Origin of the sequence: Tardiphaga sp. 768_D3_N2_1, from assembly GCF_052076105.1 — a bacterium.
GTDB lineage: Bacteria > Pseudomonadota > Alphaproteobacteria > Rhizobiales > Xanthobacteraceae > Tardiphaga.
This window is the reverse complement of the sequence record NZ_CP197245.1, coordinates 168180-394117: the sequence shown is the minus strand read 5'-3', so window position 1 is coordinate 394117 and position 225938 is coordinate 168180. Positions and strand designations below refer to the sequence as shown.

Sequence of the window (225938 nt, the reverse complement as noted above, 5' to 3'; positions counted from 1 at the left end):
TCGACCGTGGTGGCCTTGGTGTTCGGCTCCGCGCGCGCACCGGAGCGTAGCGTCACCAGTGCATTCGGCTCTTCCGGGCCGGCGGAGAAGATGCCCCGCGGCCGATGATATTTGAATGAGCGGCCGACCAGCATTGTGCTGTTGGCGAGCAACGCTGAGGCCAGCGTATCGCCGGCATAGCCGCCATAGGTCTTGCCATCGAAGGTGAAATTGAGCGGCCTGGATCGATCGATCAATCCGCCGGAGGCGAGGCGACGCGAGATGCTCATAATGTCGCCTCGTCATGGGCGAGGACGGCCTCGATCACCTCATGGGTCGAGACATTGCGCGTGACCTTCAGCCAGGCGTGACAGCCGGCGGCGTGATACCAGTATTCCCTGTGCACGCCGGCGGGATTGTCGCGCAGATAGACATAGTCGAACATTGCATCGGCATTGTCGGGCGTGGGCCGCACCAGCGTGGCATCGCCGGAATAGGAAAATTCCGACGCATCGCGGGATCCGCAGTAAGGGCAGGGGATGCGCATGGGGCCTCAGTGCAGGTTCGGTTGGGCGCCCTGGCCCTTTTCATCGACGACATGGCCGGAGCGAAAGCGATCCAGCAGCAGGCGGTTGGCGGCGGGATGCGGTTCGTCCTTGGCCAGCAGATGCGCGAAGACGAAGCCGGAGCCGGGCGTCGCCTTGAAGCCGCCATAGCACCAGCCGGCATTGAGATAGAGCCCTTTGACGTGGGTGCGGTCGATGATCGGCGAGCCGTCCATCGACATGTCGACGAGACCGCCCCAGTTGCGCAGCATCCGCGCGCGGCCGATCGCCGGCATCAAGGCCATGCCGCCTTCGCAGACATCCTCGACCACGGGAAGATTGCCGCGCTGGGCATAGGAGTTGTAGCCGTCGATATCGCCGCCAAACACCAGGCCGCCCTTGTCCGACTGGCTGATATAGAAATGACCGGCGCCGAAGGTGATGACACCGGGAATGATCGGCTTCAGCCCTTCGGAGACGAAGGCTTGCAACACATGGCTCTCGATCGGCAGTCGCATTCCGGCCATCGCCGCCACGCGCGACGACGAGCCGGCGACGGCGATGCCGATTTTCTTCGCCTTGATCGTACCGCGCGAGGTCTGCACGCCTACCGCGCGTCCATCGATGATGTCGATCCCCGTGACCTCGCAATTCTGGATCACATCGACGCCGCGATCGGACGCGCCGCGGGCATAGCCCCAGGCCACGGCGTCATGGCGCACGGTGCCGCCGCGCTTCTGCAGCAATCCGCCCTGGATCGGAAACCGTGCCGCGTCGAAATTCAGGAACGGGTAGAGTTGCCGCACACCTTCCTTGTCCAGCAATTCGGAGTCCGCACCATTCAGCCGCATCATGTTGCCGCGCCGGGCATAGGCGTCGCGCTGGCCGTCGGAATGGTAGAGGTTGAGCACGCCGCGCTGGCTGACCATGGCATTGTAGTTGAAGTCCTGCTCGAGGCCTTCCCACAGTTTCAGCGACAACTCGTAGAGCGAGATATTTTCGGAGAACAGGTAGTTGGAACGGATGATCGTGGTGTTACGGCCGATATTGCCTGATCCGATCCAGCTCTTCTCGAGCACGGCGATGTTCCTGAGGCCGTATTCCTTTGCCAGATAATAGGCGGTTGCGAGCCCATGACCGCCGCCGCCGACAATGACGATGTCATATTCGGGTTTCGGCGCAGCATCGCGCCATTGCGGCGTCCAGCCTTTATGGCCGGTGAGGGTTTGCTTCAGCAAGGACGTTAGCGAATAGCGCATGAAAAATCCGGGTGGCGATCAGGCCCGGAGTGTCGCGTATTCTGGGGATCAGCACTAGCCCATAGGCGACATCAAGAAGCCTATTAGCGACATCATGAAATTGTGCCGTTTAGCGCGCCAGCCAGAAGCCCCCAAGCACCAGTGTCACGGACAGCAGACTGATCACCCCGAGGACCGCAGTGATGATGGCGAGCAGGCCGTGGGATTCGAGCCATCCGCGTAATGCCTTTTCCATGGTGCTGAAACTCTCCCGGTGATTTGAATTTATCGTTGCAGGCTGGCACCGTAGCAAACACTTCCGGCGCCGTCGTCTCGGACGGTTTCGCCATATTGAGGAATTGACATGCAAAATTTGAACACCCAGGGCATTCGCGTGCCGAAGCTCGGCCTCGGCACTTTCAAGCTCACCGGCGATGGCTGCGTCGCCGGCGTGGAAAGCGCCATCGGGCTCGGCTATCGCCACATCGACACCGCCGAAATGTATGGCAACGAGGCTGAGGTCGGCGCCGGCATCAAGGCCTCGGGCATTGCGCGTGGGGATCTCCATGTCACCACCAAGGTCTGGCACGAAAATCTCGCGCCGGATGCCATCAGGCGCGCCTTCGACACCAGCCTGAAGAAGCTCGGTCTCGACGTCATCGATCTCTATCTGGTGCACTGGCCCTCGAAGGGCATGAACCTGCCGGCGATCTTCGAGACGCTGCTGAAGCTGAAGGACGAGGGGCGCGTCCGCGCCATCGGCGTCGCGAATTTCCCGGTCAGACTGATGAAGCAGGCCGTGGAGGAGATCGGCGCGCCGGTCGCCTGCAATCAGGTCGAATATCACGCGCTGCTCGATCAGACGAAGCTGCTGACCTATCTGCGCGCGAAGTCGATCCCGCTGGTGGCCTATTGCCCGCTCGGTCAGGGGCGGCTTGCCGACAACGACGCGATGAAGACCATCGCTGCGAAACACGGCGTGTTGGCCGCGCAGGTCGCATTGAAATGGCTGCTCGATCAGGACGGCGTGGCAGCGATCCCGAAGGCCTCGCGCAAGGAGAGCCAGCAGGCCAATCTCGATGCGCTCAAACTGACGCTGGACGACGAGGACCGCAAGGCGATCGCGGCACTGCCGAAGACGCAGCGGCTGGTGAATCCGGCATTTGCGCCGGACTGGGATTGATCTTTCTTGCTTCCCCTCTCCCCCCGCGAAGCGAAGCTTCGCATTCTCCACGTGTCGTCCCCGCGCAGGCGGGGACCCATACACGCTGGCGACGTGAATAGAACGCTTTAGGCGTGGTTCTGCGTTTTGAGTCACGCTGACTGTGGTTATGGGTCCCCGCCTGCGCGGGGACGACAAGACGATAGATCAGCGCTCCCATCACCCGTGGCTGTGCCCCTTCTTCTTCCCCTCTGCTTTCTTCCCCGTCGGCATCATCACCACGCGGCCATATTTCACGCCGCGCTCCGCGATGATGTGATCGGCGAAATGCTGCACCTCGTTGCCCGAGCCGCGTAGCGCGGTGACCTCCATGCAGTTGTCGCCGTCGAGATGGACATGCAGCGTCGCCAGCGAGAGGTCGTGGTGATGATGATAGGTGTCGACCAGCCGGCGTGACAGGTCGCGCTGGGCGTGGTCATAGACATAGACCAGGGCGGCGACGCATTCGCCGGCCTTGCCCTTCTCCTGTGCGGCCTGCTGCATGCCGGCGCGGGTGAGATCGCGGATCGCTTCGGAGCGGTTCTGATAGCCCTGTTCGGCGATGACAGCATCCAGCTCTTCCATCAGGTCATCGTCGAGGGTGATCGTAATGCGCTGCATGCGTATCTCCGGATAAGTATGATGATTTATTGACAACATCATACTCGTCATGCCAGTTTTCAAATCATGTCGGGATGCAACATAGCCTGCCATTGATCTTGGCGGGACCCGTGATTTCACACGAGTCAGCACGCGTGTGGCCGCTGGGGGCAAGCCTGCGATGAAGCGAGTATCGCGCGATCTGTCTCTGGTTGTCGCGGCTGTCCTCACGGTGTCGACCGAAGCTGGGGCGCAGGGCTCCACGCCCACGACACTGTCGCCCGTTGTCGTCGTGGCACCGCAACCGCGCGCGAGCACGCCGGTCCGGAAGCGCAGCTCGACCGATCATGGTCGTTCGGCTGTGCGTCGCATCGCTGCACCGACGGCAGGGGCCGGCGGCGCAGGTGTCACGCCCGGCATCAGCGCTGCGCAGGCGCCGCTCGCAGCGGCCAGCGAAAAGACGATCGGTGGCGCCGAGGTCAATGCGCGGCCGCTGTCGCGTCCCGCCGAAGCGCTGGAAGTCACGCCCGGCCTGATCGTCACCCAGCATTCTGGCGACGGCAAAGCCAACCAGTACTTCCTGCGCGGCGTGAATCTCGATCACGGTACGGATCTCGCCATCTCCATCGACGGCATGCCGGTGAACATGCGCACCCATGGTCACGGCCAGGGCTATGCCGATACCAACTTTCTGATTCCGGAGCTGATCAGTTCAGTCCATGTGCGGAAGGGGCCGTATTTCGCTGACGAAGGCGACTTCTCCTCGGTGGGCGCCATTCATGTCAGCCTGATCGACAGCGTCACCCGCACCATGGCGTCGATCACATCGGGCAGTTTCGGTTACAACCGCGCCTTCGGCGTGACGTCGGGCAAGGTCGGCGAGGGCAACCTGCTCGTCGCCGCGGAGGCCAATCTCTATAACGGCCCGTGGGACAATCCCGACAAACTGCAGAAGCTCAATGGCGTGATCCGCTACAGCCAGGGAACGCTGGATAACGGCTTCTCGCTGACCGGCATGGCCTATGGCAACAAGTGGAATTCCACCGATCAGGTGCCGCTGCGCGCGATCGCCTCGGGCGAGATCGGCCGCTATGGCGCACTCGATCCCAGTGATGGGGGCAATTCGGAGCGTTTCTCGCTGTCAGGCCGCTATCGCGATACCGACCGCGATGGCGCAACGAAAGTCGATTTCTACGCGATCAAGAGCAAGCTCAATCTGTGGAACAACTTCACATTCTTCCTGAGCGATCCCGTCAATGGCGATCAGTTTCATCAGCATGACGACCGCGTGCTCGGCGGCATCAATGCATCGCACACATTCAAGTACACTGTCGCGGGCTTCCGGAACGAGACCGAAGTCGGCATCCAGAGTCGCTACGACGACATCAATGTCAGCCTCGGCAACACCATCAAGCGGCAATATCTCTCCACCACGCGCAGCGATGGCGTGAAGGAAGGCAGCGTCGGCATGTTCGTGCAGAACACGACGTTCTGGACCGACTGGCTGCGCACCAATATCGGCTGGCGCGGCGACTATTACGACACCACGGTCAATTCGTTCTTCAATCCGGTCAATTCCGGTAGCGCCACGGCCACCATCGGCAGCCCCAAGGCAGGTCTGGTGATTGGTCCCTTTGCGAAGACCGAACTGTTCCTGAATGCCGGCGAAGGCTTTCACAGCAACGACGCGCGCGGCGTGACCATCAAGGAGTCGCCGTCCGATGGATCGCCGGTGGATAGTTCGCCGTTTCTGGTGAAGACCAAGGGCGCCGAAGTCGGATTGCGCACCAAACTCATTCCGGGGCTGACCAGCTCGATCGCGTTCTTCATGCTGGATTCCGCCTCCGAGATCCTGTTCGTCGGTGATGCCGGCGATACCGAGGCGAGCCGCCCCAGCCGCCGTGTCGGTTTCGAATGGACCAATGACTACAAGCCGACATCGTGGCTGAGCCTCGAGGCCGATCTCGCGATGACGCGTGCGCGCTTTCGCGGCAGCAATGCCGATCAGGCGGCGGCCTATGCAGAGCTCGACGGTTATCCGGCCTCGCAGATCGGCAACGCACCCGGAAATTATATCCCCGGCGCCCCCAACATGATCGCCTCGGCGGGCATTCGTCTGGGTGAAGCCACCGGCTGGTTCGGCGCGCTGCGCTATCGTTATTTCGGTCCACGTCCGCTCACCGAAGACGCGGCCTTCATCTCGCCGGCGACAGGATTGCTGAACGGTCAGTTCGGCTATCGCTTCGAGAACGGCTGGCGCATCCAGCTCGATGCGTTCAACATGCTCGACAGCAAGTCGGACCAGATCACCTATGCCTATGGGTCACTGCTGAAGACGGACTCGCTGTTCGCCGCCTGCTTCCCGGCGGGCGGCGGCGCGCCGACAGCGCCTGCCGCCGTGTGCCAGACCGGCATCATGGATCGCGTGCTACATCCGGTCGAGCCGCTGGCCTTGCGGGTGACGCTGGCCGGCCGGTTCTGATCTACCGGTTCTGGCTTTGCCGCAGCGCAGCTTGCCTATTCCAGAAGGCGGTAGCATCATCCCTCCCAATGAAAAGAGGCAGGGAGGTGTTGATGCTCGCACGGGTTCGTTCCGTTTCGCGTCGTTGGCCGTTCACGCATGCGGGTGCTGGTTTGAAGGCGCTGCTGGCGATCGTGTCGCTCCCGTTAGCAATAGGATCCATCATGTCATCGGCCAGCGCCGCTACGATCGTCTATGTCGGCAATGCCGACAGCCAGAACATCAGCGTTTTCGAACTGAAGGCGAATGGCAATCTCGCTGCGATCGATACCGTGGCGGTGCCGGGACCGGCAAAGCCCGGCGGCTCGCTGCCGCTGGCCATCAGCCCCGAGAAGCATCGGCTCTATGCTGGTTTGCGCAACGAGCCATACACAGCGGTGACCTTCGATATCGATGCCAAAACCGGCAAGCTGAAACTGGTCGGCCCCGGGCCGCTGGCCGATTCCATGGCCTATATCGCGATTGATCGCACCGGCCGCTTTCTGCTCAGCGCGTCCTATGGCGGCAACAAGGTGGCGGTGAATGCCATCGGGCCAAATGGCGTGATCGCGCCGGCGCAGCAGGTGGTCGCTACCGAACCGAATGCGCATTGCATCATCGTCGATCCCACCAATCGCTATGTCCTGCATACGAGCCTCGGCGGCGACGTCATCTATCAGCAGAAATTCGACGCCAAGGCTGGCAAGCTGACGCCGAACGATCCGCCGACCGTCAGCGTGAAGGCCAAGGGCGGCCCGCGCCATCTGGTGTTCTCGCCGGACAAGAAGTTCGTCTATCTGCTCAACGAACTCGACGCGGCGATCTATGTATTTCCGTGGGACGCGGCGACCGGGACGCTGAAGAAGGAAACGCAGGTCGCCTCTGCCTTGCCCAAGGGCTTCGATGGCAAGCCATGGGCAGCGGATATCCACCTGACGCCGGACGGCAAGTTCCTCTATGCGTCGGAACGCACCAGCAACACGATCGCGGCGTTCCGCGTCGATCCCAAAACCGGCGCGCTGACATCGCTGGGCTCCACGGCCACGGAGAAGCAGCCGCGTGGCTTCAGCATCGATCCGTCTGGCCGCTATCTGCTGGCAGTCGGGCAGTTGTCGAACAGCATGACGGCCTATTCCATCGACAAGGCGACGGGGGCGCTGACCAAGCTGAGCGAAACCGCGGTGGGCAAGAATCCGAACTGGGTCGAGATCGTGAACCTGCCGTAAGGCTACGTTCAGACGCAGGCCTCTCGCTCCCTCTCCCCGCTCTGCGCGGGGAGAGGGGTGGGGTGAGGGGCGTGGCACGTCGATGTTGCAGAGTTTTTCTCACGGGTCGGTACGATCCGACAGTCGCTCGATTGTTGTGAGTGCGTGCAATGCCCCTCACCCGCCGCGAAGACGCGGCGACCTCTCCCCGCGTAGAGCGGGGAGAGGTTAAGAAGCCATCCGATAACTGCCTGATATCACCGGGTCGCCGTCCGTCAGAACCATGCCGCGGGCGACGAGATCTTCCAGATGCGCCAGCACCGAATAGCCGGCGGCGCCCGTGAGACGCGGATCGAGTCCGATATAGATCGCGCGCACGATGGTTGGGATATCCGCTTCGCCCTTGCCAAGGCGATGCAGGATCGAGGCTTCGCGGGCGCGGCGGTGGCGGATGAGAAAGCGCACATAGCGCTGTGCATCGGGAATGTCCGGGCCGTGGCCGGAGAAATACAGGTCCTCGTCGCGTGCCGCGAGTTTGTCCAGTGAGGCCATGTAGTCGATCATCGATCCATCGGGCGGCGCCACGATGGAGGTCGACCAGCCCATCACATGATCGGCGACGAACAGATATTTCTTTTCCCGCCAGGCAAACGCCATGTGATTGGCGGTGTGGCCCGGTGTCGTAACGCCTTCCAGCGCCCAGCCGTCGCCCTCGATCACGTCACCATCGGCCACCAGCACGTCGGGCCTGAAATCGCGGTCGGCGCCGGACTCCGGCGAATGTTTCTCGCTCTCGAAACGCGGCCGCGAGGCGCGGTGCGCGCCTTCGGCATAGACCGTGGCGCCGGTCGCGGCCTTGAGCGCCGCCGTATTCGGCGAATGATCGCTATGGGTGTGGGTGACGAGAATATGCGTCACCGTTTCGCCCTTCACGGCATCGAGCAGCGCCTGCAGATGGGCGTCGTTGGCCGGGCCCGGATCGATGATCGCGACCTTGCCGGTGCCGACGATGTAGCTGTTGGTGCCAGTGAAGGTGAAAGGCGAGGGGTTGTTGCAGAGAACGCGGCGCACGTTTGGGCGCACCTGATCGACGACGCCGGGCTTCAGCGAATAATCGCGATTGAACGGAACGTCGTCGTTGGCGTTGCTGTCGTTGTCGCTCATGGTCGGTCCTTCCCAGAATTCTTGATCGTGATGACTAGCAAGGTGGCGGAGGAAAGCAAACGGCGCGGAGACGCGCCTGATATGCGTATCTAAAGCACCGTCATGGCCGGGCTTGTCCCGGCCATCCACGTCTTTTCTCCGCGCCGCCAAGGCGTGGATGCCCGGGACAAGCCCGGGCATGACGAAAGGTGAGTGCGTCGAACAAGCAGCTATCCGTGCCCCGTTCCGAACATCAGCGATCGATGCGCACCGACTCCGGCCATGGCCCCGTCGCCCACCGCAAGCGCGACAGAGCCGGTGGCGCGCGCCATGTCACCGCAGGCGAACACGCCGGGAACCGTGGTCTCCTTGAACATGTCGGTCTGCAGGAACGGTCCCATCGGCCCGTCTTCCATGGCGCAGCCGAGCTGCGCGCCGAGCGGCGACGCCGGACTGGTACGCGTCAGCGTGAACATGCCATCGAGGGGAATGATACGGCCGTCGGTGAGTTCGACATCGACGGATGTGCCCGACAATTGTCTGATCGGTTCGCGCTCGACCGTGACGCCGCGCTGCTTCAGCTGCGCCATCTGGCCCGCGTCCGGTGTGAAGGCATCGTTCAGGAACAGCGTGGTCGATCCCCAATCGGGCAGCATCAACGCGTGATGCATCGACATTTCCGACGACGCCAGCACGCCGATGCGGCCCTGATCGAGTTCGTAGCCGTGGCAATACGGACAATGGAAAACGTATTTGCCCCAGCGCTCGGCGAGGCCGGGAACGTCGGGCAACGCATCGACCACACCGGCTGCGAGGATGATGCGCCGGGCCTCGTATTGCGCGCCGTTCCCCGCGCTGACGGTGAACTCATCGGCCTGGCCCTTGCCGGCGGTGGCCGTTGCATCGACCCATTGCACCGTGGGATAGGCCAGCAATTGCGCGCGGGCATCCGCGGCGATGTCGCCGGGCGCGCGGCCATCCTGACCGAGAAAACCATGGGAGTGTTCAGCGAAGCGATTGCGGCGCCGGCCGGAATCCATCACCAGGACCTTGCGGCGCGCCCGCGCCAATTGCAGCGCTGCGGAGAGGCCGGCATAGCTGCCGCCAATGATGATCGCATCGAAACTCATTTTGTCTTCCCGCGAATTTTGCTTTGAATCTTGCCGTGATGCTCGACCGCCCGCGCGTGAAAATCCGCGGCGAGCTGCGCCAGCGTGACATCCGCAAGGCGGCCGATGAGCACGGCTTCCGCTTCCGCGAAAGCCGATGTGAGCGAGTGATTGACCGCCTGTTCGACAAGGCAGGTCGGGCTTTCCAGATGAATGCCCATGGCCATCAGGCTGGGCTTGCCCAGCGCGTCATAGATGTCCTTCAGCGTGACGGTCGAAAGATCACGCGCGATCTCCCAGCCGCCGCCATGGCCCTTTTCGGAACGCACGAAGCCAGCCTCGCGCAGCCCCGCCATGGTGCGGCGAACGACCACCGCGTTGGTGGTCATGCACATGGCCAGTTCGGCCGAAGTCATCGGGCGGTTCTGCTCGGCCATGTGCAGCAAGGCATGCAACGTGGCGGAGAGGCGGTTGTCTCGTCTCATGTAACTTATGATGATGCATGAGAGGGGTGAGAGTCAAGAGAAGCAACACACGCGTCATTCCGGGGTGGGATCGACACCGCAGGCGGCGAGACCGAACCCGGAATCCCGATATGTTCATCGACTCTTCGGTGGGGGCGGAAAGAGGTGATGAACATGGCGAGGTTCCGGGTTCGCTCGCCTGCGGCGAACGCCCCGGAATGACGAGTGTGTTGGTGCCCTCAAACGAAAAATGCCCGGCACAAGGCCGGGCATTTCGAAGTTTTGAAACCTGAAGCGCAGGCGCTTAACCGAACGCCTGGATCCCGGTGATGGCACGGCCGAGGATCAGCGCATGCACGTCGTGGGTGCCTTCATAGGTGTTCACGGTCTCGAGGTTCTGCGCGTGGCGCATCACCTGATATTCGATCTGGATGCCGTTGCCGCCATGCATGTCGCGGGCGACGCGGGCGATGTCGAGGGCCTTGCCGCAATTGTTGCGCTTCACCACCGAGATCATGTCCGGGTGGAAATTGCCTTCGTCCATCAGGCGGCCGACGCGCAACGAGCCCTGCAGGCCGAGCGAAATTTCGGTCAGCATGTCGGCGAGCTTCTTCTGCACCAGTTGGGTGGCCGCGAGCGGCCGGTTGAACTGCTTGCGGTCCAGCGTGTACTGGCGGGCGCGGGCCATGCAGTCCTCGGCGGCGCCGAGCACGCCCCAGGAGATGCCGTAACGGGCGCGGTTGAGACAGCCGAACGGACCCTTCAGGCCCGACACGTTGGGCAGCAGGTTTTCTTCCGGCACGATCACGTTGTCCATGACGATTTCGCCGGTGATCGAGGCGCGCAGCGACAGCTTGCCGCCGATCTTCGGCGCCGACAGGCCCTTCATGCCCTTCTCGAGCACGAAGCCGCGGATCTGGTTGTCATGCGCGGCGGATTTCGCCCACACCACGAATACGTCGGCGATCGGCGCATTCGAGATCCACATCTTCGAGCCGGTCAGCTTGTAGCCATCCGATACCTTCTCGGCGCGGGTCTTCATGCCGCCGGGATCGGAACCGGCATCGGGCTCGGTGAGGCCGAAGCAACCGACCCACTCGCCGGTGGCGAGCTTGGGCAGGTACTTCTTGCGCTGCTCCTCGCTGCCGTAAGCGTAGATCGGATACATCACCAGCGATGACTGCACCGAGTTCATCGAGCGGTAGCCGCTGTCGACGCGCTCGATCTCGCGGTTGATCAGACCATAGGCGACATAGCTGGCATTGGCGCAGCCATAGTCTTCCGGCAGGGTGACGCCGATCAGGCCGAGCTCGCCCATCTCGTTGAAGATTTCGCGGTCGGTATGCTCGTTGAGGTAAGCATTGGTGACGCGCGGCAACAGCTTGTCCTGGGCGTAAGCGCGCGCGGTGTCGCGGATCATGCGCTCGTCTTCGGTGAGCTGGCTATCGAGCAGGAACGCATCGTCCCACTGGAAACTTGCAGCGGGCTTGTCCTTACCCTTGGGGGCAACGCTCATCGAAATCCCTTTCATATCGTGGCTGATTTGGCGCGCAGGCTTTTTGTTTCCTTGCCTGCGCATCTACGTCTCACATACGCAATCGCCGCCGGAGCGGCATTGGCTATGCGGAATGCGGCATTTTAGGTCTTTGAACTATCGCCATCAAGCTGTTCGTTGCAGGCGATCTCGATGCCGAAACCCGACAGTCCCTTGTAGTCATGGACCGACGAGGTCAGGTGGCGGATCGAGGTGACGCCGAGATCGCGCAGGATCTGCGCACCGACGCCGATTTCACGCCACTGCCGGTTGCGGTCGGCTTCCGCCGACTTCGGCGCATCGAGCGGTTCGACGGGCACACCCGCGGCGCCGTCGCGCAGATAGACCAGCACGCCGCTGCCGTTCTTCTTGAAGCGTTCCAGCACGATGTTCATCTTCGCCGGGCCGGTGAACATGTCGCGGACGATGTTCGGCTTGTGGAAGCGCGTCAGCACATTCTTGCCGTCGCCGACGCTGCCGTAAACGAAGGCAACATGGTGGATCGGATCGAAGGGAGAGCGATAGGAATAGCCGTGCAGCGGGCCGATCGGACTGTCGGTTGTGAAGGTCGAGACGCGCTCGATCAGTTTCTCGCGGGCCTGGCGATAGGCGATCATGTCAGCGATGGTGACATGCTTGAGCTTGTGCTTGGCCGCGAAGTCGACGACCTGCTGACCCTTCATCACCGAGCCATCGTCATTCATCAGTTCGCTGATGACGCCGACGGGCGGGAGATCGGCCAGCTTGCAGAGATCCACCGCGGCTTCGGTATGGCCCGAGCGCATCAGCACGCCGCCTTCGCGGGCGATCAGCGGAAAGATATGGCCGGGGCGCGCAAAGTCATTGGCGCCGGCATTCGGATTGGCCAGTGCGCGGCAGCAGGAGGCGCGCTCGTCGGCGGAAATGCCGGTGCCGCCATCGGGCTTGTAGTCGATGGAGACGGTAAAGGCGGTGGTGTGATTGCTATCGTTGTTGACCACCATCGGATCGAGCCGCAGCCGGCGGGCATCCTCGGTGGTGATCGGCGCGCAGACGATGCCGGACGTATGCCGGATGATGAAGGCCATCTTCTCGGCGGTACAGAACGATGCGGCGACGATAAGGTCGCCCTCGCCCTCGCGGTCGTCATCGTCGGTCACGACGACCATCTCGCCGGCGGCAAAGGCTTGCAGAACGTCTGAAATCGGGTCGGCCATCAGTCCACTCTCGCTCGTTATGGCAGTGATATGGCGCAGAGCGGGGGGCGGTGCAACCCGCGGAAATGGGGGGCGGTATGCGGGTTCGCAGTGCGGAATGCGGGCTTTTGCCTTCTCCCGCGGAAGCGGGGAGAGGTTAAGGCAGCACTTCCCGCCGTTCCGCCAGCTGCGCGTCCATGTCGGCGCGTTTGGCGTCCAGGAGGCCCTGATCGATGGCCTCGATCACCTCATACAGTGCGTGGGCGTCGCAGAGGCGGGGCACGGTGACGTAGTCCGCGCCGGCCGCGTAGATATCGTTAACGTCGCCGAGCACATCCGCCGTGGAAATGATCCTGGCCTTCGGGTTGATCGAGCGGACATGGCGGACCAGCTTTTCGTTATTCGCGCCCTTGAGCAGCGAGTCCGGCACGCTGAGAATGATGATCTCGGCATTGCCGACGCCGGCATGGACCAGCGTGTCGACATTGCTGATATCGCCATAGATCACATGCTGGCCGCGCCCGACCAGAGTACGGAAGACGTTGGGATTGAAGTCGACGACGCTGATCTGGTCGAGCAGCGACTCGTTCTGGCGCTCGATCTCGGCGAGCAGGGCGGACGCCGTGCGGAAGAAACCGAGAATGACGATGCGGCGGGCATCGCCATGGCCGGCGGCATGGTCGCCTTCATGCGTCTTCTGGCCGTGGTCGAGGTCGTGCAGCCCGATGCGCTTCATCGGGCCGATCAGGAGGCGCGTGATCTGGTCGCTGCGCATCATCGCGAAGGTCGAAAGTACCGCCAGGATCACGAAGGCAAAGGATGCCGCGCTGGCGGTCTGCGTGGTGATATGGCCGGCTGCAATGCCCGTTTGCAGCACCACCAGCGAGAATTCGCTGATCTGCGCCAGATTGAGCGCCGGCAGCAGGCTGGCGCGCAGCCCCTGCTTCATCAGATAGAGCGGCGTGAAGGTCGTGAGCATGCGGCTGACGACGGTGAACAAAGCGATGACCAGTGCAAGGCCGATGGTCGCGCCGTTCGGGATCGGGATGGTCATGCCGACGGCGACGAAGAACAACGTGATGAAGAAGTCCCGCAGCGTCGTCACCTTGGCGGTGACGTCGAGCGCATAGGGGAAGGTCGACAGCGACACGCCGGCGACCAGCGAGCCCATCTCGCGCGACAGATGCAGTCGCTCCGCGATCTCGCCGATCAGGAAGCACCAGGCCAGCGCGCCCAGCAGCACCAGTTCCGGGCGCCGTGCGATCTGGTGGAACAGCGGCGGCAGCACATAGCGGCTCAGGATCAGCGCGGTGGCAACCAGCACGCCGACGCGGGCGATCGACAGAGCGATGACGCCGACCTGCAGATCTGCGAGGCTCGGCTGTACCGCCAGAAACAGGATCGCGAAAATATCCTGCAGCACCAGGATGCCGAGCGTGATGCGGCCCGGCAGCGTGTCGAGCTCGCGCTTCTCATACAGCACCTTGACGATGACCACCGTCGAGGACAGTGCGCAGGCGACGCTGAGATACAGCGCGTCGAACCCGCCGCCGCCGAGCTTCAGCCCGAGCGCCATGAAGAAGATCGCGCCGAGAATGCAGCCTGCGATCAACTGGCCGCCCGCGGCGAACACAATGACCTTGCCGGCGCGGATGATCTTCTTCAGATCGATTTCGAGACCGATCATGAACAGCATGAAGATCAGGCCGAGTTCGGAGATCGTGCTGATGGATTCGTCCGACTTGACCAGTCCGATTCCGAATGGCCCAATGAAAAAGCCGGCGACCAGATAGGCCAGAATCAGCGGTTGCTTGAAAAAATGCGCGATGAGCCCGATGCCCCACGCAAACAGGATGCACAGCGTGATATCGCGGATTAAGTCGTGCATGCCCCTGCCGGAAAAGCCTTACATTTCGGCGGCACTCTAATGGTGCAGCGCGTGAGGGCAAAGGGGTAATATCCGGCATTCGGCGCAGGATACACGCGGAGGGCGGTCCAACGAGGCAGCCTTCGTCATAAAAAGCGGCCTTCGCTCCAAAAAGGCCTAAGGGAGACGACGTTCATGACTACCACCACACGGTTCGATTATGCGCCATTGCTGCCTCCGGGCCTGCCCGCGGCTGCGGCAAAATGGACCGGCCTCGCCAGATACAGTTTCGTCGGCGGCAACAACGATATGGACCAGGTGCCGGTGGAGGGCCTGACCGCTGCCGCCAATGCCGTCATGCTGCGCGAGGGGCGCACGCTGGCAACCTACGGTCTGGCGAGTGGCCCGCAGGGCTATCTGCCGCTGCGGGATTTCATCGCCGGCAAGCTGAAGCGCGACGCCAGCATCGATTGCAGCGCCGATGACATCCTCATTGTCTCCGGCTCGCTGCAGGCACTCGATCTCGTCAATCACAGTCTGCTGGCCAGGGGCGACACCGTCATCATCGAGCGCGACTGCTATCAAGGCTCCATCAACCGGCTCACCCGTCTCGGCGTCAATATCGTCGGCATTCCCCTGGATGACGACGGCATGCGGATGGATGCGCTGGCCACGGCATTGGAAGATCTGAAGGCGAAGGGCATCCGGCCGAAATATATCTATACGATCCCGACCGTGCAGAACCCGACCGCCACCATCATGCCGGAAAGCCATCGTCGCGAGCTGCTGGCGCTGTCGGCAAAGTATGGCGTCCCCATCTTCGAGGACGATTGCTATGCCGACCTGATCTGGACCGGCGAGCGTCCGCCGGCGATTCACGCGATGGATACAAGCGGCAGCGTGATCCATATCGGCTCGTTCTCCAAGTCGATCGCGCCTGCGCTCCGCGTCGGCTACATCGTCGCGCCCTGGGAGATCATGTCACGCATGCTGGCGCTGAAGACGGATGCCGGTTCAGGCGCGCTGGAGCAGATGGTCCTCGCCGAATATTGCGTGCCGCATTTCGCCACCCATGTGCCAAAGGCGACGCGCGGGCTCCGCGCCAAGCTGGAGACGCTGATGGATGCGCTCAACGAGCAGTTCGGCACGGCGGCGGAATTCGACGAACCCAAAGGCGGCATCTTCCTGTGGGTGAAACTGCCCGCCAATGTCGATGCGATGAAGCTCTATCAGGCTGCGCTCAAGGCCGGCGTGTCGATCAATCCCGGCCCGGAATGGTCTGTCGACAAGGCCTATGCGCACAGCCACATCCGCATCTGCTTCGCCAGTCCGACCCATCAGGAAATCCGCGAAGGGATCGCGGTGCTCGCTGATGTCTGCCGGCAGGAATTCGGTGTGCCCGAGCGGATCGCCAATGTGGAGAAACGTGCGCAGGGATAACTGCGTCGCTGCAATCTAACCTCTCCCCGCTCTGCGCGGGGAGAGGTCGCCGCGTCTTCGCGGCGGGTGAGGGGCAGATCACTGCAGTATCCATATTCTCGGACTGATGAATCGCATCCGTTCGACCCACCAACACTTCCCGCGATGAGAGAGTGTGCCTCGCCCATCACCCCGACCCTCTCCCCGCAAAGTGCGGGGCGAGGGAGCGAGAGGCCGACGTATCGGAGCCTACTTCTTCACGCCCTTCACCGCGGCTTTCGCCGGTGTCGCCGCCTTCTTTGGCGCCGGTGCGCTATCGACGGCGGTGTTGATATCGTCGATCAGCTTGGTGACGCGCGCCGCGTTGCTGCCGAGATCGCCTTCGAAATAGCGTGACGACGAGCGGATATCGACGCGCGAACCCTCCCCGTCCGGTGTCACGCGGATCGCGACGTCCTCACGGAAACCCATGATCGGTGTGCGCGCCACGGCCTCGATACGCCCGATGCGGCGCGGCGGCTGTGGCGGCCGCTCGTCAATGATCGTCCATTTGCGCTTCTCGACCAAAGCGCGCGTCACGTCATAGGCGCGCTGGACCGGCACCTCCAGTTCCACCGGCTCGATATCCGGATAGGCGGCGCGCTGCTGTTCGGCGGAGTAAAGGCCGGAATAGACGGCGGAGTTGGTGTCGTCGCCGATACGCAGCCGCGCCAGAGCCTCGAAGCGCGGCGGGTCGATCGGGTCGGTGGTGATGTCGTGGATCTTCGGCAGCTTGCGATACTGGTACGCAAGGTAGCCGGGATAGGCCAGAATCACCGCGTCGAGCATCAGCGCCACCAGGATCACGCTCATGCCGCGCGAGCCGTTCTGCCAGATCGCGGCAAAGCCGGCGAGCGCCACCAGGATCGAGAGGCCGGCGAATCCCAGCGCGCCGAAGAAGGTCATCAGCGCCGGTTTGACTTCGAGGAACCCGAAGCGGACGATGATGATCGAGGTGAGGGCGGCAATGGCGGCGAAAACCGCGAGGCGCCGCGCCCACAGTGCCAGGCTGGACACTGGTTCCGACTGGTAGGCGGCCGAAAACCTGCGTGCCATGAGGAATTTCTACCGGATTAAGCTTGCGAAGGCGCTGATGGCGCCGGGTTCCGAACAGGCTGCTTGAGACCATGCCGGGCCGGGAAATTCAAGGCACTTTGGCGGGCAGAACTCCTCGTTTAAGAATAGGGCTGCGGCCGTTCAGACTTCTCCCCTGGAATAACGAGAAGAAGCAAGCAAGGCCGCAGGGAGCCTGCCATGCTGGTCGAAACCACGGATTATGAGACGCTCGCCCGCAATTTCCGCTGGGATGTGCCGGAGCGATTCAATATCGCGACGGTGGCCTGCGACCGTCATGCCGACGGTAGCGGGCGGCTGGCGCTGATCTATGTGGACGAGGACCGCGGCACGCATCGTTTCTCCTTCGACGAGATGCAGGCTTTCTCGCGCAGCTTCGCCAATGTGCTGAAGGCGGATGGCCTGCAGCGCGGTGACCGCATTGCGGTGTTCTTGTCGCAATCGGTGGAATTGCCGATCGTGCATCTCGCCGCGTTCCGTTCGGGTCTGGTCTCGGTGCCGCTGTTCACGCTGTTCGGCGAGGACGCGCTGGAATTCCGCCTTGCTAATTCCGGGGCCAAGGCCATCGTCACCGACGCGAGTGGCTGGGACAAGTTGTCGAGAATCCGCGAGCGGCTGCCTCATTTACAGGATATCTACGTCACGGACAGTGCACCGCATGCCGGGGCCAAACCGTTCTGGTCGGCGATCGAGGCGGCGTCCGAAGACTTCACCACGGTCGATACGTCCTGCGACGATCCCGCGATCATCATCTACACATCGGGCACCACGGGAAATCCCAAGGGCGCGCTGCATGCGCATCGCGTGCTGCTCGGCCATCTGCCCAATGTGGAGATGGTGCACGGCTTCTTCCCCAAGCCCGGCGACGTCTACTGGACACCGGCCGACTGGGCGTGGATCGGCGGGCTGTTCGATGCGCTGTTTCCGGCCTGGTATCACGGCGTGCCGATCGTCGGCTATCGCGCCAGGAAATTTGAGCCTGACGCCGCGATGCAGCTGATGGCCGATCACGGGGTGCGCAATGTCTTCCTGCCGCCCACGGCGCTGAAGCTGATGCGGCAGGCCAATGTCAGGCATGATGGCGTGAAGCTGCGCAGCATGCTCACCGGCGGCGAGTCGCTCGGTTCGGAATTGCTCGACTGGGTGCGGAGTACGTTCGGCATCGATGCGCATGAGATCTATGGCCAGACCGAATGCAATCTCGTGGTCGGCAACAATGCCGATCTGTTTCCGATCCGGCCGGGCTCCATGGGCAAGCCGACGCCGGGCTTTGATGTCCGCATCGTCAATGAGCAGGGCGAGGAACTGCCGCGCGGCGAGCGTGGCATCGTTGGTGTCAGGCAGCCCAATCCTTGCACCATGCTCGGCTACTGGCAGAACCCCGAAGGCACCGCGAAGAAATTCGCGGGCGACTTCCTGCTCACCGGCGATCTCGGCATCCAGGATGACGACGGCTACTTCTGGTACGTCTCGCGCGAGGACGACGTCATCACCTCGGCAGGCTATCGCATCGGCCCGTCGGAGATCGAGCACACGCTGCTGAAACATCCGGCGGTGGCGCTGTCGGCTGTTGTCGGCATTCCCGATCCGATCCGCACCGAGGCCGTGAAGGCCTGGATCGTGCTGCGCCCGGGCTTTGAACCGAGCGATGCACTGGCGCGCGAGCTGCAGGATTTCGTCAAGTCGCAACTCGCCGCGCACGAATATCCGCGCCACGTGCAGTTCGCGGAGTCGCTGCCGATGACGGCGACAGGCAAGGTGCTGAGGCGGGAATTACGGGCGCTGGGGTAATTCTTAACCTCTCCCCGCCCCCCCCCGCGAAGCGAAGCTTCGCTAGGCGGGGAGAGGTCGCCGCGTCTTCGCGGCGGGTGAGGGGCATGGCACGCACTCACACAATCAAGCTCCTATCGGATCGCTCCGACCCGATAGAAAAACTCCGCGACGCCGACGTGCCTTTGCCCCTCACCCCACCCCTCTCCCCGCGCAGAGCGGGGAGAGGGAGCGACAGCGCTTCGCCTCACATCCCCGGCACCTTGATCCCCATCTCCTTCAACGCCGCCAGCAGCTTCAGCGGCGGTTCCATCTGGATCGCGGGGACCTTGCCCGTTTCCAGCAAACTCTTCAGGCTCGACAGGATCGCCGGCCAGCCTGCGCGTCCGCCAGACAGAATGTCGTCGCTGAGCTCGCGGTCATGGGATTGCGTCAGTGTTAGTTTCACCGTCTCGCCAGATGGCTCGATGTCGTAGGTCACCAGCGTGCTGCCGAGTGCCTCGATGAGACCGGGCCAGTTGACATCCCATGTGATGACAAGCTTGCGCGGTGGATCGCAGACAATCACGTCGCCTGAGATATGCAGCGATCCGTCCGGCATCAGTACCCTGAACGTGCCACCGACTTTCTGCTCAAGTTCGACTGCAAAACCGGAGAAATACTGCCGGCTGAATTCCGCCGAGGTCAGCGCCTGCCAGACCCTGTCCGGTGTGGAGGCAATGTAGATCGTGTAAACGAACGCAGGTTTGAATGTGCTGATATCCATCATGAGCTCTCAAGCCTCCGCGCTGCATGTGTCATCGAGCACAAGCGGTTGTCCGGTTTCGAGAATGCTCTTGAGGCTGCTCAAGACCATCGGCCATCCGTCAGAAATGCTCGGCAGCGTCGTGCTGCCGTTGGGGAAGCCTTCGTGGGTGACGGTGAGTTTGACCACATTGCTGCGAGGCTCAAGCACGAAGGTCACACGCGAGGGACCTTCCGCTTTCATTTTGTCGTCGAACACCGAAAGCCAGCTATAGACCAATCGTCGAGGCGGATCGGATTCGAGGACGACGCACTCGTTCATCACCTTGCCGCCCCTGTCCATATGCATGCGCGAGCCAACCTTCCAGTCAGAGGTGAGGCTGCACCCGTACCAGTAGCTTTCCGTGAATTCCTTGTCGGTCAGGGCATGCCAGAGCGTCTCCGGCGTGGTTCTGATGAAGGTCGTGTAGACGAATTCGGGCTTACTCATCACGCGTCTCCAGTTGACGTTTCAACTCGCTGAGCGCGGCGAGTTTGCCGCGCTCGAACTTTTTGATCCAGCGTTCGCCAATCTCATGGATCGGAACCGGATTGATGTAGTGCAGTTTCTCGCGACCATGTTTGATCGTCGCGACCAGATTGGCCGCTTCCAGAATCGCAAGATGTTTCGTCACGGCCTGCCGCGTCATGGCGAGGCCATCGCAGAGCTCGTTCAGCGTTTGGCCGTTGCGGGCGTGAAGCCGATCCAGCAATGAGCGTCGCGACGCGTCGGCCAGTGCCTTGAAGACCTCATCCATGGCAGCGATAATAGGCAACTAAATGGTTGCGTGTCAATGCGCCTTTGTTTGCCTGGCTGTGTGGGGTAGGCTCCGCCGCGATCGAACACGCCAAACGAAAAGAAACGCCGATGTCGCTTCAGGTCTATCTCGCCTTTGTCGCTGCTTGCGTCGCACTGGCGCTGCTGCCCGGCCCGAATGTCACGCTGGTGATCGCCAACGGCCTGCGTTACGGCACGCGCGCGGCGATGATCAGCATTGCCGGCACGCAGGCAGGGCTCGCGGTTGTCATCGGCATCGTCGCGCTGGGGCTTGCGACGCTGATGGCCACCATGGGCTATTGGTTCGACTGGGTGCGCTTTGCCGGCGCGGCCTATCTGGTGTGGCTCGGCATCAAGATGGTCCGTGCGCCTGTCGAGGGCATCGATGCGGATACGCCGCCTGCGCCGCCACGCGGCGGCTTCTTCCTGCAGGGCATGATGGTGTTGCTCAGCAATCCGAAGGTGCTGGTGTTCTTCGGCGCCTTCATTCCGCAATTCGTCGACATGGAGAAGAACCACATCCTGCAGGTCGGCATTCTCGGCGCCACCTTCATGGTGACGGCGGCGCTCACCGATATGGTCTATGCGGTGGTCGCGGGACGCGCGCGACAATTCTTCTCGGCGCGGCGGACGCGGCTGCTGTCGCGCATCTCCGGCGGCTTCATGATCGGCGGCGGCGTCTGGCTGGCGCTGACACGCGCCCGCTGATTCTCTGTCGCGCTGAACCTTTCGCCGCATCGTCACGTCAAACCTCGGGGCGCGCCGCGCCGTGCCATGAGGTCTCGCCGTGCCCGACATTCCCTGGTTCGTCTATGCGATGCTGCTGGCGCCGTTCGGCCTGATCCTGGTCGCCGCCGGCTATAAATATCTGCAGGTCCGCGCCGCCAGCGACTGGCCGTCCACATTCGGCAAGGTGATCGTCTCGACCTCCGAAGTGCGCGACGTCGAGGTGCTCGACGACACGCGGGAAGATCGTAAACGCACCGAAAAGCGCAATTTTGCGAATATCGTCTACGAATACACCGTGAGTGGACAGAAGCTCACCAACAATCGCGTCAGCATCGGGGAGGACCGCGGCAATTTCGAAGTCGCGGAAACAATTGCGCGCTATCCGGTCGGCACCTCCGTCATGGTCTACTACAACCCGCGGCACCCGCGCGACGCCGTGCTCGATCGCGAGATGCCGAAGGGCATCGGCGGCTGCCTTGGCATCGCCGCCGTTATCGTGCTGGTGATTGTGGTCGGCGGCATCTTTGGCGCCGCCCGCATCAACGAATTCATCGCAGATCACCTTGCCGATCCGAAACGGTCGCCGATTGTGACAGCGCTCTGCGGGTTCGGCTTCCTCGTTGCCTTATTCGGATGGGCGCTACACCGGCAGGCGTCTCTGGCCAAGAAGTGGCCGGTGGTGCCCGGCATCGTCAAGTTGGGCGCGCCCGAGACCTATGTGAGTCGGGACAGCGACACCGGTCGCAGCGGGCCCGTGATGCAGACCCGGAACGTGCAATACAACTATCACTTCAAGCACGTCGCCTATATCGGATCCGCCGGGAGCTTGAGCACGAGCAACCCGAACCCGCCGCAATGGCAGGTGCGGCTGTTCGGGATGGACTACAAGAACGGTGACGCCGTGAAGGTCTTCGTCAATCCGGACAACCCATCTGACTCGACGCTGAGCCCCGGTGGCGGCGCGGCCTATTTCCTGTGGGCAGTCGCCGCAGGATTTATGGTGGTGGCGTATTTAATCGGGACGCATGGCTAGGCACTTCATGCCGCGCAGATGCATTGGGCAGCTACGTCGGCGTCAGGGCCTAGAGATGCGAGGCGCGCGGCGTGATCAGCGTCGCCTCGATCTCGGTGAAGATGCGCGTGAGTCGTTCCGCCCATTCGGTCTGGCCGCTGACATCGGTGATCAGATCCTGCCGGATCTCGATGCCGGTATTCATCAGTCCGCGTTTCTCGCCATGGATGGGGATCGTGTAGTCGGTGGCATCGGAGACCGCATAGGGTTCGTTGTCGCCCACCACCAGATCGGCTTCGGCGCGCAGGTGATGCAGCAGCAGCGGCGGCAGTCTGGTGTCGTGCTGATACAGCGTCCCGATATGCCAGGGCCGCTGAATGCCGGCATAGACAGGCGTGAAACTGTGCAGCGACACCAGCACCGTCGGCTGGCCCTTCGCCAGCCTTGCATCGATCACCTCGCGGATGCGCCGGTGATACGGATCGAAGATCAGCTCGCGCCGCCGCGCCTTGATGTCCTGTGTGAGTCCATCATTGCCTGGCACCGTTGTGGCTTCGCTCATCAGCGGGATCGAGCTGACGGCCTCGGGCGGCCGGTTGCAGTCGATGACGAGCCGCGAATAGCGCTGCGCCACGAGATGCGCGTTGAGCGCCTCGGCCATCTGCTCGGCGACGCCGGCGATGCCGATGTCCCAGGCGATGTGGCGGACGAGCTCGCTCTCGGGCAGGCCGAGATCATCCAGCATCTCGGGAATCAGCCGGCCATAGTGATCGCAGGTCAGCAAAAAGGGCGACGTTCCCTGATTATTGAGCTCCAGCACCGGAGGAACCTCAGTCGATCCGAGGCGTAGAACTGTGTCCTGATGGCTGTCCAAGGGCTTTTCCCAATCTGCCTAACGATGCGGCATCCCGGCCCGTGATTGCCGGGTCTTCCGTAAAAACGTCTTCCGTATAAATTACACGGGACAAATCACCCATGAACGATCCATTGATGCCTCTGCTCACGATTCATCACAAGACCGAATATCGCTACGCCCATCCGGTCGAATTCGGTGAACACCGGATCATGCTGCGGCCGCGCGATGGCCACGATCTGCGCATGCTCAATGGCACGCTCGAGATCACGCCCGAGCCGGCATCGCTGCGCTGGATCCACGACGTGTTCGGCAATTCGGTCGCCATCGCCACCTTCGACGAGCGCGCACGCAAACTCACTTTCGTGTCGACCGCGACCATCGAACATCTGCCGTCAAACGAGTTCGCGCTGACCGCCGATGACCAGGCCTATTTCTATCCGTTCCTGTATGACGCCGAAGAACTGCCCGATCTGCAGGAATTCATCCGGCCGCAATATGGCGATCCCGACGGTGAGCTGGCGAGCTGGGCGCGCGGATTTCTCGATCCGCAGGGCCGCACGCCGACCTTCAATATTCTGTCCGGCATGACGCTCGGCATCCGCAAGCAGTTCGCCTACCGCAAACGCTACGAGCATGGCACCCAGCATCCGCTCGATACGCTGCAGACCAGATCCGGCACATGCCGCGACTTTACGCTGTTCATGATCGAGGCACTGCGCCGGCTCGGCATCGCCGCGCGTTTCGTGTCGGGCTATCTGTTCATCCCAGGCAACCGCGATCACAACTATGTCGGCGGCGGCTCGACGCATGCCTGGGTGCAGGTCTATCTGCCGGCCGCGGGCTGGATCGAATTCGATCCGACCAATGGCATCGTCGGCAGCCGCGATCTCATTCGTGTCGCGGTGGCGCGCGATCCGCGTCAGGCGATCCCGCTGCATGGCACCTATATGGGTTCGGCGGACGCATTTCTCGGCATGGATGTGAGTATCAATGTAGTCTCCGCCGGCGACGATGCCGCACTTGCCGAGAAAGTCTGACTGTCCCCATGCCCGATCGCGTTTTCGTCTATGGCACCCTGATGCGCGGCTTCGATCATCCGATGTCGAAGCTGCTCTCCGCCGGTGCGGACTTCCTTGGTGAAGCCTCGTGCCGCGGCAAGCTCTATATGATCGCGCATTATCCCGGCCTGCTGCATTCCGACGATGCCAGTGACATCGTGTTCGGCGAGCTGTTCCGGCTGCGGAATGTCGATGAGCTGATGGCTGCGCTCGACGATTATGAGAGCGTCGGCCCCGACCATCCGCAGCCGACGCTGTATCTGCGCGAGCGGATCGCTGTAACGCTCGCCGATGGCAGCGTGAGCGAAGCCTGGACCTATATCTACAACAGACCGGTCGATGAGACGAAGCGCATCATGTCGGGGCGTTTTCTGAGTAGGGCGGATTAGGCGAAGCCGTAATCCGCCGCATCGATGGCCGGCGGAATACGCTTCGCTATTCCGCCCTACGACTACTCGGGTTTGCGTCGGCTGGCGACCTCAAGGCCGAACAATGCCAGTGCGACCAATGACGCACCGATGCCGATGATGGCGATCATCGTCGTGCCACCCGATGCGACCGCAAAACCGCTGAAGCCCGAGCCGACAGCGCCGCCGAAGAAGGCGCAAGCGAGAAACAGCGCGTTGAGCCGGCTGCGGATATGGCCGGCAAGCGCATAGATCGCGCGTTGTCCGGCCACCACATTACCCTGTGTGCCGGCATCGATCAGGATTCCCGCGATCACGAACAGCGTCACGGCTGTCGCGCCGCCGGTATGGCCGCCGATCCATGTCAGCACGAAACTCGTCAGCACCAGCAGCATCGCGGTGACGGTGACGAGATCGCCGCGGCCGCGATCGGCGAGGCGTCCCGCAAGCGGTGCCACCAATGCGCCGCCGGCACCCGACAGCAGGAAAGCGGACATGGCGATATGGCCGAACGAGAATGGCGGCTGCTCCAGCACCAGCGGCATCGCCGTCCAGAACAGGCTGAACGATCCATAGAGCAGGCATTGATAGGCCGAACGCTGCTGCAGCACCCGCGTGGTCAGCATCAGGTCCCACAGCGAGTGGATCAGCGTCGCATAGGTCAGTTCATGCTTCGGTTGCCGGCGCGGCAGCGCGATCATCATCAGCGCGAATACGCCGCACATCAGCACTGCCGACATCACGAACACGGCGCGCCAGCCGAACGAGCCCGCCACCATGGTGGCCAGCGGCCGCGACAGCAGGATGCCGAACAGCAGCCCGCTCATCACGGTGCCGACGATCTGCCCGCGCCGTTGCTCCGGCGCCAGATGCGCCACCACAGGCAGGATCATCTGCGTGCCGACGGCGGCAACACCGAGCAGCAATGTCGAGGCGATGAAGACGGGCGCGGTGGGTGCCGCTGCGGCGATCAGCAGGCTGACGATGAGGGCGCCCAGCGTGATCAGGATCAGCCGCTTGTTCTCGACGAGATCGCCGAGCGGCACCAGGAACAGCAGGCCCAGCACATAGCCGAACATCACCATGGTGAGCATGATACCGGCCGACGACAGATCGAGCCCGAAGCTCTCGCTGATCGGCCCCACCAGCGGCTGCGCGTAATAGATATTGGCGACGGTGACGCCGCAGGCGACGGCAAAGGAAAAAATCAGCCAGCCGCCGGGACCGGAGTCGCGGGCGGGATGTTCGGCAGGTTGGGACATGCAGGCTTTCGGGCAGGCGGGGCGATTGCGGTCAGATATGGCGCATGTGATGCCATGCCAGAAGTGCGGCGTCTTGAATGGGAGCCATGCATAGGGCCTTTGTTTTGCGACGAACTCTCAGCTTGTCGTCCCCGCCTAGCACGCCAAAGGCGTGCGCGGGGCGGGGACCCATACACGCTAAAGAAGTAGCAAAGGCGCAGGCCGTTGTGATTTTGCCGTTTGAACCACGCCGACCGTGGTTATGGGTCCCCGCCTGCGCGGGGACGACCCGGGAGAACTATGCCCGTTTCTTGGTCTTCGGCTTGGCCTTCTGCAGCATGTAGGACCTCAGCACCGCATTCATCCGGCCCTGATAGCCATCGCCGCCGCTTTTGAAGAAGTCGAGCACGTCTTCGTCGATGCGGATCGAGATGGCTCTCTTCTTGGCGGGCATGACAACGACAGCGTCGGACCAGTCGATATCGAGTGGCACGGCATCAGGGTCGTTGCGAACGGCCGCTTCGATATCCTCGTCGGTCAAGGCATCCAGCGCAGCCCAGTCAGTTTTTCCACGTATCGCAGCGCTTCTAGAAACGGTTGTAATACTTTTCTCGTTCGTCTCTTCGCGCGCGCCGCGCCGAGATGACCCAGCAGATCGTGCCGCGGATCGTGCAGGCGACCGCGATTTCGAGGCCTTCGAGATAGCCGAAGATTTGGTATCTGACTTCGTCATGGCGATCCGATCGACGAACGAATGTGTATCCGTCAAAAATATTCTTCACATCGATGAAGTCGATATGGTGGTCCTGCAGATTGGTCTCGCGCTTGTGCGGGTTCCATTTGAAATCGCGAATGCCTGCGAACAACCGCGTCAGGTTCTCCGTCATAGCAATTGCCCCCAATCAATAACGGCAACTATAGGGTGCCGTGACGACGGTTTGCTACAACAGAGTTATATGCTTGTGTATATACATATGTATTCCGGATTCGTCAAGCCACCGCTCTCACCACCCGCACATCCACCTCGCGTTCCACATAGCTCCATTCTTCCGTCTCGCGCAGGCCGCCGACCAGATCCTCGAACTCCTGCGCGTGGTCCGGCGCATATTCGAACCAGGTGAGGAAGTCGAATGGCTCGCCGAGATCGCGGGAATGGTAGAGCTGCCGCGCGATGGCGGGCAGGTATTTCAGGCTGTCGGCGATGTGGCGGGATTTGTCCTCGAAGATGCGGCGGCGCTCGTTCTGGGTCATGTCCCACCAGGCCGCGTTCTTCCTGATCGGGATCAGCGCGCCATGGGTGGCCTCAGGTCGGCCGAGCCCGGCCTGCACGGCCACCAGCGCGATCTTTTCGCTGCGCTCGACATAGCGGACATGACTGGCGACGCCGGCGAGGCGCCAGGATGTCTGCGAGGGCAGCAGCGGCAGCGAGATGGCGTCGGCATGGGTGATGGACAGTGCCGCGACGGGTTTCAGCGTCTCGCCCTTGACGGGCGAGATCGAGATCACCTGCCATGCACCGGTATTTCCGCCGCGGAATGTCGTGAACATGGGATATGAGAACGTGGAACTCGGGCGAGTTCAAGCAAATTGAAGCAAGTTTGCTACACACACGTCATTCCGGGGCGTGCGAGCGAAGCTCGCGCGAACCCGGCGCTCCGCCGAAAACTCCGTCCTCATGGTGAGGAGGCGCTCTTGCGCCGTCTCGAACCATGAATGTGGGGTGCGCCTCCAGCGAATGGCCCGCCATCCTTCGAGACGCGCGCAAGGGCGCGCTCCTCAGGATGAGGTCGGAGTGTGGCGCAACCCAATCCGGCCCGGCTCGGCCCTGTGAATAGCGGGCGCAAGAACCGCAGGTTCAAATCTGCTCCCGGAAAACCTATATCCATGGTCGGCTGGGAACGTGACAGACGTTACAAACCTCACAGCTCCCACGGGCTCACGTCCGAGCCCGCAACACTTACCTAACCCGATCGACCCATAAACACCCCATGCGCTTCACGCCCCAATTCCTCGACGATCTGCGTGCCCGGCTTCCGGTTTCGGAAGTCGTGAGCAAGCGCGTCAAGCTGAAGAAGGCCGGGCGGGAGTGGAAGGGGCTGTCGCCGTTCCAGCAGGAGAAGTCGCCGTCGTTTTTCGTCAATGACGAGAAGGGATTTTATCACGACTTCTCCAGCGGCAAGCATGGCGACATCATCAAGTTCGTGATGGAGACCGACGGGGCGAGCTTCCCCGAGGCGGTGGAGCGGCTGGCGCAGATGGCCGGCATGGCGCTGCCGGCGGCGACGCCGGATGCCGCGCGCCACGAGCAGCGCCGCAAGACGCTCTATGACGTGATGGATCTCGCCGCAAAATTCTTCGCGGAGACGCTGGTGGGCCGCGAGGGTGCGCGGGCGCGCGGCTATCTCGCCGATCGCGGCATCACGCCTGCGGTGCAGTTGCAGTTCGGGATGGGTTTTGCGACTGAAAATCGTTTTGCGCTGAAGGAATATCTCGGCGCCGCCGGCATTCCCGTGCCCGATATGATCGAAGCCGGGTTGTTGATCGCAGGCGACGATATCCCGGTGCCCTATGACCGGTTTCGCGATCGCGTGATGTTCCCGATCGCGGACGCGCGCGGGCGCATCATCGCCTTCGGCGGCCGCGCGATGAAGAAGGATGCGCCGGCGAAATATCTGAACTCGCCGGAAACCCCGCTGTTTCACAAGGGCGACAATCTCTACAACCTGCCGATGGCCCGAAAGGCCGCGCATGACGGCGCGCCTTTGGTGGTGGTCGAAGGCTATGTCGACGTCATCGCCATGGTCGGTGTCGGCTTTCCCGGTGCGGTCGCGCCGCTCGGCACGGCGCTGACCGAGAACCAGCTGCAATTGCTCTGGCGCATGGCCGACGAGCCGATCCTGTGTTTCGACGGCGACAAGGCCGGGCAGAAAGCAGCGTGGCGCGCGGCGGAGCTGGCGCTGCCGCATCTCAAGCCCGGCAAGAGCCTGCGCTTTGCATTGCTGCCCGAGGGGCAGGACCCCGACGACCTCGCGCGCTCCGGCGGCCGTGCAGCCATCGAGGACGTGATGGCGGCGGCGGGCACGCTGTCGGATTTGATCTGGGCGCGGGAAGTCACCGGCGGCACTTTCGCGACGCCGGAGCGCCGTGCGGCGCTTGAGGCGCGGATCAACGAGCTCGCGAATGGCATCCGCGACGATGTCGTGAAGAAATACTATCGCCAGGACATGACCGAGCGGCTGCAGCGCGCCTTCGGTACCGGTCCAAAAAACTACGGCGGTAATTACGGCGGCGGTGGCCGGGGCGGCTTCCAGCAGGGCGGGGGAGGCGGCGGTTTTGCCCGTAGCCAGCGACCGTTCACGCCGGGCCCGGCGGGGCGAATCAGTGGCGGCGGGCGCGGCGGAGCGGGCTCCGGGCCGCAAACCATCCCGCGCGGGCCCTATCAGGTGGTCAGTCCACAGCTGGCGACCTCGTCGCTGATGCGCGGCCAGCGCAGCGCCATCTCGCGGCGCGAGGCGCTGATCGTACAGTCGCTGATCAACCACCCCTGGCTGCTGCATGACCGGCTGGAGGAGGTGGCGGCGCTGGAACTCGCCCATCCCGAGATGCACCGGCTGCGCGCCGGGATCATCGCCGCCTTCGCCCATGAGCATCATCATGGCGATGAGGCCGAGCAAAGTGCGGAAATGCGTTCAGATCTGGTTAAGGCCGGATATTCCGAGCAATTACAACATGTTGAGCAGGCAGTGACCACCCAGGCGGTATGGGCGGCGCAGCCCGGCGCGGCCCGCGAGGACGTTCTTTCGACCTGGACGCAGCTCGTTGCCTTGCATCGCCAGTGGCACTCATTACTTAGAGAACTTAAAGACGCGGAGCTTGCTCTGGGCGCAGAAGCGAGCGAAACGAATTACGGCTGGTTGCGCGATGTGAAAGCCCGGTTGGCTGAGGTCGACGGGATCGAGGCGCTGATCGAGGGGTTCGGAGAATCCTCGGGACGGTTCCAGCGCAGTTCGTGATGTGGGCCCAAGATGGGTTCGGTCAACTTTGCTGCGGATGGTGCCCGGGCAAACCGCGAAAAGACTCGCCAAACCCATGGTTTGGCTGCAAAAACAGGGTTAATCCGGGCTTAAGGCTCTCCCGTTAAGGGTCTCGGGCTTAAGTTGCGAACACCGTGAAGACGAGGTCGGGGTGGCGAACAATCTGCGCCGCCCTTTGTGCGTCAAACGGTGACAATGAATAAAGCGGGGCGGCGACGCCCCCGGCGTGAGCGCGTTTCAGGAGCATTGAATGGCCACCAAGGCAAAGACGCTGCAGACCAAGGACAAGGAAAAAGACGACAAGGCAGCTGATGCGCCGGAGAAGGACTCCGCTGAAGCGCCGTCGCCTTTGCTCGACCTGTCCGACGCTGCCGTCAAGAAGATGATCAAGCAGGCCAAGAAGCGCGGCTTCGTGACCTTCGATCAGCTCAACGACGTCTTGCCGTCTGATACCACCTCTCCTGAACAGATCGAAGACATCATGTCGATGCTCTCCGACATGGGCATCAACGTCTCCGAGAACGAAGACTCGGACGGCGAGGAAGAGAACAAGGACGAGGACGACGATACCGACAACGAACTCGTCGAAGTCACCCAGAAGGCCGTCACCGAAGTTAAGAAGTCGGAGCCCGGCGAGCGCACCGACGATCCCGTCCGCATGTATCTGCGTGAGATGGGCACCGTCGAGCTGCTGTCGCGCGAAGGCGAAATCGCCATCGCGAAGCGCATCGAGGCAGGCCGCGAGGCGATGATCGCAGGCCTCTGCGAAAGCCCGCTGACCTTCCAGGCCATCATCATCTGGCGCGATGAACTCAACGAAGGCAAAATTTTTCTCCGCGACATCATCGATCTCGAAGCGACCTATGCTGGTCCCGACGCCAAGAACAACATGAATCCGGCGCTGATCGCGCCGCCGGCCCAGGATGGCGAGAGCGGCGAAGCCTCCGATGGCGCCGAAGCTGTCGCAGCCCCGCCGGCTGCGCCGCCGTCAGCGACCCCGTTCCGTCCGGCGCCGCCGCGCGCTGCGCCCGCCGCCCAGCCGGCCGGCGACAGCACGTCGGAAGGCGCTGCCGAAGGCGACATGGACGACGACGAGTTCGAGAACCAGATGTCGCTCGCCGCCATCGAGGCCGAGTTGAAGCCGAAGGTGGTCGAGACCTTCGACAAGATCGCCGACAGCTACAAGAAGCTGCGCAAGCTGCAGGAACAGGACATCGCGAACCAGCTCGAGAGCGCCTCGCAGGGGCCCTCGCTGTCGCCGTCGCAGGAGCGCAAGTACAAGAAGCTCAAGGACGAGATTATCGTCGAGGTGAAGTCGCTGCGTCTCAACCAGGCGCGTATCGATTCGCTCGTCGAGCAGCTCTACGACATCAACAAGCGCCTCGTCTCCTTCGAAGGCCGCCTGCTGCGCCTCGGCGACAGCCACGGCGTCGCGCGCGAGGACTTCCTGCGCAACTATCAGGGCTCGGAGCTCGATCCGCGCTGGCTCAACCGCGTCTCGAAACTCTCGGCCAAGGGCTGGAAGAACTTCGTCGCTGTCGAGAAGGACCGCATCAAGGAACTGCGCGGCGAAATCCAGCAGCTCGCAGCCCTCACGGGTCTCGAGATCGGCGAATTCCGCAAGATCGTGCACGGCGTGCAGAAGGGCGAGCGCGAAGCCCGTCAGGCCAAGAAGGAGATGGTGGAAGCCAACCTCCGTCTCGTGATCTCGATCGCCAAGAAATACACCAACCGCGGCCTGCAGTTCCTGGATCTGATCCAGGAAGGCAATATCGGCCTGATGAAGGCCGTCGATAAATTCGAATATCGCCGCGGCTACAAGTTCTCGACCTATGCGACCTGGTGGATCCGGCAGGCGATCACGCGTTCGATCGCCGACCAGGCCCGCACCATCCGCATTCCCGTGCACATGATCGAGACGATCAACAAGATCGTGCGCACCAGCCGCCAGATGCTCAACGAGATCGGCCGCGAACCGACCCCGGAAGAGCTCGCCGAAAAGCTCGGCATGCCGCTGGAGAAGGTGCGCAAGGTTCTCAAGATCGCCAAGGAGCCGCTGTCGCTCGAAACCCCGGTGGGTGACGAGGAAGACTCGCATCTCGGCGATTTCATCGAGGACAAGAACGCGATCCTGCCCATCGATGCGGCGATCCAGTCCAACCTGCGCGAAACCACCACGCGCGTTTTGGCCTCGCTCACCCCGCGCGAAGAGCGCGTGCTGCGCATGCGCTTCGGCATCGGCATGAACACCGACCACACGCTGGAAGAAGTCGGCCAGCAGTTCTCGGTGACTCGTGAGCGTATCCGCCAGATCGAAGCCAAGGCGCTGCGCAAGCTGAAGCACCCGTCGCGGTCGCGCAAGCTGCGGTCGTTCCTGGATAACTGATCCGATAAGTCGTTTCTGACTTACGTCATGCCCGGCCTCGCGCCGGGCATTTTCATTTGGGGCTGTCTTCCGCAGCCTGCGCCTTTCTTGTCCCTCCCCCGCACTTGCGTGGGGAGGGTGGCCGGCCGTCAGGCCGGTCGGGTGGGGTGGTGCGGCATATGCCGTCGCCCGTGGTACCCCACCCGTCGCGTTTGTTCGCTGCGCTCACAACGCGCCACCCATGGCGGACGAATTCGTCCGCCAGACCCCACTGCGCGCAGCTTCGCTGCGCTTGAGGGAGGGAAAGGTGCGCCATAGTCGCAGACCGTCACCACGTTGATAACCCCGCCACACCCTTTGATTGTGTAGCGTCCCGCGCTAGCGTCGGGCATTGCCGTTGCACATTTTCGAAAGGGGACATTGCCATGCCCGCCGAACCGATGCTGCTCAGCCAGCGCGTTGTCCAGGTCTGCCTGTTTCTGGTCGGCGCCATCGCCATCTTCGGCGGCTCGCTGCAGATGTATCTCGGCCAGCCCGAGACCGCGCCGCGGCTCGACAATGTGCATCGCTTCATGGGCGGCATCTATCTGATGTCGGGCGTCATGGGCCTGTGGGCGGCCTCGACCATTCGCGAGCACAACACGCTGGTCTTCCTGATGGCGGCGACGGTGTTCGTCGGCGGCCTCGGCCGCGTGCTGTCGATTGCGAAGGTCGGCCTGCCCGAACCGCACGCGCTGTGGATCACCTATCTGGTACCGGAGCTGGTGCTGCCGTGGATCATCATCGCGGCGCAGGTGATGACGAACAGGCAGATGGCGGGTGGGGCGGGGTGAGGGCCGTAGAGTGGGTTAGCCGAAGGCGCACCTAGCGCTAAAACGGCGGCAGATTACGCTCCGCGAGACTGCGTTATACTTGCTATAGTTGTCTTTCGAATCATTGCTCCTTTTATTTGAGGTTGTTCGTGAACAAACGCAGTGACGCTTCGGATCACACAACCAATACTCACGAATTTCGCAGCGCGGCCGAGGAGCTAAGTACGCTAGAAAAACTTGCTTCTGGCCTGTCCATAAAGCTCTCCGAACTGCTTCGTCTCCGGCCGAACTTTAGTCGCGAAAATTCTGCGGCGGAGTTCGCTATCCATGACGTGAGACAATCTTCGCGTAAAGGTTACGAGGAACTCGCCCAGAACTGCTATGGCAGAACGGTGATTGGTGAAGAAATTGATCAACTCGGAAATTCCCAGCGCAAGTTCAAGTATCGAATAACGCAAGCCAATGTCGGTTACTTGGAAGACGGCTGTAACGTATTGGCTCGAAATTCGCCGATCGCGTCGAAATTAGTGGCAGCAGAGCCTGGTGACGAGAGTGAGGTCAATGCGCCAGGAGGCGAGAGATTTCTCGTTGCTCAAGAAGTTCGAACGTTTGACGGTCCAACTAGTCTTCTTTCGTCGAATCAGAAACCAAATTTCCGGTCGATGCAGCTTTCGCTGCTTGGGCGTGAGGAGCAAACGGTTGTAACGAACCTTCGTGCTCTCGTCGTCGGTTTGCCCAGCGAAGTTGAAAGTTCAACGACGCCTGCGCTTACATCATCGTTTGCTAGATCGACTCCAAACGGGGCGAATCTTGAGGCTGAGGCAAATTCGCTCCCAGTTTCTGTCGATCCAATGTGGGTGGAAGACTGGAGTCGAGTCGTTCTGGGGGACTCTGAGACTGTTGCTCTTAGCCAACAATTCTTTACGAGAACTACAAGAAAGCAAGAGAACGCGCTTAGCAATCCGCGAGGATTGACATTCGTGGAGGGTGTAGCCGGCTCGGGTAAGACCTCAATTGCACTTGGGCGCCTTAAATTTTTCGCTAACTTTTCTACCGGTGAGTACCGCGATGAATACGGTTTAAAGAACGCGGCAGCGGCCGACTTATCTCCTGCCAATATGATTGGATTTGTTCTTAGTCATAGTCTTAAGCGCTACCTGAAGGAAGCTGCCTCGGCCTTGGGCGTAGGGCAGTTGCCTGTCCAAGATTTTCAGGAGTTTAGGGCTGACCTTTCAAATAGATTCGGTCTGACCAAGTATTTTCGACGGAATAGTGCGCAAGTTTCCCATTGTCGAAATCAAGTTCCATGGCTTGTGGCAATGGACGTCGCAGTAGCGCGCTCCATAGGGCGACGTTTGCAGGAGGTGGTCGCTAACGCGGCTAAAATGCCTGCGTTAGTTAAAACTGTTATTGTGCAACATGCTGATCGATTGCTCTCCACTCAACTAAATGACGAATTCAATTTGGCAGGTTTGGCAGAAGTTATTGTTGATGCCGTTATGGTTGCCGAATATCGAGCTCGAGAAGTCGCCATTAATGAGAGAATAGCAAGAGAGACAAATCGAAATATCAGGTACGATCTGCAGTTAGAAATCAATAGCATTAGGGAGGAGGAAGATAGGCGAACAATCTCTCCCTTGGCGAGGCAGTTGCTCGGAATTCTTGCCATCGGTGATCTTGCAAACACGGCCGTTCAGTCGGGCGATTTTTTGGATTTGGTGCGACAAGCATTTGGTATTCAAGGTCGCTCGAATTTTGCTGAAGTGGAAAAAGCCGTTGTCTCATTTCGCGAGATGATGTCCGGGGCGGATGATGGTTCTGAGAAGTTCAGGAGTCTGTCTGATGACGATATGTCAGTGCTCGTGACGTTGGCTGCGATGATTGCTGATGGTTTCTCGCGGGTAGATGCGCCGTCACACCTTTATCAAATCCGTCGTCGGACTGCAGTTTTTATAGATGAAGTCCAGGATTTCACGGAAGTCGAGATACTTCTGATGGGCATGGTGGTGACTTCAACTTACCAGCAAATCACTCTCTCGGGAGATCGGCAGCAACGCCTGCAGGAATGGGGGGCAGAGAGCTACGATCGACTATTTCCGTTTATCTCAAGAGGGCGACGAAATAGTTCTGTTTTTCTGGATCACAATTTTCGTCAACGCGAGAACCTCGGGCTTTTGAGCGCCGGTATTCGGTCGCTTTTCAAAGATGATAGTTCGGCGATTGGCAGCAAATATTTGGGGCCGGCTGCGCTTGCTCACACATTCGAGCATCAGCATCAAATGGCTCAGACCATTTTGGATCGCATCCTGACAGTAGATGCATACGCGACAATTGTCGTTGTCACTCCATCCGAAAGAGAAGCTCGTCAATGGCACGATCTGCTGAGAGACGGTCTGGCCGCATATCATAGGCCGGCGTTGCTCTCACACCGCGACGACTTAACTCGTCGAAATGACATCCATTTCACTGAGGTCCGCGAAACCAAGGGGTTAGAATTCGATGTCGTGATCGTTCCCGATATTTCGTTGTTCGATCTCGACGGTCTGATTGGTAAGAATCAACTGTATGTCGCGGTCAGCCGTCCACGGCAGGCGTTGCTACTTGGATGCCGTGAAAGTGAACTATCCAGAAGCGGGGTTGATGTGCTCTTGCAGCAAGGTTTGATCAAACCGCGCCCAATACCAAGGACAGAGCGTGAATAAGTGGAAGCTGACTACTTCTTCTTCGCGCCCACGCGCTCGACGCTCTTGATCTCCAGCGCCGGCTTGCCGGACTTCTCGGCGATCTCGCGGTCCTGCTCGGCGATGGCGGCTTTGGCCGGCTCGTCGCCGTCGAGGCCGCCCAGCAATTCGGCGGGCACGCGGCGGTTGGAGCGCTGCGAGCCGTCTTCATAGACGACGTTGAAGAAGGCGAATTCGCCTTTGGGATTGGTACCGGGTTTTTTGGCCATGGCGGTTAAGTGGGGGATGGCGCAGGCGAAGTCAAAGCCAATCGGCGCGGGGCATGCATGCGGTTGTGGGCAAAATCGGCCAGGGGTTACCGGCGGGTCGCGCCACCCGGTCTGCGACAAAATGTTCATGATTTGTTCTTGACGATTTCGGAATAAGGATTATTATCCCCTCCGTCCTGCCCCACCGAGAGGGGCGATCGCGATCGTCACGTTCGCGGGGCAGGGTGCGGTGGACGCCGGAGATGCGGCGTTACGCGGTTCATGGGTGACGTCTGTCTTCGGGCAGGACGGATCTGCGCCAGCACTGCCACTGGCAAGGACACGGCCGGTCTTGAGATGGAAAGATCCCTGGACAGTGTGACCGACGACCAAATCGAAACGCGTCCGGCTTACTCGCTTGAGGCACCCTGTCCCTCCGCCCTGGGACTGTAATTTTGGTGATCGGATCGTTCGCCATGGCAACGCGCAAGCAGGCTGAAAAAACACCGCAGGCGGAACGCTGGGCACTTGCCTGACGCTTCCGAAAGTCCTGATGCATTACACCATGCGGAAGACCGCATTCGCATCAGGCCCAAGGGTGCAACGGGCACCCGGCGTTCCGCACGCCCTCTCGCAAGAGGGCGGGAATGCAAAACACGACGGCGCCCCCGCGCCGCAAATAACAGGGGTGATGACGCATGTCTGAAGCGCAGTGGCTGTTTGACAATCAAATCCGGGATGGCCGTAGGATGGGTAGAGCGCAGGCGCAGCGCGCCGGAGCGAAACCCATCGAACCGACACCAGGATCGTGATGGGTTTCGCTGCGCTCTACCCATCCTACGTCTGCAACGACGCGTCGTGGACGCTCCACACACTGCCGTCATGCGCGGGCTTGTCCCGCGTATCCACGCCTTGGCCGCACACGAAGGAAGACGTGGATGGCCGGGACAAGCCCGGCCATGACGTGGTGATAGACCTGAGAGCATCGCGAAACTCGCTTCGCGCCATCCCGCCGTGACGCGTGAAACTGGACGGTGATCCCAGGGGGAGGGAGGAGAGGCGTGCCGTTGTTCGGACACACCGGTCATGCCACACTCCGGTATCGCCAACCCAGCAGGTTTTTCATGATCAATCGTATCACCGCCATTGCCATTGCCGCTGTGTCCTTTGCCTCGGTTGCGCTGACGGCCACGTCCTCCCAGGCCGCCAAATGCGGCGGCGACTTCCAGGGCTTCATCGCGCAAATGTCGCAGGAGGCGGCCGCCGCCGGCGTGTCGCAGGGCGTGATCTCGCAGGCCTTTGCCGGCGTGACGCAGGACCCAGCGGTGCTGTCCTTCGATCGCCGCCAGCGCGGCACCTTCAACAAGAGTTTCGAGCAATATGTCGCGACGCGCGTCGGCCAGGGCCGCATCTCCATGGGCCTGCAGATGATGCAGCGTCACGCCTCGCTGCTGTCGCGCATCGAGCAGCGCTTCGGCGTGCCGCCGCAGATCGTGGTGGCGATCTGGGGCCTCGAGTCGGATTTCGGCAAGGGCGATATCGGCAAGATGCCGGTGGTCCGCACGCTCACCACCATGGCGCATGACTGCCGCCGCACCGAACTGTTTCAGGGCGAGCTGATCGCGGCGCTGAAGATCCTGCAGCGCGGCGACCTGCCGCTGCGCGACCTGATCGGCGCCTATGCCGGCGAGCTCGGCCAGACGCAATTCCTGCCGTCGAGCTACATCAAATACGGCGTCGATTTCGACGGCAACGGCCATGTGGATCTCCGCCATTCGGTGCCGGACGTGCTGGCCTCGACCGCGAACCTGCTGAAGACCGCGGGCTTCCGGGGCGGCCAGCCTTACGGCGAGGGCACGGCGAATTTCGAGGCGATGCGCGAGTGGAACAGGGCCACGATCTATCGCAAGACCATCGGCTATTTCGCCGATCGCCTCGCGGCCGGACGCTAGGCGAAGGGGCGACAAGCGAGGAGCGCGCGGTTCTAAACCTTCGGTAGGCCGCGCGCCCGCTGGGCGAACTTCGGGAACCCTGATGGTGAAAGTCGGATTAATCTATTCCCTTTCACTCTTTCAAAACCACGCTGGGGATTATCCACTGCCAGTCAGATTCCGTTAAGGCTCAAAGTTGCATTTTGCCACCCAGCGGGAATCAGTGGTGAGCGAGATGGTGGGGATCGACAGCAGCGCGCAAATGCGCAGCACGCGATGCGGCGGAGTCGACCGATGTTGAATGTCGGCACGCTGTTCACGGTGTTCACCGTCAACTTTCTGGCCCTCGGCGTGGTCTGGGCCTATGTGGCCACCAGCTATCCCAACCTGCACGCCGCGCGTTACTGGACGGCCGCCGCCTTCGCCGCGGCGCTCGGCAACAGCATCTCTGTGCTGCGCGGCGTCGGCGTCGATCCGCTGATCGCCATCGTGCTGGGCAACGGCCTGCTGCTGTTGGCCACCAGCCTCGCCGCCATCGGCATGAACCAGTTCTACGGCCGCCCGGCCGGATGGCGCGCGCAAGCCGTCATCATCGCCGTCACCCTGGCCGGCCTGCTGCTGTTCACGCTGTGGCATGACAACATGGCGATGCGCGTGCTGATCTATTCCAGCGGCCAGTCGGTCACCGTTGCCATGACCGTGCCGCTGCTGATGTCGCGCAAGGATGGCGGCGGCAATGCCGGCGCCCGTCTCGCCGGCTGGCTCGCCATCACGCTCATCGTGGTGCATGCCGTGCGTTCGGCGGCCGCCTTGGCGAATATCGGCGGCAACATGACCTTCGCCGATTTCAACAGTCTCCAGGCCGCCATGGTGCTGGTGCTGGTGTTCCTGGCGATGTCGTGGAATTTCGGATTCCTGCTGATGGCCATCGACCGCCTGCGCGGCGAAGTCGCCGAACTCGCGCTGGTCGACGATCTCACCGGCGTCGCCAATCGCCGGCATCTGGTGCAGCGTCTCACCGAGGAATGCGCGCTGGCGCGCCGCACGCAAAAACCGTTCGCGCTGCTGGCGATCGATCTCGACGGCTTCAAGGAAATCAATGACGGCCACGGCCATGCCGCCGGCGACGATTGCCTGCGTCACTTCACGTTGATGACCCAGAGCAAGCTCCGCCCCGGCGATCTGCTCGCGCGTTCCGGCGGCGACGAGTTCAGCATCATCCTGCCGGCGACCACGCTCCTCGAAGCAGCCGCCATCGCGCGCCGCATTCTCGATGTGTGCCGTGCCGATGCCGCGGCCTGCGCGCCCGGCGAAATCCAGATCGCCGCGTCCATCGGCGTGGCGCAGTGGCATCCGCAGGTCGGGCAATATCCGGAGCGCCTGATCGCTGCTGCCGACCAGGCGCTCTATGTCGCCAAGAACGACGGCAAGAACCGCTTCGCCACCTGCGATCTCAAGGCGCCGTCGATGGTACCGGATCTCGACATGGACGAAGCCATCGAGCGCGCCCGCAAGCTCGCCTGATCGCTTCAGTTCATCGTCTTGTCGTGGGTGATGTCGATGAGCGCGCCGGGCAGGCGGACGGCGCGGCCATCCCTGTCCAGCGTGCAACTGCCGCGCGCGAGAACCCAGCTGATCCGGTCCTTCGTGATCAGCCGAAACTCGCACTCAAAGATGCCGCCTGATCGCATCGCGGCCCTGGCCGCCGCGCGCACCCGGTCAACATCATCGGGATGGACCGCCGCGAGATGGGCTGTGTTGGGCAGACCGCGCGCGGCCTTGTCGGGATCGATATTGAAGAAGCCGGCAGCCCCGGCATCAAGATAGTTGCGGTCGTTGCTGATGTCCCAATCCCAGAAACCGAGAATCAGTTCGCGGGCGGCGGGCCTGCGCGGCATCGGCATCTCGAACGCGTCATCCTCGGCCGTTGTCTTGTAGGCCTCTGCTGCCGCGAGCCGCAGGATGTAGGAGAGAAACTCGTGCTTTCGCTCCCGGGCGAAGCTAGCAATATCGAGGCATACGTCACCCAAGGGTCGTCGCATGGTCTATCCCCTGTCCGTTCCCGGCGGGGGAGAATACAGCGGGTTCCCCGCAATTCAACCGTCGGTTGGAGACTTTCTGCGCAGCAAATACGGGGGCGGTGGATAGCCCGAGGGGGCGTGACGCGATGCCGCTTGCAGAGTCTGCGCGTGTCCCCCATGTCTGGGCCATGGTGAGCACAGGTCAATCATATACTTACGACGCCGGCCGCCCGCGCAAGCCGGCGACCGCGCATGGTCCGATCATCGATCAGGATGGTTTTGAGGTTCGGCCCGATCAGCTGCGGCCGGATTTGCAGGGCTTTCGGTTCGACTTCGGAGCGGGCGCCAATCCATTCGCCAATCTCACGCGCGAGCAACGGCTGGCGCGGCTGGATGCGCTGGCGCAACTGCTCGACGTTGCCTTCATCGTGCCTGGCACGAAGATCCGCTACGGCATCGATGGTCTGATCGGTTTGATTCCGATCGTGGGCGACATCATCACCACGGCGATCTCGCTATGGGTGGTGCGCGAGGCACGGGCGCTCGGCGCGCCGTGGCATCTCACGGCGCGAATGCTGGGCAATGTTGCTGTCGACGGCGCTGTCGGCATCGTGCCGTTTGTCGGCGATGCGTTCGACGTGATGTTCCGGGCCAATGTCCGCAACGTCAGAATGCTGCGCAAGTGGCTCGAAAAACAGCCCAGACTCTAGTTCAGAGTCCGGGCTGCGATCGTCTCAATCCGTCAAGCTCAAGCCGCGTCGGCGTCGGCGTCGTCGGTCGCGGGCTCTTCAGCGCGCACGCGGCGCTCGAGCGGGAAGTCCTGGCTCTCATAGAGCGAGCGGATGCCGCTCTGGTCGAAACGGGCTTCCTCGACCTGCAGATAGGCGCCGTTCAGCGAGTCAGCCGGCAGCTCCTCGATCGCGAACTGGACGGCGGCGGCGGCCGTATCGAAACGACGATAGGCGAAACCGGCACGTTTTTTCTTGCGGATCGCGGCGGGGAAGAGTTCGGCTGCGGTGTTGTAGCTGAAAGCTGCCATGGTCGGGGACCTCATCTGAATACGCAACGAAACGACGCCTAATGCAGCCGATGCGGCAGCGCGCGGAACATCATTTCAGGACAGACCCCAATATAAGCACGTTTTGGCCGATTGCGACACCCGCGATACAGCATGATGAATCGCCGGCCGCTGGAGGTATGGTCGTAATAGTGTTGTGATTTTAATGGTTTAGCGCTCGCTCAAGGCATGGGCAGCGGTGCTCGCAGCCCAATATTTGCCTATTGTCCGGTGTTGTCCGGCAGCGGCACGATTTTCAGCGGCGTGGTGTATGGCTCGACCCGCAGGGCCTCAGTCGACATAAGCCCCACCTGCCGCAAAGGCGCCTGCTCCAGCGCCCCGGCTTCAGCCTTGCGCACGCCGTATTGCCAAGCCGTCAGCGTACCCTTCTGAACCAGATGCTTGGCGACGCCGCCAGCGTTCTTGGCTTCGAAAGTGGAGAGCTGATCATCGTTAATGCCGATGATGATTTCGTCCTTGGCCGTGATCACCTTGAACAGCGACACCTTGTCGGTCGCCAGTGCGGGGTGGGACACCAGGCTTTCGAGAATGAGACCCAAAAGGGCAATGCCAAGCAACAAACGGTTTGAACGGGTAGACATCTTGGTACTTTCTTATTCTTCTTCGCGAACGTGCATGCCGTTGAGGCATGTTCAAGTAACAGGCAATGAGCGAAGCCGCTTACGGACAAGTATTGGACAGAAATGCCCCGCGAGACTTCGATGAGTCGCACGGGGCATGGAAACAGTTCGATACGGGATACGTATTTATTTAGGCTGAAGTTTCAAGGCCGCAGAGTTGATGCAGTATCGCAATCCCGTGGGTCCCGGACCGTCGTCGAACACATGTCCGAGATGGCCATTGCACTTTGAACACAGCACTTCCGTGCGGATCATGCCGTGGCTCACATCGCGTTCTTCGTCGATATGACTTTCTCGTGAGGGCTGCGTGAAGCTCGGCCAGCCGCAGCCGGAATCGAACTTGGCGTCGGATTCGAACAGCGTCTGACCGCAGCCGGCGCAGACGAAGGTGCCCGGCGTATGGTCGTGCTCATACTCGCCGGTGAAGGGACGCTCCGTCGCCTTTTCGCGCAGCACCGCATATTGCATCGGGGTCAGTTCCCGGCGCCATTCGGCTTCGCTTTTTTCGACCTTGCCGGATGTCGTCTTGGTATCGGTCATTTGTTCTCCTTCCCGATCGGCCGTGGCTGCGAATGCTCAGGTCAGTTTGTGACCTTCGACGCACTCACCAGCGTCGGCTTCTCGATATAGTTCTGGGCAAAGATCTTCTTCAGGTTCTCGACCTTCGGAATATCGTTATAGGCAATATAGGGCTGGTTCGGGTGCAGCGTCAGGTAGTCCTGATGATAAGCTTCCGCCGGATAGAAGGCTTCAAGCATTCCGAGCTTGGTGACGATCGGCTTCTTGTAGACCTTCGCAGCGTTGAGCTGGGCGATATAGGCTTCCGCCACTTTCTTTTGCTCCGGCGTCGTCGCGAAAATTTCCGACCGATATTGCGTACCCGAATCCGGGCCCTGGCGATTCAGCTGGGTCGGGTCATGCGCCACCGAGAAATAGATCTGCAGGATCTTGCCGTAGCTGATCTTTTGCGGGTCGTATTTGATCTCAACCGCTTCGGCGTGTCCGGTCGAGCCGGTGCTGACCGCGGTGTAATTGGCGGAGCTCTTGGAGCCGCCGGCATAACCGGACACAGCGTTAACGACGCCTGCCGTGTGCTGAAACACGCCCTGGACGCCCCAGAAGCACCCACCCGCAATCACCGCAGTCTGAATGCCGGTCGCAGCCGGTGTGTCCGTTGCTGGTGCGGGAATGATGACAGCCTCTTCGGCAGCAAAAGTGGGGCAAACGAGGGCGGTCGAAATCGCCAAGGCGCCGACAACGGCGCAGAGAGAGAGGCGGCTGAACAGGGAGCGGCGCATAGCAGGTCCTCTTGATGATCGATGGCCGGATATCGGCAGTCTAGACCGGAGCCTATGGTTCGCAATCGGCATTTCCAGTCGGCACATCGGAGATACGGAAGAGGATGCCAGTTGTTACGCGATACCGCACACGAGTTCGTGAGACTGGATGGCACGAGAAAGCCGCGGAACAGCGTTCCGCGGCTTTCTGATTGACTATGACGTTAACCGCTTATGGGCAGGGATAACGATTGCCGTCGTTGTTCAGATAGGTGCCTGACGCCGGATCGTAGGAACGATAGCGCCGCGCGCAATAGGCTGCGTTCTGCTGGGCCGCTGCATTGGCCTGGCTGGCCGCAATCGCGCCGCCGATGATGGCACCCGCTGCGAGGCCGCCGATCACGACGCCGGCGTCAGGTCCCCGGCGATAGTAGCCGGGACCATAGCCGTAGCGCGGGCCATAACCGTAGCGGCGATAATACTGCACGTTCTCGGTGGCCGATGGTACGGCGCTGGCGAGGCCGGGCTGATTGACCAGTGGCGCAGATGTTGCCGGCGCCGAAAACGCCAGCGCACTCGCGCCGATCATCGTGGCCATCGTCAGGATTTTCGCGGGATGCATATCGAACTCCTTGTCATGCGTAAGTGGCCGAAACGCTCGGGTGGCCGGATGGTTCCACGTAATAGGCGGAGATGCGTCAGATCATCACAGTGCGAAGGTGATCGGGACGTCATGGCGCACTTGCGATCACGGGTTGGGTTAGCGCTCGCCGATCTTTGACGACGCCGATGGTCGTGCCCAATCGCCTGATCGCAACGATTTCTTTTCCGTCCAGAATGCGGTCGCAGTTCATATGCGTGGGAGCAATAAAGAAGTCAGCATGGTCCCACTGCTGCATCCTGATCCACTGCAGTCTTTGATGGGGGCGTTTTTCGAAGGCGATACGATCTCCGCAAACTGCGACAGTATAACGATGCGGTATGTGTTTGCTGTCGCTGTGTTCAGTTCGGGCCAGATATTCCTCAAGCTCGGCCACCGCCGCTGGCATGATGTTAACCCAGTAATCGGTCGCGTAGCGTCCCGATGCACCGTGCAGTCCGCCGACGGTCTGATTGTAGAACAGGTATTCGTACGGATGCAGCTCTGCTAGCAACTTCAAATTCCAGCATTGCCACCCCACTACGGTGGCAAGGGCGCCGGCGGCCAAGACGTGTTGCCGTTTTCTCAGGCTCGCGATCGTCAAATGCAGGCCGATACCCGCGAGGATGGCGATTGCCGGGATCACGAAGAGAAAGTGCCGCATGCCCGTGAAGGCAGGGCCATGGCAGATCACCTGACATCCCAGTGGAAACGCGACGGCCAGCCCGATTATTGCGATCTCCCGCCGGTCGACTTTCCCGAGGGCGAGCCAGCCGATGCGATGCGGGATACACATGAATGCGAATGCGAGAATCGCGCCAATCAATGTCACGAGTGGAACACGGACAAGAATGTAGATCGGGACGTAAAGTCGCGGCACGGTCGCCATTTCGTAGACCTGCCCCGCGAGTAGCGTGCGGATATGATACTGAAATTCTGAGAAATCGAGCAAGCCACGAATGGGATTCAGGGGGGCAAGAGCAGCCCAGGGCCACGCAGCAATCATGGCCACATAGGCAATGACGAGCGCCGGAAGAAGTGAGAGGCTGGATCGCATGATGAAGCCGCATCGCGCGCGGATGTGGCCGGCGATGGGGCGCGGAAGATAGAGCAGGATCGCAAAGCCGGCATAGATCACCAGTAACAGAGCCAGCACTCGCATCCCAAGCGCAGCTCCGGTTACCATGCCAAAAGCGAGTACGTGACGGAGCTTCGGTCTGGGCAGATCTCGTGTCATCAGGATCAAGAAATAGGTTGCGCCGGCCATCGCCGTCGCAAGCGGGATATCCTTGGTGTGGTTGAACATCCCACCGTACCATGCGCCACAGAGTGCAAGCGAGGCGCCGGCGAGAAATCCTGCGCGAGGGTCGGCGATCAGCCGCGCGGTGGCTGCGGTCGTGCCGATCCCGACAATGCCGATCAGGGCGCACAGGATGTGACGAAGATCGTAAGCATCCAGGGGCAAAAACTTGGCAAGCCAAACTGCGACGATGTCGAACAGTCCGCCATAGAGAAACAAGTTCTCAAAATGAAATACGCTGACGTCCTTAAAGCCGCTGCGATAGTAGTCGAGAATAAGCTCCCCGTAGCGGTGCTGGACTGCTTCGTCGTTAGAGATCGCATAGCTCTTGAATGTGTAGAACGCGAGGAAGAGCAGAGCGCCAAGCACGAGCAATGTGGCTATGTCGTAAATATCAACGCGCCGTAGGTGTGCGAGAAGGCGTCGCAGCTTTGGGCATGAGCGGTAGAATGAAGATGCGTTGGCGTCCGGACCATTTTGGTCCGCGAAGGTCTCATACATTTGCGGGCTGCATTCGTGAGGAGAGTGCTTTAATCTGAACTAGTCCACTTGGCGGTCAGTTTAGTTGCAGGCCGAAAGCCATGCAGCTTCCGCTGTAGGCGCAGCTGGCACATCCCCTCCCTCACGCAGACTACTGTCAAGGAACCGGCGCTGTAAATATATCTGTTCGAAAGCTGCCGGTCGCTTTTGTTGCAACTGCGAACGGCCTTGCGTCAGACCACGATGCTCAAGCGCTTCGCGGCGCGGGTGATGCCGGTGTAGAGCCAGCGGGCGCGGCTCTCCTGAAATGCAAAACTCTCGTCGAACAGGACGACATCATCCCATTGTGAGCCCTGGCTCTTGTGCACGGTCAGCACGTAGCCGTAGTCGAATTCATCGTAAGGCTTGCGCTGCTCCCATGGCAGCGTCTCAACACCGCCCGAGAAACAGTCCGCGCGCACCGAGACTTTGGTGACCTTGCCGCCGAAATCCTCATCCGGCGAAATGCGCATGGTGATGATCTGCGATTTCGAGGCAGCGCGCGCTTTCACGCGCCACAGACCGCCGTTGAACAGCACCTTCTTGCGGTTGTTGCGCAGGCAGACCAGCTTGTCATTGGCCACCGGCAACAGGTCCTCGATGCCGAGTTTCTGCCGCACGCGCATATTGTAGGCGCGTCGCGTGTTGTTGCGACCGACCAGCACCTGATCGGCGGCCATCACGCGGTCCGGATCGAGTGCCTTGCGCGACACGATTTCGCTGAGTCCGTATTGCCCGGGCTGCAGCGACCGACCCTCGCGGACATCCATCGACATGCGCACGATCGGATCGTGCTCGGCCTGACGATGCACTTCCGTCAGCATCACGTCGGGCTCGCTCTCGGTGAAGAAGCCACCGCCCTGGATCGGCGGCAACTGCGCGGGGTCGCCGAGCACCAGCAAAGGGCAATCGAAGGACAGGAGGTCGCGGCCGAGTTCGGCGTCCACCATGGAGCATTCGTCAATGACGATCAGCTTGGCCTTCGAGGCCGGTGCGTCGTCCCACAGTTCGAAATTAGGCTGCTCTTCGCCGCTCTCGCGGGCGCGGTAGATCAGCGAGTGAATCGTGGACGCGCCTTCGCAGCCCTTGTTGCGCATCACCAGCGCAGCCTTGCCGGTGAAGGCCGCGAATTTCACCTCGCCATCGACATTGTCGGCGATGTGCCGCGCCAATGTTGTCTTGCCGGTACCGGCAAAGCCGAACAGCCGGAACACCTGCGGTGTGCCGTTGCGGCCTGGCTTCGCCTTCAGCCAGTCGTCGACGGCTTTCAGCGCGGCATCCTGATGCGGGGTAAAGGTTGGCATTATGCTATGACTGGCATCTCGGGAAAGCGGTTCGCAGCCCAGTTTGCCGCGACTCACAGGGGCAAGCTAACCATTCGAGCGGTCGGTGCAAGCGGGCCGAAGCGGTAGATGGCCTGCGCCACCGTGGCCGGTTGCCCAATCTTGCCTCATGGCGCAGTTATAGGGGACCGCTTGGGCGACAGGAGACCGTTTTGGAACGCAGACTGCTTCAGATCGCACTGGCGATTGTCGGCCTCGTGGCCATCCTGTTCGGCCTGACCGGCGTGCTGTTCGGCACCAGCCTCTCGGGTGTCAGGCTCGGCGTGACGATGGAAGGCTATGTGCGTTTCATCAAGGGTGTGCTGGTGGCGGTCGGGCTGATCTACTGGTCCGCGATCCCACAGATCGAAAAGCGCTTTGAGCGGATTTCGATCTTGACCGTCATCCTCGTATTCGGCGCGGCTGCACGTCTGTTGGCGGTGCTCAGTCATGGCTTTCCGACCGTGGGACTCCTGATCAGCCTGATCGGCGAACTTGTGGTCGTGCCGATGATCTGGCTGTGGCACCGCCATTTCGTGCGGCGTGGTGCGGCCGCATGAAGCGGATCGGCACCTGGATCGTCTATGTGATCGGCGCGATTTCGATCGGTTATCTCGCGCTTTACGCCTATGCGATGTTCACGCGGCCCGATCTCACGCCGGGCGATCCGATCAAGATTTTTCGCAAGCAGGATGCGCCGAGCTATTCGTGATTTTACGCCGTCATGCGCGGGCTTGTCCTGCGTATCCACGTTTTGGCCAACCGTAGAGACGTGGATGGCCTGGACACCTAGCGAAGCCGCGCTTCGCGCTTTGCCCGGCCATGACGAGTTTGGTTGCGATGTCTGAGCGACGACGACAGCGCTTTACGCCGCTCCCATCATCCCGCGATAGTCGCCGGTACCCGCACCGGCCGGGGTGATCGGCAGGCCGCCATCGGCATATTCGTTCAGCTTGTTGCGCAGCGTGCGGATCGAGATGCCGAGAATGTTGGCGGCATGGGTCCGGTTGCCGAGGCAATGCTTCAGCGTCTCCAGGATCAGATCGCGTTCGACATCGGCCACGGTGCGACCGACGAGGGCGCGGGTCACTGTCTCCGCTGCCATGGTAGCATGCGCTACGGCTGGCGGCGTCTTGGCGAGATCGAGACGATCACCATCTGGCGTGAGGATCGCATCGGGGCCGATCTCGTCGCCCGACGCCATCAGCACCGAGCGGTGAATGGTGTTTTCCAGTTCGCGGACATTGCCTTGCCAGCGATTGGCGGTGAGCACGCGGCGCGCTTCAGCGGAGATCGGGCGCACCGGCACGCCGTTGGCGTCGGCATATTTCTTGGCGAAATGCTGCGCGAGCTCGAGAATGTCGGCCGGGCGATCGCGCAGCGCTGGAATTTTGAGGTTCACGACATTCAGGCGGAACAGCAGATCCTCGCGGAACGTACCGGCTCGCACGGCGTCGGAGAGATTGCGGTTCGAGGTTGCGATGATGCGAATGTCCACCGGCACCGGCTTGGTGCCGCCAACGCGGTCGATGACGCGTTCCTGAATGGCGCGCAGCAGCTTCGACTGCAGGCGAACATCCATTTCGGAGATTTCGTCCAGCAGGAGCGTGCCGCCGGTGGCTTCCTCGAATTTGCCGATGCGGCGTGCGATCGCGCCGGTGAAGGCGCCCTTCTCATGGCCGAACAATTCGGACTCCAGGAGATGCTCGGGGATTGCAGCGCAGTTGATGCTGATGAACGGCTTCTTGGCACGGTTGGAGCGGGTATGGACATAGCGCGCCAGCACCTCCTTGCCGGTGCCGGATTCGCCCGTGATCATCACCGACGCATCGGAGCCGGCGATCTGCTGCGCCAGCTTGACCACCTTGCCCATCATCTCGTCGCGATAGATCAGGTCGCGGCTGTCATTGGCAACGGCGGCGAGAACGGCGGCAATCAGTTCCGGGTCCGGCGGCAGCGGGATGTATTCTTTGGCGCCGGCATGGATCGCGGCCACCGCAGCGCGGGCATCGGTGGTGATGCCGCAGGCGACGATCGGCACGTGGATGTGCTCGGCTTCCAGCCGCATCACGAGGTCGCGGATGTCGAGGGCGACGTCGACCAGCAGCAGGTCCGCGCCCTTGCCGCCGCGCAACACGCCCATCGCCTGTTCGTGGCCTTCGGCATGAACGACGGAGGCGCCGTTATCCATGGCGATCTTGGTGGCGGTGGTAAGCTGACCCTTCAAGGTGCCGACGATGAGAAGCCGCATGGTGATCTCCTGTTATCTCGTAGTCGCGCCACGAAGGCGCCGTTTGTCCGGTGTTAGCTGCGTTCAGCCTTGATGATTTCGGTCATGGTGACGCCGAGTTTTTCCTCGACCAGCACGACTTCGCCGCGTGCGACGAGGCGGTTGTTCACATAGATGTCGATCGCTTCGCCGACGCGGCGGTCGAGTTCGAGCACGGTGCCGGGCCCGAGCTTCAGCAATTCACCGACCCCCATCTTGGAGCGGCCGAGCACGGCCGAGACCTGAACCGGAACGTCGAAGACCGCTTCGAGATCAGCGGCAATGCGCGTGACCTGTTCTTCGTCGGCATAGCCAACGTCTCCCATCGCGACGGGATCGGTGGCATTGAGATCGGGAAGCGGCACCTGTGGATCGCTCATGCTCTAGTCCTCACAGCCCTGTCAGGCCTGATTGCGCGACGCCATATAGCGTCCGACGAGTTCGTTGATCTTGGCGTCGATGGCCGCGCGCTCCAGCACGACACCGCCATCGGCCCATTCGATTTTGCAGTCGCCGTTCTCGATGTCCGGCTCGGCCAGAATGACGAGGCGGCCGGCGAAGCCGCTCTGCTTCGCCTGCTTCTCGATGCGCTCGCGTGCTTCGTCGTAGAGCTGGTCGTTGATGCGCACCACGAGATGCGGCGTCGACACCAGGTTCTTGAAACAGTCGTGAACCAGCGCCATGACTTCTGTCAGAGGCTCGCGCGCGATCAATTCGTCGCACAGCTTGCGTGCCACCGACACGGCGACATCGACAGCTTCGGTTTCCATCTTTTCTTCGATGGCCCCGAAGCGCGACGAGATCGAGGAGATCGCAACGCCGATCTGTTCCAGCGCCAATGCCGCGCGACGGTCGCTTTCGGCCTTGGCTTCGCGCTGCGCGGCATCGAAGCCGGCGCGATAGGCCTGGGCTTCGGCATTGGCGACCCTCTCCGCGATCTCCGCAGGCGTGATCGCGGGTGCACGCGCCTTGTCGGGCGCTGCGAAGTCCATATCGAACAGGAATTTTGCGGGGGCAGCCATCAATACACCAGCTCGTCGTCGGCGCGGTTCTTGGTCAGCACGATTTCGCCCTTGGCGGCGAGATCCTTGGCCAAATTCACCAGCAGCGCTTGTGCCTCGTCGACATCGCGCAGACGGACCGGGCCGAGCGCGGCCATATCGTCGGTCAACATCTTGGCGGCGCGGGACGACATGTTGCCCATGAAGAAAGCGCGAACTTCCTCGTTGGCGCTCTTCAGCGCGATACCCAGCTTGTCCTTGTCGATGCTGCGCATCAGGGTCTGTGCCGAGCCGGCATCCAGCTTGATCAGATCGTCGAAGGTGAACATCAGCGCCTTGATGCGTTCGGCGGCCTCACGATTGTCTTCTTCCAGCGAGGTGATGAAGCGCGTTTCGGTCTGGCGGTCGAAGTTATTGAAGATTTCCGCCATGACTTCGTGTGCGTCGCGACGACGGGTCTGCGAGAGGTTCGACATGAATTCTACGCGCAGCGTCTGTTCGACGCGCTCAATGACTTCCTTCTGCACCGCTTCCATCTTGAGCATGCGGTTGATGACGTCGAGCGCGAGATCCTCGGGCAGGATGCCGAGCACGCGCGCCGCATGCTCCGGCTTCAGCTTCGACAGCACCACGGCAACGGTCTGCGGATATTCATTCTTCAGGTAGTTCGCGAGAACCTCTTCCTGAACGTTGGAGAGCTTCTCCCACATGTTGCGGCCGGCGGGGCCACGGATTTCTTCCATAATGCCGGTGACACGATCGGACGGCAGATACTGCGTCAGCAACCGCTCGGTGGCATCGAAGGTGCCCATCAGGGCGCCGGAGGCGGACATCCGCGATACGAATTCGAGCAGCAGGTCTTCGACCGTCTCCGGCTCGATGGTGCCAAGCGAGGACATGTGAAGCGACAACTCGCGGACCTCGTCGTCATCGAGCAGCGCCCAGACCTTGCCGCCATATTGTTCGCCCAGCGCCAGCATCAGGATGGCTGCACGCTTCGGGCCGCTGAGCGGCTTCGCGGGCGCACGCCCACCCTGACGCTGTGCGAGCGATGCTACGACGCTGGCGATGTCGCTGCTGTTGTCGCCAGTGGTTTGCGGAACGGATGCCATTCAGATCACGCCGGTTCCTGCAGCCATGCGCGAACGATGGCTGCGGTTTCGTTGGGGTTACGATCGGCCAGTTCGCCCACGCGATGCACGGACTGTGCGTGAACCTGACCCTGGATGGTGGCGACGTCGATCATGTTGGGGCCGCCGGCGGGAACGACGGTCTGTCCGTCTGCGCTGAGGGCGACACCGTCGGGAAGAACGAGGGAGTTGGCAGCCGGGAGCGCCGGCGCGGGCTCGGAGGCGAGGACGCGGCGGACCAGCGGGCGGATGACCATGAACATCACGACCAGACCGAGCAGCATCATGACTGCGAGTTCGATGACGCGCATCACGTCATCCTTGGTGAACTGCATCATGCCGAGCAGACCTGTCGGCTCCGGCGTCGGAACGACCGTTGGGCCCTCGGCGAATTTCAGGTTGACGACCTCGACCTGATCGCCGCGCTTCTGGTCGAAGCCAATGGCCGAACGGACCAGCGCTGCGATGCGATCGAGTTCTTCCTTGGGACGTTGGGCGTAGACCTGCTCGCCCTTCTCGTTCTTGGTGTAGCTGCCGTCGACCAGTACCGCGACCGAGATACGATTGACGCGGCCCGCTTCGGTCACTTCGGTCTTGGTGACGCGGGAGATTTCGTAATTGTTGGTTTCTTCCGACTTCTTGCTTTGATCCTTCGCCGTCCCCGTATTGCCCGCCGCCTGATTGCCGGGCAGCTCGTTGTTGACGGTGACCTGGCCATCCCGCTCGCCGACTGCAGAGGATTCTTCGCGGCTCTGGCTGGAGCGCAAGACCCGGCCTTCCGGGTCGAATTTGTCGGAGGTCTGCGTGACCTTGTTGTAATCGAAATCGGCTGTGAGCTGGACCCGGGCGCGGCCTGCGCCCACCACCGAGGACACGATCGCTTCGACCTGGCTGCGCATCCGCTTCTCAAAGCCGGCGCGGCGCTCGTCGCCGGTGGCGCCTTCCATGGTCGGGTCTGCGGCGCCATCGGCGAGCAGCTGTCCCGCTTCGTCGACGATCGAAACCCGGGCCGGCTTCAGGCCGTTGACGGCCGAGGCAACGACATGGCGGATCGCCCGGACCTGCTGTGGGTCGAGGGCGCCGCGGACGCGAACCACGATCGAGGCCGAAGGCTCGGGCGCTTCGCGGGAGAACAGGGGGCGTTCCGGCAGGACGAGGTGGACGCGGGCAAACTGCACCCGGTCGATTGCCCGGATGGTTCGCGCCAATTCACCCTCGAGAGCGCGTAAGTGATTGATATTTTGGACAAAACTTGTTGTCCCGAGGGCGTCCGACTTGTCGAAGATTTCGTAGCCGACGCCGCCGCCCTTGGGCAGACCGCCCTCGGCCAGCTTCATGCGGAGCCGGGTGACCTTGTCCTTCGGCACCATGATGGCGGCGCCGTCGTTCTTCAGCTCATAGGGGATAGCCTGACGTTCCAGATCCTTGATGATCGCCGAGGAGTCCTCGACGCTTAGGTCCGTGAACAGGGTGGTCATCTGGGGGGTCGTGACCCGCATGATGACGAAGGCAAAGAAGCCGATGAGTGCGGCGGTGACCGCAACCATCGCCATGAGGCGCGCCGCGCCGAGACCTTTAAGGAAACTTAGAAGACTCTGCACGAACCAGCCCCTGAGATTCGGCCTCAGCGACCGACTGGGCAAATTTTGCCGAGGTATGGTTTCGATATGGTTAACGGCGGTTAACGGGTGGCAAAAATATGGCCAAATGGCGAAAGCCGGCTTCCCGTGAGGGAGCCGGTTTTCATCGAATTGGAGATGTTAAGGATTCGTTTACTGGCGATACTGCTGGATGCGGGTGGTCCGCAGGCCAGCCAGACCGTGCTGGTCGATCGAAAACTGCCAGGAGAGGAATTCGTCGACCGTCAGCGTATAGCGGCTGCAGGCCTCCTCAAGGGAGAGAAGGCCACCGCGCACAGCGGCGACGACCTCAGCTTTGCGGCGGATGACCCACCGTTTGGTTCCGGGCGCGGGCAAATCCGCAATTGTTAACGGACTGCCGTCAGGCCCGATGACGTATTTGACCCTCGGGCGATGGGGTTCTGTCATGGCGTACTCACAAACTCTCAACCACTGAACTCACTTCAATAACTTACGCCCAGCGACTTAAAATTTGCCTAAGCCTACAACTCCAATGCGAATAGAACTGGATTTGGTTCGAAATGTTGTCCCGAGGAGATGATGCGTCGCAGCGTCAGGTTGTCGGCGTCGTTGGGGTCGTCGGACGCACCACACGCTTGATCTTGTCGACCGTGTAGTTGCTGCCATTGATCGAGAGCAAAGCGGGGCTTGCCGATAGATCGACGGAATCGACAACGCCCTGAACTTCAGTGGAGATGGCAACATCGCGGCCGTTGTCGTCCTTGCCCGTTGCAGTCAGCTTATAAGCCCCTTCGGGGTACTGAATGCCGTCATTGCCTTTGCCATCCCATACGAAAGTGCCGTTGCCGGACTTCAACGTATACTTGCCGGTGTAGATAACGTTACCAGCAGAATTCGTAATGTTGACGGTCGCTGTAGCATCCTTGTCGGCGAGCAGATTCCATGTCGCCGACGTCTTGAATTGCGCCGTGCTGCCATCGACGGCGACGTTGTTGCCGACATAGATGAGCGCCTGCGTCGCTTCCGTAGCTTTGCCAAGATCGACCAAGGCTTTCAGTTGATCGTTCGACTTGAGCTGCTGTTCGACGCCCGCGAACTGCACCAGCTGCTGGGTGAACTGGTTGGTATCGAGCGGGTCGAGCGGGTTCTGGTTCTGCAGCTGCGTCGTCAGTAGCGTCAGGAACGTCTGGAAATTATCCGCAATGCCGGTGGTCGTCGAGCTGGAGTTGTTGCTCGAGTTCGAGTTCTGTGTGGTACCGGATACGACTGGGGGTGGAGTCGTTGCTTCAACTGCCATGGTTCACTCCTCAGATACTGATGTCGACGCCGCTGCTGGACCCCAGCATGCGGCCATAACCGCGGCCCGCAGCAATCGCAGGCACGGACTCGTCTTCGTGGATCACAAGGCGCTGGGCGTTGCGGCCCGAATTCTCGCCGCTGTTCTGCTGCTGGCCTTGCGATTGATCGCGCAGGCTGAATTGTAGTCCGCTGTCGTTGGTCTTGAGGCCGGCCTGTTCGAGCGCGCGTTGCAGTTGCGGTGCATCCTGGCGCAGCATGGTCAGTGTTTCCGGCTTCTCGACGGTGAGGTGCGAGGTCACATTGCCATGCTTGTCGACTTCGAGCCGGACATCGATACGGCCGAGTTCGGCAGGGTCGAGCCGGATGTCGAAGCTGCTCTTGCCCGATTTGGCGTTCTGCGCGATCTCGACGGCGACGCCATTCAAAGGCACCGGCGCGTTGGTCGCGACCGTCGCGGTCAGTTGCGGGGTTGCAGTTGCAATCGGCGTCGGTGCGGTCTGCAACGGCTGCTGCTGCAAGCTATTGGTGGTTGGCGTGGCCACATCCGGCACTACAGCCTGAGCAACGTGTTCGGTGCGACGCTCATGGGCAGCACCAGCCGCAGGCTTTGCAGCTTCCGGTGCAACGGCGGTCGGGTCAGTTGCCACGCCATCCACGGGTTTGTCGCCCGGCTTGGTATCTTTGCCGACGATCGCCGCTGCGGCCACTTCGACTGGCTGCGTGGACGTCGTCGTGGCCGCTTTCGTCTTGTCTTCTGATTTGACCTCAGCCGTTGATGCCGTCGTGGCTTCGGCTGCGCCGGTCTTCTTCGTGCCGGCTTTGCCGCCCGCTGGCGTCGCGGATGCGATAAGTGCCGCGAAATTTGCTTCGGCTTCCGGGGGCGTCGTTGCGGGCGCCGCTTCGGCGTCGGTCGTTGCAGCTTCAGTCGCTGCCGTCTGGGCCTTCAAAACGGCTGCAGCGATGGCGAGAGGCTGTGCAGCGCCAGTGGTTTCGGGCGCGGTCGGAGCTGCCGCAACATCGGTCGTGGGCGCCGGCACAGGGATCGCAACGGCGACGGCAGCGATCGCGACGGGCTTCTCGGTTGAAGCCGTTGCGTCGACATCGGTCGTTGCGGTCTTGTCGGTATCCTTGGACGAGGCGTCCTTGGTGTCGGTCTTGTCGCTTGTCTTCGCGTCAGCCTTGGAATCGGCCTTCGTGTCGCTCTGGTCGCTCTTCTTCGCCTTGCGGGAGTCCTGCGTGGCATCGGCTGGCTGGGTATCGCGGTCGCGCGTATTAGCAGCCGCGTTGTCAGCGCGATCGTCAGACTGCCGTGTGCGGTCATTGCTCGAGGAGCGCGTGTCGTCGCGCCGTGCGGGTGCTGGCAGATCAGGCTGGGCGGCTGCGGCGCGATCGGTCACGACGCTGGCATTGGTGTTGCTGTCAACCAGCGAGCCGAAACTGTCGGCATCCGACCGCTGATCGTCGCGGGACGAATTCGATCTTGCGTTCTGAAACGAGACGTTTGAGACGATGTCGGACGTGACGCTAACCACGGGCGGCCTTTCCAGAAGAGTTCTATCCTCCTTTCAGCAAGGACCGGGCCATGTCTCGTTTTGTGAAAATATCATTGTAAATCAGTGTGTTGTAATCCAGATGGAACCTCCTTGGAGACTGTCGCGGCATTATCTTTTCTGCCCGGCGGCAAGAATTGCCGTTCCGGGCGAAGCGCCGTGATTGATTGAGCGCAAGGCGGCCTATATTAAAGTGCCATATCCCAACCATCGTCGGACCGACCTTAAGTTCCGGGATTTGGCTCCGTTTTCCTGATCGCGACGGTTTGCAGCCAGCGCGGTCGCATCAGTGACCGAAACCATGCTCAACAGTCTCGATCTCGAAGGCCGTCCGGAGGACACCAGGGTCGTAGTCGCCATGTCCGGCGGCGTCGACTCCTCGGCGACGGCTGCGCTGTTGAAGTCGCAGGGCTACGACGTCGTCGGTATTACGCTACAACTCTACGATCACGGCGCCGCCACCCATCGCAAGGGCGCTTGCTGTGCCGGCCGTGACATCCATGATGCCCGCGACGTGGCCGAGCGGATCGGGATCCCGCATTACGTGCTGGATTACGAAAGCCGGTTCCGCGAGTCCGTCATCGACAATTTCGCCGCGAGCTATGCTTCCGGCGAAACGCCGGTGCCGTGCATCGAATGCAATCGTTCGGTCAAGTTCCGCGATCTGCTGGCGACCGCGCGCGATCTCGGCGCGCAGGCGCTGGCGACCGGCCATTATGTAGCCTCGCGCCGCCTTGCCGATGGCTCGCGCGCCATGGTCTGTGCGGCCGATGCCGATCGCGACCAGAGCTATTTCCTGTTCGCCACCACGCAGGAACAGCTCGATTATCTCCGCTTTCCGCTCGGCGACATGAGCAAGCCGCAGACCCGCGAACTGGCCCGGCAGTTCGATCTGTCGGTTGCCGACAAGCAGGACAGCCAGGACATCTGCTTCGTGCCGTCCGGCCGTTACACTGACGTGATCGAGCGCCTGAAGCCGAATGCGCTCGAACCGGGCGAGATCGTCGACATGGAAGGCCATGTCATCGGCCGCCACGACGGCATTATTCATTTCACTATCGGCCAGCGCCGCGGCCTTGGTATTGCAGCGAGTGCACCGCTTTATGTCGTCAAGCTCGACGCCGTCACCCGGCGCGTGGTTGTCGGCCCGCGCGAGGCCTTGCGGATGCACCGCATTGTGCTGCGCGACGTCAACTGGATTGGTGGCGGAACGCTCGATAGCGCTGTTGGCAATGGCATTGAGCTGTTCGTCAAGGTGCGCTCGACCCGTGGCCCACAGCCGGCCTGGCTGCGTGCTGTGAATGGTGGCTACGAGATCGAACTGGTCGGCGGCGAAGAGGGGGTGTCGCCGGGGCAAGCCTGTGTGTTCTACGACGCGCCGGACGGACAGGCCCGCGTGCTCGGCGGCGGCTTCATCAAGAGCGCTGCGGCGAAAAGCCCTGTCAGCACCTCCCCCCGCGATGCTAATGTCCCCGCCGTCGCAGCGATGCGTGTGTAAGAGTTCAGGGTAGGGGCATGGCTGGCGATATCGACCGCGCGGGGGTCGCGAAGGCTTACGGGCGCTGGGCGCCGATTTACGATCTCGTTTTTGGTAAGGTGTTCGATAGTGGTCGGCAATCGACCATCATCGAGGCTGATCGCATCGGTGGCCGCATCCTGGATGTCGGTGTCGGCACCGGATTGTCGCTGGTCGATTATGCCCGCACCACGAAGATTTGCGGCGTCGATATTTCCGAGCCGATGCTGCGCAAGGCGCATGAGCGCGTCCGCGCCCACAACCTCACGAATGTCGAAACGCTTGCGGTCATGGATGCGAAGAACCTCGCATTCCCCGATAATCATTTCGATGCTGTGGTGGCGCAATATGTCATCACCGCCGTACCCGATCCGGAAGCGACGCTGGACGATTTCATCCGCGTGTTGAAGCCAGGCGGCGAGCTTATTCTCGTCAATCACATCGGCGCCGAAAGCGGTCCGCGCAAGGCTTTCGAACTGGCCTTTGCGCCGCTGGCGCGCCGGCTCGGCTGGCGACCGGAATTTCCGTGGAAGCGTCTGGCGGATTGGGCAACGGTGCACGGTGGGATCACGCTGGCCGAGCGCCGGCCGATGCCGCCGATGGGGCATTTTTCGCTGATCCGCTACATTAAATCCTGACTGTTGGAGCGCGAGGCCGGAACCTCCATTGGCGCCCGCGGTTTGCTCCGGATGCAGATCAAACAGTCGCTCGTCATCGCAGGTCTTGTCATCGCCGGTTCCAGCACTGTTTTCGCGCAGGCGCCCCCGACGCCCGCCACACCTCCCGCACTGACCGCGCCGCCGGCGGCCGAACGTGCAAATGCCAATTGTGCACCGACACAAACGACTCCAAAGGGGACGATTGCTCCCAGCGGCACGACAACGGGCCAGAGTCCGGAACCGCTGGGCGATAGGCTTGCGAAGTCAGATGGCGTTCTGTGCCCGCCGAGCAATGTCGATCCCGCGATGCGGGCGCCCCCGCCGAATTCAGATAGCAGCAATACGCCGGTGATCCCGCCGCCCGGCAGTCCCGGTGGCGATCAAAGCGTTCGGCCGAAGTAAGCCTTAACGCGTTCGTCAGGCGCGCGGCACGGACACAGGCCGCGCGTCACGCGTTTGCGCGGCGAGCCGGATGCCTGCATTGGGCGCACCGAATCCCTGATAGTTGCGGCGCTCGACAATCTCGAAGAAGAAGCGCTCATCGAAGCTCGGCGTGTAGATCTGGAAGAATTCGCCGTCGCCTTCACGATCATACAGGATCTGGTTGTCGCGCAGCGCAGCCATCAGCTCGGCGTCGAGCCCGTATTTGGCTTCCACGTCATCGTAATAATTGTCGGGAATGCGCAGGAATTTGGCGCCGCGTTTGCGCATATCGGCCACAGCAGCAAAAATATCGTCGCACAGGAACGCGATATGTTGCACACCGGAACCGAAGAACTCCGAGATGAAGCGATTGGACAGCGTGCGCGTTGCGGATGATCCGTTCAGGATGATACGCAGCGACTGATTGGCCGATATCAGCGCCTGGCTTTGCACGAGGCCAACCGGGTCAGGAATTTCCATCTGCGGCAGGCGCTGCAGGTCGAGAATGCCGGTGTAAAATAGAAGCCACGACAGCATCTCGTCATAGGGCATCGATTGCGAGATGTGATCGACGACGGAGAGATGGTCTGTACCGGCATCGCTCTTGAGCGGCTCGAAATCCACGTCCCAGTTCTTGCCGGCCGCTTCCAGGAAATAGAGAAGACTGCCGCCGACGCCGTGGATCGCCGGGATTTCCAGTTCGCCCGGTCCGACCGGCTGATAGAATGTCCGCGCCTGCAATGCTTCGGCGCGCGCCATGGCCTGCTTGGTATTGCCGACGTCCAGTGCGATGGCGCACACGCCCGCGCCATGCGTCACGTAATGCGAATGCGCGAAACCGTCCGGCTCCGAATTGATCACGAGTTCGATCGCGCCCTGGGACCAGCGTTCGACGTCCTTGCTGCGATGAGCGCCGGTCCTGCGAAAGCCGAGTTGGCCAAGCAGCGTCGCAAGGTCCGCCGCCTTGGTCTCATTGACGGCAAATTCGACGAAGCCGACGCCGCGGGTGGATGTCTTTGGCTGCAGGGCATCGGCCGGTGTCTTTGCCAGTTGATCCTGCAACAGGATCAGTGAGCGCAATCCGTCGGTGGCGGTGCGAACGGCGGAGCCTGCGCGGAACTGGTCGTTGAAAATCTCGAGCGACCACGCGCCGCTATAGCCGGTAGCTTGCACGGCTTCCATGAACTTGGCCACAGGCAGGTCGCCCTGACCGGGGAAGCAGCGGAAATGCCGGCTCCAGGACAGGACATCGAGGCCCAGTTTCGGCGCGTCGGCGAGTTGCACCAGAAAGATCTTGTCGGCCGGGATCGATGCAATCGCGCTGACCGGAAAGCCCGGAGCCAGTGCATGAAAGCTATCGAGGATCACGCCGATGGACGGGTGATTGGCGCGGCGCACGATCTCCCAGGCATCGCGATAGTCGTTGACATGAGCGCCCCATGCGAGCGCCTCGAAGCCGACACGCATGCCATGCTTCGCGGCGAGGTCCCCAAGCTCATGAAAATCCGCCGCTGCGCGGTCGATGCCGCCGAGCGAGGCCGGCGAGATATTGCTGCAGATCAACATCAAATCCGTCTGCAATTCCTTCATCAGGTCAAACTTGCGTGCCGCGCGCGCGAAGTTGCGGCTGCGCTGCGGCCCCGGCATGCCCTCGAAGTCGCGGAAGGGTTGGAAAGCGCAGATTGTCAGGCCAAGGTCGCGGCACATCTGGCCGACATCCCTGGGGCTTCCATTGAAGGACAGAAGGTCCGCTTCAAAAATCTCGACCTCGTCAAAACCGGCAGCTGCGATGGCGCGGAGTTTCTCATCCAGCGCGCCTGATAGCGAGACGGTGGCGATCGAGAGCTTGTTCATGCTGCCGTCTCCGTCATCGCGCCGCCGAGGAACAATTGTCCGATGCGCGGATCGTTGAGCACACGGTCGGCCTTGTCCATCAAGCGGGTTTGGCCGAGTTCGAGCACGATGCCGAAATCCGAAATCTCCAGTGCCGAGCGCGCATTCTGCTCGATCATCAGGATCGAGACGCCGCGGTCACGCAATTCCTTCAGGATATTGAAGGTCTGCAGCACCATCAGCGGCGACAGCCCGATGGAGGGCTCGTCGATCAGCACCAGCTGCGGATTAAGCAACAGGCCGCGAGCGATTTCGAGCTGCTTCTGCTCACCACCGGACAGGGTCGAGGCCTGCTGCTTGGCTTTGGTGCGGAGCACCGGAAATTTGTCGAGAGCGGCCTCGATACGGGCCGGCAGATCGGTGATCTCGCGGCCGGCGGCGACGGCACCAAGCTCGATATTGTGACGGACCGTCAGTTCCGGGAAGATATTGCGGCCCTGCGGGACATAACAGATGCCCGCCGTCAGAAGCGCGCGCTGGCTGAGACCGGTGACGTCCTTGCCTTTGAACGTGACCTTGCCTTCGCGCAGTTTCAGCAGGCCAAAGATGGCCTTGAACACCGTAGACTTGCCGGCGCCGTTTGGCCCGATAACGGTGGTGATCGACCCAGCCGGCACCGAGAAGGTGGTGCCATTCAGGATCGTCATCTTGCCGTAGCCGCCGACAAGGTTCTGAACGTCCAGGATTGCATCGTTCATGGCACTATCCTCAATGTCCCAGATAGGCTTCGATCACGGCAGGATTGGCGCGGATTTCGTCCGGTCGCCCCACTGCAAGAACCTTGCCTTCGGCCATCACCATCACGCGCGTGCAGAGCGACATCACGAATTCCATGTTGTGCTCGATGACAACGAAAGTGGCGCGCTTCTCCCGGTTGATCGCCGCGAGGCGGTCCTTGAGATCCGCGAGCATGGTCAGGTTGACGCCGCCGGCAGGCTCGTCGAGCAGTACGAGGCGCGGTCCGCCCATGAAGGCCATTGCCGCATCGAGTAGCTTCTGTTGGCCGTAGGAGAGGCCACCTGCAGGCTCGTTGGCGAGATGGTCGAGCTTGAAGAAGCCGATCATCTGGTTGGCAGCCTCGGTCAGTCCGGCGTCGGACGGGCCGATCAGGCGTGACAGCATGTTGCCCTGATGCTCCTGCCCGGCAAGGATCAGGTTCTCGCGCACCGAAAGCTTTGGGAATACCTGCAGCAATTGAAACGTGCGGCTGACGCCGAGGCCGTTCAGCTCTGAAGGTCGCATACCGGTGACCACCTTGCCGTCGACCTTCACTTCCCCGGCGCTCGGCGTGAGCTGGCCGAGGATGCAATTGAACAGCGTGGATTTGCCGCAGCCATTGGGGCCGATCAGGCCAAGGATTTCACCTTCCTGCACATCGAACGACACTCCATTGACGGCGTTGATGCCGCCAAAGCTCTTGCGGATATTGCTGACTTCAAGAACCACGCTCATGGCGTCACCTCCAGCTTGGCCTTCGCAACGGCGCGCTGGGCCGAGGCCGCCTTTGTCCGGCGTTCAGAGATGAAGCGGTCGAGGATGCCGAGAATGCCGGTGGGTGAGTAGATCAGCAGTAGAATGACCGCGATGGCGTAAAGCATGAGATAGTAGCCCTGCGTGAAGCGCAGCCACTCAGGCAGCAACACGGCGATCATCGCGCCAAGGAACGGCCCGAAGAAGAAACCGGAGCCGCCGACGATCACCATCATCAGGAGATCCAGCGACAGCGACAGATGGAAAGGCACGGGATCGACATATTGCGTCAGTGGCGCATAGAGCGTGCCGGCGACACCGCCGAGTGCGGAACCGATCGCAAAGGCCATCAGCGTATAGCGCCGTGTGTCGATGCCGAGCGAGAGCGCGCGCACGGGATTCTCGCGCAGCGCAATGAAGGCGCGGCCCCAAGGCGAACGGATCAGCCACCAGACTGCCAGTGAAACCAGTCCGAGCGATCCCAGACAGACATAATAGAATGGCAACGGTCGCCGCGTTGGATAGCCGAAGATCTCCGGGCGAGGGATGTTACTGATGCCGTAAATGCCCTTGGTCAGCCAATCCTCGTTCCGAAATACGAGAAAAGCGAGCGTCGAAAAGGCGAGGGTGACGAAGGCCAGATAGTGGTGCTGCACGCGCAGGGCGGGATAGCCGAGAATCCAGCCGATGGCGAAGCACAGCAGGATGGCGACGCCGAGTGCTCCAATCAGCGGCAGACCATTCGATGTCATGATCGCAGCAGTATAGGCGCCGATCCCGACAAAGGCGCCCTGCGCCAGCGAGACCTGCCCTGCATAGCCCAGCGTCAGATTGAGCCCCATGGCGGCGATGGTCATCACGGCCCACTGGCTCAGGATGAACAGGCCGTAGCGGTTGAAATTCATCGGGACGACGATCAGCGCGGCAATGACAACGATGCCAAACCCGATCTTGAGATACTTCGCCGCAGTCATACGGTGCGCTCCTCAGGCCGGCCAAGCATGCCCTGCGGCCGAAACAGAATGATCGCGATCAGCAGAACCAATGGCACGGCAGCGCGATACTGGGTGGAGACATAGGCGGCTGACAGATTGTCGACGACGCCGATCAGCAGGCCGCCGGCAATGGCGCCGCGGACCTGATTGAAGCCGCCGACGATGGCGGCGATGAATGCGGCCTGGCCGAGCACTTCACCATTGGAGAACTTGGCGAGATAGATCGGCGTGATGAGGAGTGAGGCCAGTGCGACCAGAAACGCGTTGATCAGGAAGGTCAGCAGGATCATGCGCTCAACGGGCACGCCGATAATGCGCGCGACGGTTGGGTTTTGCGCGGCGGCCTGCATCTGGTGACCGATGGAGGTGCGGTTCAGCAGCGTTGTCAGGCCGAGCACGGCGAGGATCGCCAGCACCAGCACGCCAATGCTCTGCAGGGCGACGACGCGGCCGAAAATTGTGATGTCCCCGCCCGGGATGATCGATGGAAATGGCGAGGCTTCGGCGCTCCAGAATTGCTTGGCGGCTTCCTTGATGCCGATGGCCAGGGCCATGGTCGCAATCGCCAGCGGCAGCACGCCATGGCGCAGCATCGGATCGACCAGCAACATCTTGAAGCCGAGGCCCAGCAGCAGCAGCGACAGCGCGATGCCGATCAGGATCGCCAGCCAGAACGGTGCGCCAGCATGCATCACGGCGAGCATGAGGAAGGCCGGCAGCATGACGAATTCGCCCTGCGCGAAATTGATGGTCTGCGAGGTCTGCCACAGCAGCGTGAAGCCGACAGCGACGATGGCGTAGATCGCTCCGGTGGCAAGGCCTGCGATCAAGAGGTCGAGGAGATTGGACATGGCGTGTCTCCCACGCGTTGCGTGGATGTGAATGATCTATCGGTCGTCAGTGCGAGGTCAGGGAAAGCCTACGGCTTTCCCCTTAGCGAAGCGACGAAGCAATCCAGCCTTCGCTCCTGACATCTGGATTGCTTCGCCCAAACGAAACTGGCGTTGCCAATTTCGTCAGGGCTCGCAATGATGGCTGAGGGGTCGTCAGTTGTTCAGCTTTGGCAGCACCTGCTTGACGACCTGCTTGCCCTCGACGATCTCGACCAGGAAACCCTGGCGATCGATATCGCCATTGGCGTCGAAGGTCGCGTCCATCAGGATGCCTGGTTCCTTGGCGGCGGTGATGGTGAAGCCGTGCAGGGCGTCGGCGAAGCCCTTGGAATCGACCTTGCCCATCTTCTCGGTGGTGGCCTTGATCATGTAGATCGCGAGCCAGCCCTTGAGGCCGTTATGGTCCGGAACGTAGTTATACTTCTTCACGAACTTGTCGCGGAACGCCTTGATCAGTTCGACTGGCGCGTCGGTGGTGAGACCGACATGGCCACGGGCACCATTGGCTGCGTCGCCAGCGAGTTCGACCACCTTCTGTCCGACCAGCGTGGTTTCGCCGACCAGCGGCACGGTGATGCCCTGGCGCTTCAGCTCCTTGAGTATGCGCGCGCTCTCTTCTTCGTTAACATAGACGAAGACCGCATCCGGCGCCGCTGCCTTGATCTTGCTGACATCGGCCGCGAAATCGGCTTGACCGGCTTCAGTGGAGAGATCGGCCGCGACCTTGATATTGTACTTGGCGAATTCCTTGCTGATGGAATCACGCCCGCCTTTGCCGAAATCGTTATTGACCCAGACGATGGCGACAGACTTCGCTTTCAGTTCGTCATTGATGTATTTGGCGACCTTCGGCATCGACGACTGCTGGCCGAACGAGGTGCGGAACAGAAACTTGTTACCGGCCTGGGTCAGTTCGGCGGCTTCGCCGCCCATGATCTGCGCGATGCCGGCTTCGGCGGCGAGCGGTGCGGTGACCTTCACCGAACCGGAATAGCCCGGCCCGAGCAGCACATAAGGTTCGGCATCGAGTGCTTTCTGGACCTGCGCACGTGCGACGCCGGGGTTCGACTGCGAGTCTGCGTGGGTCACTTCCAGCTTGCGGCCGAGCACGCCGCCCTTGGAATTGATCTCCTCGATCGCGAGATCGATGCCGTTCTTCCAATTGGTGCCGACGGTGGCGCCGCCGCCGGACAATTCGGCGACATTGGCGAGTTTAATGGGGGCTCCGGACTGCGCGATGGCAGCGCCGGTCAATACAGTCGCGAGCAGGGCGCTCGCCAAAAATACTGGCTTCATTGAATCCTCCTGTTGCTATTGTGGTGTTTGTGGGCGCGGCCTTATGAGCGGCCGCTTCATTCAGGCTGCGTTTGGTGTCGGGTACCTTTTGACCATGACAGCGTCGAAAGCAATTCCCATTTCGGTCGTAGAAGGCGCAAATCCTGTAAACAACTCAAAGGCATCCGCGGCCTGGTAGATCGCCAGATCGCGGCCGGTCATGACCGGCGCTCCCTTCGCCTTCGCCGCGTTGAGCAGTGGCGTCCACAGCGGGGAATACACCGCATCCGCAACCCACGCTTCCGCATGCAGCAGCGCATCGGGCACCGGCGTGCCGCGATTGGGCAACATGCCGATGGGTGTGCCGTTGACGATGCCGACCGCACCGCGAACCGCGTCATCGACGCTGTCCGCCACGCGGATGCTTTGCCGGTTGTTGAGCAGGGAAACGAGATGCCGGGCCTTGGCCGTGTCCGTATCGAAAATCCGGATCTCCGAAACGCCGAGATCGGCCAGTGCAAAGGCGATGGCCTTGCCGACGCCGCCGGTGCCGATGACCGCGACCGGGCCGTGGTTGGAATTGGCGACCAGTTGCCTGGCGGCCCTTGCAAAGCCGGTGGTGTCGGTGTTGTGGCCAGTCAGCCTGCCGTCGCGGACCACGACGGTGTTGACGGCGCCGATGGCCTTGGCCCCGGGCGATAGATCATCCAGGAGGTCGACGACCGCTTCCTTATAGGGAAAAGTCACGTTGATACCGGCAAAGCCGAGGCGACGGACGCTGTCGAGAATGAGGCGTAATTCGCTGCGGTCGGCACCGGCGATCTCGATCAGCTGATAGTAGCCGTGCGCGCCCATCGCCTGGGCAGCTCGCTCATGCATCGCCGGTGACGCCGAATGCGCGATCGGCGCGCCAAGCAAGCCGGTGAGGAAGCGTTGGCCCGTTGCCGGGTGATGGGGCGTCGCGGAGGTCATGGATCGAAGGTCACTGTCAGTCGTTCATCGGAAAACTGGAAAGAAAGATAGCGCGGCGGCGATCTAACACAATTACCCTGTTATACAACAAACATAACATGATGTTATTTTTTACGGACGCGCGAGGCCGGCTTTGCAGCAGCAATTTTGTGAGAGCCGACCGCGCGCATCTCGGTGCGCAGGCAGTCGATGAAATGCTCGATATGCAGTGACAGCGGGGCACCGCGTTTCACGGCGACATAGGTATCGAACCGGGTGGGTTCGACGATGCGGATCACCTCGACGCCGGGATAGCCGCCATGGGCCACCGTGAACTGGTCGATGACCGCGATGCCCAACCCCGCCTTCACCAGGGCGCAGACCGTGGTGCCAAATCTCGCCCGGATGGTGATGTCGTATTTGAGTTTATTGCGGGCGAAGATCTCCGCCATGATCCGGCCGTACGGATCGTTGGGATCGATGCCGATGAGGGGATATCGGATGATCTCCTTGGCCGACACCTGCTTGCGCCCTGCGAGTTCGTGTCCCTCCGGCACGATGCAGAACAGTTCGCCGGATGCCAGCGGCATGAAGTCGAGCCCGGGATGTTCGAGCCGATAGCTCATGGCGACGCAGTCGCCGCGACCGAGCAGCAGATAGTCGATCGCCTCCTCAAGCTTGAGAATGTTGATGTCGATCCGCAGGCCGGGATAACGACGCCGCACCTGTTCGATGGCGCGCGGCACCATCACCTGCGAGATACTGGGAACCGATCCGATGCGTAGTTCCGACAGCGTTCCGTGGCCAATTTTGGAGATAATCTCGGTGAGATCGTCGACTTTCTTGTAGACACCGTTGATCTGCTCGAAAATATTCTGCGCTTCAGGCGTCGGGAAGTAGCGTCCGTTCTGGCGCTGGAAGAAGCGGATGCCAAGCGACTTCTCGGTGTATTTGACCAGGCGGCTGATGCCGGGCGCGGACACGTTCAGGAGTTTGGCAGCGCCGCCAATGGTGCCCGTCACCATGACGGCGCGGATCACTTCAACCTGGCGTAACGTCATCATGCGCAAAAACTCTCGTTATGCTGAACGGTGCGGATGATGCACCAGAACGCGCGCTGGTCTGCCCTGGATGGATATGGTGCCGACCACGTCCGGAAAACCGGGTAGCATCTTCCCAGAGGTTATCAGAACACATCTGAATTGATTCAATTTTTACCGACAGTTCGCAATCGAATTAACGCAAGTTGTAGGAGTGGATTGTAGAAGGGGCGCGTTGGTCTATTTTCAGGCCAGTCCACATTCGTCGTTTTCGCCGTTGAGGTCCTATGCGCGTCGCTGTCGTCCACGATTGGCTCTACACGCTGGGCGGTGCCGAACAGGTGCTGCGCGAGATATTGCAGTGCTATCCGGAAGCGGATGTGTTCACGCTGTTCGACGTGCTGACGCCGGAAGATCGCGCCAAGATTGGCTTCAAGAAGGCGCGTACCAGCTTCCTGCAAAAGATGCCGTTCATCCGCAAACGTCATCGGTCATATTTGCCACTCATGCCGATCGCGATCGAGCAGTTCGATCTGTCGGGCTACGACCTGGTTATTTCCAGCAGTTATGCGGTGGCCAAGGGCGTGATCACCGGCCCGAACCAGCTTCACGTGTCCTATGTGCATTCGCCGATGCGTTATGCGTGGGATTTGCAGCACGCTTATCTGAATGAAAGCGGCTATACCGCCGGCATCAAGAGCGCGCTGGCGCGGGCGCTGCTGCACCGGATCCGGATCTGGGACGTGCGCACGGCCCATGGACCGGATGCCATGCTGGCGAATTCCAATTTCGTCGCCAAGCGGATCAAGAAGGTCTATGGCCGTGACGCCAAGGTCATCTATCCGCCGGTGACCATGTCGAAGCTGCCGGCTGATCTGCCGATCGGGGACCACTTCCTCGCGGCAAGTCGTCTGGTGCCCTACAAGAAGATCGAAGCCGTGATCCAGGCCTTTGCCGAACTGCCGGATCAGAAGCTGATCGTCGCCGGTGATGGCCCGGATGCGGAGCGATTGAAGGCGATCGCCGGTCCGAACGTGACATTTGTCGGTTTCGTCAGCGATGAGAAGCTGCGCGAATTGATGGCGACGGCGCGTGCCTTCGTTTTTGCCGCCGAGGAAGACTTCGGGATCATCGTTGTCGAAGCGGAATCCGAGGGCGCGCCGGTTCTGGCATTCGGCCGTGGCGGTGCGCGCGAGACGGTCTCAGCCTCTCCCGAATTGCGTACCGGCATGTTTTTCGATTCCAATGAACCGAAAGCGATTGCGGAATGCGTCCGTGCCTTCGTGGCGAATGAAAGCTCGTTTTCGCGTGCCGACTGCCGGATGCAAGCCGAGAAATTCTCGGCTGAGCGTTTCCGCAACGAGCTGACGTCGTTCGTGAACGATCACATGCGGACATTCAGTGGTGAGCGGCGGCGCAATCGCGATGGTGGTTCGCCGGATCCGGCGGGCTTCAAGCGGCGCTGGAGCGATGCCAAGGATTCCGCCCGAAGCGAATAGGCGCCTGCCGTTACGATGGTGTCCGCGACGCGGGGGCCTTGTAATCCGGAAACCGCGACAGCATGGCGGTTCTCAGGAACTTGAAATGGGAGATGCTGACAGCAAGGTCGCGCAAACGGCGCTGGCCGTTTGAAATTTCGGTCTCGAACAGGTCGAGGTGATCGCTGTCGAGCTTCTCCCGCGTCAGATACTCGTCGTCCCCATTGCCGAAGGTCACAGCCGCGCGCGCCAGCACATCGTCGACGCGCCGGGTGAGGCCGGCCTGCTCGGCTTCGGCATTGCTGAGCGCGCTATCGAGGGCCGAAAGGACGAAATCCAGCCGCTCGCGATCAGTCTCGGCATCGCGCTCGGCGGAGCGCGCCCTGAATTCACGCTCGCCGACAAGGCTGCGAAGATAGTTCTGGGCACGGGCCCGCAGGAACATCTGGAACATGCCGTATCCGGTCCAAGCGCGCGCAGCGGCATGCCGCGCAATGGCGCAGCTTGGCCGACTATGGTGATCAATCGGTTAAGAAATCGGATGGGTTATCGGGCCTCCTGCGCCGTCGCGGGCGGCATGGTCATCGCGACGGCGCTCAGGCCGCGAGAAGGACGAAAATGGCCAGGCGCATGAGCACGGGATGGCATCGCCCGCGGAATAGCCGCGTCATGCCGGACATTCCGTCCGGCTCATAGCGGCCGCCGGAGAATTCCGGCTATCCTCCTGAAAAATGAGAGGGATGGAAACAGATGCCGCTGCCTTCGGGTGACCGCCGCGCGATCAACGACCCCAGTGGTAAAGCGAGTGCCGCGCGTTTTGCGGAAGCAATCCGGCCGCGGCTCTCGGTGCCTTTGGTCGCGGCGCCGATGTTTTGCGTGTCAGGCCCGGAACTTGTCATTGCCGCGTGCAAGGCTGGGGTGATCGGTTCGTTTCCAACGGCCAATTGCCGAACCGACGACGAGCTCTATGACTGGATAGCCCGCATTCTCGGCGTGCTCGGGCCGGACGACGCCCCGTTCTGCCCGAATCTCATCATGCGTCGCGAGACCTTGCAGGATGATCTGGCGACGGTGATCCGGCATGGCTGCGAGATGGTGATCACCAGCGTCGGACCGCCGGATGCGGTCGTCGGTCCGCTGCATGAGGCAGGCTGTATGGTGTTTGCCGATGTTGCCTCGATCCGTCATGCGAAGAAGGCCATTGCGGCGGGGGTCGACGGCCTCGTCTTGCTGACAGCGGGTGCTGGCGGGCAGACCGGCTGGGTCAACGGCTTTTCCTTCGTCCGCGCGGTTCGCTCGTTCTGGGAGGGGCCGGTCGTGCTGGCCGGCGGCGTGTCGGACGGGCGGGCGGTGTTTGCCGCCGAGGTGCTCGGCTGTGATCTCAGCTATATGGGCACCAAGTTCATTGCCACCGAGGAGAGCATGGCGGTGGACGAGTACAAGCAGATGCTCGTCACGTCCGAGCTCGACGATGTCCTGCTGTCACGGGCCTTCACCGGCCTGGAAACCAATACGCTGGTTCCTTCCATTGTCGCCGCGGGCCTTGATCCGAAAGATCTGCCGACGGACATGACCAAAGAACGCGCCGATGCGCTCTATGGCCGGCAAGCGACGTCCGGGGTCAAGCGATGGCGCGACGTCTGGAGCGCAGGCCACTCTGTCTCAGGCGTTGCTGCAATCGAGCCCGTAGCGACGCTGGTCGCCCGCACGCGCGATGAATATGAGACTGCGCGCTCGGCGCCGCGCCGTTCACTCGCGGGGCCGGGGCGCTAGGAGTGGAGCATCCGCGCCCGGCGCAAGGTTTCGGACGGCAATTCCGCAAAGTGGCGCTTGTAGTCGAGCGAGAACTGGCTGAAGTGCCAGAAACCCCATTTCACGGCGATATCATACACGCCGATCTGTTCATCGGTGCATTGCTTCAGCTCGCGGCGGACGCGGTTGAGCCGGACGGCGCGAAGATAGTGGATCGGATTGCTGCCGAGCACGTCCTGGAAACAGTAGTTGAGCTTGCGGCGGCTGGCGCCGACACCCTTGCAGACGTCGAGGATCGACATGGGCTCATCCGGCCGGGCGAGCATCAGGGCGCAGGCACGTTCGACCAGACGCTTGCGTGCATTGCCGCCGCGCAGGTCGTCGCAGGGCTGCAGCGTCGGCAACAGATCAATGATCTCCGACAGCAAATTGTCTTCGAGGTGCTGACGCGCGGCGATGTCGTCCAGAATCTGCGGTGTCTCGGCGACGATCTGATGCACATAGACCAGCAACTGCCGGACCCGGTCGATGGAATCGGGGTCCGTCTTCAGTTCTCTCAACTGGTGCCAGAGGCCGTCAGGCAATTCGATCTGCAAGGCCGCCAGCGTTTTTTCCATCAGCGCGGCGTCCATCACCACACCGCGCAATTCGAATTCCGGCGGCGTGCACATGTCGACTTCCGCGTCGAAGCACGCGATCACATTGCCCGGCGACATGCAGCCACCGTTGAAGTTGATATCGGTCTGGGTGTTCCACGGTAGCGCGATGCCGAAACTGTCGGTGCCGAGCAGCCCGTATTGCCGCACTTTCTGGCTCGTGGTTTCCCTGAACACCTGAAGTCCGGGGAGCCGTACCTCGGTGAAAGTGCCGCGAAAAGCGCCGCTGCTGATTTGATCGTAGTCCAGCCGCCAGCGGCCGAGATTGGCGCAATGCGTATCGACGTCATCGCTTGCGGCGTCGAATAGCCAGGAATCCGTAGCTATTGCAGCGCTTCCACCAGCGGAGACATCAGGAGACAACAGCATGCTGGACCCACTCTTGGCCGACCAATCGATGTGCAATCGTCAATTTAAGCAAAGCCTATGCCAGTCCAGCCGGAAAGGCATGTGCTGATTCTCCGAAGAATTGCCGATTCTTGATAACGGCCAAATTGACCTCCGCCGATGATCACGCATCCGAGCAGCCCGCAACAGCCGCTCGCCATCATGCTGCGGTGCCGTACGAGGTCGAGATGAAGCCAAGTGACGTCATGAAGGGGGCGCCTCCTGCGGCCGAAGCGCTGGTAACCCGGTTCAACTGGCGGAATTATCCGTACAGCCAGTGGAGCTTTCGCAATACGCGGCAGGTGCTGCCGACGGCGGATATCCGACGCTCCTCAAGGCCGAGCGTCTTGACCTCGTCGGTTCGCGATCTCGCCAAGGTGGCCTTTATCGCCGACGGAAAACAGACGACGGTCGCCGAAACGCTGGCGCAGACCTATGCCGACGGATTGCTGGTGATGCAGCACGGCAAGATCGTCAGCGAATGGTACGGCGAGGGCATGACCCCGCATACGCCTCATCTGGTGTGCTCGGTCAGCAAGTCGATTTGCGGCACATTGGGCGGCATTCTCGTCGAGCGCGGTCTGCTCGATCCCGATAAGCCGGTCACGCATTACGTTCCGGAAGTCGCGGCGTCAGTCTATGGCAGCTGCACGGTCCGCAACCTGCTCGACATGACGGTCGCGATCAAATTCGACGAGGACTACGACGATCCGGAAGGCGACGTCGTCAAGTATCGTCTCTGTAATGGCTGGGACGTGCTGCCGAACGGTACCGCGCAGGGCGATCAACGCAGCTTCCTCGCGACGCTGCGGCCGAATGGTGGACCGCATGGCAAGGTGTTTCACTATGTGTCGACCAATACCGACGTGCTGGGCTGGGTCTATGAGAAGGCCTGTGGCAAGCCCTATGCGCAAATCCTGTCCGATTACATCTGGGCGCCGATGGGCGCCGAGGACGACGCCTATATCACGCTCGATACCCATGGCGCGTCACGTTCTGCTGGCGGCGTTTGCGCGACAGTGCGTGATCTCGGGCGCTTCGGCGAGATGATCCGCAATCGCGGTCTCGCCAACGGCACGCAGGTGGTGCCCGGCAGTTGGATCGACGATATCCATCTCAACGGGGATACTCAGGCCTGGGCGAATGGCGATCTCGCCTTCGTCTTCCCGAGCGGCCGCTATCGCGCCTGCTGGTACACGGTCGATCCCGCGCGGCTCGATCTGGCCGCCGTCGGCATCCATGGCCAGTGGGTCTACATCGACCCCACCACCGATACGGTGATCGTCAAGGTCGCGGCACAACCAAAGCCGATGGATATCGCCATCGACCACCGCTGGCTTGCGGCGTTCCGCGCCATCGGCGAGGCGCTGTCCAAATCTTCCGTCTGACGTTTTCGCATCACCCTCATTGCCTGGAGACCGCCATGTTCAGTGATTTCAGCCGTCGCTCGTTGCTCAAGGCCGGTGCCGCGGGTCTTGCCGCAGGCATGATGCCGCGCATCGCGCGCGCACAATCAAGCAAGGTCATCCGCGCCGTCATGCACGCGCCGCTGCGTGCCACCGATCCCTTGATCAACACCGCATGGACCGGCCGCAACCACGGCCTGAACATCTATGACACGCTGTTCTCCACCGATTCGAAATTCCAGGTCCGGCCGCAGATGGTGGAGGCCTATGAGGTCTCTGCCGACAAGCTGACCTATACGTTCAGGCTGCGCTCGGGCTTGAAGTTTCATGATGGCGCGCCGGTGACGTCGGCCGACGTGATCCCGTCGCTGCAGCGCTGGGCCAAGCGCGACACCATGGGCTCGCGGATGATGGGTTTCGTCGCGGAGCTGAAGCCCGTCGACGAGCGAACATTCCAGATGGTGCTGAAGTCCCCCTACGGGCAGGTGCTGCAGACACTGGCCAAGCCGTCCAGCATCATGCCCTTCATCATGCCGGCCCGCCTTGCCGCGCAGGCGCCGGACCAGCCGGTCGCGGAATTCGTTGGCTCCGGGCCATTCCGCTTTATCGCGTCGGAGTTTCGTCCGGGGAGCCGCGCCGTCTATGAGCGCAATCCTGATTACGTTTCGCGCGACGAGCCATCCGATGGTCTCGCTGGCGGCAAGATAGTCAAGATCGATCGCTATGAATGGATCAGCATGCCGGACTTCCAGACGGCGGCGAATGCGCTGATCAACAAGGAGATCGATTTTCTCGAGGCTGCGCCGCACGACATCCTGCCGTCGCTGATTGCTGCAAAGGACGTGACCGTCGCCGACTACAATCCACTTGGCTTCATGTCGGTGGTGCGCATGAACTGGCTCACGGAGCCGTTCAACAAGCAGGAAATCCGGCAGGCCGTGATGTATGCGAGCGACCAGGCCGACTGGCTCGATGCGCAGGTCGGCAATCCCGAATATTATCAGGCTTCTGCCGCAATGTTCGGCGTCACCACGCCGCTGGCGAGTGAGGTTGGCTGGAACACCAAGCCGGATATCGCACGTGCCAAGGATCTCCTGAAGAAGGGCGGCTACAAGGGAGAGAAGGTCGTGATGCTGCAAGGCACGGACTCGCCGTTGCTGTCCGGCTCCAGCACCGTCACCGCGCAGAAGCTCCGTGCCATCGGCATGAATGTCGAAGTGCAGACCATGGACTGGGGCTCGGTGCTGGCGCGCCGCGTCAAGCAGGATTCGACCGCCAATGGCGGCTGGTCGATGACCCATTGGGTCACCACCACGACTGAGCTGATGAACCCGCTGGCCAGCACCGTACTCGACACCCGCGGGAAGAACGGCGGCTTCTTCGGCTGGCCGGAGGACGCCGAGATCGAAAGCCTGCGCAACAAATTCGCGCTGGAGCCTGAGGCCGACGCCCAGAAGACGGTCGCCGAAGCAATCCAGAAGCGCGCCTATGACGTGATGACGCATATACCGGGCGGCCAGTTTCGTCAGCCGGTGTCCCACAGCAAAGCGCTGAAGAACATCGTCCACGCTCCTGCGCCGCTGTTCTGGAACGTCGAGAAGACGGCATAACGTCATGGCAGTCGCCGGCGTCCTCCTGAAGCGCTCCATATCGGTCGTCCCCGTGCTCGCGGTGGTCGCGCTGATCGCGTTCCTGCTTTTGCGCTTCTCGTCCGGCGATCCCGCCGCGCAGCTCGCGGGTGACAATGCCGATCCGGCAGCCATTGCGGCGATCCGCGCGCGGCTCGGCCTGGATCAGCCCCTGCCGGTGCAGTTCCTGCACTGGCTGTGGCGACTGCTACAGGGCGATCTGGGGATATCGATTGTCTCCAACCAGCCGGTCTCGACGCTGATCGCGCAACGCATCGGGCCGACACTTTCGGTGTCGATCACCACGATCGTCTTCTCGGTGCTCGTCGGCGTGCCGATCGGCGTATTCGCGGCCTGGCGTCGTGGCGGCTGGCTCGACCGCTTTGCCATGTGGACCTCGGTCACCGGCTTCGCTGTGCCGACCTTCGCGATCGGCTATTTCTGGATCTATCTGCTGTCGATGCAGCTGGGATTGTTCCCCGTGCAGGGTTACGCACCGCTGTCCGCGGGCCTCGGCGTCTTCCTCTGGCACCTTGCACTGCCGACGCTGACACTGAGCCTTGTTTACGTCGCGCTGATCGCCCGCGTCGCGCGCACCAGCCTGCTTGAAGTCCTGAATGAAGATTTCGTCCGCACAGCGCGGGCCAAGGGTCTGCCAGAGCGCATCGTCGTGTTCAAACATGCGTTGCGCAACGCGGCAGTGCCGATCGTCTCCATCGTCGGTATCGGAGTGGCGCTGCTGATCGGTGGGGTTGTCGTCACCGAGAGCGTCTTCAATCTGCCCGGCCTCGGTCGTCTCACTGTCGACTCGGTTCTGGCGCGTGACTATCCGGTGATCCAGGGCATCATCATGGTGTTCGGCGGCGCCTATGTGGCGATCAATCTCCTGGTCGATATCAGCTATACCTTCTTCGACCCGAGGATCAGCGCACAATGACCGCCACGACCGTCATCGCGCCCGCATCTTCGCCCGTCGATGTGTGGAGCTCCGCCCGCAAGCTGTTGCGCAACCGAACTATCCTGTTCGGCCTCGGCGTTCTTGTCCTGCTTGCACTGGTCGCGATCTTTGCCAGCGTCTTGTGGACTGTGGATCCGGCTGCGCTCAAACCGCGATTGCGGCTGCGTCCGCCGAGCGCGGTCAACTGGCTCGGCACCGACAACCTCGGCCGCGATATCTGGAGCCGGCTAATCTATGGGAGCCGCGTGTCGCTGATCGTCGGCGCGGTAGTGGCTATCATTGCCGTCATTGCCGGCAGCGCGCTCGGCCTGATCGCCGGCATGGTGCGCTGGATCGATAATGTGCTGATGCGCATGATGGATGGCATGATGGCGATCCCCGCGATCCTGCTGGCCATCGCGCTGATCGGTGGGCTCGGCGCCAATCTCGTCACCATCTGCATCGCTATCGCTATTCCCGAAATTCCCCGCGTGGCGCGCATGGTGCGCAGCGTGGTGCTCACCGTACGCGAGGAGGCCTATGTCGAGGCTGCGGTCAGCATGGGCACACGGTTGCCGGTGCTGGTGATCAGGCACATCGTCCCAAACATTCTCGCCCCCCTGATCGTGCAGGCGACCTATATCGCCTCGTCCGCGATCCTGATCGAAGCCTCACTGTCTTTCCTCGGCATCGGCATGCCCGACGAGATTCCGAGCTGGGGTAACATGATGGCCGACGCGCGGCTATATTTTCAGGTCAGGCCAGGCCTGATGCTGTTCCCCGGTATCTGCATTGCGCTCACCGTGCTCGGCATCAATCGGCTCGGCGACGGGTTGCGTGACATGCTCGATCCCCGTCTGGCGCGTTCGGTGGGAGGCGTCAAATGAGCGAGTTGGTTCTCGATGTCTCGGGTCTCGCGGTCGGGTTGATGCATGATGCCGACGGTCGCGGCATCGTCAGGGATATCAACGTCACGGTGCCATCAGGCAAAATCGTCTGCGTTGTCGGTGAATCCGGTTCGGGCAAGTCCGTGACGGCCTTCAGTGTGATGGGCTTGCTTCCTGAAGGACTGAAGCCGGTGGCTGGTTCGATCAAGCTGCTCGGGGAGGAATTGATCGGCGCCACGGACGACCGGATGCGCGCATTGCGTGGCAGCCGCATCGGCATGATCTTCCAGGAGCCGATGACGGCGCTCAACCCGGTCATGACCGTGCGTGAGCAGCTTGCCGAGCTCATCGAATGGCATTCCGTAGAGCGACATCCGAAAGCCGAAGTCGATAGGCGCGTTCTGGCCGCGCTGGAGGATATGCTGCTGCCGAACGCCGCGCAGATGATGCAGGCCTATCCGCATCAGCTCTCCGGCGGTCAACGCCAGCGCGTGATGATCGCCATGGCGATGTTGCTTGAACCGATCCTTCTGATCGCCGACGAGCCGACTACGGCGCTCGACGTGACGACGCAGAAACAGATCCTGGTACTGATCAAGGACCTAGTGAAGCGCAAGAATATCGGCGTTCTGTTCATTACCCACGATTTCGGCGTCGTCGCCGATATCGCCGATCAGGTGGTGGTGATGCAGAAGGGCGTCGTTGTCGAAAGCGGGAGCGCCGATGCCGTTCTGAAGAATCCCGCGCAGCCCTATACGCGCCTGTTGATCGATTCCGTGCCCAAGGGCATTCGCAGGACTCCCGAGCTTCGCGAGCCATCGCCGGCAGTGCTGGAAGTGAAGGCGCTGAAGATGACCTATGGTCATCGCGGCTTCTTCGGCCGGGGCAGGGTGACACAAGCTGTCAGGGAAGCCGCGTTCACGCTCGGTCGCGGCGAAATCCTCGGCGTGGTCGGGGAATCCGGTTCCGGCAAGTCGACATTGGCGCGTTGCGTGTCGCGGTTGATGAAGCCGACATCAGGCCAGATCAGCCTGCTCGGCACCGATATCGCCCGCGCGTCCAACGAGACGCTGCGTCCCCATCGCCGCTACATTCAGGTCGTATTCCAGGATCCGTATCGGTCACTGAATCCGCGCCTGTCGGTCGGGCGGTCCCTGATTGAAGGCGTCGTCAATTTCGGTGCGACGCCCGAAACAGCGCGCGCCAGAGTGGCGACCTTGCTGGAGCTCGTCGGCATGGACTCCCAGATACTCGATCGCTTTCCGCATGAATTCTCCGGCGGCCAGCGCCAGCGCATCTGTATCGCGCGCGCATTGGCCTCGGAGCCGCAGATTCTGATCGCCGATGAAGCCGTCTCGGCGCTCGACGTCACCGTGCAGGCGCAGGTACTCAAACTGTTCGCCGATCTGCGCAGCCGGCTTGGCCTCGCCATGCTGTTCATCACCCACGACCTGCGCGTCGCCGGTGAACTCTGCGACCGCATCATGGTGATGAAATCCGGCGAGATCGTCGAAAACGGTCCGACCGCCGACATCTTCGACAACCCGCAACACCCTTACACGCAAGCCTTGTTCTCGGCGGCTCCCGGTCGCGAGCGTCTCCAATGAATGCCCTTAACCCTCGACGCTTTCCAATCCCTCGCGGCGCCAAGCGCCTTCAGGAGTTCTGCCTATGACGGTCATGACCAAGATCGAGAGCGATGCGACCGTCCAGCCGACGGCTGCGCCAGTGCCATTCCATCCGCTCAACCCGCTGTCGCTCGATGAAATCGGTGCGGCCTGCGATCTCGTGAAGAGTGATGCCAAGCTATCGGTGCGTGCGCGCTTTCCCATCGTGCGGCTGGAAGAGCCGAGCAAGGCCGATCTGCGCGCCTATGCCAGTGGCACGCCGCTTCCGCGCCTCGCCTTCATCGTGGTGCTGGACTCGGAAACCGGCGCATCGACCGAATACATCGTCGATCTGACCGCCAGCAAGATCGTCGGCACCAAGTTACTGCCGAATTCCGAAGCGCCTTACGGCCAGCCGCCGGTGATGATCGGCGAGTTCATGCTGTGCGAACAGATCGTCAAATCCGATGAGGGCTGGCGCAATGCGATGCGCCGCCGTGGCATGTCCGACAAGGACATGGAGATGGCGCAGGTCGATCCGTTCTCGTCGGGCTTTTTCGATCGCGATTTCGAGCGCGGCCGCCGCATCGTGCGCGCCGTCACGTTCTTCCGCGAGGATATCAAGGACAATGCCTATGCCCATCCAGTCGAGGGCGTGGTGGCGGTCGTCGATCTGATCCATCAAAAGGTGGTGGATCTGCTCGACGACGAAGTCGTCATTCCGATTCCGAAGAAGAAACGCAATTATGGCGCCCACGAGAACACCACTCCGCGCACCGACATCAAGCCGCTGAATATCGAGCAGCCGGAGGGGCCGAGTTTCAAGGTCGATGGCTGGAACGTGGAGTGGCAGAAGTGGAGTTTTCGCGTTGGTTTTACGCCGCGCGAAGGGCTGGTGCTGAACCAGCTTGCCTATCAGGACGGTGACAAGAAACGCTCCATCATCCACCGCGCCAGCGTCACCGAAATGGTGGTGCCTTACGCCGACCCGAGCGCGAACCATTACTGGAAGTCGGCCTTCGATGCTGGCGAATACGGTCTCGGCATGCTCACCAACGCACTGGAGCTGGGCTGCGACTGCCTCGGCAACATCCACTATTTCGATATCCCGGCAGCCGACGAGCAGGGCAAGCCGTTCACGATGAAGAACGCCGTGTGCATGCATGAAGAGGATTACGGCATCCTCTGGAAGCACTATGAGTTCCGCAACGGGCTGTTCGAAGTACGCCGCTCGCGACGTCTGGTCATCAGCTTCTTTGCTACGGTTGGAAACTACGACTACGGTTTCTACTGGTATCTCTATCAGGACGGCACGATCCAGCTTGAGGCCAAGCTCACCGGCATCATCCAGACGGCGGCAGTTGCGCCCGGCCAGAAATATGCCTGGGGCGGCATGGTCGACGAGAACTTGGGCGGCCCAACGCACCAACACTTTTTCAATGTCCGCATGCATATGGATCTCGACGGCGGCGGCAACACCGTGACCGAGCACGAATTTGCGCAGCGTCCGTGGGGTACCGACAATCCGCATGGCAATGCGTTCGACCTCAAGAGCCGCACGCTGTCCCGCGAGCGCGATGCGGCGGCGATCGCAGACGGACAGAGCGGCCGTTACTGGAAGGTCACCAACCCGAACAGCAAGAACGGCGTCGGCAATCCCACCGGTTACAAGCTCTCCGTGATGCCGAGTCCGCTGATGCTGGCGCAGGAAGGCAGCTTCGTGCGCAAGCGCGGCGGTTTCGCCACCAAGCATGTCTGGGTCACGGCCTATGATCCTGCCGAAAAATACGCCAGTGGCGATTACCCGAACGTCCATGCCGGCGGCGACGGCCTGCCGCGTTACATCGAGCAGAATCGCAATATCGAGAACACCGACATCGTGCTCTGGCACTCATTCGGTCACACCCATGTCTGCAAGCCCGAGGATTTCCCGGTGATGCCGGTGGAATATGCCGGCTTCATGCTGAAGCCGAACGGCTTCTTCGCGGCCAATCCGGCGCAGGATATCGCACCGGAGCGAAACGGCCGCAGCGTGCTGAGCGCCGATGCGCCGGCGAGAGCCGTCGCCAGCTCTTGCTGCCACAAGTCCTGAGGTCAGGGCCAGGAGGAACGCAACATGATCTGCTGTCTCCTGGCCCTGTTCGCTGCATTGCCCGGCGCCGCGCTGATCAGGCGGATGCGGGCAGGCCGCACACCCCACGGGCATTGTTCGTTGATGTGCACGGCTGGGTTGCGATGCGATATTGCGGTGGCGATGGCAACTGCCGGTATCATTATTGCGCTAACGGCTACCGCGCTGTCGATTCACACGCTAAACCACACAGCATCCCTGCGCGCCTGGGGGCCGATCTGCTCGGCGCTCGAGCGCATCTCTCCTGCCTCATCGCGCGATACGCGTGTGGCTGCTTCATACCGATAGAGGATTTTCATGCGTGATTTCATGGCCGTCGCCCGTTCCGTTGCCGTTGCCGAGCATGGGATGGCTGCAACCTCGCATCCGTTGGCGACGCTGGCGGCGGTGGAGATGCTGAAGTCGGGCGGTAATGCCATCGATGCAGCGCTGGCGGCGGTTGCTGTGCAATGTGTGGCCGATCCTGCGATGACCGGCATCGGCGGCGACTGTTTCGCCCTTTATTCGCCGAAGGGCGGCGCGCCGATCGCGCTGAACGGCTCAGGTCGCACCCCGGCCAAGATCGATTCCGAGAAATATGCGGCGTCCGGCGCCCGCGACATTCCCGAGACTTGCGTCGAAACCGTCACAGTGCCCGGCGCCATCGATGCATGGTGCACGCTCAGCAAGGATCATGGCTCGAAGCCGCTGGCCGATGTGTTTGCCGCGGCCATCGATGCCGCTGAGAACGGCTTCCTCATCACGCCGCGCGTGTCCGCCGACTGGGCCAAATGGCGCCGCAAGCTGGAACTGCATCCCGACGCGACCGCGCAGTACCTGCCGGGTGGTCATGCCCCCGCGGTCGGCGACAAGCGCGTCCAGCCGGCGCTTGCTGCCACGCTCCGCCGGGTCGCGCGCGAGGGTCGCAACGGTTTCTACCAGGGTCAGGTGGCCGACGACATCATCACCACGCTGCGCGCCGTCGGCGGCGCGCATGAGGCCGATGATTTCAACGAGCAGCGTTCCGATTATGTGACGCCGATTGCGACCAATTATCAGGGCTATGACGTCACCGAATGTCCGCCCAATGGACAGGGCCTCGCCGCGCTAATGATCCTGCGCATCCTTGCCGGCTACGACATCAAGAACCTGAGCGAGGCTGACCGTATCCACGTGCTGGCCGAAGCGACTAAGGCGGCCTATCGCACCCGCGATGCCTATTTCTGCGATCCGGCTGTTGCGAAGACCGATGTCGAGCGTTTCCTGTCCGACAAGTTCATCGGCGACCTCCGCGCCAAGATCGACATGAAGAAAGCGTCGCCGGAAGAGGAGTGGGATTCCGTCATCCATAAGGACACGGTGTATCTCACCGTGGTCGATCGCGACCTCAATGCGGTGTCGCTGATCAATTCGCTGTTCGGCCCCTTCGGCAGCGGCATCTATGCGAAGAAGTCGGGCGTGCTGCTGCATCACCGTGGCTGGAGCTTCCGCGCCAAGCCGGGCCATGTGAATTCGCTCGGTCCGCGCAAGCGGCCGATGCACACGATCATTCCGGGCATGCTGATGAAGGATGGCCGCGCGGTGATGCCGTTCGGCGTGATGGGCGGCCACTATCAGGCCACCGGCCATGCGCAGTATGTCTCCAATGTGCTCGATCTGAAGATGGACATCCAGGAAGCGGCCGAGGCGGCGCGCTCGTTTGCGACCAACAACGTACTGCAGGTCGAAAACACGATCCCGGAGGCGGTGCGCAACGAACTTGCGGCGCGTGGCCACAAGCTGCAGATGATGGATGCCGGCATCGGCGGCGCACAGGCGATCCAGATCGATTATCAGCGGGGCGTATTGCTCGGCGCCTCGGATCACCGCAAGGACGGCATGGCGCTCGGTTTCTGATCGATCACGACATGGCGCGATGGCGGGCTTCGGTCCCCGTCGCGCCACGACCGATCTGAAATTCGCGGGTCTTCGACGCCGGTGAGCCCGGGTTCTCGGGATCCAGCGGCAAGTCCAGTGTGAACCGTGTGCCTTGCCGCGGCTCACTTGCCAGATCGATTTGCCCCTTCAGGGTCGATACGACCAGATTGAAGACGATGTGCAGGCCGAGGCCGGTGCTGCCTTTGTCGCGCCGTGTCGTGAAAAACGGATCGAAAACTTTTGGCAGATCGTCAGGCTGAATGCCGTCGCCGTTGTCGGCCACGACGACGCGCATGTTGCCATCGTCCAGCCGCGAGACGGCAAGCTCGATCGCGCCGGCGCGGCCGTCGGGAAAGCCATGGACTGCTGCATTCAGCGCTAGATTTCGAATAACCTGCGCGAGGGCACCGGGATAGGTGTCCGCCACGATGCCGTCCTCGCATATCACGCGAATCGTGTGGCCTCTGCGGTCGAGCAGCGGCTGCAGCGTGCTCATGACTTCGCCAAGCCAGCCACGCATCTCGAATGCGCGGCGTTCCTGGCTGGCTTCGTCGGTTGCGACTTGTTTGAAACTATGGACCAGGTCCGCAGCCCGCCGATGATTGTCGAACAGCAGCTTCATGCCTTCGCTGAGCCGCGCAATGCTCCGCGTGAGCGTGGAGCGCCGTACCTGACCGGATTCGATCGTGGCGGTCAGCACCTTCAGCTCGCCTTCGAGGACTGTCGCCGTGGTCAAGGCGACGCCAAGCGGCGTGCTGACTTCATGCGAGACACCGGCGACCAGCTGACCGAGTGACGCCAGCTTCTCGGCTTGCACCAGCTGTCCCTGCGTATTCTGCAGTTCAACCAGCGCGGCAACGGAGCGCTCTTTCTCATCCTGCAGCGCTTGCGATGTCTGGAACTGACGCCGCGCCTGAAATTCCCGTGCACCGACCGCATAAAGCGAGAGCACATAGGCAAAGCCGATCTCGAAATTGTTGATGAAGCGCAGGCCGTCCGTCAGATAGGTCGCAAAGGTCTGGCAATAGATGAAGCACGCCCATGTGGTGATGCAGAAAACCGTCAGTGCGGGGAGGCGAAGCGGCAGCAGCGTCGAGACGAACAGGATCACGATGATCATTCCGGCCGTGGAATGTTCGAAGCCGCGATCGATGAACAGATAGATGATGCTGAGGACACAGCCTGGCACGACGCAATAGAGCAGATAGATCGGCTCGGCCCAGCGGTGTGCACGCGGCAGAAACAGCGCCGCGGTGAGGGGAAGCAGAACGATGGCAGCGACCGTGGCGCGGATCGCGAATGTCGTGGTCCATACGAGGGGGTCGAGAATCCGGTCCCAGATCGCGAAAGCGCAATAGACGATTGCACCGAGCACCATCGCCGCCTGGGCGCGGCGAAGCTCTCCGAGCGCAAAGCTTCGGACAAAGCTTGCTTCCTGTTCAGCGTTCTCGAAGCGCAGACCGAATTTGATCAACAGGTCGTTCATGAGGCCAGCTGTGCCCGGTCGTCTGCACTCAATCGGCGCCAGAGATCTGGCGGCGGGTCGCGTGGATATCTGGGGGAATGTCGTTCGGCTGGTCGCCGGGACGGCTTCATCTACCAGAAAGTGGGACGTTTGAAACGCCTAAGGACCGCTAATGGCGGCAGTAAAAGGACGCTGGGAGTGCAGGCGCCAAGGGATACAAGGGATGGTTGGCGTCGTCAGCGGGCAAACGAAACGGCCAGTTGGCGCGTTGTCGGGTCAGCCGTCTCGCCCGCAGGTTCGGTGAATGTGACGAGGCAAGCGGTGCGTTTGGTAACTACCGATTAACTCAGTTAGATTTTGAGCGAGTTCGCCGATGAAAATTTCAGACTTTGGCGGTATCGGGTGCTTCGGGGAGAGGCGACGTGGTCAGATTCTGGAAATCAATTTTCGTAGGCGTTCCGGACCATGTCCGGATTGAGCTCATTGACATGCTCTTCCAGACGCGTGTGCCACTCTCGATTGCCGGCTTCACGCTGGCCATCGTCTCGTGTCACGTCGCCATTAGTTCTGCAAATCCATGGTTCTACGGGTTGAGTGCAGCCGGAGCGATTGTCACGATCTTCCGCGTGGCCACCGAGGGCGTCTATCATCGCAGCAAAGGTCAACGCAGCTTCACCATCGTCGCGGCCGAGCGATGGGAGCGGATTTACGCGTGGAGCAGCTATGTCTTCGCGAGTTTGATCGGTCTGCTCGGTGCGGCGACTTTCTGGGCGAAGAATCCTGCGCATCAACTCCTCGCAACGGCGCTTGTCTTCGGCTATGCGGCCGGCATCGTCTGCCGGATTTCCGTCCGCCCCGGGATCGCGCTGCCGGCCTTGATGCTGGTTGCCTTGCCGACAGCATTCTCGGCGCTGGCCCGCGTCGATAGCAATCTGGCTTTCTATGCCGTGATCCTGATCGCGTTCCTGCTCGGCAGCTTCGAGACCGTGCGTTTCATCTATCGGCAGAATATCGAGCAGATCTCGCTCAAGCACGAATTCTCGACCCTCGCACGGCACGATGCGCTGACGGGTCTGGCCAATCGGCTTGGTTTTCAGGAACGTCTCGCGATCATCGCCGCACGCGCCAGGGCGACGGGCTGTCTCATTGCCGTTCACAGCGTTGACCTCGATCGGTTCAAGGAGGTCAACGACGTGCATGGCCATCCGGTGGGCGATGCGCTGCTACAGGCGGTCGCGAGCCGGCTCAGCGGAATTCTGCGCGACGGCGATTTCGCCGTGCGCATGGGCGGGGATGAATTCGTCGTGGTGCAATCCGTCGTCGGCAATCGCGAGGAAGCGATGTTACTGGGCCGCCGCATCATTCGGACGCTCTCGGAGCCGTTCGTCATTGACGATCTGGAACTGACGGTTGGTGCCAGCGTCGGCATAGCCATCGGCCGCGAGGGTGACGATCCGTGCGACCTCACACCTGCTGCCGACAGGGCTCTTTACGCATCGAAAGCCAGCGGTCGAAACCGTGTGACCTTTGCCAAACCGGCGGATACCGAGACGATGGCACGGGCAGGCTAGCGTCGATGCAATGAGCGTGGGCTGACCCGCGCCAGATGAGATTTCCTGCAGATCAGAAAAGCTGACAGCGCATCGACAGGATCGGCGCGAGCGGGTTGACAGACATCGCGTTTGTAATGTTATAACGTTACATATAAGAAGAGCCCCATGTCCGATACCCTCAAAAGACTGTTCGATCTCGATGCAAAAACTCCCCGTCACGGTCTTGTCCGGCTTCCTCGGGGCTGGAAAGACAACTTTGCTGAACCATGTGCTGAACAACCGTCACGGCCTGAAGGTGGCGGTGATTGTGAACGACATGAGCGAGGTGAACATCGATGCGGACCTGGTTCGCGATGGCGGTGCCAACCTGTCTCGGACGGATGAGAAGCTGGTCGAAATGACCAATGGCTGCATTTGCTGCACGCTACGCGACGATCTGCTTAAGGAAGTGAGGGCTCTCGCCGAGAGCCGGCGGTTCGATTACCTGCTGATCGAATCCACCGGAATTGCAGAGCCGCTGCCGGTGGCTGCGACCTTCGATTTCCGTGACGAGAATGGCGATAGCCTTTCCGATGTGGCGGAGCTCGACACCATGGTGACGGTGGTCGATGCGGTGAATCTGTTGAAGGACTATTCCTCCACCGACTTTCTGCAGGATCGCGGCGAGGCGCTCGACGGTGACAAGCGCACATTGGTGGACCTGCTGGTGGAGCAGATCGAATTCGCCGATGTCGTGGTGCTCAACAAGGTCAATGACGCCACGCCTGAGCAATGCAACAGCGCGCGCAAGATCATCTGTGCGCTCAATCCCGACGCCGATATCATCGAGGCGAATTTTGCCAATGTGCCGTTCGATCGCGTGCTCGATACCGGGCGCTTTGATTTTGAGAAGGCCCAGCAGCATCCGCTTTGGCACAAGGAGCTCTATGGCTTCGCCGAACACGTGCCGGAGACCGAGGAATACGGCGTGACGAACTTCGTCTATCGCGCGCGGCGGCCGTTCGATCCCGTGAAGTTTCAGGCCTTCCTGCGCGAGAGCTGGGCCGGCGTGATCCGCAGCAAGGGCCATTTCTGGCTGGCAACGCGGCCGCAATGGGTAGGCGAACTCAGCCAGGCCGGCGCCATCGTGCGTACCGAAGGGATGGGCTTCTGGTGGGCCAATGTTCCAGCCGATCGTTGGCCGGACGATCCGTATTGGCGGCAGTCGCTGAAGAAGAACTGGAACGAGATCTATGGCGACCGGCGACAGGAGATCGTTTTCATCGGTTCTGGCATGGACGAGAGTGACATCCGCCGCCGGCTCGACGCCTGCCTCGTGCCCGGCAAGCCCGGCATGGATATCGCCGGCTGGGCCAAGCTCGCCGATCCGTTTCCGGCTTGGAAACGCGCCGATGAAATAGCATCTGCGTGATGCGTCAAATCGCCGTCAGCGGCGCGTGGCGCAGCACCTGGAAGCGCGACGTGGCCGATGCCTGACGAAACAAGCCGATCCGGTCGATCTGCAGAGATGTGAGATCAAGTGTCGCGAACCGCTGCTGCAACATCGCCAGCACCGCTGTGCTGCGCTCGGGCGCAAGCCGGCCGGTCAGCGTCATGTGAAAGCGGAAATCGTCGCGCACATAGGGGTAGCCGAAGCGATCCAGGTGCTCGACCTGCCGCGGTGTCAGATTCTCCGGTTTGCGCCGTGCGCGATCTTCCGGTGTCATCGGTGCGCGGAACACCTCGAATTCTTCGACACAGGTCTGCGCCAATGCGGCGAGCTCAGTGGAGGGCGCATCCGGCACGACAGCTGTGAAGCCGCTGATGATACGAACCACCGGCGAGATTTTCGGGATGGTGCGGGGCATCCGGGCGAAGTCATCGAAAGCCGCGATCAGGTCGGCTTCGGTGCTGTCAGGCACCAGCGAGAACGGTGCCTTCAGCGTGGCGTGAAAGCCGTATTTGCGCGGGTCCTTGATGACAGCCGGCCAGTCAGGCGCCTGCATAATGAGATCGGCAGGCACCAGCATGTCATTGCCGGTGAAGGGATCGTAGCCGAGGATTTCAGCGCCGAAGCGGGAAAGGGCACTATTGGCATCGGGGGCGTAATAGATCGCGTAGCGCGGGAATTCAGTCATGGCCGCACCATAGAGCATGATCCCGAAAAGTGGAGGCCGGTTTTTCGGGAACGATCATGCTCAAGTAAGAGAGAGCCGCTTCACGCCGCGGCAATAGCTTTGCGGTGCATGGCGCGCGCCGGCTGAAGCCTTGTGGCATCGGTCAGATGCACGAGCTTGCCCTGCGCGATCACAGCGACGATGCGTGGGCGCACTGCGACGCTATCATCGACGAGCAGGAGATCCGCGCGGCGTCCATTGGCGATCTCGCCACGGTCGGTGAGACCGGCAGCTTTCGCCGGCGCGGACGAGATCAGCGCCCAGGCCTGCGGTAGCGACAGGATGCCGTCCTCGACCAGCCGGAAGGCCGCCAGCAATTGCGCGGGATAATAATAGTCGGAGGCGAGAATAGAGCAGAGGCCCTTGGCGATCATGTCGGATGCTTTGGTCCAGCCGGTATGGCTGCCGCCGCGCACCACATTGGGCGCGCCGAAGACGATGAAGTCGCCGGCCGCAGCCGCGGCCTTCGCGGTTTCTTCATTGATCGGGAATTCGGCGATTTTGACGCCGAGCTGACGGAAGTCGCCGCGCATGGCAGGGGTCGCGTCATCGTGCGAGAGCGTCGGCACACCCGCGGCATTCGCCGCCTTGGCCAGACGCGCGATCGAGGCCGGTACCTCATCAGTGCGCGACAGCACGCGATCGACCAGCTGGTCGAAGGCATCGCTGCTGAGCCCGGTGCGTTCCACCATCCGCGCGCGCTTCGCCGGCTTCGAGATCCCGGCGAGGTCCATGTGGTCGTTGAAGGCGAGGAGGTCGATGCGGCCGGCCTTCAGCCAGCCCATGATCTCGTCCTCCGCGTCGAGATTGAACGTCTCCTGACGCAGATGGAAGCGCGTGTCGGAAGCGAGCTTCGGCCGCAGCGTCTCGATGGCGTCCAGCAGCTTGCGGGCATTCTCCGCGCCGCGCAGGCCCGGCTCCCAGGACCATGTGGTGCCGTGAAACACCGTGGTGATGCCATTGGCGATGGCCTGCCGGTCGCTGTCGATCAAGGCGACATCGACCGGGAAGTCGACGCCGGGGCGCGGCATCAACTGCCGCTCGAAGGCATCGCCATGCAGGTCGACGATACCCGGCAGCACCAGCAGATCGGAGGCATCGAGGCCGAGCGCGCCATGGATTGCATCCGACCCGATGTCGGCAATCACGCCATCCGTAAGCTGCAGCGAAGTCTCGGTGATGTCCTGGCCGAGCAAAGTGCGTCCGCCATCGATGAAGATATCCGTCATGTCACTGCCATCTGCTTGGGCGCCTTGACGCCTTTATACTTGCTCAGGAAATCCTCGACCGGGAGCTTGCGGAAATCCGGCAGCGCCTGTCTTAGCATCTCGTGCTCCCAGTCCCACCAGGCGAGCTCCATCAGCCCGTCTTCCACAGTTTCCGAAAATCGCCGCCGCACCGGTCGCGCCGGATTGCCGGCGACGATCGTATAGGGGGCGACGTCCTTGGTCACGATGGCGCCGGCGGCGATCACCGCGCCAGTGCCGATCTTGCGGCCGGGCAGCACGATGGCGCCATGGCCGAGCCAGACATCGTGGCCGATGGTGCAGGGATGTTCGCGCCGCCAGGCAAAGAAGTCTGCGTCGTCGCTCTCGCCGGGGAAATAGGCGCTGGCGCGATAGGTGAAATGCGCCTGCGTCGCGCGGTGCATCGGGTGGTTGCCGGGATTGATCCGGATCATCGCCGCGATCGAGCAGAATTTACCGATCGTCGTGTAGGTGATCTGGCCGTCATTCACGACATATGAGTAGTCGCCCATTGTCACTTCCTGGAGGATCGTGCGCGCGCCGACTTCGGTGTAGGCGCCGAGCTTGGTATCGACGAGCTTGGCAGTGGGATCGACCGCTGGCGTGAGCGAGAGTTGTTTGCCGGCCATGTGACGCTCGTGCGACGGAAGAGGAATCGGTGGGTGATACATAAGTATATGCGCTGGCGCGCGGGCACCTCTTCGGTCGGCTTCGTGACGGTGTCGTGACGTCAGCATGAATTCGGGCGTGTTTTTCCCGCAACGACGATAACCCGTATGCGCAGGGCACATGTCACATCACTGTTAAACGCGGGCGTTACCGGTGGCGATGTCTATTGTCATTGGAGTGCCTCATGCTGGTGGTGGATAAGCTGACGTGCCGTTTCGGCGCCAAGGCTGCCGTCGATAACGCGTCGTTCGAGATCAAGCCCGGCGCATTCGTCGGCGTGATCGGTCGCTCCGGCGCCGGCAAGTCGACCATGCTGCGCATGATCAATCGTCTGGCTGAGCCGACCGATGGGCGCATCATGTTCGATGGCGTGGATGTCACTGCGCTCAAGGGGCGCGATCTGCGCAAGTGGCGCGCGCGCTCGGCGATGATCTTCCAGCAGTTCAATCTCGTCGGCCGTCTCGACGTACTGACCAATGTGCTGATGGGCCGTCTGGCCGAGATGCCGCAGTGGCGCTCGCTCACCCAGATGTGGCCCGAGAACGACCGTGCGCTGGCGATGTCGGCGCTGGAACAGTTCGACATGGCGCAATATGCCTCGCAGCGCGCCGACCAGCTTTCCGGCGGTCAGCAGCAGCGTGTCGCCATCGCCCGCGCTCTTGTGCAGCAGCCCGACATCATCCTCGCGGACGAGCCGATCGCATCACTGGATCCGCGCAACACCCGCATCGTCATGGATGCGCTGCTGCGTATCAACAAGCACTTCGGCATCACCGTGATGTGTAATCTGCACTCGCTCGATCTGGCGCGCACCTATTGCGATCGCCTGATCGGCATGTCCGCCGGCCGCGTCGTGTTCGATGGCGCGCCGTCCGCGCTCACCGAACATATTGCTCGCGAACTCTATGATCTCGAAGCCGACGAGGTGATGGGATCGGCGCATATGCCGACGCCCACCCGCGTTCCCGAATACGGTGTTGCTGCCGTCGCGTGATTGCCGTGCGTTGAAAGTATCGTGGTGACGTCATCGTACCGATGGCATCGCCGCGATAGATGCGCCTTCTGCCAAGAAAAAAGTTTCACCTCAGATCAAACAGGGACTGTCATGATCAACCGTCGCTCCATTCTGCTCAGCGCTGCCGCGCTGGCTTTCGCCGCTACCTCGGCTTCGGCTCAGGATTACAAGGCCAAGTATCCGGAACTGACCTTCGCCGTCGTTCCCGCCGAGAACGCCTCGGGCGTCACCGAGCGCTGGGCGCCGTTCGTCGCCTATCTGTCGAAAGAGCTCGGCATGAAGGTCAATCTGCGTATCGCCAATGACTACGCAGCCGTCATCGAAGGTCAGCGTTCCGGCAACATCCACATCGCAAGCTACGGCTCGGCCTCGTTCGCACGCGCCCGTCTCACCGGCGTCAAGACCGATGCCTTTGCCAACGACATCAACATCGATGGCTCGACCGGTTACTACTCGGTATTCTTCGTTAAGGCGTCGAGCCCCTACAAGTCGGTCGACAATCTGAAGGGCAAGAACCTCGGCCTGGTCGATCCGAACTCGACCTCGGGCAACAACGTGCCGCGCTTCGAGCTGGACAAGATGGGTATCTCCGATGCCGACACCTATTTCAGCAAGGTCGTGTTCACCGGCAGCCATGAAAACGCGATGCTCGCGCTGTCGCAGGGCACCGTCGATGTCGCCGCCAACCAGTGGACCAACGACAACGACTCGACGCTGCAGCAGATGCTGACCAAGGGCATGCTGAAGAATGCCGATGGTTCGGCGATGAAGAAGGAAGACTTCCGCATCATCCACAAGTCGGCCCCGATCATCAACGGCCCCTATGCCTATAGCTCCGACCTGCCGGAAGAGCTCAAGGTTGCCATCGCCAAGGCCTTCACCGACGCGCCGATCAAGGACAAGGCCGCATTCGACAAGCTGTCGGACGGCCAGAAGAAGGGCTTCCACGCCGCGACCACCAAGGATTGGGACGCCACCATCGACCTGATCAAGTTCGTCGACGCACTTCGCAAGAAGAAGGCGTCTTGATCGCCTGATCATTGAAGGGAGCCGGATCAGAAATGGTCCGGCTCCTTTTCTGTGTCTGATCCCAGATAGGCCCGCACATCATGTCCGCCACCGTTTCCATTCTTCCGGCTCCGCAGCTCGCTGCGCTGAACGACGCCTACCGCAAGGCGGTCGCGCGCCGGCGCTTGCGCACGATGCTCGTCGTGGTCGCTTGCTTCGCCGCGCTCTTCGTCGCGGCATTGGGTGCCGAGGTCAATGTCAGGACCTTCGTGGAGAAGATCGGAAACTTCGGCAGCTATTTCGATCGCATCTTCACGCTCGAAGCCGGCACCCGGGTCTGGACCGACGTCAATGAATGGTTCTGGGGCTGGAAGAAGTGGCTGTCGCTGCTCGGCGAGACCGTGCTGATCAGCTATGTCGGCACACTGATCGGTGCCGTGCTGGCTTTCGGGTTGAATTTTCTCGTGGCCGAGAACACAGCGCCCTCAGCGTCGCTGCGCTTTGTCGTGCGCCGCTTCATGGAATTCTGCCGCACCGTGCCGGATATCGTGTTCGCGCTGATCTTCGTCATCGCCTTCGGCCTTGGCCCGATGGCCGGCGTGCTGGCGATTGCGATCCATTGCGTTGGGGCGCTTGGCAAGCTCTATGGCGAGATCGTCGAGAATATCGACATGAAGCCGGTGGAAGGCATTCGTTCGACCGGCGCGGGCTGGATCGACTGCATGCGCTTTGCAGTGCTGCCGCAGGTCGTGGCAGGCTTTGCCAGCTACACGTTGCTGCGCTTCGAGATCAATGTGCGCGGCGCCTCCGTGATGGGGTTTGTCGGCGCCGGCGGCATCGGTCAGGAACTCGTCGTTGCTGTCAGAAAGTTTTATTATTCGGACGTCAGTGCGATCCTGCTGATGATCATCGTCACCGTGTTCATTATCGACATCGCCACTGGCTGGTTGCGCGGCCGTCTGTTCGGCAAGGAAGCCAGATCATGAGCAGGCAGCCTGATATCGATACTCAGGAGTTGCGCGGACGCTATCCTGACGTCTTCAACCGCCCGATGGCCTCGCGTGCTGGCGTGCCCGCGATTCTGGTCGCGGCGTTGGCATTGTTCGTCTTCGGGCTCAATGAACTCGATTTCTCGCCGGCGCGGATGTGGACCGGCCTGCGCGAACTCGGCTGGATCACCATGATGATGATCCCGCCGAATCCTGGCTCGTCACTGTCTGCTTATCTGCAGGCGATGGGCGAGACGCTGTCGATTGCGCTGCTCGGCACGACCCTCGCAGCCGTGTTCGCGCTGCCGGTCAGTCTGCTCGCCGCACGGAACGTCATTCCGTCGGCCTGGCTGCGCTTTCCGGTCCGGCGGTTTCTGGATTCTATCCGCGGGGTCGATACGCTGATCTGGGCACTGGTCTGGATCAATGTCGTCGGTCTCGGTCCGTTCGCCGGCGTGCTGGCGATCGCTATTTCGGATTTCGGCGCGTTCGGCAAATTGTTTTCGGAGGCTATTGAGGCCGCCGACAAGAAGCAGGTCGAAGGCATTCGGGCCTCCGGCGGCGGCGCGCTGCATGAGATTCGCTTCGGCCTGATGCCGCAGGTGCTGCCGGTGATTGCCGGTCAGGTGCTGTATTTCATTGAGTCCAACACCCGCTCGGCCACCATCATCGGCATCGTCGGCGCGGGTGGCATCGGATTGCAACTCGCGGAACAGATCCGCGTGCTGGAATGGCAGAAAGTGTCCTTCCTGATCCTGATGATCCTGGTCGCGGTGGCGGCAATCGACTGGATTTCCAGCCGACTGCGCTTTGCCATCATCGGCCGCCGCGCGGTGGCGTAATCACGCCGCCGCCTTGTGGCGCTCCTGCTCGGCCTTGAACAGCTCGAACTCTTCGGTGATCGCGCGCAGGATGCTGGGCCGCTCACGCAGGCGCTTGTGATAGGCCTTGATCGCCGGCCAATTGTTCAGATCGACCTCCGGCAACACCATCGTCCAGTTCAGCACTGTCACCAGATACGCATCGGCGACGCTGAACCTGTCGAGCAGGAACTCACGGCCGGTGAGATGGTTCTCGAGATAGGTCAGTCGCGACTGGCCGTTCTGCAGCGTATAGGCCTTCATCTCGGCCGGCGCTTTCTTGGCGAGCAGGGGGACGAAAAATCCCTTGTGCAGTTCGGTGCCGATGAAGCAGAGCCACTGCTGCAGCAGGCTGCGGTCGATGCCCGAGCCCGCCGCGATCGAAGAGTGTGGAAACCAGTCGGCGACATGCTGCAGGATCGCGGCATTCTCGGTGAGGATCACGCCATCGTCGGTACGCAGCGTCGGCACCAGCCCCAGCGGATTCACGCTGCGGAAATCCGAACCATCATTGCGGACCTCCTTGCTCAGCGGATCGACCTCGAGGAATTGCGCAGCACTGCCGGCCTCTGCCTCATACAGCGCGATACGTGTCGCCATCGAACAGGCCATCGGGGAGAAGTACAAATCCATGGAAGCCTCCTTGAGCTGACGGACCATTGCGGTCGATCCGTTGATTGATTTTCGTACTGTTTCGCATAATATAAATCCGGTCAAGGAATTTAGTGCGAAATGGTACAAAAAAAGAAGAGCGCCGTTGTGGAAGCAAAGCCGGAGCTACCTGCCGAGCCGAAGCGACGGGGGAGGCCGCGCGCCTATGAGCCGGACGTGGCGCTGGGGCAGGCGCTGGCGCTGTTTCGCAGGGATGGTTATGCCGCGACGTCGCTCGACGATCTCAGTGCTGTGACTGGTATGAACCGGCCGAGTCTCTATGGCGCCTTTGGCGACAAACGCGCGCTCTATATCAAGAGCTACCAGCGCTACCGCGAGGATTACACGGCGCCGATGGTCGATATCTTCAAGGCCGATATCGACATTCGCGAACGGTTACGGCGCTTCTTCACGGTCGCGCTCGATATTTATCTGTCGGGCGAACAGCCGCGCGGCTGCTTTACTGTTATGACGGTGGCGTCGGACGCCATCGCCGATCCCGAGATTCGTGCACTCGTCCATCAGGGCTTTGCGGATGTCGATGACGCTTTTGGCTGGTGCTTCCGCACTGCGGTGAAGCGTGGCGAGCTGCCTGAAGCGACCGATATCGCCGTGCTCTCGCAGATGGCGTCCGCGACGTTATATTCGCTGGCGGTTCGCGCCCGAGCTGGCGTTCCCCGCACCGAATTGCAGGCCATTGCCAACGGTGCGGTCAGCATCCTGTGTCGGGCTGTCGCTTGATCGGTTCTGCACGCTGACGCGTCTGCGGAACCTGCTCAGCATTCGCCGCGCTCCCAACAATAATTTCCGCTAACCTGTCGGCATCGCACCGTGCCGACCGTCTTTCATCCAAGGAGCCCCCATGCTGTACGCTATCCTCTGCTACCATGATGAAGCCGTTGTCGGCGGCTGGTCGAAGGACGAAGACGACGCCGTGATGGCGAAGCTCGCCGTCGTGCACGGCAAGCTCGCGCAGCAGGGCCGGCTCGGCCCCGTGGCGCGGCTGCTGCCGACGACTGCGGCGACCACGCTGCGCAAGGACGAGCCGCCGGTGGTGCTGGACGGCCCCTTCGCCGAAACCAAGGAACAGTTGCTCGGCTTCTATGTGGTCGAGGCGGAAAATCTCGATGGCGCGCTGGAGATTGCGCAGGACCTCGGCCGTGCCAATCCCGGCGGCGCCTATGAGATCCGGCCCATTGGCGTTTTCCACGGAGCGTTCCAGCCATGACCGATGTCGCCTGGATCGATGCGGCGCTGACCTCGGCGCGTCCCCAGGCGCTCGGCGCGCTGCTGCGCTATTTCCGCAATCTGGACACTGCGGAGGAGGCCTTCCAGAACGCCTGCCTGCGCGCGCTGAAGACCTGGCCGCAAAACGGTCCGCCGCGCGATGCAGCGGCCTGGCTCATCATGGTTGGCCGCAACGTCGCCATTGACGATATCCGCCGCGGCGCGAAGCAGCAGCCGCTGCCGGACGACGACCATGCGATCTCCGATCTGGATGATGCCGAGGCCGAACTGGCGGAGCGTCTCGACGGCTCGCATTATCGCGACGATATCCTGCGGCTGCTGTTCATCTGCTGCCACCCGCAGCTCCCGGCGACGCAACAGATCGCGCTGGCATTGCGGATCGTTTCGGGCCTGACGGTGAAGCAGATCGCCCGTGCCTTTCTGGTGTCGGATGCCGCGATGGAACAGCGCATCACCCGCGCCAAATCTGCCGTGGCCAAGGCCAATGTGCCGTTCGAGACGCCCGGCGCGCCGGAGCGCAGCGAACGTCTCGCTGCCGTGGCTGCCATGCTCTATCTGATCTTCAACGAGGGCTATTCGGCGTCAGGTGAAAGCATCGATCTGCGCTCCCCGTTGTGCGAGGAGGCGATCCGCCTGGGGAGGCTGCTGCTCAAGCTGTTTCCCGCCGAGCCGGAGATCATGGGCCTTGTCGCGTTGATGCTGTTGCAATACGCGCGCTCGGCGGCGCGCTTCGATGCCAATGGTGCGCTGGTGTTGCTCGACGATCAGGACCGCACACTGTGGAACGGCAAGATGATCGCCGAAGGCCTGGCGTTGATCGACAAGGCGATGCGCCATCGCCGCACCGGCGCCTATCAGATCCAGGCGGCCATTGCTGCGCTCCATGCCCGCGCGGCCAAGCCGGAAGATACCGACTGGGCGCAGATCGAACTGCTTTATGGGTCGCTGGAAATCCTGCAGCCGTCGCCGGTGATCACGCTCAATCGCTCGGTGGCGGTGTCGAAAGTGCGCGGCGCCGAAGCGGCACTGGAGATGATTGCGCCACTGGCCGCGAAACTTTCAAATTACTTCCACTTTTTCGGCGTGCAGGGGGCTTATCTCATGCAGCTCGGCCGCAATGACGAAGCCCGCGAGAGCTTCAACCGTGCCATCGCGCTGGCCAATACGTCGGCAGAGGCCGATCACATCCGGATGCATCTCGACCGGCTGATGCTGGAGAGCAAGGCGGAGGTTGCGATCAAGGCCAAGAACAAGGCAGCCGGTCCGAAATAATTCTGATGGCTGTGTCGGATTGTGCCCGCGCCGTTCGTCTTTGAGACAACACTGCCATTCGAACCGCAGGACCATTTCATGCCCAACTCCCGTGCCTCACTCTGGATAGGCCGCATTCTCAGTGCCCTCGTGATCCTCTTCCTGGTCATGGACGGCGGCATCAAGCTGGTGCCGATCAAGGAGGTCACCGAGACCATGCAGCTGCTCGGCTATAGCGGCAGCGTCAATCAGGCGCGTCTGCTGGGCATCATCACGCTGCTCTGCGCCTTGCTCTACGCGGTGCCGCAAACGTCGATCCTCGGCGCGATCCTGCTCACCGGGCTGCTCGGTGGCGCGATGGCGACGCATCTGCGCGTCGACAGCCCGTTGTTCACGCATCTGTTGTTTGGCTTTTACATCGGCGTGATGGCATGGGGCGGGCTGTACCTGCGCGATCCCCATTTGCGCGCGATGATCCCGATCCGCCCCCAAAGTCTTTAACCGGAGGAAAGAACGATGCAGGTCAATCCCTATCTTCACTACAACGGCAATTGCGAAGAGGCCCTCAATTTCTATGTGAAAGCGATCGGCGCCAAGATCGACGTCATCATGCATGTGGAAGGCTCGCCTGCGGCGGAACAGATGCCGCCGTCGATGGCCAAGAAGGTGCTGCATGGTCAGATCTCGGTCGATGGCGCGGTCATCATGGCTTCGGACGCGCCGCCGGATTATTTCGAGAAGATGCAGGGCATGTCGGTCTGTCTGCAGATCAAGGATGCTGCAGATGGCGCCAAGGTCTTCGCGGCATTGTCCGAGGGCGGCACCATCAAGATGCCGTTCGGCGCCACGTTCTGGTCAAAGGGATTTGGCATGTGTGTCGATAAATTCGGCGCGCCCTGGATGATCAATTGCGCGTTTGAATAAGCGTGGGCTTTCTTCCTTAACCTCTCCCCGCATCCCGCGAAGCGAAGCTTCGCTAGGCGGGGAGAGGTCGCCGCATCTTTGCCGCGGGTAAAGGGCAGGGCACAATGCCAACCGCTTGATTGGCGTCTGGGGTTCACTTCCGCTACAAGGCGCCCCGAGAGATCATTGGTGTTGTGAGAGGCCGTACCTTGCCCCTCATTCCAGCCGGCGTGTCACGATCAGCGATCAAAAGCTGCGCTACGGCCACGTTGAACAAGAAAAGAAAATCCCATGTCCGCCTTTACCCGCAACGCCGTCGTGCTCGGCCTGCTCTCTGCCGTCGGCCCCTTCGCCATCGACATGTATCTGCCGGCGCTGCCGGCGATCACGGCCGACCTGCACACCACGACGTCGGCGACGCAGATGACGCTGATCGCATTCTTCATCGCGTTCGGCCTGTGCCAGATCGCCTACGGTCCGCTATCCGACGTCTATGGCCGCAAGGCGCCGCTTTATGCGGGTCTCACGCTGTTCATCGCCGGCTCGATCGGCTGTGCACTGGCGTCGGGTGTGGCCTGGTTGATCGCGTTCCGCTTCGTGCAGGGTCTCGGTGCCGCCGCCATGGGCGTGATTCCGCGCGCCATCATTCGCGACCTCCACACCGGCGTCGAGGCGACGAAACTGATGTCGCTGGTGATGCTGGTCTTCTCGGTGTCGCCAATCCTCGCGCCGCTCGGCGGCAGCGCGCTGATCGCGCCGTTCGGCTGGCGCGCGGTGTTCGTCGCAACGACCATCGCGGCCGTCATTGCCCTTGTGTTGGTGGCCTCGTTGCTGCCGGAGACGCGCCCTGCGCATGAGCGCATCTCGGGCAGTGTGCGCAATGTGCTCGGCAGCTTCGGCGAACTCCTGCGCGACTGGCACTTTCTCGGGCTCACCTTCATCGGCGGCCTCGGCATGGCGAGCTTTTTCGCGTTCCTCGCGACATCGTCTTTTGTTTATATCGGGCACTACGGCCTGACGCCGACGGAATACAGCCTGGCCTTCTCGGTCAATGCCATTGGCTTCATCGGCGCCTCGCAATTTGCTGGTTTCCTCGGTGGGCGTTTCGGTATGGGCCGCGTTGTGATGGCGGCGGTGTCGGCCTATGCGTTTTTCGCAGTCGTGCTGCTGGCGCTGACACTGGCCGGCTTCACCAGCCTTGCCCTGCTGATTCCGCTGCTGTTTGTGTCCTTCGCTTTCCTTGGTCTCGTGATCCCGTCGACCATGGTGCTGTCGCTGGAGAACCATGGCCCTATCGCCGGCATCGCCTCCGCCCTGGGCGGCACGCTGCAGATGGTCAGTGGCGGCGTGATGATCGGCGTATCCGGGCTATTCTTCGACGGCACCTCGCTGCCGATGGTCGCGACCATTGCCTGCACGGCGGTCGGTGCGCTTGCCGTCAGTATCGCCACGCTACGCCCGCGCGAACTTTCGCCGCAGCTCGCGGAGTAGTAAAGCTGCTAGGCTGCGCGCCAACGTGGTCGAGGTGAGGATGGGACGAATGTCGTTCGGTCTGACATTTGCGGCGGCGATGGGTTCTGGCCTGATGGCCGGGTTGTTTTTCGTGTTCTCGGTCACGGTGATGACCGCGCTCGGCAAGCTGCCGGCGCCGGCCGGTATTGCTGCGATGCAGTCGATCAACAGCACAATTCTCAGTCCGCTGTTCCTCATCGCTTTCATGGGCACGGTGCTGCTCAGCGTCATCATCGCTGTGATTGCGGTGCTGAACTGGTCGCATCCGGCATCACCCTACCTCGTCACGGGGGCGATGCTCTATACCGTCGGCACCTTCCTCGTCACCGTTGTCTTCAACGTGCCGCTGAATGACGCGCTCGCAGTCGCGTCCGCCGACAGCGCCGAGGCCGCAAGTCTATGGACACGCTATCTGTCGGTCTGGACCGGCTGGAACCACGTGCGCACGGTGGCATCTATCGGCGCGCTGGCTTTTTTTATGCTGGGGCTGCGCGTTCTCTAGAGCGTTTTCGAGCGAAGTGGGTACCGGTTCGCCTCAGAACCGATACGTCGCGGTGCTCAGCAGCGTGCGGCCCATGCCGTAAAAGCAGTCGCCGAACGACAGACAGGTGGCGATATTGCGGGTGTCGGCAATATTGGTCGCATTGAACTGCAGACGCCACGGGCCATTGTCCCAGCGGATCATGGCATCGAACAGCGTGTAGTCGGGCGTGCGTAGCACGTCGATGCCGTCCCAGGATTCGCCGATATAGCGCACACCGGCGCCGACGGTGACGTCAGGCAGGCCGAGCGACGCCAGGCGATATTTTCCCCACAACGATGCCTGCTGCTGCGGCACGCTGGCGACGCGCTTGCCAGCATTGTCACCGGACTCGATGCGCGCGTCGGTGTAGGCGTAGGCGCCGATCAGGTCGAGATTGGGGGTGACGCTGGTCAGCACTTCCAGTTCGGCGCCCTTGATCCGCACCTGGCCGGTCTGGATCGAGAAGATCGGATTGGACGGGTCGCCCGACAGCCGGTTCTTCTCGGTGGTGTCGTAAAACGCGACATTGATCGCTGTGCCGGCGAACGGATTGTACTTGACGCCGACCTCATACTGCTCGCCGCGCACCGGTTTGCAGAATGTGGCGCAGGTGCCGGCACCGAAAATCGGATTGAACGACTGCGCCCAGGACACATAGGGTGTGATGCCGAACGGCAGTTCGTACATCAGCGCGGCGCGGCCGGTGGTGGCCCTGTCGTTCTGGGTGGGCAGTCCCTCGACACTGTAGCTGACATAGTCCTGCCGCACGCCGAGCAGCGCCAGCCATGGCCCCAGCCGCATCTGGTCCTGCGCATAGAAGCCGGTCTGGCCCTGCTTCGCCTGCGGATCGCCGGTCAGCGACGCCGAGAAGCTGGTATAGACCGGTGCATACAGGTCGAACGGCCGTGGATCGATGCCAGTGCCGGTGCGGGTTTTCTCGTGCAGGCCGAGATAGTCGATGCCCACCAGCACCTTGTGCGACACCGGTCCGGTCTGCAGCTTGATCTCGGCATTGCTGTCGGAGGTGAAGGCATCCTTCGCGGCCTGGCGGGCGTAGTAGATTCGCTGCACGGTACGCCGGCCGGCATCGAGGAATGGATTGGTCGGGTTGGAATACAGGTCCGGGTACATGATGGCGTAATCGCCGTCGGTGTGGCTGTAGCGGAAGCTCTGCTTGATCTTCAGCGCATCGCCGAAGCTCTGCTCGTAGAGGCTGGTGACGCCGCCGGTGGTGATGTTGTAGCGATCGTAATTCGGTTCGCCGGCGAAGCGGTTGACCGGGATGAAGCCGTTCGGGCCGGGCTTCAGCACGCCTTCGATGGGCAGGAAAGCGCTGAACGAGCTGGACTTGTCCTTCTGGTAGTTGCCAAGCACGGTCCAGGAGATGTCATTGGTCGGGCGCCAGGTCAGCGACGGCGCCAGCAGGATGCGGTCATTCGGCACATAGTCGACCTGCGAATTGGAGTCGCGCAGCACGCCGACGAAGCGATACAGCCACTCGCCATCCTTGGTCAGCTTGCCGGTGGAGTCCATCTGCAATTGCTTGCGGTCGAAGGAACCATACTGCACGCCGATCTCGTTGCGGGATTCGGCCTGCGGGCGCTTCGACACTTCGTTGAGCACGCCGCCGGTGGACGAGCCGCCGTACAACACGGATGATGGCCCGCGTAGCACTTCGATGCGCTCGAGCGCGTAGGGATCGCGGCGCCATTCCAGCACCTGGCTGAGCCGCGAGCCCTGCATGCCGTCGAGATAGCGGCTCGGCTCCTGGCCACGGACCAACGTGTAGTCGCCGCGGGCATCGCCGCCGAACGGATCGGCAGTCACGCCCGGCACATAGCGCAGGGTTTCCTGGACAGACAGGCCGCCCTGGTCGGTGATGCGATCGGCGGTCACGACCGAGATTGACTGCGGCGTCTCGCGGAGTGGCGTGTCGGTCTTGGTGCCGCCCATGCCGCGATTGGCGAGATAGCCCTGCACCGGGCCGGCGGCGGTTTCCGCGCGAGCGCCGGGAGCCGCGGTGGCAGCAGCAACCGGCGCATTGTTACGCGTCGCGGCTTGACGCGTTGCACGCGACCGCGCCGTGGATGTGCGGGTCGCTCGCGCACGCGCCGCCGGTCGAACGGGTTGATCCACCACCACGGCTGGCAATGCGGTGCTGCCTTGCGGCGATTGCGCCTGCGATGGCGTCGTGATCAGCGCCAGCATCGGCAGCGCCGTCCCGGCCAGCCATCCCAGATATGTGGAAGATTTGAATGTCATTGCCCGCACCCCATTACCAAGTGGTGCAGGCGACTTATCACGCAGCGACGTACCCGGAAGACGTCCGGCGCGTCATACATTTAGTCTGGAACTATTATTTCTCTAAGGTGGCGGATGTGCACGAAGGAGCCTGCAACCGTGCAATCCGGATGATGCTGCACGTCATCCGGGCGTTGATCTTCGCTAGCCGTTGATGCCCTCGCGCCGCAGCGTCGGCAGGCCGATGCCCGTGGCGTCGAAACCGCCGTCGACCGCCAGCATCTGGCCGGTGATGTAGCTCGACCGGTCGCTGCACAGGAAGAAGATCGCATCCGCGAGTTCGTCCTCGCCGCCATAACGATTCAGCGGAATCGCATCGTGATAATCGGCGCGGATCGCCGGCGTGTGCACGGCCTTGGCCATCGCGGTTTCCACCGGGCCCGGCGCCACCGCATTGACGCGGATGCCGAGCAGCGCCAGTTCGACCGCGGACTGCTTGGTGAAGTGAACGATGCCGGCCTTGCTGGTGCCGTAGGCGACGCGCAGCGTGGACGCGCGCAGCGCCGAGATCGAGGCGATGTTGACGATGGCGCCGCCCCCGTGCTCGCGCATCAAGGGTGCCGCGGCCTTGGTGCACAGGAACGGGCCGGTGAGATTCACCGCCATGATGCGTTCCCATTCCTCCAGCGTCGTCTCGAGCAGAGGCTTGAAATTCGCGATGCCGGCATTGTTGACCAGCGCATCGAGCCGGCCGAAGCGGGCCTGCGTGGCGGCAAAGGCTTGATCGACAGCCGCGGCGTCGGAGACATCCGTATGCAGCGCCAGCGTGTTGTCTGGATCGCTCAGCGCCTTGACGCTGGCGTCCAGCAGCTCGCGCTCGATATCCAGCAGCGCGACGCGATAGCCCTCGCCGAGAAAGCGCTTGGCCACGGCAAGGCCAATGCCGCGTGCGGCGCCGGTGACGAGTGCAACCTTGCGAATCTGTTCCTTGCCGTCAGCCTTGGTCATGTCCTGCCCTGTCGTCTTGATCATTGCAGGGCTGTTTAGAGAACGAGAACGGCCGGGACAAGCCCGACCGTTCTGCGATCAGGTGACGGCAGAGCTCAGAATCGATAGGTCGCGGAGCCCAGCACCGTACGCCCCATGCCCGGGAAGCAATCGCCGCGGGCAAGGCAGGTGGTCATGTGGCGCTTGTCGGCGAGGTTGGTGGCATTGATCTGCAGCCGCCACGGACCGGTCTCGTATTTGATCATCGCATCGAACAGCGTGTAATCCGGCGTCTGCAGCGTGTCGGTGCCGTCCCAGGAGACGCCGATGTAGCGCACGCCGCTGCCAATGGTGACCTCGCGCAGGCCGAGCGCGGTCAGCCGATAGGTGCCCCAGAGCGAAGCCTGTTGCTCCGGCACAGTCTCGATATGCTTGCCGGCATTGTCGCCGCTCTCGACCTTGGCATCGAGATAGGTATAGGCGCCGATCAGATTGAGATCCGGCGTGACCTTGGTGATGACTTCCAGCTCCGCGCCGCGGATACGGACCTGACCGGTCTGAATCGAGATCAGCGGATTGGTCGGGTCAGAGGCGAGACGGTTTTTCTCGACGGTGTCGAAGATCGCGCCGTTGATCGCGGTGCCAGGGAATGGATTGTACTTGAAGCCGACCTCATAGATCTCGCCGCGCTGCGCCTTGCAGATATCGGCACAGACGTTGGCGCCGAACACCGGATTGAACGAGGTCGCATAGGTCACATAGGGATTGAAGCCAACCGGCGTCTCATACATCAGGCTGGCGCGCCCGGTTGTCGCCCGCGTGTCCTCGTCAGGGCTGCCGGTGACACGGTTGCCGACGAAGTCCTGCCGGATGCCAAGCGTGGCGAGCCATGGACCGTAGCGGAGCTGATCCTGTGCATAGAGGCCGAGCTGGTTCTGGCGCACGCGGGGATCGTCGAACAGTTCGGGTGCGATGGTTGTGGTGTAAACCGGCGAATAGAGATCGAACGGTGTCGGATCAAAGCCGCCGCCGGTGCGACTGCGTTCGTTGATCTCGCGATAGTCGGCACCCACCAGCACCTTGTGGCTGACCGGACCGGTGAGGAACTTGAATTGGAGATTGTTGTCCATGGTGAGCTGGTCGCGGATCGTCTCCTGATTGGAGATGAAGCGCGCCACCGTCCGCCGCTCGGGATCCAGGAAGGGATCGGCGGGGTTCGAGAAGCTGTCCGAATAGCCGGTGCGGTAGATGCCTTCGACATGGGCGTAGCGCAGGTTCTGCGTGAATTTCACGGCGTCGTTGAAATAATGCTCGAAGATGCTGCCGATGGCGGCGGTTTCGGTCTGGTACAGATCGTAGCCGGGATAGCCGGCGAAACGGGTGATGGGGATCAAGCCGTTGGGGCCGGGATAGAGCATGCCTTCATGCGGAAGGAAGCTGGTCGCCGTGCTCGACTTGTCTTTCTGATAGAAGCCCTGAACGGTCCAGTTGGTGTTCGTGGTCGGCCGCCAGGTGAGCGATGGGGCGAGCAGGATGCGGTCGTCCGGCGCGAAGTCGGTCTGCAAGTGACCGTCCCGGAACACGCCGACAAAACGATAGAGCCATTCGCCGTCTTTGGTCAGTTTACCCGTTGTGTCCAACTGGATCTGCTTGCGTCCGAAATTGTCGAACTGCACGCCGATCTCATTGAAGCCGTCTGCCCGCGGCCGTTTCGAGATCAGGTTGATCAGGCCGGCGACCGAGGTGTCGCCATACAGCACGGAAGGCCCACGAAACACCTCGACGCGCTCCAGCATATAGGGGTCTTGCCGCCATTCGCTGAACTTGTAGCTGTTCACCACGCGGGTGCCGTCAAGGAAGATGTTGGGGTCCTGACCACGGATGCGCGGATAGTCGCCGCGTGAATCCATGCCATAGGCATCGGCGAACACGCCGGGCACATAGCGCAGCGCTTCCTGGATATTGGTCACGCCTTGATCGGTCATGCGGTCAGCGGTCACCACCGAGATCGATTGCGCGGTTTCGCGCAGCGGCGTGTCGGTCTTCATGCCGGTGGTGCTCTGCCCGGCGAGATAGCCTCGCACAGGGCCGGTGCCGGATTCAAAGACTGCGGCAGCCGGCGTGGTGGCGGGCGCTGTCGATCCCCGGGACGCAGTCCGACGGCTGGCCGATGACCGCGCCGCCTGCGAACGCTGCGGACGTGCCGGCGTGGCACGCGGTTTGGACTGCTCGACAACGACGGGCGGAAGCTGGCTCTGCGCCTGTGCCGGAGCTGCGATCGCGAAGGTCATAAGAACTGCGATAGACGCTCCGAAGAGTCGCTGTGAGGTTTGGGAAATGGCCACGCTTACGCTCCTTAGCTAATTTTCAGCTAAGTCGGTAACGCGCGCGTGAGCTGGTGTGAACGGTAAATGGCCGTTTCCACAGGGCCCCCGCTTAGTATCGTTCTACTTTTCAAATCTGTATGGTTCCGTCGGCCCTCCTGCATGAATTCTGCTTCCTCTGCATCGAGAAAGGGCCATGGCATGTCGGGAACTGCAAAGCCCATTCGTCCTTGAGTGACGGCATCGTCGGTGCCCATGCGCCGGCGATGCATCTTGCAGACCTGACAGGAGGAACCATGTCACTCACGCTCCACTATCATCCGCTGTCGTCCTATTGCTGGAAGACGCTGGTCGCTCTCTACGAGAACGACACGCCGTTTACGCCGCATATGGTCAATCTCGGCGACGAGGCCGAGCGCGCGGCGCTGTTGAAACTGTGGCCGATCGGCAAATTCCCGGTGCTGCAGGACGATGTGCGCGGCGCCGTCGTTCCGGAGTCCTCCATCGTCGTCGAATATCTCGACCGGCATTTCCCCGGCCGCACCCGTTTCATCCCGGATGGCGATGCTGGCTTGCAGATGCGGCTGCGCGATCGCTTTTACGATCTCTATGTGCACACGCCGACCCAGAAGATCGTCGGCGACCGTCTGGTGCCGGCGGACAAGAAGGATCCGCATGGGGTCGCCATGGCGCGAGCGCAGCTCACCACGTCCTATGGCATGATCGACAAGCAGATGGCGACGAACGCGTGGGCGATGGGCGCAGCGTTCACGCTCGCCGACTGTGCAGCCGCGCCGGCGCTCTATTACGCGAACAAGGTGCATCCGTTCGGAGACGCGCATCGCAACGTCTCGGCCTATCTTGGCAGGCTGCTGACGCGTCCATCATTCGCGCGGGTGGTGAAGGAGGCAGAGCCGTACGCACATATGTTTCCACAGGAGTGAGCATCATGAGTGCCGACAAGGCCGGGATCATCCGTGACCTGTTTGCAGCTTATCTGCGCAACGACCGCGCCGCCGTCGAAGACGCGTTCACCGATGATTTTACGTTCACGAGCCCGTTCGACGATGCCATCGACAAAACGACATACTTTGCGCGCTGCTGGCGTGTCGCCGACTGGATCGCGCAGCACGATCTCGAACGTATCGCCGCCGACGGCGATACGGCTTTCGTGACCTATCGCTGCGTCGCCAAGGACGGCAAGAGCTTTCGCAATACCGAGGTGTTCGGATTCGATGGCGATCGCATCAGGTCGATCGATGTGTATTTCGGCGCGAGTTACAAGAATGGGGTGTTTCAGAAGCAGGCGTCGTAATGCCACATGACCTCTGAAATAATTTCATATCCCTTGTCGGTCAGGCAAAGAGCCAATCGTCATATTTGCAGTCAAACCTTCAAACGGAGAACGACAAATGCGTTTCATGGTGATCGTGCATGCAAACAAGGACACCGAAGCCGGCGTGATGCCGTCGACGGAACTGCTGACCGCGATGGGCAAGTTCAATGAGGAGATGTGCAATGCCGGCGTGATGCAGGCCGGCGAGGGGTTGCACCCGACGTCGAAAGGCGCGCGGATCACCTTCACCGGCAGTGAGCCGACGGTGAAGCAGGGGCCATTCGATGTGACGCGCGATCTGATTGCCGGCTTCTGGCTGATCGACGTGGCCTCCAGGGACGAGGCGATCGCGTGGATGAAGCGCGCGCCGTTCGCGGCCGGCGACGAAATCGAGATCCGTCAGGTGTTCGCGGCCGAGGATTTCGGCGAAGCCCTCACGCCCGAGTTGCGCGAGAAGGAAGAGCGCCTGCGCGCGCAAGCCGCCAGGAAATAAGCGACGAGATCAAAGAGGATCGAGATCAACGAGGACCACAACCATGCGATTTATGATGCTGATGATCCCCGGCGGCTATGAAACTGCGGCGCCGGGCACCGTGCCGGAGGATGTCGAGCGCGTCGCCGCGATGATGGCCTATAACAAGGCGCTGATGGACGCCGGCGTGCTGATCACCTGCGACGGACTGCACCCGCCATCGATGGGCGCGCGGGTATCCTTTCCATCCGGCAAGCCGGTGGTGACCGATGGGCCGTTCGCGGAGTCCAAGGAAGTGCTCGGCGGCTACTGGATGATCGACGTTGCCTCGCGCGATGAGGCCATCGCCTGGGCTAGTCGCTGCCCGGCGACGCCCAACGAGGTGATCGAGATCCGCCAGGTGCAGGAAATGGCCGATTATCCGGAGGACGTGCAGGCCGTGGCCTCGGGATTCGAGGAGATGCAGACCACCGCGAAGCGGCTCGGCTGAGGCGAAATCACTGCGACGGGCATGAAACACTCGTATCGCAGGATGGCCGCATGCCTGCCGCAGGATTTCCGCATGCGGCGGGCGTTGATTTGCTGAGGGAATTTGCGCCGGTCACACCGTTTTGGTGTGACCTTTTGGCCCAGCTCATGTTAAAGCCATTCACATGAGCTGGCACAAGGACCGTCGCGGCGAGCGCGGCTATCACCACGGAAACTTGAAAGAGGCGCTGCTGCAGGCGGCGCTCGGGCTGATTGCGGAGAAGGGGCCGGCGGGCTTCACCTTCGCCGATGCCGCACGCACGGCCGGCGTCAGTGCCGCCGCACCGTACCGCCACTTTCGCGATCGCGACGATCTCCTTGCCAGCATTGCGCAGCGTGGCTTTGAGCAGTTCGAGCAGGTGCTGACCGCAGCCTGGGATGACGGGCGGCCGGATACAGTCACGGCCTTCGAGCGGATCGGCAAGGCGTATCTGAACTTCGCCCGCACCGAGCCGGCCTTCTATTCGGCGATGTTCGAGTCGGGAATCCCCGTAGATTCCAGCCCTGAACTGGCCGCCGCGGGCGAACGCGCCTTCGCCGTCATACGCGCCGCGGCCGAACGTCTGGCGGCGCTGACGCCGCCGGGTGTGACGCGTCCGCCGGCGATGATGATGGCGCTGCATATCTGGTCGCTGTCGCACGGCGTGGCCTCGTTGTTCGGCCGCGGCGATGCCGCGCGGCGCAAATTGCCGATGTCGCCGGACGACCTGCTGGAGGCCGGTGCGCTGATTTATTTGCGCGGACTGGGCTTTCCAACCGACCAAAACGTCCACAAGTCCGACACATCGACGGCGCCCAAATCAGGGCCCTGGGGAACCGCCCCAAAATAATTCGCGGCGCTCCCCTTGCGGGCGCCTTGACAAAATCTGGCTGTGGTTTACGTATGTAAATGTTATTTACATTCACAAGCGGCATCGTGCTGCTGATGGAGAGGAAAATGGCCAACGCTGCAGATTACAATCGATGGGGTCCGCCCGCCGATGATCGGGTGTCCTACCAGATGCGCTCACCATGGCACATCATACTGATCGTGCTCGGTTTTATCGTCTGGTGGCCGGTTGGCCTCGCACTTCTCTTCTTCACACTCGGGAGCAGAAAAATGGGTTGCTGGGATCGTAACGGCCGTTTCGAGAACAAGATGGAGCGGATGCAGTACAAGATGGAGCGCATGCGCAACCGCATGGAGCGTCATGGCTTCGGCTTCGGCCAGCCGACCTCCGGCAACCGCGCTTTCGACGAATACCGCGTCGAAACCCTGCGCCGCCTTGAGGAAGAGCAGCACGAATTCAAGAACTTCCTCGATCGCCTGCGTCACGCCAAGGACAAGGAAGAGTTCGACGCGTTCATGGCGCAGCACCGCCCGAAGCCGACCCCGCCGTCAGATAACAATCAGCCGCAGGGCTAACAGCCCGGAACTGATTGGCGTCAGGCGATAACGCCCCCTTCGCCCGATGCCGACATCGCCGCCCGCCTGATCGTTCAGGCGGGCGGTTTTGCTTTGTCACGGGCCCTTCACGAACAAGCGAATACCGCTTCATTTCTCGGCCAAAACACGCTTTGGTAACTCCGCATTAACCATGCCTGGCGTCTGGTAAAAGCCGCAGAAACGCGTGCAAGCCCTTGTTTTGACATGTTGGCAGGGAATTTAGGGCTCGGCTTCGGACAAGCCCTCCATGCGACACAACAAGAACATTGCACTGGCGTTCCGCGCCGCGCGCGATGCGTGGCCGCGACACCAGCGATGAGCAAGTCGCTGGCAAATTGAGGATTTTTGCGTTGAGAGGATACCGTTCATGAATCCGGCCGATGTGGCGCAGTCAGCCCTGCCGCTGGCTTCATCCGACGTTTCGCTGATCGCGCTGTTCCTGCAGGCGCACTGGATCGTGAAAGCGGTCATGCTGGGACTGCTGGGCTGTTCGGTGTGGGTCTGGGCGATCGCGATCGACAAGATTTTCCTGTATTCGCGCACCCGTCGCGCCATGGACCGGTTCGAGCAGGCCTTCTGGTCCGGCGAGTCCATCGAGGATCTGTATCGTGCGCTCTCCGCCAAGCCGACGCAGTCGATGGCGGCGTGTTTCGTCGCGGCCATGCGCGAGTGGAAGCGGTCGTTCGAAAGCCAGGCACGCTCCTTCACCGGTCTGCAGATGCGGATCGACAAGGTGATGAACGTCTCCATCGCCCGCGAGGTCGAACGCCTCGAGCGCCGGCTTCTGGTGCTGGCGACCGTCGGTTCGGCCGGCCCCTTCGTCGGTCTGTTCGGCACCGTCTGGGGCATTATGTCGAGCTTCCAGGCGATTGCCGCCTCGAAGAACACGTCGCTCGCGGTGGTCGCCCCGGGCATCGCGGAAGCGCTGTTTGCCACCGCCATCGGCCTTATCGCTGCCATCCCGGCGACTATTTTCTACAATAAATTCACGTCAGAAGTGAACAAACAGGCCCAGCGCCTGGAGGGGTTTGCGGACGAGTTTTCAGCGATCCTGTCGCGCCAGATCGACGAGCGCGCCTGATGGCTGATGCATTGAACCTTGAAGTGAGCATCCGGTCATGGGGATGAATATGGGCTCGGGCGGTGGTGGCGGAGGTCGGCGCGGGCGCCGGCGTGCTGCTGTCATGGCCGAGATCAACGTCACCCCGATGGTCGACGTCATGCTCGTGTTGATGATCATCTTCATGGTGTCGGCGCCGCTGATGACCTCGACCATCGATATCGATCTGCCGATCGCCAGCGGTGGCAAGTCGATGTCGCAGAATACGCCGCCGCTGACTGTTTCGGTGAAGCGCACCGGCGGCGGCTGCAATTCGGCAGTCGAGACCTATGTCGGCGACGCCCTGGTTCCGGCGAGCGAACTGGCGACCAAAATCACTGCGATCCGTGCCACGCGTTCGGAAACCGACAACACCGTGTTTCTCCGTGGCGACCGGGACGTTTGCTACACGGACATGATGAAATTGCTCGGCACGGTCCGCGCCGCCGGGTTCAAGGCCAATATCGTGATCCTGCCGGAGCAGGGGACGTAAGATCATGATGCAGGCACCAGCAGGGGCAGGACGGGAAATCTGATCGTGAAGGTCGACAAGACACTCATTGCATCGGTGGCCTTGCACGTGATCGTGATCGGGTGGGGACTTCTCACGTTCTCGTCCAAGGCGCTCGAAGTGATGCCGGAGGATTCCGTCGCCGTTGACGTGATCTCCGACGATCAGTTGGCAAAAGCCATGGCCGGCGCGAAGACCGGCAAGAAGGAAAATCCGAAGCCGAAGGTCGAGAAGGTCGCCGAGGCCAAGCCGCCGGTCGAAGATGCGGTCGGCAAGATCGACGACAAGAAGGCTCCGGTGATTACCGAGGTGGCGCCGAAGGAACAGCCGAAGACCGAGGACAAGGCAGCAGCCGAGGCCGCAGCGAAAGCCGAGGCGGCAGCGAAGGCGGCTGAAGCGAAAGCTGCGGCAGACGCGAAAGCCAAGGCAGCAGCCGAGGCCAAGGCGGTTGCCGATGCCAAAGCAGAAGCTATGGCAGACGCGAAGGCCGAGGCGGACGCCAAGGCCCAGGCGGATGCGAAGGCAAAAGCGGAAGCTCAGGCCAAGGCAAAAGCAGAGGCTAAAGCCAAAGCTGAGGCGAAAGCCAAGGCGGACGCTGAAGCGAAAGCCAAGGCCGAAGCAAAGGCTCAGGCGGAAGCCAAGAAAGCCGAGCGCGTGTTCGACCAGTCGAAGATCGCGGCGCTGATCGACAAGCGCGATCCGACGCGCCATTCGGTGACGGGATCCGACCTTAATCCGAACGAGGCGCTAGGCCTCTCGAAGGGTAATGCAAGCAACAACGTTGCTACCTGGGGCGCGATGTTCAAGTCGCAGGTCGAACGCTGCTGGAAGAAGCCCTATGGCGGCGTCGAGGCGCAGATGATCGAGTCGGTTTTCAGTATCAAGCTGAAGCGTGACGGTTCTCTGGAAACGACGCCGGTTGGCATTAGCAATCCATCAACGCCCTATTTCCGCGTCTATCAGGAGAGCGCCTTGCGCGCGATTATCGAATGCGCGCCGTATAAACTGCCTGCAGCGTTTTTCGAAGAGTGGAAGTTTTTTGAACCCGTTTTCACCGAACGACGGTCATGAGCACGTCAACCTCGAAGTTGACGATCACGAATACCGAGCAAAGTCCGCAATAATGACTGACAAGAATGGATTGCCCCCGATGTTGTTTCGCCCGAGCCGCCGACAGATCATCACCGGAATGGCATCGACAGGCCTCTTGATGGGCACCGGCGCGCGCACTGCATTCGGGCAGGCACGCGTGCAGATCACTGAAGGCAATGTGGCGCCGCTGCCGATCGCGATCCCCAATTTCTCGGCGGGCACCGGCGCAGACAATGAAGTGAGCGTTGGCGTCTCGCAGGTCATTACCAACAACCTGAAGCGCAGCGGCCTGTTCGCGCCGATCGATCCGGCGGCCTTCGTCGAGAAGTCGGTAAACATCGACGCGCCGCCGAACTTCGTGAACTGGAAGACCGTCAACGCGCAGGCGCTGGTTACCGGCCGCATGACCCGTCAGGGTGATGGCCGTCTCAAAGCCGAATTCCGGCTGTGGGACGTCGCCACCGGTCAGCAGCTCGCCGGCCAGCAGTATTTCACGTCGCCGGAATACTGGCGCCGCATCGCCCATATCATCTCGGACCAGATTTATGAGCGTCTGACCGGCGAAAAGGGCTATTTCGACAGCCGCGTGGTCTTCGTTGACGAGACCGGCTCCAAGGAGCGCCGCGTCAAGCGATTGGCTCTGATGGATCAGGACGGCGCCAATGTGCGCTACCTGACCCGCGGAGCGGATCTCGTGCTGACGCCGCGGTTCTCGCCGTCCACGCAAGAGATTACCTATATGGAATTCGGCCAGGGCGATCCCAAGGTTTATCTGTTCAACATCGAGACCGGTCAGCGCGAAATCGTTGGCAACTTCCCCGGCATGTCGTTCTCGCCGCGTTTCTCGCCGGATGGCCAGCGCGTCATCATGAGCCTGCAGCAGGGCGGCAATTCCAACCTGTTCGTCATGGACCTGCGCTCCAAGTCGACGACGCGCCTCACCGACACCCCGGCGATCGACACCTCGCCGTCCTATGCGCCGGATGGCTCGAAGATCTGCTTCGAGTCGGATCGCGGCGGCAAGCCGCAGATCTATGTGATGAGCGCCAATGGTGGCGGTGCCCAGCGCATCTCGTTCGGCGAAGGCAGCTACTCGACCCCGGTCTGGTCGCCGCGCGGCGACTACATCGCCTTCACCAAGCAGGGCGGCGGACAGTTCTCGATCGGCATCATGAAGCCGGACGGGTCCGGCGAGCGTCTGCTGACGTCGGGCTATCACAACGAAGGTCCGACCTTCGCGCCGAACGGTCGCGTGATCATGTTCTTCCGCGATACGGGAGCGGGGCCATCGCTCTTTACGGTCGACGTGTCCGGCCGCAATGAACTCAAGGTCCCGACACCGGGCTTTGCGTCCGACCCGGCCTGGTCGCCATTGTTATCGTAAACAAATGATTGGCGGCGATGGGCGGATTACGAGCTATTCCCGGCAAACTTTGCCCACCGCGCTGAAATCACGAGTAGATTTGCTGTTTATGCGAACGCGTAAACAGTTCGCTAACAATGTTCCCTCAGAAAGACTTCATCAGGACCCGGTACCAATGTGCGCCTGAACAGGACGCATTTACGCCCGATGCAGCTCGCCGATTACAACCGGACGAACAGCAAATCGATGTCGCCGTCGATCTATACGGCTCTCGTCGATTCATTGTTCGAGAATCCGATTCCGATGCTGGCCGGTGCGGTCTGCGCCGGAACAGGCGCAGTTATGACTGCGGTGAAGACCGGCAATCCCTTGCTGTGGCCATGCGCCGCCCTGATCATCGTCATTGGCGCTCTGCGGGCTCTTCAGCTGAGCCGCTATGAAAAGCGCGAGACCGCGCTGACGCCTGACGAGGCGATCCGCTGGGAATTCAATTACATGGTTGGCGGCTCGCTCTATGCAGCCGCGTTGGGCCTGTGGTGCTGGGTCGTTCTGCTCGGCAGCGATGATCCGGTCGCGCATATGCTGGGTACGGCAGTGACCGTCGCTTATATCGCGGCCGGCGCCGGCCGAACCTATGGCCGTCCGAAGATCGCGCAGTTGCAGGTGCTGCTGGCCTGCGGTCCCATGGCGCTGGCACTGATTATCCACGGTGACTTCTACTATATCGGCTTTGCGTTTCTGAACGTCCTGTTCTTTGTCGGCCTGCGCCGGATCACGCTTCGTCTGCATGACGTCTACGTCAAGGCTCTGCTCGCCACCGAGCGGGTCGGCTCCATCGCCGGCCAGTTCGATACGGCACTGAACAACATGCCCAACGGCCTGTGCATGTTCGGCGCTGACGGTCGGTTGGCGGTGCTCAACAATCGTTTCACCGCGATGATGGAAATTCCAGAGGATCTCGTGCAGCGCGGCGTGACCGCTCGGGAAGTCGTTTCGCTCTGCGTCAATGCGGGGACAGTGTCGTCGGCCAGCGCGATGACCATCATCACCGAGATTGAAAGCTCGAAGGCCGCCGAAATCACGACCCTTGACCATGCCCACGAGCGGGAACGCGCGTTGTCGTGGAAATTTCAGCCGATGATCGGCGGCGGCACGGTCGTTCTGCTTGAAGACATTACCGAGCGCCGTAATTCCGAAGCGCGTATCAGCCATATGGCGCGTTTCGACGAATTGACCGGGCTGCCGAACCGGGTCAGTTTCCGAAACGAAATCGGCCGCATGCTGAAGAGCTCGGATCAATCGACGCTGTCGGCCCTGCTGTTCGTCGATCTCGATCAGTTCAAGCAGGTCAACGATACGCTGGGTCATCCATGCGGCGATCAGCTGTTGTGCATGGTCGCCGACCGGCTGCGCGAAATGTTGCGCGCGGATGACTTCGTGGCTCGTTTTGGCGGTGACGAATTTGTCGTTTTCCAGCGTGCCATCAAGACAAATCATGATGCAGCGGATCTGGCGCGTCGTATCGTCGAGCGGCTCAGTGAGCGCTACGAGGTCGACAATCATCAGGTGGAGATCGGCGCCAGCGTCGGCATCGCTTTGACGGAACCCGATGTCAGCGCCGACCACCTTTTGAAGAACGCCGACATGGCGCTGTACCGTGCCAAGGCCTCGGGCCGTGGCACCTTCTGCTTCTTCCGCGACGAGATGGCCCAGACGGTCGAGGCGCGCCGCGTTCTCGAACTGGATCTGCGCCAGGCGCTCGCCAATGAAGAATTCGAGATTTATTACCAGCCTCTGGTCAATCTGAAGTCGGGGCGAATCTCGACCTGCGAAGCGCTGCTGCGCTGGAATCATCCTGTCCGCGGCACTGTGTCGCCGGTCGATATCATTCCCGTCGCGGAAGATATGGGCCTGATCGTCGATCTTGGCCGCTGGATTTTGCGCAAGGCCTGTATCGAATGCATGAAGTGGCCGGACGCGGTCAGCGTCGCCGTCAACTTCTCGTCACAGCAGTTTCATCAGCGCGACGTGTTGAGCGAGGTACGCTACGCCCTCGATGTGTCAGGCTTGCCGGCGCGTCGTCTCGAAATCGAAATCACGGAATCGTCGCTGCTGCGTAACACGCAGTGGACCCACGATGCCCTCGCGCAGCTTCATGCCGCAGGTTGCCGGATTTCGCTCGACGATTTCGGTACCGGCTATTCAAGCCTGAGCTATCTGCACAATTTCCCGCTGCAGAAGGTGAAGATCGATCGCTCATTCCTCGAAGGGATCGATACGGACCGTCCATTGACGCTGCTGCGCGGCGTGGCGCGCCTCAGTGCCGATCTGGGAATGACGGTCGTCGTCGAAGGCATCGAGACCAACGAGCAACTCGAACTGATCAGCGCCGACGGCACGATCAGCGAGGCGCAAGGCTATCTGTTCAGCCGGCCGGTGCCTGCGACCCGGATCAGGCAGCTCCTGGACGCGTCCCACGGACGCCGCGTGACCGAGCCCGACATCACGGTCGAGGCCACGCGCACGCCGGCCTGACCAGCCGCGGGCCACACTCTCGAATTTCCATTTCCATTCGTTTCGCGCGCCGAATAGGCCAAAAGGGTTAACCACTTTGTGGCAGAACCTTTGACAACTTTTAAGAAAGCTTTAACGTTTCCCTACTCGCGTAGTCATGGCGTTGGTGCGTAGGAGACGGAATGATGGCTTCGGCCGATCAAGCGACTGAAGTTTCGAAGCGCAGCAACGATATTCTTGACCGGGTTGACTACCGTCTTGCCGAAACCGAAGCTGAGAAAGAGGCGATCTATAGCCTGCGCTATAGAGCCTATCTCCATGAAGGGGCCATCGAGCCTCGCGCGGATCGCCGTCTCGCCGACCGTTTTGACGATTTGCCGAATTCATGGACTTTCGGGATATTTGTCGATGGCGAACTCGCCAGCTCGCTGCGGGTCAGCGTAGCTACGCCGGACAATCCGGAAACGCCCGCCGTTGATGCATTCGGTGACCTGCTCCGTCCCGAGCTGGACAAAGGCAAGGTCATCGTCGACCCGAACCGCTTCGTGGCCGACCCGAACAACCGCACCAGGTTTCCTGAACTGCCCTATATGACGGTTCGTCTGGGCTATGTCGCCTGCGGCTATTTCAAAGCCGATATCGGGACAGCGACCGTGCGCGCCGAGCATCGTGCGTTCTATCGCAAGGTTTTCCTGCAGACGCCGATGTGCGAGCCGCGGCCCTATCCGACGCTGACCAAGCCGCTATGCCTGATGGCGGCCGACTACGCCGTGGTGCGCGAACGTATTTTCATGCGCTACCCACATTTCCGCTCCAGTCTTTTCGAACAGCGGGCCTTGTTCGAGCGCAAGAGCGAACCTCTGGCGCCGGATCTTCATTCATCCGAGTTCCATATCGCCCAGACTGCGATATTGCCCCGCACCTGAGGGTGAGGGCTGGCGACGGCCCCGTCGCCGGTCATTGCTGACTATCCCAGCAGTCCCGCAGCGGGATTCTGCCTAAAACCAGCTGCTTTCTCGGAAGCTTCACCGTCGCGCCACATTTGCCAACCATTAACCACGTTGTTGCTTTTTCGCGGCCTGTGGCTTTTGATCAGTTTTGGCAACACCTTATCAAGGTTGACGGAACGTTCGCTTAACCAACGCCCTGTAGACCGAATGACAGTTGGGTAAAGCGTGAGCGTGGAGGCTCCGGGAATGAAGCATCAGATGCGTATCCTCCAGGGATTAAAACTGGCTGCAGTGCTGGCCGTGGCGCTGTCGATGGGCGCCTGCGCCAACAAGAACGGTTTGGGTGGTGATGGCGCGATGGCCAATGCCGCGACGCCGGGCAGCCAGCAGGACTTCGTCGTCAATGTCGGCGATCGCGTGTTCTTCGAGAGTGACCAGACCGAACTGTCGCCGCAGGCGATCGCGACCCTGGACAAGCAGGCGCAGTGGCTGCAGCAGTACAACCGCTACTCTTTCACCATTGAAGGTCATGCGGACGAACGCGGTACCCGCGAATACAACATTGCCCTCGGCGCCCGCCGTGCCCAGTCGGTTCGGACCTTCCTGGCCTCGCGCGGCATCGATCCGAGCCGTATGCGGACCATCTCCTACGGCAAGGAACGCCCGGTCGCCGTCTGTAACGACATCTCCTGCTGGTCGCAGAACCGCCGTGCGGTCACGGTGCTGAACGCCGGCGCGTAAGCGGGCGCTGCTATCAAATACGCTGCTATCAAAAAATGGCGTCTGCCCCTGGGGCAGGCGCCGTTTTTGTTTGGGGCAGGCGCCTTTGTCGCTGTCGAAAGTCACATTTTTGGCGTAGTGAAATCCTCATCGTGATGCGCGCCGATGGGGCGCGAAACCGGTCATTTTCAGGCTCAAATGTCATCCAGATCTCATTCGCTCAGATCTCGTTCGCTCACTGGCGCAGCGTTATTGTCCGTCCTGCTCGTGACGGCATCGCCCGTATCCGCGCAGTTGTTCGGTCAACCGGCTCCGCGTCAGCAGGGTTACGGCCAGCAGCAGTCGGGCGACGACGATGCCGATCAGGGCCTGCAGATCGAGCGGCTGCAGAACCAGCTGCGCCAGCTGACCGGCCAGAATGAAGAACTGCAGTTCCGCAATCGGCAGCTTGAGGATCAGCTCCGGCAGTTGCAGGCCGGCGGCGCCCCAGCAGGCGCAGGAGGCCGGCCCAATGTCGCTGCGGCTCCGGTGCAGCAGGCGCCTGCGGTTCAGCCCGGTTACAATCAGCAACAGCCGCAGATCGCGGCGCCTGCGCCCATTGCGCAAGATCCCGCGCCGGCACCGCGCGGTGGTCGCCGCAACGATGCGTTCGATCCCAATGCGAACCCGAACGCGCCTGGCGCGCCGCGTGCACTCGGCGGCGGCCAGCAGCCGATGCCGGCCAATGCGCCAGTGGGCGCACAGGGCGGCCGTGCGGCCGGCGAGCCGCTCCCGCTGGGCAATGCCGCCTCGGGTGGAGCGGCGCCAGCGCTGACGACCTTGCCGCCGGGGGCGACCCCGAAGGACGAGTTCGATCTCGGCATCGGCTATATGCAGCGTCGTGACTACGCGCTGGCCGAAGAGACCATGCGCAACTTCGCCCAGAAATATCCCGGCGATCCAATGATTGCGGATTCGCAGTATTGGCTCGGCGAGAGCTTCTTCCAGCGCCAGAAATATCGCGATGCCGCCGAGATATTTTTGGGCGTGACCACGAAATATGACACTTCCGCAAAGGCACCCGATGCCTTGTTGCGCCTCGGCCAGTCGTTGGCTGCGCTGAAGGAAAAGGAAGCGGCCTGTGCCGCCTTCGGTGAAGTGACACGGAAATATCCCCGTGCCTCGGCGGGCGTGAAACAGGGCGTGGACCGCGAGCAAAAACGCGTTAAGTGCTAAGGCGTGATCCCGAGAAGCGGTGCCCGGTTTTCGGATCTGATCACGCCCTGGCAGATCGACCCGGACAATGAGCCGGGTCGCAACCGGTTCTGACGCGCATGTCCGACGACGACCAGTCGCCGATTTCGGCCCAGATGGCGAAACAGCTATTCGCTGACTGGGCGTCCGCGCCAGCATTGGTCCTTGCCGTGTCCGGCGGTCCTGATTCCGTCGCCCTGATGTGGCTCGCCGCGCGCTGGCGGCGTGCGCTCAAACGCGGCCCGGACCTCATTGCCGTGACCATCGACCATGGCTTGCGGCCCGAAGCGGCCCGCGAGGCCCGCGACGTGAAGCGGCTCGCGGCATCTCTCGATATTCCTCACCGCACTCTTCGCTGGACTGGCGCCAAGCCGAAAACCGGACTGCCTGCCGCGGCCCGCGATGCGCGCTATCTGCTGCTGGCCAAGGCCGCGCGGAGTGCCGGTGCGTCCTACGTGCTCACGGCGCACACCCGCGACGATCAAGCCGAGACCTTGCTGATGCGGATGGCGCGCGGCAGCGGCATCGCCGGCCTCACCGGCATGGCACGGCTGACCGAGCGTGACGGCATCCAGCTCGCACGTCCCTTTTTGCACATCGCGAAAGTGCAACTTGTTGCTACGCTGACCAAAGCGAAAATCGACTTCGCGACCGATCCGAGTAACTCCGATCCGAGCTACACCCGTCCGCGGTTGCGGGCTCTGATGCCGGCGCTGGCGTCCGAGGGCTTCGATTCGCGCAACCTCGCCCGGTTGGCGACGCGGCTCCGGCGTGCCGATGTCGCGCTGGAACTGATGGTCGACGGGGCAGAGCGTTTTCTGGCGCTGCACAGCCCGGGTAAGCTGCCCGAAGCCATCGATGCGGGAGCATTTGCGGGGCTGGCGGAGGAAATTCGCGTCCGGTTGTTGCTGCGGATGATTGATCAGGTCGGGCACGAAGGGCCTGCCGAGCTCGGCAAGGTCGAAACGCTCGTATTCGCCATGGTTCAGGCCGCGCGATCGGGCGGAAAAGGTATTCTGCTGAAGCAGACGCTCGCCGGTGCCATGATCACGCTGACTCACGACCGTCTGAGAATCGTTCCAGCGCCGCCGAGGCGTCACCGCGTTGATTGAGTGCAAAGACGCGCCTGCCAGCCCACGGTACCTTAACCACCGTGGGAAAACCCAGTAAACACCGCCATTATTTGAACCGGAAATGCGCGTAGATGCGTTAAATAGTCCATCCAAGTTCCCTTGGCAGCGCCCCCGGTCGCACCTAGATTGTACTCGACCGACCCAGGGTGAACCCTTGTGGCGACTCACAAGGGAATAAGGCCGCGATTTCGCGCGGCGACGAAGGAAGATCGATGAACGCGAACCTGCGCAATTTCGCCCTCTGGGTCATTATCGTTTTGCTGCTGCTGGCGCTGTTCACGCTTTTCCAGAATCCTGGTCAGCGCACTGCGTCTCAGGACATCTCGTTCTCGCAGCTCCTCACCGAAGTTGATCAAAATCACGTCCGCGATGTCGTGATCCAGGGGCCTGAGATTCACGGCACCTTCACCAACGGCTCGACCTTCCAGACCTATGCGCCGAGCGATCCGACCCTGATCAAGCGTCTGTATGACGCCAAGGTCTCGATCACCGCGAAGGCCCCGGGCGATAACGTGCCGTGGTTCGTGTCGCTGCTCGTGTCATGGTTGCCCTTCATCGCGCTGATCGGCGTGTGGATCTTCCTGTCGCGCCAGATGCAGGGCGGGGCCGGCAAGGCGATGGGCTTCGGCAAGTCGCGCGCCAAGATGCTCACGGAAGCGCATGGCCGTGTCACGTTTGAAGACGTTGCTGGCGTGGACGAAGCCAAGCAGGACCTGCAGGAGATCGTCGAATTCCTGCGCGACCCCGGCAAGTTTCAGCGCCTGGGCGGACGCATTCCGCGCGGCGTGCTGCTGGTCGGCCCTCCCGGCACCGGTAAGACGCTGATCGCACGTGCGGTCGCGGGTGAAGCCAATGTGCCGTTCTTCACCATTTCGGGTTCGGACTTTGTCGAAATGTTCGTCGGCGTCGGCGCCAGCCGCGTGCGCGACATGTTCGAGCAGGCCAAGAAGAACGCGCCCTGCATCATCTTCATCGACGAAATCGACGCGGTCGGTCGTCATCGCGGCGCCGGTCTCGGCGGCGGCAATGACGAACGCGAACAGACCCTCAACCAGTTGCTGGTCGAGATGGACGGCTTCGAGGCCAATGAAGGCGTAATCCTGATCGCTGCCACCAACCGTCCGGACGTGCTGGATCCCGCGCTGCTGCGTCCGGGTCGCTTCGACCGTCAGGTCGTGGTGCCGAATCCGGACGTCGTCGGCCGCGAACAGATCCTCAAGGTCCATGTCCGCAAGGTGCCGCTGGCGCCGGATATCAACCTCAAGACTATCGCCCGCGGTACGCCCGGTTTCTCCGGTGCCGACCTGATGAACCTCGTCAACGAAGCCGCACTGACCGCCGCGCGCCGCAACAAGCGCATGGTCACGCAGAGCGAGTTCGAAGAGGCCAAGGACAAGGTGATGATGGGCGCCGAGCGCAAGTCGCTGGTGATGTCCGAGGAAGAGAAGATGCTGACGGCCTATCACGAAGGCGGTCACGCCATCGTTGGCCTCAACGTCCCCGCCACCGACCCGATCCACAAGGCGACGATCATTCCGCGCGGCCGTGCGCTGGGCATGGTCATGCAGCTGCCGGAACGCGACAAGATGTCGATGTCGCTGGAGCAGATGACCTCGCGCCTCGCCATCATGATGGGCGGCCGTGTTGCTGAAGAGCTTATCTTCGGCCGCAACAAGGTCACCTCCGGTGCGTCCTCCGACATCGAGCAGGCCACGCGCCTGGCCCGCATGATGGTGACGCGCTGGGGCCTCTCGGAAGAACTCGGCACGGTCTCCTATGGCGAGAACAACGACGAGGTGTTCCTCGGCATGCAGGTCAATCGCCAGCAGAACGTCTCGGAATCCACCGCGCAGAAGATCGACTCCGAGGTGAAGCGCCTGGTCGAGGAAGGCTACAACGAAGCTACGCGCATTCTCACCGAGAAGCGTGACGACCTCGAAACGCTCTCGAAGGGTCTGCTCGAATTCGAAACCCTGTCGGGTGACGAGATCGCGGACCTTCTGAATGGCAAGAAGCCGAACCGCGAGTCGGTGCTTGAGCCATCGGGCCCGCGCACCTCGGCGGTCCCTCCGGCAGGTAAGCCCCGGTCGCGTCCGGATGGTGGCCTGGAGCCTCAGCCTCAGGCGTAAAGGCCTGACACAGAAACATGCAAAACGCGGCCGAAAGGCCGCGTTTTTTGTTGGCTGTAGCGCGGATGAAGCGAGGCGCGATCCGGGGACGACGTCCCACTTAAACCTTCCTCAAACTTCCCTCGGCACTGTCGCCCGGCGCCCTTGATGCGCATTGGGGACTCTATGCCAGCGCCGCTCACCATGACTTCGACACCCGAGCGCGGCCCCGTTCCGCCGGCGCTGCTGATTGTCTGCGTCGTGTTGGCCGTGCTCAACATCGCCTTCTTTCCGACCTTCTACGGCCGCGGCTGGATCTATGAAAACGGTCTCGGCTCGCCCACCGATTTCGTCAATGTGTGGTCTGCCGGGCGATTGGTGCTCGATGGTCATCCGGCCTGGGCCTATGACTGGGATATTCAGAAGAAGGTCCAGATCGCCGTCCTCGGTCAGACCTATCCCGGCAATTTCGCTTGGCACTATCCGCCGCCGTTTTTGTTCATCGCGGCACTGCTCGCGAAACTGCCCTATGCCGTAGCTTTTGCCGGCTGGGCTGCCGTCAGCTTCGTGCCGTATCTGGCAGCGATGCGTGCGATCGTCGGTCGTCCCTTCGGCCTGTTATTGGCTGCGGCTTTTCCGGTGGTGATGACCAACGGTCTTGTCGGGCAGAATGGGTTTCTGACGGCAGCGCTGATCGGCGGCATGCTGGTGCTGCTGCCGACACGGCCGATCCTGTCTGGCATCTGTCTGGGCCTGCTCAGCTACAAGCCGCAATACGGCTTCCTGTTTCCGCTCGTGCTGATCGCGGCTTCCCAATGGAAAGCCTTCGTCAGCGCCGGCATCACCACAGTGCTACTGGCGGCGGTGTCGTGGCTCGCTTTCGGCACCGAGAGCTGGCAGGCTTTCGTTCACTGGATGCCGATGTTCTCGCAGGCTTTCCTCACCGAAGGCCGCGCGCCATGGGGCAAGATGCAGAGCATCTTCGCACTGGTGCGCTATCTCGATGGCAGCGAACCGCTGGCCTGGACGTTCCAGTGGATCATGATCGCAGCAGTCGTCGCGGTGCTCGTGCCACTGTGGCGCAGCAGTGTGCGCTATGAGCTGAAAGCCGCTGCGCTGGCAGTCGGCGCCTTGCTGACGACGCCATATCTTTTCCTGTACGACGTGATGGTACTTGCGATTGCCATCGGCTTCATCGCCCGGATCGGTCTCGCCGAAGGCTTCCGCCGTCACGAACTATCGGTGCTCGGCCTCGTTGCTGTGCTGCTGATCGCCTATCCGTTCCTCGGCGCTCCCACGGGCTTTGGCGCAACGCTGCTGGTGGCAGCGTTGATCGCCATGCGTATGCGGGATTCTATTCGCTCCACGCCGAATTCAGGATGATGCTGCAGAAATTCGCGCGCTTGTAGGTGGGGTCGCGGAGCTCCAGCACGTCAGCTTTGACGTTGCCAAAGGTCGTATCCGGCTTGTGGATCGTCCCCGCGGCGAATGCATCGATGATCCCGTTCTTGAAGTCATGGCCACGCGGATGGCACGCGCAGACTTCGTGGCGTTGATGTTCGGTGAAGGCCTCGTACTCAAGACCCAATACATCCATCTCGACACCAGCCGTCACGAGCGCTACCACCGGCCGCTTGTGCTTGGGAATGCCCGGTGTCGTGTGAAGCGCGATGGCGTCCCAGACATCGTCGATGTCGCGCTCATCGATACTGTGACTGCGTAGAAAGTCCGCCGCAGCATTCGCACCATCGACTTCGAAGCGTTCATCCTGGCTCGCATAGGGCGCCTGCAGGCCCATGTCGTGAAACATCGCGCCGACATAAAGTAACTCCGGATCGACCTTGAGACCCTTGCGCTGTCCGGCGAGTGCGCCGAACAGGAAAACGCGATTGGAGTGGTGATACAGAAGATCGCTCTCGGTATCGCGTACCAGTTGGTCGACCTGGCGGGCGAGGGCGCTGTCAGGCACTTTAATGCCGGCGATGATCTTGCTCATGGGATGCTCTTTCCGTTGTGGATCTGACGCATCCGTTGTCGTCCGGGGGCTGTGTCCTCGCAATCGCACAGCGCCCTGCAAAACTGCCATTCACCCGTGATTTCCTGCCGAAATGTGACTATCTAATCCGTAGCACTCTGGGCCTCCGCCATTGATGGAATGAAACATCACCATGAAGACTGTCGCTCTTGCGATTTTTCCGGGTGTCCAGTCGCTGGACGTTGCCGGTCCGCTCGATGTGTTCATGGAGGCCAATAGCTTTGTCGCTCCGGATGATCGATATGACATTACGCTTGTCGCAGCAGACTGTGCGCCGCTGCGCGCATCGAACGGTTTGCGGATATCCGCCGATCTGGCGTTCAGTGATGCGAACAAGCCCTGGGATCTGGTGCTGGTGGCCGGTGGGCCAGGGCTGCCGACGGCTGAAGCCGACCCGCAGCTCACAGAGTGGCTGGCCAATGCGGCGCTTCATGCGGGGCGGTATGGCTCGGTGTGCACCGGGGCATTCGCGCTCGGCCACGCAGGCTTGCTCGACGACAAGACGGTGACGACGCACTGGCAGAATGCGCCGCTATTGGCGCTGCGCTTTCCGAAAGCGCATGTGGAGTTCGATCGCATCTATAGTCGTGACGGCGCGCTGGTGACCTCGGCCGGCGTCACCGCAGGCATCGATCTGGGTCTTGCTCTGGTCCAGGAGGATCATGGCGCGGACGTCGCGCTGGCCGTGGCCAAGCGTCTGGTCGTGGTGGCGCAGCGCCAGGGTGGCCAGTCGCAGTTCAGTCCCTATCTGGTGCCGCCGGCCGAGCCGGACTCGCCGATCGCGCGAGGCCATGCCCATGTGATGGCCCATCTGCGCGATGCCCACAGTGTGGATGAACTGGCCGATGTGGCGGGCATGAGCGCGCGCACCTTCGCGCGGACATTCAAGCAGGAAACAAAGATGACTCCGGCGGATTTTGTCGAAGGCGCAAGGATCGACACGGCGCGTAACCGGCTCGAAGGCAGCGATATGCCGCTGAAGGTGGTGGCTTATGAATCCGGTTTCACCACCGCCGAACATATGCGTCAGGTCTTCGTGCGACGGCTGGGCCTTACGCCTAGCCAGTATCGCGTCAGCTTTCGCGCGGTCTGATTCTGCTCAGGCGAGTTGCAGCGAAGAGATCGGATCGCTCGCAGGAAAGCTGTCCATCAGCGCCTCGTTCAGCATCTCGTCGACGCGGCGGCGGGCGATCTGCTCCGTCGTCTCGAACGCTTGCATCGCGTCTACTGCCTCCACGAACGCGTTGAAGTCGGTTCTCTCAGTGCTCGTTGCCTGGTTCCGCATGTCATCCTCCATTGATTGATGGCCATCTTTTGCCCCTCACAGTGCTTGCGGACAACGAATCGCATCGTTCAGAAACCGCCAACGATCCCGCAGTTTCCGCCACGCAAGCGGTTGTCCACTGAACCAACAGCCGCGCCGGATTTGTTGTCGGGGATCGCAATGCTTGCTTGACACTTCGCCGCGGTTCACACCAAATGTAGACGTCATGGTCTGCCCTGTCGCAAGACTTGGTGGATAATAGGGAAGCCGGTGAAAGACGCTCTTGAGCGTCACATTCCGGCACTGCCCCCGCAACTGTAAGCAGAGAGTTTGTTTCGACCACGTCACTGGTGCCGCTGGCACTGGGAAGACCGAAACAAGCGTTGGATCTGCGAGTCAGGAGACCTGCCGTGACACCAGAACGTCCATGGGCGGGGTGTCCCAGCGGTCGCTTGCAGGCAATGCCGGCGGATCTCCGCCGTGTATTTTGCAGCGTCCTTTCGGCCCCAGCCCCCATTGCTTGATGCATCACACGGGGTCCTGCCGATGCCTACTTCATCTTCCGTTTTGTCCCAAGGCCGCGGCGCGGCCAATTCTACCAACACCCGCGATGCGGTCCATGCACCGCTCATTCAACTCCCGCCGGAGACGCTCGTTGCGCCTGCGCGCGAACCCTCGATGCAGATCATCCGCCGCAACGGCACGGTGTCGCCGTTCGACGGCAGCAAGATTTCTGTGGCCATGACCAAGGCGTTTCTCGCGGTCGAGGGCCACACGGCAGCGGCGTCGCGCCGCGTCCATGAGGCGGTGGAGCAGCTCACCGGCGAAGTCGTGGCTGCGCTGACGCGCCGCGTCGGTGAAGGCCGCACCTTCCATATCGAGGACGTGCAGGATCAGGTCGAACTGGCACTGATGCGCAGCGAGCACCACAAGGTCGCCCGCGCCTATGTGCTGTATCGTGAGGAACGCGCCCGTACCCGCGCCGAGGAACTGGCAGCGAAGCCGGCGCTCGTCTCCACCGCCCCGGTGCTGCATGTCACCCTCGCCGACGGCACCCGTGCACCGCTCGATTCGGCGCGTCTTGCGCTGATCGTCAACGAGGCCTGCGCCGGGCTCGACGGCGTCGATGCCGCGCCGGTGCTGGAGGAAACCCGCCGCAATCTCTATGACGGCATCACGGTGGATGAACTGGCGCTGGCCGGCATCATGGCCGCCCGTACGCTGGTGGAGCAGGAGCCAAACTACACCTTCGTCAGTGCCCGCCTGCTGCTCGACAAGCTGCGCACCGAAGTGTTGTCCTATGTCCACGGCAGCCCGACCCATGCGTCGCAGGCCGACATGACGACGCGCTATGCCGAATATTTCGGTGCCTATATCAAGACCGGAATCGCAGCCGAACTGCTCGATCCCGAGCTCGCGCGCTTCGATCTCAAGCGCATCGCGGCGGCGCTGAAGCCGGAAGGCGATCTGCAGTTTCAGTTCCTCGGCCTGCAGACGCTCTATGATCGCTACTTCCTGCACGTGCAGGGCAATCGCATCGAACTGCCGCAGGCCTTCTTCATGCGCGTTGCCATGGGTCTTGCGCTGCGCGAGATCGACCGCGAAGCCCGCGCCATCGAATTCTACAATCTGCTGTCGTCGTTCGACTTCATGGCCTCGACGCCGACTTTGTTCAATTCGGGTACGCAGCGGCCGCAGCTCTCGTCGTGCTTCCTCACCACGGTGGCCGACGATCTCGATGGCATCTTCAAGTCGGTGAAGGACAATGCGCTGCTGGCGAAATATTCCGGCGGTCTCGGCAATGACTGGACCCGCGTGCGCGGCCTCGGCGCCCACATCAAGGGCACCAATGGCGAGAGCCAGGGCGTGGTGCCATTCCTGAAGGTGGCCAACGATACGGCGATTGCGGTCAACCAGGGCGGCAAGCGCAAGGGCGCGGTCTGCGCCTATCTCGAGACCTGGCATATCGATATCGAGGAGTTCCTCGATCTGCGCAAGAACACCGGCGACGACCGCCGCCGCACCCATGACATGAACACCGCCAACTGGGTGCCGGATCTGTTCATGCAACGCGTCGAGCAGGACGGCGAATGGACGCTGTTCTCGCCGGACGAGACGCCGGATCTGCACGACCTCTATGGCAAGCCGTTCGCCGAGCGTTACGCAGCCTATGAAGCAAAGGCTGCGCGCGGCGAGATCCGCGTGTTCAAGACCGTGCGCGCCACCGACCTGTGGCGTCGCATGCTGACCATGGTGTTCGAGACCGGTCATCCCTGGATCACTTTCAAGGATCCCTGCAATCTGCGCTCGCCGCAGCAGCATGCCGGCGTGATCCACTCGTCGAATCTCTGCACCGAGATCACGCTGAACACGTCGGACGACGAAGTCGCCGTCTGCAATCTCGGCTCGGTGAACCTGCTCAATCACATCGGCAAGAATGGTCTCGACCATGCGCAGCTCAAGCGCACGGTGACCACAGCGATGCGGATGCTCGACAATGTCATCGACATCAATTTCTACACCATCCCGGAAGCGCGCCGCTCGAACCTCAAGCACCGTCCGGTCGGTCTCGGCCTGATGGGCTTCCAGGATGCGCTGCAGGTGCAGGGCATCGCCATGGCGTCGGACGCGGCGGTGGCGTTTGCCGATACCAGCATGGAAGCGATTGCTTTCCATTCCATCTCGGCCTCGGTCGATCTCGCCGCCGAGCGCGGCCGCTATCCGTCCTTCGACGGTTCGCTGTGGAGCCGCGGCATCCTGCCGATCGATTCCATCGAGATCCTTGCGGAGGCGCGCGGTGGCGTTGAGATGGACCGCTCCCAGACGCTCGACTGGAACGGCCTGCGCGATCGCGTGAAGACGACCGGCATGCGCAATTCCAACGTGATGGCGATCGCGCCGACGGCGACGATCTCCAATATCTGCGGCGTCGCGCAGTCGATCGAGCCGGCCTATCAGAACCTCTATGTCAAATCGAACATGTCGGGCGACTTCACGGTGGTGAATGCGTTCCTCGTCCGCGATCTGAAGAAGAGGGGGCTGTGGGACGAGGTGATGGTCTCCGACCTCAAATATTTCGACGGCAGCGTCGGATCGATCGATCGCGTACCTGATGATCTGAAGGCGCTGTATGCGACCTCGTTTGAAATCGACAGTGCATGGCTGATCGAGGCGGCCTCGCGCCGGCAGAAATGGATCGATCAGGCGCAGTCGCTCAATCTCTATATCGCCAATCCATCGGGGAAGAAGCTCGATCAGTTGTATCGCCTGGCCTGGACGCTGGGATTGAAGACGACCTACTACCTGCGCTCGCGCAGTGCCACGCATGTGGAGAAGTCAACGCTGAAGGGCACCGACGGCAAGCTCAATGCCGTGTCGGCAACGGTCGCTGCGGCGAAGACGGCAGGCGCGCCGATCCTTGTTCAGTCCTCCGCCGTCACAGCGCCGGAACTGAACGTCGCGATGGCCTGCTCGATCGATAATCCCGAATGCGAGGCGTGCCAGTAGGGCACGCCTCGCACCGTCGTCATTGCGAGGAGCGCAGCGACGAAGCAATCCAGACTTCCTTTGTAGCTTTCTGGATTGCTTCGCTGCGCTCGCAATGACGGTGCGAAACATTCTCTCCGCGCGTCGCGCGACAGCTATCTAGGAATCTCAATGCTCGATTGGTCCGACACTTCATCCGCCCCCAAGGCGCCCACCTTCATCCCGTTGCCGCAGGCGCCTGCCGATGCCACCGGCCTCGGCACCATCGATCGCTCCGGCGGCCGCGTCTCGGTCGACGAGAAGCGCATGATCAATTGCCGCGCCGACGTCAATCAGCTGCTGCCGCTGAAATACAAATGGGCGTGGGAGAAATATCTCGCCGGCTGCAACAATCACTGGATGCCCACCGAAGTCTCGATGCAGGCCGATATTGCGCTATGGAAGTCGCGCGACGGCCTCACCGAGGACGAGCGCCGCGCCATCAAGCGCAATCTCGGCTTCTTCGCGGCGTCCGAGAGCCTCGTCGCCAACAACATCGTGCTGGCGATCTACCGCCACCTCACCAATCCGGAATGCCGGCAGTATCTCTTGCGGCAAGCTTTCGAGGAGGCGGTGCACACCCACACCTTCCAGTACATCGTCGAGAGTCTCGGTCTCGACGAGGGCGAGCTGTTCAACATGTATCGCGAGGTGCCGTCGATCACCGAGAAGGCCGCCTGGGCGCTCAAACACACCCAGCATCTCGACGATCCCGATTTCAAAACGGGGACGCCGGAAAACGATCAGGCCTTCATGCGCGATCTCGTCGCCTTCTATGTGATCTTCGAAGGCATGTGGTTCTATACGGGCTTCGCACAGATCCTGTCGCTCGGTCGCCGCAACAAGATGGTCGGCATCGCCGAACAGTATCAGTACATCCTGCGCGATGAATCGATTCATCTGAATTTCGGCATCGACGTCATCAATCAGATCAAGATCGAGAACCCGCATCTCTGGACCAAGGCGTTCCAGGAGGAAATTCGCGACATGATCCGCACGGCCGCCGAGCTCGAGGCAGCCTATGGGCGGGACACCATGCCGCGTGGCTTCCTCGGGCTGAATGCAGCGCTGTGCGAAACCTATATGCACTTCATCGCCAACCGCCGCTGCGCCCAGATCGGTCTCGCGCCGGTATTCAATGAGACGGACAATCCATTCCCGTGGATGTCGGAAGCCATGGACCTGAAGAAGGAGAAGAACTTCTTCGAGACTCGCGTGATCGAATATCAGAACGGCGGCGCGCTGAACTGGGAGTAGGGCATCTATGGCTGAGTAAGGCCTTGGCCTTTGGTCGCATATCCGCCGCTGCATGGCGCATATGAGGCCGCATCGCTTGACCTCATCGCGTGAGACCCGCAGGCATGATCTCGCCCTTCGATCATGTTTGCGGGACGTCACGCGGATCAGCCGATGCACGCCACTCATATTCCCAAAGCGCGGGCCTATTGGTCGACGGCCGCCATCGTGCCCGGCATCATCGCCATCGGGCCGATGCTGCCCGGCACGCTCGCTTTCGGCATGGCATTCGGTGCGCTGTGTGCGCAGAAGAGCCTCACGCTTGCCGAAGTCGAAGTGATGATGGCGACGGTCTATGGGGGGCTGTCGCAATTTGTTGCATTGCAATCATGGCCTGACGTGCTGACGCCAGGTGCGATCGCGACGCTGGCGCTGCTCACACTCACCGTGAACATCCGCTTCTTTCTGATGAGTGCCACGCTGCGGCCATGGTTCGGCACGCTGCCGGCCTGGCAGGCCTATCCGTCCATGCTGCTGGTCACCGATGGCGGCTGGCTCGCAGCGATGCGCTACCGCGATCATGGCGGCGCCGATGCGTCGTTCTATCTCGGCGGCGGCATCGTGCTGTATTTCACCTGGCTGTTTTCGGCGATCCCGGGCTTCCTGCTGGCCGAGCAACTCACCGATCCCAGAAAATACGGCGTCGATCTGGTGATGCCGGCCTTCTATGCCGCCATGCTGGTTCCTGCATGGAAGGGCCCGCGCCGCGCTATCCCGTGGGTCGTCTCGGGCGTCGTGGCCCTGGTGGTGCATTGGTTGGTGCCGGGCTGGTGGTTCATCATCGCCGGAGCGCTGTCCGGTGCGGTGAGCGCCGGGCTGATGGATGAGCCCGAGCCGCAACGTCCGACGGATGTACCCGCATGACGGAATTTTTGCGCAGCGATGTCATGATCGCCTTTGCTGTCATGACAGCGATCACAGTGGCCTCGCGCCTCGGTGGCTACTGGCTCATGGGTTACGTCAATGTGACACCGCGGGTGCGGCGGATGCTCGACGCGTTGCCGGGCTCGATCATCGTCGCTGCCGCGCTGCCTGTGGCCGTCAACGGCGGGCCGGTGGTGGTATTCGCCATTCTGGCCGCGATGGTAGTCACCATCATCCGCCGCAACGACTTCATTGCCGTCGTCACCGGCATGGCCGTGGCGGCCGCCGCCCGCGCGCTCGGATTTGGCGGCTAGGGTCTACCCGAAAAGTTGAATCCCGCCATGCGCAAAACACCTTGTCAACGAGTCTGAACTAGTGTTCAGTTCTTATCGCGAGCACCTCGGAGTTCGCTCAAAACCTTGAAGTTACGCACCTTATTTGTGACAGCCGTCAGGTTGGCCAAGGGGTGCCGGGGACGAGAACGCTCATGGTTTACCGACGGACCCATCAAGTTGTGAAGCGGCTTGCAGCGCGGCGCAGCGCCATTCTGGCGGCAGCACGCGAAACATGCGCCGAAGGTGGCATGGCGGCCGTTCAGATCGCGCCGGTTGCGGTTCGCGCCAATGTCGCGGCGGGCACGGTCTACCGGTATTTTCCGTCTAAGGCGGACCTGATTTCCGAACTCATCGCTGACGTGTCGCGTGACGAACTCGCGGCGATCCGCCGTGCGGCGGATGCTGCGCCGGGACCTTCATCGGCGCTCGCCGCCGCGGTCACCACGGTTGCCGTGCATGTCGTGTCACACCGTAAATTGTCATGGGGCATCCTGGCCGAGCCGGTCGAGGTCGATGTGACGGAGTCGCGACTGGCCAGCCGCCGCGAGATCGCCGGCGAGATCGAATCCCGTATTGCGGCCGCCATTCGCGCGGGTCATTTGCCGGCGCAGGACACAGCGCTCGCAGCCGCCGCCTTGCTGGGCGCGCTGCATGAAGCGCTGGTCGGGCCGATGGCGCCCGACAATCTCGAAGATCAGGCCAAGCTGCGTGACGCGGTGCAGACTGTCACGCTACTGGCCTTGCGGGCTGTGGGCGTCATGGATGCCCGCGCCCGCGGCCTCGTGGTGCAGGCTGTGCTGCCGACCAAGATGGCGGCCGGCGCCTAGCGCGTTTTCAAGCGAAGCGGGTGCCGCTTCGCGTCTAGAAAACGCGCCAGAACAAAAAGCTTCAGCGCTTACGGCTTGATTTTGCCGTCCTTGTCGAACTGCGCGAGGAAGGCCCAGAGGTCGTTCACCTCGGATTCCTTCTTGATGCCGGCAAAGGCCATCTTGGTTCCCGGGATCTTGGCCTTCGGATCCTTGATGTATTCCTTGAACGTCGCTTCATCCCAGGTGATGCCGGAATTCTTGTTGGCGTCCGAATAGGAATAGCTCTCGGCGGTGCCGGATTTGCGGCCGTTCAACCCGTTGAGTTCCGGACCGACCTTGTTCTTGGCGTTTTCGCCGACGGCGTGGCAGGCAAGGCACTTGTTGAAGGAGGATTTCCCGGCGGCGACGTCCTGTGCAAGTGCGAAGGAGGAGGCGGTCGAGGCGGCGAGGACGATCAGGGCGCCGAAAGTGACAGACTTCATGGATGGCTCTTCTTGTTGTGGCTTTCCAGCTTAGTTTGTTGCACACGCTCCGAATAGTCCACAAGTGCGATGACGGTCGCCGCGCGTTCCGGCAACATGCGGCGAGTCATGCTTTGGTAAGCTACCCAAAGCCGCCCGGACGTGGTTGATTCATTGCAAAGCAGCCGAGTGATCGCTGCGATCTTCGGGAGTGCGCGTTCAATGACCATCATGATGCCTGCGGCGGATCAGGCTGTCCTCGCAAGGCGCGAAGCCATTATCGCTGCATTGCGAAAGCTGGTTCCGGGCGAGGGCGTGATTTCCAGTGCAGCGGAAATGCTGCCCTATGAGTCGGACGGGCTGATGGCCTATCGCCAGCCGCCGATGGTCGTCGTGTTGCCTGATACGACCGAGCAGGTCTCCAAAGTTCTCAAATATTGTCACGAGAACGGCATCAAGGTGGTGCCGCGCGGTTCGGGCACGTCACTATCCGGTGGCGCGCTCCCGCTGGCCGACGCAGTGCTGCTTGGTCTCGGCAAGTTCAAGCGCGTGCGCGAGATCGATTTCGACAACCGCGCCGTGGTCGTCGAGCCCGGCGTCACCAATCTCGCCATCAGCCAGGCGGTGGCGCATGCGGGCTTCTACTACGCGCCGGATCCGTCATCGCAGATCGCCTGTTCGATCGGCGGTAATGTCGCGGAGAATTCCGGCGGCGTGCACAGTCTCAAATACGGCATGACCACCAACAACCTGCTCGGCTGCGAGATCGTGCTGATGTCGGGCGAAGTCATTCGCGTTGGCGGCAAGACCGCGGAGACATCGGGCTACGATCTGATGGGGATCATTACCGGCTCCGAAGGTCTGCTGGGTGTCATCACCGAAATCACCGTGCGTATCCTGCAGAAGCCGGAGACGGCGCGTGCGCTGATGATCGGCTTTGCCGAGGTCGAGCACGCCGGCCAATGCGTTGCCGATGTCATCAGCGCCGGCATCATTCCCGGTGGCATGGAGATGATGGACAAGCCGGCGATCCATGCCGCGGAAGCCTTCGTTCATGCAGGCTATCCGCTCGATGTCGAGGCACTGCTGATCATCGAACTCGATGGTCCGGGCGTCGAGGTCGACGAACTCATCAAGCGCGTCGAGAAGATCGCACTGGGCTGCGGCTCGACCACCTGCCAGATCTCGACCTCCGAACAGGAACGCCTGCTGTTCTGGTCCGGCCGCAAGGCGGCTTTCCCTGCCGTGGGTCGTATCTCGCCGGATTATCTTTGCATGGACGGCACGATTCCGCGCGCGGCCTTGCCTCTGGTACTGCGCCGCATGAAGGAGATGTCTGCCAAATATGGCCTCGGCGTCGCCAATGTGTTTCATGCGGGCGACGGCAATCTGCATCCGTTGATCCTGTACGATGCCAACAAGCCCGGCGAGCTGCAGCTCGCGGAGGATTTCGGCGCAGATATTCTGAGGCTGTGCGTCGAGGTCGGCGGCGTGCTGACCGGCGAGCACGGCGTCGGCATCGAGAAGCGCGACCTGATGCCGGAGATGTTCAGTGAGGTCGATCTCAATCAGCAGCAACGCATCAAATGCGCGTTCGACGCGCAAGGTCTGCTCAATCCCGGCAAGGTGTTTCCGACATTGCACCGCTGTGCCGAACTCGGCCGTGTGCACGTGCATGGCGGCAAGCTCGCTTTCCCTGATTTGCCGCGATTTTAGTTGGACGCTTCCGTGGATATTTTGAAAGTACGAGACGCTCAGGACGTCGAACAGGCGGTGCGTGCGGCAATCGCCAGCGAGCAGCCGCTGGAGATCATCGGTCATGGCAGCAAGCGCATGGTCGGCCAGCCCGTTGCGACCAATGCGGTGCTCGATCTGTCGGCGCTGAATGCCGTGACGTCCTATGAGCCGAACGAATTGATCCTCACCGTACAGGCTGGCGCGCCGATGGCCGACGTGCTGTCGCTGATCGATTCCAAGAACCAGCAGTTCTCCTTTGAGCCGATGAACACGTCGCAGCTTCTGGGCACGCCTGACATCGGCACCATCGGGGGCATGATCTCCGCAGGCCTTGCCGGGCCACGGCGCATTCAGGCCGGCGGCGCGCGCGATCATCTGCTCGGCGTGCATGCGGTGTCGGGCTTCGGCGACAGCTACAAGGCCGGTGGCCGCGTGGTGAAGAATGTCACCGGCTACGATGTTTGTAAGCTGCTCGCCGGCGCGTGGGGCACGCTGTCCGTGATGACCGAAGTCACGCTGAAAGTAATGCCGCGGGCAGAGAGCGAGCGCACGCTGGTACTACACGGGCTCGATGACATTGCAGCCAACAAGGCGATGACCGCGGCGCTGGGATCGCCCTTCGATGTCTCGGGTGCCGCGCATCTGCCGGGCTCGGCCTTGCGCACCACGCAGGGGACGCTTGGCGAGATCGCGTCGCCCGACCAGTCGGTCACGCTGATCCGCCTTGAAGGCATCACCGCGTCCGCGTCGCAGCGCGCGGTGTCACTGAGTACGACGCTGAAGTCATTCGGCGTGGCCGAGATACTTGAAGACGCTGCATCCGCGGTACTGTGGGCGGCTGTCCGTGACGTGACGCCGTTTGCGGCCAGCGGTCCGCGTGCGATGTGGCCGGTGTGGCGCATCGTGACGCCGCCGGCATCCGGTGGTGCACTTGGCCAGGCCATCGCCAAGGGCTCGCAAGGCGAGGTCATCTATGACTGGGGCGGCGGCTTGATCTGGGCGGCACTCCCGCCATCGGCCGATGCGCAGGCAGCGCAACTCCGCAAGCTGGTCAATGCAGCCGGTGGCCATGCGACGCTGATCCGCGCGCCGGAAGATGTGCGCCGCGCCATCGATGTGTTTCACCCGCAGCCTCAGGGCATCGCTGCCCTCGGCGAGCGGGTGCGCAACAGTTTTGATCCAAAGAACATTCTCAATCGCGGCCGGATGTCGCGTGGACTTGGTACTTGAAAGACTTGCGACATGAAGACCGAATTCACCCCGACCCAGCTGGCTGATCCGGATATTGCCGAGGCCGACAAGATCCTGCGCAAATGCGTGCATTGCGGCTTCTGCACGGCGACCTGTCCGACCTATGTGCTGCTCGGCGACGAACTCGATAGTCCGCGCGGCCGCATCTATCTGATCAAGGAGATGCTGGAAAAGGACCAGAAGCCAACCCAGGAGGTGGTCAAGCATGTCGATCGCTGCCTGTCGTGTCTGGCCTGCATGACAACCTGCCCGTCCGGCGTGAACTACATGCATCTGGTCGATCAGGCGCGGGTCAAGATCGAGAAGGACTACACAAGGCCGCTCTCCGAGCGGTTGTTGCGTGACACGCTGGCCTGGGTGCTGCCACGCCCCGGTCTGTTTCGCCTGAGCATGACGATGGCCCGGCTGGTGCGACCGCTGGCGGCGCTGCTGCCCTCGACGAAGAAGCAATCCAACCCGAACCTGCTCAGCCGCGTGAGGGCGATGCTGACCATGGCGCCGGCACAGCTCCCTGCTGCCGGCCCGTCTGGTGGCAGCGTTTTTCCCGCTATCGGCGCTCGCCGGGGCCGGGTCGCATTGCTGCAGGGCTGTGCCCAGCAGGTGCTGGCGCCGCGGATCAATCAGGCCGCCATCAGCCTTTTGACCCGACACGGCGTCGAGGTCGTGCTGGTCCGGGACGAACAGTGCTGCGGTGCGCTGACCCATCATCTCGGCCGCGACGGGGATGCGCTGGCGCGGGCCAAGGCCAATATCGGCGTCTGGCTCGGGGAGGCAGACCGCGGCGGTCTCGATGCCATCCTGGTCACGGCGTCCGGCTGTGGAACCGTCATCAAGGACTATGGCTACATGCTGCGCGAGGATCCGGAGTTTGCCGCGCCGGCCGCGAAGGTCTCCGCGCTGGCGAAGGATATCAGTGAGTATGTCAGCGCCATGGATCTGCCGAAGCCCGACAAACAAAGCGACCTCGTCGTCGCCTATCACTCGGCGTGTTCGCTGCAGCATGGGCAGAAAATCACACAGGCTCCCAAAGAATTGCTTTCCAAGAATGGATTCGTGGTGAAAGATATCCCAGAGAGCCATTTGTGTTGCGGTTCGGCGGGGACGTACAACATTCTCCAGCCTGATATTGCGAATAGGTTGCGCGATCGAAAGGTCGCCAACATCGCGATGGTCAAGCCGGATATCATCGCTGCCGGCAACATCGGCTGCATGGTTCAGATCGCCGGAGGGACGTCAGTCCCGGTCGTACATACGATTGAGCTACTCGATTGGGCGACAGGCGGTCCCAGGCCAGGATTGAACTGATCTAATTGTGATAACGGCCCCGCGCTGGCGCGGAAGACTTGAAACGCTGGTCCCTTTTGGATCGGCGCCAACAGGAGGACCACGATGGCTAAAGGCAAGAAATCGAAGAAAGACAAGAAGGACAAGAAAAAGCAGAAGAAGCTTTTGACGGCGGCAAAGCCCGCGAAGAAGTCCTCCAAGAAGTCGGTCAAGAAATCCGCGAAGAAGGCTGTGAAGAAAGCGGCCAAGAAGGCTGCGAAGAAATCAGCCAAGAAGACGGTGAAGAAGGCGGCCAAGAAAGCCACCAAGAAGACCGTCAAGAAAGCCGCGAAGAAGGCGCCGAAGAAAGCTCCCGCCAAAAAAGCGGTGAAGAAGGCCGCGCCGAAAAAGGCTGCAAAGAAAGCAGCACCGAAGAAAGCGGCCAAGAAGGCCGTGAAGATTCCTGCGACGCTCCTGACAAGCACGGCGCCCGCGCCGGCCGTGGTCGAAGCCTCCGCGCCGGTTGCCATGCCGCCGAAGCCGCCGCGCAAGCCGCGTGTCCCCAAGCCGAAGCCGGTCGAACCGCCAGTCGCCGAGACACCGAGCTGGGCGACGCCGGAGCCCGATCCGTCACCGGTCGAAGGGCATTCTTCAGGCGAGACGACGGCGATCGAATCTCCTGGCGATACGTCGCCCGATCACGACGAAAACAGATAGTCGAACCGGATTCAGTCCGCGTTTCTGACGCACGAATAATCTCCGGAAAACCGCAGCGCTCGCCGCTGCGGTTTTTGCTTGGTGAAGGTCCATCCGCGAACGGCGCGTCTCAATCGATGGCGGGGGTGTCAAATGTGCAGGCGATTCGAATGACCCTGTTTAGAGCGCTCCAAAGGGGCGATCGACCTCCTGTCGGATCGCATTCCACAATTCCCGGCCACCGAGAATTCCTTGTCGCGGTAATTTTGGACTGGAATCTCTCCAAAAACGTTGTGCTTTTGCAACACCCCGCCACAACCTCTCACGGAAACGTCAGAACGCCTATTTAGGCGGCACTTGCTCGTTTTTTTTCCTTCACCGCTCCGGCTTTGCGCCTCAAAGTTGCGTTCAGTCGATGAATTTCGCGGTCTCGCCGTCTTTCGGACACGGAACTGCCTCTGGTTTCAAAAGTGATGGGGAATGTCATGAAGAAGATTGTTGTCGCCTCTGCTGCGGTGCTCGCCATGGGGATGAGCTCGGCTTCCGCAGCTGATCTGGGCGCGAAGATGTACAAGAAGGCGCCCCCGGTTGTGGCTGCCTACGATCCTTGGGATATCGCATTCGGCAGTGCGATCATGAGCAACTACGTCTTCCGCGGTATCACCCAGTCCAACGGCCAGAAGGGCTCGGTCGCCGCTTACTTCGAGCCGCGCTACAACATCACCAAGGACGTCCAGCTTTACGTCGGTGTTGCCGGTGAGAGCATCTCCTTCACCAACCGCGCTTCCATGGAACTCGACGGTTACTTCGGTATCCGGCCGACCTGGGGCGCTGCTGCGTTTGACTTCGGCTTCTGGTACTATGGTTATCCGGGTGGCCAGTGCATCGACTCCGTCGTTGGCGGCGGCGGCGTGTGCCCGGCCGGTTCGAACGTCGCTGGTCCTGCCTTCAACGTCATGAAGAAGGACGTCAGCTTCTACGAGGGTTATGCGAAGGTGAACTACACCTTCAACGACTACTTCTCGCTCGGCGGTAACGCGTTCTACTCGCCGAACTTCCTGAACACCGGCGCTGATGGCACCTACGCTTCGATCACCGGTAAGGTGATCGCACCGTCGACCTGGTTCGGTTCGACCGGTATCGGCTCCTACGTCTCGGGTGAGTTCGGTCGTCAGTGGCTGGGCACCTCGGATGCCTTCTACGGCACCGCTCAGTTCCCGAACGGCATCAAGTATGCCGACTACAACACCTGGAACATCGGCATTGGCTTCACCTACAAGGTCTTCACGCTGGACCTGCGCTACTCGGACACCAACCTGTCCAAGGGTGATTGCAACGCCTTCACCTCGGACTTCACGGCTTCGGGCACCAACAACGTCACCGCGATCAATCCGGGCGGCGCTGGCTCCAGCTGGTGCGGCGCGACCGGCATCGTCAAGCTGTCGGCTGACCTGACCGCGATGTCGAACCTGAAGTAATCGACTTCGACTGAGATCAAAGGGGCGGCAGAGTAATCTGCCGCCCTTTTCTTTTGGGATAGAGCTTCTATGAATCGGGACTGGTTGCGGCGCGCAGCGAAGACGATCCGTCGTAACAATCATCGCAATGCGTTGGCTGGTGCCGTTGCCGGGCTGGGGGCGGGGATCGCCATCGGTGTGATGGAGTTCTTCTCGGCCGTTGCGCATTATCCGCTGGTCATCATCCCTTTTGCGACCTCGATCGTCCTTGTGATCGGTTCACCTGAAGCCGAGCCGGCGCAGCCGCGCGCGCTGATCGGGGGGCACCTGATCGCGACGCTGGTGGGGCTGGCCGTGCTCAAACTGACAGGGCCGCATGCCTGGGCGGCGGCCATGGCCGTCGGCCTCGCCGTGCTGGCGATGTATGTCACCGGCACATTCCATCCGCCTGCCGGAATCAATCCGCTACTTGTTGTGTCTCACGGATTGCCGTGGACGTTCCTGCTCGCGCCGGTGCTGGTTGGCGCGCTGCTGCTCGCGAGCTTCACCTTCGTCTGGCATCGCTACGCCGCAGGCCGCGACTGGCCGCGGCACTGGCTTTAGAGCGTTTTCGAGCGAAGTGGGTACCGGTTCGCGTTTAGAAAACGCATCAAACAAGAAGCTGGAGCCCGTTTCGATTCCGTCGGACCGGAAAAGGCTCCAGCAGGGCGCGCCACTTCTCAGGCGGTTTCTGCCCCGGCCTTTGCATCTCTCAGCGCGAAGTGATCGCCGGACCGCGTCAGGGACACTTTGCGCTGGTGCAAGTCATCGAGCGTGTTGCGATGGCCGATCGATACGATGGTTGTGCCCGGCAGTTTGTCTTCGAGCAGCCGATAAAGTGCTTCTTCTGACGGCTCGTCGAGCGATGCGGTAGCCTCGTCAAGGAAGAGGTATTGCGGCTTTTGCAGCAACGCGCGGGCGACGCCGAGACGCTGTTGTTCACCGAGCGACAGCATGCGATTCCAGTGGGCATCTTCGTCAAGCCGGGTCGCCAGCGCAGGCAGACCTACGGCCCTGATGGCATCGGCGATTTCCTGTGGGCTGAACGCGTCGGTCTCGGCAGGATAGGCCACTGCATCCTGCAGCGTGCCGACCGGGAAATACGGCCGCTGCGGCAGCATCATGATCGCCGCATTCGCGGGGATGGAGATCTTGCCCTTGCCGAACGGCCATATGCCGGCGATGGCACGAAACAGCGTGGATTTTCCTGCGCCCGATGGACCGGTGAACAGCGTGCGTTCCCCGCGACGGAAGCTGAAGCCTGGCGTCTGCACCATGGCTGTGCCGTTGGGGAGCGCCAGTGTCAGATCGCTCAGCGCGATGTCGCCTCCGGCGGCCTCGCCGACGTGAACGATATCGGGCTTGGTCGTCAGCGCCTGTGCGTTGGCAATGGCTGTCTCGAAGCCATCAAGGCGCATCACGCCGGACTGCCATTCCGCCAGTGTGCGATAGGCCGTGACGAAGAATGAAAGTGCACCCTGTACGGTGCCGAAAGCATCCGCGGTTTGCATCACGGCGCCAAGCTGGACCTTCTCCGCAAAATAGGCAGGCGCGACCAGAACATAGGGCAGGATGATTGCGATCTGCTGATAGCTGACCGTGAAGGATGTCAGCTTCTTGGTGCGGCGCATGATGTCGATCCAGTTGCCGACCACCAGCTGGAAGCGGGTCGAGAGACGCTGGCGCTCGACCGGCTCGCCGCGCAGCAGAGCGATCTGCTCGGCATTCTCGCGCGCCCGCACCAGATTGAAGCGGAAGTCCGCTTCATAGCGCTGCTGCTGGAAATTCAGGGCCATCAACGGCGCACCGATATAGTGCGTCAGCGCAGTGCCGATCACGGCATAGATGAGCGCACCCCAGACGAGATAGCCGGGGATCGGGATTTCCCGACCGAACACATGCAGCGGCGCCGCGTCGGACAGGCCCCACAGGATGATCACGAAGGAGAACAGCGTGACGACTGAACTCAGCAGGCCGATGCCGATGTCGAGCGTCTTTTCGACGAACAGCCGGACGTCTTCCGCGATGCGCTGATCCGGGTTGTCGGCAGCGTCGCCCTGCAGCTGCATGCGATAGTGGTTGGCATCGGCGAGCCAGTTGCCGAGATAGCGCTCGGTCATCCAGCGCCGCCAGCGGATCTGGAGCCACTGGTTGAGATAGAGCTGATAGACCTTGAGTGCGATGTTGATCGCCGCAAGCACGCTGAAGTAAGCGAGCTGATAGGTGAAGACGTCGAGGTTTCTGTCCTGCAGTGCGTTGTAGAAGGTGTTGTTCCAGCGATTGAACAAGACGCTCAGGCCGACCACCGCCAGTTCGATCGCGATCACCGCCGTGAGGAGGCCAAGTCCCGCCCATTTGTCCTCGGAACGAAAATAAGGAACCGCGATCCGCCAGACGGTCGCGAGCGTGGAGCGGATGTTATTCACAGATCGTCTCCGGGAAGAGGGCCCTAAGCCCTTAAAATCAGAAATGAATTCCAGCGTTTAGACTAAAGTAGCTGGTTTGATGGCCTGCGACGCCTTGTCGCGAAACTGTGATTCACCCTAGCATGACACCAAGGCGAGGCATGGGGGCCTCCCATCGCGTAGCCAGATCTTGAAAGCCATGGGTATTATCGGCTTTGACCGATCCCGGATGCCCTCGCAAGTGAACAATCAGCAATTTGCCGATCGATAACGATCGAGCCGCTGCAATAATATAAAGGGGGAGAACGACCATGTGGAATCAGGTCTACAATCCATTCAATAACAGCGCGGTCTCGACGCTCGTCGCCGCGATACCGGTGGTCGTCCTGCTGGTGCTGATCGCCACCAACAAGGTCAAGGCGCATATCGCCGCGATCATCGCGCTGGTGCTGGCCAATCTTGTAGCGATCTACGCATTCACGATGCCCGCCAACATGTCGCTTCGCGCATCTGCGCTCGGCATCGTCACCGGCTTCTTCCCGATTGGCTGGATCGTTCTCAACGTCATCTTCATGTATCGCCTCACAGTGGACAGCGGCCGCTTCGAGGTGTTGCAACGCGCCATCGGCGGCGTGACCAATGACCGGCGACTGCAGATCCTGCTGATCGCGTTTTCGTTCGGTGCATTCTTCGAGGGCGCGTCGGGCTTCGGTACGCCGGTAGCTGTCACCGGCGCCGTGCTGATCGGTCTCGGCTTCTCGCCGCTGGCGGCGTCTGGCCTGTCGCTGATCGCAAACACCGCGCCCGTCGCCTATGGCGCGCTCGGCACCCCGATCCAGGGCCTAGCCACCGTCACCGGCTTCGATCCCTTCGTTCTCGGCGCGATGGTCGGCCGGCAATTGCCGATCTTCTCCATGATCGTTCCATTCTGGGTGGTCTGGGCCTTCGCCGGCTGGAGGGGCATGAAGGAAGTCTGGCCTGCCATCCTCGTGACCGCGTTGTCGTTTGCGATCCCGCAATTCGTGATCTCGAACTTCATCAATCCGTGGATCGTCGATATCGGCGCTTCGCTGATCTCCATGGGCGCGTTGATCCTGTTCCTGAAGGTCTGGCAGCCCAAGACGATCTGGACGTCGGCTGCGCTGCGCGTGCATGACGACTCGGCGTCGACCGTGCCGCCGGTGAAGCCGATGAGTACGGAGAAGCTGACCTCGGCTCAGGTCTGGAGCGCGCTGACCCCGTGGATCATCCTCTGCGTCATCCTGCTGATCTGGGGCACCAACTGGTTCAAGGGGATCGTCAACCCGATCTTCTCCTGGAATTTTCCGGTGCCTGAACTGCACAACATGATCAACAAGGTGCCGCCGGTGGCCGCCAAGCCAACGCCGGAAGGCGCGGTGTTTGCGTTCACCTATGTCTCCTATACCGGCAGTGGCATGTTGCTGGCTGCGATCATCTCCGGCTTCATCATGGGCTTCTCGCCTGCGAAGATGATTGTGGAATATGGCCGCACCATCAAGATCTGCGCGTACTCGCTGATCACCATCTCGGCGATGCTGGCGATCGGCACGCTCACGCGTTTGTCGGGTGTCGACGCGACGCTCGGTCTGGCCTTCGCTGCGACCGGCGTGTTGTACCCGTTCTTCGGCACGCTGCTTGGCTGGCTCGGCGTGGCGCTCACCGGTTCGGATACCGCGTCGAACGTGCTGTTTGGCAACCTGCAGAGGATCACATCCGAACAGCTCGGTCTGTCGCCGATCCTGATGAGCGCGGCGAACTCGTCCGGTGGCGTGATGGGCAAGATGATCGACGCGCAATCGATCGTTGTGGCCTCCACCGCGACCAACTGGTTCGGACATGAGGGCACGATCCTGCGCTTCGTGTTCTGGCACTCGATCGTACTGGCCTGCATGGTCGGCCTGTTCGTGATGCTGCAGGCCTATGTCTATCCGTTCACGCTGATGGTTCTGGCGCCCTAGGGCGTACGCAATAAATCAATGACGAATCCCCGTGGCTGCAAGGCCGCGGGGATTTTTCGTTGTCGCGCCATATTGTTTCCCGACGGTTCTGGTCAACCAGCGCCGCCGCGCGTAGAACCGCGGCCATTGTCGCCGATCCCATCACGCCGAGAATTCATATGACTGCCATGACCACTTTGCTGCGGGCCGCTCTTGTCGGTGCTGCGTTTCTGATTGCTGCCCCCGTGCATGCCGCCGACGAGTTTCCATTCGGCATGGAGATGACACTGGATGCGCAGCGTCAGCCCGGCTCGAAGCGAATTCCCAACCTGGAAATCGGCGAGGCTGGCGAGGTGCGGGTGGAGTTGTGGTGCAAGGGTGGAAAGGGCCAGTTCTCGGTTGCCGGCAACACGATTGTGTTTGTTGCGGGCGCAATGGAGCAACGCAGCTGCTCGGATGCGCAGGCCACGCTGGATGATCAGCTGCTGGCCGATCTCGGCGCGGCCACCAACTGGCAACGACGGGGTGACAGTGTGACATTCGTCGGTCCGAAGTCACTGCGGTTTCGGCTGAACACGAACTAGAGCGGCGCGCGTAGGATGGGTAGAGCGCAGCGAAACCCATCGCCTTCGACACATGTAGATTGATGGGTTTCGCGAAGGCGCTCTACCCATCCTACGCGTCCGCGTTGCCGGTGACGTCTGAGCAGACTGCTGTCACCTACTTCCAGTTCGAATTATCTGCATCCCAACGCTGGGCCTTGAACTCCGTCGCGACGGCTGCAACCGCGCCGTTGTCATCGCGCGGATCGCTTTCTTCATCGGCCGTCGGCGAATCCGCGAGAGCCAGCTTCGCACCCGAAGTCTCATCCGCGGTCGTCACCGATGGCGTGCTGATCCACAGGATGAGCTTATCCGTCGTGCCGGGCTTGTCGGGAGCGATGATCGCGCTGACCTCGACCGTCTCCGTCAATTCGAGCGCGGGCAGAACCTGACTCGGGCGCTTGAAGCTCAGCTTCAGCTTTCCGGTCTCGTCGTCCCATGATGTCGCGGCAGGTTTGCCCGACATGGTCTTCGCGAGCACATTCGCCAGCGCGGTCGCAATCTTGTCGCGATTGATCTTGTCGCCATCGCGCCAGCCGGCGGCCGCAAAGCGCACGGTCCGATCCATGTCGATGGCGCCTGTGGTCCAGCCGACATTGACGACGCCGGGATAGGTCTTGGTCTTGGCGACGAAAGCGGCCGCGCGTTCCGGATCGATGGCGAGGCTGATGACCTGCTCGCCGGCGCGCAGTGCATCGCACGACACCGCAAGACTGTTGAGCGCAACTTCAACGCTCTGCCCACGCAGTGTGCGCACGAAATCGAGCGCAGCTTCGAGCTTGATCTTGACCGCGATCGCTTCGGGCGACACTTCGGTGAAGTCCTTTGGCGCGGGCGCGATATTGTCGTCGGTGGACTGGTTATCCTGGAATTCCTTCTCGCTCTGATCGGAATTGTCCGAGGATGTCACGTTGTTTGTGGTCTGGCCGACCGAGATCTGTCCCTTGAATTCGAACGTGTCGCCGGTCGGCCGGCGGTTCAGCTTGATGGTCACCGGCAGCTTGTCGATCTGGGTCTGCGTCGCGCCGGTCAGCGTCGAGCCGCTGACTGTGAGATTGGCGACGAAGCGATCCTTGCGATCGCTGCCTTTCTCGGCGGGATAGCAGACATCAAGCGTCGCGGCGGTGACGGCCTTGCCCTGCCGTGTCTCACGCAAAATGACGTCGGCATTGCCGTTCATGACGCCGTCGATGGATGTGAAATAGCGCGTCTCGGGGCCGTTTACCTGGTTCTTCGGGGCTGCCTTCATCTGCGCCGAAGCGAGATTGATGGTGGCAACCGAGGCCGTGGCTGCAAGGCCGAGCAGGCAATAACGAAGCGCGCGCATTTCCAAATATCCCTGGACGTTCCTCGGGGGGCGACTGATTCCACCCGCAAGCTTAAAGCGCGATTGAATCAGAACCGCGACCGCCGCGAAAGACCGGAAGCCGGAGCCGTATTGGCCAAACGGCAAAAAAGAAGGCCGCCCGGAGGCGGCCTTCGATTACAAAGCGCTTGAGCGAGCAGGGCTTAGAAGCCCATGCCTCCCATTCCGCCCATGCCACCCATACCGCCGCCAGCGGGCATCGCCGGAGCGGCGTCGCGCGGCAGTTCGGCGACCATGGCTTCGGTCGTCACCAGCAGGCCGGCAACCGAAGCGGCGTCCTGCAGTGCGGTACGCACCACCTTGGCCGGGTCGATGATGCCCTTGGCGACCATGTCGACATAGGTCTCGGTCTGGGCGTCGAAGCCGAAGGTCTCGGACTTCTCTTCCAGGATCTTGCCAACCACGATCGAGCCTTCAACGCCGGCATTCTCGGCGATCTGGCGGATCGGAGCTTCGAGCGCCTTCAGCACGATATTGATGCCGGCCTGAACGTCCGAATTGGCGTTGGTGATCTTGCCGACGGCCTTCTTGGCGCGCAGCAGAGCGGTACCGCCGCCGGGGACGATGCCTTCCTGAACGGCCGCACGGGTCGCGTTCAGCGCGTCATCCACGCGGTCCTTCTTTTCCTTCACTTCGACTTCGGTCGCGCCGCCAACCTTGATCACCGCAACGCCGCCGGCCAGCTTGGCCAGACGTTCCTGCAGCTTTTCACGGTCGTAGTCCGAGGTGGTTTCCTCGATCTGCGCCTTGATCTGGTTGACGCGAGCCTCGATGGCGGGCTTCTTGCCGGCGCCATTGATGACGGTGGTGTTTTCCTTGTCGATCACCACCTTCTTGGCGCGGCCGAGCATCGCCAGCGTGACGCTTTCCAGCTTCATGCCGAGGTCTTCCGAGACGAGCTGACCGCCGGTCAGGATCGCGATGTCTTCCAGCATCGCCTTGCGGCGATCGCCGAAGCCCGGCGCCTTGACGGCCGCAACCTTGAGGCCGCCGCGCAGGCGGTTGACGACGAGGGTAGCGAGGGCTTCGCCTTCGACGTCCTCAGCGATGATCAACAGCGGCTTGCCCGACTGTACGACGGCTTCAAGCACCGGCAGCATAGCCTGCAGGCTGGAGATCTTCTTCTCGACGAGCAGGATGTAGGCATCTTCGAGCTCTGCCGTCATCTTCTCGGCATTGGTCACGAAATAGGGCGACAGATAGCCGCGGTCGAACTTCATGCCTTCGACGATGTCGACTTCGGTATCGAGCGACTTGTTCTCTTCGACCGTGATGACGCCTTCGTTGCCGACCTTCTGCATCGCCTGGGCGATCATCTTGCCGATGGCGCTGTCGCCGTTGGCCGAGATGGTGCCGACCTGGGCGACTTCAGCGGAGGAAGCAACCGGCTTGGCGCGCTTCTCGATGTCCTTGATGACGGCGGTGACGGCGATGTCGATGCCGCGCTTGAGGTCCATCGGGTTCATGCCGGCAGCGACCGACTTGGCGCCTTCACGCACGATCGCCTGGGCGAGCACGGTGGAGGTGGTGGTGCCGTCGCCGGCATTGTCGTTGGTCTTCGAGGCGACCTCGCGCAGCATCTGCGCGCCCATGTTCTCGAACTTGTCCTCGAGCTCGATCTCCTTGGCGACGGTGACGCCGTCCTTGGTGATGCGGGGAGCGCCGAAGCTCTTCTCGATCACGACATTGCGGCCCTTCGGACCGAGCGTGACCTTGACGGCGTTGGCGAGGATGTCGACGCCGCGCAGCATGCGATCGCGCGCGTCTCCGGAGAATTTAACGTCTTTGGCTGCCATGTGAGATGACTCCTTGTGAGAACCCTCATCCTGAGGAGCGGGCACTTGCCCGCGTCTCGAAGGATGAGCTGATGGGGTATAACTTGCGGCTCATCCTTCGAGACGGCGGCTGCGCCGCCTCCTCAGGATGAGGGAGAGTGTGTGGCGGCTTAGGCGATCACGCCCATGATGTCCGACTCCTTCATGATGAGGAGTTCTTCGCCGTCGAGCTTGATCTCGGTGCCCGACCACTTGCCGAACAGAACCTTGTCGCCGACCTTGATGTCGATCGGGATCAGCTTGCCGGCTTCGTCGCGGCCGCCAGGGCCGACGCCGACGACTTCGCCTTCAGACGGCTTTTCCTTGGCGCTGTCCGGGATGATGATGCCGCCCTTGGTCTTCTCGTCGGCGACGATGCGCTTGACGACGACGCGGTCGTGCAGCGGGCGGAATTTGGTCTTGGCCATGGGAGTGTCCCTTTGGGTTTGCGATCTGGGTGCCATCACGGAGGCGGGCAGGGATCCAGCCGGACCGCTCGGGGCGGCCGGCTCATTCCCTTAGCAATCGCGCTCCGGGAGTGCTAATTGAGCGTCCGGGAGATATGGCCAGACGCTTTTTGAGTCAAGCGAGGCCTTAAGGCCTTGGTGAGGCCAATATAGGATGATCTGGAAACCATAATGGAGAGTCGGCGTAATTCTGCCGACCTCATTGCGCTGTCAGGTGTTTTGCGCTTGGCTGCCGGGATGGGCAGCCGGGGAATTTGCTCTAGGGGATGATATGATCAGGTCACGCTACGCCCGCACGGTCGCCAATCTGGCGATCGCCTCATCTTTGGCGCTGTCGCTGGGCGGGTGCGGCTCGTATAGCGGCTTCAGCGGTTTCAGTCTGGGGAACTCGCAGCCGACACCACCGCCGGAGCCCCCGCCGGCGCCGGAGCTGCCAGCCTCGATCCGCTCGGAAGAACTCGTCGGTCGCTGGGGTCTGGCGTCCTACATGAACCCCAACGATCGCGTTCGCACCGAGAACGCCGCGCGCGGCCAGTGCAAGCAGCCCTATATCATCGGTCAGGGCGCCACCGGTGGCGTCATCATGCATCTCGCCGACGAAGCGACGCCGCAGGAATTGCGCCTCAAGGGCTCACAGAGCGGCAAGAACTATATCGGCCCGGCTGGTCCCGCTGGCGGCGAGAAGGATCGCGAGATCGTCTCCTTCGATGGCCGGATTCTCGTCACGCGCTTCATCGACAAGGACGCAGCGGTCCGCTACGGCAACATGGTCTATGTCCGCTGCGCACCGAAGGCGTAGGGCGGGTCCCGCTATTCTGCTGACAATGTGAGATCATGCACCGACTGCGCGACCTTGTTTTCGGACCGGGCCGCGCGGTCCTCGTGCTGGCATTCACCCAGATCCTGACCTGGGGCATCCTGATCTATCCACCGGTGCTGACCATGCCGCATGTCACGGCGGCACATGGCTGGTCGCTGGCCTTCGGCATGGCGGGCTTTTCGCTGGGGCTGATCGTATCGGGACTGCTGTCGCCGGTGGTTGGTGGGTTGATCGACCGTCACGGCGGCAATGTCGTCATGGCATCGGGCGCATTGGCCGGCGCCCTGGGTCTCGCTCTGTTTTCAATCGCCGATCATCCCGCGACCTATCTGGCCTGCTGGCTGTTGCTCGGCGCTGCAATGTCTGCGTCGCTCTACGATCCCGCCTTCGCGACGCTGACGCGGATCTTCGGGGCTTCGGCGCGGCGGCAGATCACCTTCGTGACCTTTGCCGGCGGCTTTGCCTCGACGGTCGGCTGGCCTGCCACGCATTTGCTTCTGGAGAATGTCGGCTGGCGCGGGACCTATCTGACCTTTGCAGCCGTCTTCGCCTTTGTCGTTGCGCCGCTTCATGCCTTTGCATTGCCGCGCCATGTCGCCGCCGCACCTCTGCCCGTGGCGGACGCCGTTGTCGTCCCCCAGCAGGCAACCCTGCGCCCGGAAGGCTGGCCATTCATCCTGCTGGCGGCGGCCTTCTCGCTTTACAGCTTCATTCTGTCGGGCGTGACGTCGAACCTGCTGGCGCTGCTGGAGCGCGGCGGGCTCAGTGCTGCAACGGCGGTGACCATCGGCGCGATGTTCGGCCCGGCGCAGGTGGCGTCGCGGCTGGCTGACTTCATGCTGGTGGGACGCACCCATCCGCTGTGGATCGCGCGCGGGGCGGTGGTGCTCGTGGTGTCGGCCTTCGCGATGCTGGCCTTTGCGGGGATCTCGTTTCCGCTGGCGGCCTTGTTCGCCATCGGCTTCGGCGCGGCCAATGGCGTCATGACCATTGCGCGGGGTGCGCTGCCGCTTCTGATGTTTGGTCCGGCGGGGTATGGCCGCGTCATCGGCCGTATCGCGCGGCCGGCTCTGTTCGTGCAGGCCTTTGCGCCATTCGTGGTGGCGTCCGCGGTCGAGACACTGTCCGACCGCATGGTGCTGCTGCTTGGGACTGTGCTGGCGCTGGCGGTGCTGCTCTGTTTCGTGATGATAAAAACGCCGGGCACTGCTGCCCGGCGTTAAGCGATCTCTAACTGTGGTCGAAAATTATCTTAGCCGAACATCGCGTCGATATCGTCCTGCGAGGCATGGCCGATATCGCCATCCAGCTTCGGACCGTTCAGCAGCTTGTCGTCTTCGCTGCGCTCATCGATCCTTGCCGGCGCGTGGGCCTTGATTTCGTCGACGCCGCCCCAGATGTCCATCATCGCGGTGATGCGATTTTCGATGAACTTCATCGTGGTCATCACCTTGCTGATGCGCTGTCCGGTGAGGTCCTGGAAGTTACAGGCTTCGAAGATCGCGACGACGTTGTCGCCGATCTCTTCCAGCATCTGCTTCTGCTGATCGGGCGAGGTCACCTTGCCGAGCGCTGTCGATGCATTATCGATGGCTTCAGCTGCGGCGAGAATCTGCTGCGTGGCTTCTTCGGTGCCGCCGACGACGGCGCCGAGTTCGCCGTTGACCTTCGCCATTTCGTCGCCTTCGAAGCTCTTGCCGTGAAGAACTGCGATTTCCATCTTGGTGCGGGTAATGGCGTCGTGGATCAGATCGAGTTCGATCTTCAGCTTCTCACACTGTTCGATCTGAGCGCGGTAGGTGGCGAGCAGCGCCTGAGCTTCCGCAACCTGCTGATCGGCAGCGGCACCGACCTGATCTGTCACGGCGTTGCGGGCCGGCGCTCCCATCTGCGCGCGGATCGCGCGGAGCTCAGCCATGATTTCGCGATGCATCGGCATCGGCTCGCTGGTGCCCACCACTTCATTGGGCATAGGTGCGGTACCGAAAACTTCTTCAATGCGAAATCGCTTGCGACGAACAGACATCAGGTCCCCCAACGTTCAATCAATCCCCCGTTCGTATACGCATGAGTTTAACGTGAAGTTCACGCGGGAACATCGCACCGATAGTCAATAGCTGCTGCGAGAACTGTTAGTTAACCATGGGGCTTTCGCGTTTATTCAAAATAAACGCTACTCGGCAGAACAACGCCGTTTGACGACGTGGTGAATCCAAACGGCGATTGTGTTTACCAAACCGAGGCAATTTTAACCTTAAGTCGGAGTGTGCAAGGCGCTTCTCAGGTGAGAATGCGCACGACGAAACAGTGCAGAGTACGTCGATGTTCAAAAAGTTCTCTCTCACACTTCTTGCCAGCGCATCTTTCATCGCCGCTGGATCGCATCAGACGCTGGCGGTGGAAGCCGCAGCGCCATTCGCAGAGCCTCCGGTGGTGTATGCGCAGCAGCCGCAGCGCCCGATGCAGCGCACGGCCTATGCCGAGCGCTCGCGCATGGGCGGCGGCTTCATCGAGTTTCTGTTCAGCGATGGTCCGGCACAGCAGGGCCAGCGCTATCAGCAGCAGCCTGACTACACTTACGAGCCGCGGCGTTCGCTGCTGCCGCCGATGGATCCGCAACAGCGAGTCTATCAGCAGGAGGAGACGGCAGATGCCGCGCGCCCTGCGATGGATCCCAAGTATCAGCCGCAGATGGTCGAGTATCACGGCAGCGAGGGCGCGGGCACCATCGTCGTCGATACGCCGAACAAGTTTCTGTTTCTCGTGCAGGGCGGCGGCAAGGCGATGCGCTATGGCATCGGCGTCGGCCGACCGGGCTTCACCTGGTCCGGCGTAAAGACGATCACGGCGAAAAAGGAATGGCCGTCGTGGACGCCGCCGAAGGAAATGCTGGCGCGCCGTCCCGATCTGCCGCGTTACATGGAAGGCGGTCCGGAAAATCCGCTCGGCGCACGCGCGATGTATCTCGGCTCGACCCTGTATCGTATTCACGGCTCCAACGAGCCATGGACGATCGGCACCAATGTTTCCTCAGGCTGTATCCGCATGCGCAACGAGGACGTCATCGATCTCTATGGCCGCGTCGGCGTTGGCGCCCGGGTGGTCGTGATCTGATCATGCTTAACCTCTCCCCGCTGTGCGGGGAGAGGTCGGCGCGCAGCGCCGGGTGAGGGGCGGGGCAGGCGCTCTCATCACGAAGGGACCGTCGGATCCCACCGTTATACGTCGTGCCATCTTGTGTGTGCTGTTAAAATCCGATCCGATAGTTGAACGACCGGGGCCTGTATTGCGCGATGCCCCTCACCCGTCCGGCTTCGCCGGCCGACCTCTCCCCGAAAAGAACGGGGAGAGGTTAAGGCAGCATCTCCCGGCGACTACGCGAAATCGCTGTCGTCGGAATCCATGTCCATCGCGTCGTAATCGCCGTCGTCCTGGTCTTGATCCTGGTCCTGATCGGCATCGGCTTGCGCCTGATCGAACGATCCGGCGCGGGAGCCGCTGGACGAGCCGATGTCATTGACGCCGGCCTGATTGCCGAGACTGCCGCCGGACGAATCCGAACCGGAGCTCCACGGGCTCCTGCTCTCGCTGGCATTGGCGGCATCGCCGAAACCTTGCTGGTGGCTGCCGCCCATCATCGAACGGATGCTGCCGAGCAGAAGCGAGCCGCCGACCACGCCGGCTGCGGCTGCCGCTGCGGTACCCAGAAACGAACCGCCGCCGCCACCAGCCTGAGGCTGCTGCTGGCCGAACTGGCCCGGTCCCGGACCTTGGCTATAGCCGCCCTGGCCGTATCCGCCCTGACCATAGCCACCCTGTGGCTGCGGCTGGCCGAGGACCTGCCCGGTGTTCCAGGCAGCACGGCTCGGTTCGGGCGGGCGAACACTTGGCACGGAGCCGCGCGGCTGGTTCGGGTTTTGACCCTGACCGAACAGGGCATCCCGCATCGAATCGAGGAAACCGCCCTGAGCGGCCTGTTCGGGGGCGCCGTTGCCTTCCAGTTGCTGGATGCGCTCATGGGCGCGCTTCAGCGCTTCGTCCTGCAGCAATACGGTCTGCACCAGCGCATAGAGCGCATTGGGTGCGCGCCGCTGGCCTTGCGCAATGGCGTCGAGCGCGTCCGGGTCGCGTGGCGCGCCTTCGACCTTGCTCAGTCGGTCAAAGAGATCGTCAACCAGTTGGCGTTCTTGCGGTGTCATGGCGTCCTCTGTCTTCTAAGCGCACTTGTTTTGCGCGCTGGAAATGTAGTGACGCTTTGTGTCGCAATAAGTGCCGCCCGGATTAAATTTAATTATGCGACAAAACGACCGGCGGGTCTTGTCGTGCATCCTCTTGTCATGCTTCCCGCGCGTAGCGCGCCAGATTGGCCTTCAGCATGTCGAGGAGCTGATCCCGTGCAGGATCCTGGGTGCCCCGCACCCAGGCGGCAGCGAGCGGCAGTTTGTTCGTCGCCGACGTGCCCAGTGGCATATAGCGAACGCCGCGCGCCGGCATGCGGGAGGTCCAGCGCGGCACGATCGCCAGCCCGATTTCGGCGGCGACGAGATTGACGATGGTCTGTTTCTCGTCGGCGATCTGCACCACATTCGCCTGCAGTCCGGCTTCCGCAAACAGCTTCATCGTGAGGTCGTGACTATGCGGCCGGGAACGCCGCTCCGGCACGATCAGCGGCTCGTCGGCGATATCGGCAATCTTCAGGCGCCTGCGAGATGCGAGCGGATGCCGTTCGGAAACGGCCACGACCGCTGTTTCGTGAAACAGGAACATGAATTCCAGTCGTTTGTCGGTGCTTTCAGGTGGCCGGACGAAAGCGAGATCGAGCCGGCCCGAGAGCAGGCGAGGCAGCAGTCGGATCGTCTTGTCCTCGACGAGCTTGATCGCAACATCCGGGGCGCGCTCGCGATGATCGTGAAGCAGCGCTGGAAGAAGCCCCGCGGCCGCGCTGTCGATGGCGCCGAGGCGGATCGTGGCAGCGCGGGCACGCACCCGCGCACGGAATGACGATGCGATCTCGTCGGCGCGGGCAAGGAGGTCGCGTGCCCGTTGCAGAAACTCGGTGCCATCGTCGGTCAGGGCAACGCTGCGTGTCGTGCGCGTCAGCAGGCGTGTGCCGAGATCGTCTTCCAGCATGCGGATGGTACGGCCGAGCGCCGACGGCATCATCTCGAGCCGTTGCGCGGCGCGGCCGAAATGCAGCTCGTCCGCCGCCGTCACGAAACAACGAAGCTGATGCAGATCCATGGGGGCTCCTCACACTCCCGTCATGGCCGGGCTTGTTCCGGCCATCCACGTTTCGCCCTGCACGCCAAAAGACGCGGATGCCCAGCATGCGTCGGGCATGACGACCGAGAGAACGATCATTATATCATTTATTTGTATAATTAAATGCGATTGAGCCGGGCGCTGCCCGCCTGCAGGGTGGGGATAGCTAACCCAACCCAGCAGAGACTCCAGCATGCGTGAATATTCCATCGCGGCCATTCCGGCCGACGGGATCGGTCCCGAAGTCATTGCCGCCGGCACCCGTGTGCTCGAAGCCCTGCAGAAGCGCGTCGGCGACATCGCCTTCAACGTCACAACGTTCGATTGGGGCTCGGACTATTATCGCAAGCACGGCGTGATGATGCCGGCCGACGGCCCGGCGCAGCTCAAGAAGTTTGACGCCATCTATTTCGGTGCCGTCGGCGCGCCTGATGTCCCCGACCACATCACGCTATGGGGCCTGCGGCTGCCGATCTGCCAGGGCTTCGATCAATACGCCAATGTCCGCCCGACCAAGATCCTGCCCGGGATCACCTCGCCGCTGCGCGGTGTCGAAACCGGCGATCTCGACTGGGTGATCGTGCGCGAAAATTCCGAAGGCGAATATGCCGGCTGCGGCGGCCGCGTGCATCGCGGGCTGCCGGAGGAAGTCGGCACCGAAGTGTCGGTGTTCACCCGCGTCGGCGTCCAGCGGATCATGCGCTACGCGTTCAAGCTCGCGCAGTCGCGTCCGCGCAAGCTGCTCACCGTCGTCACCAAGTCGAATGCCCAGCGCCACGGCATGGTGATGTGGGACGAGATCGCTGACGAAGTGTCGAAGGACTTCCCGGACGTCACCTGGGACAAGATGTTGGTCGACGCCATGACCGTGCGCATGACGCTGAAGCCGCAGAGCCTCGACACCATCGTGGCGACCAACCTTCACGCCGACATTCTCTCCGACCTCGCCGGCGCGCTGGCCGGCAGCCTTGGCGTTGCGCCGACGGCGAATATCGATCCGGAACGGCGCTTCCCGTCGATGTTCGAACCGATCCACGGCTCGGCCTTCGACATCACCGGCAAGGGCATCGCCAATCCTGTCGCCAGTTTCTGGACCGCCGCGCAGATGCTCGATCACCTTGGCGAACCCGATGCTTCGGCGCGGTTGATGCGCGCGGTGGAGAAGGTCTGCGAAGCCGGCATCATCACACCGGATGTCGGTGGCAAGGCCACGACGAAAGAAGTGACCGACGCTGTGGTGGACGCAATCCATAGCTCCAACGTCTGACGCGATTTCCGAACGCCCCGGCCTCACCGGGGCGTTCGCCTTCAATCAATCAAAACAATATTCAGGGAGGAACTCATGAAAGCCACAGCTACACTTGCGTTTGCGATTACGCTGGCAAGCTCCGCTGCCTTCGCGCAGGGCTATCCCAACAGGCCGATCACCATGCTCGTGCCGTTCGCGGCCGGCGGCGCCACCGACACCGTTGCGCGCGTCACTGCCGCGACAATGTCAAAGATCCTCGGCCAGACCATTATCATCGAAAACGCCACAGGCGCCGGCGGCACCATCGCCGCCGCACGCGCGGCCCGCGCCGAGCCGGACGGCTACACGATCCTGATCCATCACATCGGAATTTCCACGGCAGCGACGCTGTATCGCAAATTGCCTTACGACACCAAGACCGCTTTCGCTCCCATCGGTCTCGTCACCAATGCGCCGATGACCATCATCGCGCGGCCGAACCTGCCGCCGAATTCGCTCGCCGAGCTGATCACCTATATCAAGGCCAACGGCGACAAGATGACCTTCGGCAATGCGGGCCTTGGCGCTGCGTCGCAGCTGTGCGGGCTGATGTTCATGAATGCCGTCGACAAGCAGATCCTGTCGGTGCCCTACAAGGGCAATGGTCCGGTGATGAACGACCTGATCGCCGGCCAGATCGACCTTACCTGCGATCAGACCACCAACACCACCGGGCCGATCGGGTCCAAGCTGGTGAAGGCCTACGCCATCACCACCAAGACTCGTCTGTCGTCGATGCCGGATCTCCCCACGGCCGATGAGGCTGGTCTGAAAGGCTTCGAAGCCGGCGCCTGGCACGGCATCTACGCGCCGAAGGGAACGCCGGACGATGTCGTGCAGAAGCTGGCGAAGGTGCTGCAGGAATCGCTGCGAGATCCCGAACTGATCAAGCGCTTCAACGACATCAATACCGATCCGGTGCCACAGGATCAGGCGACGCCGCAGGCGCTGAAGAAGCAGCTCGACAGCGAGGTCGATCGCTGGGCGCCGATCATCAAGGCGAGCGGACAGTTTGCGGACTAACGCGCCAGCGTGACGTTACTCGCTGCTAGCAACTGCGCGAAGGCATCGCTTGCCAGATACTGATATTCGCGCTCGCGCTGGTCGGTGAACGGATCGAGATCGATCAGGACCTCGTCGACATGGCCGGGATGGCACATCACCAGTCCGCCATCCGGGAGGCTGTGAAGGAAACCGGCCATCAGCGCGCCGAAGTCGGCTTGCCTGGTGAAGTCATAGGCGCCGGCGAAGCCGGGATTGAACGTCACGCCGGCGCGCGTCGCGCGTCGACGGAACGTGGCGCTGAGCGTGTCGAGCAGCAGCGCTTTCGGATTATCGAGGCGTTGGCCTAGCGGCAGCACGCGGCCGGATTGGCGGACCCAAGCCTTCGGCGCATTTTTCTTCACTGCGGCGAGGAGCGCATCGCGCACCTGCGGGAACGTCTGAACATGCTGGTGCCCGTCGACATAGTCGGGTGCACGCCCGAACAGGGTCACGAATTTCGCGATCTGCGCTGTGAGCTCGGTCTCGATGGCCTCGCGATCAAGTTTTCGCAACAGGCTGAAGCGCAGCATCCTGCCGAGCGGCAGGAACAGTTCGTCGAGCAGCGGCCGGTAGTGCATCGTCAGCGGATGAAACGGGGCGGACAGCGTCGCGTGGAGCCCGATCTCGCAATTCGTATTCTTGGCAACGGCATCCTGCAACGAACTCACGTCATCACGCGAGATCGCAGGGCCGACCACCATCACGGATGTGGCGTTAAGGCGTCCAAGCGAGATGAGTTCGCGGATGCCCTGATTGACGCCGGGGCTGATGCCGTAGTCGTCGGCGCAGAGTGTGATGCGGCGCAGGGCTGCACCGGTCATTCGGCGGCGGTCCGGTCGGTGGTTTGCACGGCGCTATCGGGGGCATTGCGCTTCACGCTGTGCTCGGCGACGAAATAGATCGGCCGCGCCTTCAGTTCGGAGAGGATCTTGCCGATATATTCGCCGAGCACGCCGATCATGATCAGCTGCACGCCGCCGAGGGTCATCAGGCCCACGACCAGCGATGGATAGCCAGGCACCGACTTGCCGGAGACCCATGTCTCCCACAGGATCGACAGACCGAACAGGAACGCGCTGAAGGCGAGCAATAGTCCGAGCAGGCTGGCGAAACGCAGCGGCGCCACCGAGAACGAGGTCAGGCCTTCGATCGACAGGCCGATCAGCTGCTTCGGATTAAATGATGTGACACCGTGTTCGCGAGCCGCGGGTTCATAGTCGACGCGGAGCTGGCGGAAGCCGATCCAGGTCGCCAGTCCCTTGAAGAAGCGGTTACGCTCCGGCAGCTGGCGCAGCGCTGCCGCCGCGCGCGGCGACAGCAAACGGAAGTCGCCGGCGTCTTCCGGGATCTTCTGCCGCGCGCCCCAGTTGATCAGGGCATAGAAGCCGCGCACCGCCTGGCGGCGCAGGAAGGACTCGTTGTCGCGATGCGCCTTGGCGGTATAGACGACGTCATAGCCTTCGACGATCCAGTGGTGCACCAGCTGTTCGACCAGTGCCGGTGGATGCTGGCCGTCGCCATCCATGAACAGCACGGCGCCCTTGGTGACGTGATCGAGCCCCGCCATCAGGGCGGCTTCCTTGCCGAAATTGCGCGACAGCGATACGACCTGAACATCGAGCGATGTGGCCTGCAGGCTGCGCGCAACTGCCAGCGTACCGTCGGAGCTGCCGTCATCGACATAGACGACTTCGCAGGGGAGGTCGTGACGTTCCTTTAGCGTTGCCGCGAGCGCCACGAGGCGCTCGTGAAACAGCGCGAGGCCGGGCGCCTCGTTGTAAGCGGGCACGACGATCGACAGGCCTTGTGCGGCTGCATTCGAAGCATTGGTCGACAGGCTCGAAACGTCGCTGCCCAGCATCATCGATCAGATTCCGATATCCAAAATATGCCCATGAATCATATGGTACTCAGCCGGTGCGTCCGCCAGCAAGGCGAAACGCCGCGCTGCGCATTACCGCCGCAGGAAGGCCTCAAGTTTGGCGAACAGCGGATTCTCGCGGTCCATCACATAGTCGAGCGAGGCCACCGAGACAGTGTCGGCGCCGTTGGCTCGCAGGAAGCTGCTCAGCGCGTAAAGCTGCGCCGGCGGACAATGCAGCGTGATCATGCCCGACGAGGTCGGGCCGCCGAACGGCGACACCACGCCGAAACGGCTGTGCGCTTCGTCGAGGAGCGCCTGATTGCAGCCGGCGAAGCGGGTGCGCACTTCCTTGTATTTGCTGGCGCGGGCGCGCGCGGCAATGTGGTCGAGAATGATGCGCGCGGTTTCCAGAGACTGCGGCGACCAGTCCGCGGCGCGCGAGGCGACGAGATTGGCCTGGCTACGCAGGATGACGCCGTCATCGAGTACCTTGAGGCCGTTGGCGACGAGGGTCGCGCCGGTGGTGGTGATGTCGACGATAAGTTCGGCGGTGCCGGTGGCGGGCGCGCCTTCGGTGGCGCCGGCGCTTTCGACGATGCGATAGTCGACCACGCCATGGGACGCGAAGAAGTTGCGTGTCAGGTTGATATACTTCGTGGCGACGCGCATGCGGCGATTGTGCTGCGCGCGGAAGCCGGTGGTGACGTCATCGAGATCGGCCATGGTGCGGACGTCGATCCAGGCCTGCGGCACGGCAACGACCACATTGGCGCTGCCGAAGCCCAGGCCCTCGATCAAGGCGACCTTCTTGTCGGCATCGGGGATGCTCTCGCGCAGCAGATCTTCGCCGGTGATGCCGAGATGTACGGCGCCGCGCGCCAGGTTCGAGGCGATCTCGCTGGCCGAGAGATAGGCGATTTCGACATTGTCGAAGCCGGCGATGGTGCCGCGGTAATCGCGCACGCCGCCCGGTTTCGCCAGCGTCAGCCCGGCGCGGGTGAAGAAGGCTTCGGCGTTTTCCTGCAAACGGCCCTTGGAGGGAACGGCGAGAACGAATGGTGCGGTCATGACGCGCTCCCGGAAACGAGCGCCGAGGAGGCGTGTTGGGTCAATGTTTCGATCCAGACCGAGAAACCAACCGCGGGGATTGGCGTGGCAGAGCCGAGCTGCGTCAGCAGCCCGTCATAACGGCCGCCGGCCACCAGCGGTTCGGTGCCATTGCCCTTGCGGTGCAGTTCGAATTCGAAGCCGGTGTAGTAATCGACGCCGCGGCCGAACGACGTCGAGAAACGCGTCTTGGTGGTGTCGATGCCGCGCGCCGCCATGAAGCCGATGCGGCTTTCAAATTCGTCGATGGCGGCCGTGATGTTGAGTTTGGCATCCGAGGCGAGCTTGCGCAGTTGCTGCAGGGCATCGTCAGGATCGCCTGAGATGGCGAGGAAGCGCTTGATCAGCACCAGCGCATCCTTCGGCAGTGCGCCGCCTTTCAACGTCGACTGTTCGAGGAAGCGATCGGCGATTTCCGCCACCGAACGGCCGCCGACATTGGTGGCACCGGCGATCGACATCAGGTCGGTGACGAGCGCCAGCGCCGCCTTGCGGTCGGAGCCGGCGAGCGCTGCGAGCACGCCTTCATATTCGTTGCGCACCGGCGATTCCGCGAGGGTCAACCGGTCGAGATCGTGGGTCAGGCTGACCTTGCGGTTGAAGTCCTTCATCAGCCGGCGCTTCCACACCGGATACAGATTGAGCGCCTCGATCAGCGCCGCGAACAATGCGACGTCGCCGGTGCGGATCTCGATGTCAGAGAGACCGAAGGCTGCGGTGGCCTCGAGGCCGAGCGCCAGCATTTCGGCGTCAGCGGCGGCGCGGTCCTGACGGCCGAAGGATTCGATGCCGGCCTGCTGGAATTCGCTGGGCGTGCCATGCCGATAGCGGAACACGGGGCCGAGATAGCTGAAGCCGGCCGGCTGGCCGGCCTGCGGTGAGGCGAGATAATCGCGGGCCACGGGAATGGTCAGATCCGGCCGCAGGCACAGCTCTTCGCCGGAAGCGTCAGTCGTCAGATACAGGCTCTTGCGGATGTCTTCGCCGGACATGTCGAGGAACGGCTCGGCCGGCTGCAGGATCGCCGGTTCGGCATGGGCGTAGCCGGCCTCGGCAAACGACAATAGCAGCGCATCCGCCCAGGCGGCGGATCCGGTCGCGCGAGGGGCGGCGGGTTTGGTCATCTCGAAGTCCAGCAATCTCAAAGAGTGGTCGTTGGCGCAGCCCATAGCATGGCGGTTGCGACGTTTCGACCATCATCGCCCGGCGGGCTTAATGTTGGGTCATGGCAGCGGGTTATTTGCCTACTTGGTTACCATTCCAGTCACCAAGTCCCGTTTGCACCAGCGCCAGCGCCGCCACGGCCGCCGTATCGGCCCGCATGATCCGCGGACCCAGCGCCAGCCGCAGAATATTGGCCTGTTTCAACAGGAGTGCCCGTTCCTCGTCGGCAAAGCCACCCTCCGGGCCGATCAACACGTCGATTCCACTGGATGCGGCCTCCCGGGCGCCGGTCAGCGCGGCCACGGGATCGGCCACTTCGGCGGCCTCGTCGCAGAAGATCAGCAGCCGTTTGGCATCCCGCTGGTCGAGATATTTGGGCAGGTTCAGCGGCTCGGCGACCTCAGCGATGCTGAGAATCCCGCATTGTTCGGCGGCCTCGATCACATTGGCGCGCATCCGCTCGGTATTCACCCGGCTGGCCTGCGTGAATCGTGTCATCACCGGTTGTAGCGCCGCCGCGCCCATTTCGATGGCTTTCTGGACCATGTAATCCAGCCGGGCATGTTTCAGCGGTGCGAACACATAGGTCACGTCAGGCAGGCGGTCCTGCGGCCGGACCTGCGCCAGCAGGGTCAGGCGGTCCGCCCGCTTGCCACCGGAAATCGCCGCTTGCCATTCGCCATCACGGCCATTGAACACCAGCACCGAGGCGCCCGCGCCGAGCCGCAACACGTTGCCGAGGTAATTGCTCTGGTTGCGGTCGAGCGAAATGGTCGCGTCGGCTGTAAAAGGCGCATCGACAAACAGGCGGGGACTGCGGAAATCGGCTTGCGGCATCGTTCATGTTCCATTCAGAGGGCGAGCTTTAGCCCAACTGCGACGAATTATCATGCGAGAACGCGGGTTTGCGCCGTGCTGTCGCCCGAATCCAAGGGTTCTTGGTGGGTTGTTAAGGCTTGGCAGGAATCGTAGAAAGTCCTGAATCAGGATGGGCTTTGCTCCGACATATCGGGAGCATTGAGCTGCCGGAGGAATATCTGTGATCATCCGTCGTTTGTTTGTGCCGCTCTCCAGCGCTTTCTTTGGTGCTGCGGCCCTGTTCGCCATGCAGGCTGTCGAAGTTCACGCCCAGGGCGCGTTTCCCGCGCCGTTGCCGGGCAACAGCGCGGCTGCGCCTGCGAGTTCGTCGCCGTTCCCGCCGGTGAACGGCGCACCGGCAGCCTCGCCATTTCCGCCGGTCAATGGCGCAGCGGCTGCACCCAGCCCGTTTCCCTCGAATGGCGCTGCGCCGATCGGTGGTGGCGGCTTCGGTGCGCCTCCGCAGCAGCAGGCGGGCCCGCCCGGCGGCGAGGATTGCATGAAGGGCTTCCTGCCTCTGCGCCAGGACGCCGAAAAGAAGGGTGCTGCCATTAAGGCTGCAAGCGAGCGTCGCGCGCCTCCGGACGAGGCCTGCAAGCTAATCACCTCCTTCTCGCAGACCGAAGTGAAGATGATCAAATATATCGAGGCGAATGCGCAGAAGTGCGGCATCCCGCCCAATGTCGGCGAGCAGATGAAGACCGGCCACAAGAACACCGAAGGCATGCGCCAGAAGGTCTGCAGCGTCGCGCAGCAGCAACGGAACGGTGGCGGCGGTGGCCCGGCGGCTGCACCGCGTCTCAGCGACGTGCTGGGATCGTCTGCGGCATTGCCCGAGGCCAACGCCAAGCGCAGCGGCGGCACCACCTTCGATACGCTGAACGGCAACGTGCTCACCCGATGATCGGGTGGCAGACCATTCTGTTCCAATGAGCGACGCGGCAGCCCGCGTTGCGGATGCGACCGGCAACTGGGTCGATCGCTCGGCGCCGTTGTGGTCGCGGCCCTATCTGCGGCTGTCGCGCTTCGACCGTCCGATCGGCTCATGGCTATTGCTGATGCCGTGCTGGTGGTCGGCGGCACTCGCCTCCGGCATGGCGCATGACATTCATCAACTGCCCAAGATGATCGCGCTGTTCTTCATCGGCTCCTTCGTGATGCGCGGTGCCGGCTGTACCTGGAACGACATCACCGATCGCGATCTCGACGCCAAGGTGGAGCGCACGCGCTCGCGGCCGATCCCGGCCGGGCAGGTCACGGCCAAGAAAGCTTTTGCGTTTCTGGTGCTGCAGGCACTGATCGGTCTGGTGGTGTTGCTGCAGTTCAATAGCTTCGCCATCGCTACCGGCATTGCCTCGCTTGGTATCGTTGCCGCCTATCCCTTCATGAAGCGCATCACCTACTGGCCGCAGAGCGTGCTGGGACTTGCCTTCTCATGGGGCGCGCTGATGGGCTTCGCCGTGGTGTTCGGGCGCATCGATGCGACGGCGCTGGCTCTCTATGCCGGGTCGATCTGCTGGGTGATCGCCTATGACACGCTCTACGCCCATCAGGACACTGAGGACGATGCACTGATCGGCGTGAAATCGACCGCGCTGCTGTTCGGGGAACGCACGCGCCAGGCATTGATGGTGTTCTACGGCCTGGCCGTGGTGCTGATCGGAGCGGCGGTGTTGATGGCCGGTGCACGCTGGCCGGCATGGCTTGGCCTCGCGGCCTTCGCAGTACATCTGGCCTGGCAGATCACCCGCATCGACATCCGTGACTCCGCACTGTGTTTGCGGCTGTTCAAATCCAACCGCGACGCGGGGCTGCTGCTGTTTGCAGGATTGCTCGTGGATGCCATCATGCGGGCGGCGTAATCGCCTGGACCGTTAGCTCTGGTGAACCACGCCAATGGACGTCGCACAGCTCAAGACACTCATTCACGTGGCCGAATTGGGCAGCCTGAGCAAGGCAGCCGATCGCCTTCGCATCGCGCAGCCGGCCCTGAGCCGGCAGATCAGATTGCTTGAAAAGGAACTCGGCGCCGTGCTGTTCGAGCGGCACGGGCGCGGCATGGTCATCACCGAGATTGGCCGTGAGGTTCTCAACCACGCCACCCGCGTGATGACCGAGCTCGATGCCATCCGTAATGTCACATCGGAAGAGAGTGCCTCGTTCAAGGGCCTCGTCTCTATCGGTACCACGCCGACTGTAGCCGAGGTCGTCACCGTTCCCCTGGTCAAGAAGATCAAGGATGCGCATCCGCAGCTTTCGATCCGGCTGTCATCGGCTTTCACCGGGCATCTGCTGGACTGGCTGCAGCGTGGCGAGCTGGAGCTCGCCGTGTCCTACGATCCGCAGCCGTTGCGTTCACTGCGCATCGTGCCGGTCATGATGGAGAACCTGTTGTTCGTCGGCGCGGGCAGCAAGGGATTGCGCATGGATCGGCCTGTGCCGTTCGCCGCGCTGGCCCATGAAGAACTGGTTCTGCCGAGCCTGCGCCACGGCCTGCGCGGAATCATGGAAGAATGTGCGCGGCAGGCCGGCATTCAATTGCGCGGCAGCGTCGAGGCGGATTCCTTCGGCGCGATGATCGATCTGGTGCGCAACGGTGTCGGCTCTACGGCTTTGCCGCTCGCGCCGATCCATGCGCTGGTCGAAAGCGGCGTGCTCTGTGCGGCGCCGCTGGTCGATCCGACACCGGCGCGGAAACTGGTGCTGGCCTATCCGGCAGATCGTTCGGTCAGCCCGGCGGCGCGCTTCGTCGGCGATACATTCACGGAGATCGCGGCCGATCTCGTCGCCCGGAATATCTGGGTCGGCCACATGATCGATCCCGGGAAAGTATAGCTGCGTCGCACCATTCGCGCGCTGCAACGCCAGAGATCAAATCTCGGCATATCTCTTCGAGCAAATCGGTATGCGTCGGGCTGTCTGCTTTGGGCTAAGCGTGAGTCAGCGCTATGCTGCAAGCAACGGAGACTGGAATGTCAGATGCAGGGCCCACGCCCGGTTCACAGGTGGATTGGCGGCACGACGTGTTCCGCATCCTGAAGGAGGCCGACGTCAAGCACGTGGTCTATGTGCCCGATGCCGGGCATTCCACAGCGATCCGTCTCGCCGACGAAGACAACGCAATCAATTCCGTGGTGCTGACCACTGAGGAAGAAGGCATCGGCTATCTCGCCGGTGCCTGGCTCGGCGGCGAGCGCGGTGCATTGCTGATGCAGTCCAGCGGCGTCGGCAATTGTATCAACACGCTGGCGCTGCAGGCTTGCACGCGCTTTCCTTTGCTGATGGTCGTGACCATGCGTGGCGACTGGGCTGAATTCAACGCGTGGCAAAACCCGATGGGGCAGGCGACCGAGAAGGCGCTCAACCTGATGGGCGTGCTGACCTGGCGCGCCGATGAGCCGCAGGATGTTGCGCCGCTGTTGCATGGTGCTGCATCGATGGCATTCAATGGCGATGCAGCCTGTGCATTGCTCCTGGGGCAGCGTTTGATCGGAGAGAAGCAGTGGGTCAAGTAAACGCAACCGGCGCGCTCGACCGCCGCGAGGTCGTGCAGAAGCTGCTGGCGGGCCGCAAGGATCTGCTTGTCGTCACTGGCTTGGGCTCACCGTCCTATGACGTGATGGCCGCGGGCGATCACGACAACAATTACTATCTCTGGGCAGCGATGGGCAGTGCCGCCATGGTCGGCCTGGGACTCGCCACGGCGAAGCCCGATCATTCGGTGCTGGTGATCACCGGAGATGGCGAGATGCTGATGGGCATGGGTGGGCTCGCGACCATCGCGACGCGCAAGCCGGCCAATCTCACCATCGCGGTTCTCGATAACGGTCACTTCGGCGAAACCGGCATGCAGGTCAGTCACGCCGGGCTCGGCGTCAATCTCGATCGCGTGGCGCAGGCCTGCGGCTTCGGCTGGACACGCGAGATTCACGACATGGCCGGTGTTGAGGACCTGCGCGGTCGCCTGTCGTCGCGTGATGGCGTCAAGCTTGCGACCATCAAGGTGAAAGCGGAGAACCCGCCGCGCGTGCTGCCGCCACGCGACGGCGTTTATGTGAAAAATCGCTTCCGCGCGGCGCTCGGACACGCACCGCTCTGAACAAACGGAAGGGCGCTCGTCCCCATGGATGCGGCGCCCTTCTGACGATCGTTGGACGACCCAATGCTGGAAAACCAGTGTGGGAAACAAAAATCATCAAGGGTAGGGAAACAATGGCGAGCAAGATCACGCGCCGCACGTTCTGCCGCTCGGCAGCCGTTGCGGCGTCCGGCATGATGATTCCGCGGACGAGTGCCTGGGCGCAGGCCGAATTGCCGAAAGGTCCGATCACGCTGATCGTGCCTTTCGCTGCAGGCGGGGCAACGGACATCGTCAGCCGGCATGTCGCCAAGAAGGTTTCCGATCAGCTCGGACAATCCATCGTCATTGAAAATGTCGGCGGCGCCGGCGGTGTGGTCGGTGCGACGCGGGTGGCGCGCGCGAAGCCCGACGGGCTGACGCTGTTGATGGGCACGATCTCCACCCACACCATCAATCCGCTGATGGCGAAGGTGCCGCCTTACGATCCGGTCAAGGATTTCACCGCGATTTCGATGCTGGTCACGGTGCCCAATGTGCTGATGGTCTCCAAGCAAGTGCAGGCGACCACGGTCAAGGAACTCATCGCGCTGCTCAAGGCCGATCCGGCCAAATACAGCTATGGATCGTCCGGCGTGGGAACGCCGCCCAATCTCTCCGGCGAATTGTTCAAGGTGCAGGCGGGCGTGAAGATGGAGCACGTGCCCTATCGCGGCGGTGCGCCGGCCATGAACGACCTGATGGGCGGACAGATCCCGGTACTGTTCGACGTGTTGAGCGGCGCGGCACCGTTCATCAAGGCGGGCTCGATCCGCACGCTGGCCGTCACGACCAAGAAGCGATCGCCGTCCTTCCCGGATATTCCGACCATCGCGGAGTCCGGCCTGCCTGATTACGAGACCTATACGTGGAACGCGGTCTTCGCCCCGCCCGGCATGGCGCCGGCGCTGGCCGAGCGGTTGAGTTCGGAATTCCGCAAGGCTGTGGCGGATCCGGAGGTGGCGAAGAGCCTGCGCGAGTTGAGTGGCGATCCGGTGGGCTCGACCGGCGCCGAGCTTGAGGCACAGGTCAAGGCCGAGGGCGTGAAGTGGGCCCCGATCATCCAGGCCGCGGGTCTCAAGTCGGAATAGACAGTCGAAAGGATCGCCTCTTGCCTCTTACGGACTTTGAGCGCGCCGCATTTCTGCAGGCGCTGGCGGCAATCATTGGCGACAAATATGTGCGAACCGGCACGGATGCCGAGCCATATCAGCAGGACTGGCGTGCGCGCTATCGCGGCGTGGCTGTGGCCGTTGCCTTGCCTGCGAATACGGAGGAGGTGTCGGCGGTGGTTCGCCTGTGCGGCGCGCGCGGTGTCGCCATCGTGCCGCAGGCCGGCAATACCGGTCTGACCGGCGGCGCGATCGTTCCGGATGGCGTAACGGCGCTGATCGTCAATGTCTCGCGGCTCAACCGCGTGCGTCACCTCGATCCACTGAACAATGCGGTGACGCTGGAGGCCGGCTGCATTCTCGCGGATGTGCGGGCACTGGCAGACCAGCACGACCGGCAATTTCCCGTGCTGCTCGGCAGTGTCGGCAGTTGCGAGATCGGCGGCTTGATCTCCACCAATGCCGGCGGCACCGGTGTGCTGCGCTATGGCAATATGCGCGAGCAGGTGCTCGGGCTGGAAGTCGTGCTGGCCGACGGTCGCATCTGGAATGGCCTCAAGGCGCTGCGCAAGGACAATACCGGCTACGATCTCAAGCAGCTCTTCGTCGGCGCCGAAGGCACGCTAGGCATCGTCACTGCCGCTGTGCTGAAACTGTATCCGAAGCTCGCCGTCTCGGCGACGGCGATGGTGTCGATGGATGAGGTCAGCCAGGCGATCGGGCTATTGCAGTATCTGCAGCGCATCACCGGCGGCCGTGTCGAGACGTTCGAGCTGATGTCGCAGAGCCAATTGCAGATCGTGCTGCGCCATGGCGCGGCGAGCGGCAGTCCGATGGCGGGTGACGCGCCATGGTATGTGCTGCTCGAACTGGCCGACAGCGCCGCGGACTGGAATGCCGTGGAAAGCCTCGAGACCGCGCTGGCCGCAGCGATGGAGGACGGGCTCATCGGCGATGCGGTGATCGCCACCGATCAGGCCAAGGCTGACCGGATCTGGAACTTGCGTCACACGATTTCGGAATCCAACAAGCGTGAAGGCTTCACCGTGTCGAACGACACATCAGTGCCGATCTCGGCGCTGCCGGAATTCATCACCCGCGTCACGCGCCGGCTGCAGCGCGAGCTGCCGAATGCGCAGGTCGCGCATTGCGGGCATGTCGGCGATGGCAATGTGCATGTAATCGTCGTGTTTCCCTACGGCATCGGCGATGCACAGGTCCGCGAGGCTGCGGCGCACGAGGCCAACACCATCGTGCATCAGGAAAGCGTCGCCTGTGGCGGCAGTATCAGCGCCGAACACGGCATCGGCCGCATGCATATCGATCGGCTTCCGCTCTATACGTCGGAGGTCGAGCTCGATCTGATGCGACGCGTGAAACTCGCGCTCGATCCCGACCGGATCATGAATCCGGACAAGATCTTGCGGTTGCCTTGAGTGCAGCGGCAGGAGGCTCCTGCCGGCTCCCTTATACGCGGCGCCGGCTGCACCTAAAACGACGTTACCGACAGGGATATTGACGCCAAGGTCGCGCGCAGGTTCGCGGCCGATCCCGACCGGTCAGGTCACGACGAAGCAGCCGTTTGCATTTCCGCTGCTGCAGGCGCAGGATTGGCGTTGCTCAGCCGATGCATATGCGCCTGAGCGGACCTCGAACATGTCCGATGCCGCAATATTCGAATGCCATTTGCCACTCTGCGCATCGACCGACTGAAGAGTTGCGCTTTCCTTGGAATGTAGCTAGCCTTTTGTAATTGCTTTTAAATTTGAGCTATCCTTCCCAGTTTTCGTATTTTATTTTGGGGGATTGGCATGATGTTCTCGAAAATTACGTGCGCTTTGCACATTGCGACATTTTTCTTTTTAGCTTTGATTTGTCCCGCATCGGCGCAGATCGTTGCCATCGGTGGAAGTAACACTCAGGGGCGCGGGGTGAGTTCTTCCGAGTCTTATCCGGGGCAGCTCCAGACCATGCTGGAGGCCAAGGGCTCCAGAATGCGCGTTGTGAACGCCGGCATATCGGGCGACACGACGGCTGGAATGTTGGCTCGTCTGTCGAGTGACGTGCCCGAGGGCACAAAGATTGTGATCTTGCAATTTGGCACCAACGATTTTCGTCGCGCGAATTTCGATCCGGCCGTGCGTCAGGCGAATATGGCCAGCATAGAGCAGCAGTTGCGCGCGCGGGGAATCAAGATCGTTCACTCCGATCGTCTCGTATGGGCGGCGCTGGCGGCTGGCTTGAAACAGTCGGATGGCAGCCATTTGACAGTGGAGGGCCATCGACGGGTTGCCGCTCAACTGCTTCCGTCGATACGCTGATCGCCGTTGTGGTGCCCGTCCGGTCGGTAAAAGCCGCGACATCGAAAACGGCGCTGCCGAGGCAACGCACCGTTGCTTCAAAAAAGAACTTTCTGAAATCTCAACTGGAGAAACGCACGTTCGGCGAGCTGGTGATCGCCGTAAAGGCCATTGCTGTCGTTTTTATAACGGTCGTTCCTGCGGTGCTTGCGATAGTTGTCGTATCGAACGCGATACGCGATGCCGGCGTCGTGATGTCATACCTTCGCGTACCGCAGTCGTTCGAGGCGATCGGCTATTCTTCTGAAACGGCCACTCAGCAATTGCTTGATGAGATATCGATCCTGAATAAGAGTTCAACTGCGGCCAAACCGAAAACGCAAATAGGCGACGCGCATCTTCTGGAAGCTTTGTCCTCGATCGAAACGCCGACCGGCAACCTCGATATCAAGTCGGTTCAGTCATTGATACAACGTGTGCTGGGCAAGACTCTCATTCAGATCTCGGGAGAAATCACGACCCGCAAGGAAGACGGCCGCGAGCTGACGCGTTTGCGTTTGCGCCAGACTCCCGGTCGCGAGACTCTGATCGATGTCGAAACATCGCAAGGCCCTGACGGTCTGTTCAGAAAGGCTGCCTTGAACCTTCTTGAACATATCGATCCTGAGATCGCGGCCGGGATCTACTTGCGGGAGTATCGCGACGAAGAAAATGCGTTGCGGCTGATAGCCGTAGCCCTTGCGGGAGGATATCCCGACGCTGAAAAATACGCGATCAATCTGAAATCATTCATTCTGGCATCCCGCGGTCAGGCCGCTGAAGCCCTGCAGGCGTCGGATCAGGCAAGAGCGATGGACGCGGCTTTCGTCGGGGCTGAGTACTCCAGGACGTTTGCCCTGCTTGCCGCACGGCGATTTGACGAAGCTCTGGTGGCTGCCAAAGCGGGTGTGGAGCGCGCTCCGGGTTCCGTCAACAGCTTCACCACGCTGGGATTCGCGCTTCGGGCTCTCAACCAGAATGACGAGTCGATCCAGGCTTTCAAGGAGGGCCTGCGCCTCGACCGCTCCAACGTTTTTGCGTATCGCGCTCTGGCAAATATCTACAGCAGCCTGGGCCAATCCAAGGAAGCAAGCGACACGCTTTTTACTGGCGTGGCGACTGTGCCACGAAGTGCGGTCCTGCAATTCGATTACGGCGAGAATTTACGCAAGAATGGGCGTCAGCATGACGCTATTGGACCCTTGAGAAAAGCCTACGGGTTACAGCCCGATAATTTGATGTTTCTCATTGGACTGGCAGAAGTTGAACTGGGTGAAGGTCATGACGCCGAAGCGCTTCGGATGGCCTCCATCGTCAAGATGCGCGTCAACAGCGGCGAGAAGGTCGCGCAGAACTTCAAGCAGCGGGCTGACGCACTGATCTCACGCCTCGGAAATGCGCCGTAGTCGGGCCTGATCTATCGCAACAGCGCATTGGATTGATCAGGTCCGATCCGATCGTGCTCTAGTGACGCGCAATGATCTCGCGTTCGCCCTTATACATGCCGGCTTCGCCGAGCAGTCCGCCGGGACGACGGCGCACAAGGAATTTCGGGCGGCGTTCGCGGATCGCGTTGCGACGACGACGACGCTGCGATGGCTCATAGGTTTTCTCTTCCGGCAGCTGCGGAAGCGCGAAGATCTCGCTCCACATCTGCCAGGCCATGTCGATTTCCTCGCGATCGGAACTGACCAGCAATGGAATCGACAATGAGGGATCGCGATGCGCGAGCATCAGCATCTTGCCCTCGTCGAGACCGCGCAGGGTGACGCCGAGAAAATCGCTGACGCGCACATTGATCGCCATGCGCATGCCGCCGACGGCACGATGCAGGACGACGCGTTCACGGTGCAGTTCGATATGGCGGATCGCTCCGTCGGCGCGGGTATCATGCGCCTCGAAACGAACCGGAAGTGAATGGGGATCGAGCCGCAATGCGCTGCTCGATCCCGGGGCATGGGCCCCACCTGTCGCTGTTTGATGCCTCACGGCTTTTTATCTCCCCGCCGGAATTATGTTCCCGGTCGATGGGGAGACCTTGCCAGAGCGCGTTCGGAATCGGCTTAAAAAGGCTGGTTAATCGAATCCGACTGGCCTTCATGATTGACAGAAGCTTGGCAGGCATGATTGACGAACCGTTGCGAGAGCCCTGAAATTCTTTCCTTTTCGGCCCGGCAAATGCTTGAAGTCCCTGCGAAATAAGCACATCTCTAGCAGCGGCCATCGCCGCTTCGGACCTGTTGAAATCGTCTCTCAATGTTGGGATTTTGTTCGTGAACTCTTCACCAAACGCGTCGTCGTCTGTCTCCACGAAATCCGACAATTCCGATCTGCTCGATCAGTCAGTGTTGTCCACGCTGGCGCAGCGTCTCGTCGAGGCCGCGAAGAAGGCCGGTGCGGATGCCGCGGATGCGGTGGCGGTGCGTGGTGTGTCCCATGGCGTCGAAGTGCGCGACGGCAAGGTCGAAGCCTCCGAGCGTTCGGAAGGCGACGACATGGGATTGCGCGTGTTCGTCGGTCGCCGTCAGGCGGTGATCTCCACCAATGACATGTCCGGCGACAATGTCGCGCAACTGGCCGAACGTGCTGTCGCAATGGCCCGCGTTGCGCCCGATGATCAATATGTCGGCCTTGCCGATCCGGCGCTGCTCGCACGCGACTTTGCAAATCTCGATCTGCTCGATCCCGTCGTGCCGTCGGTGAGCGAACTCGAACGCCGCGCTGTCGAAGCCGAGGAAGCTGCGCTCGCAGTGAAGGGCGTGACCAAGTCCGGCGGCGCGTCGGCCTCGACCGGCATCGGCGGCATGGTGCTGGTCACCTCGACGGGCTTTCAAGGTTCCTATCTGCGTTCCAGCCACGGCGTGTCGATGACCGCCATTGTCGGCGATGGCACCAATATGGAGCGCGACTACGCCTTCACCTCGGCGCTGCATGCATCCGACCTGGAGTCGCCGGCCAGCGTCGGCAAACTCGCGGGCGAGCGCACGGTGGCGCGGGCCAATCCGCGCAAGGTGCCGACCTGCAAGGTGCCGGTCGTGTACGATCCACGCATCTCGAACTCGCTGGTCGGTCACGTCATCGGTGCCGCCAATGGCGCGTCGGTCGCGCGCAAGACCACCTTCCTCAAGGACAGTCTCGGCAAGCAGCTGTTCAGCAGCAATATCCGCATCATCGACGATCCCTTGCGCGTGCGCGGTTTGCGATCGCAGTCCTTCGATGCGGAAGGCGTCGCCACCAGCAGGCAGGCGATCATCGATGGCGGCGTACTCACGACCTGGCTGCTGGATTGCGCGACGGCGCGCGAACTCGGCATGACCACGACAGGCCATGCGCATCGCGGCGTCTCGTCGTCACCATCGCCCGGCGCCTACAACCTGCATATGGAAGCGGGTGACGTCAGCCCCGAAGACCTGATCGCCGATATCAAGGAAGGCTTCTATGTCACCGACCTGATCGGTTCCGGCGTCAACGGCGTGACCGGCGACTACAGCCGCGGCGCCGGCGGATTCTGGATCGAGAACGGCAAGCTGACCTACGCCGTCAGCGAGATCACCATCGCCGGTCATCTGTTCGAGATCTTCAAGTCGATGACACCGGCCAACGACCTCACTTTCAAATACGGCGTCAACGCGCCGACCGTGCGCGTCGAGGGGCTGACGATTGCCGGACGCTGATCTCGACACCGACAAACGGCTCGCGCACGATGTTGTCCTGATGGCGGACACGGTGCGGGCGGCCGGCGAGCTCGGCCTCGCAATGTTCGGCACAGAACTCAGGAAATGGACCAAGGGCGAATCCTCCCCCGTTTCCGAAGCGGATATCGCCCTCAACGATCTGATCGAGAAGCGGCTTCGCGCCGCGACGCCCGATTATGGCTGGCTCTCGGAAGAGAGCGCCGATGACGAATCTCGTCTCGGCAAGCGGCTGACATGGATCATCGATCCGATCGACGGTACCCGCAGCTATCTCGCCGGTCGCGAGGACTGGTGTGTCTGTGTCGCGCTGGTCGAGGACGCCCGGCCGGTGATGGCCGCGGTATTTGCGCCATCCACAGATGAATTTTTTCTGGCGATCCGCGGGCAGGGCACCACCTGCAACGGTGCTCCGGTTCGGGCCACGACCGGTTCCGCAATGGATTTTTCGCGCGTGGCGGGCCCGAAGCCGCTGGTCGAGCGGATGGTCCATCCCCGACAGGACATTACCCTCTATCCGCGAATCGGCTCGCTGGCGCTGCGCTTGTGCTGGATCGCCAATGGCCGGCTGGATGCGGCCTTTGCCGGAGGGCAGAGCCGGGACTGGGATCTGGCCGCTGCAGATTTGATCGTGCACGAAGCGAATGGTAGGATGACCGAGCTTTCGGGCGATCCCATCCTCTATAATCGCCGGGAAGTCACGCACGGGTTGCTGGTGGCAGCGGGGGCCGATCGCCATGCTTACATCGTCGAGCAATTCCAGAATCGCCGGGTTTAACCGGCTGCACCATTATCTTTGACTTATCGGATCGCAGCCGGCCGCTGCAGGAACAGGATTCATGTCGGACACACCACAGCAACTGCTTCATCTGGTCATCGGCGGCGAACTCACCGATCTGAAGAGCACCACGTTCAAGGATCTCAGCCAGGTCGAAGTCGTGGGCGTTTATCCGAATTACGCCTCGGCTTTCGTGGCCTGGAAGGCGAAGGCGCAGCAGACTGTCGACAACGCGCATATGCGTTACTTCATCGTCCATCTTCATCGGTTGCTCGATCCCGGCCAAGACGCGAAGCCGGCCGCTTGAAACGACTGCTCCGAAACACGCTGCGCAGCAGCTGGGTTCAGCGCGCCGCGGGTTTTCTCGCGGCCGAATTCTTGCGTCTGGTCTGGAAGACCAACAAGTTCACCTTCGATCCCGTCGATGTCTATGACATCGTCGAGCCGCAGATGCCGGTCATCCTGGCGTTCTGGCATGGCCAGCACTTCATGACGCCGTTCATCAAGCAAAAGGACTATCGCGGCGCGGTCTTGATCTCGAAGCATCGCGACGGTGAGTTCAATGCGCTGGCGGCCCAGCGGCTTGGCATCGCCACGGTTCGCGGCTCCGGCGATCACGGCGGCGCGTTTCACCGCAAGGGCGGTGTCGGTGCGTTCAAGGAGATGGTGCGGGTGCTTGAGAAGGGCATCAACATGGCGCTGACCGCCGACGTGCCGAAGCGCTCGCGCGTTGCCGGCATGGGCATCATCATGTTGGCGCGCGAGAGTGGCCGGCCGATCATGCCGTTCGCCATGGCCACCAGCCGCTATATCCAGCTCAACAACTGGGATCGCACCACGATCAATCTTCCGTTCGGCCGCGGCGTGCTGGTCGGCGGTGAACCGCTGAGCGTTCCCTCCGATGCCGACGCTGCCACGATGGAGGCGCTGCGCCTGCAGCTCGAGGCCACGCTGAACGATGCCACGCAGCGCGCTTATGCCGCGGTGGGGCGGCCGGAAGGTGCGGGTCGTGCCTGACGCGCTGCCGATCACGCTGCGCGCCTATCGCAGATTGTCGGCGGCGCTTGCGCCGCTTGCGCCGGTCCTGATCAAGCGGCGTCTGAAGAACAACAAGGAAGATCCCGCGCGCCTCGACGAGCGCCGCGGCATTTCGCGGATCGCGCGGCCCACCGGGCCGCTGGTCTGGATTCACGGCGCCAGCGTCGGTGAAGTGCTCGCGGCGGCGGCGCTGATCGAGCGGCTGCGCGCGGCGGGCATGCGCATCCTGCTGACCTCGGGCACGGTGACCTCGGCCGAGATCATCGCCAAGCGCTTTCCGCCCGATATCATCCACCAATACATTCCCTATGATTCACCGCGCTTCGTGGCGCGCTTCCTCGATCACTGGAAGCCGAGTCTTGCGCTGTTCATCGAGAGCGATCTCTGGCCGAACCTGATCATCTCCGCCGCCAAGCGGCGCGTGCCCATGGTGCAGATCAATGCTCGGATGTCACAGCGCTCATTTCCGCGCTGGCAGAAATTTTCGGCGACCATCGGCGCCTTGCTCGGCCGCTTCGAGATCTGCCTGGCGCAGTCCGAAACCGACGCCGAGCGCTTCAGCGCATTGGGGTCGCGCAGCGTCGTCGTCACAGGTAATCTCAAGCTCGACGTGCAGGCGCCCCCCGGCGACGCCGTGAAGCTGGACAAGCTCATGGCGGTGACGCGCGGTCGCCCCATCATCGTCGCATCGTCGACGCATCCCGGCGAAGAAGAGATCATCTTCGAGACCCACAAGACGCTGACCAGTTTCTTCCCGAAATTGCTGACGGTCATCGTGCCGCGCCACGCCCATCGCGGCGCGGATATCGCGCAGATGATCACGGCGACCGGTGCGCAGGTCGCCCTGCGCTCCCGCGAGGAATTGCCGCATGCAGGCGCCGATATTTACGTGGCCGATACCATGGGCGAACTCGGCCTGTTCTATCGGCTGTCGCCGGTGGTGTTCATGGGCGGCTCGCTGGTGCCGCATGGCGGGCAGAATCCGATCGAGGCCGTGAAGCTCGGCGCGTCCGTGGTGCATGGTCCGCATGTCTTCAATTTCACCGACGTCTATGAGGCGCTGGATGGCGCCGGCGGTGCGAAGCTCGCCGACTCCTCGGAGCAAATGGTGAAACAGCTCGGCCAGATGCTCGGCAACGAGGCGGCACGTGCTGCCGCGATCGAGGCCGGGCATCGCGTGGTTGAGCGGCTTGGCGGCGCGCTCGACCGCACGCTGCACGCGCTGGAGCCTTATCTGATGCAGCTCCGGATTGAGGCGGGAGCCTATGATGCGTGAGCCGGCATTCTGGCGGCCGCCATCGACATGGCTGTCGCGTCTGCTGATGCCGCTTGGCGCCATCTATGGCGAAGTCGCAGGTAGCCGCATGGCGCGCAAGGGCGTCGATGTCGGCATTCCCGTTCTCTGCGTCGGCAACTATCACGTCGGCGGCGCTGGCAAGACACCGACGACGCTGGCGCTCGTACAGGTGCTGCGCGATCTCGGCGAGACGCCGGTGGTGCTCAGTCGCGGCTATGGCGGCAGGCTGCGCGGGCCGGTGAAAGTCGACCCAATGAGGCACGTGGCGGCAGATGTTGGCGACGAGCCGCTGATGATGGCGCGGCGGGTGCCGGTCGTGATCTCCGGGGATCGCGTCGCCGGCGCAGCGCTGGCGCGCTCGACCGGCGCCAGCGTCATCGTGATGGATGACGGCTTCCAGAATCCGGCCATCGCCAAGGACGCCTCGTTCATCGTGATCGATAGCAATCGCGGTCTCGGCAATGGCCGTGTGCTGCCCGCGGGACCTTTGCGCGCGCCGCTCGATCTGCAGATCGCGCGCACCGATGCACTGGTCGTGATCGGCGATGGTGTTGCGGCGACGGGCGTTGCCGCGCTGGTCGCAGGCCAGGGCGGCCCGGTGTTGACGGCGCGCCTCGTGCCGGACGAGATGTCAGTGGCGGCCCTGCGCGGCAAGCGCGTGCTGGCCTTTGCGGGAATCGGCGATCCCGAGCGCTTCTTCCGTACGTTGCGTCATGCAGGTGTGGACGTGGCTGTGGAGAAGGCTTTCGCCGATCACCATCCGTATACGCCCGGCGAGATCGATGCGTTGGTCGCGCAAGCGAAGCATGGTGGGCTCACGCTGGCGACGACGGAGAAGGATGCCGTCAAGCTCAGCAGCATGCCGGCCGCGACGGAGATCGTCCCATTCGCCGTCACGCTGGCCTTCGAGGACAAGACGGCGCTGCAGGCTTTCGTGATCGAACGGCTCAATCAGGCGAGAGTGAAGACGCTGAGAACGTAGGATGGGTAGAGCGTAGCGAAACCCATCTCTTTGTGCCTATGAATGATGGGTTTCGCGAAGACGCTCTACCCATCCTACGGCCTTACTTCTGACCCTTCACTGCGTCCGGATAATGCCGCGCCAGCACCGCATTCGGCACTGCATAGGCTTCCTGCCGATCGACGCTCCAGTACTTCAATTCATCCAACGGAATGCGCTCGCCTGTGATGGCGCAAGTCACATAGGTGCCGGGCGACACCACGCGAAAATCGCCGTCGAGATATTGCAACTGGGCTTCGCCGTGGCCCGAGGGGCCAAATTTGTTCAGCACGGCTGGTCTCCTGGATCGTCACTAGGTCGTCTTGCCGGATCGGTCACCGGCCCTGAATGTCGTCATCTCGTAGCATAATAGGGCCGCAGCGTCGCCCAATAAAGGCGGCGCGCGCAACCTCTAGAACAGGCTGCCCTGATCGATTTTCGGCGCCTTTTTCGGCGCGGCCGGCGCCGCAGGCTTTGCGTCACGCGCTGCAGCGGCCGGGCGGTCGCCATCGGCGGTCACGCCGACGCGGCCATCGGCGAATTCGATGCTCAGGCGGGCGCCGGCTGCGATATTGGCGGCGGCATGCAGCGCTGCACCTTGCTCGTCGCGCACCAGCGCAAAGCCGCGGGCCAGCACGCTGCGATAGGAGAGGGCACCGAGCAACTGGCTCGATGCCTGCACGCGCGCCTGCTGGCGTTGCACCAGTGTCATCAATGCACGGCGCGCGCGCTCGGTGAGGCGCAATGTGCGCTCCCTGTCGCGTATGATGGCGTTGCGCTGGGCCTGCGCATTGGCGAGCTTGGAGGCCTTCAATCGGGCTTCAAGACCAGTGAAGCGATCGCGGCGCTGCCGCAGCAGCGCACGCGCGGAGAGGCTCAACCGTTCGCCCGATACCGTCAGCCGCTGTGTGGCATGGGCGATCTGTGCGCGCAGCACGCGCAGCGTGAGACCTGCGCTGGCTTCCGCGAAGCGCCGATGATGCGCGTGGGTATTGGCCTTCAGCGCACGCGGCAGCGATGCGGTTGCGCCATCGAGACGCTGGCGCGGAATGGCGAGCAATTCGCTGAGGTCGGGCAGGGCACGTGCTGCGGCGCGCAGCTCGTTGCGGCGGGATTCCTGTGCGCGCTGCCAGCACAGCATCATGCGGCGCTCGAAGCCGGAGATCTCTACCATCAGTTCGGCGCGCACCGGCACCGCCATTTCGGCAGCCGCTGTCGGCGTCGGCGCGCGCTTGTCGGCGGCGAAATCGATCAGCGTGATATCGGTCTCGTGGCCGACGGCCGAGATCAGCGGGATCATGCTGTCGGCAGCGGCACGCACCACGATCTCTTCGTTGAACGACCACAAGTCTTCCAGCGAGCCGCCGCCGCGTGCGACGATCAAGAGATCCGGCCGCGGAATTGAGCCGCCTTCCGGCAGCGCGTTGAAGCCGTCGATGGCGGCGGCGACCTGTTCGGCCGAGCCTTCGCCCTGAACCTTCACCGGCCATACCAGCACGCGGCGCGGGAAGCGGTCTTCGAGGCGATGCAGAATGTCGCGAATGACCGCGCCGGTCGGCGAGGTCACCACGCCGATCACCTCCGGCAGCCATGGCAACAGTTGCTTGCGCGCCTCGTCGAACAGGCCTTCGGCGCCAAGTTTGCGCTTGCGCTCTTCCATCAGCGCCATCAGCGCGCCGACGCCGGCGGGCTCGATGGCCTCGATGACAATCTGGTATTTCGACGAGCCCGGATAGGTGGTCAGCTTGCCGGTGGCGATGACCTCAAGGCCTTCCTGCGGCTTGAAGCGCATCCGGCCATGGACGCCCTTCCAGATCACCGCCTCGATCTTGGCGCTCTCGTCCTTGAGCGAGAAATAGCAGTGGCCGGAGGAATGCGGCCCGCGAAAGCCGGAGATCTCGCCGCGCACCCGCACGTTTCCATAGGCGTCCTCCACCGTCCGTTTCAGGGCTGAGGACAGCTCGGAGACGGTGAATTCGGTCGAGTTTGTCAGTGGGGCAGCGGCAGCTTTGGGCATCGAATCTCGGCTTTCAGGATCGTCGCAAAGTAGGGATGTCGGTCGCAAAACGCCAATCAGATATTGAATTGCAGATTACTCTGTTGTACAGAGTTATCTGTTCTCAGAGGGTGACGGTATTATGGCGCGGATATTGACCTTCACGGTTCGTGGCATTGTTTGGCTCCTCGCCGCAGCGGGCCTGGTGACCCTGGTTCTGGCCGGCATGATTGCGGTGCCGGTGTCCCGGCCCAAGGCGCTGGCCTCCATTGCAGACACGGCGCGCAGCGCAGATCGCAGCGGCACGCCGCCCCTTCAGTATTTCCAGGCCAGAGACGGTTCGAATCTGGCCTATCGGCGCTACGCGCCAGCGGGGCCATCCGTGGGCCGCGCCGCGCTGCTCATTCATGGCTCGTCGGGATCGAGCATGGCGATGCACGCTTTGGCGAAAGCGCTTGCCGCGCGGGGCGTCGACAGCATCGCGCCCGACATGCGTGGCCACGGCGCATCGGGGACCCGCGGCGATATCGCCTATCTCGGCCAGCTCGACGATGATCTCGCAGATCTTGTCGGCCATTTGCGCGGGCAGGGGCTGGCACTGCCACTGACGCTTGTTGGGCATTCGTCGGGCGGCGGGTTTGCGCTGCGCGTGGCGGGGTCCGTCAATCAGGGGCTGTTCACGCGCACCGTGCTGCTGTCACCCTATCTCGGCCTGAAGTCGCCATCCACGCGCGAGAACGCAGGCGGATGGGCCAGTCCGAGTGTACCGCGCATCATCGCGCTCAGCATGCTGCAGTCGGTCGGGGTCACATGCTGTTCGCAGCTCCCGGTGGTTGCCTTTGCCGTGCAACCGGGCATGACGCGCATTCTGACCTCCGAATATTCGTTCAGGTTGTTGCAGAACTTCGGCACGCATCGCGACTATCGCCTGGATCTCGATCCGGCGAATGGGCCTATATCGGTCATCGCCGGGCGCGATGACGAGCTGATGTTCGCGGACAAATATCGCGAGGCGATGCAGTCAAAGGCCAATATCGACGTGCGGGTTCTCGACAATGCCAATCACATGGACGTCGTCAGCACGGCAGGCGCCGTCGCCGTCGTCGCCGACGACATCGCAACGAGGTGAGACCGTGATCGACAGCAAGGAAGCCAGCGCGACACTGCTGGAGATCGACAGCCTGACGCGTGTGGTCCGGCAGTCGGTGTTCTACCGGCACGCCAGCACGATGCTCATTCTATGGGGCGTTGCGACCTTTATCGGTTATCTGCTCTCGTTCTTCGCGCCTGCTGCGGCTCCCGTCATCTGGTCGGTCGTCATCGTCGCGGGTGTGATCTGCGCGATCATCATCGGGGCACTCAACAAGAAGCACGAAGGTGTCAGCACTTTCGATGCCCGCGCAACGGCAGCATTCATCGCATTCGTGGCCTTCGGCTGTCTGTGGAGCATGGTCTTCGGAACGATGACGATCCGGCAGATCGCGGCGTTCTGGACGACTTACTTCATGTTGCCTTACGTGATGACAGGATTCTGGTTCGGCCGCGTCTTCGTCGTGATCGGCCTGAGCGTGATCGCCCTGACATTGCTCGGTTACTTCCTGGCCGGACCGTGGTTCACGCTCTGGATGGCGGTGGTCAATGGCGGCGGCCTGCTGCTGGGCGGCCTCTGGATGCGGCGCAGCTGACATGGCGGAACTCGACGACATCATCCATCAGCCACTGCGGCTCAAGATCATGGCAGCGCTGAATGTTCTGCAACCGGCGCAGGGACTGGATTTCCCGCGATTGAAGAAACTGACCGGCGCCACCGATGGCAATCTCGGCGCGCATATCGAGACACTGGCGAAGGCCGGCTATGTCAGCGTCGAAAAGGCCTTTGTCGGCAAGAAGCCGCAGACGACGGTGACGGCTACCGCGACCGGACGTGCCGCCTTCGCGCGGCACGTCGCCACCTTGCGTGAAATCATCGCGGCTGCGGAAGGCAAGTAGAGCAAAGCAAGTAACGTCAAGCTCGGGAGATTGTCATGGACATCGCGTGGCGCATTCTGACCAACACGCCGATCTGGGTATTCGCGTTGCTGGCGCTGCTGATCTGGCTCGGAAGTCTGTCGCTCCGGCCGCGCAAGACGCCGCTGCGCCGTTTGCTGATCGTTCCGATGGTGTTTCTCCTGATGGGGCTGTCGCGGCTGATCTTTGCCGGCGGCCAAGTGCATCTGATCGGGGCATGGCTGGCAGCGGCCATCGTGATGGCGGCTGTCGCTCTCTTGATCGGTCCCGGCGAGATGGTGGTCGATCGGCAGGACGGCACCATTCTGCGTCCCGGGAGCTGGCTGCCGCTGATCCGCAACCTGTCGGTCTTCCTGCTGCAATATGCGGTGGCGGTCGCGACCGCGATGAAGCTGGGTTCGAGTGCAGCCGTCCCGCTGATCGGTCAATTGGTGTCGGGGGCGTGCGCCGGCTATTTCCTTGGCTGGACGGTGGGTTTGATCCGCCGTTATCGCGAGGAAACGCGCGCCGACGCAGTTGTGGCGGGCAGCAACCTGACCGGTTGATTACTCAGACCACTGATTGCCGCGTCGACGCGTCGTGCTAAACGGTGGGCGTGTTTGATTGCAATTGGTCTGGCTGGTTATGAACATTCTCCTCATTGGTTCCGGTGGCCGCGAGCACGCGCTCGCCTGGAAGCTCGCCGCCTCTCCGCTGCTGACCAAGCTCTGGTGCGCACCCGGCAATGCCGGTATCGCCAAGGAGGCGGAATGTGTCGCGCTGGATGTCGCGGACCATGCCGCCGTGATTGCGTTCTGCAAGGAGAACAAGGTCGATTTCGTCGTGGTCGGCCCCGAGGCGCCGCTGGCGGCCGGCATCGTCGACGATCTGGCTGCCGCCGGTATCAAGTCGTTCGGGCCGAGCAAGGCCGCCGCCCGGCTCGAAGGCTCCAAGGGTTTCACCAAGGATCTCTGCAAGGCCAACAACATCCCGACCGCGGCCTATGAGCGCTTCAGCGATGCGGATGCCGCCAAGGCCTATATCCGCGCGCAGGGCGCGCCGATCGTGATCAAGGCCGATGGCCTTGCTGCCGGCAAGGGCGTCGTCGTCGCGATGACGCTGAAGGAAGCCGAAGACGCTATCGACATGATGCTGGGCGGCGGCTTCGGCGCAGCCGGTGCGGAAGCCGTGGTCGAGGAATTCATGACCGGCGAGGAAGCCTCGTTCTTCGTGCTGTGCGACGGTGAGCATGCGTTGCCGCTGGTTGCGGCGCAGGATCACAAACGCGCCTTCGATGGCGACAAGGGGCCGAACACCGGCGGCATGGGCGCCTATTCGCCGGCGCCTGTGTTTACCGATGCGATCCGCGATCGCACCATGAACGAGATCATTTATCCGACGCTGCGCGCCATGAGCGCGATGGGCTGTCCCTACAAAGGCGTGCTGTTCGCCGGCCTGATGATCACCGACGAAGGTCCGAAGCTGATCGAATACAATGCCCGTTTCGGCGATCCCGAGACCCAGGTGCTGATGGTCCGGCTGATGTCGGATCTGCTCCCGGCGCTGATCGCCTCCTGCGACGGGCAGCTCAACCATTTTGATCTGCGCTGGTTCCCGGATCCCGCGCTGACCGTGGTCATGGCCGCCAAGGGCTATCCCGGCGACTATGAGAAGGGCACGCGGATCGCGGGTCTCGACCGGGCCGAGAAGATCGAAGGCGTCGAGGTGTTTCATGCCGGGACCAAGGCATCCGGTGACTGGATTCTCGCCAATGGCGGCCGCGTTCTCAACGTGACGGCCTCGGCCAAGACCGTCGGCGAGGCTCAGCGTCGCGCCTATGAAGCGATCGGCCTGATCAACTGGCCCGAAGGCTTCTGCCGCCGCGATATCGGCTGGCAGGCGGTGGCGCGGGAGCGAAAAGGCAAGTAGTGGTAATCCGGGGTTCCCTTCGGGGAACCGAAGGTTGCGTGGCGCGTTGATGGGCCAGTGAGGTGCCCATGGCGCGTTACTATTTCGATCTCAAAAATGGCACGACACAGCGCGATCACGCTGGTCTGGAGTTCGGCAGCGATGCCGAGGCGATTGCGCGGGCTTATGCGATGGCCGATGAGGCCAGGATGCGCCCTGCGTCCCATCACAGTCATGAGCGCCATATCTGCATCATCCACGAAGACGGGCACGAAGTGACCCGCGTTCCCGTGGATGTGACGGCCAGCAAGGCCTCAACGCCGCGCTTTAAAAAACTCCCGTAACAGCGCTGCAGACTGGGTTTCCCCCACCGAGGAATAGACCTCCGGCACATGGTGGCAGGTCGGCGACGCAAAGAAGCGCACCCCGGAATCGACCCCGCCGCCCTTGGGATCGGCTGCCCCGTAATACAGCCGCCGGATCCGGGCGAATGAGATCGCCCCCGCGCACATCGTGCAGGGCTCCAGGGTCACATACAGGTCGCAGTCGATCAGCCGCTCGCTGCCGAGCTTGGCAGCGGCTTCCCGGATGGCCAGGACTTCGGCATGGGCGGTCGGGTCGCGGTCCCGGAGGGTGCGGTTGCCGGCCGTGGCGATCACCTCGTTATTCCCGACGATGACGCAGCCGATCGGCACTTCGCCGGCATTTCCGGCGCTTTCGGCCGCTTTCAGCGCCAAATCCATGAAAGAAGGTGCGGTCAACGGCTCGTTTCCTGCGCAAAACTCTGCTACGGAGTTGCATTCAGCAAAAGTGGATACTGGTTTTGCGTGAGAATGCGCCCCAATGAGCGCGCATTTTCGGCCCGCGAACCGTTCCGCACCGCTCAACCCAATTCAGCTTCCGCTGCAGTGAGACCCTTCATGCCCCGCGACAACAACAAAAACAACGGCCCCTCGCGCGGCCGGCCACCCGGTGGCAAAGGCGGAGCCGGCAAAGGCTTTTCAAAGGGCGGCCGTTCTGGCGCAGCGCGCGGACCGGAAAAGAAATTCGCCAAGCGCGACGGCACCTACACACCCAAATCTGCAGATTCGAGGCCGGCTCGTGCCGGCGGCGGCGAGAAGCGGTCCTTTGGCGAGAAGTCGTTCGGCGCCAAGTCTTTTGGAGCAAAGCCTTACGCCGGCAAGCGCGACGACACCCGCGCGCCGCGCCGCGACTACGGCGATGCTCCGCGTCGCGATCGTGACGATGCGCGTCCGGCTCGTTTCAACAGGGATGACCGTCCGGCGCGCAGCGGCGGCGATCGCCCGGACCGTGGCCCGCGCAAGGATTTCGGTGACCGCGAGAAGCGTCCCTATTCGCCGCGCGGCGAACGTCCGAATTTCAACCGCGATGACCGCGCCCCGCGGGGTGACCGCGGCGACGCGCGCCCGGCCGGACGTTTCTCCGACAAGAAGTTTGGCGACAAGAAGCCCTATGCGTCGCGTGGCGAAGGCGGTGAGAAGCGCTCCTATACGCCGCGCGGCGAAGGCTTTCGCGGCGATGGTGACCGTCCGCGTCCGCGCTTTGATCGCCCGCAGGCGGATCGCAACGATCGTCCGCGGGGGGATCGCAGTGATCGGCCGCAGGGCGATCGTCCGTTCAGTCCGCGTCCCTCGCGCGATGGCGATCGTCCGCGCAGTGACCGGCCGTTCAGCGCCGAGAAGAAGTTCGGCGGCGACAAGAAATTCTCGCGCGGCGCGCCAGATCGCGGCGGCCCGCGCAAGAGCTTTGGCGATCGTCCGGATCGTGGCGAACGCAATTTCGATCGCCCCGATCGCGGGGAGCGGAAGCCATGGCAGAACCGTGAGGATGGCGATCGTGGCGATCGCGGTGGTCGCGATTCCCGTCCGCCGCGCGACGGCGCGCGCAATTTCGATCGGCCGAAATTCGACAAGCCGCACTTTGAGCGTTCGCGCGATGATCGCCCCGAGCGTAGCGAGAGCGAGCGTCCGCGTTTCTCGCGTCCGCGCGAGGACCGTACGAGCTTCGATCGTCCGCGCGAGCCGCGTGGCCGCATGGACTGGCAGGAGCATGGACGCAGCGAGCGCCGCGATGGTGATGAGCGTCCGCGCCGTGACAATGAAGACGACAGCAAGATCTTCAGGAAGCGTCCTGCCTTCGGCGGCCGCGGCGAATATCGCGAACGCGATCCCGAAGCGCGCCGTCCGGCGCGTCTGCCCGCCGCAAAGAAATCGGGCGGCGAGCGCGTCGCCAAGGTCGTCGCGCGTGCCGGCCTGTGCTCGCGCCGCGATGCCGAGGAGTGGGTGACGCAGGGCCGCGTCGCGGTGAATGGCCGCGTGATCAATTCGCCCGCGCTCGATGTCTCGACCAACGATGTCGTCACCGTCGATGGCAAGCCGTTGCCGGCGCCGGAGCGCACGCGCCTGTTCCTGTATCACAAGCCGCGTGGCCTGATGACGACCCATGCCGATCCCGAAGGGCGGCCGACGGTGTTCGATCATCTGCCCGAAGGCCTGCCGCGCCTGATCTCCATCGGCCGGCTCGATTTCAACACCGAAGGTCTGCTGCTGCTGACCAATGACGGTGGTCTCGCGCGCACGCTCGAATTGCCGGAGACTGGCTGGCTGCGGCGCTATCGCGTCCGCGCCCATGGCGAAGTCACGCAGGCGCAGCTCAACGAGCTTAAGAACGGCGTCGAGGTCGATGGCGTCAAATACGGTTCGATCGATGCGACACTGGAGCGCGACAAGGGCGCCAATGTCTGGATCGTCTTTGCGATCCGCGAAGGCAAGAACCGCGAAGTGCGCAACGTGCTGGCGCATCTCGGCCTCGAAGTGAACCGCCTGATCCGCGTCTCCTACGGTCCGTTCCAACTCGGCGAAATCGAGGAAGGTGAGGTCGACGAGGTGAAGACCCGCGTGCTGCGCGAGCAGCTCGGCGAGAAGATCGCCGAAGCCTCTGGCGCCGATTTCGGCCGGCAACTGCCGAGCAAGGGTGACGTCTCGCTCGATCCGGTGGTCGTGAAGAAGCCGGTGCTGAAGCGCTCGACGGTGGAAGACCGCAAGGGCCGTCGCGTCCTGGTGCAGCGGTCTGGCTCGGAAGAGTCGCGCGCCCGCAACGAAGCCGAAGCCCTGTTCGGCGGCCCGCCGAAGAAGCCGAAGCGCGGCTATCACGGCAAGCGCGATCTGAAGCCGCGGGACGAGTAGGCCATGCGTGTCGTCGGTGGCCGGCTGAAGGGCCGCAACATCGCATCGCCCACGACGCAGGCGATCCGTCCCACGGCGGATCGGCTGCGCGAGTCGCTGTTCAACATCCTGATCCACGCTTACGAGAATCCGATCGAGGACGCGCGCGTGCTCGATCTGTTTGCCGGCACCGGCGCGCTTGGCATCGAGGCCGTATCGCGCGGCGCGAAGTTCACGCTGTTCGTCGACAACGGTTCCGAGGCGCGCGCACTGCTCCGCAACAATGTCGAGGCGCTCGGTCTTGGCGGCGTGACCAAAGTGTATCGCCGCGATGCCAGTGATCTCGGCCCCGCCCATCCGGTCGAGCCGTTCTCGCTGGTGTTTCTCGACCCGCCCTATCGCATGAAGCTCGCCGAAAAGGCGCTGGCCTCGCTGCGCGATGGTGGCTGGCTGACGCCGGGTGCGCTGCTGGTGGTGGAAGAGGCGAAGAATGCGGAATTTGCTGCGCCCGAGGGCTTTGAAGAGCTCGAGCGCCGCGCCTATGACGATACCGAATTTACGTTTCTGCGCGCGACGTAAGTAGGATGGGTAGAGAGAAGGCGCGTTAGCGCCGATCGAAACCCATCAGCCCAAGCACCGCAAATGATGGGTTTCGCTGCGCTCTACCCATCCTACAAGATGAGGACCATGCCGATGTCTGCGATCGAATATACTTGGGATCACGTCCATATCCGTACGCCGGACACCGAAGCGACCGCGCAGTGGTTTGCCGACATGCTTGGCGCCGAGATCCTGCGCGCGCCCGGTCGCATCGATATCAGGCTCGGCGGCGGCATGATCTTCCTCGCACCGGTGACGCCGGAGATGGGTGTCAATCCGCCGCCGGTCACGCCCTATCAGGGTCTCGACCATTTCGGCCTGAAGGTGAAGGATATCGACGCCGTGGCGGCGTCGCTGAAAGCCAAGGGCGTGGAGTTCACCAAGGAGCCGCATACGCTCAAGCCCGGCCTGCGCATCTGCTTCATCCGCGCACCGCAGGGCGTGTCGATCGAACTGCTGGAACGTGATCCGAAATATACGTGAGACGCGTCAGCGTCTGCCGAACAGCTTCTCGATATCGCTGAGCTTCAGCTCGACATAAGTCGGCCGGCCGTGGTTGCACTGGCCGGAATTCGGCGTGTCTTCCATCTCGCGCAGCAGCGCGTTCATTTCCTCGGGCCGCAGACGGCGGCCTGAGCGGACCGAGCCGTGGCAAGCCATGGTCGCCGCCACATGCAGCAGGCGGCGCTCCAGCGGCAGCGCCTCGTCCCATTCCGCCATATGTTCGGCGAGATCGCGCAGCAGCGACGCCGCATTGGTCTTGCCGAGCAGCGACGGCGTCTCGCGCACGGCAATGGCGCCGGGGCCGAAACTGTCGATGGCAAGGCCGTAGCTCGCCAGCTCCTCGGCGCGGTCGAACAGTTTCTCCACGATGGCCTCGTCCATTTCGACGATTTCCGGGATCAGCAGGATCTGCCGCTGCACGCCATTCGCGGCCAGCGACGCCTTCAGCCGCTCATAGACGATGCGCTCATGTGCGGCATGTTGATCGACCACGATCATGCCATCGCGGGTTTGCGCGATGATGTAGTTCTCATGCACCTGCGCCCGCGCCGCGCCGAGCGGGCGGTCGATCAGGTCGATTTGCGGCGCTTCCTCGAAGCGGACATCGGCGGTGGGCGTGCCGACATCGAAGGTGGCCTGGCTGGGCTCGGCAAGCGCAGCCGATCCATTAAATGCCGGCATGGGGCTGACCGGAAAGGCAGGCGAGCGCTTCCAGTCCCAATTGGCATTCGTGCGCGGCGCGAAATTCGGAGCGAAGTTGGGGCGGAACGAGTCCAGCACCGCGCCGTCGCTATTGGCCGCGGTGCGGCGTCCCTCGCGCGCGAGACCTTCCTTCAGCGCATGCACGATCAATCCGCGCACCAGCCCGGCATTGCGGAAACGCACTTCGGTCTTGGCCGGATGCACATTGGCATCGACCTCCGTTGGGTCGAGCGTGACGAACAGCGCGACGATCGGATGGCGATCGCGCGGCAGATAATCGGAATAGGCTGCGCGCACCGCACCGATGATCAGCTTGTCGCGGACAGGACGACCATTGACGAACAGATACTGTCCAAGCGCATTGGCGCGGGTCAGCGATGGTGCTGCGGCAAAGCCTTCGACCACGACACCTTCGCGTTCGCTGCGCACTTCGATGGCGCTGAGACGAAACTCAGGTCCGAGAATGTCGCCGAGCCGCGTCAACTGTCCGGCCGGACCGGGCAGCGCAGCCGCCCATGTCACCGGCGCGCGTTCCTCGCCGGCCATGGTGAAAGCGATGTCGGGGCGCGCCATCGCAAGGCGGCGCACGACTTCGCGGATCGCTTCGGCTTCGGTGCGGTCGGTCTTGAGAAATTTCAGCCGGGCAGGCGTCGCGTAGAACAGATCGCTGACTTCGACGCGGGTGCCCTGCGACAGCGCGGCCGGCGCGATCGGCGACTTCTCGCCGCCATCGACGGTGCGCGACCAGGCATGCGGCTCCGAGGCGTGTCGCGTGGTGATGCTCAGCCGCGCGACCGAGCCGATCGAGGGCAGCGCCTCGCCGCGAAAACCGAGGGTGCGGATCTGCAGCAGGTCTTCGTCATCGAGCTTCGAGGTGGCGTGGCGATCCACCGCCAGTTGCAGGTCGGCATGGGTCATGCCGCCGCCGTCGTCGGTGATGGCGATCTTTCGCCGTCCGCCGCCATCGGTGAAGATCTCGACCCTGGAGGCGCCGGCATCGATGGCGTTCTCCACCAGCTCCTTCACCACGCTGGCCGGCCGCTCCACCACCTCGCCGGCGGCGATGCGGTTGACGATGGTTTCTGGCAACTGGCGAACGGGCATGGATCTCGGGGCGCGGTGACGGGTCGGGGTTATGTAGGGAACCGGAAACGCCATTCTATGGCCCCGGGCGCCTGATGTCCCCGCCTCAGCCCCAGTTTCCCCCGGCCTTTAAGCGAATCGGCCACCCTTCTGGATCACCTCGATCTTGTAGCCATCGGGGTCGGTGGCGAAGAAGAACTGCGCCAGCGTGCGGCCCTCATGCTTGAAATCGCGCAGCGGCCCGGGCGCGAGCTTCTCGCCCTCGAAGCGGGCATGTTCGGCAGCGACGTCGTCCACCACGACAGCGAGATGGCCGTAACCGTCACCCAGCACATAGGGCTCCTTGCGGTCGAAATTCACCGTCAGTTCGAGCTCGAAGGGCGAGGAGGGGTGGCGCAGATAGATCAGCGCAAAATCAGAAAATGCGATGCGCTCGGCGATCTCGAGGCCAAAAGCGCGCTTGTAGAAATCCAGCGCGCGCGCCTCGTCCAGCACGCGGATCATGGAGTGAACGGGTTTGGCCATCGGGAAATTCCTTGAAGAGGGGTCTGGCTTGTTGTGCGGAGGCGCCGCTCAGTGATCGAAGCGACCGCTGCGGCCCGCCTTGACGTCGCTGCGGCGCTTCTTGCCGTCGAGGCGGCGCATCTTCGAGCCGAGCGTCGGTTTGGTCGGCCGCCGCGGGGGCTCGCGATAGGCGGCTTCCTTCACCAGCTCCACCAGCCGCTCGATGGCGTCGGCCTTGTTGCGCTCCTGGGTGCGGAAGCGCTGGGCGTGGATCACGATCACGCCATCCTTGGTCATGCGCTGGCCGGCGAGGGTGCGCAGCCGGATTTCCATGTCTTCGGGGATCGTCAGTCTCTTGCTGTCGAAGCGCAATTGCGCGGCGGTCGAGACCTTGTTGACGTTCTGTCCTCCCGGGCCGGACGCGCGCACATAGACGATCTCGATATCGTCTTCCTCGATGGCGATGGAGCGGGTGATCCGGAGCAGCATTCTGTCTCCGTAGCACAGGATACCGCGTTTTGCTCGGTGCCCCGTGCGCTTGATCGCAGATCGCAAAGATATGCCCGGGACATGGCGGCAATGCTGGAACTGGCGCCCTGCCGAGGCTTATCGTTGCACCATCAGTCAATCCGGACGTCTCATGACCAAGACCCCCCGCAATATTCTCACCATCGATATCGGCGGTACCCATGTGAAGGTGATGACCAGCCGTGAAGGGATCAAACGCGAATTCGAATCCGGTCCGGACCTGTCCGCGAAGGAAATGGTGCGCAAGGTCAAGGCACTGACCAAAGACTGGCGCTATGACGTCGTCTCTGCCGGCTATCCCGGTCCGGTGGCCGGCAATCGTCCGCTCAAGGAGCCACATAATCTCGGTGCGGGCTGGAAAGGGTTCGATTTCGAGCGGGCATTCCGTAAGCCCATCAAACTCGTAAACGACGCCATGATGCAGGCCGTCGGCAGCTACGATGGCGGGCGCATGCTGTTTCTCGGCCTCGGCACCGGGCTCGGTGGGGCCATGATCATCGATGGCGTGTTGGAGCCGATGGAGCTGGGCCACCTGCCGTATCGCAACAAGACATTCGAGGATTATGTCGGCGCCGCCGGCCTCAAGCGATTGGGCAAGAAGAAGTGGCGCGACCGCGTGGCCGAGGTTATTGCCGATCTCACGGCAGCGCTTGAGCCCGATTATACGGTGCTCGGCGGTGGCAATGTGGAGATGCTCGACAAACTCCCGCGCAAGACCCGACGCGGCGACAACGCGAATGCGTTCAAAGGCGGCTTCCGGCTCTGGGATCCAGCGAAGCCGGTGAAGCGCCGCTAGGCGCGGCGCGATCCACTGCGTTCGACCAGCTTCACCATGACCTGCAAGGCATGGTTGGTTGGCGTCGGGATGCCGTGTTCTGCGCCCTTGCGGACAATGAAGCCGTTGAGGAAGTCGATCTCCGACGGTTTGCCACGGCCGAGGTCCTGTGAGGTCGAGGATTGCTGGTGCGGCATGGTGGCGGCGAGGCCAAGCGTCTTGTCGAGCAAATCGTCCGGCAGCGCCACGCCGCAGGCGCGCGCCACCGCCAGGCACTCGGTCACGGCATTGGTCACGATGTCAGGCACGCCCTGGACCTTGAACATCTCGCCATAGGCGATCCCGGCCACCGCCGAGAGCGCGTTATAGGCGCAGTTGTTGATGAGCTTGGACCACTGTACGGCATCGATATTGTCGGCGACGGTGGTCGGCACGCCGGCGTCGCACAGCAGCTTCGCCAGCCTTTCGCTCTCGGGCGACGCGCCGATGATCAGTTCGCCGCGGCCATTGTGCTTCACATGACCGGCACCCGGCATCTCGGAGGCGACATAGACCGCTGCTGCGATCACCGGCTGGCTGAGAATGGCGCGCAGGCGCTGGGGATTGTCGACGCCGTTCTGCAGGCTCAGCACGATGGAGTTGGGCTTGAGCACAGGCTTCAGTGCTGTTGCCGAACCGTCGGTATCGCCAGACTTCACGGCGAACAGAACGAGGTCCGGCGGTGCGAGATCGGCGATCTGCGTCACCGCCTTCGCCGGAATGAAACCGTTGAACTCGGCGCTCTCGAACCGTAGGCCGTTTGCATTGATCGCATCGACATGGGTCTGGCGTCCGACCAATGTCACGTCATGGCCGGCGCGCAGCAGCTTGGCGCCATAGTAGCAGCCGACTGCGCCGGCCCCGATCACCGCAATCTGCATCGTACCCCCCGGAGATGTGGCCTCAGTTCGCCCTCGGCGCCGGGGCCACCGGCGCTGCGGCCGCCTGCGGCGCGCGGCCGACGACCACGGTCAGCAGCCCGTCCGCCCACAGCTTCTTCGCTGCCGCCTTGGCCTGGTCCAGCGTCACGGCATCGACGATGGCATTGCGCTTCTCGATGTAATCGATCGGCAGTTTGTCGAGCTGGTATTGCAGCAGCGCGCCGGCCAGTTTCGACGAGGTGTCGAGCGCCAGCATCTGCGACCCCTTGAGATAGGACTTCGCCTCATCCAGCTCGCGCTGGGTCGGACCCTGCTCGGCCATGCGTTTCACTTCGCTGGTCACGGTATCGACCGTCTCGGTGGCGCGGTCGGCGCGGGTTGCGGTGCTGCCGATATAGATGCCGGAATGCTGCATCCACAGCAGCGAGCCACTGACGGAATAGACCAGGCCGCGCTTCTCGCGCACTTCGTGATACAGCCGCGATGACAGCGTGCCGCCGCCGAGAATGTGATTGACGATATAGGCAGCCATGAAGTTCGGGTCGTCGCGTTTGACGCCGGGGCTGCCGAAGGTGATGACCGTCTGCGGCACGTCGAGCGTCACGGATTCTTTCTGCGGCGGCTTGGCCGCAGTGACTTCCGCGACCGGCGTCAGCGTGGCCTTGACGGGCAGGCCGCCGAAGGTCTTGTCCAGCAATGTCGCGAGCGTGTCGGGATCGACATCGCCGACCACGGCAATCTTCAGCGTGTCCTTGGCGACGATACGTTGCTTGTAGGCCTTGATGTCATCGACATTGATGGTCGGCACATCGGTCAGGCTGCCATTGGATGGCCGGCTATAGGGATGGTCGCCGAATGCCATCTGCAGAAACTTGCGCGTCGCCAGCGAATTCGGGTTCGAGGTTTCGCGGCGCAGGCCGGACATGATTTGCGCGCGGATGCGCTCGACGTCGGGTGCGTCGAAGCGTGGTGACGTCAAGGCGAGGCGGGCAAGGTCGAACGCCTCGTCACGATGTTCTTTCAGCATGCGCAGCGAGCCACGCAGGTAATCGCGCTGGGCGTTGAAGTTGAGCTCGATGGCGCGGCGTTCCATGCGATCGCGGAAGGCCGAGGAATCGAGATCTCCCGCACCTTCGTCCATCAGGCTGGCCACCATGTTGGCGGTGCCGGATTTGTCCTTCGGATCCTGTGCCGCACCGCCGCCGAACGCATATTCCATCGCGATCAGGGGAACGGTCGCATCCTGCACGAACCAGGCTTCGATGCCGCCTGGCGTCACGAGCCGCTGTACCTTGGCTGCGGCGAAGGATGGCGTCACGGTCAGGGTGACGAGTGAGAAGGCGGTGGCGACGGCAATGCCGAGACGGCCGGCGTTGAAGATGATGCTCACGACCGCTTCTCCTCGCGCTTCGGCGCAGATGTATCCTTGATCAGGTAGCCGGTGACCGAACGCTTCTTGTCGAGCCAGGTCTGTGCGGCTGCGCGCACCTGTTCGGCGGTAACCGCCTTGATGCGGTCAGGCCAGCTACGGATGTCCTCGACGCTGAGCCCCGTGGTGAGTGCCGCGCCGTACCAGCGCGCCAGCGAGGCCTGGCTGTCCTGCGCATAGGTGGCTTCGGCGACGAGCTGCGTCTTGACGCGTTCGAGGTCGGCAGCCGGCACCGGATTGGTCGCGAGGTCGGCGATCACGGCGTCGATGGTCTTTTCGATATCGGCGAATTCGGCGCCCGGCTTCGGCGAGGCCGAAATCATGAACTGTGCGCTGTCGAGTGCAGTGCCCTGGTAGCTGGCACCGGCATTGACCGCGAGCTGCTTGTCGACGACGAGAGCGCGGTAGAGATATGAATTCGCGCCGCCGCCGATCAGCTGGCCGAGCACATCGAGCGCCTGGCTCTCGCCGGCCGCAGCGGTGGTGGCCGACGGCACCTGATAATAGCGGCGCAGGCTTGTCTGTTCGACGCGCGGATCGGCCAGCGTCACCGTGCGCGGCGCAGCGGGCGTCGGCTCCTGTGGACGCATGCGCCGTTCGGGGATCGCCGGCTGCGCCGGGATCACGCCATAGGTACGCTCCACCATCGGGCGGATTTCCTGCGGGTCGACATCGCCCGCGATGATCAGCGTCGCATTGTTCGGAGCATAGAAGCGCTTGTAGAAGGCGAGTGCGTCCTCGCGGTCGAGCTTCTCGATCTCCTGATGCCAGCCGATGATCGGGCGGCCATAGGGATGGTTGAGATAGAGCGCGGCCATGATCTGCTCGGACAGCCTTGCATCGGGGCTGTTGGCGACGCGCATATTGTATTCTTCCAGCACGACGTCGCGCTCGGGCAGCACGTTCTCGTCCTTCAGCACGAGACCGGTCATGCGATCGGCCTCGAACTCCATCATCTTGCCGAGCTGGTCCTTGCTGATGCGCTGGTAGTAGCCGGTATAGTCGGTCGAGGTGAAAGCGTTCTCCTCGCCGCCGACGCGCTGCACGGTCTGCGAGAATTCACCGACCGGATGTTTTGCGGTGCCCTTGAACATCAGATGTTCGAGGAAATGCGCGAGGCCCGATTTGCCGGGCGTCTCGTCGGCGGACCCGACCTTGTACCAGATCATCTGCGTGACCACGGGCGTGCGGTGATCCTCGATCACCACGACCTGCATGCCGTTGTTGAGCTTGAACGTGGTTGGCGGCTTTGCTGTTACCGTCTGCGCGCGGGCGCCCGATATCGCAAAGGTGGGAGCCAGCAGTAAAGCGACGACTGCGACGGATCGTGCGGCAAGTCGGAATGATGAGGTCATGGCGGGGCTAACAGCTCCAAAGCATGGGGAAAGGCGTGACCAGGCAATCGCGCGGGACACATCCGCGCGTGCAGGCTGATCGCAGTGAAAGGACGTCTTTGAAATGGCGGCGCAACGCCAGCGCCGCGATCAGAACTTACCCGTCATCGGGTTGATGTTGTAATCGTTCTTCATGGTTTCCTTCGGCCCGGTGCCATAGGCATAGCCTGCGGCAGGCGTCTGGTAACCGGCAGGCGGCTGGGTCAGCGACTCACGCGTGGGCTCGCCCTTGAACTCGGCGGTCTCACCCTTGTTGCCGCCGAACATGTTCTTGAACAGGCCGCCTTCATAGCCGAGCTGTTTCGGGCTCAGCACGATGTTCTTGTTCGGGTCGCCCGGCGAGGAATTGTCCACGGCAGACGACGCGCCACGTGCGCGCTTCGGCGCCATCTCGCGCGGGGTCAGTGGCCGCGCGGCTTCCAGCACTTCTTCGGGGCGTCCGGTCTTCGCGGCAGCGGCAGCTGCGCGGCGCTGCTGCACGTCCGGATCCTTCGGCCAGTTTGCGACCGGCGCGGCACCGGCGGCGGCCGGCGGTGGCAGGTCGATTCGCGGCGGGACCACCAGCGGCGAACGCTCGCGGTAGTCGATGCCGGTGTTTTCCATGTTGGTGCCGCCGAGACCGGTCATGATCTGCTTGATGGCCTTCTGTTCGAAGGTCATGTCCTCTTCATCGGCATCCTGCGCGCGTGCGGCGCCTGCCGACATCACGAGGCCAACGCTAAGGGCAACGGCGGTAAGGCGCAGGGCGCGCGTCCAGGCGCCCGATGAAGTGTGCAGAGCCCAACCGGTTTCGGTCTCGCGCATCGTGTTCATCCTGTTCAAATATCTGGCGGATCGGCAAGAATCCGAGAATCCTGGTGCGGTTCCGCTGGTATCGCCCTTGCCTTGCGTATCGGCTGGGATCAGGGCGCTTTTGCGGCGGGTACCGTGAAGAAAGAGTCATACAGCAGGGCCGCTACACCGGCAACAATAGCGACATCAGCAAGGTTAAACACGTACCAGTTGTAGGTCTTGCCGGCGATTTCGACGTGCAGCAGGGCGAAATCGACCACGGCGCCATAGGCGAATCGGTCGATGGCATTGCCGATCGCGCCCCCGATGATCAGGCCCAGCCCGATCGTGGCCAGCCGGGTCTCCGATTTCGCCATCCAGACCGCCAGCGCCACCACCGCGATCGCCTTGATGGCCACTAGCAGGACCTGACCGGTCGGGCCGGAATCGGAGAACCAGCCGTAGCTGATGCCGGTATTCCAGGCCAGAACGAGATCGAAGAACGGCGTGATCCTGACCAGGCCGCGATGGCCGAGATCGAAGCCATAGAGCAGCCACAGCTTCGTCGCCTGATCGAGGATCAGGACGACGATGGCTGCGATCAGCCCGGAGCGGACGGCTGGTTTCAAACAGCCACTCCCAGCGCCTTCCACTCCCGCAGCGCCTGCGCATCGCGCGGGGTGACGTCGGGATAGTCCTTGTCCTCACCCACGGTCGGCAGGATCTTCCAGGAGCGGGCGCATTTGGTACCCACAGCCTTTTCGACCACCACGGCGACGCCCGGCACGTCGTGAAGCTTGAACGCATTGGCCGGCGCCTCGCCTTCACGCACTTCGTAGCTCGACGTGATGCACACTTCGGCGAGATCGACATCGAACAACGTGGCGATCAGCGCCCGGTCAGCAACATAGATCACCGGCGAGGCTTCCAGCGACGAGCCGATGTTCTTCGCAGCACGCTCGACTTCCAGCGCGCCGGTGACCACGCGGCGCACATTGCGGATGGTCTCCCACTTCGCCGCGAGCGCCTCGTTGCGCCATGCCGGCATCGTCTTCTGGAACGGTTCGAGATGCACCGACACGGCCGCGCTGCCATAGCGCGACAGCCACGCCTCCTCGGCAGTGAAGCTCAGAATGGGTGCGAACCAGGTCACGATCGCGCGGAACAGGTAATCGATCACGGTCAGCGACGCCTTGCGTGCCAATGACGACGGCGCGTCGCAATACAGCGTGTCCTTGCGGATGTCGAAGTAGAAGGCCGACAGTTCGGTGTTCATGAAGGCGGCGAGTGTAGCCACCACTGTCTTGTAGTCGAAATCGACATAGGCCTGCCGCACCACCGCATCGACTTCCGAGAGACGATGCAGCATCAGCCGCTCGAGCTCCGGCATGTCGTCTGCCCTGACGCGCTCCTCGTCGCGGAAATGCGCGAGGCTGCCAAGCATCCAGCGTACGCTGTTGCGCAGCTTGCGATAGGTCTCGATGGTGTTCTTGATGATCTCCGGGCCGATGCGCTGGTCGTCGGCATAATCGGTGGCGCAGACCCACAGGCGCAGGATGTCGGCGCCGGAATCCTTGATCACCTTCTGCGGCTCGATGGTGTTGCCGATCGATTTCGACATCTTGCGGCCGTTCTCGTCGAGCGTGAAACCATGGGTCAGCACGACATCGAAGGGCGCGCGGCCGCGCGTGCCGCAGCTTTCCAGCAGCGACGAGTGGAACCAGCCGCGATGCTGATCGGAGCCTTCGAGATACATCACGGTATCCTGGCCGCCATCGACCTTGCGCTTGATGCCCTTGAAGCCCGGGAAGTGCACGGGGTCTTCGAGGACGAAGGCATGTGTCGAGCCCGAGTCGAACCAGACGTCGCAGATATCGTCGACCTTCTTCCACTCTTCGTTGGAGAGCGAGCCGAGGAAACGCTCGCGCGCGCCTTCGGCATACCAGGCATCGGCGCCTTCCTTTTCGAAGGCATCGGCGATGCGGGCGTTGACGGCCTCGTCCTGCAGGATCTCGGCGGAGCCGTCGCCCGTTTCGCGCACGAACACGGCGATCGGCACGCCCCAGGCGCGCTGACGCGAGATCACCCAGTCCGGGCGGCCGGCGATCATGCCGGTGATGCGGTTCTGGCCCATCGCCGGCACCCATTGGGTGACCTTGATGGCTTCGAGCGCACGATGACGCAGCGTATCGCCGGACTTCGCGGTGCCATCGTCCGTGATGTCCTTGTCCATCGCGATGAACCATTGCGGCGTGTTGCGATAGATGACCGGCTTCTTGGAGCGCCAGGAATGCGGATACTGATGCTTCAGGCGCGCGCGCGCCACCAGCATGCCGCGCTCGACCAGTTCCTTGATCACGGCCTCGTTGGCGTCGCCCTTCTCGCCCTTGTCGTTGATCACGCGCTTGCCGGTGAAGCCCGGCGCCTGTTCGGTCAGCGCGCCGTTCTCGTCGACGGTGTAGGGGATCGTGGTGGCGATGCCGCGCTCGGTGAGCTGGCGGCCATTCGACATCCAGATGTCGAAGTCGTCCCGGCCATGGCTCGGCGCGGTATGCACGAAGCCGGTGCCGGCATCGTCGGTGACGTGATCGCCATTGAGCAGCGGCACGATGAAGTCATAGCCGCCGCCGAGACCCTTGAGCGGATGACGGCACTCGAGATCCTCGAGGATGTCGGACGACAACTCGCTGCTCTTTTTCCATGACGTCACGCGCGCCTGCTTGAACACGCTTTCGGCCAGCGCGTCGGCGAGGATCAGCAGGTCGCCGGTCTTCAGCCAGTTGTCCTCGGGCGCTTCGGTGACCTCATAGAGGCCGTAAGCGATCTTGCTGGAGAACGAGATGGCGCGGTTGGCCGGCAGCGTCCAGGGCGTGGTGGTCCAGATCACCACAGCGGCCTTGGCGAGACGGCCGAATTCGGCGGCGACCGGGAATTTCACCCACACCGCATCCGACGTGTAGTCCTCATATTCGACTTCGGCTTCGGCCAGCGCGGTCTTCTCGACCACGCTCCACATCACCGGCTTCGATCCGCGATACAGCGTGCCATTGGCGGCGAACTTCATCAGCTCGCGCGCGATCTGCGCTTCGGCGAAGAAGTCCATGGTGGCATAGCGGCCGGCCCAGTCGCCGATGATGCCGAGGCGCTTGAATTCCTCGCGCTGGATGTCGAGCCACTTGCTGGCATAGGCGCGGCATTCCTGGCGGAACGCGATCATCGCCGCGCCGTCCTTGAAGTTCGGCTTCACCCTGCCCTTGGAGCGGTAGTTCTCTTCCTCGATCTTCCACTCGATCGGCAGGCCGTGGCAGTCCCAGCCCGGCACGTAGTTGCTGTCGAAGCCCAGCATCTGCTGGCTCTTGGTCACGACGTCCTTGAGGATCTTGTTCAGCGCATGCCCGATATGGATCTGGCCGTTGGCATAGGGCGGGCCGTCATGCAGCACGAATTTCGGCTTGCCTTTCGCGGTTTCGCGGAGCTTGCCGTAGAGGTCGATCTCGTTCCACCGCGCCAGCATTTTCGGCTCGCTGGTCGGCAGGCCTGCGCGCATCGGAAATTCGGTCTGCGGCAGGTAGAGGGTCTTGGAATAGTCGTGCGTATCGGATTTGGCGGGCTTGTCGGACATAATGGCTCTGGCTTGCTCGAATGGCGCTGAAACGCGTGAAAACGCGATGAAAACTGGACGGTCCCGGTCTTGCGCCGAGCAAAGCTCAGGCGGAAGCCGGGCCGATAATGCTTATGATGGGGCGCCGTGCAGACATCCGGCACTCAATAGCAGCCGGGGAGACGATCGCAAAGCCCATCCGCGTCATTGCGAGCGAAGCGAAGCAATCCAGAAAGCCACAAGCAAGAACTGGATTGCTTCGTCGCCAAGAGGCTCCTCGCAATGACGCCCTAGGGGTTTGAACCTGAATTTCGTCCGTTTTAGCCCTTCGGCCGCATCATCCGGGCCGGATTGCCTGCCACGGTCTGGTTCGGGGCGACGTCCCGGGTCACCACGCTGCCAGCCCCGATCACGGCGCCGTCACCAATGGTGACGCCCGGCACGATGATGGCGCCGCCACCGATCCAGACATCGGCGCCGATTTTGACTGGCCGGCCGAATTCCAGTCCGTTGCGGCGGGTCTCGGCGTCCCGCGGATGGTCGGCAGCGTAGATCTGCACGGCCGGGCCGATTTGCGTCCGGTCACCGATGGTGACCGCGACGATGTCGAGAATCACGCAATTGAAATTCAGGAAGACGTTGTCGCCGAGATGGATGTTGTAGCCGTAGTCGCAGAAGAACGGCGGCCGGATCACGCAATCCTGGCCGACAGCTCCGAAATGAGCGGCGAGTAGTTCGCGCCGTTCGGCCACGGGCCGGTCGAGCTGCGCATTGTATTTCGCGAGCCAGGCCTTGTTGGCCTTCTCGTCGGCGACAAGCTCAGGGCTGCCGGGGCGGTAGAGTTCGCCAGCGAGCATCTTCTGCTTTTCGGTCCTGGTCAGTCGATGTCTCCCAGCTTCGGAAACGCATCCGGTGCAGCCGCCAGCGCGGCCCGCGCCTTGGCGCTATCGTCGTCCATCTGGCGGATCAGCGGTTCGATGCCCTCGAATTTCATTTCATCGCGGATGAAGGCAATGAAGGCGACGTCCAGTGTCTGGCCGTAGAGATCGCCCTTGAAGTCGAACAGGAAGACTTCGAGCAAAGGCGCGCCATTGTCGAAAGTGGGACGGCGGCCAAAGGATGCAACGCCGTCGAAGCGCTCGTTTCCGCGGCCAACCCGAACGGCGTAGATGCCGTGACGGAGGCCGCAATTGGGATGCAGGCGGATGTTGGCGGTGGGATAGCCGAGGTCGCGGCCGAGTTTCGCGCCGTGGATGACCTCTCCAGTGATGAACCACGGCCCGTTCAGCATCTCCGTGGCCTCGGTCACCTGGCCCTCGGCCAAGGCCATGCGGATGGCTGTCGATGACACCGGCCGCTCATCGATATCGACATGCGGCTGGATGTCGACTTCGATGCCGAGGCGCGGCGCTTCGTTGGCCAGCAGGCTGGGAGAGCCGACGCGGCCTTTGCCGAAATGAAAGTCATAGCCGACGGCGATGCCGCTGATGCCGAGGCGCTCGATGAGATCGTGGTGAATGAAATCTTGCGCCGTGGTGCTGGCGCGTCCCTTGTCGAAGGTCATGACGACGGCGCCGGCGAGGCCGGTTCCTGCCAGCAGGCGCAGCTTGGCGGCTTCGTCGGAGAGCCGGAACTGCGGCGTGTTCGGGCTAAAGAAACTGCGCGGATGCGGCTCGAAGGTCACCGCCAGAGCGCTTGTTTTATGCAATTCCGCCATGCGTAGCGCAGCACCGATGACCGCGCGGTGGCCGAGATGGACGCCGTCGAAATTACCCATGGCCACGACGCATCCGCGCGGGATGGCATTCGCAGGCGTTGTGTCGCGGATCACGGTGAAGGCAGTCGTCATGATTGGATTCGTTGATGGTTTTGGCGGGTAGGGGACCGTGGCGCGCCCGCCGCCTCGAAGTCAAGCGAAGGTAAAATCGGCCTTTTGCTCGAATTTGTCCAATTTCGCGCCACGAGGCGGTTAACTGGAAATTTAACCCACCCTGCTAATTCTCGCTCCAGGCCGCGGACAGCACACTAGCCAATCCCGGCTGGAACGGTTTGCCTGACGGCAGATATCGTTTTTTGCATTTGCGTATCGTGCCTCAGGGGGGAATGAAGATGGCGGTTGATTTGTCGATGACGGTGCTGGTGGTGGACGATTACAACACCATGATCCGCATCATTCGCAATCTTCTGAAGCAGCTGGGTTTCGAGCACATCGACGATGCCAGCGACGGTTCGATGGCGCTGGAAAAGATGCGCACCAAGAAATACGGCCTGGTGATTTCCGACTGGAACATGGAGCCGATGACGGGCTACGACCTGCTCAAGGAAGTCCGCGCCGACCCCAACCTGTCGCAGACCCCGTTCATCATGATCACGGCGGAATCCAAGACCGAGAACGTGATTGCCGCCAAGAAGGCCGGCGTGAACAACTACATCGTCAAGCCGTTCAATGCGGCGACGCTGAAGACCAAGATCGAAGCGGTGTTCCCGGACGCCGTGCCGGCGTAAGCCGCGCAGCTTCGTTCTTCAGAGCTTCCGAGTTTCGTAATGCCCGGCCTTGCGCCGGGCATTTTGCGTTTTCGGCCTCTACCGTCATTCCGGGGCGCACGAAAGCGGCGCAGCCGCTGAAGTGCGAACCTCAGCCACTCCACTTGGAGTGGCGGGGAATCCCGGAGTGTTTGGCGCTGACTAGAGACTCCCATGCTGAGATTCCGGGTTCGTCTGCGCGAAGGTGCGCAGCCGCCCCGGAATGACGAGTGTGGGGTCGCGCTGCCCTCTCCGCGTCATCCCCGCGCAGGCGGGGATCCATAGCCACGGTCAGTGTGGTTAGAGCGGCAGAGTTACAACGGACGGCGCTTTCACCAGTTCTCCAGCGTGTATGGGTCCCCGCCCCGCGCACGCCTTCGGCGTGCTAGGCGGGGACGACAGCGGAGAGGTCCGGACCAAACATTTTTTCCTATTTGCGATTGACAATATCCCTGACATGATTATATTCCCCATCGTCCTGCCCCACTGAGAGGGGCGATCGCGATCGTCACGTTCGCGGGGCAGGGTGCGGTGGACGCCGGAGATGCGGCGTTACGCGGTTCACGGGTGACGTCTGTCTTCGGGCAGGACGGATCTGCGCCAGCACTGCCACTGGCAAGGAGACGGCCGACCTTGAGATGGAAAGAGCCCTGGACAGTGTGACGGACGACCAAATCGAAACGCGTCCGGCCTAAGTGCTTGAGGCTCCCTTCCCATCGCCTTGGGACTTTAATTTGGTGATCGGATCGTTCGCTGAGGCAAAGTGCAAGCAAGTCGAAAAAACACCGCAGGCGGAACGTCGGGCACTTGCTCGGCGCGTCCGAAAGTCCTGATGCACATTACCCTTGCGGAAGACCGCATCGCATCAGGCCCAAGGGTGCAACGGGCACCCGGCGTTCCGCACGCCCTCTTTCCGGAGGGTGGGAATGCAAGAGACGACGGCGCCCCCGCGCCGCTAACAACAGGGGTGATGACGCATGTCTGAGGCGCAGTGGCTGTTTGACAGTTGAATCAGGAGAGACGTGGCTGAATCAGGAGAGACGTGGCGCTCCGTGGTCACGACATACTCAGTCGTCATGCGCGGGTTTGTCCCGCGTATCCACGTCTTGGCGACAAAGGAAGGCGTGGATGGCCGGAACAAGTCCGGCCATGACGACCGAGAGCGTTACGCCATCCTAAGCTTAGTCTACCACTTCAATTCACGCATCAGCGCCTTCGGTGGATGGCCGAACAGTTCCTTCACTTCGGCGGCGCCCATCTGTTCGATGCCTTCGAAGTCGCCGGCATGGATGCCGCGGGTGACGAATAGCAGGTCGATGCCAAAGCCATGCGCGCCGGTGAGATCGGTGCGCACGGAATCGCCGATCGCCAACACGCGATCCAGCGCCGTGTCCTTGCCGCGCTTCGCCTTGGCCAGCGCCATCGCCTGATCGTAGATCGGCCGATGCGGCTTGCCGTAGAAGATCACCTCGCCGCCCATCTCGCGATAGAGTTCGGCGACCGCGCCGGCGCAGTAAATCAAGCGGTCGCCGCGCTCGACGATAATGTCGGGATTGGCGCAGACGAGCGTCAGCTTGCGCGCCAGCGCCTGGTCCATCATGTCGCGATAGTCGTCGGCGGATTCGGTCTCGTCGTCGAACAATCCGCTGCAGACGATGTAGTCGGCCTGTTCGAGCTGGGTGAGCTTCACATCGAGGCCGCGATGGATCGAACTGTCGCGATCCGGCCCGATCAGATACATCGCCTGACCCGGCCTGCCGGCGACGAAATTGCGCGTGAGGTCGCCGGACGACACGATCGCATCATAGACGTCGTCGGCGACGCCCAGCTTGCGGAGCTGCCGCTGCACGGAGTCCGCCGGGCGCGGCGCGTTGGTGATCAGGATGACCGTGCCGCCTTGGGCGCGAAACGTATGCAGCGCCTCGCAGGCTTCGGGGAACGACTCGAGGCCGTTATGGACGACGCCCCAGATGTCGCTGAGGACGACGTCGACATTGCCGGTGAGATCGCGCAAGCGCTCGGCGAAACGTAGTGTGGTCATTGGATTGAAGGCCGTTCAGTTCGGGCCGGTGGCGCGGCGCGCCAGCGCGGCATTGCCGGTGGAGCGCGGCGGCTCAGGCCGCGGAGGCGTGGTTGGGGCAGATCTCACCGGGCCATTGGGGTCCGTGGCTGCCTTGGCGGATTCTTTGGCGGGTTCCTTGATAGCAGGATTTGGCGCACCGCCATTGGCCGGAACTTCCGGCCGGAGCGGACGTGGCGCCGCGAACAGAAAGCCTTGCCCGAACCGAACGTCGAAGTCGAGCAGGTCGACCACGGCCCGTTCGCCCTCGATCCGCTCGGCGATCAGGTCGATTCCGAACCGGCCGAGCAGATCGGAGAGATCGGCGGGGTGAATGTCGGAATTCGAGCTGTGTTTGGGGTCCAGCAACAGCGACGCCGGTACCTTGATATAGCGGACGCCGCGATCGGCGAGTTCGCGCGGCTCGATCCGCAAATCGGTCACGTGATCGATCGAGAAGCGATAGCCGCGCTGCGCGAGTGCGGCGAGGTGCTCGCTTTCGAGCGGGCCGAGATTGCGCAGCACGCTCTGCTTGAATTCCAGCACGAAAGACGGCGCCAGCGCACGATTGGCTTCGAGGAAGTCGATGCATTGCGCGAAGGTCTCGGCATTCGAGAGGGTCGCGCCAGCCATGTTGCAGAACACGCCGACATCCTTGTTGCGCACCATCAGGCGGCGCAGCACCTGCATGCAGCGCAGCAGCACGATGTGATCGATCTGGCCCATCAGGCCCGCGGCTTCTGCGGGGCCGATGAAATCGTCAGCGGCGATCACCTGGTCCTTGTCGTCGCGCAGCCGCGTCATCGCCTCGTAGAAGCGCACCTTGCGCTGCGGCAGTGTGACCACCGGCTGCAGATAGAGGTCGATACGATTGTCGACAATGGCATTCTTCACCATGACGATGAGCTGCGCATCGTCGCGTGCAGGCACAGGCTCCGGCCTCACGACGATCACAGGTGCCGTCGGTGTCGCGGTGTCCCTGGCGACGTCGGCAGCGGTCACGGGTTTGACCGGCGGCGATGGCGGCGCGATCGCTGCAGGAGCAGTCGCTGGCGCAGGCATCGCGGTCAGCATGTCCTCGTGGGCGGCGACCGAGGTGGCGAGTTGCTTCACCAGCGCGCCCAATTCGCCGATCTCGCCGGCGACGGTCTGGATACGGTCCTGATTGGCGGTGCCGGCGGAGGCGATCTTGCTCTCGACCACCGCGAGGCGGCGGCCGAATTCGGCGACCTGCCGGGCGAGGTCGGCGGTGCCGCGCGACAGATCGCTGATCTGGCCGGTGGATTCGGCGCGGTCTTTGATGCGCATCGACACCGCGTTGTAGAGGATCATCACGGTCAGCGCGGTCAGTGCGACGATGGCCGACTCATAGCCGCTGACGCCGGCGATCGCATAGAGCACCATGCCGAGCGACGCCGAGACAAGCACCATGCAGATGCCGACAAAAATCGTGGAGATGCGGATCATAACGCGCGCAACATCCTCACATCCAAACTCCTGAACAGCGCGGCGGAGGCACGGCCGCGAGCGCTCCCGCGCTAAGTGTCCGGGGAAGCTTAGCATTATTGTTGATTCGGAAAGCAGGGCCGGGACAACTTGCCCACCGGTGCTTTTGCACCTCAGGAGCTGGCGCGGCCCAGCGTATCGGCCATGGCAGCGCCGCGCATGCCCATCGGTCGGCCCGGCCCGACGGTGGTATCCACGGCGGTCTGATGCTCGATCTCGGAATTCAGTTCGGCCCCACACAGAACGATAATGGCGGACATCCACATCCACATCATCAGGCCGATGGCGGCACCGAGCGAGCCATAGGTGGCGTTGTAATTGCCGAAATTCGACAGGTACCAGGACAGCAGTGCCGAGCCGGCGAGCCAGAGCAGGGCAGCGGCGAGGGCGCCGATGCTGAGCCATTCCCAGCGCGCGCCGGGGCGGCTCGGCCCGAAGCGGTAGAGAATGCCAAGGGCCAGCACGACGACGAACAGCAGAAGCGGCCAGCGGGCGAGGCTGATGATGACCTTGCTGTCGGTGGCGAGGCCGATACGGTCCAGCGTCAGTGGCAAGGCAACGACGGCGCTGACCATCACGAGGAGGGCGGCGATGGCGCCGGTGGTGAAGGCGAGGGACAGAAGATTGAGCCTGATGAAGCTGCGCTTCTCGCGCTCGCCATAGACGACGTTCAGTGCGTCGATCACGGCCTTCACCCCGGCATTGGCGCTCCACACCGCCAGTGCGAGGCCGAACAGGAAAGTGAGGCCGAGCCTGGCCTGGCCCTTGGCCAGCACGCGCGTGATCTGGTCCTGCACGATCTGGAACGAGCCATCCGGCAACATCAGCGCCAGTGACTGCAGATTGCCGGAGATCGTCGAGGCATCGGCGAACAACCCGTAACTGGAGACCAGCGCGGTGATTGCCGGAAACACGGCGAGCAGGCCGAAGAACACGACGCCAGCCGCAATGGCCAGCAACCGGTCCTCATTGATCTGCTCATAGGTGCGCCACAACACGTCCTTCCAGCCCGTCCATGGAATCTGCAACGGGCTCGATGAATGGCGGCCGCGGCCGTGTTGTGCGAGTTCGCGGGTGAATGTCTGTGGCAGCGGGACATCCGTGTCGCCGATCGGTTGCGGCTCGGCAGCCACCGATCTTTCGGCATTGCGTGTCGGCAGGAAGCTCTGCAGCGCAAGCACTGCGAAGGTCGTTGCTGCGATGAGCAACAGGCTGTCCGTGTCGGATCGCCGGACGGCCATCAGGCGTTTGCTTTGCTCGCCGGTCTGCGGGCAGGAGCCGGCTGCGCGAGGCTGCGGCGCCGGGCGAAGGCCCAGCCGGCAAGCGTCGCGGCGAGCACCAGTCCAGCCTTAGCCGAGCCGCTGCTCTGCAGGGGCTGAACGGGACGCGTGCTCGGCCTGAATTCATTGGGCGCGGCCACGCGGTGGGGTGCTGCCGAGATCGTCTGCTCGTGCTTGCCGGGGCTCGCATTGATCGCGACGCGTAAGCGGCTGCCGAGACTGGGAAACTGTTTCGCCGGGCGCTTCAGCCGGCTCGCGGCGAGGACAGCGAAGAGCGCAGCGAGCACCAGCAGCAATCCGCCGGTTGCGCCAAATGCCTGAAACAGCCCGTAGCGCAGTTCGACCCAGCGAAACAGTGCGGCGGCGCCGACCAGCAAGGTGGCGATCAGAAAGACGCCTGCGGCCGCATAAAGTCCGGCAGCGACCGCATAGGACACCGCGATGCCCTGGGTCTGCTCGCTGCGGTCACGGATATAAGACGACGTGGCGCGCTTGACCTGATTGAGCTTGAGCGTCAGCCCTGTTCGCACGAGGGCGCTTGCGAGCGGTGGCATAGGGGAGCCTCGTTCTGCGACGGCCATCGGTGGCCGCCATATCCAGAGGAACGGGGAGGGCTGATGAAGGTTCCGCCGCAGCGGATTTGAAGGCCTCTCGCATGGCCGATCCTGCGTCATAGCGGCCCGAACGCTTGCCGGTTCCTGCCTGCGCTGGTACGACCCCGCTCATGACCGACAAACCCAAAAAACCGCAAAAATTGCGCGCGCGCCTGCCGCGCGGTCTTGGCGACCGCGGACCGGCAGATATCGCCGCGACCCGGCGCATGACCGACACCATCCGCGAGGTCTATGAGCGCTACGGCTTCGAGCCGGTCGAGACCCCGACCATGGAATTCACCGACGCGCTCGGCAAATTCCTGCCCGATCAGGATCGGCCGAACGAGGGCGTGTTCTCGTTCCAGGACGATGACGAGCAGTGGATCTCGCTGCGCTACGACCTGACCGCGCCGCTGGCGCGCTATGTCGCCGAGCATTGGGACGCGCTGCCGAAGCCGTATCGCAGCTACCGCGCCGGCTATGTCTATCGCAACGAGAAGCCGGGCCCCGGTCGCTTCCGCCAGTTCATGCAGTTCGATGCCGACACTGTCGGCTCCGGCTCGCCGGCGGCGGATGCCGAGATGTGCATGATGGCAGCCGACACGATGGAAGCGCTCGGCATTCCGCGCGGCAGCTATGTGGTGCGCGTCAACAATCGCAAGGTGCTCGACGGCGTGATGGAGAGCATCGGCCTCGGCGGCGACGACAATGCCGGACGCCGCCTCACGGTGCTGCGCGCCATCGACAAGATGGATAAGTTTCCAGAAGGCGAGATCAAGAAGCTGCTCGGTCCCGGACGTTGGGATGGCGGCGAGGAAGGCAAGGGCGACTTCACGAAGGGGGCCGGCCTCTCGGCGGAAGATTCCGAAACCGTGCTGCGCAGCCTCGATGCTGCGAGCGAAGCAAAGCCGAAGCTCAATAGCTCGGAAGCCTACAAGCAGGGTCGCGCCGAACTCGATGAGATCGCGAAGCTGATCACCGCAGCCGGCTACGGCGAAGATCGCATCAAGATCGATCCCTCCGTCGTGCGCGGCCTCGAATACTACACTGGCCCGGTCTACGAAGTTGAACTCACGCTCGAGACCAAAGACGAGAAGGGCCGCCCTGTGCGCTTCGGCTCGGTCGGAGGCGGCGGTCGCTATGACGGTCTCGTCTCGCGCTTCCGCGGCGAGCCGGTGCCGGCCACCGGCTTCTCCATCGGTGTCTCGCGTCTGCAGGCGGCGCTGACGCTGCTCGGCAAGATCGATACCAAGCCTGACTTTGGTCCGGTCGTCGTCACCGTGTTCGGCGGCGAGATCTCCGGCTATCAGGCGATGGTTGCGCAGCTCCGTCAGGCCGGCATCCGCGCCGAGCTTTATCTGGGCAATCCTAAGCATGCGCTTGGCCAGCAGATGAAATATGCCGACAAGCGCAATTCACCCTGCGCCATCATTCAGGGGTCGGACGAGAAGGCCAGCGGCAAGCTCTTGATCAAGGACCTGATTGCCGGCGCCGGTCTTACCGAGATCAAGGACCGCGAGGAATATCTCAGGAAGCAGGCCGAGGCGCAGATCGAGATCGCGGAAACCGATCTCGTCAGCGCAGTCCGCAAGATTCTCGACAAGCACGGCGTGAAGTGGAATTAATCCACGCGCCAAAAATTGGCAGAGCAATGGGAGACATCAATGCCTGAGATCACGATCAACCTGGCCGCCGGCCGCACCGACGAGCAGAAAAAGGGCATGATGCTCGACATCACCCAGGCGCTGGTGAAGAACCTCGGCGTCACCGCCGATGCCGTTGTCATCCAGATCAACGAAGCGCCGCTCAACAACAAGATGAAGGGTGGCCAGACCTTCGTCGAGCGCGCAGCCGCTGCGAAGAAGTAAGTTCTACCCGAACACTGCAACATTCTGACGGCTGGCCATGATTGGCTGGCCGTTTCGATTCCACAGGGTCATTGCCTGGCTCGAATAGCCGTCGGCGATCTGCTCGGCGACGTTGTGGATCAGCCACCAGCCATCATCCGTCGTGGTCTTGTCGGTGAGCATGTCGATCGACCATGTCATGGTCGAGATCGGCGAGGGCGCCTTGGAGCGCGCCGAGGCTGCCGGCGGCGGCGCATCGGCCAAAGCAAGCAGGGCGACCAGCGAAGGTTTGATCGCCGGCTCGCGGTGCCGCAGCCACAGCGTCATCTGCGGATCGTCGCTGCCGCTGAATGGCGGCGAGCCGCCGACGTAGCGGCCGTCGATATGTTGCACGAAGCTCAACGTCGCCGGGGCATTGCGGAAAAAATTCGGGCAGGTCTCGGGATCTTTCAGTTCCGGCGTCCCGATCGCAACATGCCTGAAAGCGGATTCCCGCGCAGCACCGAAACAGAACATGGCCCGCGTCGCGAGACCCGCTTCGCCGATCAGATCGACAGTCGCGAACAGCGTCGACTTGCCCTTGCGCAGCATGCTCGCCTTCAACTGCAACTGCCCCGATGCCGGGCCGATGAAGGCGATCTGTGCGGAGCGCAGCGGTGGCACATCGCCGAATTCATTCAGTGCGGCCTGCATGCATAGCGCAGAGGCCAGTCCGCCATAGACAGTGCGGCCCTGCAGCCAGTCGTCGCTGACATGGACGGTCCAGTCAGCGCCGGATTTGGCCATGCCGGCCATCAATGCGGTAAATTCGGTCATCGCGTGTTCCTGATGTTTCCTGTCGCCGGCGTCGTAATGCGCCATTGGGATGATTACCATCATCTATAGCGGGGAACGCAGCGGCGGGAAACATCGAGTCAGCAGGCGCGCGGCTCTATTGCGGCCGGTGCATGCCCTTCATCTTCTCCATGTCCTTGATATTCATCTTGATGCCGCCGGGCATCATGATGTCGCCGGGCTTCTGGTCCGGCTTGCAGGCGCCGAGCCATTTGGCCTCCAGCTGCGTGGTGCTGTCGCCTGCATTGGCCTTGGCGCCGCCCGAGCTCTGCGACGTGATCTTCATCGTATAGGCGGAGTTGAAATCGCCGGTGATCTCGGCATGCGACGTGCTCGTGGTGCCGCCGATCGTGCAGACCGAATCCGTGACATAGCCCGTCGCGGTCTTCTTCATCTCGTTCTTCGAACACATGTCCTTCGCCATCGGCGAGAAGGTGGTGTTCATGGACTTGTCGGTGGCTTCGTCAGTGCAGTGCTGCATCGTCATGCCGGGCATCCCGGCGCCGCCCTGCATCTTCATTTCCCAGAGCCCGGCCTTGCGTGCCGGTAACTCGATGGGATCGGCGATGGCGGGCATTGCCCATAACATCGCGGTCGCGCTCAAAACGGAAATATTCAACAATGAAACACAGCGTCGCATCATGCCTGGTTCTCCCCAAGCCGATGAGACGCTGCGTCGCGTGAAAAGGTTCAGTAACGAGCCAAAAAGGTTCAGTAGCGAACGCGGAGCGGCCGATCCGAGGCGCCATAGGGCACCCAGCGGCAGGCGAACGAGACGTAGGCGCCATATTCCTGCGGGGCGCTCAGGAATTTCACGACCTTGCCGTAACGTGCGCAATGGTCGATCGCCAGGGCGCGAATATCGGTCTGGCTGATCAGGGACGTGGAGATGATGCCGCCGGTGTCATTGCCCTTGAATGGCGGCACCCAGTCGGCCTTGGCCGCGCTGCTCATGATCGCACCGCTCAGACCTACAGCCAAAATCGCCAACCGAATCATTCGCATCACCGTCTCCATCGTCTTTGTGGGCACCTTAATGGGCATCGGCGACGCTGAAAAGAACGCCGGCCAGGTTCTGACGGAGTTGTGCGCTGGGTGTGGCCGCGGTGCACTTGACCCTGCACGGGCTTCGCGGCACGTTCCGGGAACAATCATCAGACGGCGGATTCCCCATGCGCGACCTCATTTCATCCTGGAAGAAAGCCGTCCTGGCTGCCGTTACCGGCGCCGTTCTCGGGCTTATGACCCTGGCTCCGGGCGCACAGGCCGCGAACCCGCTTGAGCTGAACTTCTGGCTGTCCGGACCGAACTACGAGGGCCGTCTGGCCGATTGCGAGGCTGGTCTCTCGACGATTTCGTCGCAGTTTCAGGACAAGGAAAGCACCTTCTGGAATTCGGCGCTGCAGATCACCGGCTTCAGCCGCGTCCACGAGACGGCCTTCCGCCCCTGGACCTCTGACAACATTCCGCGCCGCTATTGCACCGCCGATGCCATGCTGACCGACGGCAAGACGCGTCAGGTCCATTACTCGATCATCGAGGATGGCGGCTTTGCCGGTTACGGCCAGAGCGTCGAATGGTGCGTCGTCGGTCTCGACCGCAACTGGGCCTACAACCCGCGCTGCCGGGCGGCGAAGCACTAAGCTTCGTTTGCCGATCCAATCCATTTTGTTCTTGAATTGTTCTTGATGCCTGACTAGGCTTGCCCTTCTCAGGGGTGGGGCGCGTCATGGTTCAGGCATTTCGACTTGTCATTTCGCTTGGGGTCCTCGCGCTCGCGGCGCTGACTGCCTATCCGGCCTCGGCACAGGACCGCCGGCAGAATGCGCCGGGCGAATTCGACTTCTACGTATTGTCGCTGTCTTGGTCGCCGAGTTTCTGCGAGGCGGCCCAGGAGCGCGGCGGTAACAACCGCTCGGCCCAGATACAATGCGGCGGCCGTCCCTATTCTTTCGTGGTGCATGGCCTGTGGCCGCAATACGACCGCGGCTTCCCGAATTATTGCGAGCGCCCAGCGCCCCGGCTGGCGCGCAATATCATGACGTCCATGCTGGATCTGATGCCGGCGCCCGGCCTGATCTTCAATGAATGGGACAAGCACGGCACCTGCTCTGGCCTTGGCCAGCGCGGCTATTTTGAGGCCATCCGCAAGGCGCGCGCCGGCGTCAAAATTCCCGACGAATTTCTCGATCTGCAGCAGGCCAAGACGATTGCGCCGGACGCAATCGAGGAAGCTTTCATCAAGGTCAATCCGGGCCTCAGCAATTCGGCCATCGCCGTGACCTGCGATCGTAACCGCCTGACCGAGGTCCGGCTCTGCATGAGCAAGGATCTTCAGTTCCGCGCTTGCGAGGAGATCGATCGCCGTGCCTGCCGCCGCGACCAGGTGGTGATGCCGCCGATGCGGGGCGGCTAGCTCAAACCGCCATCGTAGCGTACTGCTGGCGCATGAATTATCGCCACGCCTTCCACGCCGGTAACTTTGCCGATGTCATCAAGCATCTCGTGCTGGTTCGTATCCTGACCCATCTGCATGAGAAGCCGTCGCCATTTCGTGTCATCGACAGTCATGCCGGCGCGGGCCTCTACGACCTGACCGGCGACGAGGCCACGCGCTCCGGCGAGTGGACCACGGGCATCGCCCGCGCGCTGCAGGCGCGGTTCACGGAATCCAGTGTGCCGCTGGTCGCGCCCTATCTCGACATCGTCCGTTCGTTCAATGCGCTGCGCGAGCTCAAGGCCTATCCCGGCTCGCCGCTGATCGCCCGCGCCTTGCTGCGGCCGCAGGACAGCATGGTGTGCTGCGAGGTCGAGCCGCAGGCACGCAAGAAGCTGATCTCGGCGCTGCGCAGGGACGAGCAGGCGCGCGTTGTCGATATCGATGGCTGGGTCGGCCTGCCGGCCTATGTGCCGCCGAAGGAACGTCGCGGCGTGGTGCTGATCGATCCGCCCTATGAAGACAAGAACGAGTTCGCGCGGATGGCTGCAGTGTTCGAGCAAGTCTATGCCAAATGGGCGACCGGCATTTACATGTTGTGGTATCCCGCTAAAAGCCGGCGCGCCACCGATGAGCTGGCGCAGCATGTTGCCGCGACGGCTGCTGCATCCGCGACACCCGGTAAGTGTCTGCGCGTCGAATTCAGCGTTGCACCGCAAACGGCGGATGGTCCGCTGACCTCGACCGGACTTTTGATCGTCAATCCGCCGTGGAAGCTTGCTGCCGAGCTCAGGGAAATTCTGCCGCAGCTGGAGAAGCCGCTCGGCCTTGGCGGCGCTGGACGCTTCCGGCTCGAGACGGCCAAGCCCTGACGCTTGCAGGTAGCAGGTCGAACTACGCAAACTCCAACTACCAAACGGCGCTGCCAAAAACGGTAGTCAATCCCGGCGGAACCGTATTAAGCTACGGTCATTATGACTGGCTTTACGTTCCGCTTCCGCGAATGGTTGCGGCGGAGTGACGTGGCCCAAATCGATCATTGAAACAAGGCCAAGCTTCCGTGGAGTGAATGTCCGGTCGGTCGCGGCGCGCATGCGCCGCGGCGGAGCATTGCGGGGAGGGACCCGATGGGCATGAGCGGTACGGTCAAGTTTTTCAATGGCGAGCGTGGCTACGGCTTCATCAAGCCGGACGATGGCGGACGGGACGTGTTTGTGCACATCACCGCAGTCGAGCGCGCCGGGCTGAAAGACCTGATCGAAGGACAGCGGATTACCTTCGAGGTCGAGCCCGACAAGAAGGGCAAGGGCCCCAAAGCGGTCAATCTGGTCATCACAGGATAGCGGCGGATCCAGCTTGGGAATGGGCCATAAAAAAAATCCCGACCGCAGCGCGGCCGGGAGTGGATGGCGATGGTTTCTTGTACCTGGAGCTGAAGTACTTGGAGTCGACGTATCTGGAGACGAAGTACTTGAAGCAGAGCTCCGGACGCGAAGCGTCCGGAGCCGGGCTTAGAAGTGATAGTTCACGCCGATGCGCACGGTGCCGAAGCTGAGCGCGCTGTCGGTGCCGGTGAGCGTGTAGGTGTTCTTGGACAGATCGACATAGAGATATTCGATCTTGGCAGTCCAGTTCTGGTAGATGCCGACTTCGGCGCCGACACCCGCGGTCCAGCCGACCGACGTTTGCGACTGCTGCAAGCCATTGAGCTCCGCTTCCAGGCTGCCGAAGGCGAGACCGGCGGTGCCGTAGAGCAGCACGTTGTTGAAGGCGTAGCCGATGCGGCCGCGCGCGGTGCCGAACCAGGGGTTCGAGAATTTGTAATTGGCGAAGCGGTCATCCGCGCCCGTGCCCTGCAGATCGCCTTCGAGACCGAACACGATGTTGCCGCTCTGCCAGTTGTAGCCGCCAGTGACGCCGCCGGCGATGCCCGAGGGCTTCGCGCCGGTGTTGGAGACGCTGCCCCATTCGTAGCCGAGGGTGGCGCCGAGATACGGGCCAGCCCAGCTATAGGCGTTGAGCGGCTGCGCGACCGTATAGGGTGCGCGAGACCGGTAAGGCATGTCCGCCGCATGTGCTGTTGTCGCACTTGCAGCCACGAGGGCGACTGCCGCGAACGCAAACTTACTCATCTCAACTCTCCAAACTACGCGTTACCACCGGCCCACGGGAGCGCGCTCGGGATCTGCCGAACGAAGCCTTAGGGTTACGGAATTCCATCATTTATCGAGACGATTTATCGAGAGTTTTAGATTAAGCGGTCCTTAACGGCCCTGAGCGGCGCCGTATTGGCGTTAAAAGAGTCTTACTTTGGGCAATCCGCGAATTTCCCGGGTGGACAGCCGAAAACCCTCCGCTTGCCGCAAACACCGGGAAACCGGCTGTGGCGGGGGCATTTCGGGGCGCTCGAATGCTGGCGATGGCCCGCCGCAGCGCCTAAATTGGGCTCATGATTCAAGACCCCACCGAGCCGCAGCACGAGACGTCACCCGAGCCCGCGGCAGAGTCAGACTCCGACAGCCGTGGTTCCGAACTGGGCATCCAGTCCACCCTGCAGGCGCCACCCGATCTCGAACCGGAACCGGCCGCGGCCGACGACGAGGAAGACGGCGCGCTCCCGGATGCCGGCGATGACGATTCTGGCGACGTGGTCGCCGAGGGACCGCTGGCGATCGGCCGTGCCGCCATCGAACATGCCGTGCGCCATGCCCCGACCTCGCCGGGCGTCTACCGGATGCTGAATGCGGCCAACGATGTGCTGTATGTCGGCAAGGCCAAGAACGTGAAGAAGCGGCTGTCGTCCTATGCAAGGCCGACCGGGCAGGTGATGCGCATCGCACGCATGATCGCGGCGACGGTGGTGGTGGAGATCATCTCGACCTCGACCGAGACCGAAGCACTGTTGCTCGAGGCCAATCTCATCAAGCAGCTGCGTCCGCGCTTCAACGTGCAGCTCCGTGACGACAAGTCCTTTCCGTATATTCTGATCTCGGGCGATCACTGGGCGCCGCAAATTCTGAAGCATCGCGGTGCGCAGTCGCGGCCTGGCCGCTATTTCGGTCCATTCGCGTCGGTGGGCGCGGTCAACCGTACCATCACGGCGCTGCAGCGCGCATTCCTGGTGCGGTCGTGCACGGATTCCTTTTTCGAGAGCCGTACGCGTCCGTGTTTGCTGTATCAAATCCGCCGCTGCTCCGGTCCTTGCACCGGAGAAGTCGACTTTCCCGGCTATACCGAACTGGTGCGCGAGGCGACGGACTTCCTGTCCGGTCGCAGCCGCGCGGTGAAGCAGCTATTGGCCGGCGAAATGGAGAAGGCTTCGGAGGAACTCGCCTTCGAGCGCGCCGCACTGTATCGCGACCGTCTTGCGGCCTTGTCTGCGATCCAGTCACAGCAGGGCATCAATCCGCGCACGGTGGAGGAGGCCGACGTGTTCGCCATCCATCAGGAAGGCGGCTATTCCTGTGTCGAGGTGTTCTTCTTCCGCACCGGCCAGAACTGGGGCAACCGCGCCTATTTTCCCAAGGCCGAGAAGTCGTTCACGCCGGAGGAAGTGCTCGGCTCGTTCCTGGCGCAGTTCTACGAGGACAAGCCGCCGCCGAAGATGGTGCTGCTGTCGCATGCCATCGAGGAGAGCGAGCTGCTGGCCAGCGCGCTCAGCGTCAAGGCAGGTTCCAAGGTCGAAGTGCTGACACCGCAGCGCGGCGAAAAGAAAGAACTGGTCATCCACGCGTTGACCAATGCCCGCGAGGCGCTCGGCCGCAAGCTCGCCGACACGGCGACGCAGGCGCGTTTGCTGGAGGGCATGTCGAGGATGGCGGGCATGTCCACCGTGCCGAAGCGCATCGAAGTCTATGACAATAGCCATATCCAGGGCACCAACGCGGTCGGTGCCATGATCGTGGCGGGGCCGGACGGCTTCATCAAGAATCAGTACCGCAAGTTCAACATCAAGTCGGAAGGGCTCACGCCCGGCGACGATTACGCGATGATGAAGGAGGTGCTCCAACGCCGTTTCAAGCGACTGCTGGCGCCGCCGGTTGAAGGGGAAGCGGCCAAGCCAAAGGACGATGACGTGCCGCTCTGGCCCGATCTGGTCATCATCGATGGCGGCCGCGGCCAGCTCAATGCGGTGAAAGAGATCTTCGACGAGCTGAAACTGACCGATGTGACCCTGATGGCGGTAGCCAAGGGGCCGGATCGCGATGCCGGCCGCGAGACCATGTTCATCCCGGGCCGCGATGCCATCAAGCTGGAGCCGCGGGACCCGGTGCTCTATTTCATCCAGCGGCTGCGCGACGAGGCGCATCGGTTCGTCATCGGATCGCACCGCACTCTGCGCAAGAAGGACATCCGCGAGGCCGGATTGCAGGAAATTCCGGGGATCGGCCCGACCCGCAAGCGCGCACTCCTGCACCATTTCGGAACGCTGAAGGAGATCGAGCGGGCCTCGGTGGGCGACCTTGGCAAGGTTCCCGGCATCTCGGCCGAGAGCGCCCGCAAGATTTTCGACTTTTTTCACCCCCAGCCAGGGGCTAGATGATCGCCAAGATGAACGAGACGTAATCTGGCTGTCGCATGCCCCGGGACAGTTTTGCGGTAAACTAAGCTGCTCCAGCTTCTCTGGCGGTTGACCTCTGCGCTCTGGCAGTATTGGTAAGACGGATGACAGTGACCACGAGACGGGCCGCGAATTCCGCGATGTCCCTGCCAAATATCCTGACCATGGCCCGCATTGCCGCCATTCCGGTGGTGGTCGGCTGCATCTATTCGCAGTCGATCATGGATGGCCCGCTATGGCTGCGCTGGGTCGCGCTGGCCGTCTTCATCGGTGCCGCGGTCACGGATTTTCTCGATGGCTATTACGCCCGGATCTGGAATCAGCAGTCGGCCTTTGGCCGAATGCTCGACCCGATCGCCGACAAGCTGCTGGTGGCCTCCTGCCTGCTGATGCTGGCGGCCGATGGCATCATCCATGGCTGGACCCTGTGGGCGGCCATCGTGATCCTGTGCCGCGAGATTCTGGTTTCGGGCCTGCGCGAATATCTCGCCGCACTCCGGGTCAGTGTCCCGGTCACCAAGGTGGCGAAGTGGAAGACGACGGCCCAGCTGATCGCGATCGGCTTTCTGCTGGCCGGCGAGGCCGGCGATCAGGTGATCCCGATCACCACCCAGCTCGGCCTGCTGCTGCTTTGGATTTCAGCGCTCGTCACCATCTATACGGGATATGATTATTTCCGTTCCGGCATCCATCACCTCATCGAGGAGGATGCATGAAGGTTGTCTACTTTGCCTGGGTGCGCGAGCGGATCGGCAAGGCCGAGGAGACGGTCGAGCCGCCGGCGGCCGTGCGCACCGTCGGCGATCTGATCGGATGGCTGAGCACGCGCGGCGACGAATATGCCTATGCGTTCGAGACGCCGAAAGTGATCCGCGCCGCCATTGACCATACCCATGTGCGGCCTGACACCGTCATCGCTGGCGCCCGCGAGATTGCATTCTTCCCGCCGATGACTGGCGGCTGATTTTGCCAACGACTGCGTTGATCTCATGACCTCCAACGTGACCATCCGCATCCAGGATGCCGATTTCGACGTCAACCGCGAGATCGCGGCTTTGACGGCGAGCCGGACGGATATCGGCGCGGTGGTGACATTCAGCGGCATCTGCCGCGGAGGCGAGGGCGCTGGCGATGCGACGACGGCGCTGACGTTGGAGCATTATCCCGGGATGGCCGAAGCGGAGATTGCGCGTCATGCTGACGAGGCGATGAACCGCTGGCCGCTGACGGGCGTAACGATCGTTCACCGTGTCGGCCGCATCCTGCCCGGCGAGAATATCATGGTGGTGCTGACCGCGTCGGCGCACCGCCAGGCGGCGTTTCAGGCCGCCGAGTTTTTGATGGATTACCTCAAGGCGCATGCTCCGTTCTGGAAGCGCGAGGAAACCGCCGGTGGCAGCAGCTGGATTGCTGCGAAGACCGACGATGACGACGCCGCGGCGCGCTGGGATAAGAACTGATGGCCAAGAAGACTCAGAAGCAGACTGTGAAGGCAACTGCCAAGAAGGCGGTCAAGAAATCTGCGAGCAGGAAAACTGCAGCCAAGGCTTCTGCAAAAGCAAAGAGCTCCGTGAAGAAGATCGCGACGGCGACCCTGCCGAAGGTCGCGCCGGGCGAACTCGCGACGCTACTCGACTATGTGCGCTATGCCACCAGCCGCTTCATCGAGGCGAAGCTCGCTTTTGCGCATGGTACGACGGATCCCGTGGCCGAAGCCGCCTTCATCGTCTGTGAAGTCCTGCATTTGCACCCAGACCAGTTCGAGAATTTTGCCATGGCGCGGGTGACTGCGGCCGAAGGCAAGCAGATCCTCGACGTCATTCATCGCCGCGTGACCACACGCAAACCGGCAGCCTATCTGGTCAACAAGATCTATATGCGCGGCCTGCCGTTCTATGTGGACGAGCGCACCATCGTGCCGCGTTCCTTCATCGGCGAATTGCTGGATTCGCATTTCAGCGGTGATGACGGTGAAGGCGGGTCGCTGATCGACGATCCCAGGGAGATCGAAAGCGTGCTGGATCTTTGCACGGGTTCCGGCTGTATCGCGATCCTGGCCAGCCAGTCGTTCCCCAATGCGCAGGTCGACGCCGCCGATTTATCCCCCGCGGCACTCGCCGTTGCTATGCGCAACGTCATTGATTACGGGCTCGACGAGCGACTGACGCTTTACAAGGGCGATCTATTCGAACCGCTCGGCGATACCCGCTACGACCTCATCATCACCAATCCGCCTTATGTCGATGCGCAGGGCATGGCGGATTTGCCGGATGAATGTCTGGCGGAACCCGCCATGGCATTCGATGGCGGCGATGATGGGCTCGACATCGTCAGGAAGATCATTGAACAGGCTGGCGATCACCTGAATCCGCATGGCGGTTTGCTCTGCGAGATCGGCCGCGGCCGCGCCAATGTCGATGAAGCCTTCCCTGATCTGCCATTGATCTGGCTGGACACCGAAGATTCCGAAGGCGAAGTGTTCTGGGTGTCCGCTGCTGCGCTGCAAGGTCGCGGCGCTGGCTAGTTCGGCATCTGGTCAAACACGCTCGTAGCGTTTATCACGGCATCCTCACGCGAATTTTGATGTGTGAATGTCCGACATCGTTGTCGGACGGATTTTGACGCGACAGCCCTTGCAGCCGCGTCACTCAAATCGAGTGAAGGATTCCATGCTGCTGGCTGTGGGTCAGAAGGCTTTGACGCGCGATCTGTGGCTCGCCGAGTTACGGGCGATGCTGGCGCTCGGCTGGCCGCTGATCCTGACCAATCTGGCACAGATCGCACTGACAACGACCGACGTAATCATTCTCGGCCGCGTGAGCGCGGAGGCTTTGGCTGCGTCGGCGCTGGGCGTGAATCTCTACTTCGCGCTTCTGATTTTCGCCATCGGCCTCGTCACCGCGACGTCGCCGATGATGGCGGAGGCGATCGGCCGCAAGCTGCATGCGGTGCGCGATGTCAGGCGAACATTTCGGCAGGGTTTGTGGACGACGCTGATCGTCTCGATACCCGCGTGGATCATTCTCTGGCATGCCGAGGCGATTCTGTTGCTGTTCGGTCAGGAGGCGCAGGCCGCTGCCGACGCCCAGAGCTTCGTGCATATGCTGCAATGGGGCTTCCTGCCCGCGCTCGGCTTCATCGTGTTGCGCTCCTTTGTCGCTGCCGTGCAACGTCCGCTCTGGGCACTGCTGGTGACGGGCGTCACCATTCTGTTCAATGCTGCTGCAAACTGGGTTCTGGTGTTCGGCCATCTCGGATTTCCGGAGATGGGTCTGCGCGGCTCTGGCCTTGCGACCACTCTGTCGAACATCTTTCTGTTCGCAGTTTTTGCGCTCGTCGTCGCATGGCATCCCAAGTTTCGGCGTTATCATTTGTTCGGCAACTGGTGGCGCGCCGATTGGCCACGCCTCGCAAAGCTATGGCGCATCGGTCTGCCGATCGGCGCAACGCTTGCATTCGAAATTACCGTCTTCAATGCGGCGGTGTTCCTGATGGGGCAGTTTGGAACGGCCGCCATCGCGGCGCATGCGATTGCGATCCAGATCGCATCGATTTCCTTCATGGTGCCGATGGGACTGAGCCAGGCGGCAACTGTCCGCGTTGGATTGGCCAAAGGCGCCGTGGACCGCGATGGCATCACGCGAGCGGGATGGACTGCATTCGGCCTTGCGGTGGCATTCATGGCGTCGATGAGCATGTTGTTGCTGGCTGCGCCGCGTATTCTGATTGGCGCCTTCATCGATCTGAGCAATCCCGCCAATGCCGTCGTCATCGATACGGCAATGTCGTTTCTGTTTTGTGCGGCGGTGTTCCAGATTGCGGACGGCGCGCAGTCGGTTGCTGCAGGGATGCTACGCGGGTTGCAGGATACGCGCGTGCCGATGATCTTTGCCGCATTGGGTTATTGGGGCTTCGGCATGGGTCTCAGCCTGCTGTTCGCATTCAAGCTGGGCTTCGGCGGCGTCGGCATCTGGATTGGGCTGGCAGCGGGTCTGGCGGTCGTTGCACCGGTCATGCTCTGGCGCTGGACCCGGCGCGAGCAACTCGGGCTCATATTGGCGACTTAACAAATAAAAATGCCGCAGCCTCGAAAGGTTGCGGCATTTGTCGTCTTGAAGCGCTCGTGCTTACAGAACCTTGCGGATCCAGTTGTGCGGGTCTGGCGCGCGGCCGTACTGAATGTCGACCAGCTGTTTGCGCAGTCCCATCGCAACGGGGCCTGCGGCGCCGCCATTGATGGTAAAATCACCGCTCGCAGAGCGCACCTGGCCAATCGGCGAGATGACTGCCGCCGTGCCGCAGGCAAAAGCCTCCTTCAGCTTGCCGCTGGCAGCGTCGGCGCGCCACTGATCGAGCGTATAGGGCTCTTCGCGCACCTGCGTGCCCTTATTCTTCGCCAGTGCGATGATCGAATCGCGCGTGATGCCTGGCAGGATCGTGCCAAGCGGCGGTGTCAGCAGCGAACCGTCTTCGAACACGAAGAAGATGTTCATGCCGCCAAGTTCCTCGATGTAACGGCGCTCGACCGCGTCGAGGAAGACGACCTGATCGCAACCGTGACTGATGGCCTCGGCCTGCGCACGCAGGCTGGCGGCGTAATTGCCGCCGCACTTGACGGCGCCGGTGCCGCCGATCGCAGCGCGCGTGTAGTTCTCCGAGACCCAGATCGACACCGGGGCGGGTCCGCCCTTGAAATAGGAACCGACCGGCGAGGCGATGACAGCGAAGATGTATTCCGCGGACGGCTTCACGCCGAGGAAGATCTCGCTCGCGACCATGAAGGGGCGCAGATAGAGGCTGCCTTCGCCTGATGGAATCCAGGCGCGGTCGATGCGCACGAGTTGCTCGACTGCTTCGATGAACACGGCCTCGGGCAGCGGCGCCATGGCCATGCGATCGGCCGAATTCCGGAAGCGCTTGGCATTGGCATCGGGACGGAACAGATTCACGCCGCCGTCTTCACGCACATAGGCCTTGAGGCCTTCGAAAATCTCCTGCGCGTAATGCAGGACGGCCGCGGCCGGATCGAGCGGGAAATTCGCGCGGGATTCGACGCGCGCGCCATGCCAGCCATCCGTCTGGTTGTAGCGGACGATGGCCATGTGATCGGTGAAAACCCGGCCGAAACCCGGATCCTTGAGCTTCGTCGCCCGGTCCGCATCGGACACAGCATTCGCTGCGGGCTGTACGTCGAACTTCAGCCAGGTCGCGCCATCGACTTTATCGAACGAAATTCCCATGACCTTACTCCTGGCTTGCGACGCGGCGGCTAGCGGCGTCGTCGATGTTCTACGTCAAGTCCGGACCCACGGCAAAAGCGTTTCCGGCCCCGGTGGATGCCGAGGACAGGCTTTAGCGCCATGCCGAAGTCCGGTATGGTTCTCAGATCGGCCCTATTGGGACCGTGCGGCGAGAGTTCTAATATTTCGTCGCGATGGTCAGTTTTGTAAGATTGAACCCAAGATATGTCAATATGGCTGACTTAAATTCCAAGGATGCGGTGTCACGATCGCTTGAGACAATCCAGCGGCAAGCCAGCGGCGATCCTGCGAAACCGCCCCGCTGGGACATCATTGAGCTGTTGTTCTTTGCCTATCGCGACTTCGTCGGAGATCCCGACGATGTGCTCGACCAGTTCGGCTTCGGGCGCGCCCATCATCGCGTCGTTCACTTCGTGCATCGCTATCCTGGCCTGAAGGTCGCCGATCTGCTCGATGTCCTGCGTATCACGAAGCAGTCGCTGGGCCGGGTCCTCAAGCAATTGCTCGATGAAGGGTATATCGTGCAGAAATCCGGTGAGGCCGACCGGCGGCAACGGCTTCTTTTCGCCACGGCCAAAGGCGAAGCTCTCGTTGCGCAGCTCGCGGGCTTGCAGACCGATCGTATCAACCGCGCGCTCAAGGATTTTACGCCGGTCGAAGTTGAAGCGATCGGCAGGTTTCTCTCGGCGATGATCGACCGCAATGATCCCGACAAGGTGCTGCAGGTCATCCTGGGCCAGGCATCCGCCAAAACTGACGGCAGGACAAACAAGACATGATGTTAGCTCAGGCCGCCAAACGAATGCCGGTGCCATTGGCCGACGATGCGCCGCATCTGCTGCTGGTCGATGACGACCGCCGTATTCGCGATCTGCTCTCGCGCTTTCTCTCTGGCGAAGGCTACCGCGTCACCACGGCGCCGAGCGCCAAGGAAGCACGCGCCAAGCTGCTCGGTCTGCATTTCGATCTCCTGATCCTGGATGTGATGATGCCAGGCGAGACCGGTTTTGAACTCGCGCGCTTCATTCGGACGTCTTCGGCCGTGCCGATCATCATGCTGACGGCGCGGCACGAGGCGGAAAGCCGGATCGAGGGATTGCAGATCGGCGCCGACGACTATGTTGCCAAGCCATTCGAGCCGCGCGAACTGGTGCTGCGCATCGCAAACATCCTGAAGCGCAGTGCGCCTGTGCCGGTGGAGCGGGCGGAGTCGCTGCAGTTCGGGCCTTATGTGTATCACCTCGCGCGCGGTGAATTACGCCAGGGCGACGAGATCATTCATCTCACCGACCGCGAGCGTGACATGCTGCGCGTGCTGGCCGCGGCGCCCGGCGAGACCGTGCCGCGCGGTGAACTCACCGGAGGCGGTGGCACCGTGAACGAGCGTGCGGTGGACGTGCAGATCAATCGCCTGCGCCGCAAGATCGAGACCGATCCGGCCAATCCGCTCTTCCTGCAGGCCGTGCGTGGCATCGGCTATCGCCTCGTCGCGTCGCCATAGTTCGATGAAGTTGGCGCGATGAGTACGCTCGACACCGGCATTACCATCCTCCGCTCTGCGGCAGGCCGCGTCTCCGCGGCGCACAGTCTGATGGGCCGGCGTTTCAAGAGCGTGATGCCCACGGGGCTCTATGCTCGCACGCTGCTGATCATGATCGTGCCGATGGTGCTGCTGCAGTCGGTGGTCGCCTTCGTGTTCATGGAGCGGCACTGGAACACGGTGACCCGCCGCCTGTCGCAGGCCGTGGTGCAGGACATCGCGACGCTGATCGACGTCTACAAAGTCTATCCGCAGGATAAGGACCGCACGCAGATCAAAGCCATCGCTCAGCAGCGCCTTGGCCTCGTGGTGGATTTCCTGCCGCTCGGCGATATGCCGCCGCCTGGTCCGAAGCCGTTCTTCTCGCTGCTCGATCAGGCGCTGTCGGTGCAGATCGGCCGGCAGATCACGCGGCCGTTCTGGATCGACACGGTCGGCCGCTCCAATCTGGTGGAAATCCGGATCCAGCTCGATGATGCCGTGATGCGCATCTTTGCCCAGCGCAGCGCAGCTTACGCATCGAATTCGGAAATCTTCCTGTTCTGGATGGTGGGGACGTCCTCGATCCTGCTGATCGTCGCGATCCTGTTCCTGCGTAACCAGATCCGCCCGATCCTCAAACTCGCTGACGCCGCCGAAAGTTTCGGCAAGGGCCGCGAAGCGCCGAATTTCCGGCCGCGCGGTGCACGCGAAGTTCGCCGGGCCGCCAACGCCTTTATCGAAATGAAGGCGCGTATCGAACGCGCGATGGAGCAGCGCACGGCTATGCTGGCCGGCGTCTCGCACGATCTGCGCACGATCCTGACGCGCTTCAAGCTGGAGTTGGCGCTGATCGAGGACGGTCCGGAAGTCGATGGCATGCGCAAGGATATCGACGAGATGTCGGGCATGCTCGAGGCCTATCTCGCCTTTGCGCGCGGCGACAGTGGCGAGCAGGCGCAGCCGACAGACATGGCAGCGGCGCTGGAAGAACTCCGCAGCGATGCCGAGCGCAACGGCCACAAGGCGACGGTCACGTTCCACGGGTTGCCGATCGTTACGGTGAAGCCGGCGTCGTTCAAGCGTTGTCTCGGCAACCTCGTCTCGAACGCCGCGCGTCATGCGAACGATATCGCCATCACCGGGCATCGCGATCATCGCTATCTTACGGTCACGGTGGACGACGACGGCCCCGGTATTCCCGCCGACATGCGCGAGGAAGTGTTCAAGCCGTTCCTGCGGCTCGACGACGCGCGCAATCAGGACGAAGGCGGCACAGGTCTCGGCCTCGCCATCGCCCGCGATATCGCGCGTTCCCATGGCGGCGATATCACGCTGACGGATAGTCCGATGGGTGGCTTGCGGGCGGTGGTGCGGGTGCCGGTTTAGTTACTTCGCCAGTTCCTTCGACCGCGCGGTTGCCGCAGCAATCGCGCGAGTCAACAGCGGCTCGAAGCCGTCGTCAGCCATCAGGACACCGAGCGCAGCGGCCGTTGTGCCGCCGGGCGAGGTGACGTTCTTGCGCAGCGTCGCCGCGTCGAGATCGGACTGACGGAGGAGCTCGCCGGAACCGGACACCGTCTCGCGGGCAAGCTTCATCGCGAGTTCAGGGGGCAAGCCCGCAGCAATGCCGGCGCGAGCCATTTCTTCGGCCAGCAGGAATACATAAGCAGGTCCCGAGCCGGAGACGGCGGTGACGGCATCGATCAGGCTCTCGTCCTCGACCCATTCGACCGATCCGGTGGCGCGCAACAGCGAGTCGGTCAGGCTGCGTTGCTCCTGCGATACGTCGCTCGCGGCAACCGCCACGGTGATACCGCGGCCAATGGCGGCGGGCGTGTTCGGCATCGCGCGCACCACCTTGCCGCCGCAGGTCCTGGCGATGCCGGCGATGGTCGTGCCGGCCATGATCGAGACCACGAGGGATGATGCGGCGATCGTGCGCAGCGTCGGCCCGACCTCGGCGAACATCTGCGGCTTCACGGCGAGGACCAGCGCGGCGACAGCGCCGATGTTCTTCACATCCGGATTGAGACGGACGCCCTTGGCCGCAAGCGCCTTGATCTCGTCGGAGACATACGGGTCGATCACAACGGCGCGTTTGGGATCGAGCCCGCCGGCGATCCAGCCCGTCAGCAGCGCGCCACCCATCTTGCCGGCTCCGGCCAGCACGATGTGGCCGTCGATGTCGTTGAGCGTGTGTGAGGTGGAAGTCATCGTAAGGTCCCGGCTGTCAGAATGGCTGGGACCATATCATTGCGGCGCGGGCTGCACAGCCTGAAGCCGTCTAGACGAGACTCTTTTTCAGGAAGTAGCGCGGACCGCCGCGCGGATAGTCCGGGATTTCGCCGAACACTTCATAGCCCTGCTTCTCGTAGAAGCTCCGCGCCTGAAACCAGTAGGTATCGAGCCACAGACCGATGCAGCCGCGCTCACGCGCGATCTCTTCCGCCTTGGCGAGGACCTTCGAACCGATGTCCTGGCCGCGAAATTGTTCGGGCACGACGAACAGCTCGACGAAACACCAGTTGAACGCGGTCTTGCCCCAGATGCCGCCGATCGGCTCGCCGGTCGCTGGATCGTGGATCAGGATTGAGAGCGGCTGGTGATTGTTGGGGCCAACGGTCTTGGTATTGTAGGCCAGCAACGCATTTGCGACCACCAGCCGTTCAGCCTCGCCGGGCGCATCCGGCACGGTGATGACCGGCGCGTTGGTCATGCTTCGCCGGCAGTGTCGAACATCGCAGCAGACATCGCTTCGGCTGCGGTCTTGCCGGCCCACACCACGAACTGCAATGCCGGATAGTAGCGCTCGCAGGAATGGATCGCCGAGACGAGCATTGCTTCGCACTGCGCGGTTGTCGCGGTGAGGCCATCGGGCAGCACCAGTGCCTGCCGGTACATCACCATGCCCGAGTTGGTCCAGATATCAAAATGACCGACCCACATCTGTTCGTTGATCGCGGCGATCAGGCGCTGCACTTCGGCGCGGCGAGCGGGGGGAATCTTCATGTCGAAGGCGCAGGCCAGATGCAGCGCCTCGATCTCGTTCATCCAGGTGAAGGAGAGCTGGTAATCGATCCAGTCACCTTTGGAAACAATTGTGACTTCGTCTTCGCCGGAGCGCTCGAACGCCCAGTTATGATCGGCGGCGATATCCTCGACAACGGCGAGCGGGTTGAGCCGTGAATCGATAGTGCCTTCGAGGAGTGACATGCCGTCGCGACCTTGCTCTTGAAATGTGATGATGCAAACAGCTGGCCGGTACGCGAAAATGTCGGAGCGTCGCTGCAGGCTGCAAGTTCTATTCGTCCAGACCTTGCGAGTTCGAAGTGATGTGATTTGCGGAATCTGCGCAACGGCACCACGAATCCATCCACAGACAAACCGTCCCTCATCCACAGGTCATCTGGTCGCAACGAGAACAAACCGGAATCGGATTCCCGGATTGCGAGTCTGTGCGGTGCGCCCTCGCGCGTCACGAGTTCGGTTGGGTGGTAACTATTGATTCCGCCGCGGGACCTGCAAGCTTTCCCGGCCTCGCGGGAGTCCTGTTTGGTTCCGATATAGCCTGTGGATGGCCTTGCTGGGCCGGTTCGGTTTCGGCATAGTTTTGGCCTTAACGAAAGTATCAGGCCATGAACGACACGACGTCCGAGTCCTCCGCAATCCAGCACCCGCGCTTCGCCAAGCCACAACGCGTCGCCTTCGTGCAGTCATCCTGGCATCGCGACATCGTTGCGCCCTGTTGGGAGGCGTTTCTGAGTGAGATCGAGGCGCGCCATATCAGCCCCTCACAGGTCGATCTGTTCGAAGTGCCCGGCTCGTTCGAGATCCCGCTGCATGTTCAGGTGCTGGCCAAGACGCGGCGTTATACGGCCATCGTCGCGGCCGGCCTCGTGATCGACAGCGGCACCCGCGGCTTCGTGGCTGACACCGTCATCCGTGCGCTGATGGATGTGCAGCTACGTACCGAGATCCCGGTGTTCTCGGCCGTGACGGCGCCGGAGGATTTCCACGAGACCGAAGAGCGCGCGGCATTTTTCCGCAAGCACTTCGCGGAGAGCGGCCTCAAGGTCGCAGCAGCCTGCGCCGAGACGCTGCTCAGTCTGGAGCGTCTGCGCGGGCAGGTGGCGGCGGGGATCGTGTAGAAGCGCGAGCCTTAGTCGAACAGGCTCGATACCGACTCTTCCGATGCGGTGCGGCCGATCGCTTCGGCGATCAGCGAGGCAACCGAGAGCACGCGGATGTTCGGCGACTTGATCACGGCTTCCGTGGGCTGGATCGAGTCGGTGATCACCAATTCCTTGAGCCTGGAATTGGCGATGCGTGCCGCGGCGCCGCCGGATAGCACGCCATGGGTGAGATAGGCGGAGACGTCCTTGGCGCCGTATTTGAGCAGCGCATCGGCGGCGTTCACCAGCGTGCCGCCGGAGTCGACGATGTCGTCGATCAGGATGCAGGTGTAGCCGGCGACGTCGCCGATCACGTTCATCACTTCGGATTCACCGGGGCGTTCGCGGCGCTTGTCGACGATGGCGAGCGGCGCGTTGATGCGTTTGGCAAGACCGCGGGCACGGGCGACACCGCCGACGTCGGGCGACACCACCATCACATTGGCGAGATCGAACTTCTCCTTGATGTCGCGCACCATCAGCGGCGCGGCATAGAGGTTGTCGGTCGGGATATCGAAGAAGCCCTGGATCTGGCCGGCATGCAGGTCGAGCGTCATGACGCGGTCGGCGCCGGCATGGGTGATCATGTTGGCGACCAGCTTGGCCGAGATCGGGGTTCGGCCACCGGCCTTGCGGTCCTGG

Annotated in this window: 220 protein-coding genes and 1 riboswitch (2 of these 221 cut by a window edge); of the genes, 121 read left to right on the top strand and 99 right to left on the bottom strand. The window is 62.2% G+C overall.

All coding sequences use genetic code 11. The annotated features are described in order from the left end of the window. The 4 genes from AB8A27_RS01905 to AB8A27_RS01890 all read right to left on the bottom strand — a co-directional run. Positions 1 to 269, bottom strand: the start of a protein-coding gene (locus tag AB8A27_RS01905; RefSeq protein WP_441240434.1) for a sarcosine oxidase subunit alpha family protein. The gene continues 2698 nt to the left of window position 1, outside the view; the window shows 269 of its 2967 coding nt (coding positions 1-269); its start codon is at positions 267 to 269; the stop codon falls past the left edge of the window. Continuing rightward, positions 266 to 526 (bottom strand): sarcosine oxidase subunit delta, encoded by a 261-nt coding sequence (locus tag AB8A27_RS01900; protein WP_441240433.1) that lies wholly within the window; start codon positions 524 to 526, stop codon positions 266 to 268. Before AB8A27_RS01900 ends, AB8A27_RS01905 begins: the two co-directional genes overlap by 4 nt. A 6-nt stretch (positions 527 to 532) precedes the next feature. Continuing rightward, positions 533 to 1783 (bottom strand): sarcosine oxidase subunit beta family protein, encoded by a 1251-nt coding sequence (locus AB8A27_RS01895; protein WP_441240432.1) that lies wholly within the window; start codon positions 1781 to 1783, stop codon positions 533 to 535. Positions 1784 to 1892: 109 nt separating this feature from the next. After that, complete coding sequence (locus AB8A27_RS01890; RefSeq protein ID WP_286144055.1) at positions 1893 to 2018, bottom strand: hypothetical protein; 126 nt, start codon at positions 2016 to 2018, stop codon at positions 1893 to 1895. 108 nt (positions 2019 to 2126) lie between these two features. On the opposite strand from AB8A27_RS01890, the gene AB8A27_RS01885 reads away from it, so the two are divergent. After that, positions 2127 to 2945, top strand: a complete 819-nt coding sequence (locus AB8A27_RS01885; RefSeq protein ID WP_441240431.1) for an aldo/keto reductase — start codon at positions 2127 to 2129, stop codon at positions 2943 to 2945. Positions 2946 to 3143: 198 nt separating this feature from the next. On the opposite strand, the gene nikR is transcribed toward AB8A27_RS01885, so the two are convergent. Then, a complete protein-coding gene (nikR, locus tag AB8A27_RS01880) occupies positions 3144 to 3584 on the bottom strand; it encodes a nickel-responsive transcriptional regulator NikR (RefSeq protein ID WP_441240430.1) in 441 nt (146 codons plus the stop codon). A gap of 160 nt (positions 3585 to 3744) precedes the next feature. Between nikR and AB8A27_RS01875 the strand changes: the two genes are divergently transcribed. Together AB8A27_RS01875 and AB8A27_RS01870 are read left to right on the top strand one after the other, a co-directional pair. After that, positions 3745 to 6045, top strand: a complete 2301-nt coding sequence (locus tag AB8A27_RS01875) for a TonB-dependent receptor (RefSeq protein WP_441240429.1) — start codon at positions 3745 to 3747, stop codon at positions 6043 to 6045. Positions 6046 to 6248: 203 nt separating this feature from the next. Beyond that, entirely contained in the window at positions 6249 to 7289 is a 1041-nt protein-coding gene (locus AB8A27_RS01870) for a lactonase family protein (protein WP_441240428.1), read from the top strand. A 207-nt stretch (positions 7290 to 7496) separates the two neighbouring features. On the opposite strand, the gene AB8A27_RS01865 is transcribed toward AB8A27_RS01870, so the two are convergent. The 6 genes from AB8A27_RS01865 to AB8A27_RS01840 form a co-directional block, all read right to left on the bottom strand. Further along, on the bottom strand, positions 7497 to 8432 hold the full coding sequence (locus tag AB8A27_RS01865; protein ID WP_441240427.1) for an MBL fold metallo-hydrolase: 936 nt from the start codon (positions 8430 to 8432) through the stop codon (positions 7497 to 7499). Between the two features lie 209 nt (positions 8433 to 8641). Then, on the bottom strand, positions 8642 to 9541 hold the full coding sequence (locus AB8A27_RS01860; protein WP_441240426.1) for an NAD(P)/FAD-dependent oxidoreductase: 900 nt from the start codon (positions 9539 to 9541) through the stop codon (positions 8642 to 8644). Further along, complete coding sequence (locus tag AB8A27_RS01855; protein WP_441240425.1) at positions 9538 to 10005, bottom strand: RrF2 family transcriptional regulator; 468 nt, start codon at positions 10003 to 10005, stop codon at positions 9538 to 9540. The genes AB8A27_RS01860 and AB8A27_RS01855 overlap by 4 nt, the downstream gene beginning before the upstream one ends. A 283-nt stretch (positions 10006 to 10288) precedes the next feature. Then, complete coding sequence (locus AB8A27_RS01850) at positions 10289 to 11500, bottom strand: acyl-CoA dehydrogenase (protein ID WP_441240424.1); 1212 nt, start codon at positions 11498 to 11500, stop codon at positions 10289 to 10291. A 122-nt stretch (positions 11501 to 11622) separates the two neighbouring features. Further along, entirely contained in the window at positions 11623 to 12714 is a 1092-nt protein-coding gene (gene ribB / locus AB8A27_RS01845) for a 3,4-dihydroxy-2-butanone-4-phosphate synthase (protein WP_441240423.1), read from the bottom strand. Between the two features lie 136 nt (positions 12715 to 12850). After that, the gene (locus AB8A27_RS01840; protein WP_441240422.1) at positions 12851 to 14581 is read right to left on the bottom strand and encodes a cation:proton antiporter; all 1731 of its coding nucleotides are present in this window, start codon (positions 14579 to 14581) and stop codon (positions 12851 to 12853) included. Positions 14582 to 14755: 174 nt separating this feature from the next. Between AB8A27_RS01840 and AB8A27_RS01835 the strand changes: the two genes are divergently transcribed. After that, the gene (locus AB8A27_RS01835) at positions 14756 to 16000 is read left to right on the top strand and encodes a PLP-dependent aminotransferase family protein (protein WP_441240421.1); all 1245 of its coding nucleotides are present in this window, start codon (positions 14756 to 14758) and stop codon (positions 15998 to 16000) included. A 228-nt stretch (positions 16001 to 16228) separates the two neighbouring features. Here AB8A27_RS01835 and AB8A27_RS01830 read toward each other — a convergent pair whose 3' ends face one another. Beyond that, positions 16229 to 17074, bottom strand: a complete 846-nt coding sequence (locus AB8A27_RS01830) for a DUF1499 domain-containing protein (protein ID WP_092139322.1) — start codon at positions 17072 to 17074, stop codon at positions 16229 to 16231. Positions 17075 to 17272: 198 nt separating this feature from the next. On the opposite strand from AB8A27_RS01830, the gene AB8A27_RS01825 reads away from it, so the two are divergent. Beyond that, positions 17273 to 18883, top strand: coding sequence for an acyl-CoA synthetase (locus AB8A27_RS01825; protein ID WP_441240420.1), 1611 nt, complete (start codon positions 17273 to 17275; stop codon positions 18881 to 18883). Positions 18884 to 19109: 226 nt separating this feature from the next. Here AB8A27_RS01825 and AB8A27_RS01820 read toward each other — a convergent pair whose 3' ends face one another. Genes AB8A27_RS01820 through AB8A27_RS01810 form a run of 3 tightly spaced genes read right to left on the bottom strand, consistent with a single transcriptional unit; the run spans position 19110 to position 20403 of the window. Then, positions 19110 to 19628, bottom strand: coding sequence for an SRPBCC family protein (locus tag AB8A27_RS01820; RefSeq protein ID WP_441244801.1), 519 nt, complete (start codon positions 19626 to 19628; stop codon positions 19110 to 19112). A gap of 9 nt (positions 19629 to 19637) precedes the next feature. Next, entirely contained in the window at positions 19638 to 20096 is a 459-nt protein-coding gene (locus AB8A27_RS01815) for an SRPBCC family protein (RefSeq protein WP_441240419.1), read from the bottom strand. Next, positions 20089 to 20403, bottom strand: a complete 315-nt coding sequence (locus AB8A27_RS01810) for an ArsR/SmtB family transcription factor (protein WP_441244800.1) — start codon at positions 20401 to 20403, stop codon at positions 20089 to 20091. Before AB8A27_RS01810 ends, AB8A27_RS01815 begins: the two co-directional genes overlap by 8 nt. Positions 20404 to 20513: 110 nt before the next feature. Here AB8A27_RS01810 and AB8A27_RS01805 point away from each other — a divergent pair, with 110 nt between their 5' ends. Beyond that, the gene (locus AB8A27_RS01805; protein ID WP_441240418.1) at positions 20514 to 21131 is read left to right on the top strand and encodes a LysE family translocator; all 618 of its coding nucleotides are present in this window, start codon (positions 20514 to 20516) and stop codon (positions 21129 to 21131) included. Positions 21132 to 21210: 79 nt separating this feature from the next. Then, positions 21211 to 22185, top strand: coding sequence for a DUF3592 domain-containing protein (locus AB8A27_RS01800; protein ID WP_441240417.1), 975 nt, complete (start codon positions 21211 to 21213; stop codon positions 22183 to 22185). Between the two features lie 49 nt (positions 22186 to 22234). Here AB8A27_RS01800 and AB8A27_RS01795 read toward each other — a convergent pair whose 3' ends face one another. Next, on the bottom strand, positions 22235 to 23038 hold the full coding sequence (locus tag AB8A27_RS01795; RefSeq protein WP_441240416.1) for an N-formylglutamate amidohydrolase: 804 nt from the start codon (positions 23036 to 23038) through the stop codon (positions 22235 to 22237). Positions 23039 to 23154: 116 nt separating this feature from the next. On the opposite strand from AB8A27_RS01795, the gene AB8A27_RS01790 reads away from it, so the two are divergent. Both AB8A27_RS01790 and AB8A27_RS01785 read left to right on the top strand, forming a co-directional pair. Then, the gene (locus AB8A27_RS01790; protein ID WP_441244799.1) at positions 23155 to 24057 is read left to right on the top strand and encodes a transglutaminase family protein; all 903 of its coding nucleotides are present in this window, start codon (positions 23155 to 23157) and stop codon (positions 24055 to 24057) included. Between the two features lie 8 nt (positions 24058 to 24065). Continuing rightward, a complete protein-coding gene (locus AB8A27_RS01785) occupies positions 24066 to 24467 on the top strand; it encodes a gamma-glutamylcyclotransferase family protein (RefSeq protein ID WP_441240415.1) in 402 nt (133 codons plus the stop codon). A 62-nt stretch (positions 24468 to 24529) separates the two neighbouring features. On the opposite strand, the gene AB8A27_RS01780 is transcribed toward AB8A27_RS01785, so the two are convergent. The 4 genes from AB8A27_RS01780 to AB8A27_RS01765 form a co-directional block, all read right to left on the bottom strand. Next, positions 24530 to 25747 carry an MFS transporter gene (locus AB8A27_RS01780; RefSeq protein WP_441240414.1) on the bottom strand — a complete coding sequence of 406 codons (1218 nt, stop codon included), beginning with the start codon at positions 25745 to 25747 and terminating at the stop codon, positions 24530 to 24532. A gap of 277 nt (positions 25748 to 26024) precedes the next feature. Continuing rightward, a complete protein-coding gene (locus AB8A27_RS01775; RefSeq protein WP_441240413.1) occupies positions 26025 to 26267 on the bottom strand; it encodes a BrnA antitoxin family protein in 243 nt (80 codons plus the stop codon). 46 nt (positions 26268 to 26313) lie between these two features. Continuing rightward, positions 26314 to 26613 (bottom strand): BrnT family toxin, encoded by a 300-nt coding sequence (locus AB8A27_RS01770; protein ID WP_441240412.1) that lies wholly within the window; start codon positions 26611 to 26613, stop codon positions 26314 to 26316. Between the two features lie 103 nt (positions 26614 to 26716). Then, positions 26717 to 27274 carry a chlorite dismutase family protein gene (locus AB8A27_RS01765; protein ID WP_441240411.1) on the bottom strand — a complete coding sequence of 186 codons (558 nt, stop codon included), beginning with the start codon at positions 27272 to 27274 and terminating at the stop codon, positions 26717 to 26719. 440 nt (positions 27275 to 27714) lie between these two features. Between AB8A27_RS01765 and dnaG the strand changes: the two genes are divergently transcribed. The 4 genes from dnaG (at position 27715) to AB8A27_RS01745 (ending at position 35639) form a co-directional block, all read left to right on the top strand. After that, the gene (gene dnaG / locus AB8A27_RS01760; protein ID WP_441240410.1) at positions 27715 to 29739 is read left to right on the top strand and encodes a DNA primase; all 2025 of its coding nucleotides are present in this window, start codon (positions 27715 to 27717) and stop codon (positions 29737 to 29739) included. Positions 29740 to 30010: 271 nt separating this feature from the next. After that, on the top strand, positions 30011 to 32146 hold the full coding sequence (rpoD, locus tag AB8A27_RS01755; RefSeq protein ID WP_441240409.1) for an RNA polymerase sigma factor RpoD: 2136 nt from the start codon (positions 30011 to 30013) through the stop codon (positions 32144 to 32146). A gap of 404 nt (positions 32147 to 32550) precedes the next feature. Next, the gene (locus AB8A27_RS01750; RefSeq protein ID WP_315840699.1) at positions 32551 to 32958 is read left to right on the top strand and encodes a DUF4345 domain-containing protein; all 408 of its coding nucleotides are present in this window, start codon (positions 32551 to 32553) and stop codon (positions 32956 to 32958) included. 128 nt (positions 32959 to 33086) lie between these two features. Further along, a complete protein-coding gene (locus tag AB8A27_RS01745; protein WP_441240408.1) occupies positions 33087 to 35639 on the top strand; it encodes a hypothetical protein in 2553 nt (850 codons plus the stop codon). 11 nt (positions 35640 to 35650) lie between these two features. Here the strand turns inward: AB8A27_RS01745 and AB8A27_RS01740 are convergent, their stop codons facing one another. Further along, positions 35651 to 35887 carry a hypothetical protein gene (locus AB8A27_RS01740; RefSeq protein ID WP_441244798.1) on the bottom strand — a complete coding sequence of 79 codons (237 nt, stop codon included), beginning with the start codon at positions 35885 to 35887 and terminating at the stop codon, positions 35651 to 35653. A 1103-nt stretch (positions 35888 to 36990) separates the two neighbouring features. On the opposite strand from AB8A27_RS01740, the gene AB8A27_RS01735 reads away from it, so the two are divergent. Continuing rightward, the gene (locus tag AB8A27_RS01735) at positions 36991 to 37818 is read left to right on the top strand and encodes a lytic murein transglycosylase (protein ID WP_441240407.1); all 828 of its coding nucleotides are present in this window, start codon (positions 36991 to 36993) and stop codon (positions 37816 to 37818) included. A gap of 273 nt (positions 37819 to 38091) precedes the next feature. Continuing rightward, positions 38092 to 39321: a GGDEF domain-containing protein gene (locus AB8A27_RS01730; protein WP_441240406.1), complete on the top strand. Its 1230-nt coding sequence runs from the start codon at positions 38092 to 38094 to the stop codon at positions 39319 to 39321. 5 nt (positions 39322 to 39326) lie between these two features. Here AB8A27_RS01730 and AB8A27_RS01725 read toward each other — a convergent pair whose 3' ends face one another. Next, entirely contained in the window at positions 39327 to 39839 is a 513-nt protein-coding gene (locus AB8A27_RS01725; RefSeq protein ID WP_441240405.1) for a PAS domain-containing protein, read from the bottom strand. 167 nt (positions 39840 to 40006) lie between these two features. Here AB8A27_RS01725 and AB8A27_RS01720 point away from each other — a divergent pair, with 167 nt between their 5' ends. After that, positions 40007 to 40528: a DUF4112 domain-containing protein gene (locus AB8A27_RS01720; protein WP_441244797.1), complete on the top strand. Its 522-nt coding sequence runs from the start codon at positions 40007 to 40009 to the stop codon at positions 40526 to 40528. Positions 40529 to 40566: 38 nt separating this feature from the next. Here the strand turns inward: AB8A27_RS01720 and AB8A27_RS01715 are convergent, their stop codons facing one another. The 7 genes from AB8A27_RS01715 to AB8A27_RS01685 form a co-directional block, all read right to left on the bottom strand. Continuing rightward, positions 40567 to 40857: a hypothetical protein gene (locus AB8A27_RS01715; RefSeq protein ID WP_441240404.1), complete on the bottom strand. Its 291-nt coding sequence runs from the start codon at positions 40855 to 40857 to the stop codon at positions 40567 to 40569. Positions 40858 to 41096: 239 nt separating this feature from the next. After that, entirely contained in the window at positions 41097 to 41477 is a 381-nt protein-coding gene (locus AB8A27_RS01710; RefSeq protein ID WP_441240403.1) for a hypothetical protein, read from the bottom strand. Positions 41478 to 41642: 165 nt separating this feature from the next. Next, positions 41643 to 42056 (bottom strand): peptide-methionine (R)-S-oxide reductase MsrB, encoded by a 414-nt coding sequence (msrB, locus tag AB8A27_RS01705; RefSeq protein ID WP_441240402.1) that lies wholly within the window; start codon positions 42054 to 42056, stop codon positions 41643 to 41645. A 41-nt stretch (positions 42057 to 42097) separates the two neighbouring features. Beyond that, positions 42098 to 42814: a peptide-methionine (S)-S-oxide reductase MsrA gene (msrA, locus tag AB8A27_RS01700; protein ID WP_115033989.1), complete on the bottom strand. Its 717-nt coding sequence runs from the start codon at positions 42812 to 42814 to the stop codon at positions 42098 to 42100. A gap of 211 nt (positions 42815 to 43025) precedes the next feature. Beyond that, positions 43026 to 43415: a BA14K family protein gene (locus AB8A27_RS01695; protein WP_441240401.1), complete on the bottom strand. Its 390-nt coding sequence runs from the start codon at positions 43413 to 43415 to the stop codon at positions 43026 to 43028. 109 nt (positions 43416 to 43524) lie between these two features. After that, positions 43525 to 45234: a glycosyltransferase family 39 protein gene (locus AB8A27_RS01690; protein ID WP_441240400.1), complete on the bottom strand. Its 1710-nt coding sequence runs from the start codon at positions 45232 to 45234 to the stop codon at positions 43525 to 43527. A gap of 212 nt (positions 45235 to 45446) precedes the next feature. Continuing rightward, a complete protein-coding gene (locus AB8A27_RS01685) occupies positions 45447 to 46556 on the bottom strand; it encodes an ATP-dependent DNA helicase (protein ID WP_441240399.1) in 1110 nt (369 codons plus the stop codon). A 191-nt stretch (positions 46557 to 46747) separates the two neighbouring features. Here AB8A27_RS01685 and AB8A27_RS01680 point away from each other — a divergent pair, with 191 nt between their 5' ends. Beyond that, positions 46748 to 47134, top strand: a complete 387-nt coding sequence (locus tag AB8A27_RS01680; RefSeq protein WP_158550536.1) for a DUF4345 domain-containing protein — start codon at positions 46748 to 46750, stop codon at positions 47132 to 47134. Beyond that, on the top strand, positions 47131 to 47286 hold the full coding sequence (locus tag AB8A27_RS01675; RefSeq protein WP_441240398.1) for a hypothetical protein: 156 nt from the start codon (positions 47131 to 47133) through the stop codon (positions 47284 to 47286). Before AB8A27_RS01680 ends, AB8A27_RS01675 begins: the two co-directional genes overlap by 4 nt. Before the next feature lie 153 nt (positions 47287 to 47439). Here the strand turns inward: AB8A27_RS01675 and flbD are convergent, their stop codons facing one another. From flbD to AB8A27_RS01635, 8 genes are all read right to left on the bottom strand, one after another. After that, positions 47440 to 48825 (bottom strand): sigma-54-dependent transcriptional regulator FlbD, encoded by a 1386-nt coding sequence (gene flbD / locus AB8A27_RS01670; RefSeq protein ID WP_441240397.1) that lies wholly within the window; start codon positions 48823 to 48825, stop codon positions 47440 to 47442. Positions 48826 to 48878: 53 nt separating this feature from the next. After that, on the bottom strand, positions 48879 to 49223 hold the full coding sequence (gene fliN / locus AB8A27_RS01665) for a flagellar motor switch protein FliN (protein WP_441240396.1): 345 nt from the start codon (positions 49221 to 49223) through the stop codon (positions 48879 to 48881). A 21-nt stretch (positions 49224 to 49244) separates the two neighbouring features. Next, on the bottom strand, positions 49245 to 49865 hold the full coding sequence (locus AB8A27_RS01660) for a FliH/SctL family protein (RefSeq protein WP_441240395.1): 621 nt from the start codon (positions 49863 to 49865) through the stop codon (positions 49245 to 49247). Continuing rightward, a complete protein-coding gene (gene fliG, locus AB8A27_RS01655) occupies positions 49865 to 50956 on the bottom strand; it encodes a flagellar motor switch protein FliG (RefSeq protein WP_441240394.1) in 1092 nt (363 codons plus the stop codon). Before fliG ends, AB8A27_RS01660 begins: the two co-directional genes overlap by 1 nt. 5 nt (positions 50957 to 50961) lie before the next feature. Continuing rightward, entirely contained in the window at positions 50962 to 52575 is a 1614-nt protein-coding gene (fliF, locus tag AB8A27_RS01650; protein ID WP_441240393.1) for a flagellar basal-body MS-ring/collar protein FliF, read from the bottom strand. Between the two features lie 171 nt (positions 52576 to 52746). Next, entirely contained in the window at positions 52747 to 53022 is a 276-nt protein-coding gene (sciP, locus tag AB8A27_RS01645; RefSeq protein WP_002714638.1) for a CtrA inhibitor SciP, read from the bottom strand. 145 nt (positions 53023 to 53167) lie between these two features. Continuing rightward, entirely contained in the window at positions 53168 to 53872 is a 705-nt protein-coding gene (locus AB8A27_RS01640; protein ID WP_092139256.1) for a flagellar hook assembly protein FlgD, read from the bottom strand. Between the two features lie 10 nt (positions 53873 to 53882). Continuing rightward, positions 53883 to 55406, bottom strand: coding sequence for a flagellar hook-length control protein FliK (locus AB8A27_RS01635; RefSeq protein WP_441240392.1), 1524 nt, complete (start codon positions 55404 to 55406; stop codon positions 53883 to 53885). A 319-nt stretch (positions 55407 to 55725) separates the two neighbouring features. Between AB8A27_RS01635 and mnmA the strand changes: the two genes are divergently transcribed. The 3 genes from mnmA to AB8A27_RS01620 are packed head-to-tail and all read left to right on the top strand — an operon-like array spanning position 55726 to position 58001. Next, positions 55726 to 56922 carry a tRNA 2-thiouridine(34) synthase MnmA gene (gene mnmA, locus AB8A27_RS01630; protein ID WP_441240391.1) on the top strand — a complete coding sequence of 399 codons (1197 nt, stop codon included), beginning with the start codon at positions 55726 to 55728 and terminating at the stop codon, positions 56920 to 56922. Positions 56923 to 56939: 17 nt separating this feature from the next. After that, on the top strand, positions 56940 to 57578 hold the full coding sequence (locus AB8A27_RS01625; RefSeq protein ID WP_441240390.1) for a class I SAM-dependent methyltransferase: 639 nt from the start codon (positions 56940 to 56942) through the stop codon (positions 57576 to 57578). Positions 57579 to 57629: 51 nt separating this feature from the next. Further along, on the top strand, positions 57630 to 58001 hold the full coding sequence (locus AB8A27_RS01620) for a hypothetical protein (RefSeq protein ID WP_441240389.1): 372 nt from the start codon (positions 57630 to 57632) through the stop codon (positions 57999 to 58001). A 15-nt stretch (positions 58002 to 58016) separates the two neighbouring features. Here AB8A27_RS01620 and AB8A27_RS01615 read toward each other — a convergent pair whose 3' ends face one another. The 8 genes from AB8A27_RS01615 to AB8A27_RS01580 all read right to left on the bottom strand — a co-directional run bounded on the left by AB8A27_RS01615 (position 58017) and on the right by AB8A27_RS01580 (position 66563). After that, positions 58017 to 59876, bottom strand: coding sequence for a bifunctional sugar phosphate isomerase/epimerase/4-hydroxyphenylpyruvate dioxygenase family protein (locus AB8A27_RS01615; protein WP_441240388.1), 1860 nt, complete (start codon positions 59874 to 59876; stop codon positions 58017 to 58019). Then, positions 59873 to 60613 (bottom strand): ABC transporter ATP-binding protein, encoded by a 741-nt coding sequence (locus AB8A27_RS01610; RefSeq protein WP_441240387.1) that lies wholly within the window; start codon positions 60611 to 60613, stop codon positions 59873 to 59875. Before AB8A27_RS01610 ends, AB8A27_RS01615 begins: the two co-directional genes overlap by 4 nt. 10 nt (positions 60614 to 60623) lie before the next feature. After that, complete coding sequence (locus AB8A27_RS01605) at positions 60624 to 61367, bottom strand: ABC transporter ATP-binding protein (RefSeq protein WP_441240386.1); 744 nt, start codon at positions 61365 to 61367, stop codon at positions 60624 to 60626. Continuing rightward, complete coding sequence (locus tag AB8A27_RS01600; RefSeq protein ID WP_441240385.1) at positions 61364 to 62359, bottom strand: branched-chain amino acid ABC transporter permease; 996 nt, start codon at positions 62357 to 62359, stop codon at positions 61364 to 61366. Before AB8A27_RS01600 ends, AB8A27_RS01605 begins: the two co-directional genes overlap by 4 nt. Then, a complete protein-coding gene (locus AB8A27_RS01595; RefSeq protein WP_068733471.1) occupies positions 62356 to 63231 on the bottom strand; it encodes a branched-chain amino acid ABC transporter permease in 876 nt (291 codons plus the stop codon). Before AB8A27_RS01595 ends, AB8A27_RS01600 begins: the two co-directional genes overlap by 4 nt. A 195-nt stretch (positions 63232 to 63426) precedes the next feature. Next, positions 63427 to 64569: an ABC transporter substrate-binding protein gene (locus AB8A27_RS01590; protein ID WP_092139241.1), complete on the bottom strand. Its 1143-nt coding sequence runs from the start codon at positions 64567 to 64569 to the stop codon at positions 63427 to 63429. A 60-nt stretch (positions 64570 to 64629) separates the two neighbouring features. Continuing rightward, positions 64630 to 65520 carry a shikimate dehydrogenase gene (locus AB8A27_RS01585; RefSeq protein ID WP_441240384.1) on the bottom strand — a complete coding sequence of 297 codons (891 nt, stop codon included), beginning with the start codon at positions 65518 to 65520 and terminating at the stop codon, positions 64630 to 64632. 104 nt (positions 65521 to 65624) lie between these two features. Further along, positions 65625 to 66563: a LysR family transcriptional regulator gene (locus AB8A27_RS01580; protein ID WP_068733475.1), complete on the bottom strand. Its 939-nt coding sequence runs from the start codon at positions 66561 to 66563 to the stop codon at positions 65625 to 65627. Between the two features lie 263 nt (positions 66564 to 66826). On the opposite strand from AB8A27_RS01580, the gene AB8A27_RS01575 reads away from it, so the two are divergent. Then, positions 66827 to 68038, top strand: coding sequence for a glycosyltransferase (locus AB8A27_RS01575; RefSeq protein WP_441240383.1), 1212 nt, complete (start codon positions 66827 to 66829; stop codon positions 68036 to 68038). A gap of 10 nt (positions 68039 to 68048) precedes the next feature. Here the strand turns inward: AB8A27_RS01575 and AB8A27_RS01570 are convergent, their stop codons facing one another. Next, positions 68049 to 68471, bottom strand: coding sequence for a hypothetical protein (locus tag AB8A27_RS01570; RefSeq protein ID WP_092139233.1), 423 nt, complete (start codon positions 68469 to 68471; stop codon positions 68049 to 68051). A gap of 296 nt (positions 68472 to 68767) precedes the next feature. On the opposite strand from AB8A27_RS01570, the gene AB8A27_RS01565 reads away from it, so the two are divergent. Further along, the gene (locus tag AB8A27_RS01565; protein WP_441240382.1) at positions 68768 to 69790 is read left to right on the top strand and encodes an NAD(P)H-dependent flavin oxidoreductase; all 1023 of its coding nucleotides are present in this window, start codon (positions 68768 to 68770) and stop codon (positions 69788 to 69790) included. Here AB8A27_RS01565 and AB8A27_RS01560 read toward each other — a convergent pair. Beyond that, positions 69787 to 70794 carry a helix-turn-helix domain-containing protein gene (locus AB8A27_RS01560; protein WP_441240381.1) on the bottom strand — a complete coding sequence of 336 codons (1008 nt, stop codon included), beginning with the start codon at positions 70792 to 70794 and terminating at the stop codon, positions 69787 to 69789. The genes AB8A27_RS01565 and AB8A27_RS01560 overlap by 4 nt on opposite strands. 206 nt (positions 70795 to 71000) lie before the next feature. Here AB8A27_RS01560 and AB8A27_RS01555 point away from each other — a divergent pair, with 206 nt between their 5' ends. The 7 genes from AB8A27_RS01555 (at position 71001) to ggt (ending at position 81283) form a co-directional block, all read left to right on the top strand. Further along, a complete protein-coding gene (locus tag AB8A27_RS01555; RefSeq protein WP_441240380.1) occupies positions 71001 to 72200 on the top strand; it encodes a serine hydrolase domain-containing protein in 1200 nt (399 codons plus the stop codon). Positions 72201 to 72235: 35 nt separating this feature from the next. Continuing rightward, on the top strand, positions 72236 to 73828 hold the full coding sequence (locus tag AB8A27_RS01550; RefSeq protein WP_441240379.1) for an ABC transporter substrate-binding protein: 1593 nt from the start codon (positions 72236 to 72238) through the stop codon (positions 73826 to 73828). Between the two features lie 4 nt (positions 73829 to 73832). Beyond that, the gene (locus tag AB8A27_RS01545) at positions 73833 to 74783 is read left to right on the top strand and encodes an ABC transporter permease (protein WP_441240378.1); all 951 of its coding nucleotides are present in this window, start codon (positions 73833 to 73835) and stop codon (positions 74781 to 74783) included. Next, the gene (locus AB8A27_RS01540) at positions 74780 to 75670 is read left to right on the top strand and encodes an ABC transporter permease (RefSeq protein WP_441240377.1); all 891 of its coding nucleotides are present in this window, start codon (positions 74780 to 74782) and stop codon (positions 75668 to 75670) included. Before AB8A27_RS01545 ends, AB8A27_RS01540 begins: the two co-directional genes overlap by 4 nt. Beyond that, a complete protein-coding gene (locus AB8A27_RS01535) occupies positions 75667 to 77277 on the top strand; it encodes a dipeptide ABC transporter ATP-binding protein (protein ID WP_441240376.1) in 1611 nt (536 codons plus the stop codon). Before AB8A27_RS01540 ends, AB8A27_RS01535 begins: the two co-directional genes overlap by 4 nt. A gap of 73 nt (positions 77278 to 77350) precedes the next feature. Then, positions 77351 to 79369 carry a primary-amine oxidase gene (locus AB8A27_RS01530; protein WP_441244796.1) on the top strand — a complete coding sequence of 673 codons (2019 nt, stop codon included), beginning with the start codon at positions 77351 to 77353 and terminating at the stop codon, positions 79367 to 79369. 336 nt (positions 79370 to 79705) lie between these two features. Then, on the top strand, positions 79706 to 81283 hold the full coding sequence (gene ggt / locus AB8A27_RS01525; protein ID WP_441240375.1) for a gamma-glutamyltransferase: 1578 nt from the start codon (positions 79706 to 79708) through the stop codon (positions 81281 to 81283). 4 nt (positions 81284 to 81287) lie between these two features. Here ggt and AB8A27_RS01520 read toward each other — a convergent pair whose 3' ends face one another. Further along, entirely contained in the window at positions 81288 to 82790 is a 1503-nt protein-coding gene (locus AB8A27_RS01520; protein ID WP_441240374.1) for a sensor histidine kinase, read from the bottom strand. 467 nt (positions 82791 to 83257) lie between these two features. Here AB8A27_RS01520 and AB8A27_RS01515 point away from each other — a divergent pair, with 467 nt between their 5' ends. Both AB8A27_RS01515 and zigA read left to right on the top strand, forming a co-directional pair. Beyond that, positions 83258 to 84340 (top strand): diguanylate cyclase domain-containing protein, encoded by a 1083-nt coding sequence (locus AB8A27_RS01515; protein ID WP_441240373.1) that lies wholly within the window; start codon positions 83258 to 83260, stop codon positions 84338 to 84340. Between the two features lie 181 nt (positions 84341 to 84521). Continuing rightward, on the top strand, positions 84522 to 85733 hold the full coding sequence (gene zigA / locus AB8A27_RS01510; RefSeq protein ID WP_441240372.1) for a zinc metallochaperone GTPase ZigA: 1212 nt from the start codon (positions 84522 to 84524) through the stop codon (positions 85731 to 85733). 4 nt (positions 85734 to 85737) lie between these two features. Here the strand turns inward: zigA and AB8A27_RS01505 are convergent, their stop codons facing one another. From AB8A27_RS01505 to AB8A27_RS01495, 3 genes are all read right to left on the bottom strand, one after another. Then, positions 85738 to 86439, bottom strand: a complete 702-nt coding sequence (locus AB8A27_RS01505) for a DUF1045 domain-containing protein (RefSeq protein ID WP_441240371.1) — start codon at positions 86437 to 86439, stop codon at positions 85738 to 85740. Between the two features lie 80 nt (positions 86440 to 86519). Continuing rightward, positions 86520 to 87707: an alpha-D-ribose 1-methylphosphonate 5-triphosphate diphosphatase gene (locus AB8A27_RS01500; protein WP_441240370.1), complete on the bottom strand. Its 1188-nt coding sequence runs from the start codon at positions 87705 to 87707 to the stop codon at positions 86520 to 86522. Next, a complete protein-coding gene (locus tag AB8A27_RS01495; protein WP_441240369.1) occupies positions 87704 to 88354 on the bottom strand; it encodes a chloramphenicol acetyltransferase in 651 nt (216 codons plus the stop codon). Before AB8A27_RS01495 ends, AB8A27_RS01500 begins: the two co-directional genes overlap by 4 nt. A 224-nt stretch (positions 88355 to 88578) precedes the next feature. Between AB8A27_RS01495 and phnC the strand changes: the two genes are divergently transcribed. The 4 genes from phnC to phnE (AB8A27_RS01475) all read left to right on the top strand — a co-directional run bounded on the left by phnC (position 88579) and on the right by phnE (AB8A27_RS01475) (position 92248). Next, positions 88579 to 89388 (top strand): phosphonate ABC transporter ATP-binding protein, encoded by an 810-nt coding sequence (gene phnC, locus AB8A27_RS01490; RefSeq protein WP_441240368.1) that lies wholly within the window; start codon positions 88579 to 88581, stop codon positions 89386 to 89388. Positions 89389 to 89499: 111 nt separating this feature from the next. Continuing rightward, positions 89500 to 90438, top strand: coding sequence for a phosphonate ABC transporter substrate-binding protein (phnD, locus tag AB8A27_RS01485; protein WP_441240367.1), 939 nt, complete (start codon positions 89500 to 89502; stop codon positions 90436 to 90438). 80 nt (positions 90439 to 90518) lie between these two features. Beyond that, complete coding sequence (gene phnE, locus AB8A27_RS01480) at positions 90519 to 91403, top strand: phosphonate ABC transporter, permease protein PhnE (RefSeq protein WP_441240366.1); 885 nt, start codon at positions 90519 to 90521, stop codon at positions 91401 to 91403. Beyond that, positions 91400 to 92248 carry a phosphonate ABC transporter, permease protein PhnE gene (gene phnE, locus AB8A27_RS01475; RefSeq protein ID WP_441240365.1) on the top strand — a complete coding sequence of 283 codons (849 nt, stop codon included), beginning with the start codon at positions 91400 to 91402 and terminating at the stop codon, positions 92246 to 92248. The genes phnE (AB8A27_RS01480) and phnE (AB8A27_RS01475) overlap by 4 nt, the downstream gene beginning before the upstream one ends. On the opposite strand, the gene AB8A27_RS01470 is transcribed toward phnE (AB8A27_RS01475), so the two are convergent. Then, positions 92249 to 92899 (bottom strand): glutathione binding-like protein, encoded by a 651-nt coding sequence (locus AB8A27_RS01470; protein WP_441240364.1) that lies wholly within the window; start codon positions 92897 to 92899, stop codon positions 92249 to 92251. It abuts the gene before it with no gap. A 99-nt stretch (positions 92900 to 92998) separates the two neighbouring features. On the opposite strand from AB8A27_RS01470, the gene AB8A27_RS01465 reads away from it, so the two are divergent. The 7 genes from AB8A27_RS01465 (at position 92999) to AB8A27_RS01435 (ending at position 98333) form a co-directional block, all read left to right on the top strand. Next, positions 92999 to 93658, top strand: a complete 660-nt coding sequence (locus AB8A27_RS01465) for a TetR/AcrR family transcriptional regulator (RefSeq protein ID WP_441240363.1) — start codon at positions 92999 to 93001, stop codon at positions 93656 to 93658. A 121-nt stretch (positions 93659 to 93779) separates the two neighbouring features. Beyond that, positions 93780 to 94145: a YciI family protein gene (locus AB8A27_RS01460; RefSeq protein WP_092139199.1), complete on the top strand. Its 366-nt coding sequence runs from the start codon at positions 93780 to 93782 to the stop codon at positions 94143 to 94145. Beyond that, positions 94142 to 95437: an RNA polymerase sigma factor gene (locus tag AB8A27_RS01455; protein ID WP_441240362.1), complete on the top strand. Its 1296-nt coding sequence runs from the start codon at positions 94142 to 94144 to the stop codon at positions 95435 to 95437. The genes AB8A27_RS01460 and AB8A27_RS01455 overlap by 4 nt, the downstream gene beginning before the upstream one ends. Positions 95438 to 95515: 78 nt before the next feature. Further along, entirely contained in the window at positions 95516 to 95917 is a 402-nt protein-coding gene (locus AB8A27_RS01450; RefSeq protein ID WP_441240361.1) for a DoxX family protein, read from the top strand. Positions 95918 to 95932: 15 nt separating this feature from the next. Then, positions 95933 to 96340, top strand: a complete 408-nt coding sequence (locus tag AB8A27_RS01445; protein ID WP_092139195.1) for a VOC family protein — start codon at positions 95933 to 95935, stop codon at positions 96338 to 96340. A 270-nt stretch (positions 96341 to 96610) separates the two neighbouring features. Further along, positions 96611 to 97810 carry a multidrug effflux MFS transporter gene (locus AB8A27_RS01440; protein ID WP_441240360.1) on the top strand — a complete coding sequence of 400 codons (1200 nt, stop codon included), beginning with the start codon at positions 96611 to 96613 and terminating at the stop codon, positions 97808 to 97810. A 49-nt stretch (positions 97811 to 97859) separates the two neighbouring features. Next, positions 97860 to 98333 carry an anthrone oxygenase family protein gene (locus AB8A27_RS01435; protein WP_441240359.1) on the top strand — a complete coding sequence of 158 codons (474 nt, stop codon included), beginning with the start codon at positions 97860 to 97862 and terminating at the stop codon, positions 98331 to 98333. A 33-nt stretch (positions 98334 to 98366) separates the two neighbouring features. Here the strand turns inward: AB8A27_RS01435 and AB8A27_RS01430 are convergent, their stop codons facing one another. From AB8A27_RS01430 to AB8A27_RS01420, 3 genes are all read right to left on the bottom strand, one after another. After that, entirely contained in the window at positions 98367 to 100616 is a 2250-nt protein-coding gene (locus AB8A27_RS01430) for a TonB-dependent siderophore receptor (protein WP_441240358.1), read from the bottom strand. Positions 100617 to 100799: 183 nt separating this feature from the next. Continuing rightward, complete coding sequence (locus AB8A27_RS01425; RefSeq protein ID WP_441240357.1) at positions 100800 to 101627, bottom strand: SDR family NAD(P)-dependent oxidoreductase; 828 nt, start codon at positions 101625 to 101627, stop codon at positions 100800 to 100802. A gap of 71 nt (positions 101628 to 101698) precedes the next feature. After that, a complete protein-coding gene (locus AB8A27_RS01420) occupies positions 101699 to 103873 on the bottom strand; it encodes a TonB-dependent siderophore receptor (RefSeq protein ID WP_441240356.1) in 2175 nt (724 codons plus the stop codon). A 329-nt stretch (positions 103874 to 104202) separates the two neighbouring features. Here AB8A27_RS01420 and AB8A27_RS01415 point away from each other — a divergent pair, with 329 nt between their 5' ends. The 17 genes from AB8A27_RS01415 to AB8A27_RS01335 all read left to right on the top strand — a co-directional run bounded on the left by AB8A27_RS01415 (position 104203) and on the right by AB8A27_RS01335 (position 121774). Beyond that, entirely contained in the window at positions 104203 to 104850 is a 648-nt protein-coding gene (locus AB8A27_RS01415) for a glutathione S-transferase family protein (protein ID WP_441240355.1), read from the top strand. Between the two features lie 5 nt (positions 104851 to 104855). Beyond that, positions 104856 to 105221: a nuclear transport factor 2 family protein gene (locus AB8A27_RS01410; protein WP_441240354.1), complete on the top strand. Its 366-nt coding sequence runs from the start codon at positions 104856 to 104858 to the stop codon at positions 105219 to 105221. Positions 105222 to 105318: 97 nt separating this feature from the next. Continuing rightward, positions 105319 to 105735: a YciI family protein gene (locus AB8A27_RS01405; RefSeq protein WP_441240353.1), complete on the top strand. Its 417-nt coding sequence runs from the start codon at positions 105319 to 105321 to the stop codon at positions 105733 to 105735. Positions 105736 to 105778: 43 nt separating this feature from the next. After that, complete coding sequence (locus tag AB8A27_RS01400) at positions 105779 to 106204, top strand: YciI family protein (RefSeq protein WP_089261981.1); 426 nt, start codon at positions 105779 to 105781, stop codon at positions 106202 to 106204. 163 nt (positions 106205 to 106367) lie between these two features. Beyond that, the gene (locus AB8A27_RS01395; protein ID WP_441240352.1) at positions 106368 to 107072 is read left to right on the top strand and encodes a TetR/AcrR family transcriptional regulator; all 705 of its coding nucleotides are present in this window, start codon (positions 106368 to 106370) and stop codon (positions 107070 to 107072) included. A gap of 107 nt (positions 107073 to 107179) precedes the next feature. Beyond that, on the top strand, positions 107180 to 107647 hold the full coding sequence (locus AB8A27_RS01390; protein WP_441240351.1) for a DUF2852 domain-containing protein: 468 nt from the start codon (positions 107180 to 107182) through the stop codon (positions 107645 to 107647). Positions 107648 to 108035: 388 nt separating this feature from the next. Beyond that, positions 108036 to 108749: a protein TolQ gene (gene tolQ, locus AB8A27_RS01385; protein ID WP_092139178.1), complete on the top strand. Its 714-nt coding sequence runs from the start codon at positions 108036 to 108038 to the stop codon at positions 108747 to 108749. 37 nt (positions 108750 to 108786) lie between these two features. Continuing rightward, a complete protein-coding gene (locus tag AB8A27_RS01380) occupies positions 108787 to 109260 on the top strand; it encodes an ExbD/TolR family protein (RefSeq protein WP_092139176.1) in 474 nt (157 codons plus the stop codon). 45 nt (positions 109261 to 109305) lie between these two features. Beyond that, positions 109306 to 110349, top strand: a complete 1044-nt coding sequence (tolA, locus tag AB8A27_RS01375; RefSeq protein WP_441240350.1) for a cell envelope integrity protein TolA — start codon at positions 109306 to 109308, stop codon at positions 110347 to 110349. A 52-nt stretch (positions 110350 to 110401) separates the two neighbouring features. Beyond that, positions 110402 to 111754, top strand: a complete 1353-nt coding sequence (gene tolB, locus AB8A27_RS01370; RefSeq protein ID WP_115034020.1) for a Tol-Pal system beta propeller repeat protein TolB — start codon at positions 110402 to 110404, stop codon at positions 111752 to 111754. Positions 111755 to 111940: 186 nt separating this feature from the next. Continuing rightward, a complete protein-coding gene (locus AB8A27_RS01365) occupies positions 111941 to 114268 on the top strand; it encodes an EAL domain-containing protein (RefSeq protein ID WP_115034021.1) in 2328 nt (775 codons plus the stop codon). Between the two features lie 164 nt (positions 114269 to 114432). Beyond that, positions 114433 to 115173, top strand: a complete 741-nt coding sequence (locus AB8A27_RS01360; protein ID WP_441244795.1) for an N-acyl amino acid synthase FeeM domain-containing protein — start codon at positions 114433 to 114435, stop codon at positions 115171 to 115173. Between the two features lie 270 nt (positions 115174 to 115443). Then, positions 115444 to 115938 (top strand): peptidoglycan-associated lipoprotein Pal, encoded by a 495-nt coding sequence (pal, locus tag AB8A27_RS01355; protein ID WP_092139169.1) that lies wholly within the window; start codon positions 115444 to 115446, stop codon positions 115936 to 115938. 177 nt (positions 115939 to 116115) lie between these two features. Beyond that, positions 116116 to 117132 carry a tol-pal system protein YbgF gene (ybgF, locus tag AB8A27_RS01350; RefSeq protein WP_441240349.1) on the top strand — a complete coding sequence of 339 codons (1017 nt, stop codon included), beginning with the start codon at positions 116116 to 116118 and terminating at the stop codon, positions 117130 to 117132. Between the two features lie 98 nt (positions 117133 to 117230). Next, positions 117231 to 118262 carry a tRNA lysidine(34) synthetase TilS gene (tilS, locus tag AB8A27_RS01345; RefSeq protein WP_441240348.1) on the top strand — a complete coding sequence of 344 codons (1032 nt, stop codon included), beginning with the start codon at positions 117231 to 117233 and terminating at the stop codon, positions 118260 to 118262. Positions 118263 to 118495: 233 nt separating this feature from the next. Next, positions 118496 to 120412, top strand: coding sequence for an ATP-dependent zinc metalloprotease FtsH (gene ftsH / locus AB8A27_RS01340; RefSeq protein WP_441240347.1), 1917 nt, complete (start codon positions 118496 to 118498; stop codon positions 120410 to 120412). 165 nt (positions 120413 to 120577) lie between these two features. Next, a complete protein-coding gene (locus tag AB8A27_RS01335; RefSeq protein WP_441240346.1) occupies positions 120578 to 121774 on the top strand; it encodes a glycosyltransferase family 87 protein in 1197 nt (398 codons plus the stop codon). Here AB8A27_RS01335 and AB8A27_RS01330 read toward each other — a convergent pair. Continuing rightward, positions 121746 to 122387, bottom strand: coding sequence for an HD domain-containing protein (locus AB8A27_RS01330; protein WP_441240345.1), 642 nt, complete (start codon positions 122385 to 122387; stop codon positions 121746 to 121748). The two genes, AB8A27_RS01335 and AB8A27_RS01330, sit on opposite strands and share 29 nt — an antisense overlap. A 172-nt stretch (positions 122388 to 122559) precedes the next feature. On the opposite strand from AB8A27_RS01330, the gene AB8A27_RS01325 reads away from it, so the two are divergent. After that, positions 122560 to 123519 carry a GlxA family transcriptional regulator gene (locus AB8A27_RS01325; RefSeq protein WP_441240344.1) on the top strand — a complete coding sequence of 320 codons (960 nt, stop codon included), beginning with the start codon at positions 122560 to 122562 and terminating at the stop codon, positions 123517 to 123519. A 6-nt stretch (positions 123520 to 123525) separates the two neighbouring features. Here the strand turns inward: AB8A27_RS01325 and AB8A27_RS01320 are convergent, their stop codons facing one another. Beyond that, entirely contained in the window at positions 123526 to 123711 is a 186-nt protein-coding gene (locus AB8A27_RS01320; RefSeq protein ID WP_441240343.1) for a hypothetical protein, read from the bottom strand. Positions 123712 to 123900: 189 nt separating this feature from the next. After that, a riboswitch (cobalamin riboswitch) is annotated at positions 123901 to 124117 on the top strand. Between the two features lie 119 nt (positions 124118 to 124236). On the opposite strand from AB8A27_RS01320, the gene AB8A27_RS01315 reads away from it, so the two are divergent. The 5 genes from AB8A27_RS01315 to AB8A27_RS01295 all read left to right on the top strand — a co-directional run bounded on the left by AB8A27_RS01315 (position 124237) and on the right by AB8A27_RS01295 (position 130537). Continuing rightward, the gene (locus AB8A27_RS01315; RefSeq protein ID WP_441240342.1) at positions 124237 to 127197 is read left to right on the top strand and encodes a ribonucleoside-diphosphate reductase subunit alpha; all 2961 of its coding nucleotides are present in this window, start codon (positions 124237 to 124239) and stop codon (positions 127195 to 127197) included. 150 nt (positions 127198 to 127347) lie between these two features. Further along, entirely contained in the window at positions 127348 to 128472 is a 1125-nt protein-coding gene (locus tag AB8A27_RS01310) for a ribonucleotide-diphosphate reductase subunit beta (RefSeq protein ID WP_441240341.1), read from the top strand. 153 nt (positions 128473 to 128625) lie between these two features. After that, positions 128626 to 129375 carry an AzlC family ABC transporter permease gene (locus AB8A27_RS01305; RefSeq protein ID WP_441240340.1) on the top strand — a complete coding sequence of 250 codons (750 nt, stop codon included), beginning with the start codon at positions 128626 to 128628 and terminating at the stop codon, positions 129373 to 129375. After that, the gene (locus tag AB8A27_RS01300; RefSeq protein ID WP_441240339.1) at positions 129372 to 129689 is read left to right on the top strand and encodes an AzlD family protein; all 318 of its coding nucleotides are present in this window, start codon (positions 129372 to 129374) and stop codon (positions 129687 to 129689) included. The genes AB8A27_RS01305 and AB8A27_RS01300 overlap by 4 nt, the downstream gene beginning before the upstream one ends. A 173-nt stretch (positions 129690 to 129862) precedes the next feature. Beyond that, entirely contained in the window at positions 129863 to 130537 is a 675-nt protein-coding gene (locus AB8A27_RS01295) for a TetR/AcrR family transcriptional regulator (RefSeq protein ID WP_092139147.1), read from the top strand. A gap of 68 nt (positions 130538 to 130605) precedes the next feature. Here the strand turns inward: AB8A27_RS01295 and cycA are convergent, their stop codons facing one another. Both cycA and AB8A27_RS01285 read right to left on the bottom strand, forming a co-directional pair. Then, entirely contained in the window at positions 130606 to 131001 is a 396-nt protein-coding gene (cycA, locus tag AB8A27_RS01290; RefSeq protein ID WP_092139145.1) for a cytochrome c-550 CycA, read from the bottom strand. Then, positions 130998 to 131213 carry a hypothetical protein gene (locus tag AB8A27_RS01285; RefSeq protein ID WP_441240338.1) on the bottom strand — a complete coding sequence of 72 codons (216 nt, stop codon included), beginning with the start codon at positions 131211 to 131213 and terminating at the stop codon, positions 130998 to 131000. The genes cycA and AB8A27_RS01285 overlap by 4 nt, the downstream gene beginning before the upstream one ends. Here AB8A27_RS01285 and AB8A27_RS01280 point away from each other — a divergent pair. From AB8A27_RS01280 to AB8A27_RS01255, 6 genes are all read left to right on the top strand, one after another. Further along, on the top strand, positions 131203 to 132696 hold the full coding sequence (locus AB8A27_RS01280) for an FAD-linked oxidase C-terminal domain-containing protein (RefSeq protein WP_068733583.1): 1494 nt from the start codon (positions 131203 to 131205) through the stop codon (positions 132694 to 132696). The two genes, AB8A27_RS01285 and AB8A27_RS01280, sit on opposite strands and share 11 nt — an antisense overlap. Before the next feature lie 12 nt (positions 132697 to 132708). Continuing rightward, entirely contained in the window at positions 132709 to 133947 is a 1239-nt protein-coding gene (locus tag AB8A27_RS01275; protein ID WP_441240337.1) for an FAD-binding protein, read from the top strand. A 12-nt stretch (positions 133948 to 133959) separates the two neighbouring features. Then, on the top strand, positions 133960 to 135273 hold the full coding sequence (glcF, locus tag AB8A27_RS01270; RefSeq protein ID WP_441240336.1) for a glycolate oxidase subunit GlcF: 1314 nt from the start codon (positions 133960 to 133962) through the stop codon (positions 135271 to 135273). Between the two features lie 84 nt (positions 135274 to 135357). Next, a complete protein-coding gene (locus AB8A27_RS01265) occupies positions 135358 to 135948 on the top strand; it encodes a hypothetical protein (RefSeq protein WP_441240335.1) in 591 nt (196 codons plus the stop codon). Between the two features lie 464 nt (positions 135949 to 136412). Continuing rightward, the gene (locus AB8A27_RS01260) at positions 136413 to 137405 is read left to right on the top strand and encodes a TorF family putative porin (protein ID WP_441240334.1); all 993 of its coding nucleotides are present in this window, start codon (positions 136413 to 136415) and stop codon (positions 137403 to 137405) included. Positions 137406 to 137474: 69 nt separating this feature from the next. Next, entirely contained in the window at positions 137475 to 137987 is a 513-nt protein-coding gene (locus AB8A27_RS01255; protein ID WP_441240333.1) for an HPP family protein, read from the top strand. 116 nt (positions 137988 to 138103) lie between these two features. On the opposite strand, the gene AB8A27_RS01250 is transcribed toward AB8A27_RS01255, so the two are convergent. Beyond that, on the bottom strand, positions 138104 to 139849 hold the full coding sequence (locus tag AB8A27_RS01250; RefSeq protein WP_441240332.1) for an ABC transporter ATP-binding protein/permease: 1746 nt from the start codon (positions 139847 to 139849) through the stop codon (positions 138104 to 138106). Positions 139850 to 140139: 290 nt separating this feature from the next. On the opposite strand from AB8A27_RS01250, the gene AB8A27_RS01245 reads away from it, so the two are divergent. Both AB8A27_RS01245 and AB8A27_RS01240 read left to right on the top strand, forming a co-directional pair. Next, on the top strand, positions 140140 to 141807 hold the full coding sequence (locus tag AB8A27_RS01245; protein WP_441240331.1) for an L-lactate permease: 1668 nt from the start codon (positions 140140 to 140142) through the stop codon (positions 141805 to 141807). Between the two features lie 158 nt (positions 141808 to 141965). Continuing rightward, a complete protein-coding gene (locus AB8A27_RS01240) occupies positions 141966 to 142370 on the top strand; it encodes an META domain-containing protein (RefSeq protein WP_441240330.1) in 405 nt (134 codons plus the stop codon). A gap of 136 nt (positions 142371 to 142506) precedes the next feature. Here the strand turns inward: AB8A27_RS01240 and AB8A27_RS01235 are convergent, their stop codons facing one another. The 3 genes from AB8A27_RS01235 to AB8A27_RS01225 form a co-directional block, all read right to left on the bottom strand. Then, entirely contained in the window at positions 142507 to 143715 is a 1209-nt protein-coding gene (locus AB8A27_RS01235; RefSeq protein WP_441240329.1) for a hypothetical protein, read from the bottom strand. A 182-nt stretch (positions 143716 to 143897) separates the two neighbouring features. Beyond that, a complete protein-coding gene (gene groL / locus AB8A27_RS01230) occupies positions 143898 to 145550 on the bottom strand; it encodes a chaperonin GroEL (RefSeq protein ID WP_441240328.1) in 1653 nt (550 codons plus the stop codon). A gap of 149 nt (positions 145551 to 145699) precedes the next feature. Continuing rightward, positions 145700 to 145996: a co-chaperone GroES gene (locus tag AB8A27_RS01225; protein ID WP_089261928.1), complete on the bottom strand. Its 297-nt coding sequence runs from the start codon at positions 145994 to 145996 to the stop codon at positions 145700 to 145702. Positions 145997 to 146306: 310 nt separating this feature from the next. Here AB8A27_RS01225 and AB8A27_RS01220 point away from each other — a divergent pair, with 310 nt between their 5' ends. Together AB8A27_RS01220 and AB8A27_RS01215 are read left to right on the top strand one after the other, a co-directional pair. Beyond that, on the top strand, positions 146307 to 146834 hold the full coding sequence (locus AB8A27_RS01220; RefSeq protein ID WP_092139131.1) for a hypothetical protein: 528 nt from the start codon (positions 146307 to 146309) through the stop codon (positions 146832 to 146834). Between the two features lie 35 nt (positions 146835 to 146869). Further along, positions 146870 to 148078, top strand: coding sequence for an MFS transporter (locus AB8A27_RS01215; protein WP_441240327.1), 1209 nt, complete (start codon positions 146870 to 146872; stop codon positions 148076 to 148078). Positions 148079 to 148107: 29 nt separating this feature from the next. Here the strand turns inward: AB8A27_RS01215 and AB8A27_RS01210 are convergent, their stop codons facing one another. Then, complete coding sequence (locus AB8A27_RS01210; protein ID WP_441240326.1) at positions 148108 to 148881, bottom strand: protein phosphatase CheZ; 774 nt, start codon at positions 148879 to 148881, stop codon at positions 148108 to 148110. Positions 148882 to 149177: 296 nt separating this feature from the next. Between AB8A27_RS01210 and AB8A27_RS01205 the strand changes: the two genes are divergently transcribed. Further along, a complete protein-coding gene (locus AB8A27_RS01205; protein ID WP_441240325.1) occupies positions 149178 to 149969 on the top strand; it encodes a L,D-transpeptidase in 792 nt (263 codons plus the stop codon). Between the two features lie 260 nt (positions 149970 to 150229). Here the strand turns inward: AB8A27_RS01205 and AB8A27_RS01200 are convergent, their stop codons facing one another. Both AB8A27_RS01200 and AB8A27_RS01195 read right to left on the bottom strand, forming a co-directional pair. Then, entirely contained in the window at positions 150230 to 151054 is an 825-nt protein-coding gene (locus AB8A27_RS01200; RefSeq protein WP_441240324.1) for a DUF2076 domain-containing protein, read from the bottom strand. A 136-nt stretch (positions 151055 to 151190) separates the two neighbouring features. Beyond that, on the bottom strand, positions 151191 to 152096 hold the full coding sequence (locus AB8A27_RS01195) for a LysR family transcriptional regulator (RefSeq protein WP_441240323.1): 906 nt from the start codon (positions 152094 to 152096) through the stop codon (positions 151191 to 151193). A gap of 214 nt (positions 152097 to 152310) precedes the next feature. Between AB8A27_RS01195 and AB8A27_RS01190 the strand changes: the two genes are divergently transcribed. Further along, positions 152311 to 153384, top strand: a complete 1074-nt coding sequence (locus tag AB8A27_RS01190) for a tartrate dehydrogenase (RefSeq protein WP_441240322.1) — start codon at positions 152311 to 152313, stop codon at positions 153382 to 153384. Between the two features lie 75 nt (positions 153385 to 153459). Continuing rightward, positions 153460 to 154428: a tripartite tricarboxylate transporter substrate-binding protein gene (locus tag AB8A27_RS01185; protein ID WP_441240321.1), complete on the top strand. Its 969-nt coding sequence runs from the start codon at positions 153460 to 153462 to the stop codon at positions 154426 to 154428. On the opposite strand, the gene AB8A27_RS01180 is transcribed toward AB8A27_RS01185, so the two are convergent. The 5 genes from AB8A27_RS01180 to AB8A27_RS01160 form a co-directional block, all read right to left on the bottom strand. Beyond that, positions 154425 to 155270 (bottom strand): ChbG/HpnK family deacetylase, encoded by an 846-nt coding sequence (locus AB8A27_RS01180; protein WP_441240320.1) that lies wholly within the window; start codon positions 155268 to 155270, stop codon positions 154425 to 154427. The two genes, AB8A27_RS01185 and AB8A27_RS01180, sit on opposite strands and share 4 nt — an antisense overlap. After that, on the bottom strand, positions 155267 to 156313 hold the full coding sequence (locus AB8A27_RS01175) for a glycosyltransferase family 2 protein (protein WP_441240319.1): 1047 nt from the start codon (positions 156311 to 156313) through the stop codon (positions 155267 to 155269). The genes AB8A27_RS01180 and AB8A27_RS01175 overlap by 4 nt, the downstream gene beginning before the upstream one ends. A 90-nt stretch (positions 156314 to 156403) precedes the next feature. After that, a complete protein-coding gene (gene hisG / locus AB8A27_RS01170; protein WP_441240318.1) occupies positions 156404 to 157381 on the bottom strand; it encodes an ATP phosphoribosyltransferase in 978 nt (325 codons plus the stop codon). After that, on the bottom strand, positions 157378 to 158544 hold the full coding sequence (locus AB8A27_RS01165) for an ATP phosphoribosyltransferase regulatory subunit (RefSeq protein WP_441240317.1): 1167 nt from the start codon (positions 158542 to 158544) through the stop codon (positions 157378 to 157380). Before AB8A27_RS01165 ends, hisG begins: the two co-directional genes overlap by 4 nt. Positions 158545 to 158656: 112 nt before the next feature. Continuing rightward, complete coding sequence (locus AB8A27_RS01160; protein ID WP_441240316.1) at positions 158657 to 159421, bottom strand: 16S rRNA (uracil(1498)-N(3))-methyltransferase; 765 nt, start codon at positions 159419 to 159421, stop codon at positions 158657 to 158659. A gap of 205 nt (positions 159422 to 159626) precedes the next feature. Between AB8A27_RS01160 and AB8A27_RS01155 the strand changes: the two genes are divergently transcribed. The 9 genes from AB8A27_RS01155 to AB8A27_RS01115 all read left to right on the top strand — a co-directional run bounded on the left by AB8A27_RS01155 (position 159627) and on the right by AB8A27_RS01115 (position 168416). Further along, a complete protein-coding gene (locus tag AB8A27_RS01155) occupies positions 159627 to 160346 on the top strand; it encodes a hypothetical protein (RefSeq protein ID WP_441244794.1) in 720 nt (239 codons plus the stop codon). Between the two features lie 25 nt (positions 160347 to 160371). Continuing rightward, on the top strand, positions 160372 to 161304 hold the full coding sequence (ubiA, locus tag AB8A27_RS01150; protein ID WP_441240315.1) for a 4-hydroxybenzoate octaprenyltransferase: 933 nt from the start codon (positions 160372 to 160374) through the stop codon (positions 161302 to 161304). A gap of 34 nt (positions 161305 to 161338) precedes the next feature. After that, the gene (locus tag AB8A27_RS01145) at positions 161339 to 162277 is read left to right on the top strand and encodes a LysR substrate-binding domain-containing protein (RefSeq protein ID WP_441240314.1); all 939 of its coding nucleotides are present in this window, start codon (positions 161339 to 161341) and stop codon (positions 162275 to 162277) included. A gap of 137 nt (positions 162278 to 162414) precedes the next feature. Continuing rightward, positions 162415 to 162957 (top strand): thiamine pyrophosphate-binding protein, encoded by a 543-nt coding sequence (locus AB8A27_RS01140; protein WP_092139105.1) that lies wholly within the window; start codon positions 162415 to 162417, stop codon positions 162955 to 162957. Then, entirely contained in the window at positions 162945 to 163541 is a 597-nt protein-coding gene (locus tag AB8A27_RS01135; RefSeq protein ID WP_441240313.1) for a thiamine pyrophosphate-dependent enzyme, read from the top strand. The genes AB8A27_RS01140 and AB8A27_RS01135 overlap by 13 nt, the downstream gene beginning before the upstream one ends. 113 nt (positions 163542 to 163654) lie before the next feature. Next, positions 163655 to 164650, top strand: a complete 996-nt coding sequence (locus AB8A27_RS01130; RefSeq protein WP_441240312.1) for a Bug family tripartite tricarboxylate transporter substrate binding protein — start codon at positions 163655 to 163657, stop codon at positions 164648 to 164650. Between the two features lie 20 nt (positions 164651 to 164670). Then, positions 164671 to 166107, top strand: a complete 1437-nt coding sequence (locus AB8A27_RS01125; RefSeq protein WP_441240311.1) for an FAD-binding oxidoreductase — start codon at positions 164671 to 164673, stop codon at positions 166105 to 166107. 375 nt (positions 166108 to 166482) lie between these two features. Further along, complete coding sequence (locus tag AB8A27_RS01120) at positions 166483 to 166992, top strand: GDSL-type esterase/lipase family protein (protein ID WP_441240310.1); 510 nt, start codon at positions 166483 to 166485, stop codon at positions 166990 to 166992. Continuing rightward, a complete protein-coding gene (locus AB8A27_RS01115) occupies positions 166890 to 168416 on the top strand; it encodes a tetratricopeptide repeat protein (protein ID WP_441240309.1) in 1527 nt (508 codons plus the stop codon). The genes AB8A27_RS01120 and AB8A27_RS01115 overlap by 103 nt, the downstream gene beginning before the upstream one ends. 58 nt (positions 168417 to 168474) lie before the next feature. On the opposite strand, the gene AB8A27_RS01110 is transcribed toward AB8A27_RS01115, so the two are convergent. Next, complete coding sequence (locus AB8A27_RS01110) at positions 168475 to 168999, bottom strand: DUF6101 family protein (protein ID WP_441240308.1); 525 nt, start codon at positions 168997 to 168999, stop codon at positions 168475 to 168477. Positions 169000 to 169283: 284 nt separating this feature from the next. On the opposite strand from AB8A27_RS01110, the gene AB8A27_RS01105 reads away from it, so the two are divergent. The 6 genes from AB8A27_RS01105 (at position 169284) to lpxK (ending at position 174797) form a co-directional block, all read left to right on the top strand. Continuing rightward, positions 169284 to 170684, top strand: coding sequence for a TldD/PmbA family protein (locus tag AB8A27_RS01105; protein WP_441240307.1), 1401 nt, complete (start codon positions 169284 to 169286; stop codon positions 170682 to 170684). Then, entirely contained in the window at positions 170671 to 171480 is an 810-nt protein-coding gene (locus tag AB8A27_RS01100) for a 3'(2'),5'-bisphosphate nucleotidase CysQ (protein ID WP_441240306.1), read from the top strand. Before AB8A27_RS01105 ends, AB8A27_RS01100 begins: the two co-directional genes overlap by 14 nt. A 61-nt stretch (positions 171481 to 171541) precedes the next feature. After that, the gene (locus AB8A27_RS01095; RefSeq protein WP_441240305.1) at positions 171542 to 171787 is read left to right on the top strand and encodes a DUF4170 domain-containing protein; all 246 of its coding nucleotides are present in this window, start codon (positions 171542 to 171544) and stop codon (positions 171785 to 171787) included. Then, positions 171784 to 172497 carry a lysophospholipid acyltransferase family protein gene (locus AB8A27_RS01090; RefSeq protein WP_441240304.1) on the top strand — a complete coding sequence of 238 codons (714 nt, stop codon included), beginning with the start codon at positions 171784 to 171786 and terminating at the stop codon, positions 172495 to 172497. Before AB8A27_RS01095 ends, AB8A27_RS01090 begins: the two co-directional genes overlap by 4 nt. Next, a complete protein-coding gene (locus AB8A27_RS01085) occupies positions 172457 to 173794 on the top strand; it encodes a 3-deoxy-D-manno-octulosonic acid transferase (RefSeq protein ID WP_441240303.1) in 1338 nt (445 codons plus the stop codon). The genes AB8A27_RS01090 and AB8A27_RS01085 overlap by 41 nt, the downstream gene beginning before the upstream one ends. Then, positions 173787 to 174797, top strand: coding sequence for a tetraacyldisaccharide 4'-kinase (gene lpxK, locus AB8A27_RS01080; RefSeq protein ID WP_441240302.1), 1011 nt, complete (start codon positions 173787 to 173789; stop codon positions 174795 to 174797). The genes AB8A27_RS01085 and lpxK overlap by 8 nt, the downstream gene beginning before the upstream one ends. A gap of 82 nt (positions 174798 to 174879) precedes the next feature. Here the strand turns inward: lpxK and AB8A27_RS01075 are convergent, their stop codons facing one another. Further along, on the bottom strand, positions 174880 to 175107 hold the full coding sequence (locus tag AB8A27_RS01075; protein ID WP_089261889.1) for a DUF2093 domain-containing protein: 228 nt from the start codon (positions 175105 to 175107) through the stop codon (positions 174880 to 174882). Positions 175108 to 175227: 120 nt separating this feature from the next. Beyond that, positions 175228 to 176832 (bottom strand): exodeoxyribonuclease VII large subunit, encoded by a 1605-nt coding sequence (gene xseA, locus AB8A27_RS01070; protein ID WP_441240301.1) that lies wholly within the window; start codon positions 176830 to 176832, stop codon positions 175228 to 175230. Between the two features lie 121 nt (positions 176833 to 176953). Here xseA and AB8A27_RS01065 point away from each other — a divergent pair, with 121 nt between their 5' ends. The 6 genes from AB8A27_RS01065 to AB8A27_RS01040 all read left to right on the top strand — a co-directional run bounded on the left by AB8A27_RS01065 (position 176954) and on the right by AB8A27_RS01040 (position 181049). Beyond that, positions 176954 to 177940, top strand: a complete 987-nt coding sequence (locus AB8A27_RS01065; protein WP_441240300.1) for an alpha/beta hydrolase — start codon at positions 176954 to 176956, stop codon at positions 177938 to 177940. A gap of 4 nt (positions 177941 to 177944) precedes the next feature. Continuing rightward, a complete protein-coding gene (locus tag AB8A27_RS01060) occupies positions 177945 to 178496 on the top strand; it encodes a hypothetical protein (RefSeq protein WP_441240299.1) in 552 nt (183 codons plus the stop codon). A gap of 1 nt (position 178497) precedes the next feature. Further along, entirely contained in the window at positions 178498 to 178800 is a 303-nt protein-coding gene (locus AB8A27_RS01055) for a winged helix-turn-helix domain-containing protein (RefSeq protein WP_441240298.1), read from the top strand. A gap of 35 nt (positions 178801 to 178835) precedes the next feature. Next, positions 178836 to 179363 (top strand): DUF6622 family protein, encoded by a 528-nt coding sequence (locus AB8A27_RS01050; RefSeq protein WP_441240297.1) that lies wholly within the window; start codon positions 178836 to 178838, stop codon positions 179361 to 179363. Positions 179364 to 179442: 79 nt separating this feature from the next. Then, a complete protein-coding gene (purD, locus tag AB8A27_RS01045) occupies positions 179443 to 180726 on the top strand; it encodes a phosphoribosylamine--glycine ligase (RefSeq protein ID WP_441240296.1) in 1284 nt (427 codons plus the stop codon). A 68-nt stretch (positions 180727 to 180794) separates the two neighbouring features. Further along, positions 180795 to 181049 (top strand): DUF6894 family protein, encoded by a 255-nt coding sequence (locus AB8A27_RS01040; RefSeq protein ID WP_441240295.1) that lies wholly within the window; start codon positions 180795 to 180797, stop codon positions 181047 to 181049. Here AB8A27_RS01040 and AB8A27_RS01035 read toward each other — a convergent pair. Beyond that, a complete protein-coding gene (locus tag AB8A27_RS01035) occupies positions 181020 to 181466 on the bottom strand; it encodes a nucleoside deaminase (protein ID WP_441240294.1) in 447 nt (148 codons plus the stop codon). The genes AB8A27_RS01040 and AB8A27_RS01035 overlap by 30 nt on opposite strands. A gap of 159 nt (positions 181467 to 181625) precedes the next feature. On the opposite strand from AB8A27_RS01035, the gene AB8A27_RS01030 reads away from it, so the two are divergent. The 3 genes from AB8A27_RS01030 (at position 181626) to AB8A27_RS01020 (ending at position 184973) form a co-directional block, all read left to right on the top strand. After that, positions 181626 to 183911, top strand: coding sequence for a pseudouridine synthase (locus tag AB8A27_RS01030; RefSeq protein WP_441240293.1), 2286 nt, complete (start codon positions 181626 to 181628; stop codon positions 183909 to 183911). A gap of 3 nt (positions 183912 to 183914) precedes the next feature. Continuing rightward, positions 183915 to 184469, top strand: a complete 555-nt coding sequence (gene rsmD / locus AB8A27_RS01025) for a 16S rRNA (guanine(966)-N(2))-methyltransferase RsmD (RefSeq protein WP_441240292.1) — start codon at positions 183915 to 183917, stop codon at positions 184467 to 184469. A gap of 114 nt (positions 184470 to 184583) precedes the next feature. After that, positions 184584 to 184973 (top strand): VOC family protein, encoded by a 390-nt coding sequence (locus AB8A27_RS01020; protein WP_089261869.1) that lies wholly within the window; start codon positions 184584 to 184586, stop codon positions 184971 to 184973. 6 nt (positions 184974 to 184979) lie between these two features. Here AB8A27_RS01020 and mutL read toward each other — a convergent pair whose 3' ends face one another. The 3 genes from mutL to arfB form a co-directional block, all read right to left on the bottom strand. Beyond that, complete coding sequence (gene mutL / locus AB8A27_RS01015; RefSeq protein ID WP_441240291.1) at positions 184980 to 186800, bottom strand: DNA mismatch repair endonuclease MutL; 1821 nt, start codon at positions 186798 to 186800, stop codon at positions 184980 to 184982. Positions 186801 to 186908: 108 nt separating this feature from the next. Then, positions 186909 to 187304 (bottom strand): VOC family protein, encoded by a 396-nt coding sequence (locus tag AB8A27_RS01010; protein WP_441240290.1) that lies wholly within the window; start codon positions 187302 to 187304, stop codon positions 186909 to 186911. A gap of 48 nt (positions 187305 to 187352) precedes the next feature. Further along, positions 187353 to 187769: an alternative ribosome rescue aminoacyl-tRNA hydrolase ArfB gene (gene arfB / locus AB8A27_RS01005; protein WP_441244793.1), complete on the bottom strand. Its 417-nt coding sequence runs from the start codon at positions 187767 to 187769 to the stop codon at positions 187353 to 187355. A gap of 154 nt (positions 187770 to 187923) precedes the next feature. Here arfB and AB8A27_RS01000 point away from each other — a divergent pair, with 154 nt between their 5' ends. Further along, on the top strand, positions 187924 to 188607 hold the full coding sequence (locus AB8A27_RS01000; RefSeq protein WP_441240289.1) for an ROK family protein: 684 nt from the start codon (positions 187924 to 187926) through the stop codon (positions 188605 to 188607). Here AB8A27_RS01000 and AB8A27_RS00995 read toward each other — a convergent pair. From AB8A27_RS00995 to AB8A27_RS00960, 8 genes are all read right to left on the bottom strand, one after another. After that, positions 188604 to 189506, bottom strand: coding sequence for a ketopantoate reductase family protein (locus tag AB8A27_RS00995; protein ID WP_441240288.1), 903 nt, complete (start codon positions 189504 to 189506; stop codon positions 188604 to 188606). The genes AB8A27_RS01000 and AB8A27_RS00995 overlap by 4 nt on opposite strands. A gap of 22 nt (positions 189507 to 189528) precedes the next feature. Further along, on the bottom strand, positions 189529 to 190863 hold the full coding sequence (locus tag AB8A27_RS00990) for a M16 family metallopeptidase (RefSeq protein WP_441244792.1): 1335 nt from the start codon (positions 190861 to 190863) through the stop codon (positions 189529 to 189531). A gap of 29 nt (positions 190864 to 190892) precedes the next feature. After that, entirely contained in the window at positions 190893 to 192290 is a 1398-nt protein-coding gene (locus AB8A27_RS00985; RefSeq protein WP_441240287.1) for a M16 family metallopeptidase, read from the bottom strand. A gap of 129 nt (positions 192291 to 192419) precedes the next feature. Next, positions 192420 to 193133 (bottom strand): hypothetical protein, encoded by a 714-nt coding sequence (locus tag AB8A27_RS00980; RefSeq protein WP_441240286.1) that lies wholly within the window; start codon positions 193131 to 193133, stop codon positions 192420 to 192422. A 98-nt stretch (positions 193134 to 193231) separates the two neighbouring features. Continuing rightward, on the bottom strand, positions 193232 to 193729 hold the full coding sequence (gene lspA / locus AB8A27_RS00975) for a signal peptidase II (RefSeq protein ID WP_092139061.1): 498 nt from the start codon (positions 193727 to 193729) through the stop codon (positions 193232 to 193234). Then, positions 193726 to 196722, bottom strand: a complete 2997-nt coding sequence (gene ileS, locus AB8A27_RS00970; RefSeq protein ID WP_441240285.1) for an isoleucine--tRNA ligase — start codon at positions 196720 to 196722, stop codon at positions 193726 to 193728. Before ileS ends, lspA begins: the two co-directional genes overlap by 4 nt. A gap of 299 nt (positions 196723 to 197021) precedes the next feature. After that, on the bottom strand, positions 197022 to 197558 hold the full coding sequence (locus AB8A27_RS00965) for a sugar O-acetyltransferase (RefSeq protein ID WP_441240284.1): 537 nt from the start codon (positions 197556 to 197558) through the stop codon (positions 197022 to 197024). Between the two features lie 20 nt (positions 197559 to 197578). Then, positions 197579 to 198550, bottom strand: a complete 972-nt coding sequence (locus tag AB8A27_RS00960) for a bifunctional riboflavin kinase/FAD synthetase (protein WP_441240283.1) — start codon at positions 198548 to 198550, stop codon at positions 197579 to 197581. A 260-nt stretch (positions 198551 to 198810) separates the two neighbouring features. Between AB8A27_RS00960 and AB8A27_RS00955 the strand changes: the two genes are divergently transcribed. Continuing rightward, positions 198811 to 199206 (top strand): response regulator, encoded by a 396-nt coding sequence (locus AB8A27_RS00955; RefSeq protein ID WP_441240282.1) that lies wholly within the window; start codon positions 198811 to 198813, stop codon positions 199204 to 199206. A 1204-nt stretch (positions 199207 to 200410) separates the two neighbouring features. Here the strand turns inward: AB8A27_RS00955 and AB8A27_RS00950 are convergent. From AB8A27_RS00950 to AB8A27_RS00935, 4 genes are all read right to left on the bottom strand, one after another. Continuing rightward, positions 200411 to 201265 carry a TIGR01459 family HAD-type hydrolase gene (locus tag AB8A27_RS00950; RefSeq protein ID WP_441240281.1) on the bottom strand — a complete coding sequence of 285 codons (855 nt, stop codon included), beginning with the start codon at positions 201263 to 201265 and terminating at the stop codon, positions 200411 to 200413. A gap of 15 nt (positions 201266 to 201280) precedes the next feature. Continuing rightward, complete coding sequence (locus AB8A27_RS00945; protein ID WP_441240280.1) at positions 201281 to 202750, bottom strand: EAL domain-containing protein; 1470 nt, start codon at positions 202748 to 202750, stop codon at positions 201281 to 201283. A 152-nt stretch (positions 202751 to 202902) separates the two neighbouring features. Then, complete coding sequence (locus AB8A27_RS00940; protein ID WP_441240279.1) at positions 202903 to 204030, bottom strand: YihY/virulence factor BrkB family protein; 1128 nt, start codon at positions 204028 to 204030, stop codon at positions 202903 to 202905. Then, positions 204030 to 204623 carry a phage holin family protein gene (locus AB8A27_RS00935; RefSeq protein WP_441240278.1) on the bottom strand — a complete coding sequence of 198 codons (594 nt, stop codon included), beginning with the start codon at positions 204621 to 204623 and terminating at the stop codon, positions 204030 to 204032. The genes AB8A27_RS00940 and AB8A27_RS00935 overlap by 1 nt, the downstream gene beginning before the upstream one ends. Before the next feature lie 170 nt (positions 204624 to 204793). On the opposite strand from AB8A27_RS00935, the gene hisS reads away from it, so the two are divergent. Then, the gene (gene hisS, locus AB8A27_RS00930) at positions 204794 to 206287 is read left to right on the top strand and encodes a histidine--tRNA ligase (protein WP_441240277.1); all 1494 of its coding nucleotides are present in this window, start codon (positions 204794 to 204796) and stop codon (positions 206285 to 206287) included. Positions 206288 to 206326: 39 nt separating this feature from the next. Beyond that, positions 206327 to 206530 carry a tautomerase family protein gene (locus AB8A27_RS00925; RefSeq protein WP_068731140.1) on the top strand — a complete coding sequence of 68 codons (204 nt, stop codon included), beginning with the start codon at positions 206327 to 206329 and terminating at the stop codon, positions 206528 to 206530. A gap of 3 nt (positions 206531 to 206533) precedes the next feature. On the opposite strand, the gene AB8A27_RS00920 is transcribed toward AB8A27_RS00925, so the two are convergent. The 3 genes from AB8A27_RS00920 to AB8A27_RS00910 form a co-directional block, all read right to left on the bottom strand. Continuing rightward, entirely contained in the window at positions 206534 to 207325 is a 792-nt protein-coding gene (locus AB8A27_RS00920) for a thioesterase family protein (protein WP_441240276.1), read from the bottom strand. A 115-nt stretch (positions 207326 to 207440) separates the two neighbouring features. After that, a complete protein-coding gene (locus AB8A27_RS00915) occupies positions 207441 to 207920 on the bottom strand; it encodes a DUF3617 domain-containing protein (RefSeq protein ID WP_441240275.1) in 480 nt (159 codons plus the stop codon). 134 nt (positions 207921 to 208054) lie between these two features. Next, a complete protein-coding gene (locus AB8A27_RS00910; protein ID WP_441240274.1) occupies positions 208055 to 208348 on the bottom strand; it encodes a hypothetical protein in 294 nt (97 codons plus the stop codon). A 167-nt stretch (positions 208349 to 208515) separates the two neighbouring features. Between AB8A27_RS00910 and AB8A27_RS00905 the strand changes: the two genes are divergently transcribed. From AB8A27_RS00905 to AB8A27_RS00890, 4 genes are all read left to right on the top strand, one after another. Beyond that, positions 208516 to 208986, top strand: coding sequence for a hypothetical protein (locus AB8A27_RS00905; RefSeq protein ID WP_092139043.1), 471 nt, complete (start codon positions 208516 to 208518; stop codon positions 208984 to 208986). Positions 208987 to 209072: 86 nt separating this feature from the next. Next, complete coding sequence (locus AB8A27_RS00900) at positions 209073 to 209759, top strand: ribonuclease T2 family protein (RefSeq protein WP_441240273.1); 687 nt, start codon at positions 209073 to 209075, stop codon at positions 209757 to 209759. Positions 209760 to 209791: 32 nt separating this feature from the next. Continuing rightward, entirely contained in the window at positions 209792 to 210652 is an 861-nt protein-coding gene (locus AB8A27_RS00895; protein ID WP_441240272.1) for a 23S rRNA (adenine(2030)-N(6))-methyltransferase RlmJ, read from the top strand. Between the two features lie 255 nt (positions 210653 to 210907). Beyond that, a complete protein-coding gene (locus AB8A27_RS00890; protein WP_068731145.1) occupies positions 210908 to 211123 on the top strand; it encodes a cold-shock protein in 216 nt (71 codons plus the stop codon). Between the two features lie 168 nt (positions 211124 to 211291). Here AB8A27_RS00890 and AB8A27_RS00885 read toward each other — a convergent pair whose 3' ends face one another. Next, positions 211292 to 211912, bottom strand: a complete 621-nt coding sequence (locus AB8A27_RS00885; RefSeq protein WP_441240271.1) for an outer membrane protein — start codon at positions 211910 to 211912, stop codon at positions 211292 to 211294. Between the two features lie 317 nt (positions 211913 to 212229). Here AB8A27_RS00885 and uvrC point away from each other — a divergent pair, with 317 nt between their 5' ends. From uvrC to AB8A27_RS00855, 6 genes are all read left to right on the top strand, one after another. Beyond that, positions 212230 to 214323 (top strand): excinuclease ABC subunit UvrC, encoded by a 2094-nt coding sequence (gene uvrC, locus AB8A27_RS00880; protein WP_441240270.1) that lies wholly within the window; start codon positions 212230 to 212232, stop codon positions 214321 to 214323. 122 nt (positions 214324 to 214445) lie between these two features. After that, complete coding sequence (gene pgsA, locus AB8A27_RS00875) at positions 214446 to 215057, top strand: CDP-diacylglycerol--glycerol-3-phosphate 3-phosphatidyltransferase (RefSeq protein WP_092139034.1); 612 nt, start codon at positions 214446 to 214448, stop codon at positions 215055 to 215057. Further along, on the top strand, positions 215054 to 215305 hold the full coding sequence (gene moaD / locus AB8A27_RS00870; protein ID WP_068731149.1) for a molybdopterin converting factor subunit 1: 252 nt from the start codon (positions 215054 to 215056) through the stop codon (positions 215303 to 215305). The genes pgsA and moaD overlap by 4 nt, the downstream gene beginning before the upstream one ends. A 25-nt stretch (positions 215306 to 215330) precedes the next feature. Further along, positions 215331 to 215801 carry a molybdenum cofactor biosynthesis protein MoaE gene (locus tag AB8A27_RS00865; RefSeq protein ID WP_441240269.1) on the top strand — a complete coding sequence of 157 codons (471 nt, stop codon included), beginning with the start codon at positions 215331 to 215333 and terminating at the stop codon, positions 215799 to 215801. Further along, positions 215801 to 216865 carry a 50S ribosomal protein L3 N(5)-glutamine methyltransferase gene (gene prmB, locus AB8A27_RS00860; RefSeq protein WP_441240268.1) on the top strand — a complete coding sequence of 355 codons (1065 nt, stop codon included), beginning with the start codon at positions 215801 to 215803 and terminating at the stop codon, positions 216863 to 216865. Before AB8A27_RS00865 ends, prmB begins: the two co-directional genes overlap by 1 nt. A 145-nt stretch (positions 216866 to 217010) precedes the next feature. After that, the gene (locus tag AB8A27_RS00855; RefSeq protein ID WP_441240267.1) at positions 217011 to 218408 is read left to right on the top strand and encodes an MATE family efflux transporter; all 1398 of its coding nucleotides are present in this window, start codon (positions 217011 to 217013) and stop codon (positions 218406 to 218408) included. 60 nt (positions 218409 to 218468) lie between these two features. On the opposite strand, the gene AB8A27_RS00850 is transcribed toward AB8A27_RS00855, so the two are convergent. Further along, positions 218469 to 219581 (bottom strand): branched-chain amino acid aminotransferase, encoded by a 1113-nt coding sequence (locus AB8A27_RS00850; RefSeq protein WP_441240266.1) that lies wholly within the window; start codon positions 219579 to 219581, stop codon positions 218469 to 218471. 233 nt (positions 219582 to 219814) lie between these two features. Between AB8A27_RS00850 and AB8A27_RS00845 the strand changes: the two genes are divergently transcribed. The 3 genes from AB8A27_RS00845 to AB8A27_RS00835 are packed head-to-tail and all read left to right on the top strand — an operon-like array spanning position 219815 to position 222510. After that, a complete protein-coding gene (locus tag AB8A27_RS00845) occupies positions 219815 to 220381 on the top strand; it encodes a MarR family winged helix-turn-helix transcriptional regulator (RefSeq protein WP_441240265.1) in 567 nt (188 codons plus the stop codon). Next, positions 220378 to 221103 (top strand): response regulator, encoded by a 726-nt coding sequence (locus AB8A27_RS00840; RefSeq protein WP_089261813.1) that lies wholly within the window; start codon positions 220378 to 220380, stop codon positions 221101 to 221103. The genes AB8A27_RS00845 and AB8A27_RS00840 overlap by 4 nt, the downstream gene beginning before the upstream one ends. An 18-nt stretch (positions 221104 to 221121) precedes the next feature. Beyond that, a complete protein-coding gene (locus AB8A27_RS00835) occupies positions 221122 to 222510 on the top strand; it encodes an ATP-binding protein (protein ID WP_441240264.1) in 1389 nt (462 codons plus the stop codon). Here AB8A27_RS00835 and proC read toward each other — a convergent pair whose 3' ends face one another. The 3 genes from proC to AB8A27_RS00820 all read right to left on the bottom strand — a co-directional run bounded on the left by proC (position 222511) and on the right by AB8A27_RS00820 (position 224337). Then, the gene (gene proC / locus AB8A27_RS00830; protein ID WP_441240263.1) at positions 222511 to 223338 is read right to left on the bottom strand and encodes a pyrroline-5-carboxylate reductase; all 828 of its coding nucleotides are present in this window, start codon (positions 223336 to 223338) and stop codon (positions 222511 to 222513) included. Positions 223339 to 223408: 70 nt separating this feature from the next. After that, entirely contained in the window at positions 223409 to 223840 is a 432-nt protein-coding gene (locus tag AB8A27_RS00825; RefSeq protein ID WP_441240262.1) for a GNAT family N-acetyltransferase, read from the bottom strand. After that, positions 223837 to 224337 carry a YbjN domain-containing protein gene (locus AB8A27_RS00820; RefSeq protein ID WP_441240261.1) on the bottom strand — a complete coding sequence of 167 codons (501 nt, stop codon included), beginning with the start codon at positions 224335 to 224337 and terminating at the stop codon, positions 223837 to 223839. The genes AB8A27_RS00825 and AB8A27_RS00820 overlap by 4 nt, the downstream gene beginning before the upstream one ends. Before the next feature lie 422 nt (positions 224338 to 224759). Here AB8A27_RS00820 and AB8A27_RS00815 point away from each other — a divergent pair, with 422 nt between their 5' ends. After that, positions 224760 to 225272, top strand: coding sequence for a 6,7-dimethyl-8-ribityllumazine synthase (locus tag AB8A27_RS00815; RefSeq protein WP_441240260.1), 513 nt, complete (start codon positions 224760 to 224762; stop codon positions 225270 to 225272). Positions 225273 to 225283: 11 nt separating this feature from the next. Here AB8A27_RS00815 and AB8A27_RS00810 read toward each other — a convergent pair whose 3' ends face one another. Beyond that, positions 225284 to 225938, bottom strand: the 3' portion of a protein-coding gene (locus tag AB8A27_RS00810) for a ribose-phosphate pyrophosphokinase (RefSeq protein WP_441240259.1). The gene runs 299 nt beyond the window's last position; only the last 655 of its 954 coding nucleotides appear in the window; its start codon lies off the right edge, out of view — the gene reads right to left on this strand; the stop codon is at positions 225284 to 225286.

Excerpts from the sequence above, each read along its gene's own strand:
- AB8A27_RS01900 (WP_441240433.1), bottom strand. The coding sequence starts at position 526 with ATGCGCATCCCCTGCCCTTACTGCGGATCCCGCGATGCGTCGGAATTT.
- AB8A27_RS01895 (WP_441240432.1), bottom strand. The coding sequence starts at position 1,783 with ATGCGCTATTCGCTAACGTCCTTGCTGAAGCAAACCCTCACCGGCCAT.
- AB8A27_RS01890 (WP_286144055.1), bottom strand. The coding sequence starts at position 2,018 with ATGGAAAAGGCATTACGCGGATGGCTCGAATCCCACGGCCTGCTCGCC.
- AB8A27_RS01885 (WP_441240431.1), top strand. The coding sequence starts at position 2,127 with ATGCAAAATTTGAACACCCAGGGCATTCGCGTGCCGAAGCTCGGCCTC.
- nikR (WP_441240430.1), bottom strand. The coding sequence starts at position 3,584 with ATGCAGCGCATTACGATCACCCTCGACGATGACCTGATGGAAGAGCTG.
- AB8A27_RS01875 (WP_441240429.1), top strand. The coding sequence starts at position 3,745 with ATGAAGCGAGTATCGCGCGATCTGTCTCTGGTTGTCGCGGCTGTCCTC.
- AB8A27_RS01870 (WP_441240428.1), top strand. The coding sequence starts at position 6,249 with ATGTCATCGGCCAGCGCCGCTACGATCGTCTATGTCGGCAATGCCGAC.
- AB8A27_RS01865 (WP_441240427.1), bottom strand. The coding sequence starts at position 8,432 with ATGAGCGACAACGACAGCAACGCCAACGACGACGTTCCGTTCAATCGC.
- AB8A27_RS01860 (WP_441240426.1), bottom strand. The coding sequence starts at position 9,541 with ATGAGTTTCGATGCGATCATCATTGGCGGCAGCTATGCCGGCCTCTCC.
- AB8A27_RS01855 (WP_441240425.1), bottom strand. The coding sequence starts at position 10,005 with ATGAGACGAGACAACCGCCTCTCCGCCACGTTGCATGCCTTGCTGCAC.
- AB8A27_RS01850 (WP_441240424.1), bottom strand. The coding sequence starts at position 11,500 with ATGAGCGTTGCCCCCAAGGGTAAGGACAAGCCCGCTGCAAGTTTCCAG.
- ribB (WP_441240423.1), bottom strand. The coding sequence starts at position 12,714 with ATGGCCGACCCGATTTCAGACGTTCTGCAAGCCTTTGCCGCCGGCGAG.
- AB8A27_RS01840 (WP_441240422.1), bottom strand. The coding sequence starts at position 14,581 with ATGCACGACTTAATCCGCGATATCACGCTGTGCATCCTGTTTGCGTGG.
- AB8A27_RS01835 (WP_441240421.1), top strand. The coding sequence starts at position 14,756 with ATGACTACCACCACACGGTTCGATTATGCGCCATTGCTGCCTCCGGGC.
- AB8A27_RS01830 (WP_092139322.1), bottom strand. The coding sequence starts at position 17,074 with ATGGCACGCAGGTTTTCGGCCGCCTACCAGTCGGAACCAGTGTCCAGC.
- AB8A27_RS01825 (WP_441240420.1), top strand. The coding sequence starts at position 17,273 with ATGCTGGTCGAAACCACGGATTATGAGACGCTCGCCCGCAATTTCCGC.
- AB8A27_RS01820 (WP_441244801.1), bottom strand. The coding sequence starts at position 19,628 with ATGGATATCAGCACATTCAAACCTGCGTTCGTTTACACGATCTACATT.
- AB8A27_RS01815 (WP_441240419.1), bottom strand. The coding sequence starts at position 20,096 with ATGAGTAAGCCCGAATTCGTCTACACGACCTTCATCAGAACCACGCCG.
- AB8A27_RS01810 (WP_441244800.1), bottom strand. The coding sequence starts at position 20,403 with ATGGATGAGGTCTTCAAGGCACTGGCCGACGCGTCGCGACGCTCATTG.
- AB8A27_RS01805 (WP_441240418.1), top strand. The coding sequence starts at position 20,514 with ATGTCGCTTCAGGTCTATCTCGCCTTTGTCGCTGCTTGCGTCGCACTG.
- AB8A27_RS01790 (WP_441244799.1), top strand. The coding sequence starts at position 23,155 with ATGCCTCTGCTCACGATTCATCACAAGACCGAATATCGCTACGCCCAT.
- AB8A27_RS01785 (WP_441240415.1), top strand. The coding sequence starts at position 24,066 with ATGCCCGATCGCGTTTTCGTCTATGGCACCCTGATGCGCGGCTTCGAT.
- AB8A27_RS01780 (WP_441240414.1), bottom strand. The coding sequence starts at position 25,747 with ATGTCCCAACCTGCCGAACATCCCGCCCGCGACTCCGGTCCCGGCGGC.
- AB8A27_RS01770 (WP_441240412.1), bottom strand. The coding sequence starts at position 26,613 with ATGACGGAGAACCTGACGCGGTTGTTCGCAGGCATTCGCGATTTCAAA.
- AB8A27_RS01765 (WP_441240411.1), bottom strand. The coding sequence starts at position 27,274 with ATGTTCACGACATTCCGCGGCGGAAATACCGGTGCATGGCAGGTGATC.
- dnaG (WP_441240410.1), top strand. The coding sequence starts at position 27,715 with ATGCGCTTCACGCCCCAATTCCTCGACGATCTGCGTGCCCGGCTTCCG.
- rpoD (WP_441240409.1), top strand. The coding sequence starts at position 30,011 with ATGGCCACCAAGGCAAAGACGCTGCAGACCAAGGACAAGGAAAAAGAC.
- AB8A27_RS01750 (WP_315840699.1), top strand. The coding sequence starts at position 32,551 with ATGCCCGCCGAACCGATGCTGCTCAGCCAGCGCGTTGTCCAGGTCTGC.
- AB8A27_RS01740 (WP_441244798.1), bottom strand. The coding sequence starts at position 35,887 with ATGGCCAAAAAACCCGGTACCAATCCCAAAGGCGAATTCGCCTTCTTC.
- AB8A27_RS01735 (WP_441240407.1), top strand. The coding sequence starts at position 36,991 with ATGATCAATCGTATCACCGCCATTGCCATTGCCGCTGTGTCCTTTGCC.
- AB8A27_RS01730 (WP_441240406.1), top strand. The coding sequence starts at position 38,092 with ATGTTGAATGTCGGCACGCTGTTCACGGTGTTCACCGTCAACTTTCTG.
- AB8A27_RS01725 (WP_441240405.1), bottom strand. The coding sequence starts at position 39,839 with ATGCGACGACCCTTGGGTGACGTATGCCTCGATATTGCTAGCTTCGCC.
- AB8A27_RS01720 (WP_441244797.1), top strand. The coding sequence starts at position 40,007 with ATGGTGAGCACAGGTCAATCATATACTTACGACGCCGGCCGCCCGCGC.
- AB8A27_RS01715 (WP_441240404.1), bottom strand. The coding sequence starts at position 40,857 with ATGGCAGCTTTCAGCTACAACACCGCAGCCGAACTCTTCCCCGCCGCG.
- AB8A27_RS01710 (WP_441240403.1), bottom strand. The coding sequence starts at position 41,477 with ATGTCTACCCGTTCAAACCGTTTGTTGCTTGGCATTGCCCTTTTGGGT.
- msrB (WP_441240402.1), bottom strand. The coding sequence starts at position 42,056 with ATGACCGATACCAAGACGACATCCGGCAAGGTCGAAAAAAGCGAAGCC.
- msrA (WP_115033989.1), bottom strand. The coding sequence starts at position 42,814 with ATGCGCCGCTCCCTGTTCAGCCGCCTCTCTCTCTGCGCCGTTGTCGGC.
- AB8A27_RS01695 (WP_441240401.1), bottom strand. The coding sequence starts at position 43,415 with ATGCATCCCGCGAAAATCCTGACGATGGCCACGATGATCGGCGCGAGT.
- AB8A27_RS01690 (WP_441240400.1), bottom strand. The coding sequence starts at position 45,234 with ATGTATGAGACCTTCGCGGACCAAAATGGTCCGGACGCCAACGCATCT.
- AB8A27_RS01685 (WP_441240399.1), bottom strand. The coding sequence starts at position 46,556 with ATGCCAACCTTTACCCCGCATCAGGATGCCGCGCTGAAAGCCGTCGAC.
- AB8A27_RS01675 (WP_441240398.1), top strand. The coding sequence starts at position 47,131 with ATGAAGCGGATCGGCACCTGGATCGTCTATGTGATCGGCGCGATTTCG.
- flbD (WP_441240397.1), bottom strand. The coding sequence starts at position 48,825 with ATGCGGCTTCTCATCGTCGGCACCTTGAAGGGTCAGCTTACCACCGCC.
- fliN (WP_441240396.1), bottom strand. The coding sequence starts at position 49,223 with ATGAGCGATCCACAGGTGCCGCTTCCCGATCTCAATGCCACCGATCCC.
- AB8A27_RS01660 (WP_441240395.1), bottom strand. The coding sequence starts at position 49,865 with ATGGCTGCCCCCGCAAAATTCCTGTTCGATATGGACTTCGCAGCGCCC.
- fliG (WP_441240394.1), bottom strand. The coding sequence starts at position 50,956 with ATGGCATCCGTTCCGCAAACCACTGGCGACAACAGCAGCGACATCGCC.
- sciP (WP_002714638.1), bottom strand. The coding sequence starts at position 53,022 with ATGACAGAACCCCATCGCCCGAGGGTCAAATACGTCATCGGGCCTGAC.
- AB8A27_RS01640 (WP_092139256.1), bottom strand. The coding sequence starts at position 53,872 with ATGGCAGTTGAAGCAACGACTCCACCCCCAGTCGTATCCGGTACCACA.
- mnmA (WP_441240391.1), top strand. The coding sequence starts at position 55,726 with ATGCTCAACAGTCTCGATCTCGAAGGCCGTCCGGAGGACACCAGGGTC.
- AB8A27_RS01625 (WP_441240390.1), top strand. The coding sequence starts at position 56,940 with ATGGCTGGCGATATCGACCGCGCGGGGGTCGCGAAGGCTTACGGGCGC.
- AB8A27_RS01620 (WP_441240389.1), top strand. The coding sequence starts at position 57,630 with ATGCAGATCAAACAGTCGCTCGTCATCGCAGGTCTTGTCATCGCCGGT.
- AB8A27_RS01615 (WP_441240388.1), bottom strand. The coding sequence starts at position 59,876 with ATGAACAAGCTCTCGATCGCCACCGTCTCGCTATCAGGCGCGCTGGAT.
- AB8A27_RS01610 (WP_441240387.1), bottom strand. The coding sequence starts at position 60,613 with ATGAACGATGCAATCCTGGACGTTCAGAACCTTGTCGGCGGCTACGGC.
- AB8A27_RS01605 (WP_441240386.1), bottom strand. The coding sequence starts at position 61,367 with ATGAGCGTGGTTCTTGAAGTCAGCAATATCCGCAAGAGCTTTGGCGGC.
- AB8A27_RS01600 (WP_441240385.1), bottom strand. The coding sequence starts at position 62,359 with ATGACTGCGGCGAAGTATCTCAAGATCGGGTTTGGCATCGTTGTCATT.
- AB8A27_RS01595 (WP_068733471.1), bottom strand. The coding sequence starts at position 63,231 with ATGTCCAATCTCCTCGACCTCTTGATCGCAGGCCTTGCCACCGGAGCG.
- AB8A27_RS01590 (WP_092139241.1), bottom strand. The coding sequence starts at position 64,569 with ATGAAGCCAGTATTTTTGGCGAGCGCCCTGCTCGCGACTGTATTGACC.
- AB8A27_RS01585 (WP_441240384.1), bottom strand. The coding sequence starts at position 65,520 with ATGACCTCCGCGACGCCCCATCACCCGGCAACGGGCCAACGCTTCCTC.
- AB8A27_RS01580 (WP_068733475.1), bottom strand. The coding sequence starts at position 66,563 with ATGATGACGTTACGCCAGGTTGAAGTGATCCGCGCCGTCATGGTGACG.
- AB8A27_RS01575 (WP_441240383.1), top strand. The coding sequence starts at position 66,827 with ATGCGCGTCGCTGTCGTCCACGATTGGCTCTACACGCTGGGCGGTGCC.
- AB8A27_RS01570 (WP_092139233.1), bottom strand. The coding sequence starts at position 68,471 with ATGTTCCAGATGTTCCTGCGGGCCCGTGCCCAGAACTATCTTCGCAGC.
- AB8A27_RS01565 (WP_441240382.1), top strand. The coding sequence starts at position 68,768 with ATGCCGCTGCCTTCGGGTGACCGCCGCGCGATCAACGACCCCAGTGGT.
- AB8A27_RS01560 (WP_441240381.1), bottom strand. The coding sequence starts at position 70,794 with ATGCTGTTGTCTCCTGATGTCTCCGCTGGTGGAAGCGCTGCAATAGCT.
- AB8A27_RS01555 (WP_441240380.1), top strand. The coding sequence starts at position 71,001 with ATGAAGCCAAGTGACGTCATGAAGGGGGCGCCTCCTGCGGCCGAAGCG.
- AB8A27_RS01550 (WP_441240379.1), top strand. The coding sequence starts at position 72,236 with ATGTTCAGTGATTTCAGCCGTCGCTCGTTGCTCAAGGCCGGTGCCGCG.
- AB8A27_RS01545 (WP_441240378.1), top strand. The coding sequence starts at position 73,833 with ATGGCAGTCGCCGGCGTCCTCCTGAAGCGCTCCATATCGGTCGTCCCC.
- AB8A27_RS01540 (WP_441240377.1), top strand. The coding sequence starts at position 74,780 with ATGACCGCCACGACCGTCATCGCGCCCGCATCTTCGCCCGTCGATGTG.
- AB8A27_RS01535 (WP_441240376.1), top strand. The coding sequence starts at position 75,667 with ATGAGCGAGTTGGTTCTCGATGTCTCGGGTCTCGCGGTCGGGTTGATG.
- AB8A27_RS01530 (WP_441244796.1), top strand. The coding sequence starts at position 77,351 with ATGACCAAGATCGAGAGCGATGCGACCGTCCAGCCGACGGCTGCGCCA.
- ggt (WP_441240375.1), top strand. The coding sequence starts at position 79,706 with ATGCGTGATTTCATGGCCGTCGCCCGTTCCGTTGCCGTTGCCGAGCAT.
- AB8A27_RS01520 (WP_441240374.1), bottom strand. The coding sequence starts at position 82,790 with ATGAACGACCTGTTGATCAAATTCGGTCTGCGCTTCGAGAACGCTGAA.
- AB8A27_RS01515 (WP_441240373.1), top strand. The coding sequence starts at position 83,258 with ATGCTCTTCCAGACGCGTGTGCCACTCTCGATTGCCGGCTTCACGCTG.
- zigA (WP_441240372.1), top strand. The coding sequence starts at position 84,522 with ATGCAAAAACTCCCCGTCACGGTCTTGTCCGGCTTCCTCGGGGCTGGA.
- AB8A27_RS01505 (WP_441240371.1), bottom strand. The coding sequence starts at position 86,439 with ATGACTGAATTCCCGCGCTACGCGATCTATTACGCCCCCGATGCCAAT.
- AB8A27_RS01500 (WP_441240370.1), bottom strand. The coding sequence starts at position 87,707 with ATGACGGATATCTTCATCGATGGCGGACGCACTTTGCTCGGCCAGGAC.
- AB8A27_RS01495 (WP_441240369.1), bottom strand. The coding sequence starts at position 88,354 with ATGGCCGGCAAACAACTCTCGCTCACGCCAGCGGTCGATCCCACTGCC.
- phnC (WP_441240368.1), top strand. The coding sequence starts at position 88,579 with ATGCTGGTGGTGGATAAGCTGACGTGCCGTTTCGGCGCCAAGGCTGCC.
- phnD (WP_441240367.1), top strand. The coding sequence starts at position 89,500 with ATGATCAACCGTCGCTCCATTCTGCTCAGCGCTGCCGCGCTGGCTTTC.
- phnE (WP_441240366.1), top strand. The coding sequence starts at position 90,519 with ATGTCCGCCACCGTTTCCATTCTTCCGGCTCCGCAGCTCGCTGCGCTG.
- phnE (WP_441240365.1), top strand. The coding sequence starts at position 91,400 with ATGAGCAGGCAGCCTGATATCGATACTCAGGAGTTGCGCGGACGCTAT.
- AB8A27_RS01470 (WP_441240364.1), bottom strand. The coding sequence starts at position 92,899 with ATGGATTTGTACTTCTCCCCGATGGCCTGTTCGATGGCGACACGTATC.
- AB8A27_RS01465 (WP_441240363.1), top strand. The coding sequence starts at position 92,999 with ATGGTACAAAAAAAGAAGAGCGCCGTTGTGGAAGCAAAGCCGGAGCTA.
- AB8A27_RS01460 (WP_092139199.1), top strand. The coding sequence starts at position 93,780 with ATGCTGTACGCTATCCTCTGCTACCATGATGAAGCCGTTGTCGGCGGC.
- AB8A27_RS01455 (WP_441240362.1), top strand. The coding sequence starts at position 94,142 with ATGACCGATGTCGCCTGGATCGATGCGGCGCTGACCTCGGCGCGTCCC.
- AB8A27_RS01450 (WP_441240361.1), top strand. The coding sequence starts at position 95,516 with ATGCCCAACTCCCGTGCCTCACTCTGGATAGGCCGCATTCTCAGTGCC.
- AB8A27_RS01445 (WP_092139195.1), top strand. The coding sequence starts at position 95,933 with ATGCAGGTCAATCCCTATCTTCACTACAACGGCAATTGCGAAGAGGCC.
- AB8A27_RS01440 (WP_441240360.1), top strand. The coding sequence starts at position 96,611 with ATGTCCGCCTTTACCCGCAACGCCGTCGTGCTCGGCCTGCTCTCTGCC.
- AB8A27_RS01435 (WP_441240359.1), top strand. The coding sequence starts at position 97,860 with ATGTCGTTCGGTCTGACATTTGCGGCGGCGATGGGTTCTGGCCTGATG.
- AB8A27_RS01430 (WP_441240358.1), bottom strand. The coding sequence starts at position 100,616 with ATGACATTCAAATCTTCCACATATCTGGGATGGCTGGCCGGGACGGCG.
- AB8A27_RS01425 (WP_441240357.1), bottom strand. The coding sequence starts at position 101,627 with ATGATCAAGACGACAGGGCAGGACATGACCAAGGCTGACGGCAAGGAA.
- AB8A27_RS01420 (WP_441240356.1), bottom strand. The coding sequence starts at position 103,873 with ATGACCTTCGCGATCGCAGCTCCGGCACAGGCGCAGAGCCAGCTTCCG.
- AB8A27_RS01415 (WP_441240355.1), top strand. The coding sequence starts at position 104,203 with ATGTCACTCACGCTCCACTATCATCCGCTGTCGTCCTATTGCTGGAAG.
- AB8A27_RS01410 (WP_441240354.1), top strand. The coding sequence starts at position 104,856 with ATGAGTGCCGACAAGGCCGGGATCATCCGTGACCTGTTTGCAGCTTAT.
- AB8A27_RS01405 (WP_441240353.1), top strand. The coding sequence starts at position 105,319 with ATGCGTTTCATGGTGATCGTGCATGCAAACAAGGACACCGAAGCCGGC.
- AB8A27_RS01400 (WP_089261981.1), top strand. The coding sequence starts at position 105,779 with ATGCGATTTATGATGCTGATGATCCCCGGCGGCTATGAAACTGCGGCG.
- AB8A27_RS01395 (WP_441240352.1), top strand. The coding sequence starts at position 106,368 with ATGAGCTGGCACAAGGACCGTCGCGGCGAGCGCGGCTATCACCACGGA.
- AB8A27_RS01390 (WP_441240351.1), top strand. The coding sequence starts at position 107,180 with ATGGCCAACGCTGCAGATTACAATCGATGGGGTCCGCCCGCCGATGAT.
- tolQ (WP_092139178.1), top strand. The coding sequence starts at position 108,036 with ATGAATCCGGCCGATGTGGCGCAGTCAGCCCTGCCGCTGGCTTCATCC.
- AB8A27_RS01380 (WP_092139176.1), top strand. The coding sequence starts at position 108,787 with ATGGGGATGAATATGGGCTCGGGCGGTGGTGGCGGAGGTCGGCGCGGG.
- tolB (WP_115034020.1), top strand. The coding sequence starts at position 110,402 with ATGACTGACAAGAATGGATTGCCCCCGATGTTGTTTCGCCCGAGCCGC.
- AB8A27_RS01365 (WP_115034021.1), top strand. The coding sequence starts at position 111,941 with ATGCAGCTCGCCGATTACAACCGGACGAACAGCAAATCGATGTCGCCG.
- AB8A27_RS01360 (WP_441244795.1), top strand. The coding sequence starts at position 114,433 with ATGGCTTCGGCCGATCAAGCGACTGAAGTTTCGAAGCGCAGCAACGAT.
- pal (WP_092139169.1), top strand. The coding sequence starts at position 115,444 with ATGAAGCATCAGATGCGTATCCTCCAGGGATTAAAACTGGCTGCAGTG.
- ybgF (WP_441240349.1), top strand. The coding sequence starts at position 116,116 with ATGTCATCCAGATCTCATTCGCTCAGATCTCGTTCGCTCACTGGCGCA.
- tilS (WP_441240348.1), top strand. The coding sequence starts at position 117,231 with ATGTCCGACGACGACCAGTCGCCGATTTCGGCCCAGATGGCGAAACAG.
- ftsH (WP_441240347.1), top strand. The coding sequence starts at position 118,496 with ATGAACGCGAACCTGCGCAATTTCGCCCTCTGGGTCATTATCGTTTTG.
- AB8A27_RS01335 (WP_441240346.1), top strand. The coding sequence starts at position 120,578 with ATGCCAGCGCCGCTCACCATGACTTCGACACCCGAGCGCGGCCCCGTT.
- AB8A27_RS01330 (WP_441240345.1), bottom strand. The coding sequence starts at position 122,387 with ATGAGCAAGATCATCGCCGGCATTAAAGTGCCTGACAGCGCCCTCGCC.
- AB8A27_RS01325 (WP_441240344.1), top strand. The coding sequence starts at position 122,560 with ATGAAGACTGTCGCTCTTGCGATTTTTCCGGGTGTCCAGTCGCTGGAC.
- AB8A27_RS01320 (WP_441240343.1), bottom strand. The coding sequence starts at position 123,711 with ATGCGGAACCAGGCAACGAGCACTGAGAGAACCGACTTCAACGCGTTC.
- AB8A27_RS01315 (WP_441240342.1), top strand. The coding sequence starts at position 124,237 with ATGCCTACTTCATCTTCCGTTTTGTCCCAAGGCCGCGGCGCGGCCAAT.
- AB8A27_RS01310 (WP_441240341.1), top strand. The coding sequence starts at position 127,348 with ATGCTCGATTGGTCCGACACTTCATCCGCCCCCAAGGCGCCCACCTTC.
- AB8A27_RS01305 (WP_441240340.1), top strand. The coding sequence starts at position 128,626 with ATGCACGCCACTCATATTCCCAAAGCGCGGGCCTATTGGTCGACGGCC.
- AB8A27_RS01300 (WP_441240339.1), top strand. The coding sequence starts at position 129,372 with ATGACGGAATTTTTGCGCAGCGATGTCATGATCGCCTTTGCTGTCATG.
- AB8A27_RS01295 (WP_092139147.1), top strand. The coding sequence starts at position 129,863 with ATGGTTTACCGACGGACCCATCAAGTTGTGAAGCGGCTTGCAGCGCGG.
- cycA (WP_092139145.1), bottom strand. The coding sequence starts at position 131,001 with ATGAAGTCTGTCACTTTCGGCGCCCTGATCGTCCTCGCCGCCTCGACC.
- AB8A27_RS01280 (WP_068733583.1), top strand. The coding sequence starts at position 131,203 with ATGACCATCATGATGCCTGCGGCGGATCAGGCTGTCCTCGCAAGGCGC.
- AB8A27_RS01285 (WP_441240338.1), bottom strand. The coding sequence starts at position 131,213 with ATGATGGTCATTGAACGCGCACTCCCGAAGATCGCAGCGATCACTCGG.
- glcF (WP_441240336.1), top strand. The coding sequence starts at position 133,960 with ATGAAGACCGAATTCACCCCGACCCAGCTGGCTGATCCGGATATTGCC.
- AB8A27_RS01265 (WP_441240335.1), top strand. The coding sequence starts at position 135,358 with ATGGCTAAAGGCAAGAAATCGAAGAAAGACAAGAAGGACAAGAAAAAG.
- AB8A27_RS01260 (WP_441240334.1), top strand. The coding sequence starts at position 136,413 with ATGAAGAAGATTGTTGTCGCCTCTGCTGCGGTGCTCGCCATGGGGATG.
- AB8A27_RS01255 (WP_441240333.1), top strand. The coding sequence starts at position 137,475 with ATGAATCGGGACTGGTTGCGGCGCGCAGCGAAGACGATCCGTCGTAAC.
- AB8A27_RS01245 (WP_441240331.1), top strand. The coding sequence starts at position 140,140 with ATGTGGAATCAGGTCTACAATCCATTCAATAACAGCGCGGTCTCGACG.
- AB8A27_RS01240 (WP_441240330.1), top strand. The coding sequence starts at position 141,966 with ATGACTGCCATGACCACTTTGCTGCGGGCCGCTCTTGTCGGTGCTGCG.
- AB8A27_RS01235 (WP_441240329.1), bottom strand. The coding sequence starts at position 143,715 with ATGCGCGCGCTTCGTTATTGCCTGCTCGGCCTTGCAGCCACGGCCTCG.
- groL (WP_441240328.1), bottom strand. The coding sequence starts at position 145,550 with ATGGCAGCCAAAGACGTTAAATTCTCCGGAGACGCGCGCGATCGCATG.
- AB8A27_RS01225 (WP_089261928.1), bottom strand. The coding sequence starts at position 145,996 with ATGGCCAAGACCAAATTCCGCCCGCTGCACGACCGCGTCGTCGTCAAG.
- AB8A27_RS01220 (WP_092139131.1), top strand. The coding sequence starts at position 146,307 with ATGATCAGGTCACGCTACGCCCGCACGGTCGCCAATCTGGCGATCGCC.
- AB8A27_RS01215 (WP_441240327.1), top strand. The coding sequence starts at position 146,870 with ATGCACCGACTGCGCGACCTTGTTTTCGGACCGGGCCGCGCGGTCCTC.
- AB8A27_RS01210 (WP_441240326.1), bottom strand. The coding sequence starts at position 148,881 with ATGTCTGTTCGTCGCAAGCGATTTCGCATTGAAGAAGTTTTCGGTACC.
- AB8A27_RS01205 (WP_441240325.1), top strand. The coding sequence starts at position 149,178 with ATGTTCAAAAAGTTCTCTCTCACACTTCTTGCCAGCGCATCTTTCATC.
- AB8A27_RS01200 (WP_441240324.1), bottom strand. The coding sequence starts at position 151,054 with ATGACACCGCAAGAACGCCAACTGGTTGACGATCTCTTTGACCGACTG.
- AB8A27_RS01195 (WP_441240323.1), bottom strand. The coding sequence starts at position 152,096 with ATGGATCTGCATCAGCTTCGTTGTTTCGTGACGGCGGCGGACGAGCTG.
- AB8A27_RS01190 (WP_441240322.1), top strand. The coding sequence starts at position 152,311 with ATGCGTGAATATTCCATCGCGGCCATTCCGGCCGACGGGATCGGTCCC.
- AB8A27_RS01185 (WP_441240321.1), top strand. The coding sequence starts at position 153,460 with ATGAAAGCCACAGCTACACTTGCGTTTGCGATTACGCTGGCAAGCTCC.
- AB8A27_RS01180 (WP_441240320.1), bottom strand. The coding sequence starts at position 155,270 with ATGACCGGTGCAGCCCTGCGCCGCATCACACTCTGCGCCGACGACTAC.
- AB8A27_RS01175 (WP_441240319.1), bottom strand. The coding sequence starts at position 156,313 with ATGATGCTGGGCAGCGACGTTTCGAGCCTGTCGACCAATGCTTCGAAT.
- hisG (WP_441240318.1), bottom strand. The coding sequence starts at position 157,381 with ATGACCGCACCATTCGTTCTCGCCGTTCCCTCCAAGGGCCGTTTGCAG.
- AB8A27_RS01165 (WP_441240317.1), bottom strand. The coding sequence starts at position 158,544 with ATGACCAAACCCGCCGCCCCTCGCGCGACCGGATCCGCCGCCTGGGCG.
- AB8A27_RS01160 (WP_441240316.1), bottom strand. The coding sequence starts at position 159,421 with ATGCCGCAAGCCGATTTCCGCAGTCCCCGCCTGTTTGTCGATGCGCCT.
- ubiA (WP_441240315.1), top strand. The coding sequence starts at position 160,372 with ATGAGCGACGCGGCAGCCCGCGTTGCGGATGCGACCGGCAACTGGGTC.
- AB8A27_RS01145 (WP_441240314.1), top strand. The coding sequence starts at position 161,339 with ATGGACGTCGCACAGCTCAAGACACTCATTCACGTGGCCGAATTGGGC.
- AB8A27_RS01140 (WP_092139105.1), top strand. The coding sequence starts at position 162,415 with ATGTCAGATGCAGGGCCCACGCCCGGTTCACAGGTGGATTGGCGGCAC.
- AB8A27_RS01130 (WP_441240312.1), top strand. The coding sequence starts at position 163,655 with ATGGCGAGCAAGATCACGCGCCGCACGTTCTGCCGCTCGGCAGCCGTT.
- AB8A27_RS01120 (WP_441240310.1), top strand. The coding sequence starts at position 166,483 with ATGATGTTCTCGAAAATTACGTGCGCTTTGCACATTGCGACATTTTTC.
- AB8A27_RS01115 (WP_441240309.1), top strand. The coding sequence starts at position 166,890 with ATGGGCGGCGCTGGCGGCTGGCTTGAAACAGTCGGATGGCAGCCATTT.
- AB8A27_RS01095 (WP_441240305.1), top strand. The coding sequence starts at position 171,542 with ATGTCGGACACACCACAGCAACTGCTTCATCTGGTCATCGGCGGCGAA.
- AB8A27_RS01085 (WP_441240303.1), top strand. The coding sequence starts at position 172,457 with ATGCCGCGGTGGGGCGGCCGGAAGGTGCGGGTCGTGCCTGACGCGCTG.
- lpxK (WP_441240302.1), top strand. The coding sequence starts at position 173,787 with ATGCGTGAGCCGGCATTCTGGCGGCCGCCATCGACATGGCTGTCGCGT.
- xseA (WP_441240301.1), bottom strand. The coding sequence starts at position 176,832 with ATGCCCAAAGCTGCCGCTGCCCCACTGACAAACTCGACCGAATTCACC.
- AB8A27_RS01065 (WP_441240300.1), top strand. The coding sequence starts at position 176,954 with ATGGCGCGGATATTGACCTTCACGGTTCGTGGCATTGTTTGGCTCCTC.
- AB8A27_RS01055 (WP_441240298.1), top strand. The coding sequence starts at position 178,498 with ATGGCGGAACTCGACGACATCATCCATCAGCCACTGCGGCTCAAGATC.
- AB8A27_RS01050 (WP_441240297.1), top strand. The coding sequence starts at position 178,836 with ATGGACATCGCGTGGCGCATTCTGACCAACACGCCGATCTGGGTATTC.
- purD (WP_441240296.1), top strand. The coding sequence starts at position 179,443 with ATGAACATTCTCCTCATTGGTTCCGGTGGCCGCGAGCACGCGCTCGCC.
- AB8A27_RS01040 (WP_441240295.1), top strand. The coding sequence starts at position 180,795 with ATGGCGCGTTACTATTTCGATCTCAAAAATGGCACGACACAGCGCGAT.
- AB8A27_RS01030 (WP_441240293.1), top strand. The coding sequence starts at position 181,626 with ATGCCCCGCGACAACAACAAAAACAACGGCCCCTCGCGCGGCCGGCCA.
- rsmD (WP_441240292.1), top strand. The coding sequence starts at position 183,915 with ATGCGTGTCGTCGGTGGCCGGCTGAAGGGCCGCAACATCGCATCGCCC.
- AB8A27_RS01020 (WP_089261869.1), top strand. The coding sequence starts at position 184,584 with ATGTCTGCGATCGAATATACTTGGGATCACGTCCATATCCGTACGCCG.
- mutL (WP_441240291.1), bottom strand. The coding sequence starts at position 186,800 with ATGCCCGTTCGCCAGTTGCCAGAAACCATCGTCAACCGCATCGCCGCC.
- AB8A27_RS01010 (WP_441240290.1), bottom strand. The coding sequence starts at position 187,304 with ATGGCCAAACCCGTTCACTCCATGATCCGCGTGCTGGACGAGGCGCGC.
- AB8A27_RS01000 (WP_441240289.1), top strand. The coding sequence starts at position 187,924 with ATGACCAAGACCCCCCGCAATATTCTCACCATCGATATCGGCGGTACC.
- AB8A27_RS00995 (WP_441240288.1), bottom strand. The coding sequence starts at position 189,506 with ATGCAGATTGCGGTGATCGGGGCCGGCGCAGTCGGCTGCTACTATGGC.
- AB8A27_RS00985 (WP_441240287.1), bottom strand. The coding sequence starts at position 192,290 with ATGACCTCATCATTCCGACTTGCCGCACGATCCGTCGCAGTCGTCGCT.
- AB8A27_RS00980 (WP_441240286.1), bottom strand. The coding sequence starts at position 193,133 with ATGCGCGAGACCGAAACCGGTTGGGCTCTGCACACTTCATCGGGCGCC.
- ileS (WP_441240285.1), bottom strand. The coding sequence starts at position 196,722 with ATGTCCGACAAGCCCGCCAAATCCGATACGCACGACTATTCCAAGACC.
- AB8A27_RS00965 (WP_441240284.1), bottom strand. The coding sequence starts at position 197,558 with ATGCTCGCTGGCGAACTCTACCGCCCCGGCAGCCCTGAGCTTGTCGCC.
- AB8A27_RS00960 (WP_441240283.1), bottom strand. The coding sequence starts at position 198,550 with ATGACGACTGCCTTCACCGTGATCCGCGACACAACGCCTGCGAATGCC.
- AB8A27_RS00955 (WP_441240282.1), top strand. The coding sequence starts at position 198,811 with ATGGCGGTTGATTTGTCGATGACGGTGCTGGTGGTGGACGATTACAAC.
- AB8A27_RS00950 (WP_441240281.1), bottom strand. The coding sequence starts at position 201,265 with ATGACCACACTACGTTTCGCCGAGCGCTTGCGCGATCTCACCGGCAAT.
- AB8A27_RS00945 (WP_441240280.1), bottom strand. The coding sequence starts at position 202,750 with ATGATCCGCATCTCCACGATTTTTGTCGGCATCTGCATGGTGCTTGTC.
- AB8A27_RS00940 (WP_441240279.1), bottom strand. The coding sequence starts at position 204,030 with ATGGCCGTCCGGCGATCCGACACGGACAGCCTGTTGCTCATCGCAGCA.
- AB8A27_RS00935 (WP_441240278.1), bottom strand. The coding sequence starts at position 204,623 with ATGCCACCGCTCGCAAGCGCCCTCGTGCGAACAGGGCTGACGCTCAAG.
- hisS (WP_441240277.1), top strand. The coding sequence starts at position 204,794 with ATGACCGACAAACCCAAAAAACCGCAAAAATTGCGCGCGCGCCTGCCG.
- AB8A27_RS00925 (WP_068731140.1), top strand. The coding sequence starts at position 206,327 with ATGCCTGAGATCACGATCAACCTGGCCGCCGGCCGCACCGACGAGCAG.
- AB8A27_RS00920 (WP_441240276.1), bottom strand. The coding sequence starts at position 207,325 with ATGACCGAATTTACCGCATTGATGGCCGGCATGGCCAAATCCGGCGCT.
- AB8A27_RS00915 (WP_441240275.1), bottom strand. The coding sequence starts at position 207,920 with ATGCCCGCCATCGCCGATCCCATCGAGTTACCGGCACGCAAGGCCGGG.
- AB8A27_RS00910 (WP_441240274.1), bottom strand. The coding sequence starts at position 208,348 with ATGCGAATGATTCGGTTGGCGATTTTGGCTGTAGGTCTGAGCGGTGCG.
- AB8A27_RS00905 (WP_092139043.1), top strand. The coding sequence starts at position 208,516 with ATGCGCGACCTCATTTCATCCTGGAAGAAAGCCGTCCTGGCTGCCGTT.
- AB8A27_RS00900 (WP_441240273.1), top strand. The coding sequence starts at position 209,073 with ATGGTTCAGGCATTTCGACTTGTCATTTCGCTTGGGGTCCTCGCGCTC.
- AB8A27_RS00895 (WP_441240272.1), top strand. The coding sequence starts at position 209,792 with ATGAATTATCGCCACGCCTTCCACGCCGGTAACTTTGCCGATGTCATC.
- AB8A27_RS00890 (WP_068731145.1), top strand. The coding sequence starts at position 210,908 with ATGGGCATGAGCGGTACGGTCAAGTTTTTCAATGGCGAGCGTGGCTAC.
- AB8A27_RS00885 (WP_441240271.1), bottom strand. The coding sequence starts at position 211,912 with ATGAGTAAGTTTGCGTTCGCGGCAGTCGCCCTCGTGGCTGCAAGTGCG.
- uvrC (WP_441240270.1), top strand. The coding sequence starts at position 212,230 with ATGATTCAAGACCCCACCGAGCCGCAGCACGAGACGTCACCCGAGCCC.
- pgsA (WP_092139034.1), top strand. The coding sequence starts at position 214,446 with ATGACAGTGACCACGAGACGGGCCGCGAATTCCGCGATGTCCCTGCCA.
- moaD (WP_068731149.1), top strand. The coding sequence starts at position 215,054 with ATGAAGGTTGTCTACTTTGCCTGGGTGCGCGAGCGGATCGGCAAGGCC.
- AB8A27_RS00865 (WP_441240269.1), top strand. The coding sequence starts at position 215,331 with ATGACCTCCAACGTGACCATCCGCATCCAGGATGCCGATTTCGACGTC.
- prmB (WP_441240268.1), top strand. The coding sequence starts at position 215,801 with ATGGCCAAGAAGACTCAGAAGCAGACTGTGAAGGCAACTGCCAAGAAG.
- AB8A27_RS00855 (WP_441240267.1), top strand. The coding sequence starts at position 217,011 with ATGCTGCTGGCTGTGGGTCAGAAGGCTTTGACGCGCGATCTGTGGCTC.
- AB8A27_RS00850 (WP_441240266.1), bottom strand. The coding sequence starts at position 219,581 with ATGGGAATTTCGTTCGATAAAGTCGATGGCGCGACCTGGCTGAAGTTC.
- AB8A27_RS00845 (WP_441240265.1), top strand. The coding sequence starts at position 219,815 with ATGGCTGACTTAAATTCCAAGGATGCGGTGTCACGATCGCTTGAGACA.
- AB8A27_RS00840 (WP_089261813.1), top strand. The coding sequence starts at position 220,378 with ATGATGTTAGCTCAGGCCGCCAAACGAATGCCGGTGCCATTGGCCGAC.
- AB8A27_RS00835 (WP_441240264.1), top strand. The coding sequence starts at position 221,122 with ATGAGTACGCTCGACACCGGCATTACCATCCTCCGCTCTGCGGCAGGC.
- proC (WP_441240263.1), bottom strand. The coding sequence starts at position 223,338 with ATGACTTCCACCTCACACACGCTCAACGACATCGACGGCCACATCGTG.
- AB8A27_RS00825 (WP_441240262.1), bottom strand. The coding sequence starts at position 223,840 with ATGACCAACGCGCCGGTCATCACCGTGCCGGATGCGCCCGGCGAGGCT.
- AB8A27_RS00820 (WP_441240261.1), bottom strand. The coding sequence starts at position 224,337 with ATGTCACTCCTCGAAGGCACTATCGATTCACGGCTCAACCCGCTCGCC.
- AB8A27_RS00815 (WP_441240260.1), top strand. The coding sequence starts at position 224,760 with ATGAACGACACGACGTCCGAGTCCTCCGCAATCCAGCACCCGCGCTTC.